212 protein-coding genes and 2 tRNA genes (2 of these 214 running past the window's edge) are annotated in these 225707 nt (G+C 62.9%); 105 read left to right on the top strand and 109 right to left on the bottom strand.

The annotated features are described in order from the left end of the window. The 11 genes from aroQ to CUV01_RS11045 form a co-directional block, all read right to left on the bottom strand. On the bottom strand, nt 1-178 hold the 5' end (the start) of the coding sequence (gene aroQ, locus CUV01_RS10995; RefSeq protein WP_101460510.1) for a type II 3-dehydroquinate dehydratase. The gene continues 257 nt to the left of window position 1, outside the view; only the first 178 of its 435 coding nucleotides appear in the window; it begins with the start codon at nt 176-178; its stop codon lies beyond the left edge, outside the window. Nucleotides 179-286: 108 nt separating this feature from the next. Next, complete coding sequence (locus CUV01_RS11000) at nt 287-1798, bottom strand: malonate--CoA ligase (protein WP_101460511.1); 1512 nt, start codon at nt 1796-1798, stop codon at nt 287-289. 31 nt (nt 1799-1829) lie between these two features. Next, nucleotides 1830-3146 (bottom strand): TRAP transporter large permease, encoded by a 1317-nt coding sequence (locus CUV01_RS11005; protein WP_101460512.1) that lies wholly within the window; start codon nt 3144-3146, stop codon nt 1830-1832. Nucleotide 3147: 1 nt separating this feature from the next. After that, nucleotides 3148-3657, bottom strand: a complete 510-nt coding sequence (locus tag CUV01_RS11010) for a TRAP transporter small permease subunit (RefSeq protein ID WP_157994833.1) — start codon at nt 3655-3657, stop codon at nt 3148-3150. Between the two features lie 64 nt (nt 3658-3721). After that, entirely contained in the window at nt 3722-4708 is a 987-nt protein-coding gene (gene dctP / locus CUV01_RS11015) for a TRAP transporter substrate-binding protein DctP (RefSeq protein ID WP_101460514.1), read from the bottom strand. A gap of 148 nt (nt 4709-4856) precedes the next feature. Further along, nucleotides 4857-5759, bottom strand: a complete 903-nt coding sequence (locus CUV01_RS11020) for a hypothetical protein (RefSeq protein ID WP_157994834.1) — start codon at nt 5757-5759, stop codon at nt 4857-4859. Between the two features lie 95 nt (nt 5760-5854). Next, nucleotides 5855-6724 (bottom strand): NAD(P)-dependent oxidoreductase, encoded by an 870-nt coding sequence (locus tag CUV01_RS11025; protein ID WP_101460516.1) that lies wholly within the window; start codon nt 6722-6724, stop codon nt 5855-5857. Further along, nucleotides 6721-8841 carry a xanthine dehydrogenase family protein molybdopterin-binding subunit gene (locus CUV01_RS11030; RefSeq protein WP_101460517.1) on the bottom strand — a complete coding sequence of 707 codons (2121 nt, stop codon included), beginning with the start codon at nt 8839-8841 and terminating at the stop codon, nt 6721-6723. The genes CUV01_RS11025 and CUV01_RS11030 overlap by 4 nt, the downstream gene beginning before the upstream one ends. Next, nucleotides 8838-9833: an FAD binding domain-containing protein gene (locus CUV01_RS11035; RefSeq protein ID WP_101460518.1), complete on the bottom strand. Its 996-nt coding sequence runs from the start codon at nt 9831-9833 to the stop codon at nt 8838-8840. The genes CUV01_RS11030 and CUV01_RS11035 overlap by 4 nt, the downstream gene beginning before the upstream one ends. Continuing rightward, nucleotides 9830-10345 carry a 2Fe-2S iron-sulfur cluster-binding protein gene (locus tag CUV01_RS11040; RefSeq protein ID WP_101460519.1) on the bottom strand — a complete coding sequence of 172 codons (516 nt, stop codon included), beginning with the start codon at nt 10343-10345 and terminating at the stop codon, nt 9830-9832. Before CUV01_RS11040 ends, CUV01_RS11035 begins: the two co-directional genes overlap by 4 nt. 25 nt (nt 10346-10370) lie before the next feature. Then, the gene (locus CUV01_RS11045; RefSeq protein ID WP_101460520.1) at nt 10371-10823 is read right to left on the bottom strand and encodes a nucleoside deaminase; all 453 of its coding nucleotides are present in this window, start codon (nt 10821-10823) and stop codon (nt 10371-10373) included. A 136-nt stretch (nt 10824-10959) separates the two neighbouring features. Between CUV01_RS11045 and CUV01_RS11050 the strand changes: the two genes are divergently transcribed. After that, nucleotides 10960-12489 (top strand): pseudouridine synthase, encoded by a 1530-nt coding sequence (locus tag CUV01_RS11050; protein ID WP_101460521.1) that lies wholly within the window; start codon nt 10960-10962, stop codon nt 12487-12489. Between the two features lie 6 nt (nt 12490-12495). Here CUV01_RS11050 and hemP read toward each other — a convergent pair whose 3' ends face one another. Both hemP and CUV01_RS11060 read right to left on the bottom strand, forming a co-directional pair. Beyond that, entirely contained in the window at nt 12496-12672 is a 177-nt protein-coding gene (gene hemP, locus CUV01_RS11055) for a hemin uptake protein HemP (protein ID WP_101460522.1), read from the bottom strand. Nucleotides 12673-12780: 108 nt separating this feature from the next. Continuing rightward, nucleotides 12781-13692, bottom strand: a complete 912-nt coding sequence (locus tag CUV01_RS11060) for a zinc ABC transporter substrate-binding protein (protein WP_101460523.1) — start codon at nt 13690-13692, stop codon at nt 12781-12783. 89 nt (nt 13693-13781) lie between these two features. Here CUV01_RS11060 and CUV01_RS11065 point away from each other — a divergent pair, with 89 nt between their 5' ends. From CUV01_RS11065 to CUV01_RS11080, 4 genes are all read left to right on the top strand, one after another. Further along, nucleotides 13782-14291, top strand: coding sequence for a Fur family transcriptional regulator (locus CUV01_RS11065; protein WP_101460524.1), 510 nt, complete (start codon nt 13782-13784; stop codon nt 14289-14291). Continuing rightward, nucleotides 14288-15043, top strand: coding sequence for a metal ABC transporter ATP-binding protein (locus tag CUV01_RS20360; RefSeq protein WP_101460525.1), 756 nt, complete (start codon nt 14288-14290; stop codon nt 15041-15043). Before CUV01_RS11065 ends, CUV01_RS20360 begins: the two co-directional genes overlap by 4 nt. Continuing rightward, nucleotides 15036-15818 (top strand): metal ABC transporter permease, encoded by a 783-nt coding sequence (locus CUV01_RS11075; protein ID WP_101462033.1) that lies wholly within the window; start codon nt 15036-15038, stop codon nt 15816-15818. The genes CUV01_RS20360 and CUV01_RS11075 overlap by 8 nt, the downstream gene beginning before the upstream one ends. A 198-nt stretch (nt 15819-16016) precedes the next feature. Beyond that, entirely contained in the window at nt 16017-16292 is a 276-nt protein-coding gene (locus CUV01_RS11080; RefSeq protein ID WP_422385835.1) for a hypothetical protein, read from the top strand. A gap of 164 nt (nt 16293-16456) precedes the next feature. On the opposite strand, the gene CUV01_RS11085 is transcribed toward CUV01_RS11080, so the two are convergent. The 4 genes from CUV01_RS11085 to CUV01_RS11100 all read right to left on the bottom strand — a co-directional run bounded on the left by CUV01_RS11085 (nt 16457) and on the right by CUV01_RS11100 (nt 21716). Next, a complete protein-coding gene (locus tag CUV01_RS11085; protein ID WP_232962196.1) occupies nt 16457-17122 on the bottom strand; it encodes a YjbF family lipoprotein in 666 nt (221 codons plus the stop codon). Continuing rightward, nucleotides 17119-19305 carry a YjbH domain-containing protein gene (locus CUV01_RS11090; RefSeq protein WP_101460527.1) on the bottom strand — a complete coding sequence of 729 codons (2187 nt, stop codon included), beginning with the start codon at nt 19303-19305 and terminating at the stop codon, nt 17119-17121. Before CUV01_RS11090 ends, CUV01_RS11085 begins: the two co-directional genes overlap by 4 nt. Before the next feature lie 111 nt (nt 19306-19416). Next, nucleotides 19417-19983, bottom strand: coding sequence for a COG3650 family protein (locus CUV01_RS11095; RefSeq protein WP_101460528.1), 567 nt, complete (start codon nt 19981-19983; stop codon nt 19417-19419). Between the two features lie 350 nt (nt 19984-20333). After that, entirely contained in the window at nt 20334-21716 is a 1383-nt protein-coding gene (locus CUV01_RS11100; protein ID WP_101460529.1) for an L-serine ammonia-lyase, read from the bottom strand. A gap of 229 nt (nt 21717-21945) precedes the next feature. Between CUV01_RS11100 and dusB the strand changes: the two genes are divergently transcribed. The 11 genes from dusB to CUV01_RS11155 all read left to right on the top strand — a co-directional run bounded on the left by dusB (nt 21946) and on the right by CUV01_RS11155 (nt 35985). Then, the gene (dusB, locus tag CUV01_RS11105; RefSeq protein WP_101460530.1) at nt 21946-22959 is read left to right on the top strand and encodes a tRNA dihydrouridine synthase DusB; all 1014 of its coding nucleotides are present in this window, start codon (nt 21946-21948) and stop codon (nt 22957-22959) included. After that, a complete protein-coding gene (locus CUV01_RS11110; protein ID WP_101460531.1) occupies nt 22956-24071 on the top strand; it encodes a two-component system sensor histidine kinase NtrB in 1116 nt (371 codons plus the stop codon). Before dusB ends, CUV01_RS11110 begins: the two co-directional genes overlap by 4 nt. Nucleotides 24072-24087: 16 nt before the next feature. Next, complete coding sequence (locus CUV01_RS11115; protein WP_101460532.1) at nt 24088-25551, top strand: response regulator; 1464 nt, start codon at nt 24088-24090, stop codon at nt 25549-25551. 141 nt (nt 25552-25692) lie between these two features. Continuing rightward, on the top strand, nt 25693-27879 hold the full coding sequence (locus CUV01_RS11120) for a sensor histidine kinase NtrY-like (RefSeq protein WP_101460533.1): 2187 nt from the start codon (nt 25693-25695) through the stop codon (nt 27877-27879). Next, nucleotides 27876-29267, top strand: a complete 1392-nt coding sequence (gene ntrX, locus CUV01_RS11125) for a nitrogen assimilation response regulator NtrX (protein WP_101460534.1) — start codon at nt 27876-27878, stop codon at nt 29265-29267. The genes CUV01_RS11120 and ntrX overlap by 4 nt, the downstream gene beginning before the upstream one ends. A 561-nt stretch (nt 29268-29828) precedes the next feature. Next, on the top strand, nt 29829-31205 hold the full coding sequence (gene trkA / locus CUV01_RS11130) for a Trk system potassium transporter TrkA (RefSeq protein WP_101460535.1): 1377 nt from the start codon (nt 29829-29831) through the stop codon (nt 31203-31205). A gap of 9 nt (nt 31206-31214) precedes the next feature. Next, complete coding sequence (locus CUV01_RS11135; RefSeq protein ID WP_101460536.1) at nt 31215-32858, top strand: potassium transporter TrkG; 1644 nt, start codon at nt 31215-31217, stop codon at nt 32856-32858. Nucleotides 32859-33050: 192 nt separating this feature from the next. Next, complete coding sequence (hfq, locus tag CUV01_RS11140) at nt 33051-33284, top strand: RNA chaperone Hfq (protein WP_020949330.1); 234 nt, start codon at nt 33051-33053, stop codon at nt 33282-33284. After that, nucleotides 33285-34625, top strand: a complete 1341-nt coding sequence (hflX, locus tag CUV01_RS11145) for a GTPase HflX (RefSeq protein WP_101460537.1) — start codon at nt 33285-33287, stop codon at nt 34623-34625. It begins immediately after the preceding gene. A 31-nt stretch (nt 34626-34656) separates the two neighbouring features. After that, complete coding sequence (locus tag CUV01_RS11150; protein WP_101460538.1) at nt 34657-35391, top strand: hypothetical protein; 735 nt, start codon at nt 34657-34659, stop codon at nt 35389-35391. Nucleotides 35392-35562: 171 nt separating this feature from the next. Beyond that, nucleotides 35563-35985 carry a glyoxalase superfamily protein gene (locus CUV01_RS11155; protein WP_101460539.1) on the top strand — a complete coding sequence of 141 codons (423 nt, stop codon included), beginning with the start codon at nt 35563-35565 and terminating at the stop codon, nt 35983-35985. Nucleotides 35986-36047: 62 nt separating this feature from the next. Here the strand turns inward: CUV01_RS11155 and CUV01_RS11160 are convergent, their stop codons facing one another. Both CUV01_RS11160 and CUV01_RS11165 read right to left on the bottom strand, forming a co-directional pair. After that, the gene (locus CUV01_RS11160) at nt 36048-36650 is read right to left on the bottom strand and encodes an NAD(P)H-dependent oxidoreductase (protein ID WP_101460540.1); all 603 of its coding nucleotides are present in this window, start codon (nt 36648-36650) and stop codon (nt 36048-36050) included. Next, entirely contained in the window at nt 36650-37447 is a 798-nt protein-coding gene (locus CUV01_RS11165) for a heme-dependent oxidative N-demethylase family protein (RefSeq protein ID WP_101460541.1), read from the bottom strand. The genes CUV01_RS11160 and CUV01_RS11165 overlap by 1 nt, the downstream gene beginning before the upstream one ends. Before the next feature lie 241 nt (nt 37448-37688). Here CUV01_RS11165 and ileS point away from each other — a divergent pair, with 241 nt between their 5' ends. Beyond that, on the top strand, nt 37689-40700 hold the full coding sequence (gene ileS, locus CUV01_RS11170) for an isoleucine--tRNA ligase (protein ID WP_101462034.1): 3012 nt from the start codon (nt 37689-37691) through the stop codon (nt 40698-40700). 18 nt (nt 40701-40718) lie between these two features. Here the strand turns inward: ileS and CUV01_RS11175 are convergent, their stop codons facing one another. Then, nucleotides 40719-41729, bottom strand: coding sequence for a hypothetical protein (locus tag CUV01_RS11175; RefSeq protein ID WP_422385837.1), 1011 nt, complete (start codon nt 41727-41729; stop codon nt 40719-40721). A 147-nt stretch (nt 41730-41876) separates the two neighbouring features. Beyond that, nucleotides 41877-41960, bottom strand: a tRNA-Tyr gene (locus CUV01_RS11180). 121 nt (nt 41961-42081) lie between these two features. On the opposite strand from CUV01_RS11180, the gene rlmB reads away from it, so the two are divergent. The 3 genes from rlmB (at nt 42082) to CUV01_RS11195 (ending at nt 44049) form a co-directional block, all read left to right on the top strand. Then, nucleotides 42082-42885 (top strand): 23S rRNA (guanosine(2251)-2'-O)-methyltransferase RlmB, encoded by an 804-nt coding sequence (gene rlmB, locus CUV01_RS11185; protein ID WP_101460543.1) that lies wholly within the window; start codon nt 42082-42084, stop codon nt 42883-42885. Nucleotides 42886-42975: 90 nt separating this feature from the next. Continuing rightward, complete coding sequence (locus CUV01_RS11190; RefSeq protein WP_232962197.1) at nt 42976-43395, top strand: YHS domain-containing (seleno)protein; 420 nt, start codon at nt 42976-42978, stop codon at nt 43393-43395. Nucleotides 43396-43593: 198 nt separating this feature from the next. Beyond that, the gene (locus CUV01_RS11195; protein WP_101462036.1) at nt 43594-44049 is read left to right on the top strand and encodes a CoA-binding protein; all 456 of its coding nucleotides are present in this window, start codon (nt 43594-43596) and stop codon (nt 44047-44049) included. A 120-nt stretch (nt 44050-44169) separates the two neighbouring features. Here the strand turns inward: CUV01_RS11195 and CUV01_RS11200 are convergent, their stop codons facing one another. Beyond that, entirely contained in the window at nt 44170-46461 is a 2292-nt protein-coding gene (locus tag CUV01_RS11200) for an OmpA family protein (RefSeq protein ID WP_101460544.1), read from the bottom strand. 169 nt (nt 46462-46630) lie between these two features. Between CUV01_RS11200 and CUV01_RS11205 the strand changes: the two genes are divergently transcribed. Then, nucleotides 46631-47845, top strand: coding sequence for an acyl-CoA dehydrogenase (locus CUV01_RS11205; RefSeq protein ID WP_101460545.1), 1215 nt, complete (start codon nt 46631-46633; stop codon nt 47843-47845). 130 nt (nt 47846-47975) lie between these two features. Here the strand turns inward: CUV01_RS11205 and CUV01_RS11210 are convergent, their stop codons facing one another. From CUV01_RS11210 to CUV01_RS11230, 5 genes are read right to left on the bottom strand one after another with little or no spacing between them, the layout of a single operon-like run. Then, entirely contained in the window at nt 47976-48821 is an 846-nt protein-coding gene (locus CUV01_RS11210; RefSeq protein WP_101460546.1) for a ferredoxin--NADP reductase, read from the bottom strand. 54 nt (nt 48822-48875) lie between these two features. Beyond that, the gene (locus CUV01_RS11215; RefSeq protein WP_101460547.1) at nt 48876-49247 is read right to left on the bottom strand and encodes a DUF934 domain-containing protein; all 372 of its coding nucleotides are present in this window, start codon (nt 49245-49247) and stop codon (nt 48876-48878) included. Further along, nucleotides 49244-49975, bottom strand: a complete 732-nt coding sequence (locus tag CUV01_RS11220) for a phosphoadenylyl-sulfate reductase (RefSeq protein WP_101460548.1) — start codon at nt 49973-49975, stop codon at nt 49244-49246. The genes CUV01_RS11215 and CUV01_RS11220 overlap by 4 nt, the downstream gene beginning before the upstream one ends. Continuing rightward, a complete protein-coding gene (locus CUV01_RS11225) occupies nt 49968-51626 on the bottom strand; it encodes a nitrite/sulfite reductase (RefSeq protein WP_101460549.1) in 1659 nt (552 codons plus the stop codon). The genes CUV01_RS11220 and CUV01_RS11225 overlap by 8 nt, the downstream gene beginning before the upstream one ends. Then, nucleotides 51619-51948 carry a DUF2849 domain-containing protein gene (locus CUV01_RS11230; RefSeq protein WP_101460550.1) on the bottom strand — a complete coding sequence of 110 codons (330 nt, stop codon included), beginning with the start codon at nt 51946-51948 and terminating at the stop codon, nt 51619-51621. Before CUV01_RS11230 ends, CUV01_RS11225 begins: the two co-directional genes overlap by 8 nt. A gap of 102 nt (nt 51949-52050) precedes the next feature. On the opposite strand from CUV01_RS11230, the gene CUV01_RS11235 reads away from it, so the two are divergent. From CUV01_RS11235 to arsH, 3 genes are read left to right on the top strand one after another with little or no spacing between them, the layout of a single operon-like run. Next, complete coding sequence (locus tag CUV01_RS11235) at nt 52051-52563, top strand: Lrp/AsnC family transcriptional regulator (protein ID WP_101462037.1); 513 nt, start codon at nt 52051-52053, stop codon at nt 52561-52563. Between the two features lie 21 nt (nt 52564-52584). Next, the gene (locus tag CUV01_RS11240) at nt 52585-52941 is read left to right on the top strand and encodes an ArsC/Spx/MgsR family protein (RefSeq protein ID WP_101460551.1); all 357 of its coding nucleotides are present in this window, start codon (nt 52585-52587) and stop codon (nt 52939-52941) included. Then, nucleotides 52941-53657 (top strand): arsenical resistance protein ArsH, encoded by a 717-nt coding sequence (gene arsH, locus CUV01_RS11245; protein ID WP_101460552.1) that lies wholly within the window; start codon nt 52941-52943, stop codon nt 53655-53657. Before CUV01_RS11240 ends, arsH begins: the two co-directional genes overlap by 1 nt. 60 nt (nt 53658-53717) lie before the next feature. Here arsH and CUV01_RS11250 read toward each other — a convergent pair whose 3' ends face one another. Beyond that, a complete protein-coding gene (locus CUV01_RS11250) occupies nt 53718-55445 on the bottom strand; it encodes a Pycsar system effector family protein (RefSeq protein WP_101460553.1) in 1728 nt (575 codons plus the stop codon). Between the two features lie 217 nt (nt 55446-55662). Beyond that, complete coding sequence (gene iscR / locus CUV01_RS11255; RefSeq protein WP_101460554.1) at nt 55663-56121, bottom strand: Fe-S cluster assembly transcriptional regulator IscR; 459 nt, start codon at nt 56119-56121, stop codon at nt 55663-55665. A gap of 172 nt (nt 56122-56293) precedes the next feature. Between iscR and CUV01_RS11260 the strand changes: the two genes are divergently transcribed. Continuing rightward, on the top strand, nt 56294-56956 hold the full coding sequence (locus CUV01_RS11260) for an alpha/beta hydrolase (RefSeq protein ID WP_101460555.1): 663 nt from the start codon (nt 56294-56296) through the stop codon (nt 56954-56956). A 55-nt stretch (nt 56957-57011) separates the two neighbouring features. After that, nucleotides 57012-58175, top strand: coding sequence for an HD domain-containing protein (locus CUV01_RS11265; RefSeq protein ID WP_232962198.1), 1164 nt, complete (start codon nt 57012-57014; stop codon nt 58173-58175). Nucleotides 58176-58196: 21 nt separating this feature from the next. On the opposite strand, the gene CUV01_RS11270 is transcribed toward CUV01_RS11265, so the two are convergent. Further along, nucleotides 58197-59336 carry a Hint domain-containing protein gene (locus CUV01_RS11270; RefSeq protein ID WP_232962199.1) on the bottom strand — a complete coding sequence of 380 codons (1140 nt, stop codon included), beginning with the start codon at nt 59334-59336 and terminating at the stop codon, nt 58197-58199. A 226-nt stretch (nt 59337-59562) separates the two neighbouring features. Between CUV01_RS11270 and CUV01_RS11275 the strand changes: the two genes are divergently transcribed. Further along, entirely contained in the window at nt 59563-60774 is a 1212-nt protein-coding gene (locus CUV01_RS11275; RefSeq protein WP_101460556.1) for an NADP-dependent isocitrate dehydrogenase, read from the top strand. Nucleotides 60775-60844: 70 nt separating this feature from the next. Here the strand turns inward: CUV01_RS11275 and CUV01_RS11280 are convergent, their stop codons facing one another. Further along, nucleotides 60845-61921 carry a hypothetical protein gene (locus tag CUV01_RS11280; protein ID WP_101460557.1) on the bottom strand — a complete coding sequence of 359 codons (1077 nt, stop codon included), beginning with the start codon at nt 61919-61921 and terminating at the stop codon, nt 60845-60847. Between the two features lie 412 nt (nt 61922-62333). Between CUV01_RS11280 and purQ the strand changes: the two genes are divergently transcribed. From purQ to CUV01_RS11295, 3 genes are all read left to right on the top strand, one after another. Next, nucleotides 62334-63002 carry a phosphoribosylformylglycinamidine synthase subunit PurQ gene (gene purQ, locus CUV01_RS11285; RefSeq protein ID WP_101462040.1) on the top strand — a complete coding sequence of 223 codons (669 nt, stop codon included), beginning with the start codon at nt 62334-62336 and terminating at the stop codon, nt 63000-63002. A 91-nt stretch (nt 63003-63093) separates the two neighbouring features. Then, nucleotides 63094-64878 (top strand): sensor histidine kinase, encoded by a 1785-nt coding sequence (locus tag CUV01_RS11290; protein ID WP_422385878.1) that lies wholly within the window; start codon nt 63094-63096, stop codon nt 64876-64878. A 24-nt stretch (nt 64879-64902) separates the two neighbouring features. Then, complete coding sequence (locus tag CUV01_RS11295) at nt 64903-66228, top strand: sigma-54-dependent transcriptional regulator (protein WP_101460558.1); 1326 nt, start codon at nt 64903-64905, stop codon at nt 66226-66228. Nucleotides 66229-66305: 77 nt separating this feature from the next. Here the strand turns inward: CUV01_RS11295 and CUV01_RS11300 are convergent, their stop codons facing one another. Further along, nucleotides 66306-67394 (bottom strand): hypothetical protein, encoded by a 1089-nt coding sequence (locus tag CUV01_RS11300; protein WP_157994835.1) that lies wholly within the window; start codon nt 67392-67394, stop codon nt 66306-66308. A gap of 340 nt (nt 67395-67734) precedes the next feature. On the opposite strand from CUV01_RS11300, the gene metZ reads away from it, so the two are divergent. The 3 genes from metZ (at nt 67735) to CUV01_RS11315 (ending at nt 72618) form a co-directional block, all read left to right on the top strand. Next, entirely contained in the window at nt 67735-68922 is a 1188-nt protein-coding gene (gene metZ / locus CUV01_RS11305; RefSeq protein ID WP_101460560.1) for an O-succinylhomoserine sulfhydrylase, read from the top strand. A gap of 228 nt (nt 68923-69150) precedes the next feature. Further along, nucleotides 69151-70113 (top strand): GTP cyclohydrolase FolE2, encoded by a 963-nt coding sequence (gene folE2, locus CUV01_RS11310; protein WP_101462042.1) that lies wholly within the window; start codon nt 69151-69153, stop codon nt 70111-70113. A 114-nt stretch (nt 70114-70227) separates the two neighbouring features. Continuing rightward, the gene (locus tag CUV01_RS11315; protein WP_101460561.1) at nt 70228-72618 is read left to right on the top strand and encodes an ATP-dependent helicase; all 2391 of its coding nucleotides are present in this window, start codon (nt 70228-70230) and stop codon (nt 72616-72618) included. 45 nt (nt 72619-72663) lie between these two features. Here the strand turns inward: CUV01_RS11315 and CUV01_RS11320 are convergent, their stop codons facing one another. Beyond that, nucleotides 72664-73449 carry a 23S rRNA (adenine(2030)-N(6))-methyltransferase RlmJ gene (locus CUV01_RS11320; RefSeq protein WP_101460562.1) on the bottom strand — a complete coding sequence of 262 codons (786 nt, stop codon included), beginning with the start codon at nt 73447-73449 and terminating at the stop codon, nt 72664-72666. Between the two features lie 383 nt (nt 73450-73832). Then, nucleotides 73833-74063 carry a DUF1127 domain-containing protein gene (locus CUV01_RS11325; RefSeq protein WP_198731810.1) on the bottom strand — a complete coding sequence of 77 codons (231 nt, stop codon included), beginning with the start codon at nt 74061-74063 and terminating at the stop codon, nt 73833-73835. A gap of 352 nt (nt 74064-74415) precedes the next feature. On the opposite strand from CUV01_RS11325, the gene CUV01_RS11330 reads away from it, so the two are divergent. Then, entirely contained in the window at nt 74416-75495 is a 1080-nt protein-coding gene (locus CUV01_RS11330) for an Mrp/NBP35 family ATP-binding protein (protein ID WP_101460563.1), read from the top strand. Between the two features lie 9 nt (nt 75496-75504). Here CUV01_RS11330 and CUV01_RS11335 read toward each other — a convergent pair whose 3' ends face one another. From CUV01_RS11335 to secG, 8 genes are all read right to left on the bottom strand, one after another. After that, a complete protein-coding gene (locus CUV01_RS11335) occupies nt 75505-75969 on the bottom strand; it encodes a tellurite resistance TerB family protein (protein ID WP_101460564.1) in 465 nt (154 codons plus the stop codon). Nucleotides 75970-76007: 38 nt separating this feature from the next. Then, nucleotides 76008-76307: a DUF1330 domain-containing protein gene (locus CUV01_RS11340; protein WP_101460565.1), complete on the bottom strand. Its 300-nt coding sequence runs from the start codon at nt 76305-76307 to the stop codon at nt 76008-76010. After that, nucleotides 76304-77179 carry a PhzF family phenazine biosynthesis protein gene (locus tag CUV01_RS11345; RefSeq protein ID WP_101460566.1) on the bottom strand — a complete coding sequence of 292 codons (876 nt, stop codon included), beginning with the start codon at nt 77177-77179 and terminating at the stop codon, nt 76304-76306. The genes CUV01_RS11340 and CUV01_RS11345 overlap by 4 nt, the downstream gene beginning before the upstream one ends. Nucleotides 77180-77265: 86 nt before the next feature. Next, nucleotides 77266-78171 (bottom strand): polyphosphate kinase 2, encoded by a 906-nt coding sequence (gene ppk2 / locus CUV01_RS11350; RefSeq protein WP_101460567.1) that lies wholly within the window; start codon nt 78169-78171, stop codon nt 77266-77268. Between the two features lie 121 nt (nt 78172-78292). Next, nucleotides 78293-78775: a hypothetical protein gene (locus tag CUV01_RS11355; RefSeq protein ID WP_232962200.1), complete on the bottom strand. Its 483-nt coding sequence runs from the start codon at nt 78773-78775 to the stop codon at nt 78293-78295. A gap of 467 nt (nt 78776-79242) precedes the next feature. Further along, on the bottom strand, nt 79243-80001 hold the full coding sequence (locus CUV01_RS11360) for a hypothetical protein (RefSeq protein WP_157994836.1): 759 nt from the start codon (nt 79999-80001) through the stop codon (nt 79243-79245). Then, a complete protein-coding gene (locus tag CUV01_RS11365) occupies nt 79998-81641 on the bottom strand; it encodes a CTP synthase (protein WP_101460570.1) in 1644 nt (547 codons plus the stop codon). The genes CUV01_RS11360 and CUV01_RS11365 overlap by 4 nt, the downstream gene beginning before the upstream one ends. A gap of 151 nt (nt 81642-81792) precedes the next feature. Further along, nucleotides 81793-82317, bottom strand: coding sequence for a preprotein translocase subunit SecG (secG, locus tag CUV01_RS11370; protein ID WP_101462044.1), 525 nt, complete (start codon nt 82315-82317; stop codon nt 81793-81795). A 272-nt stretch (nt 82318-82589) separates the two neighbouring features. On the opposite strand from secG, the gene CUV01_RS11375 reads away from it, so the two are divergent. After that, a complete protein-coding gene (locus CUV01_RS11375; RefSeq protein WP_101460571.1) occupies nt 82590-84017 on the top strand; it encodes a cobyric acid synthase in 1428 nt (475 codons plus the stop codon). Nucleotides 84018-84041: 24 nt separating this feature from the next. On the opposite strand, the gene cobD is transcribed toward CUV01_RS11375, so the two are convergent. Next, nucleotides 84042-85004 carry a threonine-phosphate decarboxylase CobD gene (gene cobD / locus CUV01_RS11380; protein WP_101460572.1) on the bottom strand — a complete coding sequence of 321 codons (963 nt, stop codon included), beginning with the start codon at nt 85002-85004 and terminating at the stop codon, nt 84042-84044. Nucleotides 85005-85214: 210 nt separating this feature from the next. Here cobD and CUV01_RS11385 point away from each other — a divergent pair, with 210 nt between their 5' ends. The 7 genes from CUV01_RS11385 (at nt 85215) to CUV01_RS11415 (ending at nt 90423) form a co-directional block, all read left to right on the top strand. After that, complete coding sequence (locus CUV01_RS11385; RefSeq protein ID WP_101460573.1) at nt 85215-85718, top strand: type III secretion system chaperone family protein; 504 nt, start codon at nt 85215-85217, stop codon at nt 85716-85718. 35 nt (nt 85719-85753) lie between these two features. After that, nucleotides 85754-86566, top strand: coding sequence for a pyrroline-5-carboxylate reductase (gene proC, locus CUV01_RS11390; RefSeq protein ID WP_101460574.1), 813 nt, complete (start codon nt 85754-85756; stop codon nt 86564-86566). Continuing rightward, nucleotides 86563-86895 carry a tRNA-binding protein gene (locus CUV01_RS11395; RefSeq protein ID WP_101460575.1) on the top strand — a complete coding sequence of 111 codons (333 nt, stop codon included), beginning with the start codon at nt 86563-86565 and terminating at the stop codon, nt 86893-86895. Before proC ends, CUV01_RS11395 begins: the two co-directional genes overlap by 4 nt. Further along, the gene (locus CUV01_RS11400) at nt 86895-87854 is read left to right on the top strand and encodes a 2-hydroxyacid dehydrogenase (RefSeq protein ID WP_101460576.1); all 960 of its coding nucleotides are present in this window, start codon (nt 86895-86897) and stop codon (nt 87852-87854) included. Before CUV01_RS11395 ends, CUV01_RS11400 begins: the two co-directional genes overlap by 1 nt. An 81-nt stretch (nt 87855-87935) precedes the next feature. Further along, nucleotides 87936-88151, top strand: coding sequence for a CsbD family protein (locus CUV01_RS11405; RefSeq protein WP_101460577.1), 216 nt, complete (start codon nt 87936-87938; stop codon nt 88149-88151). A 77-nt stretch (nt 88152-88228) separates the two neighbouring features. Further along, nucleotides 88229-89467, top strand: a complete 1239-nt coding sequence (locus CUV01_RS11410) for a glycerate kinase type-2 family protein (protein WP_101460578.1) — start codon at nt 88229-88231, stop codon at nt 89465-89467. Further along, entirely contained in the window at nt 89464-90423 is a 960-nt protein-coding gene (locus CUV01_RS11415) for a magnesium transporter CorA family protein (RefSeq protein ID WP_101460579.1), read from the top strand. Before CUV01_RS11410 ends, CUV01_RS11415 begins: the two co-directional genes overlap by 4 nt. A gap of 8 nt (nt 90424-90431) precedes the next feature. Here CUV01_RS11415 and CUV01_RS11420 read toward each other — a convergent pair whose 3' ends face one another. Further along, nucleotides 90432-91121, bottom strand: coding sequence for a DUF1045 domain-containing protein (locus CUV01_RS11420; protein WP_101462045.1), 690 nt, complete (start codon nt 91119-91121; stop codon nt 90432-90434). 38 nt (nt 91122-91159) lie between these two features. Here CUV01_RS11420 and CUV01_RS11425 point away from each other — a divergent pair, with 38 nt between their 5' ends. The 12 genes from CUV01_RS11425 to ggt all read left to right on the top strand — a co-directional run bounded on the left by CUV01_RS11425 (nt 91160) and on the right by ggt (nt 100817). Then, the gene (locus CUV01_RS11425) at nt 91160-92287 is read left to right on the top strand and encodes an alpha-D-ribose 1-methylphosphonate 5-triphosphate diphosphatase (protein ID WP_101460580.1); all 1128 of its coding nucleotides are present in this window, start codon (nt 91160-91162) and stop codon (nt 92285-92287) included. Between the two features lie 199 nt (nt 92288-92486). After that, nucleotides 92487-92603 (top strand): DUF475 domain-containing protein, encoded by a 117-nt coding sequence (locus CUV01_RS19645; protein WP_157994837.1) that lies wholly within the window; start codon nt 92487-92489, stop codon nt 92601-92603. Between the two features lie 152 nt (nt 92604-92755). Then, nucleotides 92756-93082 (top strand): preprotein translocase subunit YajC, encoded by a 327-nt coding sequence (yajC, locus tag CUV01_RS11430; protein ID WP_101460581.1) that lies wholly within the window; start codon nt 92756-92758, stop codon nt 93080-93082. A gap of 30 nt (nt 93083-93112) precedes the next feature. Next, nucleotides 93113-94780 carry a protein translocase subunit SecD gene (secD, locus tag CUV01_RS11435; RefSeq protein WP_101460582.1) on the top strand — a complete coding sequence of 556 codons (1668 nt, stop codon included), beginning with the start codon at nt 93113-93115 and terminating at the stop codon, nt 94778-94780. Nucleotide 94781: 1 nt separating this feature from the next. Continuing rightward, nucleotides 94782-95762, top strand: coding sequence for a protein translocase subunit SecF (secF, locus tag CUV01_RS11440; RefSeq protein ID WP_101460583.1), 981 nt, complete (start codon nt 94782-94784; stop codon nt 95760-95762). Then, nucleotides 95762-96115 carry an Mth938-like domain-containing protein gene (locus CUV01_RS11445; RefSeq protein WP_101460584.1) on the top strand — a complete coding sequence of 118 codons (354 nt, stop codon included), beginning with the start codon at nt 95762-95764 and terminating at the stop codon, nt 96113-96115. The genes secF and CUV01_RS11445 overlap by 1 nt, the downstream gene beginning before the upstream one ends. Continuing rightward, nucleotides 96112-96741, top strand: coding sequence for a heme ABC exporter ATP-binding protein CcmA (gene ccmA, locus CUV01_RS11450; protein ID WP_101460585.1), 630 nt, complete (start codon nt 96112-96114; stop codon nt 96739-96741). The genes CUV01_RS11445 and ccmA overlap by 4 nt, the downstream gene beginning before the upstream one ends. 67 nt (nt 96742-96808) lie before the next feature. Then, the gene (gene ccmB, locus CUV01_RS11455; RefSeq protein WP_101460586.1) at nt 96809-97465 is read left to right on the top strand and encodes a heme exporter protein CcmB; all 657 of its coding nucleotides are present in this window, start codon (nt 96809-96811) and stop codon (nt 97463-97465) included. Nucleotides 97466-97506: 41 nt separating this feature from the next. Then, on the top strand, nt 97507-98232 hold the full coding sequence (gene ccmC, locus CUV01_RS11460) for a heme ABC transporter permease CcmC (protein ID WP_101460587.1): 726 nt from the start codon (nt 97507-97509) through the stop codon (nt 98230-98232). Continuing rightward, nucleotides 98229-98372, top strand: a complete 144-nt coding sequence (gene ccmD, locus CUV01_RS11465) for a heme exporter protein CcmD (protein WP_101460588.1) — start codon at nt 98229-98231, stop codon at nt 98370-98372. Before ccmC ends, ccmD begins: the two co-directional genes overlap by 4 nt. Then, nucleotides 98365-98910, top strand: a complete 546-nt coding sequence (locus CUV01_RS11470) for a DsbE family thiol:disulfide interchange protein (protein WP_232962201.1) — start codon at nt 98365-98367, stop codon at nt 98908-98910. The genes ccmD and CUV01_RS11470 overlap by 8 nt, the downstream gene beginning before the upstream one ends. 104 nt (nt 98911-99014) lie before the next feature. Beyond that, on the top strand, nt 99015-100817 hold the full coding sequence (ggt, locus tag CUV01_RS11475; RefSeq protein ID WP_101460590.1) for a gamma-glutamyltransferase: 1803 nt from the start codon (nt 99015-99017) through the stop codon (nt 100815-100817). A gap of 81 nt (nt 100818-100898) precedes the next feature. Here ggt and budC read toward each other — a convergent pair whose 3' ends face one another. Both budC and acnA read right to left on the bottom strand, forming a co-directional pair. Continuing rightward, nucleotides 100899-101666, bottom strand: a complete 768-nt coding sequence (gene budC / locus CUV01_RS11480) for a meso-2,3-butanediol dehydrogenase (protein ID WP_101460591.1) — start codon at nt 101664-101666, stop codon at nt 100899-100901. Nucleotides 101667-101970: 304 nt separating this feature from the next. Continuing rightward, nucleotides 101971-104739, bottom strand: a complete 2769-nt coding sequence (acnA, locus tag CUV01_RS11485; RefSeq protein WP_101460592.1) for an aconitate hydratase AcnA — start codon at nt 104737-104739, stop codon at nt 101971-101973. A gap of 216 nt (nt 104740-104955) precedes the next feature. Between acnA and CUV01_RS11490 the strand changes: the two genes are divergently transcribed. Further along, nucleotides 104956-105939 (top strand): DUF1223 domain-containing protein, encoded by a 984-nt coding sequence (locus CUV01_RS11490; protein ID WP_101460593.1) that lies wholly within the window; start codon nt 104956-104958, stop codon nt 105937-105939. Here CUV01_RS11490 and CUV01_RS11495 read toward each other — a convergent pair. Then, on the bottom strand, nt 105936-106607 hold the full coding sequence (locus tag CUV01_RS11495) for a hypothetical protein (RefSeq protein ID WP_101460594.1): 672 nt from the start codon (nt 106605-106607) through the stop codon (nt 105936-105938). The two genes, CUV01_RS11490 and CUV01_RS11495, sit on opposite strands and share 4 nt — an antisense overlap. A gap of 130 nt (nt 106608-106737) precedes the next feature. Here CUV01_RS11495 and CUV01_RS11500 point away from each other — a divergent pair, with 130 nt between their 5' ends. Both CUV01_RS11500 and CUV01_RS11505 read left to right on the top strand, forming a co-directional pair. After that, nucleotides 106738-107637, top strand: coding sequence for an EamA family transporter (locus CUV01_RS11500; RefSeq protein ID WP_101460595.1), 900 nt, complete (start codon nt 106738-106740; stop codon nt 107635-107637). A gap of 13 nt (nt 107638-107650) precedes the next feature. Then, nucleotides 107651-108247: an inner membrane-spanning protein YciB gene (locus tag CUV01_RS11505; protein ID WP_198731811.1), complete on the top strand. Its 597-nt coding sequence runs from the start codon at nt 107651-107653 to the stop codon at nt 108245-108247. An 11-nt stretch (nt 108248-108258) separates the two neighbouring features. Here CUV01_RS11505 and CUV01_RS11510 read toward each other — a convergent pair whose 3' ends face one another. Beyond that, nucleotides 108259-109146 (bottom strand): DUF726 domain-containing protein, encoded by an 888-nt coding sequence (locus CUV01_RS11510; RefSeq protein ID WP_101460597.1) that lies wholly within the window; start codon nt 109144-109146, stop codon nt 108259-108261. 269 nt (nt 109147-109415) lie between these two features. Here CUV01_RS11510 and CUV01_RS11515 point away from each other — a divergent pair, with 269 nt between their 5' ends. Then, a complete protein-coding gene (locus CUV01_RS11515; RefSeq protein ID WP_101460598.1) occupies nt 109416-111092 on the top strand; it encodes a formate--tetrahydrofolate ligase in 1677 nt (558 codons plus the stop codon). A gap of 71 nt (nt 111093-111163) precedes the next feature. On the opposite strand, the gene CUV01_RS11520 is transcribed toward CUV01_RS11515, so the two are convergent. Genes CUV01_RS11520 through pcaC form a run of 4 tightly spaced genes read right to left on the bottom strand, consistent with a single transcriptional unit; the run spans nt 111164 to nt 113741 of the window. Continuing rightward, on the bottom strand, nt 111164-112000 hold the full coding sequence (locus tag CUV01_RS11520) for a 3-oxoadipate:acetyl-CoA acetyltransferase (RefSeq protein WP_101460599.1): 837 nt from the start codon (nt 111998-112000) through the stop codon (nt 111164-111166). A 10-nt stretch (nt 112001-112010) separates the two neighbouring features. Further along, nucleotides 112011-112631 carry a protocatechuate 3,4-dioxygenase subunit alpha gene (pcaG, locus tag CUV01_RS11525; protein WP_101460600.1) on the bottom strand — a complete coding sequence of 207 codons (621 nt, stop codon included), beginning with the start codon at nt 112629-112631 and terminating at the stop codon, nt 112011-112013. 1 nt (nt 112632) lies between these two features. Then, on the bottom strand, nt 112633-113355 hold the full coding sequence (gene pcaH / locus CUV01_RS11530) for a protocatechuate 3,4-dioxygenase subunit beta (protein ID WP_101460601.1): 723 nt from the start codon (nt 113353-113355) through the stop codon (nt 112633-112635). After that, a complete protein-coding gene (pcaC, locus tag CUV01_RS11535) occupies nt 113352-113741 on the bottom strand; it encodes a 4-carboxymuconolactone decarboxylase (RefSeq protein ID WP_101460602.1) in 390 nt (129 codons plus the stop codon). The genes pcaH and pcaC overlap by 4 nt, the downstream gene beginning before the upstream one ends. A 117-nt stretch (nt 113742-113858) precedes the next feature. Here pcaC and CUV01_RS11540 point away from each other — a divergent pair, with 117 nt between their 5' ends. Then, entirely contained in the window at nt 113859-114767 is a 909-nt protein-coding gene (locus CUV01_RS11540) for a LysR substrate-binding domain-containing protein (RefSeq protein WP_101460603.1), read from the top strand. On the opposite strand, the gene CUV01_RS11545 is transcribed toward CUV01_RS11540, so the two are convergent. The 6 genes from CUV01_RS11545 to CUV01_RS11570 form a co-directional block, all read right to left on the bottom strand. After that, on the bottom strand, nt 114764-116641 hold the full coding sequence (locus CUV01_RS11545) for a bifunctional sugar phosphate isomerase/epimerase/4-hydroxyphenylpyruvate dioxygenase family protein (RefSeq protein WP_101460604.1): 1878 nt from the start codon (nt 116639-116641) through the stop codon (nt 114764-114766). The genes CUV01_RS11540 and CUV01_RS11545 overlap by 4 nt on opposite strands. Then, complete coding sequence (locus CUV01_RS11550) at nt 116638-117483, bottom strand: shikimate dehydrogenase family protein (RefSeq protein WP_101460605.1); 846 nt, start codon at nt 117481-117483, stop codon at nt 116638-116640. Before CUV01_RS11550 ends, CUV01_RS11545 begins: the two co-directional genes overlap by 4 nt. Continuing rightward, nucleotides 117483-119000: a tripartite tricarboxylate transporter permease gene (locus CUV01_RS11555; protein WP_101460606.1), complete on the bottom strand. Its 1518-nt coding sequence runs from the start codon at nt 118998-119000 to the stop codon at nt 117483-117485. Before CUV01_RS11555 ends, CUV01_RS11550 begins: the two co-directional genes overlap by 1 nt. Nucleotide 119001: 1 nt before the next feature. Beyond that, nucleotides 119002-119574, bottom strand: a complete 573-nt coding sequence (locus CUV01_RS11560; RefSeq protein ID WP_101462046.1) for a tripartite tricarboxylate transporter TctB family protein — start codon at nt 119572-119574, stop codon at nt 119002-119004. A 104-nt stretch (nt 119575-119678) separates the two neighbouring features. Further along, nucleotides 119679-120683 carry a Bug family tripartite tricarboxylate transporter substrate binding protein gene (locus CUV01_RS11565; RefSeq protein ID WP_101460607.1) on the bottom strand — a complete coding sequence of 335 codons (1005 nt, stop codon included), beginning with the start codon at nt 120681-120683 and terminating at the stop codon, nt 119679-119681. Between the two features lie 117 nt (nt 120684-120800). Beyond that, entirely contained in the window at nt 120801-121733 is a 933-nt protein-coding gene (locus CUV01_RS11570) for a LysR family transcriptional regulator (RefSeq protein ID WP_101460608.1), read from the bottom strand. Nucleotides 121734-121839: 106 nt separating this feature from the next. On the opposite strand from CUV01_RS11570, the gene CUV01_RS11575 reads away from it, so the two are divergent. Together CUV01_RS11575 and CUV01_RS11580 are read left to right on the top strand one after the other, a co-directional pair. Beyond that, complete coding sequence (locus CUV01_RS11575; RefSeq protein WP_101460609.1) at nt 121840-123510, top strand: FAD-dependent oxidoreductase; 1671 nt, start codon at nt 121840-121842, stop codon at nt 123508-123510. Beyond that, the gene (locus tag CUV01_RS11580) at nt 123507-124325 is read left to right on the top strand and encodes a sugar phosphate isomerase/epimerase family protein (protein ID WP_101460610.1); all 819 of its coding nucleotides are present in this window, start codon (nt 123507-123509) and stop codon (nt 124323-124325) included. The genes CUV01_RS11575 and CUV01_RS11580 overlap by 4 nt, the downstream gene beginning before the upstream one ends. Here the strand turns inward: CUV01_RS11580 and CUV01_RS11585 are convergent. From CUV01_RS11585 to CUV01_RS11620, 8 genes are all read right to left on the bottom strand, one after another. After that, nucleotides 124309-124800 (bottom strand): cytochrome b, encoded by a 492-nt coding sequence (locus tag CUV01_RS11585; RefSeq protein ID WP_157994838.1) that lies wholly within the window; start codon nt 124798-124800, stop codon nt 124309-124311. The genes CUV01_RS11580 and CUV01_RS11585 overlap by 17 nt on opposite strands. Before the next feature lie 215 nt (nt 124801-125015). Beyond that, nucleotides 125016-126170 carry an iron-containing alcohol dehydrogenase gene (locus CUV01_RS11590; RefSeq protein ID WP_101460612.1) on the bottom strand — a complete coding sequence of 385 codons (1155 nt, stop codon included), beginning with the start codon at nt 126168-126170 and terminating at the stop codon, nt 125016-125018. Continuing rightward, the gene (locus tag CUV01_RS11595) at nt 126167-127555 is read right to left on the bottom strand and encodes an aldehyde dehydrogenase family protein (protein WP_101460613.1); all 1389 of its coding nucleotides are present in this window, start codon (nt 127553-127555) and stop codon (nt 126167-126169) included. The genes CUV01_RS11590 and CUV01_RS11595 overlap by 4 nt, the downstream gene beginning before the upstream one ends. Nucleotides 127556-127580: 25 nt before the next feature. After that, on the bottom strand, nt 127581-128942 hold the full coding sequence (locus CUV01_RS11600) for a glutamine synthetase family protein (protein ID WP_101460614.1): 1362 nt from the start codon (nt 128940-128942) through the stop codon (nt 127581-127583). A 61-nt stretch (nt 128943-129003) separates the two neighbouring features. Next, entirely contained in the window at nt 129004-130089 is a 1086-nt protein-coding gene (locus CUV01_RS11605) for a twin-arginine translocation signal domain-containing protein (RefSeq protein ID WP_101460615.1), read from the bottom strand. 57 nt (nt 130090-130146) lie between these two features. Further along, nucleotides 130147-131484, bottom strand: a complete 1338-nt coding sequence (locus CUV01_RS11610) for a TRAP transporter large permease (protein WP_101460616.1) — start codon at nt 131482-131484, stop codon at nt 130147-130149. Next, on the bottom strand, nt 131481-131993 hold the full coding sequence (locus tag CUV01_RS11615) for a TRAP transporter small permease subunit (protein WP_101460617.1): 513 nt from the start codon (nt 131991-131993) through the stop codon (nt 131481-131483). The genes CUV01_RS11610 and CUV01_RS11615 overlap by 4 nt, the downstream gene beginning before the upstream one ends. A 20-nt stretch (nt 131994-132013) precedes the next feature. Then, nucleotides 132014-132772 (bottom strand): DeoR/GlpR family DNA-binding transcription regulator, encoded by a 759-nt coding sequence (locus CUV01_RS11620; RefSeq protein WP_101460618.1) that lies wholly within the window; start codon nt 132770-132772, stop codon nt 132014-132016. Nucleotides 132773-132933: 161 nt separating this feature from the next. Between CUV01_RS11620 and CUV01_RS11625 the strand changes: the two genes are divergently transcribed. The 4 genes from CUV01_RS11625 (at nt 132934) to rpsA (ending at nt 138940) form a co-directional block, all read left to right on the top strand. Beyond that, nucleotides 132934-134319 carry an NAD(P)/FAD-dependent oxidoreductase gene (locus CUV01_RS11625; RefSeq protein ID WP_101460619.1) on the top strand — a complete coding sequence of 462 codons (1386 nt, stop codon included), beginning with the start codon at nt 132934-132936 and terminating at the stop codon, nt 134317-134319. After that, nucleotides 134309-135523, top strand: a complete 1215-nt coding sequence (locus tag CUV01_RS11630) for an FAD-dependent oxidoreductase (protein WP_198731813.1) — start codon at nt 134309-134311, stop codon at nt 135521-135523. The genes CUV01_RS11625 and CUV01_RS11630 overlap by 11 nt, the downstream gene beginning before the upstream one ends. Then, nucleotides 135520-136956: an FGGY family carbohydrate kinase gene (locus tag CUV01_RS11635; protein ID WP_101460620.1), complete on the top strand. Its 1437-nt coding sequence runs from the start codon at nt 135520-135522 to the stop codon at nt 136954-136956. Before CUV01_RS11630 ends, CUV01_RS11635 begins: the two co-directional genes overlap by 4 nt. A 304-nt stretch (nt 136957-137260) precedes the next feature. Then, nucleotides 137261-138940: a 30S ribosomal protein S1 gene (gene rpsA, locus CUV01_RS11640; protein WP_101460621.1), complete on the top strand. Its 1680-nt coding sequence runs from the start codon at nt 137261-137263 to the stop codon at nt 138938-138940. A gap of 117 nt (nt 138941-139057) precedes the next feature. On the opposite strand, the gene CUV01_RS11645 is transcribed toward rpsA, so the two are convergent. Both CUV01_RS11645 and CUV01_RS11650 read right to left on the bottom strand, forming a co-directional pair. After that, nucleotides 139058-139693 carry a 3-oxoacid CoA-transferase subunit B gene (locus tag CUV01_RS11645; RefSeq protein ID WP_101460622.1) on the bottom strand — a complete coding sequence of 212 codons (636 nt, stop codon included), beginning with the start codon at nt 139691-139693 and terminating at the stop codon, nt 139058-139060. Beyond that, complete coding sequence (locus tag CUV01_RS11650; protein WP_101460623.1) at nt 139690-140358, bottom strand: 3-oxoacid CoA-transferase subunit A; 669 nt, start codon at nt 140356-140358, stop codon at nt 139690-139692. The genes CUV01_RS11645 and CUV01_RS11650 overlap by 4 nt, the downstream gene beginning before the upstream one ends. A 226-nt stretch (nt 140359-140584) precedes the next feature. Between CUV01_RS11650 and CUV01_RS11655 the strand changes: the two genes are divergently transcribed. The 3 genes from CUV01_RS11655 to CUV01_RS11665 all read left to right on the top strand — a co-directional run bounded on the left by CUV01_RS11655 (nt 140585) and on the right by CUV01_RS11665 (nt 143614). Continuing rightward, entirely contained in the window at nt 140585-141949 is a 1365-nt protein-coding gene (locus CUV01_RS11655) for an aminotransferase (RefSeq protein ID WP_101460624.1), read from the top strand. Then, entirely contained in the window at nt 141946-142557 is a 612-nt protein-coding gene (locus tag CUV01_RS11660; protein WP_101460625.1) for a class I SAM-dependent methyltransferase, read from the top strand. Before CUV01_RS11655 ends, CUV01_RS11660 begins: the two co-directional genes overlap by 4 nt. 64 nt (nt 142558-142621) lie before the next feature. Beyond that, a complete protein-coding gene (locus tag CUV01_RS11665) occupies nt 142622-143614 on the top strand; it encodes a Dyp-type peroxidase (protein ID WP_101460626.1) in 993 nt (330 codons plus the stop codon). Here the strand turns inward: CUV01_RS11665 and CUV01_RS11670 are convergent. Next, complete coding sequence (locus tag CUV01_RS11670; RefSeq protein WP_232962202.1) at nt 143611-145812, bottom strand: ComEC/Rec2 family competence protein; 2202 nt, start codon at nt 145810-145812, stop codon at nt 143611-143613. The two genes, CUV01_RS11665 and CUV01_RS11670, sit on opposite strands and share 4 nt — an antisense overlap. 118 nt (nt 145813-145930) lie before the next feature. Here CUV01_RS11670 and gltX point away from each other — a divergent pair, with 118 nt between their 5' ends. From gltX to CUV01_RS11685, 3 genes are all read left to right on the top strand, one after another. Next, nucleotides 145931-147334 carry a glutamate--tRNA ligase gene (gene gltX, locus CUV01_RS11675; RefSeq protein ID WP_101460627.1) on the top strand — a complete coding sequence of 468 codons (1404 nt, stop codon included), beginning with the start codon at nt 145931-145933 and terminating at the stop codon, nt 147332-147334. A 68-nt stretch (nt 147335-147402) separates the two neighbouring features. Further along, nucleotides 147403-148695, top strand: a complete 1293-nt coding sequence (gene gltA, locus CUV01_RS11680) for a citrate synthase (protein WP_101460628.1) — start codon at nt 147403-147405, stop codon at nt 148693-148695. Nucleotides 148696-148825: 130 nt separating this feature from the next. Then, nucleotides 148826-149347, top strand: coding sequence for a cell wall hydrolase (locus CUV01_RS11685; RefSeq protein WP_101460629.1), 522 nt, complete (start codon nt 148826-148828; stop codon nt 149345-149347). A 93-nt stretch (nt 149348-149440) separates the two neighbouring features. On the opposite strand, the gene gatB is transcribed toward CUV01_RS11685, so the two are convergent. Continuing rightward, nucleotides 149441-150955, bottom strand: a complete 1515-nt coding sequence (gene gatB / locus CUV01_RS11690) for an Asp-tRNA(Asn)/Glu-tRNA(Gln) amidotransferase subunit GatB (protein ID WP_101460630.1) — start codon at nt 150953-150955, stop codon at nt 149441-149443. 287 nt (nt 150956-151242) lie between these two features. Between gatB and CUV01_RS11695 the strand changes: the two genes are divergently transcribed. The 3 genes from CUV01_RS11695 (at nt 151243) to CUV01_RS11705 (ending at nt 153646) form a co-directional block, all read left to right on the top strand. Next, nucleotides 151243-151899 (top strand): transglycosylase SLT domain-containing protein, encoded by a 657-nt coding sequence (locus CUV01_RS11695; RefSeq protein WP_157994840.1) that lies wholly within the window; start codon nt 151243-151245, stop codon nt 151897-151899. Continuing rightward, a complete protein-coding gene (locus CUV01_RS11700) occupies nt 151899-152264 on the top strand; it encodes a YigZ family protein (protein ID WP_101460632.1) in 366 nt (121 codons plus the stop codon). Before CUV01_RS11695 ends, CUV01_RS11700 begins: the two co-directional genes overlap by 1 nt. A gap of 92 nt (nt 152265-152356) precedes the next feature. Continuing rightward, nucleotides 152357-153646: a PQQ-dependent sugar dehydrogenase gene (locus tag CUV01_RS11705; protein WP_101460633.1), complete on the top strand. Its 1290-nt coding sequence runs from the start codon at nt 152357-152359 to the stop codon at nt 153644-153646. 7 nt (nt 153647-153653) lie between these two features. Here CUV01_RS11705 and bhcR read toward each other — a convergent pair whose 3' ends face one another. Next, nucleotides 153654-154499, bottom strand: coding sequence for an HTH-type transcriptional regulator BhcR (gene bhcR / locus CUV01_RS11710; protein WP_101460634.1), 846 nt, complete (start codon nt 154497-154499; stop codon nt 153654-153656). A gap of 168 nt (nt 154500-154667) precedes the next feature. Between bhcR and bhcA the strand changes: the two genes are divergently transcribed. The 12 genes from bhcA to recN all read left to right on the top strand — a co-directional run bounded on the left by bhcA (nt 154668) and on the right by recN (nt 169142). Continuing rightward, complete coding sequence (bhcA, locus tag CUV01_RS11715; protein ID WP_101460635.1) at nt 154668-155858, top strand: L-aspartate--glyoxylate aminotransferase BhcA; 1191 nt, start codon at nt 154668-154670, stop codon at nt 155856-155858. After that, entirely contained in the window at nt 155858-156814 is a 957-nt protein-coding gene (bhcB, locus tag CUV01_RS11720) for a beta-hydroxyaspartate dehydratase BhcB (RefSeq protein WP_101460636.1), read from the top strand. The genes bhcA and bhcB overlap by 1 nt, the downstream gene beginning before the upstream one ends. A 3-nt stretch (nt 156815-156817) precedes the next feature. Next, nucleotides 156818-157981, top strand: a complete 1164-nt coding sequence (gene bhcC / locus CUV01_RS11725; RefSeq protein WP_101460637.1) for a 3-hydroxy-D-aspartate aldolase BhcC — start codon at nt 156818-156820, stop codon at nt 157979-157981. A gap of 104 nt (nt 157982-158085) precedes the next feature. Continuing rightward, a complete protein-coding gene (gene bhcD / locus CUV01_RS11730; RefSeq protein ID WP_101460638.1) occupies nt 158086-159051 on the top strand; it encodes an iminosuccinate reductase BhcD in 966 nt (321 codons plus the stop codon). A 137-nt stretch (nt 159052-159188) separates the two neighbouring features. Next, nucleotides 159189-160133, top strand: a complete 945-nt coding sequence (gene murB / locus CUV01_RS11735; protein ID WP_101460639.1) for a UDP-N-acetylmuramate dehydrogenase — start codon at nt 159189-159191, stop codon at nt 160131-160133. 141 nt (nt 160134-160274) lie between these two features. After that, the gene (locus CUV01_RS11740; protein ID WP_101460640.1) at nt 160275-161210 is read left to right on the top strand and encodes a D-alanine--D-alanine ligase; all 936 of its coding nucleotides are present in this window, start codon (nt 160275-160277) and stop codon (nt 161208-161210) included. After that, complete coding sequence (locus tag CUV01_RS11745; RefSeq protein WP_101460641.1) at nt 161198-162118, top strand: cell division protein FtsQ/DivIB; 921 nt, start codon at nt 161198-161200, stop codon at nt 162116-162118. The genes CUV01_RS11740 and CUV01_RS11745 overlap by 13 nt, the downstream gene beginning before the upstream one ends. 15 nt (nt 162119-162133) lie before the next feature. Continuing rightward, complete coding sequence (ftsA, locus tag CUV01_RS11750) at nt 162134-163468, top strand: cell division protein FtsA (protein ID WP_101460642.1); 1335 nt, start codon at nt 162134-162136, stop codon at nt 163466-163468. A gap of 223 nt (nt 163469-163691) precedes the next feature. Continuing rightward, nucleotides 163692-165329, top strand: coding sequence for a cell division protein FtsZ (gene ftsZ, locus CUV01_RS11755; RefSeq protein ID WP_101462049.1), 1638 nt, complete (start codon nt 163692-163694; stop codon nt 165327-165329). A gap of 227 nt (nt 165330-165556) precedes the next feature. Continuing rightward, complete coding sequence (lpxC, locus tag CUV01_RS11760; RefSeq protein WP_101460643.1) at nt 165557-166492, top strand: UDP-3-O-acyl-N-acetylglucosamine deacetylase; 936 nt, start codon at nt 165557-165559, stop codon at nt 166490-166492. A 139-nt stretch (nt 166493-166631) separates the two neighbouring features. Beyond that, nucleotides 166632-167486 carry an outer membrane protein assembly factor BamD gene (locus CUV01_RS11765; protein ID WP_101460644.1) on the top strand — a complete coding sequence of 285 codons (855 nt, stop codon included), beginning with the start codon at nt 166632-166634 and terminating at the stop codon, nt 167484-167486. A 12-nt stretch (nt 167487-167498) separates the two neighbouring features. After that, nucleotides 167499-169142: a DNA repair protein RecN gene (gene recN, locus CUV01_RS11770; protein ID WP_101460645.1), complete on the top strand. Its 1644-nt coding sequence runs from the start codon at nt 167499-167501 to the stop codon at nt 169140-169142. Nucleotides 169143-169169: 27 nt separating this feature from the next. Here recN and CUV01_RS11775 read toward each other — a convergent pair whose 3' ends face one another. The 7 genes from CUV01_RS11775 to CUV01_RS11805 all read right to left on the bottom strand — a co-directional run bounded on the left by CUV01_RS11775 (nt 169170) and on the right by CUV01_RS11805 (nt 176033). Then, nucleotides 169170-169562 carry a hypothetical protein gene (locus tag CUV01_RS11775; RefSeq protein WP_101460646.1) on the bottom strand — a complete coding sequence of 131 codons (393 nt, stop codon included), beginning with the start codon at nt 169560-169562 and terminating at the stop codon, nt 169170-169172. 195 nt (nt 169563-169757) lie between these two features. Next, entirely contained in the window at nt 169758-170072 is a 315-nt protein-coding gene (locus CUV01_RS11780; protein ID WP_101460647.1) for a hypothetical protein, read from the bottom strand. 99 nt (nt 170073-170171) lie between these two features. After that, complete coding sequence (gene mmsB, locus CUV01_RS11785) at nt 170172-171041, bottom strand: 3-hydroxyisobutyrate dehydrogenase (protein WP_101462050.1); 870 nt, start codon at nt 171039-171041, stop codon at nt 170172-170174. Continuing rightward, nucleotides 171038-172045: an enoyl-CoA hydratase/isomerase family protein gene (locus tag CUV01_RS11790; RefSeq protein WP_101460648.1), complete on the bottom strand. Its 1008-nt coding sequence runs from the start codon at nt 172043-172045 to the stop codon at nt 171038-171040. The genes mmsB and CUV01_RS11790 overlap by 4 nt, the downstream gene beginning before the upstream one ends. 3 nt (nt 172046-172048) lie before the next feature. Beyond that, a complete protein-coding gene (locus CUV01_RS11795) occupies nt 172049-173194 on the bottom strand; it encodes an acyl-CoA dehydrogenase family protein (RefSeq protein ID WP_101460649.1) in 1146 nt (381 codons plus the stop codon). Between the two features lie 82 nt (nt 173195-173276). Further along, complete coding sequence (locus CUV01_RS11800; RefSeq protein WP_101460650.1) at nt 173277-174404, bottom strand: carboxylate-amine ligase; 1128 nt, start codon at nt 174402-174404, stop codon at nt 173277-173279. Nucleotides 174405-174533: 129 nt separating this feature from the next. Beyond that, on the bottom strand, nt 174534-176033 hold the full coding sequence (locus tag CUV01_RS11805) for a CoA-acylating methylmalonate-semialdehyde dehydrogenase (protein WP_101460651.1): 1500 nt from the start codon (nt 176031-176033) through the stop codon (nt 174534-174536). A 104-nt stretch (nt 176034-176137) separates the two neighbouring features. On the opposite strand from CUV01_RS11805, the gene CUV01_RS11810 reads away from it, so the two are divergent. From CUV01_RS11810 to coaD, 3 genes are all read left to right on the top strand, one after another. Then, entirely contained in the window at nt 176138-177037 is a 900-nt protein-coding gene (locus CUV01_RS11810; RefSeq protein ID WP_101460652.1) for a LysR family transcriptional regulator, read from the top strand. A gap of 74 nt (nt 177038-177111) precedes the next feature. After that, nucleotides 177112-177573: a CBS domain-containing protein gene (locus tag CUV01_RS11815; protein WP_101460653.1), complete on the top strand. Its 462-nt coding sequence runs from the start codon at nt 177112-177114 to the stop codon at nt 177571-177573. Nucleotides 177574-177660: 87 nt separating this feature from the next. Continuing rightward, entirely contained in the window at nt 177661-178152 is a 492-nt protein-coding gene (gene coaD, locus CUV01_RS11820; RefSeq protein WP_101460654.1) for a pantetheine-phosphate adenylyltransferase, read from the top strand. 29 nt (nt 178153-178181) lie between these two features. Here coaD and CUV01_RS11825 read toward each other — a convergent pair whose 3' ends face one another. From CUV01_RS11825 to pyrC, 8 genes are all read right to left on the bottom strand, one after another. Then, on the bottom strand, nt 178182-179024 hold the full coding sequence (locus CUV01_RS11825; RefSeq protein WP_101460655.1) for an isocitrate lyase/PEP mutase family protein: 843 nt from the start codon (nt 179022-179024) through the stop codon (nt 178182-178184). A gap of 165 nt (nt 179025-179189) precedes the next feature. Further along, nucleotides 179190-179723: a bactofilin family protein gene (locus tag CUV01_RS11830; RefSeq protein WP_101460656.1), complete on the bottom strand. Its 534-nt coding sequence runs from the start codon at nt 179721-179723 to the stop codon at nt 179190-179192. Continuing rightward, nucleotides 179713-181035 carry a M23 family metallopeptidase gene (locus tag CUV01_RS11835; protein WP_232962203.1) on the bottom strand — a complete coding sequence of 441 codons (1323 nt, stop codon included), beginning with the start codon at nt 181033-181035 and terminating at the stop codon, nt 179713-179715. The genes CUV01_RS11830 and CUV01_RS11835 overlap by 11 nt, the downstream gene beginning before the upstream one ends. 172 nt (nt 181036-181207) lie before the next feature. Then, nucleotides 181208-182605, bottom strand: a complete 1398-nt coding sequence (locus CUV01_RS11840; RefSeq protein WP_101462051.1) for a helix-turn-helix domain-containing protein — start codon at nt 182603-182605, stop codon at nt 181208-181210. A gap of 189 nt (nt 182606-182794) precedes the next feature. Next, nucleotides 182795-183991 carry a multidrug effflux MFS transporter gene (locus CUV01_RS11845; protein ID WP_101460658.1) on the bottom strand — a complete coding sequence of 399 codons (1197 nt, stop codon included), beginning with the start codon at nt 183989-183991 and terminating at the stop codon, nt 182795-182797. Nucleotides 183992-184052: 61 nt separating this feature from the next. After that, nucleotides 184053-185540: a replicative DNA helicase gene (locus CUV01_RS11850; protein WP_101460659.1), complete on the bottom strand. Its 1488-nt coding sequence runs from the start codon at nt 185538-185540 to the stop codon at nt 184053-184055. Between the two features lie 97 nt (nt 185541-185637). After that, nucleotides 185638-186309 carry an orotate phosphoribosyltransferase gene (locus CUV01_RS11855; protein WP_101460660.1) on the bottom strand — a complete coding sequence of 224 codons (672 nt, stop codon included), beginning with the start codon at nt 186307-186309 and terminating at the stop codon, nt 185638-185640. Then, nucleotides 186306-187349 carry a dihydroorotase gene (pyrC, locus tag CUV01_RS11860; RefSeq protein WP_101460661.1) on the bottom strand — a complete coding sequence of 348 codons (1044 nt, stop codon included), beginning with the start codon at nt 187347-187349 and terminating at the stop codon, nt 186306-186308. Before pyrC ends, CUV01_RS11855 begins: the two co-directional genes overlap by 4 nt. A gap of 123 nt (nt 187350-187472) precedes the next feature. Here pyrC and CUV01_RS11865 point away from each other — a divergent pair, with 123 nt between their 5' ends. Then, entirely contained in the window at nt 187473-187790 is a 318-nt protein-coding gene (locus tag CUV01_RS11865; protein ID WP_232962204.1) for an antibiotic ABC transporter, read from the top strand. Nucleotides 187791-187871: 81 nt separating this feature from the next. Here the strand turns inward: CUV01_RS11865 and gap are convergent, their stop codons facing one another. The 4 genes from gap to purB all read right to left on the bottom strand — a co-directional run bounded on the left by gap (nt 187872) and on the right by purB (nt 191612). Further along, nucleotides 187872-188873: a type I glyceraldehyde-3-phosphate dehydrogenase gene (gene gap, locus CUV01_RS11870; RefSeq protein WP_101460662.1), complete on the bottom strand. Its 1002-nt coding sequence runs from the start codon at nt 188871-188873 to the stop codon at nt 187872-187874. Nucleotides 188874-188997: 124 nt separating this feature from the next. Then, entirely contained in the window at nt 188998-189141 is a 144-nt protein-coding gene (locus CUV01_RS19925) for a hypothetical protein (protein WP_198731814.1), read from the bottom strand. A 57-nt stretch (nt 189142-189198) separates the two neighbouring features. After that, nucleotides 189199-190221 (bottom strand): FliG C-terminal domain-containing protein, encoded by a 1023-nt coding sequence (locus CUV01_RS11875; protein WP_232962205.1) that lies wholly within the window; start codon nt 190219-190221, stop codon nt 189199-189201. Nucleotides 190222-190295: 74 nt separating this feature from the next. Next, nucleotides 190296-191612: an adenylosuccinate lyase gene (gene purB, locus CUV01_RS11880; RefSeq protein ID WP_101460664.1), complete on the bottom strand. Its 1317-nt coding sequence runs from the start codon at nt 191610-191612 to the stop codon at nt 190296-190298. A gap of 126 nt (nt 191613-191738) precedes the next feature. Between purB and CUV01_RS11885 the strand changes: the two genes are divergently transcribed. After that, nucleotides 191739-192446, top strand: coding sequence for a hypothetical protein (locus tag CUV01_RS11885; RefSeq protein WP_101460665.1), 708 nt, complete (start codon nt 191739-191741; stop codon nt 192444-192446). A gap of 18 nt (nt 192447-192464) precedes the next feature. Further along, nucleotides 192465-193580, top strand: coding sequence for a YihY/virulence factor BrkB family protein (locus CUV01_RS11890; protein WP_101460666.1), 1116 nt, complete (start codon nt 192465-192467; stop codon nt 193578-193580). 207 nt (nt 193581-193787) lie between these two features. Here CUV01_RS11890 and tig read toward each other — a convergent pair whose 3' ends face one another. The 3 genes from tig to CUV01_RS11905 all read right to left on the bottom strand — a co-directional run bounded on the left by tig (nt 193788) and on the right by CUV01_RS11905 (nt 197163). Further along, nucleotides 193788-195122 carry a trigger factor gene (gene tig, locus CUV01_RS11895; RefSeq protein WP_101460667.1) on the bottom strand — a complete coding sequence of 445 codons (1335 nt, stop codon included), beginning with the start codon at nt 195120-195122 and terminating at the stop codon, nt 193788-193790. A 21-nt stretch (nt 195123-195143) separates the two neighbouring features. Next, nucleotides 195144-195228 (bottom strand) — tRNA-Leu (locus tag CUV01_RS11900). Nucleotides 195229-195525: 297 nt separating this feature from the next. Beyond that, entirely contained in the window at nt 195526-197163 is a 1638-nt protein-coding gene (locus CUV01_RS11905) for an NAD(P)H-hydrate dehydratase (protein WP_101460668.1), read from the bottom strand. A 163-nt stretch (nt 197164-197326) separates the two neighbouring features. Here CUV01_RS11905 and CUV01_RS11910 point away from each other — a divergent pair, with 163 nt between their 5' ends. After that, nucleotides 197327-197665, top strand: a complete 339-nt coding sequence (locus CUV01_RS11910; protein ID WP_101462053.1) for a P-II family nitrogen regulator — start codon at nt 197327-197329, stop codon at nt 197663-197665. Between the two features lie 68 nt (nt 197666-197733). Next, complete coding sequence (gene glnA / locus CUV01_RS11915; protein WP_198731815.1) at nt 197734-199140, top strand: type I glutamate--ammonia ligase; 1407 nt, start codon at nt 197734-197736, stop codon at nt 199138-199140. Between the two features lie 133 nt (nt 199141-199273). Here glnA and CUV01_RS11920 read toward each other — a convergent pair whose 3' ends face one another. The 10 genes from CUV01_RS11920 to CUV01_RS11965 all read right to left on the bottom strand — a co-directional run bounded on the left by CUV01_RS11920 (nt 199274) and on the right by CUV01_RS11965 (nt 210163). Beyond that, on the bottom strand, nt 199274-200191 hold the full coding sequence (locus tag CUV01_RS11920; protein ID WP_157994841.1) for a Hint domain-containing protein: 918 nt from the start codon (nt 200189-200191) through the stop codon (nt 199274-199276). A 310-nt stretch (nt 200192-200501) separates the two neighbouring features. Then, nucleotides 200502-201521 (bottom strand): LLM class flavin-dependent oxidoreductase, encoded by a 1020-nt coding sequence (locus tag CUV01_RS11925; RefSeq protein ID WP_101460671.1) that lies wholly within the window; start codon nt 201519-201521, stop codon nt 200502-200504. 121 nt (nt 201522-201642) lie between these two features. Continuing rightward, on the bottom strand, nt 201643-202488 hold the full coding sequence (locus CUV01_RS11930; protein WP_422385879.1) for a lysophospholipid acyltransferase family protein: 846 nt from the start codon (nt 202486-202488) through the stop codon (nt 201643-201645). Nucleotides 202489-202526: 38 nt separating this feature from the next. After that, nucleotides 202527-203450, bottom strand: coding sequence for a DMT family transporter (locus tag CUV01_RS11935; RefSeq protein ID WP_232962206.1), 924 nt, complete (start codon nt 203448-203450; stop codon nt 202527-202529). Between the two features lie 88 nt (nt 203451-203538). After that, complete coding sequence (gene tkt / locus CUV01_RS11940; protein WP_101460673.1) at nt 203539-205560, bottom strand: transketolase; 2022 nt, start codon at nt 205558-205560, stop codon at nt 203539-203541. 125 nt (nt 205561-205685) lie between these two features. Further along, entirely contained in the window at nt 205686-206057 is a 372-nt protein-coding gene (locus CUV01_RS11945) for a GFA family protein (RefSeq protein ID WP_101462055.1), read from the bottom strand. Nucleotides 206058-206079: 22 nt separating this feature from the next. After that, nucleotides 206080-207411, bottom strand: a complete 1332-nt coding sequence (locus CUV01_RS11950) for an HlyC/CorC family transporter (RefSeq protein WP_101460674.1) — start codon at nt 207409-207411, stop codon at nt 206080-206082. A gap of 4 nt (nt 207412-207415) precedes the next feature. Beyond that, nucleotides 207416-208372: a site-specific tyrosine recombinase XerD gene (locus CUV01_RS11955; RefSeq protein WP_101460675.1), complete on the bottom strand. Its 957-nt coding sequence runs from the start codon at nt 208370-208372 to the stop codon at nt 207416-207418. Beyond that, nucleotides 208372-209865 (bottom strand): hypothetical protein, encoded by a 1494-nt coding sequence (locus CUV01_RS11960; RefSeq protein WP_101460676.1) that lies wholly within the window; start codon nt 209863-209865, stop codon nt 208372-208374. The genes CUV01_RS11955 and CUV01_RS11960 overlap by 1 nt, the downstream gene beginning before the upstream one ends. Then, nucleotides 209858-210163: a hypothetical protein gene (locus CUV01_RS11965; RefSeq protein ID WP_101460677.1), complete on the bottom strand. Its 306-nt coding sequence runs from the start codon at nt 210161-210163 to the stop codon at nt 209858-209860. Before CUV01_RS11965 ends, CUV01_RS11960 begins: the two co-directional genes overlap by 8 nt. A 118-nt stretch (nt 210164-210281) precedes the next feature. Here CUV01_RS11965 and CUV01_RS11970 point away from each other — a divergent pair, with 118 nt between their 5' ends. Together CUV01_RS11970 and aroB are read left to right on the top strand one after the other, a co-directional pair. Then, nucleotides 210282-210818: a shikimate kinase gene (locus CUV01_RS11970; RefSeq protein WP_101460678.1), complete on the top strand. Its 537-nt coding sequence runs from the start codon at nt 210282-210284 to the stop codon at nt 210816-210818. After that, the gene (aroB, locus tag CUV01_RS11975; RefSeq protein ID WP_101460679.1) at nt 210815-211930 is read left to right on the top strand and encodes a 3-dehydroquinate synthase; all 1116 of its coding nucleotides are present in this window, start codon (nt 210815-210817) and stop codon (nt 211928-211930) included. The genes CUV01_RS11970 and aroB overlap by 4 nt, the downstream gene beginning before the upstream one ends. A gap of 96 nt (nt 211931-212026) precedes the next feature. On the opposite strand, the gene CUV01_RS11980 is transcribed toward aroB, so the two are convergent. The 3 genes from CUV01_RS11980 to CUV01_RS11990 form a co-directional block, all read right to left on the bottom strand. Beyond that, entirely contained in the window at nt 212027-212869 is an 843-nt protein-coding gene (locus CUV01_RS11980) for a transglutaminase-like domain-containing protein (protein WP_101460680.1), read from the bottom strand. Beyond that, the gene (locus CUV01_RS11985; protein WP_101460681.1) at nt 212869-213285 is read right to left on the bottom strand and encodes an OsmC family protein; all 417 of its coding nucleotides are present in this window, start codon (nt 213283-213285) and stop codon (nt 212869-212871) included. Before CUV01_RS11985 ends, CUV01_RS11980 begins: the two co-directional genes overlap by 1 nt. A gap of 120 nt (nt 213286-213405) precedes the next feature. Next, nucleotides 213406-214815, bottom strand: coding sequence for a S8 family serine peptidase (locus CUV01_RS11990; protein ID WP_101460682.1), 1410 nt, complete (start codon nt 214813-214815; stop codon nt 213406-213408). A 128-nt stretch (nt 214816-214943) separates the two neighbouring features. Between CUV01_RS11990 and CUV01_RS11995 the strand changes: the two genes are divergently transcribed. Then, nucleotides 214944-215444: an RNA polymerase sigma factor gene (locus tag CUV01_RS11995; protein ID WP_101460683.1), complete on the top strand. Its 501-nt coding sequence runs from the start codon at nt 214944-214946 to the stop codon at nt 215442-215444. Between the two features lie 50 nt (nt 215445-215494). Further along, entirely contained in the window at nt 215495-216304 is an 810-nt protein-coding gene (locus CUV01_RS12000; RefSeq protein ID WP_157994842.1) for an anti-sigma factor, read from the top strand. Nucleotides 216305-216328: 24 nt separating this feature from the next. Here the strand turns inward: CUV01_RS12000 and CUV01_RS12005 are convergent, their stop codons facing one another. Then, the gene (locus tag CUV01_RS12005; protein WP_101460685.1) at nt 216329-217522 is read right to left on the bottom strand and encodes a deoxyguanosinetriphosphate triphosphohydrolase; all 1194 of its coding nucleotides are present in this window, start codon (nt 217520-217522) and stop codon (nt 216329-216331) included. A gap of 79 nt (nt 217523-217601) precedes the next feature. On the opposite strand from CUV01_RS12005, the gene CUV01_RS12010 reads away from it, so the two are divergent. The 7 genes from CUV01_RS12010 (at nt 217602) to uxuA (ending at nt 223941) form a co-directional block, all read left to right on the top strand. After that, the gene (locus CUV01_RS12010; protein ID WP_101460686.1) at nt 217602-217925 is read left to right on the top strand and encodes a HesB/IscA family protein; all 324 of its coding nucleotides are present in this window, start codon (nt 217602-217604) and stop codon (nt 217923-217925) included. A gap of 180 nt (nt 217926-218105) precedes the next feature. Continuing rightward, nucleotides 218106-218786, top strand: coding sequence for a GntR family transcriptional regulator (locus CUV01_RS12015; RefSeq protein ID WP_101460687.1), 681 nt, complete (start codon nt 218106-218108; stop codon nt 218784-218786). A gap of 22 nt (nt 218787-218808) precedes the next feature. Further along, the gene (locus tag CUV01_RS12020; RefSeq protein WP_101460688.1) at nt 218809-219792 is read left to right on the top strand and encodes a TRAP transporter substrate-binding protein; all 984 of its coding nucleotides are present in this window, start codon (nt 218809-218811) and stop codon (nt 219790-219792) included. Nucleotides 219793-219885: 93 nt separating this feature from the next. Then, entirely contained in the window at nt 219886-220389 is a 504-nt protein-coding gene (locus tag CUV01_RS12025) for a TRAP transporter small permease (protein WP_101460689.1), read from the top strand. Beyond that, nucleotides 220386-221663, top strand: a complete 1278-nt coding sequence (locus tag CUV01_RS12030) for a TRAP transporter large permease (RefSeq protein WP_101460690.1) — start codon at nt 220386-220388, stop codon at nt 221661-221663. The genes CUV01_RS12025 and CUV01_RS12030 overlap by 4 nt, the downstream gene beginning before the upstream one ends. 1 nt (nt 221664) lies before the next feature. Then, the gene (locus CUV01_RS12035) at nt 221665-222705 is read left to right on the top strand and encodes an L-idonate 5-dehydrogenase (RefSeq protein ID WP_101460691.1); all 1041 of its coding nucleotides are present in this window, start codon (nt 221665-221667) and stop codon (nt 222703-222705) included. Between the two features lie 24 nt (nt 222706-222729). Then, on the top strand, nt 222730-223941 hold the full coding sequence (gene uxuA / locus CUV01_RS12040; RefSeq protein WP_101460692.1) for a mannonate dehydratase: 1212 nt from the start codon (nt 222730-222732) through the stop codon (nt 223939-223941). A 97-nt stretch (nt 223942-224038) separates the two neighbouring features. Here uxuA and CUV01_RS12045 read toward each other — a convergent pair whose 3' ends face one another. Next, entirely contained in the window at nt 224039-225103 is a 1065-nt protein-coding gene (locus CUV01_RS12045; RefSeq protein ID WP_101460693.1) for an ABC transporter ATP-binding protein, read from the bottom strand. A 21-nt stretch (nt 225104-225124) separates the two neighbouring features. Next, nucleotides 225125-225707 carry the end of an ABC transporter permease gene (locus CUV01_RS12050; protein ID WP_101460694.1) on the bottom strand. Its footprint extends 1169 nt past the window's final position, so the window shows 583 of its 1752 coding nt (coding positions 1170-1752); its start codon lies beyond the right edge, outside the window — the gene reads right to left on this strand; the stop codon is at nt 225125-225127.

The raw sequence follows: 225707 nt of genomic DNA on the forward strand, positions 1-225707 counted from the left end.
TCCAGTCGATGATCTGGCCTTCGTAGTTCGATTGCAGCAGGCGGATGCCGTGACCCTCGCCTGCCGCATCGCGGCACAGGCGTTCGACATCCTCCAGCGTGTCATGGCCGTAGATTTCGGGCTGGCGCTTGCCCAGCAGATTCAGGTTCGGCCCGTTGAGCACATAGATTGTTTTCATGGTCTTTCCTCGGATCGGCCCTTTGCACGTTACTAACGCGGGTTTCGCGGTCAGCGAAAGCGGGATTTTCTGTCAGCCGGGCCGCGTCGCCTGTTGCGGGCCGTTGCCCTATTTGTCGGTGAACATCCCCGCATGTTCACTGCGCAGGGCGGCTTTCTGCACTTTGCCCATGGTGTTGCGCGGCAACTCATCCACGACGATCACCCGCTTGGGCTGTTTGAACTTTGCCAGCTTGTCCGACAGCCCCGCGATGATCGCATCTGCGTCCAGATCGGCCCCTTTTTCACGCGCGATCACTGCGACCACGCCCTCGCCGAAATCAGGATGGGGCAGGCCGATGACGGAGCTTTCCAGCACGCCGGGCAGATCGTCGATGACCTCTTCGACCTCTTTGGGATAGACGTTGAACCCACCCGTGATGATCAGATCCTTGCCGCGCCCGACGATGGTGACATAGCCGCCCGCGTCGATCTGGCCCAGATCGCCGGTGATGAACCAGCCATCCGGGCCCAGTTCCTCGGCGGTCTTGTCGGGCATCTGCCAATAGCCCTGAAAGACGTTGCGTCCGCGCACCTCGATGGTGCCGATCTCGCCCTGAGACACCTCGCTCCCATCGGCCATGATCCGCAATTCGACACCGGGCAGGGCAAAGCCCACCGTGCCTGCGCGACGTTCGCCGTCATAGGGGTTCGAGGTGTTCATGTTGGTTTCTGTCATCCCATACCGTTCAAGGATGCGCTGGCCTGTGCGGTCCTCAAAGGCGCGGTGGGTCTCGGCCAGCAGCGGCGCACTGCCAGAGGTGAACAGCCGCATGTGACCGGCAAGTTCGCGGGTAAAGCCGGGCTGATCCAGCAACCGGGTGTAGAAGGTCGGAACGCCCATCATGCTGGTCGCGCGGGGCAGAAACTCCATCGCCTGCACGGCGTCGAATTTCGGCAACCAGATCATCGCGCCGCCTGCCAGCAAGATCACATTGCTGGCCACGAACAGCCCGTGTGTGTGAAAGATCGGCAGCGCGTGCAGCAGCACATCATCCTGGTCAAAGCGCCAGTAATCCGCCAGCACCTGCGCGTTGCTGAGCAGATTGTCATGGCTCAGCATCGCGCCCTTGGACCGCCCCGTCGTCCCCGAGGTGTAAAGGATCGCCGCCAGATCGTCGGGGCCGCGGTCTACCGGGGTCTGATCGTCGGGCAGGGCCTTTGCTGCCTCCATCAGGCTGCCATCACCATTGTCCGCCAGCGTCATCAGCGTGGCGAGGCTGTCGCCCATAAAGGCCTGTCGCTGTCCCTCGCGGCCTGGATCGCAGACGACAAGCGCGGGCTGTGCGTCACCGATGAAGTAGGCGACCTCAGCGGGGGTATAGGCGGTATTCAGCGGCAGAAAGACAGCACCGGCGCGCGCGCAGGCCAGATACAAGGCCAGCGCCTCGGGCGATTTCTCGACCTGCACTGCCACACGGTCGCCGGGTTTCACACCCTGCGCTGTCAGCAGGTTCGCCAACTGCGCCGACAGCCTGTCGATCTGATCATAGCTCAGCGTCGCGCCATCGGGCAGGATCAGAAAGGTCCGGTCCGATCCCTGATGCGGACCCATCAGCGCGTCAAACAGGGGGTTGGTCATGGCAGGCCCTTTTCACATGCGGTGCGGATACTCACCTGGCAGGCCCCATCACAAGATCGGGCAGGCCGGTGGCAATCTGCGGAAAGATCGACAGGATCAGAATGCCCAGCACCATCATGCCGACAAAGGGCAGCGACCCCATCAGGATATCACGCAGGGAAATGCGCGGCGCGATCGAATTGATGACATAAAGATTCAGCCCGACCGGCGGCGTGATCAGCCCGATCTCCATATTGATGGTCAGGATCACGGCGAACCAATAGGGGTCAAAACCATGCGCATCCAGAATGGGCATCAGGATCGGCGCTGTCATCAGGATGATGGCGACGGGCGGCAGGAAGAAGCCGGCAAACAGCAGAAAGATGTTGATGATCCCCATCAGCACCCACCGGTTGACCTCCAGCCCGGCGATCCAACCGGCAAGGGTCTGGGTGATGAACAGCGATGACAGGGCAAAGGCGAACAGTTCCGCCGCGCCGATGATCAGCATGATCATCACCGCCTCACGAATGGTGTCGCGAAAGATCGTGGCAAGGGGGCGGACGCTCCACATCTTGTAGATCACCGCGACCAGCAGGATGCAGATCAGCGCGCCCGCGCCGGCGGCCTCGGAGGGCGTGGCAACGCCGCCATACAGCACGAACAGGATTGCCGCGACGATCATCAGAAAGGGCAGAACGCGGGGCAGGTTTTCCAACCTCTCGGCCAGGGAATAGCGGCGCGTCAGATCCGACAGGCCGATGCCCCGGCGCCAGCAATCGAAGAGCGCCCAGATCATGAACAGCACGGTCAGCAGCAGCCCCGGCAGCAGTCCCGCCAGAAACAGCCGGCCGATGCTGGTCTCGGTCGAGATGCCATAAACGATCATCGTGACCGAGGGCGGGATCAGGATGCCAAGCGTTCCGCCCGCCGCAATCGAGCCCGCGGCCAGACTGTCGGGATAGCCGCGCTTGGTCATTTCGGGGATGCCCATCTTGCCGATGGCGGCGCAGGTGGCCGGGCTGCTGCCCGACAGTGCGGCAAACAGCGCGCAGGCCCCGATATTGGACATGACCATGCCGCCGGGAACCCGGTAGAGCCAGCGGTCCAGCGCCTCGTACAGATCCTTGCCTGCGGGGCTGGATGCGATGGCCGCGCCCATCAGGATGAACATGGGGATCGAGACGAGGCCGAAATTGGCAAGCCCGACCCAAAAGGTCTCGGCCACGCCGTCCAATGCGAACCAGCCCTCGGACAGGACCAGCGCGACGATGGCGACAGTGCCAAGCGAAAATGCGATGGGGGTGCCGACAGCCAGCAGGGCCATCAGCGCGACGAGAACCGTGAAACCGGCCATTGCGGGGGACATGTCAGGCACCCCCTTGTGTCGTGGGGGTCAGTTCCGGGCGCAGCGCCAGTACGATATCGGCCAACAACTGCGCCAGCATCAGCGCCATGGCAATGGGCAGTGGCCAGAAGGGTATCCACAAGGGCAGGGCCCAGACCGTATCGGTCGTCCAGCCGCCATGAACGGCCTCGGCCAGAAACCGAAAGCCGGACCACGCCATTGCGCCCACAAAGATCAGCGAGGCGATGGCGGCGATCAAGTTGAACACCCGCCGCCAGCCATCGCCGACCGCCTGCACCAGCACATCGACGCCCACATGCCCGCGCAGCGCCAGCACATAGGGCGAACCCAGCATCATTGCAGCCGTGGTCGAATAGATCACGTATTCCGTCTGCCAGATGGTCGATCCGTTCATCACATAGCGGATCATCACCATTTGCGTGACGACGATCACCGCCGATGCCAGCAGCGCCATGGCAAGCCAGCCACAGAGCCGCGCGGCCCAGCCCAGAATGTTCAGATAGGCCCTCATATCCCTCGTCCTTTCAGACGATGCCGGCGGGTTCATCCCGCCGGTCGGTTTTGCGTGATGCGCCTTATTCGACAGCCAGAGCCTGGTCGATCAGCTCTTGCCCGCCTTCTACATCCTCGGCGAATTTTTTGTAGGATGTCTCTTGCGCGATCGCCAGCCAGGCATCGTAGTTTTCGGGGGTCATGCTGACCACCTCGACGCCGGCTTCCTCGAATGCCTCGACCATCTTGCTGTCCAGACCGGCGGCCTGTTCGGCAAACCAGGCCTCGGCCTTTTGACCCGCATCCATCAGCGCCTGCTGCTGTTCCGGTTCGAGCCGGTCATAGACAGTTCGGGACATCAGGATCGGTTCATACATGAACCACAGCGCGTTTTCGCCGGGCGCTGTCAGGCAGGTGGCCTGTTCGAACAGCCGGTAGCTTACCATCGAGCCGGATGACGTATTGGCCGCATCCAGCACGCCGGTCTGCATCCCGGTATAGATCTCGGATGATGGCATCGACGAGATCGAGGCCCCCGCACCGACCAGCATCTGCTCGAATGCGGGGCCAGCCGCGCGGGTCACCTGACCAGAGATGCTGTCGGGCGCAGCAATGCAGTTCTCTTTGCTGACAAAGCCACCTGCCAGCCAGGCATCCGACAGAACGATGATGTCGTTCTCCTCGATCAGCGCATGGATCGCCTCCATGAACGGGCTGTCGTTCAGCCGGGCCGCGCGTTCATGGTTGCGCACCAGCCCCGGCATCAGCGTCGCGCTGAATTGCGGCACCCGACCGGATGCGTAATCCAACGGGAACGAGCTGATATCCAACTGACCCCGCGTCAGGGCACTCCATTGATCGCGTGCCTTGTAAAGCGATTCACCGGGATAAACCCGGATTTCCAGCCCCACATCCGCGGCGCCGACCTCGCTGGCGATCATCTGCACCATCTCGTCGCGCGCATCACCCTTGCCGCCCGGAAACTGGTGACTGGCCTTCAGCGTCTGCGATTGCGCGGCCATCGGAACAGCCAGCATCAAGGCCGAAGCGGCCCAAATCATTTTCTGCATTCTTCCCTCCCTTTGGCTGAGAGGGGGCTGATCGCCGTTTGCGCAACGCCGACAATGACCGCCTCCCTGCACGGTCACTGTGACGAAGATACAACTTTCGCGCAAGACTTCGGCGAAGAGGTCGCCCGAGGCCGGCGGTGCGGGACGATCAGTAGTCGATCTGCCCTGATCCATCCGTTCCGGCGCGCGGATATTCGGTCACGATCTTCCAGACCAGATCCTGCATCCACGCAGCCTGTTCGGGGTCGGGTCCGCCTTTTGCGGGCACACCTGCGGGCAGGCCATGAGGGTCGCGGTTGAAGATGACAGCGAAATGGGCCAGCGCAATCAGATAGTTGCCCAGATCGTTGGTGTGAATGTCATCTGCGTAGAGCTGGCTGTATTCCGTCAGACCCGGCGCGGTGCCCGCCTCGATCGCGTCATAGACTGCCGCCATGATCAGCGTTCCAGGGATCATCTTCATCACCGGTGATCCGTCGGGGCGGTTTTCGTTCACATGGTCAAGAATCTGTTCCCACATGACCATTTCCCGGTCCAGCCGCTCACGCACCGGTACCAGTCCGTCGGTGTCTTTATAGGGGTTTTCGTAGTCGGGGCCGCTGTCGATGACGACCCAGCTTGCGTAGAGAATGCTGGCCGCGCCCTTGCCGTCATTGCCGTATTTCCACGCCTGCTCGAACCATTGCAGCGCGAACTTGGGCGAGTCGTGAGCGGTTAGCGTGCCGGACAGCGCCACTCTTTCGGTATTCACCATCAGATCGAACTTGGCCATTTCTTCGGGCTGGCGCAGGTCCGGTTCGGCCGGGTGGTTCCAGCGCCATTCCATCGGGCTGCCGGGAATGGTCGATTTGACCAAAGTGCCGCCGCGCCCGCCGGCCGCGTTGATCATCGTGCTCAATGGTCCCATGATGCCATCCGTCAGGCTATGCCCGGATTCGACGATGCGCAGTTTCGGCAGTGGCTCTTGCGCCAATGCCGTGAACGGCGCTGCAACCTGCATCAGGCCGAACGCCAGCGCCGCGCCCATAACCTGTCGACGAGAAAAAAGCATGATGGTCACTCCGGATTAGCAATGAAATTCGACGCAAGTTTAGATGGCCAGGCCTGGTGGGGCAATGACTTGAAACTGAACGAAAAATTTCAGCTTCAGGTTGATCTGGAGCTATTTCCGAGCGTTTTTTCGCGGCGTTTCAGGAAATGGTCCAGGTCCGAAACCTGCGATTTGTCGCTCGCCTCGTCATCAGCCAGCATCTGGTAAAACCGGGCAAGCCCTTGCCAAATCTGCGATTCCGGGCGCTCCGGTGTCAGGAACGCGGCGATCTGGTCCATCTCATCGACCCACCGATAGGCCTTGCCATACATATCGGGCAGCGTCTGTTCGGATCGGGTCAAAAGCTGCGACTGGCTACGGGACAATTCCGCGTGAAGCACCTCGCCGATCCCGGCGCGCTCGGCGGCAAGCAGCATCGCCGAGGTCAAACCGGTGATGCCTTTGGTCATCGCGCCATAGCACATTTTCACGGCCGATGCCGCGCCAATGCCGCCGTCGATCACCTTGGTTTTCAAACCGTGCTTGACCATCAGGCTCGCGGCATCTGTCGCGTTGCCCGACAGATAGATCAATGGCCCGCCCGTGCTGTCGGCCCGTGGTGGCGCGCCGATAATGCCGCCATCGACGAAATCCGCATGCCCCGCCACGATATCCGCGATCTCGCGGCTGCGGTCGGGGCTGATGGCGTTCAGATCGGCATAGATCGGGCGATGGCCGCCGGGCAGGGCGGCGATGATCTGCCCGGCGGTTGTGACCGCGATCGCGGGTGGCACCACCGACAGGATCAGATCGGCGCGGGCCAGTTCGTTCAGGCTGGCAGGCCGCATTCCCGCCTGTTCCGCGCGGTGCCGCGTCGCCTCGCTGCGGCCTTCGGTCATGGTCAGCACAGTTGCACCGTGGGCCGCCAGCACACAGCCCAGCCCTGCGCCCATGGCGCCTGCGGCGGGCAGTGCGATCACGGTCATTGCGCTGTCTCGGCGGCCATCAGCAACTTGTCGGGCGTGAACGGCATCTCGCGCAACCGGATCCCGGTGGCGTTGAAGATCGCATTGCCGATTGCCGCAGGCACGCCGACGATACCGATCTCGCCGATGCCCTTGGCACCAGTCGGGCCGAACCATTCGTCGAACTCGTCGATCCAGATCGCGTCGAGTTTGCCAATATCGGCATGCGCGGCGATGTGATAACCGGCGAAATCGGCGTTCACCACGTTGCCATAGCGCGGGTCGATCACGCTTTCCTCGTGCAGCGCGGCGGAAATGCCCATCGTCATGCCGCCGATCATCTGCGAACGCGCGGTCACCGGGTTGACGATGCGCCCCGCTGCGTAGGCCCCCAGCATCCGGGGCACGCGGACCTCTCCGGTCACGGTATTCACCCGCGCCTCGGCGAAATGGGCGCCGTAGGCATGCATCGAATAATCCTTGTAGCCTTTTGGCGGTCGGCTGGTGGCGACCACATGTGCGCCCTCTTTGGGCGTATCGCCGTGCTTGTCGCGGAACTTGTTCGCGGCCTTGATGATCGCGCCGCCCCAACTGTAGGTCCCGGCGCTGCCACCGGCCAGCCAGGCCAGTGCCAGCCCGCTTTGACCGATCTCAAGCTTGATCTGATCCATCGGCACGGCCAGTGCGTCAGCGGCGATCTGCGTCAGCGCGGTCCAGGCGCCGGTGCCTATATCGCTGGCGCCCAGTTGCACGACATAGCGGCCATCAAGAAAGCGCACGCGGCAGCGCGAGGGCAGCATGTAGACATGGGGAAAGGTGGCGCCGGCCATGCCCAGACCGATCAGCCATTCGCCCTCGCGCCGTGTGCGGGGCGCCGCTGGACGGTCCGCCCAGCCAAAGGCGGCCGCGCCTTCGTTCAGGCAGGCGACCAGATTGCGGGTGCTGAAAGGCTTGTCGTTATCGGGATTCACCTTGGGCTCGTTGCGCAAGCGCAGCTCGATCGGGTCCAGCCCGCAGTCATGCGCCAACTCGTCCATCGCCGTTTCCAGCGCAAAGGCGCCGGTGAATTCACCCGGCCCGCGCATGAAGATGCCGGGCGAAATATCCAGCATCTGGCGGTGATAAACGGTGTCGCAGGCGGGTGCCGCATACATCATCCGGGCGCCGCCGCCGGATGCATCGATATAGGATTTCAGCCGCGAATCCGGGGCGGTGATGTGATGTTCGATCCCCAAAAGCTGGCCTTCGGCATCGGCGGCCAGACGCATCCGGTTATGGCTTGCGGGACGATAGCCGGTGGTCGCGAACATCTGATGGCGCGTCATCGCGTATTTCACCGCGCGTCCACGCAGCGCCTTTGCCGCCAGGCAGGTCAGCACGACATGGGCATGTGGCAGGCCCTTGCCGCCGAAACCGCCGCCGGTATAGGGCGAGATGACCTCGAACTGGGTCGGCAGCAGCCCCAGCAGGGGCGGCAGCAGCGCCTGTGCGGTCAGCACGCCCTGATTGGCGTCCCATATCGTCAGTCGTTTCTTGTTGCCGTCGGACCCGCCCCCGTCGCGCCACAGCGCGATCAGGGCATGCGGTTCCAACGGATTGTGGAAATGCGCGGGGTGGCTGTAGGTCTGATCGACCTGATGAGCGGCCTGCGACCAGGCCGCCTGCATATCGCCGCGACGATGTTCACCCGGCTCGCCACCGACCTTCTTGGGGATTTCCAGATCATTGGCATCGGGGCGGAATTCGACATCAAAGGGCCGCGCGTCGCAGGTCACGCGCACCAGAGCCGCCGCCTGCCGCGCCGTCTGGGCATCTTCGGCCACCACCGCGCCGATGAACTGGCCATGATGGGCGATCTTTGGCGATTGCAGCACCTTGAGCGCGGCGTCCGTGCCAATCCACAGCCGCGATGCGTTTTCATGCGTCAGAACCAGCAAGACGCCGGGCAGCGCATTGGCCGCGCTGGCATCGATGGCCGTGATTTCGCCCTTGGCGATGGGCGCGGTGATCGGCCACAAATAGGCCGGGTTTTCCTGAGGGTGTTCAAAGGCATAGGGCGCCGTGCCACTGACCTTGAGCGGGCCGTCGATGCGGCGGCGCGGGGCGCCGATATTCTGTGGATCATTGGGGCGCATCATGACCGGTCCTCCGCTGGCAGTCCGGCCAGATCGGCCAGAACCGCAGTGATCGCGTTGCGCAGCATCGGCACCTTATAGGCATTGTCGTGGCCGGTTTGCGCATTGGCCAGTTCGGCCTCGGCGGCGGCGCGGAAGCTCTGATAGGTGGCAGGCTTGCCGCGCAGTGCCACCTCGGCGTTGCTGGCGCGATGGGGGCGATGCGACACGCCGCCGAGCGCCAGCCGAACGTCGGTGACAGTGCCGCCCTGCACCTCCAGTGCCGCTGCGACCGAGACCAGTGCAAAGGCATAGGACGCGCGGTCCCTGATCTTGCGATAGCGCGAGGTCGCCGCGACAGGCGATGCCGGCAACTCGACGGCGATGATCAACTCATCCGCAGCAAGGTTGGTGTCGCGGCTTGGCGTGTCACCGGCGGGGCGGTGGAAATCGGCAAAGGGAATGCGCCGCTCGCCGTCCGGGCCTTGCACGATCACCACCGTATCCAGCGCGGCCAGTGGCACGCAAAGATCCGAAGGATGCGCGGCGACGCATTCGCCCTCCGTGTCGAAAATGGCATTGTAGCGGCCGAAACCGTCGCGCGCCGGACAACCGCTGCCCGGTTCGCGCTTGTTGCAGGGCGTCGTCAGGTCCTGGAAATAGACGCAGCGCACCCGCTGCATGAGGTTGCCCCCGGTCGAGGCCATGTTGCGCAACTGACCGGATGCACCCGACAACAGCGCCTGCGCCACAAACGGATAACGCTGCCGGATCGCCGGATGCGCGGCCAGATCGCTGTTGCGGACCATCGCACCGATGCGCAAACCGCCATCGGCTGTTTCGTCGATGTCGGTCAGCGGCAGGCGGTTTATGTCAACGATCTGTGCAGGCCGGGCGATGCCCAGCTTGAGGTGATCGACCAGATTGGTGCCGCCCGCCAGAAACGCCCCGTCCGCGCGCAACTGGGCAATGGCGTCGGCGGTATCTGCGGCTCGGCTGTAATCAAAGGGCGTCATACCGGGTCCCCTTCGGCGGTTTCGCGGATTGCCGTCAGGATATTGGCATAGGCGCCGCAGCGGCACAGGTTACCTGACATGCGCTCTCGGATCTCATCATCGCTGAGCGTTGGTGCCGTATTGATATCGGGTGTGACGTGACTGGGCATGCCTTGCGCAAACTCGCGCAGCATTCCGACGGCGGAACAGATCTGTCCCGGCGTGCAATAGCCGCATTGCAGCCCGTCATGGTCGATGAACGCCTGCTGCATCGGGTGCAGATCGCCCGGCTGGCCCAGACCACCCGCCGTCACCACATCGGCCCCGTCATGTGACACCGCAAGGCACAGGCAGGACAGCACACGCTGGCCATCCAGCAATACCGTGCAGGCCCCGCACTGGCCGTGATCGCAGCCCTTCTTGGCAGAGAAATTGTCCAGACGGTCGCGCAAGGTATCCAGCAATGTCTCGCGTGGGTCCAAAGCCAGCTCGACAGCCTCGCCATCGATCGTCAGCCGGGTGGGAATTGACATGGGATGGTCTCCTTCCTGCGCCGGGTTAACGCCGGGCGGCAAAGAAATGTTGCAGCAACTCGCGCGATTTCTGCGCAGAGATACCGTCATAGACCTGTGGCTTGTGGTGGCATTGCGGGTGATCAAAGACGCGCGCGCCATGCGCCACGCCGCCCATTCGGGGGTCATCGGCGCCGTAATACAGCAACTCGATCCGCGCGGCCGAGATGGCGGCGGCGCACATCGGGCAGGGCTCGAGTGTCACCCAAAGGGCATGGCCGGGCAGCCGCTGCGACCGCGCGGCGGCGCAGGCAGCGCGGATCACCTGGATCTCGGCATGCGCGGTCGGGTCGCTTAGCTGAAGCGTGCGATTGCCGTCGGCGGCGACAACCTGGCCCTGCGGATCAATCAGTACCGCGCCCACCGGCACCTCGCCGCGCAGGGCGGCGGCTTGGGCCTGTTCCAGAGCCAGATCCATATGCGAGTGAAAAGGGCGCATGATTGGGTTGTGGCTGCTGCGGTTCGATCAGGCAAGCCCCGTGACAGGTCACGTCGATTTGCCTTTCCTTTGCAGTGCCCGGTGCGTAGAAGCCTCGCTTTACCAACCGCCGCAGTGATGCGCAGGAGATATCGCCATGACCGACGCCCCCAATCCCGACAAGCCAACCGAAGCCGACCGCATCGCCAAGGTGATCGCCCGTGCGGGCCTTGCCAGCCGACGCGAGGCCGAGCGCATGATCGTCGAAGGACGTGTCTCGGTGAATGGCGAAAAGATCGCCTCGCCCGCGCTGGACGTCCTGCCCACCGACAAGGTCGAGGTTGACGGCAAGGCGCTTGAGGCACCTCAAGAGACGCGGTTGTGGATCTATTACAAGCCCGTCGGTCTGGTGACGTCGGATTCGGATGAAAAGGGCCGCCAGACGGTCTTTGATGCGCTGCCTCGCGATTTGCCGCGCGTCATGTCCATCGGCCGGCTGGACCTGAATTCCGAAGGTCTGCTGCTGCTGACCAATGATGGCGAGTTGAAGCGCCGGCTGGAACTGCCCGCGACCGGCTGGCTGCGCCGCTACCGGGTCCGGGTGAATGGCAAGCCCACCGACCTGACCTTTGATCCGCTGCGTCGCGGGATCACCATCGACGACGAGGACTTCCAGCCGATGGAGGTCCGTCTGGACAGCCAGCAGGGCGCGAATGCCTGGCTGACCGTCGGCATCCGCGAGGGCCGCAACCGCGAGATCCGGCGTGCCATGACCCATATCGGCTTGCAGGTGAACCGGCTGATCCGCATCGGCTACGGTCCCTTCAAACTGACCGGCCTCGAGGAAAACGAGGTTCGCGAGATCAAGCGTCGCACCCTGCGCGATCAGTTGGGCGGGCTGTTGACCGGCGAGACCGAGGACAAGCCCCGCGATTTTCGCGAGCGCGGTGCCGATCAGGACCGGCCACGCCGCCGCGACGACGATGATCGCCGGCCCCGGCGCGACGACGGCCCGCGCAAACCGCGCTTTGACAAGGGCGATGGCGCTGATCGCAAACCCTATGCCCGCCGCGATGACGATGGCGCCGGACGACCGCAGCGTGACCGTGGTGACGGGCCGCGCAAGCCGCGTTTCGATAAGGGTGATGGCGGTGCCAAGCCCTTCCGCAGCCGCGATGACGGCCCGCGTAAACCGCGCTTTGACAAGGGCGACAGCGCCGACCGCAAACCCTATGCCCGCCGCGATGAGGATGGCGCCGGGCGTCCGCAGCGTGATCGTGGTGACGGGCCGCGCAAACCGCGCTTTGACAAGGGCGACAGCGCAGATCGTAGGCCCTATGCCCGCCGCGATGGCGAAGGTGAGGCCCGCCGTGACGGTGCCAAGCCTTACGGCAATCGCGATGGCGGCAAACCTTATGGCAGCCGTGACGGCGGCAAGCCGTCTGGCAGCCGCGATGGTGGCAAGACCTACGGGAACCGCGAAGTTGGAAAATCCAACGGGTCGCGCGATGGGGCCAAGCCCGGCCCGCGCCGTGATGGCGGCAAGCCCGGCGGCTTTGCGGGTCGCGATGATGCCAAGAAATCCTACGGCCCGCGCAAGGATAGCCGCCCGGGACATCAGGGTAAGCCGGGGCAGAGCCGCGGCCCCCGGCCCGGTGGCGGCAAGCCGCGTTCACCGCGCGGCTGACCGGCCTTATTTGGTCAGGATCAGCTTGCCTGCGCGGGTGATGCGCAGCTGATAGACCTGTTCACCCAGAACGATCAGAGCCTGATTGCCACCGGCAGTCAGGCTCTCTGCGTCATGGGCCGGCAGGTTGCTGAGCAAGGTCGCGCCGGCGCGCGAAAAATCGGCAGGGTTTATGGCTGTCATCGGATCTGTCCTTTGTCTCGTTCTTCCTTGATTTCAAATCTGACAAGAATAGTCGGATAAGTCAAAGTAAAAGACTCGGGAATCTATGAGGCTTCGGTTTTTTGCCGATTAGCCCTCCGAAAGGCAGTCCGCGATGGTATCACCCATTTGCTGTAACAGCGCCGGGTATAGCTGCGCACCCATTTCCTGCCCGGCGCCCGACGGGTCCAGCGTGTCGCCGACGCGAATATCGGTGCCGTCAATCAGCGAATCGATCAGGCCGGGATCGTGGCCGATCTCTGGAAAGGCGCAGCGGACCGATTCTGCCTTGATCTCATCGCGAATGGCCGACAGGCGGGCGGCCGACGGCGACGAGGCATCGCCAAGTGCCACCGCAACGGCCGGTTCAAGACCAAAGCGATCGGTAAAATAGCCATAGGCATCGTGAAAAACCAGGAAATGCGCGTCCGCTACCGGTGCCAATTGCGCGCTCACCTGTTGGATGACCTGATCCAGTTGCCCGGCCCCATCAGCGGCGTTCTGGGCATAGGTCGCGGCGTTGCCAGGATCGGCAGTCGACAGCGCCTCGGCGATGACGGTCAGCCAGAGCTTGCCGTTTTCCGGATCAAGCCACGCATGCGGATCGACGCCGCTGTGATCATGATCGTGGTCGTGGTCGCCTTCATGCCCGTGCGCGTCAGCATTGAAATCGCGTCTGTGGGTGTCGGACTGGGCGAGCAGCAAGAGTGAGGTGCCGCTGGCCAATGCTGCCGCAGACCGTTCCAGCCAGGGCGTCAGTTCAGGGCCGATCCAGACCAGCAGGCCCGCATCCTGCAGCGCCGCCGCGTCTGAAGGGCGCAGTTGATGGTGGTGGGCATTGCCGCCGGTAGGCAGCAGCACCTGAACCGTTCCCAGATCGCCCAGGACCTGTTGGACCAACGCGCCTGTTGCAGGAATGTCGGCGATGACGCTGGGGGTCTCGGCCAGGGCGGGCAGAGCGGTCAAGGCAGCGAGGGCGGGCAGAGCGGTCAGAATGCGCATGGGGTCCCTTCAGAATCGCAATCGGGTTGAACAGCGACAGCAATTGGATGTAATAGAGTAACAAGTCAACAGATATGTTATAAAATCACATGAACTCGGATCACCTTCCTGACGATACCGCGACGGCCTTCGCCCCGCACGATCACGGCGCCTGCCGCGATCAGGCGTTGCAGGCCGCTGCCGAACTGGCCGATCAACAGGGCGTGCGCCTGACGCCCGTGCGGCGGCGCACGCTGGAGATCCTGCTGGAATCGCACAGAGCGCTTGGCGCCTATGACGTGCTGGAGCGTCTGTCGGCAGAGGGCTTCGGCAGTCAGCCACCCGTCGCCTATCGGGCGTTGGATTTTCTGGTGCAGAACGGGCTGGCGCATCGGGTGCAGCGATTGAATGCCTTTGCCGCCTGCCTGACCCCGGGCCACCTGCATGCGCCCGCCTTTCTGATCTGCCGTACGTGCAACAAGGTGGCCGAGGCCGATGCGCCCGCAATTCGCGCTGCCCTGGGCGATGCAGCCCGGGCATCCGGCTTTGCCGTCGAGCGGATGACCGTCGAGGCGCTGGGCCTGTGCGACAGTTGCGCCGGTGTCGAGGTGTCCGCTTGACCGCGTTGCTGCAAGCCGAAAAGCTGACCATTCATCGACCCGGCACCGCCGATCCGGTGCTGCATGATGTGGATTTCCGCATTGATCCGGGCGAGATCGTCACCGTTGTCGGGCCGAATGGTTCGGGCAAGTCCTCGCTGGTGCGGGCGCTGCTGGGGCATATGCCGCTGGCATCGGGTTCGGTGCGGCGGCAACCGGGGCTGCGCATCGGCTATGTGCCGCAGCGCGTTCACATCGACAGCGCCATGCCGATGACCGTCCGGCGCTTTTTGTCACTGCCGCGCAAGGTCAGCGATGCAAAGGCCGCAGATATGCTGCGTGAGGTCGGTGTCGAAGGCGTCGAACGACGTCAGATCACCCAGCTGTCCGGCGGGCAGTTCCAGCGCGTTCTGCTGGCGCGCGCGCTGCTGCACGATCCGGAATTGCTGGTGCTGGACGAGCCGACGCAGGGGCTGGACCAGCCGGGTATCGTCGGCTTTTACAAGCTGATCGAACAGATCCGCCGCCAGACAGGCGCGGCCATCCTGCTTGTCAGCCACGATCTGCTGGTGGTCATGCGCGCATCGGATCGGGTTCTCTGTCTGAACGGCCATATCTGCTGCGAGGGCACGCCCGAACATGTCAGCGTTGCGCCCGAATACCGTGCCCTCTTCGGTGCGGACGCCGAGGGCACGCTGGCGCTGTATCGTCATCATCATGACCATGACCATGACCACGATCATGGTCCCGCGCAGGATCACCATCATGCTTGACGATTTCATGGTCCGCGCGGCGCTGGCCGGACTTGGGCTGGCGCTGGCCGCAGGCCCTCTTGGTTGTTTCGTGGTCTGGCGGCGAATGGCCTATTTCGGCGATTCGATTGCCCATGCCGCGATCCTCGGCGTCGCGATGAGCTTTGCGTTTGGGGTGTCGATCTATGCGGGCACGCTGGCGGTTGCGCTGGCCATGGCACTGACGGTCTCGTCGCTGGTCGGGCGCGGACACGCGATGGATACGCTGCTGGGGGTGGCGGCGCATTCCGCGCTGGCGCTGGGGCTGGTGGCCGCCAGTTTCGTGCCCGGGCTGCGGGTTGATCTGACGGCCTTTCTGTTTGGCGATATTCTGGCCGTGGGGCGGATGGATCTTTTGTGGATCTGGGGGGGTGCGCTGGCGGTTCTGGGCCTGCTGATCTGGCGCTGGCAGCCGCTGGTCAGCGCGACGGTGAACGAAGAACTGGCAATGGCCGCGGGAATCGATACGCGGCTAGAGCGACTGATTCTGGCAGCGGCTCTGGCCGTGGTTGTGGCGGTCTCGATAAGGATTGTCGGTGCTTTGCTGATCTCTGCCATGCTCATCATACCGGCGGCAGCGGCGCGCGGCTGGTCGCGCACACCAGAGCAAATGGCCGCAATCGCAACGGGGCTGGCGGCTATTTCAGTCGCGATAGGGTTGTGGTCCAGCCTGAGGCTGGATTCGCCCGCCGGACCGTCGATCGTCGTTGCTGCTGCGGCGTGCTTTGCCGTGGGGGCATTTCGTGCACGCGGTTAGGGTTATTGCGCAACAGGCCGGAATATCGGTAAAATCACAGCGGCCCACCCGCCGCCGGGCGTGTTGGCCAATATGCAACAGTGGGCGCAATCCCGCCGTGTGAATGAATTGACGCGGCTTTTCAAAGGTTCGGGTTTATGCAACTGTCACAGCGATGTTGCCGGAGACGGCATCTGTCATTTGAAACGGAGCATGATCATGACTAAATTTGCTACTTTCGCTGCCGCTCTCGGCCTGACCGCAACCTCGGCTCTGGCTGGTGGCTACGTTGCCCCCGTCGTCGAAGTCGAGCCGGTTGTCGTCGAAGAGTCGGCTGCTTCCTCGAACGCAGGCCTGGTTGTTCCGGCCCTGTTGGCTCTGGCTGTTATCGCAGCTGTTGCCTCGGACAACAACGACGACGACACTCCTGACGACGGCGACGGCGACGGCGACGGCGACGGCGACGGCGACGGCGACACCACCGCTACTGAGTAATCGTCGCTTCCCTTTGGGGAAACGTTTAAAGGGCTGGCCTTGTGCCAGCCCTTTTTCTTTTGGCCTTTTGATAGGGGCCGCAGGCATACGCAGTGGTCCGGTTGACAAAAAGGCCGCCCTGAAGGGGCGGCCTTAAAGATTGCTCAGCTGGCGTCCCTGTCGGTTCAGGGGCGCACTGTCTGGATGGTGATATAACCCAGCCCTGGACCTGCCCATTGGCGTGAGACAGGGATCTGGCCGCCCTGCACCATATAGTTGTTCTGAAAGCTCGCGCCGTGCCCCTCGCAGCTTTCGATCATCACGCCGGGATTGGGGCCGGGGGTGACGCTGCACTCAAAGCTGAGCGGGCGTTCCAGCCCGTCGCCCGCGTAATAGCGCAGAACGCGTGGGGCACTGCCTGATTGACGCGCCCGAATCAGCGATTCGGTCCCGGCCTCTACGACCGACAGATCATTGCCCAGCCCGCGTGTCCCACTCAGCATTCCGCCGCGCAGGATCAAGGCCTGTTCGCTGGGCGTCATGTAGGTGCGCATTCCGCCGTTCTCGCCGGTCATCGCCATCACCTGATTGATGCCTGACGATTCCATTCCGACCAGGATCAGGGGTCCGGGATTGACCCGCAATGCCTCTGCCGCCATCTGCTCGGGCGATTTGGCCGGCGCTTGGGGCTGACTGGCTGCGCGCCGCTCGGCGACGACCTGCCCAAGGGCTTGCCGCGCCAATCCAAGGGGCGAGGTGCTTACCCGGTCTTCCGATTGGTTGCCGCCACAGGCAGTCAGCAAAGCCAGCGAGGCGCCGCATAACAGGCGCATGTTCATGGTTCTGCTCATCGCCAGAATTTCCCCCAACCTTGGTAAAGTTTCTCGGAATGGCTTTCGCGGACAGTGTTGTAGAGACGACCGCTGACCCGCAGCTTAGAGCCACCATCGCGCGACAATGACCGGATGATGCCGCCCACGCGCTGTTTCGATGCCTGACCCGTAGCCCATCCAATCGGCAGTGAGATCGTCACGCCCTTGTCGAACGAACCCTCGCCGAAATCTTCTTCGCTCATGTCGGTCTTGGTCGCATAGGCGCCGACGCGCCAGCCATTCGCAAATTCGCGGGTGACCGATACCGACGCGCCGCGGTCGCCGGCCAGATATTGCCCGACTTCCAACTCGCCGACAAAGCCATCGCCGAATTCGTAATAGGCCGAGACATGGCCAGTGGTGACCTCATAGTCGCGGAACCCGAACATGTCTTCAAAGTCGCGCTTGCGAACCCGGTTGACTTCGGCCCCGAAGGCCAGCGGCGAATTCACCGGCTTCCACAGCGCCTCGGCCGAGACGCCGCCATAGGCACGTTCCAGCAGGCCGACGGTCACGCGGGTATAGATCTGATCGGTCGGCTTGGCGTACCAGGTCAGTGTCAGATTCGGGATGACCGGTTTGTTATTGCCGGAATACATGCGCCCATCCGAACGCACTCGCGGGACACCGCGCGCATTCACATCCTCGTCCTGCGCCAGATATTCCTCGGGCGTCTGGCTGCCCGGCCCTTCCTGTTCGGTCGAACCCAAAACGCGCTGCTGGATCGCGCCAGACAGCACGAGGCCTGGACTGATCGCGTATTCGCCGCTCAGCCGGGCACCGATCTCGTAACGGAAAGGTTCGTCAGGGTCGAAGAGCGAGGTCGACATATAGGGCCGCAGACCCCCTTGGAGCCGGGGATAAAGACCCGGCGTCGGCACCAGACCGGCAGGGCGAGGATCGGCGTCGCTAAGCACTGCAACGGAGGCGATCTTGCTGGCCTCGGTGTTTTCCAGCCGTTCGACATCGGAACGGCGCAGGGTCACCGAAGAGGTCGGCAGGCCACCCGCCGATGTGGTGATCACAAAGGTTTCGACCGAGGGCGGCAGTGCCCGTGTCATCAGCCGCGCGGTCCGGCCAATGGCCTCGGCGTGCTGGATATAGCGCTGGTTGCGGATCCGAACCTCGGCGCGGTTGGCCGACAGCGCCATCGATTCCAATTGCTGCCCTTCGCCGGCCAGAGCCTCGCCCAGTGCGGTCTGAATGGCAGGCTGCGCGGTCGGGTCGCTTGCCCAGACACCTGACCAGCCCTCGGGGTCGGCATTCTGCGCGGGGCGCGGCCGGACAGGGGCGGGTGCGGGCTCGATGCCCGACGGGTAAGGTGCATGGCGCGGGTTCAGCGCGACCGAGAACTGTGCGCCGAATTTCTTGCCGCCGATGGTGTAAAGACCAAGCTGGTAATTGTCGCGGAAGGAATATGTCGCGCCCAGATTGATCTGGCTCGAGGGTTCCTCTTCGCCCACGGCGGATTCCAGGCCGTAGGTCTCGGGCGAATATTCGGCCACGATGCGCAGTCGATCGGTTGCCTGATAGCTGATCGACCCGAATGCCTTGGCCGAGCCCCGGAACCAGTCGTCGGGCTGTGGCTTGCCGCCATTGCCGATATCGTCGCGCAACTCGCAATCGCCCGTCGTGCCTTGCCCGCCGGGAATATAACAGGTGCCACCCAGCCGCCCCCAGCCCACACCGGCGCTGACGCGCAACTGCGGGGTGATGGTTTTCGACGCAACCATGTATTGGGCCGAATAAAGGCCCGTCCCCATGAAGTCGCGCAGCCCGACAGCCAGCGCAGGCTGCCAGCTGTTCTCGTTTTCGTCCAGCAACTGATAGCGCAGATCGAAGGACCGGTCCCAGACATAGTCGCGGTCGCCATCCTCGATGTTGTCAAGGCGCGAATAGCGCAACGCGGTGCTGAGCCGAGGCAGTACCTGGAACATGACCGTGTTGCGCTGCCCATACTCCGAATAGCTGACCGTGGCGCCAATCGTCCCGTCAGGCAGCATTTCCGCCGTGGGCGTGTCGATCGCGCCGGGCAGGCCATAGGCGTTCATGCCCTGGCCGATCATGGGCTCTGCCAGCGCGGTTTGCCCGCCAGAGGTCAGCAGCAGGGCCACTGGCAGGGTGGTTGCCAGCAGGTGGCGGGACAGTCGCGATTTGCGCATGGCGGTAGGGTCTCCTGTCGGCATTTCGCCCATGTTAACGGGCGCGCGCGCCGGCGCACACCCCCAGTCTCAAATAGGCTATTGCCCGCGTCGAATGGGCAACAGGGCAGGTCAGCCCTGCTGGTTGGTCGCTGTCCCGGCGGTCGCCGCGGCAGCAGCAGCCGGTGCCGCGCAGCCGTTGTTCATCCGTCCGCCGATCTTGAGCACCGCCGTCATCGGGAAGGCCTCGCCCGACATGTCATCGACGCAATCGTCGCCGCGGATGGTCAGGGCAAAGACGCTGCCATCCAGCGTGCCGACATATTCGACGCCGTTTGCAAAGACCAGACGGCGCACATTGATGCTGCGCCCGGCAGGGTTCGCCGGCGTCTTGTAAAGGACGCTATCGCCCGCGGCCTCGATGTTCCAGAACGGTTCATTGCCGCGCGCGACAAAGGCCTGGGTGTTATAGGTCTCGGCCTGTGCCGTGGAAACAGCGGCCTGCGCGCCCCCTTGCACCTCGATGGCCTGATCCAGCGGCGAGACGGCCGGCGGCTGCGGCGGGCCTGCCGGTTCCTCGGGCTGTGCCTCTTCGGTGGGGGTCATGCCAAGGCCGCTGCGCAGATCGCTCATCGCGGCCTCATCGCAGGCGGCAAGGGCAAAGGGCAGCAGCGCGACGGCGCCAAGACGAAGTTTCATGTTTTCCGGCCTTCTTGCAGGGATCACTGTCGTGACAGCGTTATCAAAGCGGGACCCAATCGCGCAAGGTGGCTGGGAAATGACAGGCTGATTAGGCAGACCATCGCCCGATCCGCGCTGTCCGTGCAATAGCGGTCTTTGGGCCATCGTGATCTCGGCCGTGCCAAGTGGTCGTGTTACGCAGGACCGGTTGGCCCCGCTGCTGTCCCAAGGCAACGCCGATTGCCGTGCCCGGGCCGTTTACCCCGTGGGGAATTGCTGGGTTCTGTCACTGCATCGTCAGGAAACTCGACCGCATCGGGCAGCGTCAACACCGTGGCGCCAACGGGGCAGTGCATTACCAGGCGAGGTCAGCAATTGGGTACGTTGACGGCCAGCCCGCCAAGCGAGGTCTCTTTGTATTTCTCGCTCATGTCACGGCCTGTCTGGCGCATGGTTTCGATGGCGGCGTCCAGCGGCACAAAATGCTGGCCATCGCCGCGCAGTGCCAGGCTGGCGGCGCTGATCGCCTTGACCGCGCCCAGACCGTTCCGTTCGATGCAGGGGATCTGAACCAGTCCCTTCACCGGGTCGCAGGTCATGCCGAGGTGGTGTTCCAGCGCAATCTCGGCTGCGTTCTCGATCTGCTGGGGCGTGCCGCCAAGGACGGCGGCCAGCCCGGCTGCGGCCATCGCTGAGGCGCTGCCAACCTCGGCCTGACAGCCGCATTCCGCGCCGGAAATCGAGGCATTGTGCTTGATCAGCCCGCCAATTGCCGCCGATGTCAGCAAAAAGTCGTCAAGCGCGCTTTCAGAGGCGCCGGGCACGTGATCCAGCCAATAGCGCAGTACCGAAGGCAGCACCCCGGCCGCGCCGTTTGTGGGGGCCGTCACGACCTGACCGCCGGCGGCGTTTTCCTCGTTCACGGCCATGGCATAGGCCGACATCCAGTCATTGATCACATGCGGGGCGGTCAGGTTCATGCCGCGCTCTGCCATCAGCTTGTCATGGATCCCCTTGGCCCGGCGGCGCACGTTCAGCCCGCCCGGCAGGTGACCGTCCGTTTCCAGGCCGCGATCCATGCAGTCGCGCATCACCTGCCAGACCCGGCGCAGGCCATCGTCGATTTCGGCATCGCGGCGATAAACGCTTTCGTTCTCGCGTTTCATCCGGGCGATGGATTTTCCCGATTCCTCGGCCATGCGCAGCATTTCGGCGGCGCTGGCGAATGGGTAGGGCACCTTGCTGCTGGCATCACTGCGGTCCTCGTCGCCCTTGCGTGCCAGTTCCTCTTCGGTCAGCACAAAGCCGCCGCCGACAGAATAATAGACCTGATGAAAGATCACATCCCCCTGCGCATCGGTCGCCGAAAGGGTCATGCCGTTGGCGTGGCCGGGCAAGGCATTGTCATAATCGAACAGCAGGTCGCTGTCGGGATCAAATTGCAGGTCGGGCAGGCCCTCGGGGCTGAGGCGGCGGCTGTCGCGGTTGGCGGCCAGCGCGGCTTCGGCGGCCTCCGGGTCCATGGTCTCGGGGGTGAAGCCGGCAAGACCCAGGATGGTGGCGCGGTCGGTGGCGTGCCCCTTGCCGGTAAAGGCCAGACTGCCATGCAGGCTGGCGCGCAGCCCGTGCGGTCGGAATGGCTGTTCGCGCAACGCGCCGAGAAAACGCGCACCGGCGATCATCGGACCCATCGTATGCGACGAAGACGGGCCGACGCCGATCTTGAACAGGTCGAATACCGACAGGAACATGGGGCTTCTCCTTTGAACTGCGCGCAGTGTAAGCAGCGAATGGCAGGCCGTGCCAGCCGGAAAGCGACCGTTTGCGTGGGGCGCTGCGACCTTGTGTGCTTCTGGCGTTTGCTTAAATATTAGGCATAATGCCCGAAAAATGAACAATCGAGACGGATGTCGTTCGGGGCTGCCCGGCACCTGTCATACCCGGCTTGCGATCCGCCGGTGAACCACGCGAAGGAAAAGAATGACCCAGCCAGACCCCATTCATGTCGGCGATCAGCGCCTTGGGCTGCCGGTCTTTCTGGCACCGATGGCAGGGATCACCGATTTGCCCTTTCGTCGCGCCGTTGCCCGTCATGGTGCCGGGCTGATGGTCAGCGAAATGGTGGCCTCGACCGAGATGGTGACGCCGCGCCCCTCGACCCGCGCGGCCGTGCGTGCCAAGGCTTTGACCGACGGCGCGTTGCCGGTCAGCGTGCAGATTGCCGGTCGCGAGGCCGGGGCGATGGCTGAAACGGCGCGGATCGTGGCGGGGATGGGTGCGCGAATCATCGATATCAACATGGGCTGCCCGGCAAAGAAGGTGACGGGCGGTCTGTCCGGGGCGGCGCTGATGCGGGATCTGGATCACGCCCTGGGCCTGGTCGATGCGGTGATCGGCGCGGTCAACCTGCCCGTGACATTGAAGATGCGTCTTGGCTGGGATGACGATTGCCTGAACGCCCCCGAGCTTGCGCGCCGCGCCAGCGATGCCGGCGTGCGGATGCTGACCGTGCATGGCCGGACGCGGGCGCAGTTCTACAAGGGCCGTGCGGACTGGCGCGCGATCAGGGCGGTGGCCAACCTGCCCGACCGCCCGCCACTGGTTGCCAATGGCGATGTGGTGGACGCGGCTTCGGCGCGGGTGGCGCTGGAGCAGTCGGGCGCAGACGCGGTGATGGTCGGGCGCGGGGCGCAGGGTGCGCCCTGGCGTCTGGCTCAGATCGCGCATGAGCTATGGGCAGCCCCTGCGCCCGCGATCCCGCAGGCCGCGGCCTTGGCCGACGCGGTGGCCGATCACTATGAGGATATCCTGTCGCTTTACGGGGCCGAACTTGGCCTGCGCGTCGCGCGCAAGCATCTGGGCTGGTACGCCGATGCCAATGGTGCGCCGGGGCGTGACCTGTTGATGCGGGCCGCGACACCGGCCGAGACGCTGGCGTTGATCCGGATGCTGTTCGCGGATGCGGCAGGCGACGGGCAGGGGCGCATCGCATGAGCTGTGCGCCGCCGCCTGATTTTACTGCCTCAAAGCAGGGGATCGGCTGGATGGGCCTGCCTTTGCCGGCGCTGGTCCTGGATTGCAAGGGCCGGGTGGCGGCGCTGAATGATGCCGCCGAGATCTGGCTGAACCTGTCTCGCCGCTCGACTCTGGGCAAGGCACTGGAGGGCGAGGAGATGGCCAACCGGCTGCGCATCGACCCCTCGCTTGCACCGATGGCCGAACGCGTCGCGCGCGGCGATGAGGCGCTGTTTCAGCCGCATGTCTGCTTTCACATCGGTGATCGCGCGGGTCGTCACGATGCCCATTATGCCACGGTCCATGCGGGCCCTGCACCCGACATGCCCGACGGTGTGATGCTGTTGATCGCCCCCAGTGCCGCTGATGACAGGAACAGCCAGAACCGGGCCGTTCGCGGCGCGGCCCGCAGCGCCATCGGCATGGCCGAAATGCTGGCGCATGAGATCAAGAACCCGCTGGCCGGCATTCGCGGGGCGGCACAGTTGATGGCGATGAACGCCTCGCCCGAGGATCGCGAGATGGCCGATATGATCGTCAGCGAATCGCGCCGGATCGTGGCGCTGCTGGATCAGGTCGAGCGGTTCGGGGATACGACCGGACCAAAGCTGGGGCCGGTCAACGTGCATGACGTGCTGGAACAGGTGCGGCGCTCGGCCAAGGTGGGCTTTGCCAAGGGGCTGCGGATCCTGACGGATTACGACCCCTCTCTGCCCGCGGCGATGGCCGATCCCGATCAACTGATGCAGGTCTGCCTCAATCTGGTCAAGAACGCCGCCGAAGCTTTGGCGCGGCGCGGTGGCACGATCCGGTTGCGTACCTATTACGACCATGCGATGCGCTTGCCGCCGACGCCTGCCGAACCGGCGGGTCGAGCGCTGCCGCTGCAAATCGAGATCGAGGATGACGGTCCCGGCCTGCCCGAGGCAATCGCCGATCAGATTTTCGAACCCTTCGTGTCGGGCCGCGAGAACGGCACCGGGCTGGGTCTGGCGCTGGTCAGCAAGATCATCACCGATCACGGCGCGTGGCTGCGCGTGGACAGCCGCCCCGGCCGCACGATTTTCTGCATGTCACTGCCCAAGGCCTAGATTCAAGGATCGACACATGGACGGAACCGTTCTGATCGCCGACGATGACCGCACAATCCGCACCGTGCTGACGCAGGCGCTGACCCGCGCGGGGTGCCGGGTCCATGCCACCGGCTCGCTGGCGCAATTGGCGAAATGGGTCGATGAGGGCCGAGGCGATCTGGTGATCACCGATGTGATGATGCCTGACGGCAACGGGATCGACCGCATTCCGGAAATCCGCAAGCTGCGACCGGATCTGCCTGTCATCGTCATCTCGGCCCAGAACAACATCGTGACCGCGATCCGCGCGACCGAGGCCGAAGCATTCGAGTATTTGCCCAAGCCTTTTGATCTGCCCGATCTAATGGGCAAGGCGGGGCAGGCCCTCTCGCGCCGGCCACGCAGGACAAGCGACGCGGTGGATGCGCAGCCCGAGCTGCAGGGCGGCCCGAGCGATCAATCTGCCGATCCGGCCATGCCGCTGATCGGCCATGCGCCCGCGATGCAGGCCTTGTTCCGGATGGTCGCGCGGGTGCTCAACGCGGATCTGCCGGTTGTGATTTCGGGTGAGGCCGGGGTCGGGAAATCCATGATTGCGCGCAGCTTTCATGATCTGTCGGACCGCAAGGCCAAGGGGCTGGTGGTTCTCAGTGCTGCCGATCCGATGGATGCAGCCCTTGCCCGGATCGAGGCGCAGGTGGCGGGCGGATCGATCATCATCGAGAACCCGGCCAGCTTTGACGCGGCGGCGCAAGCCCGGCTGGTTGGCATGATCGAGACCTTCGAGGCAGATCCGGAACCGAGCCGGTCACCGCGCCTGATCTCGACCATGGGCGAAGACCCGCAGGCCGATCTGGCCGCCGGGCGGCTGCGCACGGATCTGTACTATCGGCTTGCCGGTGTGACGATGGCGGTGCCGCCCTTGCGGGCGCGGATCGAGGATATCGTGCCGCTGGCGCGTCACTTGCTGGCGCGTACTGCGACCCAGGGGCTGCCCGACCGCACCCTGTCGGACGACGCGGCGGCGTTGATCCGTGCGCATCCCTTTCCCGGCAATGTCCGCGAACTGGAAAACGCCGTGCGCCGACTGGCCCTGACTGCCGCAGGCCCCGAGATCACGGCGGCAGAGGTCGGTGACACGCTGGCGCAGGGTCTCGGAGCCGATCGTTTGGCCCATCTGGGCGAACGCGCGACCCCCGTTGCTGAACGCAATACGCGACAGATGCCGCTGGCTGCAGGGGCCGATACACCGCTGTCAGACGCGGTCGACGCGCATCTGCAACGCTATTTCGATCTGCATGGCGATCAGTTGCCGCCGCCGGGACTGTATGACCGCATCATCCGGGAAATCGAAAAGCCGTTGCTGGAGATTGCGCTGGATGCGACCGGCGGAAATCAGCTTCGTTGCGCGGATCTGCTCGGCATAAATCGGAACACGCTGCGTAAGAAACTGACTGATCTGAATATCGAGGTGACACGGCGGCGCAAACTGATGTAAAACAGCCACAGATGGCGATGCCAGAGTCACGGCATTGCAACAACGGTCGCGGAAGACGACCCTGGGATGGCGATGGCAGGAGTGGCGAGCAGCGCAATTCGAAACGGGCTGGGCGATAGTCGCAGACTAGAAGGCCGGGCGATGGCTCTGCTGTTGGGTTTGGGTGTCGTGCTTGCTGTCGCGACGCTGCTTGTTCTGGGGCCATTCGGCCCGCAAACCCCCGATTGGGCGCTGCGCCTTGTTCTGCTGCTGGATGTCGTCTGCCTGATTTCGCTGGCCGGTATGGTGACGATGCGACTGGCGCGGATGCTGGCGGCGCGGCGGGCCTCGGCTGCCGGGTCGCGACTGCACACGCGGCTGGTCGGTGTGTTTGCAATTGTCGCTTTGGTGCCAACCGTGCTGGTGGCGCTGTTTGCCGGTTTGCTGGTCAATATCGGGCTTGAAGGCTGGTTCTCAGACCGTGTGCAGCAGGTGGTGACCACCTCGCAATCCGCCGCTATTGCCTATCAGGAAGAGCATCGTCGCGACCTGACGCAGGACGCGCAGGCGCTGGCCAGCGTGCTGACCAATGCCGCGCGCAATGATCCGCTGATCGAGGATGGAATGCTGCGCAGCCTGTTGGTACAGGGGCAGGGGCTGATCCAGCGTGGCCTGCGCGAGGCCTATGTGATCGACCGCGCCGGCGATATCCGGGCGCGCGGAGAGCGATCCTATCTGTTCTGGTTTGAGGCCCCGACCGAAGAGCATTTCGATCAGGTCGATCTTGATGGCGTGACGCTGATCGAAGACTGGCAGAACAACGAATTTCGGGCTTTGGTCAAACTGTCGCCGCTGGCCGACCGTTATCTTTACGTCACGCGCGATGTCGATGGCGCGCTGTTCGGGCTGCTGGACGACACGCGGCAGACGGTGGGCGATTATCAGCAGTTGGAACAGACCCGCGGGCGTGTCCTGCTGGAATTCTCGCTGGTCTATCTGGGGTTTGCGCTGCTGATGGTCGCCGGCGCGATCTGGCTGGGGCTGTGGTTCGCAAGCCGGCTGTCGCGCCCGATCGGGCAGTTGGCGCAGGCCAGCGAACAGGTCGGTCGCGGTGATCTGGACGTGCAGGTGCCCGAACCCGATACGGGCGATGAGATCCAGACACTTGGTGCCAGCTTTAACCGCATGACCCGCCAGCTCAAGACGCAGCGCGAGGAACTGATCGAAAGCTATCGTTCCAGCGACGAGCAGCGGCGGCTGTTCGACAACGTGTTGTCCTCGGTTACCTCCGGCGTCGTGGGGTTGGATGCTGCGGGCGAGATCGACTTTCTCAACCGATCCGCGACGCGGTTGCTGCGGCTGGATCAGGCCCGCGACATTGATGCGCTGCTGTCCGAGGCCGTTCCCGAATTCGCGCCTCTGTTCGACCGTCTGACAGCATCGGTTTCCGAAACCGTGCAGGACGAGATTCGGCTGACGCGCGATGGCAAGGTCGAAAGCCTGCTGGTGCGCATGGCAATGCGCCGCGCCAATGATGGCGGGCTCGAGGGCTACGTGGTCGCATTTGACGATGTGACCGAACTGGTCAGCGCGCAGCGCATGGCCGCATGGGGTGACGTGGCCCGCCGCGTGGCGCACGAGATCAAGAACCCGCTGACGCCGATCCAACTGTCAGCCGAGCGCGTCCGCCGCAAATTCGGCGCCAATATCAGCGCCGAGGACAAGGCCAGTCTGGATCAATATGTGGATGTGATCATCCGCCAGACGGGCGATTTGCGCCGCATCGTGGACGAGTTCAGCCGCTTTGCCCGGATGCCCGAACCCGACCGCGCAGAGATCGATCTGGCGCGACTGCTGCGCGAGGCGGTGCTGATCCAGCAGGATGCGCTGAAGGATGCGCTGCAGGTCGATATCCCCGAACAACCCGTCATTGTGGATTGCGATGCCGGGATGCTCAGTCAGGCTTTCACCAATTTGCTCAAGAACGCGGGCGAAGCGGTTGATGAGAAAGCAGGCGATGCACCCGATGACTGGCAGCCTCGTATTGACGTGCAGATGATCGCCCAGCCCGACGCCATCGAGGTGCGCATCATCGACAACGGCACTGGCCTGCCGGCGGATCGGACGCGGCTCTTTGAACCCTATGTGACGTTGAAGGCGCAAGGCACCGGGCTGGGCTTGCCGATCGTCAAGAAGATCATCGAGGAACATGGCGGCAGCCTGTCCCTGACCGACGCGCCGGATGGTGAAGGCGCCATGTCGATCATCAGATTGCCGCGTGAACGACAGCCCGTGCGGCTGATGAGCAGAAGAAACAAACAGGAAAAAGAACAGGCAGGGACGGTATGAGCGATATCTTGATCGTCGATGACGAACGCGACATCCGCGAGCTGATCGCGGACATTCTCAAGGACGAAGGCTTTCAGACACGGGTCGCCGCGAATTCGGATGAGGCGGTGTCGGCGCTGAACGAGGCAGAGCCGGCACTGATGATCCTGGATATCTGGCTCAAGGACAGCCGGATGGACGGGATCGACATCCTGAAACAGGTCAAGCGCAACAATCCCGATGTGCCGGTGATCATCATTTCGGGCCACGGCAATATCGAAATCGCCGTCGCGGCGATCCGGCAGGGCGCCTATGACTTTATCGAAAAGCCATTCAACATCGATCAGTTGATGGTTGTCATCAACCGCGCAATGGAAACCAGCCGCTTGCGGCGCGAGAATACCAGTCTCCGACGCGGTGACAGCCGCCCGGCCGAGATGCTGGGGCTGTCGGCGGCGTTCAAGCGGCTGCGCGAGAACCTCGAAAAGGTTGCCAAGTCCAATGGCCGGGTGATGCTGACCGGCGAACCGGGGGCCGGCAAGGAACTGGCCGCGCGCTATGTGCACGCCAACAGCCAGCGCGCGAACGAGCCCTTCATCTCGGTCTCTTGCGCCACCATCGAACCCGAACGCATGGAAGAGGTGCTGTTTGGTCGCGAAAGCAGTGAACGCGGGATTGAACCCGGTCTGCTGGAACAGGCCCATGGCGGCGTCATCTATTTCGATGAAGTGGCCGACATGCCCTATGGCACCCAGCCCAAGATCCTGCGGGTGCTGACCGAACAGCAATTCGCGCGGGCCGGCGGCACCGACAAGGTTCGGGTCGATTTGCGGGTCATCAGTTCGACCAATCGCGATCTGGCAACCGAAATCGCCGCTGGCCGCTTTCGTCAGGAACTGTTCGACCGGCTGAATGTGGTGCCGGTCGTGGTGCCTTCGCTGGCAGAGCGGCGTGACGACATTCAGATGCTGGCGCAACATTTCATCGACGAGTTCAACCGCGACCAGGGACTGACCCCGCGCGAACTGCCTGATGAGACGGTGGCGGCGCTGCAGGCAATGCGCTGGCCGGGCAATATCCGCCAATTGCGCAATGTGATCGAGCGCGTGCTGATCCTGGCCGAGGATACCGGCGCGATTCAGCCCGCCGAACTGGAACCGCAAGGCGCGACGCCCGACAATGGCGAGGCGCTGAGCCTGGGCCCGCAGATCACCGCATTGGCCCTGCGCGAGGCCCGCGAACTGTTCGAGCGCGAATACCTGCTGGCGCAGATCAACCGCTTTGGCGGCAATATCAGCCGCACGGCGCAATTCGTCGGGATGGAGCGCAGCGCCCTGCATCGCAAGCTGAAATCGCTTGGCGTTGTCGGCGGGGTGCGCGTCGATGACGAGGTGGCCGTCGGGAAATGATCACGTTCGGGGCATTGCGCCCGGCCATCGGCTAGTGGAACCGATGGCCGGACGCCAGAGATAAGACCCCGAATGAACGTCCCGAGGCAGAACTGAGCAGTGCGGCGCTTCAATCGCGAAAAGGCGCAGACGACGACAAACCTTTCGCAACACTTCACGACACATGCTTCATCCGGTTTAGGGAAGGTCATGGGAAGAATGCTTGCGTCCAGGACACACCGCATCCGCCCCAAAACCAACCTTGTGGTCAGTCTCTGAGCGGCCAGTGTCTGCGCTGAATCCGGGTTTCCCCGGACGGATCGTCCCAAAGTCAGCATCTTAGCAACGCGGCCAGCCACACCGGGATGTGGGACGCTGCAGGTTCTCAGACCTTTCAAGGGTAGCTCATTTGCCGTGACCCATCAAGCGGCCGGCGGGGTTTCTCTTTGAAAAAGCTGGGAATTTGCAGCTTCTGCATACAAATGGGGCGGACTGCTCGCATCGCGCCCGATCGAAGCGATTGCTCATTGCCGTCAGTTTGCCTATTCCTTTTGCTCTGACACCAGGGATCGACGGGCTGGCATGAAGATCATCATCTGCGGGGCGGGACAGGTCGGTTGGCAGATCGCAAGGCATCTGTCGGGCGAGCGCAACGACGTCACCGTCATCGACAACAATGCTGAACTGATCCGCCGCGCCACCGACGCGCTGGACGTGCAAGGCGTGACAGGCTTTGCCAGTCATCCCGATGTTCTGGACCGTGCCGGCGCCCATGACGCTGATCTGATCATTGCAGCCACGCATTCGGACGAGGTGAACATGGTCACCTGCCAGGTGGCCCATTCGGTCTTTCAGGTGCCGCGCAAGATCGCCCGTTTGCGCAGCAGCGCCTATCTGGATGCGATTTATTCGGACCTTTATCGCACCGATCACCTGCCGATCGACGTGGTGATCAGCCCCGAACGCGAGGTGGCCGAGGCCGCGATGCAGCGCCTGTCCGCACCCTCGACCTTCGACGCCGAGACCTTCATGGGGGATCGGGTGCATCTGCTGGGCATCGCGCTGGAAGAGGATTGCGCCGCGCTGAACACGCCGCTGCGGCAGTTGAATGACATCTTTTCCAGCCTCAGCGCCATTGTGGCCGGTGTGCGCCGCGATGGCCGTCTGTTTGCACCCGAGGCCAATGACCAGCTGTTTGCGGGCGACCAGATCTATGTCTTTGCCGACCACGACGATGTCGACCGCACGCTGGAGATCTTTGGCAAGCCCACCGAAAAGCAGGAACGCGTGGTCATCATCGGCGCGGGCAATGTCGGGCTTGCCGTCGCGCGCGCCCTCGAGGCCCGCCCCGAACGAGTGCGCGCCAAGCTGATCGAACGTGACCGCCACCGCGCCGAAATGGCCGCCGATTCGCTGGAGCGGACCATCGTGCTGAACGGTGACGGCCTCTCGGCGGAACTGCTGGAAGAGGCCGCCGTTCCGCGCGCCGACGCCGTTCTGGCGGTGACCGATGATGACAAGACCAACATTCTGGCATCGGTTCGGGCCAAACAGGCCGGGGCCAAGCTGGCCATTGCGTTGATCAACGACCCGACGCTGGTGCCGCTGATGGGGGCGCTGGACATTGACGCCTATATCAACCCGCGCGCCACCACCGTTTCAACCATTCTGCGCCATATCCGTCATGGCCGGGTGCGCGACATCTATTCGGTCGGCGACGCCGAGGCCGAGGTGATCGAGGCGCAGGTGCTGTCGACCTCGCCCATTTCCGGGCGGGCGATCCGCGACATCGAATTTCCCGAGGGCGTGTTGATCGGTGCGGTGCGCAAGGGCGAAAAGGTTCTCAAACCCACCTCCGACATGCGCATCGAAGAGGGCGATCTGGTGTTGATCTTTGCCCTGTCGGCAGACGTTCCCGAGGTCGAGCGCCTGTTGCAGGTCTCGATCGACTTTTTCTGAGGCGCAGGTATGTCCGTCCTCATCCGCTTGCCTCTGGCTGTGATCCTGGCTGGTATCGGCGCCCTGGCGATGATGATTCCGGCCCTTTATGCGTCGGTGATCAATCTCGACGCCATTGCGCGAAACTTTTTCTATTCAGGGCTCCTGTTTCTGATCCTGGCGGGCATGGTCGGCGTCGCCACCCTGTCCAATCCCACGGGACAACGCGCGCGGTCGCTTTTGCTGACCATGGTTGCGACGATGGCCGCCCTGCCGCTGATGCTGGCCGTGCCTTTCGCGGAAAGCCTGCCGGATACCGGTCTGTTCAATGCCTGGTGGGAGATGGTGTCATCGCTGACCACAACCGGCGCATCGCTTTATTCGGCGGATCTGCTTGCCCCACCCTTGCATCTGTGGCGGGCGCTGGTGGGCTGGATGGGCGGGTTGTTCATGCTGGTCGCGGCCATCGCCATCCTTGCGCCTCTGCGGGTTGGCGGCTTTGAGCTGATGTCCTCGCCCTATGGGCGCAGCGAGTATTTCGAACGTCTGCCCAAATCCTCCGACCCGCGCGAGCTGCAGCCGCACCTGTCCAACCCCACATTTCAGACCGAACTGGTCGATCCCGCCTATCGCCTTTTGCGCGCTACCCATGCCGTCGCACCGGTTTATGCGGCTTTGACGCTGGTTTTATGGGTCATCCTGTTGCTCTTGGGTGACAGTTCGCTGGTGGCGTTGTGCCGGGCGATGGGCACCTTGGCGACCTCGGGGATTTCGCCGGTGATGGGGCCGTCTGGGGAAAGCTCGGGCGTGGCTGGCGAGGTGGTTATCTTTGCCTTTCTCATCCCCGCGTTGTCACGTCGCTTCTGGCCGGGTGGGGGCGAGTTGCGGGCCACGGAAAAGCTGATCGACGATCCCGAATTACGGATGGCTGCCGGGGTCGTGACGCTGGTGGCCTCGCTGTTATTCGCGCGCCACTTCATTGGCGCCATCGAGGTCGCCACAGACGCCACGGCTGCACAATCCACGCAAGAGGGCGGCGGGCTGGCGGGTCTGGCAAACGCCGCCGCGGCAGCCTGGGGTGGCTTGTTCAACGTACTGAGCTATCTGACCACAACCGGCTGGAACAGCGTTGACTGGCAGGGTGCGCGCACCTGGTCGGGGCTCAATTCGCCCGGTGTCATGCTGGCCGGTCTGGCCATGTTCGGCGGTGGGGTGGCGACGACGGCGGGGGGCGTTAAATTGCTGCGTGTTTATGCGCTTGCCCGACACGGAGAACGAGAGCTGGAGCGGATCATCCACCCGCGATCCATCGGCGGCGGCGGGCGCATGGCCCGGCGTTTGCGCCGCGAGGGTGCCTATCTGGCCTTTATCTTCTTCATGCTTTTCGCGATGTCGATCGCGGTCGTGGTCATCCTGGTTTCCATCCAGCAGATCGAGTTTGAAACCGCGACCATCCTGTCCATCGCCGCACTGACAAATACCGGGCCGCTGGCCGGCGCCATCCCCCTGACCCCCGCCTTCGAAGGCACGGCCGGCGTCGCATCCGCCCCGTGGGAGGGCTGGTCGGGCCTGTCAGGGTACAACAAGGCGATTCTTGCGGGCGCGATGATCGTCGGGCGGCTTGAAACGCTGGCCATATTGGCGCTGTTCTCGCCGGAATTCTGGCGCCGCTGACGCGGCCGCCCCGCTCCTCGGTGCTGCGCGGTTTTTTATGCAAACGCAGCAAAATTTGTCGGCTTCGTGGTCGCGTCGGCGTCGTTTATGGCCGGCCTGCTGTGAAAAGCTTTCTGTCAAGTAACTTGCAAGCGCCGTTCGCAGCCCCTAAACCTTGATGAAAGACCAACTTTAGCAGGCAGGCTGAACCGAATGGCTGGCGATAAACAGAACCTTCAGGACGCATTTCTGAATCACGTCCGCAAGGCAAAGGTGCCCGTCACGATCTTCTTGATCAACGGCGTCAAACTGCAAGGCGTGATCACGTGGTTTGACAACTTCTGCGTGCTGTTGCGTCGCGACGGACAATCGCAGCTGGTTTACAAGCATGCGATCAGCACGATCATGCCGGGTCAGCCGATCAGCCTGTATGAAGGCGAAGATTGATTGACTGAGCCCACCTCGACCGAGGCTCTGCCCACACGGGCCTACGTGATCCATCCCGATATCGGCGACGCGCGCAAACAGCGGCGTCAACCTGAACATGCGCTGGCCGAGGCCGTGGCGCTGGCTCTGGCTTTGCCGGGGATCGAAATCGTGGGCTCTGAAACGGTGCGCCTGCGCAAGCCCGATCCGGGTAGGTTGTTCGGCAAGGGCAAGCAGGCCGAGATCGACGCGCGGCTGGAAGAGGCCGAAGTTGATCTGGTGCTGATCGACGGTCCTGTCAGCCCCGTGCAACAGCGCAATCTGGAAAAGGACTGGGGCGTCAAGCTGCTGGACCGGACCAGCCTGATCCTCGAGATATTCGCCGACCGCGCCCGCACGCGCGAGGGTGTGCTGCAGGTTGAACTGGCTGCGCTGTCCTATCAGCGCACACGACTGGTCCGCGCCTGGACCCACCTTGAACGTCAGCGGGGCGGGTTGGGATTCGTGGGCGGTCCGGGCGAAACCCAGATCGAGGCCGACCGTCGCGCCATCGATGAACAAATGACCCGGCTGCGGCGCCAGTTGGAGCGTGTGGTCAAAACCCGCAGCTTGCACCGCGCCGCACGGGCCAAGGTGCCTTATCCGATTGTCGCCCTTGTGGGCTATACCAATGCCGGAAAATCCACGTTGTTCAACCGGCTGACGGGTGCCGAGGTAATGGCAAAGGACATGCTGTTTGCCACGCTGGACCCGACCATGCGCGCTATCCGCCTGCCCGATGCACAGGGCGGCGGGCAGGGGCGCAAGATCATCCTGTCCGACACGGTGGGCTTTATCAGCGACCTGCCGCATGAACTGGTCGCCGCCTTCCGCGCCACGCTGGAAGAAGTGCTGGAGGCCGACCTGATCCTGCATGTGCGCGATATCAGCCATCCCGAAACCGAGGAACAGGCCGCAGATGTGGCCGAGATCCTTGACGGTCTGGGCGTGGACGAAGACGTCGCGCTGATCGAGGTCTGGAACAAGATCGACGCGCTCTCTGCCGATACCCGCGCCGCCTTGCGCCGTACTGATTCGCGGACCGAAGGCGTGCAGGCCGTCAGCGCGCTGAGCGGCGAGGGGCTGGACGATCTGGTCGCCGCCGTCGACGCGCATCTGGCCGAGGCGCTGGACGAGCCGCGCCACGAGGCTGTGGTGATGCTGCCCTTTTCCGATGGCCGCCGCCGCGCCTGGCTGCACGAGGCCGGCGTGGTCCAGAACGAACAGGCGACCGAGGACGGGCTGCGTTTCGACCTGCGCTGGACCGAACGGCAAAAGGCCGGGTTCGAGGCACTAGAGCCAGAAACAGGCGATCAGCAGTAGCGGCCCGGCAAGGGGCTGTGCAGAGGTGCCGATGCGGACGGATCAGATCGTCATTCTTCTGGGCAGCGCACCCAATGCCGTGCAGATCCGCGACTGGCAGCGGCCAGCGGGCTGCGTGATTGTCGCGATCAACAACGCCTGGCGGCTGCGTGACGATTGGGACGTCCATATCGCACCCGATGATTTCCCCGCCGACCGATTGCCACCGCATCCGGGTGCCGATCAGCGCCGCATAGGCTCTGGCGATTATGTGCCGGCGAATAACGACTATGGCGGGGTCGTCTATGCCGGCGGCACCATGGCCTTTTCGGCAGGCTATTGGGTGCTGTCTGCGCTGCGCCCGTCTGCGATGATCATCGTCGGTTGCGATATGATCTATCCGGCGACAGGCCAGACGCATTTCTATGGCACCGGCACCCCTGATCCGTTGCGAGTGGACCCCACGCTTCGCAGCCTTGAGGCAAAATCAGCCCGTCTGATGCTGCATGCCGCGCAGCAAGGCTGTGCCTGCCTGCGCGCGCCAGATGGTAACAGCCGCCTTGTCTGCCCGGCCATCGCTCTGTCCGCCCTTTCGGCGGCGCTTCCTGCGCCCATCAACGTCGACGCACCGGCATTCGAGGATGCCAAGCGCCGCGAGGCCGAGGCGGGCTATGTCGTCAGGTCGGGCCGCTACTGGACCGAAGCAGCCTCGTTCAAGGCAGAGGTCGTGGATGCCATCGATCAGGCCTGGTTGCACGCGCTGCGCGCCAGTGGGGCGGCCCCTTGACGGGACAGGTCCGGCCTCCCATATCGTGCTTCTCGGGTTCAGACCCCGGCCGCTCACAAGGCGCAAGCCTATGGTGAAGTTCTGAAATCAGACCGCTTTTGGGCAATATGTCCGACGGCGGCAATGTGAGCCCCGCCCCATTTTGGCATATTTGCTTGAAGGAATGAAAACATGGCTATGACCCATGACGTGAATATATTGAAATCGCAGGCAAAAAATCTGCGTTCTGCGCTGGAACGCGCAGGCACCCCGGTCTCGCATTCGCAGGCGCTGGAACTGGTTGCGCAAAGCCACGGCGCGCGCGACTGGAACACCGCCCATGCCACGGCTGATGCGGTGTCGCTGTGGCAGTTCGGTGGCCCGGTCAAAGGGCGCTATCTCGGCCAGCCCTTTACCGGCCGCGTTGTTGCCGCCAGTGAACGCGGACGCAATCACCACGCGCTGACGATCAACTTCGACAAGGCCGTTGATGTCTCGCGTTCGGAGTTGTTCGAGGCACAGCGCAAACGGATCCATGCGACCGTCAACACCGCAGGGCGCAGCATCAGCCGCACCTCGGACGGGCAGCCCCATCTGGTGCTGGAAGCCGCCTGACTGCGCAACCGTAAGGTTCATACATGATCGACAAGGGGGCCAATCGGTCCCCTTGTTTCGTTTCAGCGGGTCAGGCGGGCGATGGTGTGCGCGACCTTGCCTGCAAAACGCTCGGCGCGTTCGGGCGTGACATCCTCGGCGCGGTAGAGGGCCAGCCAGTGCAGTCTGGCCTTGGGCGCGCAGGGTGCCATGATTGCCCACCGCAGCACCCGCCTCAGCGGGCGGCGAAGCACCAGCCAGTCAACCCACCGGGGCGAGCCAAGGGTCGTCACCGCAACGACATGGCGCAGCCGCGCCAGACGCGGAACCAGCTTGCCCCTGTCGGCGCTGTGATCAAAGGCGATGCCGGGCCGCCAGACCCGGTCGAACCAACCCTTCAACAGCGCGGGAAAGCCGAACCACCAGGTCGGAAACACGAGGATCAGCAATTCGGCCTGCCGCAATTGCGTGGCCATCTCGCGTATGATCGGGTCCGAAATATCAGCGTCCGCGGCATAATAACCGCTGCGTTCACCGGCATTCAGGCGCGGGTCGAAACCCAGGGCGACAAGATCAACGATATCGACCTGATGCCCGGCGTCGCGGGCCGCCGTCAGCGCCCGGTCGGCAAGATGACGGCTGAGGCTGCGCTGCACCGGGTGGCAGATCACCAACAACGCCTGCATCACATCGACCTGCGGATCGGGAATTCGGCCAGAGCTGCTGCCTGCTCGGCGCTCAAGGCACCGGGCTGCACGATGCTGGTATGGATCGAAAACACGACCGCCTGGGTCCGGGGCAGGCGGAACAGGCATTGGCGTTCGACCCGGATCAGCGGCGTGTCGCCGGGCAGGGCGGCTTTTTCGGCCTCGGATAAGGGATTGTGCAGGGGGGCATCGGTCCAATGCGCCGTACCTCGCATCATGCCGGAACCGGGCCGAACACCGTCCAGCAGGCGCTGAACCCGGCGGGCGATATTCTCGTCATACTGGGCGACGGGGGCATGGATGCGAACCATGGGCTGCATGAATTTCTGATCCAGCCGCCACCCCGCCGGAAAGCACAGCGCCGCTGCGGTCAGGATATGTTGATCTGATCCGTCGGGACGCTGCATCAGACACATATCCTCGGCCAACAGCCGGCCGATGGTTGCCATCGGCGCATCGTGGTCCACCGTCACCGACACGCCATCGGGGCGCTGCACCCTCGTGCGCTTCGCCGCAACGCGATGCCCAAGCGCGGGCAGCAGCGGCAGAATTGTGTCCAACAGCTCTTGCGCGGCGGGGCGGGCGGCAGGCGACAGGGCCAGCACCGCATCGGGCTGCCCCGCGACCAACCCATCACGCAGGGCCATCTGACCCGCATAGGCACCATCGACCAGCAGCCAGTCATCCAGCGCCACCGGAACCGTGCCGGGCAACCGCCGGGTTGCGGGATCGGCCCAGGGGGCAAAGGCAAGGCTGGGTTGCAACACGTCGCTCATCCCCGATCTGTCGCCCTTCGGCTGTCAGCTTGCAAGGGGCCGCGCCACCGTTGCCTGCGACACCGCGTGGGATATTTGCTTGCCGATCTTGGGGCGGGCGCTTGCAGGCGAGGCTGTGCGTTCATATAGAAGGCGGCATGAGTTTTGAGGCGTTCGGCATACGAATTACAAGCCCGGCGGTGTGAGGTTTCGCGCCGCCGGGATGACGTCTGCCGAAACGACTGACCCAAAGGACCGCCCGATGAGCGCCGAGACCCCCGACTATCGCGATACCGTTTTTCTGCCCAGGACCGATTTCCCCATGCGCGCCGGATTGCCCGCGCGTGAACCCGAATGGCTGGATCGGTGGGCGCGCATCGGCCTCTATGACCGGCTGCGCGAACAGGCCGACGGGCGCACGCCCTTCATCCTGCATGACGGCCCGCCCTATGCGAACGGCCATCTGCATATCGGCCACGCGCTGAACAAGACGCTGAAGGATATGGTCGTGCGCTCCCAGCAGATGATGGGCCGCGATGCGCGCTATGTGCCGGGCTGGGATTGCCACGGTCTGCCGATCGAATGGAAGATCGAGGAAAAATACCGCAAGGACGGCCGCGACAAGGACGCCGTCGATGTGGTCGAGTTCCGTCAGGAATGCCGCCGTTTCGCCGATGAATGGATCGACATCCAGCGTTCCGAATTCAAGCGCCTTGGCATCACCGGCAAATGGGATGACCCCTATCTGACGATGAACTACCACGCCGAGGCGGTGATCGCGGCCGAGTTCATGAAGCTGCTGATGAACGGCAGCCTGTATCAGGGATCCAAACCCGTGATGTGGTCGCCCGTGGAAAAAACCGCGCTGGCCGAGGCCGAGGTCGAATATCACGACCATACCAGCCATACGGTGTGGGTGCGGTTTAAGACTATAGGTGTCAAGCCGAAAGCCCAGTGGATTGGCACGTCCGATGAAGAAGTTCAGCGGTTCAAAGATGATTATAATGACCAACTGCAGGCGATGGCTGATCTTATCGGGACAGAAGCAAAAGCCTCTGTAGTGATTTGGACAACGACTCCATGGACTATTCCTCAGAACCGTGCGGTCGCATTTAATCCTGATATTTCTTATGGCTTGTTTGAGGTTGGTGAGGTCGCAGAAAACTCCAATGCCGTGCGCGGCGAAACGCTGCTGCTGGCTGACTCGCTCGCCGAGAACGTGATGCAAGCTGCCAAGGTCGAAAATTACACGCGCCTGCGCGACATTCCGGCAGATCAATTGAAGATGCTGACGCTTGATCATCCTTTGAAGGGCGTTGAAGGGGGGCAAAATGCCGAGGGCAAGGATGAGTGGGGAGACAGAATTCCCATGCTGCCCGGCGATCACGTCACCGACGACGCCGGCACGGGCTTTGTCCATACCGCGCCGAGCCATGGCGATGACGATTATCAGCTTGGCCTGAAACACGGCCTGCCCATGACCTATAACGTCGAGCCGGATGGTAGCTATCGCAAGGATCTGCCGATCTTTGGCGGTGAGGCCATCGTGCAGCCCGACGGCAAGGACGGTCCGGCCAATGTCAGCGTGATCAAGAACCTTGCCTGGGCGCGCGCGCTGCTGGCCAAGGGCAAGATCAAGCACAGCTATCCGCATAGCTGGCGGTCCAAGGCTCCGCTGATCTATCGCAATACCGCGCAATGGTTTGCGGCCATCGACAAGCCGTTGGAAGACGGCATGGGCGACTATGGCGACACGATCCGCGACCGGGCGCTGACCAGCATCGACAAGCTGGTGCATTGGACGCCGCAATCGGGGCGTAACCGGATCCACTCGATGGTCGAGAACCGGCCCGATTGGGTGCTGTCGCGCCAGCGCGCATGGGGCGTGCCGCTGACCTGTTTTATCCGCAAGGGTGCCAAGCCAGATGCCGATGATTTCCTGCTGCGCGACGCGCGGGTGAATGACCGGATCGTCGCCGCTTTCGAGGCAGACGGTGCGGATGCGTGGTACAAGCCCGGCTTCAAGGAAACCGTTCTGGACGGCGTGGCAAACCCTGACGATTACGATCAGATCATGGATGTGCTGGACGTGTGGTTTGACAGCGGAAGCACCCATGCTTTCGTGATCCGCGACCGCGCTGATGGCGCGCCGGACGGGATTGCTGATCTGTATCTGGAAGGCACCGACCAGCATCGCGGCTGGTTCCATTCCTCGCTGTTGCAGGCATCGGCCACCAAAGGCCGCGCGCCCTATCGCGGCGTGCTGACGCATGGGTTCACGCTGGATGAAAAGGGCATGAAAATGTCCAAGTCGCTTGGCAATACCATCGTGCCCGCCGAGGTGATCGAACAATACGGTGCCGATATCCTGCGGCTTTGGGTGGCGCAGACGGATTACACCGCCGATCAGCGGATCGGGCCGGAAATCCTGAAAGGCACCGCCGACAGCTATCGCCGTTTGCGCAATACCTTGCGCTTCATGCTCGGCAATCTGGACGGGTTCAGCGATGCGGAAAAGGTCGCACCCGAGGACATGCCTGAATTGGAGCAATGGGTGCTGCACCGTCTGGCGCAACTGGATCACCGGGTGCGTCAGGGCTATGACGCCTATGACTTCCAGGGCGTGTTCCAGACGCTGTTCCAGTTCTGCACCGTTGATCTGTCAGCGTTCTATTTCGATATCCGCAAGGATGCGCTGTATTGCGATGCGGCCGACAGCATCCGCCGGCGTTCTGCCCGGACCGTCTCGGATATCCTGTTCCATCGCCTTGTGACCTGGCTGGCCCCGATCCTGCCCTTCACGATGGAGGATGTCTGGCTGTCGCGGTTCCCGTCGGATGATGACAGCGTACATCTGCACGATTTCCCGCTGACGCCTGCCGATTGGCTGAATGAACCGCTGGCGGCGAAATGGGATGCGGTGCGCCGCGCACGTCGTGTGGTGACGGCGGCGCTGGAGGTCAAGCGGGCCGACAAGACCATTGGTGCCAGCCTCGAGGCCGCGCCAATCGTGCATGTCGAGGATGGTGATACGCTGGCGGCGCTGAAATCGGTGAACTTCGCCGATATGTGCATCGTCTCGGATATCTCGCTGACCGCCGATCCCGCCCCGAACGAGGCGTTTCGGATGACCGAGGCACCGGGCATCGGTGTGGTCTTTGAACTGGCCGAGGGCGAGAAATGTCAGCGCTGCTGGAAGATCCTGCCCGATGTGGGCACGCACAGCCATCCCGGCGTCTGTGCGCGCTGTGACGAGGTGCTGAGCGGGGCGTAACAGCCCCGCAAGGTCCCGTCAGGTCAGCCACCAGCCCTTGTCTTTCAGCAATTGCCGGATCGGGCGTTCCTGGCGCGATGGGGCTTGGCCGTCGAAAAGCGGTCGGATCTTTTCGCGCCCCTTGCCCTGATAGATCAGCTTGCGCGCGGGCTGCCAGTCGCGCAGGACGCGCTTGATCCGGTTGGGGGCGGTCACGGCCTCTGTGACCTCGATCGCGCGGTCGGATTCGCGCGCATAGAGCAGAGGCAGATTGCGGTAATGGCAAGTGGTTTCACCGTCCAATCCATCCAGCTCCGGACCCGGTCGGGTGCCGCCAAAGGAATGGATGACCAAGGGCAAGACAGCCTGATCCAGCCACGGGTCCAGCACCTGATTGGCCAGTTCATCCTGAGGCGCGTCCCGAACGGCCAGCGCCCATTCCAGAAAGCGGCGCCGAAATTCCACCGGATCGGCGCCGAAAAACCAGCCGGCATTGAAATAGAGATAGCGTTCCCAATGCTCGTCAGGCTGCGTCAGATCCAGTGTGTTTTCATAGTCCAGCCCAAAGCGATCATACATCGACCGCCAGATGCCCGCATAACCGGGCCCGTAGATCGGGGGCTGCGGCCAAGTTCCCTCGCGGCGCATCGAGGCGGATGGACGGCTGAAATCCAGCGGCAAATCCGCCAGTTCATCAAGAATCACGGTGTCTGTGTCGAAAAAGATGAACGGCTCGTTTTCGGGCAGGGCCGAAAGCGCCTCGATCTTGTTGCCATAAGGGTAAGACGCGCCGAAATGCTGCGCGGTAAAGGGTGTGGTCTCGGCGCCCATCTCTGTCAGCAGGGTGCGGTGGTCCGCGTCAAGCCGGGTCGAACGGCCAGCCCAGGCTGCCTGGGGCTGTGGCTCTGCCACGATCAGGCGGCCCTGAAAGCCGGGCGATTGCGCGCGCAGGCTGGCAGCAAAGATCAGCGCCTGATGAGCAAGCCGCCCATCCTGCGCAACAATCAGAATGTTGAAAGCCTGAGCTGTTTTTCGGGGCGCTTGCATCATAGTTGGCCCTTCGCGTCTTTGTGGCCCGGTAACAGGCGGCGATGCCGATCAGGGCGCAACGGCACCGGTTCGGCGACAGCGATAGGCCAGCAAGCCTTTGCCGTCAACGCGGATGGCCCAAGCGGGGCAAGGCAATCTGGGGTGAAATGGTGGGCGACCCTGGAATCGAACCAGGCGTGGGTCTCCCCGGCGGAGTTACAGTCCGCTGCCGCACCTTGCAGCACGTCGCCCGCCGAACGCCTCGGCGTGTGGGGTGATTAGCGGGCGTTCCAAGGGGCGTCAAGCGGATATCCGGGGCTTGCGCATAGTAAGGCTTGTGCGCCATGAGGGGGAGGCAAGCAGGGGAAAACCGATGGCCGAAAAGCCCGGAAAATCGAAAAAGCCCACCTGGGTGATAGACAAGGAGCGCGCGAAACGCGCCTCGGCGGCAGAGACTGTCTGGTTGTTCGGGCTGCATGCCGTTCGTGACGCTCTGGCCAATCCAGTGCGGGAAAAGCTGCGGTTGGTGGTGACGCGGAATGCGCTGGATCGTCTGGGCGATACCGGCGGGCTGGAGCCGGAAATCACCGACCCGCGCGTTTTCGACAAGACCGTTCCGCTGGCCGGCGAAAGCGTGCATCAGGGCACCGCACTTGAGGTCAAGCAACTGAAATGGGGCAGCCTGAGCGAGGCGGCACTGCGCGAGGCACCGGGCGAAACCCGTCCGCTGGTTCTGGCGCTGGACCGGGTGACCGATCCGCATAATATCGGTGCGATCCTGCGTTCGGCCGAGGTGTTTGGCGCACGCGCGGTCATCGCCCCCGCGCGCCATTCCGCGCCCGAGACAGGCGCGCTGGCCAAGGCTGCATCGGGCGCGCTTGAGCGGCAGCCCTATCTCAGGGTGCCCAATCTGGCCGAGGCGCTGATCTCGTTGAAAGAGATGGGGTTCATCACCGTCGGTCTGGATGGCACCGGCGACGAGCCGCTGCCCAGGCTGCTGGACGATCTGCCGGGCCGGGCGATCTGTCTGGTGCTGGGCGCCGAGGGGCCGGGGATGCGCAGCCGCACGATGGATTTGTGCGATCACGTTGTCCGCATTCCCTTTGCCGCTGATTTCGGGTCACTGAATGTGTCCAACGCAGCCGCCGTCGCCTTGTACGCTGCAACGCGTCGCTAAGGTCACATCAGCGCGACAAACTGCGCGAGCGCATTGAGAATCATCGTCGACACTGCCAGATTTGCAAGGTTCCGCAATTCAGTACGTGCCATGAAATCCCTTATCGCCGCCCTCGTCATTCTCTTGTCGCCGCTGTCGCCGATCGCATCAGCGGCCGTTGCGCAGGATTGGGCGCTGGGTGGCTTTGATCCGGTCGGCTATCAGGCCGAGGGACGCGCGGTGCCGGGGCGCAATGACATCTCGACCACCTGGAAAGGGATGGTCTGGCATTTCGCGACCGTCGAGAACCGCGCCCGGTTCGAGGCTGATCCGCGCAGCTTTTCACCGGGTCTAGGTGGGTTTTGCCCGGTCGCGATGGCCCATGGTCGGCGCGAGGCCGGCGACCCGCGGCATTTCGTGATCGTGGGCAACCGGGTCTATTTGCTGCGCAATGGCAGCGACCAGCGCCGCTTTATGCAAGATCCCCGGGCGATCCTGATGGAGGCCCGCAAAGTCTGGGCGTCGCGCTAATATTTGTTGGATCACGATTCTGCGAAAAGTCTGGAACTTTCGGGGTCGGCTAACCATTTATCCTTATAGAACATGACCCCGGAACGGTCATGTTCGGATCACTGTCCCTCGTTCCGCGACTTGCGCCCGGCCAGACTTCTGGACCGGGCGCCTTTTCTATGCGAGGGTACGGTCTGCAACCTTTGGATGAGGTATGTCATGCCATCAAACCTGGCCGAAAGAATCGACGACGACGAATTGGTCGATCGTCAGATTGCCGGAATTGCTCGTGAGATCAACGTGGTCGCCATGGTTGGCCTGTCGCCAAATCAGGACCGTCCCAGCTGGGGAGTGGCTCGGTATTTGCAATCGCAGGGTATTCGGGTGATTCCCGTCAATCCTGGCCATGCGGGCAAGTCAATTCTGGACGAACTGGTATATGCTGACCTGTCCTCGATCCCGGCGGATGCCGGTGTGGAAATGGTCGACATCTTTCGCCGCTCTGAGGCGGTGCGGTCGATCGTTGACGAGGCGGTCGCAAAATTGTCTGACCTGCGGGTGATCTGGACGCAGTTGGATGTGCGCGATGACGAGGCTGCGGCCTTGGCCCGGGGTCGCGGGATCACTGTTATTCAGGACCGCTGCCCCAAGATCGAGTTTCCGCGCTTTCTGTAGTATTGATCAGGGCCATCGAGTCCTGAAAACCCGCTTAACTGAAATGAAAAAGGCCGCAGCATCCGCTGCGGCCTTTTGCTGTTCTGTGACGCCCTCGCGGTGGCGAGGGCGTCTGCTGGCTCAATTGGCCTGCGCGGTCTGCAGCAGATCTGTGATGCGGCGGACGGACGCGCGACGGTTGTCGCGGATATCGCCCTCTGAGCGCACCTTGAGGAACTGCTCGCCATAGCCTTGTACGACCATGTTTTCCGGCGGGACGTCGAAATACTCGGTCAGCGCCAGTGCTACGGATTCCGCGCGGCGGTCTGACAGTGCCAGGTTCATCGCATCCGCGCCCACCGTGTCGGTGTGACCCTCGATCATGAAGATCTCACGTGGGTTATTGGCGATGGCATCCTGGATAACGCTGCCAAGGCCCGACAGTTGACGCGCCTGATCGGGGTTGATTGCCGCCGAGCCGGTGTCAAAGGTGATCGCGTCGATATTGACCGGCGCCACCAATGCGCGCACCTCGGGGATATTGCGCACCTGACCCAGGGTAAAGCGACGGTCGATCACGGACTCGCGCTGCAGGGCGGCCCGCAATTCGTCCTCGGACATTGCGCCATCGCTGGTCTGTGCCTCTGCCGGTGCGGGCAGGCTGGCCACATCGACGGGGCGCACATCGGCGGTGTCGTCGATCAGCATGGTCGAGGTGCCATCGGTCGAGATCAGCGTGCGGCGAAGGACACGCAAGTCGGCATCGCGGATGGTGACAACCTTGCTGCCATCTTCGCGTGTGACAATGGTCCGCGAGCTGCCGTCATCGAAGTTCTCGGTCGTGACGGTGCTGCCCGGTTGGCGCAGCAGGGCGACCTCATCCTTGATGACCTCCTGGCTGCCATCGGCGCGGGTGACAACCACCCGGTCATCCGTGCTGAGCGCGACCTGACGGTTGTTGTTCAGCATCTGGCCCACGGCCACCGCACCCAGACCAAGGATCAACGCCTTGGCAAGGTCGTTATCGCCGCCGTCATCGGCCGCGGCATTCGCCTGTTGCTGATCGTTGGTCGCGCCGGTCAGCTGACCTGCCTGTTCCAGCGCGCCGCGAAGGCTGGCCTCGAAATCATCGGCCGAGCTGCGGCTGTTGGCCTCGGTGATCTCTTGTTCGTCGACCGTCTCGCCTGCGCCATCTGCGGCGTCGAGGGCGGTTGCAACCGGGGCCTCAGCCTCTTCGGCGGCTTCCTTGGAGGCGGCGGTTTCGACCGTATCCTCTTCGGGTGCGCGAGGCAGGATCTCGCCATTGGCGTTGACCCGGTTGATCTGACGACCACTCGGCAACAGTGCGACGCTGTCATTGTCGTTGACGATCACCCCGACACCGCGCGGTGTCATCAATGCGACGCCTTGGGCGCAAGGGGCGGCTTCGCCGGTCTGACAGATCAACTGGTCATGGGTCAGCCCTGCATCCAGTTCCTGACGCAGCACAGATGCCAGACCCGGCATTTCCGAGATCCGCTCACGCGCCGTTTCGCCGTTCGCCATGGTCAAGCCACCGGCGGTTTCGGCCTCCGCCTGCTCGGGTTCTGCGGCGGGTTCCTGAGCGTTGGCCAGAGCCTCTGCCAGTGCGTCCTCGTCAGCGGTGTCAGCTTCCGTGGCCGTTTCGACCTGTGCCTCGGCTTCTGCTTCGGGTTCTTGCACGTCTGCCTCGGCGTTGGTCTCTGCCTCTGCCTCTGCCTCTGCCTCGGGTTCTTGAACGTCTGCTTCGGCGGTGGTCTCGGCTTCTGCTTCGGGTTCTTGAATGTCTGCTTCGGCGGTGGCCTCTGCCTCTGCAGGCTCGGCCGCTGCGCCAAGGTCTTGCTGCGCCTCTGCTGCGGCCTGATCAAGTGCGGTCGCCGGCTCTTCGGCTTCTGCCGTCACTTCGGCCTCGGCCATTTCAGGCTCTGCCTCGGCGGTTTCGGGCGCCGCCTCGGCGACACTCTCTGCTTCCGCATTCGCGTCGTCCCCGGCAAGTGCGGTCTCAAGCTCGGCTACGGCCTCTTCCTCTGTGGGCGCGGCCTCGGCTGCTTGCGCCGCGTCGCGTGGGATGACGTTTCCGTCTGCGTCCGCGCGGTTCACCTGCTGGTTCACTGGCGCCAGAACGATCGCATCGCTTTCGGCGACCTCGACGACCACACCTTCGGGCGTCGCCAGAGGCACGTCGTCCGCGCAGGGACGCGCATCGCCATTCAGGCAAACCAGACCGTCGACCGTCAGGCCGGCATCCATTTCGGCCTGCAGGACACCGGCAAGAAATGGCATGGCCTCGGCGCGGGGCTGGGCCTCTGCATTGGCGATGTCGTCGCTGATCCGCATTTCGGCGGCGGCAACCTGCGGCAAGAGCAGTGCAAGGCCTGCTGCGATGGCGGTTGTGTTGTGAATGATCCGGCGCATGGGCGCTCCCTTTTTTTCCCTGTGGTCGGCATAGTCCGGTGCTGCCTAGATAACAGGTCAAGGACCAGACGGTTCCAAACAAGCGCGTGACCCGGACGTGAGCGTCGGGATTGCCAGCGCGCCGGCGGCGTCTTATCCCAGAGATCAAGGGTAGGATCAGGAGACGACGATGGCCACAACGCTGAAGCCGAAAGATGCACCGGATTTGGGTTCGTTTGATTGGGAGGACCCGTTCAGGCTGGAGGATCAACTGAGCGAGGACGAGCGGATGCTGCGCGACGCCGCGCGTGCCTATGCCCAGGACAAGCTGCAGCCGCGCGTCATTGCTGCCTATCGCGACGAGACCAGCGATCCGGCGATTTTCCGCGAGATGGGCGATATGGGGCTGCTGGGGGTGACGGTGCCCGAGGAATATGGCGGATTGGGTGCGGGCTATGTCAGCTATGGCCTGATTGCACGCGAGGTCGAGCGCGTGGATAGCGGCTATCGCAGCATGATGTCGGTGCAAAGCTCGCTGGTGATGTATCCGATCTATGCCTATGGCTCGGAAGAGCAGCGGCAGAAATATCTGCCAAAGCTGGCATCGGGTGAGTGGATCGGCTGCTTTGGCCTGACCGAGCCGGATGCGGGATCTGATCCGGGCGGGATGAAGACGGTCGCGAAGAAGACGGCGAACGGCTATGTGCTGAATGGCGCCAAGATGTGGATATCCAACGCGCCGATCGCGGATGTGTTTGTCGTCTGGGCAAAATCCGAGGCGCATGGCGGCAAGATCCGCGGCTTCGTTCTGGACAAGGGTACAAAGGGTCTTTCTGCGCCCAAGATCGGTGGCAAGCTGTCCTTGCGCGCCAGCATCACCGGCGAGATCGTGATGGACGGCGTCGAGGTCGGCGAAGACGCACTGCTGCCCAATGTCGAGGGTCTGAAGGGGCCGTTTGGCTGTCTGAACCGGGCGCGCTATGGCATTTCCTGGGGTGTTATGGGTGCGGCCGAATTCTGTCTGCATGCCGCGCGGCAATACGGGCTGGATCGTCAGCAATTTGGTAAGCCTTTGGCGCAGACCCAGCTGCATCAGTTGAAGCTTGCAAATATGCTGACCGAAATTGCGCTAGGACTGCAGGGGTCGCTGCGGGTCGGGCGGCTGCTGGACGAGGCCAGGGCGGCGCCCGAGATGATCTCGGTGGTCAAGCGCAACAACTGCGGCAAGGCGCTGGAGATCGCGCGATGGGCGCGTGACATGCATGGCGGCAACGGTATTTCCGAGGAATATCAGGTGATGCGCCATATGGCGAACCTGGAAACCGTGAACACCTATGAGGGCACGCATGATGTTCATGCGCTGATCCTTGGACGTGCGATCACTGGATTGCAGGCGTTCTTTTGATATGCGTCCCGCGACAGCCGGGGGGCTTTGCGCCCCCCGGACCCCCCGCGGGATATTTTCATGAAGAAGAAAGGCCACGCCCTGGCGCAGCCTTTGATCGTCTGGTGTGATGTTCGAGTGCGAGCGGCCCTTAGACGCCGTCGCCGACGAAAGCCTTTTCGACGACGAATTGCTTGGGGTCGGAATTGGCGCCTTCTTCTAGGCCGAAGCCTTCCAGCACGGCTTTTACATCGACGTTGAAGGCGAGGCTGCCGCAGATCATGGCGCGGTCGTTTTCGACCGACATCGGTGGCAGATTCAGGTCCTCGAAGACCTTGCCTGAGGTCATGTTATCGGTGATGCGGCCCATCAGCGGCGAATTTTCACGCGTCGTCGTGGGATAATAGAGCAGGCGCGAGGCGAATTCCTCGCCGTAGATTTCGCCCAGCAGCGGATCGTTTTTCAGGTTTTCGACCAGTTCACGACCGTAGTTCAGCTCATCCGCGTTACGGCAGGTATGCATCATCACGACCTGTTCGTAGCGCTCGTAGGTTTCGGGATCGCGCATCAGGCTGGCGAAAGGTGCAATGCCGGTGCCCGTGGCCAGGAACCACAGGCGCTTGCCAGGCAGCAGCGCGTCAAGGACGAGCGTGCCCACGGGTTTGGGGCGCAGGATGATCTCGTCGCCCGGCTGGATATGTTGCAGTTTCGAGGTCAGCGGGCCGTCCTGGACCTTGATGGAATAGAATTCCAATTCGTCATCCCAATTGGGCGAGGCGATGGAATAGGCCCGCAACAGCGGCTTGCCGTTATCGCCCAACAGACCGATCATCACGAACTCGCCCGAACGAAAGCGCAGGCTGGCCGGGCGCGTGACCCGGAACGAGAACAGCTTGTCGTTCCAGTGCTTCACGGCCGTCACGGTCTGTGCATCGGGCAGCAGTTTTGCGGGTTTATCGGCGGCGGTGGCGTCGTTCACGGTAAGGTCCAGCGTCATATTCTGTCTTTCTCATGTCTCTATGGCATGCGGGCGGTGGGTAAAAGCCCCGCCTCAGCCCGCCAGACTGTCGCGATGGTTCCAGTCCTGCCAGTCGGCGCGGGCAAGCCATTGCTCTTGTGGTTGGCGGGCGGCCAGTTCGGCGGGGATCTCGACCTCGTCAAAGCCCACGCGGCGGGCCATGGCATATTGATCGGCGATCAGCTTGCCGGTCGCGCGCAACTGGCCTGTGTAGCCAAGCGCGCGCAGGCGGCGTGCCAGCGAAAAGCCGCGACCATCGGTCATGGCGGGGAAGTCGATGGCGACCAGCCCGCGATGCAGGTGATCGACCAGTTGTTCGGGGTCGGTATCGGGGGCCAGCAGCACCTCGGGTGCGTTGCCGGCGGGGTGAAAGCCGTCGTCGCGGACGATGATCACGTCGCTCATGCCGGAACCTTTCCGCGGACCATGCGCCCGCCAATGAAGTGGATGCCGCATTCGGTCTTGGCGCTGCCGCGCCAGCGCCCGGCGCGCGGGTCCTCGCCCGGTTTCACCGGCGAGGTGCAGGGCGCGCAGCCGATCGAGGGATAGCCCTTGGCGACCAGCGGGTGCCGGGGCAGATTGTTTTCGGCCATGTATTCCTGCACATCCTCGCTGCGCCAATGGGCCAGCGGGTTGATGCGCAGGCGCGAGGGCTCTTCGGGTTCAAAGAACTCCAACTCGGTCCGCTGACCGCCCTGAAAGCGTTTGCGCCCGGTGATCCATGCGTCATAGCCCGACAGTGCGCGCTCTAGCGGCACGGTCTTGCGAAAGTCGCAGCAGGCATCGGTGTTGAACTGATGCAATGTGCCATCGGGGTCCTTGCTGGCGATTTCGGCGTCGGTCGCGCCGATCATCTGCACATTGGTCAGGCCCAGTTTGGCCGCCACCTCGCGCTGGTAGTCCAGCGTTTCGGGAAACAGCATCTGCGTGTCGATGAACAGCACCGGCAGGCCGGGCGCCACGACGCTGACCATATGCAGCAAAACCACCGATTCCGCACCGAACGATGACACGAGCGATACGCGCCCCAGGTCGGGGTCGCCCACGGCGCGGCGCAGAACCTCGGTCGCGGCGTGATGCCGATACCGATCGTTCAGCCGCGCTGCGCGGCTGTCCAATGTGCCATCAAGCATTGACCGTCTCCGGGTACAGCGCGGCTTTGAACGGCGCCACGCCAAGGCGGCGGTACGCATCGATGAACGGCTCATGCTCGTCTTCGCGCAGGTCCAGATAGGCGCGCATCACGCGGTCGATGGCGGGCACGACCTCTTCTGCGGGGAAGCCGGCGCCGGCGCGCTGGCCAATGGCCGGGACGTCGAAGCCGTCGCCGCCAAGCGTGATCTGGTAGTTCTCGGCGCCGGCGCGGTCCAGGCCCAGGATGCCGATATGGCCCAGGTGGTGATGGCCGCAGGCGTTGATGCAGCCCGAGATGCGGATCTTCATCTGGCCGATCTCGTCCTCCAGCCCCTCGGCACGGAAGTGATCGGCAATGTCCTGCGCGATCGGGATCGAGCGTGCGGTCGCCAGCGTGCAGTAATCCATGCCGGGGCAGGCAATGATATCACTGGTCTTGCCGGCATTGGCGGTGGCCAGCCCGACAGGCAGCAGCGCGTCATAGAGCGCCGGCAGGTCCGACTTATGCACATGCGGCAGCACGATGTTCTGGTCATGGCTGATGCGCAGATCGCCGTGGCCGTATTGTTCAGCCAGATCGGCCAGCAGGCGCATCTGTTCGGCCGAGGCATCGCCGGGCGTCTGGCCGGGTGCCTTCAGCGTCACGGTCACGCTGGTATAGCCGGGCGCGCGGTGCGGGTGCAGGTTGGTGTCGGTCCAGCTGCGGAAGGCCGGGCGGGCGGCAAGTGCGGCGTCGTAGACGTCGGTCGGCGCATTGCGGAACGTCGGCGCGACAAAGCGTGCGCGGAACCGGTCCAGCTCTTCCTGATCGACACCGCTGAACTGTGCGCGACGGCGCTGGAATTCATCCTCGGTCTCGGCGCGGAACACGTCGATGCCGCGTTCGGCCACGGTGATCTTGATGCGGGCCTTGTATTTGTTGTCGCGGCGACCCGACAGATTGTAGGTGGCGATGATCGCCTCCAGATAGGGCAGCAGATCGTCTTCCGGCAGAAAGTCACGGATGACCACGCCCAGCATCGGAGTGCGCCCAAGGCCGCCACCGACATAGACCTGAAAGCCCAGCTGGCCGTCCTGTTCGACCATGCGCAGGCCGATGTCATGCGCCGTGACCAGCGCGCGGTCGCGCTTGCCTGCGGAAATCGCGATTTTGAACTTGCGCGGCAGGAACTGGTATTCCGCGTGATCGGTCGACCATTTGCGGATCAGCTCGGCGTAGGGACGGGGGTCCAGCAACTCATCCGCGGCGGCGCCTGCGAACACGTCGGTCGTGGTGTTGCGGATGGTGTTGCCCGAGGTCTGGATGGCATGCATCCCGACAGCGGCCAGTGCGTCCAGCATATCGGGGATATCGACCAGCTTGGGCCAATTGTACTGGATGTTCTGGCGGGTGGTGAAATGGCCGTAGCCCTTGTCCCATTTCTGGGCCAGCAGGGCCAGCGTGCGCATCTGATCGGGGCTGATCGTGCCGTAGGGAATCGCCACGCGCAGCATATAGGCGTGCAATTGCAGATACACGCCGTTCATCAGGCGCAGCGGACGGAATTCTTCCTCGGTCAGCGATCCGTCCAGACGACGCGCCACCTGTGCCCGAAACTGGGCCGAGCGGTGGCGGACATAGTCGGTATCAATGGGGCGGGCGTCAAACATGGCTAGCCTCTTTCTTGCCGGCCTGGATGCCGTGGAAATAATTCGAGGGGCCGCGCTGGCGGAACGCCTCGCGGAAATGGGTGGGCTCGGGGCCGTTGGGTCCGCGCCGTGCCTCGACCAGATAGGGGCCGACGACGATATTGGCCTGACCGATGGCTTTCAGCATGGCCAGTTCGGCGATTGCCTCATCCTCGAACACGGTTGCCAGGGCAGGATCACCGGTCCAGCCATCTTCGCACATCCACACGTTATGACCTTCGCGCAGGTCATTTGCGGTGATGACGCCGGGCTTGGCGGCGGTCGGAGTGAAGGCTTTGCTCATCTGTCTGCCCTTTCGGTGGATGTGCTCAATATAGAATTTTGTTCTGGATTTTGGCAGGTGGGTCTGGGAAATAAGGACAAAACGGTCTTTGAGGTAAAAGTGGTGGAACACAATCCCGGCAATGCCGCAGCTGCACAAACGCCTGTCCGGTTGGACGAGGTGGATCGCAAAATCCTGTCCCTGCTGCAAGAGGATGCCAGCCTGTCGCTGGACCAGATTGCGGACCGGGTCGGGGCCTCCAAGACCCCGGTCTGGAACCGAATCCGCAAGCTGCGCGAGGGCGGCGTGATCCGTCGTCAGGTGGCGATTCTGGACCCCGAAGCCCTGGGGCTGGAGGCGTGCTTTTTCGTGCTGGTCCGCACCGCCGAGCATGACAAGGACTGGGCCGCGCGGTTCCTCAAGGCGCTGCGCGAGCGCCCCGAAGTGATCGAGGCGCACCGGCTGGCTGGGGATATCGATTATATCCTGAAGGTGCAGGTAAGGAACGCCCGCGCCTATGACCGGTTCTACCAGTCGCTGATCGCGGAGGTAAAAATCCACAACGTCACCGCGCTGTTGTCGATGGAGGAGGTCAAGCATTCGACCGCGCTTCCCATCCCGGATGCAGCGGGCTAGGTTTCGGGAAACGGAGGGACCATGTCCGACGGATATATCATCTGGCACAACCCAAGATGCTCGACCTCGCGCTTTGTCTTGAATGCGCTGCGCGAGGCGGGGCTGGACCCGGTCGTGCGGGATTACCAGAAGGACCCACCATCTCAGGCCGAACTGCGCGATCTGTTGGCGGTGTCGGGGCTTGAGGCGCGCGATCTGTTGCGCAGCAAGGATGCGCCCGACGAGGTGAGGGCGCAGGATGGCGATGCCTTGCTGGCGACGCTGGCAGATGTACCCAAGCTTGTCGAACGGCCGGTGGTCTTTACGCCCAAGGGCGCATGGCTGTGCCGACCCAAGGAAAAGGTGTTCGATCTGCTGCCAGAGGGAACGGGTAACTGATGCGGCTGCGCAAACTTCCCGATCCTGATAACCTGCCTGCGCTGGAGGCGCAGCGGTTCAACATCGATCCGGGTGCGGGGATGGGATTGGTTGATGACCCGATCAGGGTGCTCTTGCTTTTTGGCAGCCTGCGCGACCACAGTTACTCTCGTTTCGCCGCCGAAGAGGGCGCGCGTCTGTTGCGCAAGATGGGGGCCGAGATCCGCATCTTCGATCCCTCTGACCTGCCCTTTCCCGACCAGCATGACGACGGTCACCCCGCCATCGCCGAGTTGCGAGAACACGCCATCTGGTCGGATGCCATGGTCTGGTCCACGCCCGAAACCCACGGGCAGATGTCAGGTCTGATGAAATCACAGATCGACCATATCCCGCTATCCATCGGTTCGGTCCGACCGACGCAGGGGCGTGTGCTGGCGCTGATGCAGGTCAATGGCGGTAGCCAAAGCTTTAATGCCTTGAACAATATGCGTATTCTTGGCCGCTGGATGCGGATGCTGACGATTCCAAACCAATCGTCGATCGCCCGCGCCTATCAGGAATTCGACGAACACGGCCGGATGCGCGCATCAGATTATTACGAGCGGATCGTCGATGTGATGGAAGAATTGATGCGCTTTGCCATCCTGACCCGCCCGCATCGCGCGCAGCTGGTGGATCGCTATTCGGAACGGCGGATGGCAGATAGCGCCGAGACCATCCGGCAAAAGATGTGACAGAAATGCGCGCCGCCCCATACGGGGCGACGCGCGGATTTTGGTCGAACGTTCTGCCGGTCAGGGCTGGATCTGCCCGTAATCCAGCATCATGTAACGCGCGGGCTCGTTCTTCTTTTCGTTGCCCTCATCGCTCATGATCAGCAGCCGCGGTTCGCCGTCGACGGTGATCGAGTCGATCGATTCCACGTTGTTGAGGTTGATGATGTCGGGCAGTGCAATCGGGTCCGGCTGATCCTCGGGGTTGCCGGTCCAGGCCCAAAGCTGCGAATGACGGTTGTCGTCATAGCCCTCGATCTCGTTCACGATCAGAAAGCTGCGCAGAACAGGGTCATAGCTGAGTGCGCGGATACCGCCATCTTGCAGGTCCAGCAGGATCGGCTCTGCGAAATCAGGGGCAGCGCCGTTATCAAAAACCTCGTTCGGATTGCGGATCACGACGATGATCGAACTTTCCTCTGCCAGAGGCGAACGCAGCCCGACATAAAGATGTTCGCTGCCACTCAGATAGGCCAGGCCCTCGATGTTCAGATCGTCGAATTCAATATCCTTGCCGGTTACTTCCTTCAACGAATCCTTGATAACCGCTGATTCTGACAGCGCGGCCCTTAGATCGCCATAGTTCCGCACCTCGCCGACACTGCCGCCCGACACGCGAAAGCGCAGCAATTGCTCGCGTTCGGGGCGGCGTTCACCCTTGTTGGTCAAGGAATGCGAGGTCGTGGCATAAATCCGGTCCTGATCGTCGATCGACAGCCCTTCCAGATCGTTCAACTGTCGGCCAAAACCCCGCATCATCTTGACGCCCGTGGCACGGTCTTCGGTCAGGCTGCCATCCTCGGCGACGCTCAGCAGCGCGATGGCGCGGTCGGGCTCGTCCTCGACCACCAGGATGCGCCCGTCGGGCAATTGCTGCACCGCCGAGGGTTCATACACCCCCTGGAACTCGCCGATGCCCAAGCTGCGCAGCCGCACCTGATTGCCGTTGTTATCAGCACTGCCGATCAGCCCGACCGAGAATTTCAGCCCGACGAAGGTGATCAATGTCGCCAGCAGCCCCCAACGGAACGCGGTATAGGACAGGTTCAACAGGCGAAACTTGCGGTCGGTCACCGTGCCCAGCCAATAAAGATGGTCACTCATGTTGAAATAGACGCGTTCCCGGTCGCGCATCAGTTCCTGCATCCGCACCCAATGTTCTTCGCGGGTCAGGCGCACGCGATCCTCGTAGATCAGCAGATTGACGCTGTCGCCCTGGTCGGGCTTGCTCGCCTGCAAGACGCGGTCGCGGAGGTCGCGAAAGCCGGCCCTGCGGTGCCAGAAATCACACATCCAGCCCCTGATCGCGCCAAACAAATCGGCGCGTTCCGGCGAGGCGGCCATCAGCGCAAAGACGATCGAGGTCGCTGCTGTGAACAGGAAAACCCCTGCCGGCAGCAGGAATGCGGGTGACGAGGCAAAGATGAACGCACCCGAGATCATCAGCGCAGAGATGATAAAGCCGTTCAGCGAAATCATGATATTGGCCTTGGTCGCGGCCAGCGCGATGGTGTCCAACTCGGCCCGATAGGCGTTGCGGTACATGGTTTCGACCGCCTTGTTGCTGCCAAGGGCTTCGGGCTCGTCCTTTGCCTTTTTCTTCTTTTTCTTCTTTTCTTTCTTCGTCAGCCCAGCCTGATCCGCCGTTGCATCTTCGGTGTCGGTGCTCACGGTCGGATCAAGCACTGCCTCTGCGCTGGAATCATCGCCGGGCTGCTGATCCTTGGCTTTGTTCTTTTTCTTGTCCATCTGTTATGTCCAATCCTCTTGCGGCGCGGATCGCGGGGATTTCGCGCCGTCTTCGGCATGTGTCATCAAACCGACAACGAACCGTCACAGTTATTATTCCCGGCATACCGCGAATTTATGGGAACGGTCCAGAAAACGAACGCAAAGCAACCGCGATGGGCCGTCTCCGGCACAAGCGGCGCGTCGGGATGGTCTGCGGATAAAAAGAGTGGGCTGGCTATTCGTCGACGACGTTCAGGATCTGCGGCAGCGCGGGGCAAGGCAAAAGCTGGTTCTTGGCGACGTCGGCAAGTGTATGGTTGTGCAGGAACACATAGACATGCGCCGACAGGCTTTCCCACAGCCGGTTCGACAGTGTCTGCGCGCGAGAACCCGAAATCCCGCCCGAGGCGCCCGCGCCGATATGCATGGCGCTGACGGTCTCATCCACCGCCTCGAGAATTTCTGCAACGCGGATCGTCTCCGGGGTGCGACCCAGTTTGTATCCGCCGCCCGGTCCGCGAACGCTGTCGACCAGACCGGCACGGCGCAGGCGGACGAAAAGCTGTTCCAGATAGGCCAGCGAGATATCCTGCCGTTCGGCAATCTCGGCCAACGAGGTCAGCTGATCCGGCTTGGCGATGGCCAGGTCGGTGAGCGCAATGATCGCATAGCGGCCCTTGGTCGATAGCTTCATGCCGGTCCTCTCCCCTTTTTTCGCCGAAGGCCGCGTTTTCTTGACGGGTGATACGACGCTGCGCTATGCCGCAAGCGCCAGTTCTTGCGCTTTGTGTAGTTGCGCACCAGATATTGTGATCTAGAGCCCGACCGCGTTTGCGTCAAGAAATCCCTGTTCCCGAAGGAAGCCCATGCCCGAGTTGATTTTTCCCGGCCCCGAAGGCCGACTGGAAGGCCGTTATCACCCTCAGCCCGGAAAGCCCGACGCGCCCATCGCCATCGTGCTGCATCCGCATCCGCAATATGGCGGGACGATGAATAACCGCGTTGTCTATAATTTGCATTATGCGTTTTATAACATGGGCTTCACCGTCATGCGGTTCAATTTCCGCGGGGTTGGCCGGTCACAGGGCGAGTTTGATCAGGGCATTGGCGAATTGTCGGACGCCGCCTCGGCGCTGGATTACCTGCAGGCGATGAACCCGAATTCCAAGCATTGCTGGGTGGCCGGGTTCAGTTTTGGCGCCTGGATCGGGATGCAGCTTTTGATGCGCCGGCCAGAGATCACGGGCTTCATCAGCGTGGCCCCTCAGGCCAATGTCTATGATTTCAGCTTTCTGGCGCCGTGCCCGTCCTCTGGGCTGATCGTCAATGGCACCGCCGACCGGGTGGCGCCGCCGAAGGATACGCATACGCTGGTCTCCAAGCTGGGCGAGCAGAAGGGCATCACCGTGACCCACGAGGAAATCGAGGGCGCCGATCACTTCTTCCGCGATGACGAGGCGCATATGAAGCCGATGATCGATCTGGTGCAGACCTATGTGCGCAGGCGACTGACCGAGACCACACGATGAACGGCCAGGCCGGGGCGCTGTTTTCAGCGACCCGGCTTGCGCGACTGATGCCAGCATGACCACCCAGAACGATCAGGACGAGGCGGAAACCGGCAGGCTCGCCCGCGCCATGGCATTTCTGAACGAGGCTGACCGGCTCAAGGCGGTCGATCGGGCGAATGTCCTGTTGGATCTGTCGCGACCCGAGAACAGCGCCGAACACAGCTGGCATGTGGCGCTGTGGGCGCTGGTCTTTGGCGGCTCTGATCGAGCCATCGCAATGCTGTTGCTGCATGATCTGGTCGAAATCGACGCCGGCGATCACCCCATTCACCTTGGCCATGACCCCGACCTCCTTGCCATGACAGAGGCGCGCGCGGCGGAACGGATCATGGGACTGTCTGCGGATGGCCAGGCCCTGCTGGCGCTGTGGTGTGAATTTGACGCGGGCGAGACGCAGGATGCAGCCATCGCCAAGCGTATTGATCACGGGCAGCCCTTGTTTCAGGTGCTGATGGCCGCGGCGCCCTTGCCGGATCATGTGGACATCGCCCGTGCCAACCTGTCGGGCGGCCGTGCGGCCCGGCTGCGCCACGAGTGGCCAGAGCTGATCGATGCGGCCGAGGCGATGCTGGCTCATGAGCCCTTGCCGGGCTCCGATCTTGTGCGGCGCTTGCTTTTCCTCGCCGAGGCGGATCAGCTGAAATCGGTCTATCGCGCCAACCGGCTGATTGACGATTCCCGCGCCGAGAACAGCGCCGAGCATAGCTGGCACCTCGCGCTATACGCGCTGATCCTGGCCGATCAAGCCGGTGCCGGCGTTAATATCGGTCGGGTCATCCGCATGTTGCTGATACATGATCTCGTCGAGATCGACGTCGGTGACGTGCCGCTGCATTCAGCACAGGGTCAGGCCCATGGTTCGGCTGAGATCCAGGCTGCCGAGGCACAGGCGGCGCGGCGGATCTTTGGCATGCTACCGGCAGGGCAGGGCGCTGAATTGCTGGCACTGTGGCAAGAGTTCGAGGCCGCGGAAAGCCCCGATGCGGTGTTTGCCAAGGCGCTCGACCGGGCTCAGCCGGTGATGCAGAATCTGCGTTCTGGCGGCGCGGGATGGGTCGACTATGGGGTCAGCCTTGCTGATATCGAAGCCCGCGTCGGCACCAAGGTCAGCCGCGGCGCGCCCGCGCTGTGGGCGCATCTGCATCACGAGTTGCGCGACCATTTCAACCAGCGCTGATCCGGACCTGGCCCGAATAGGTCAGGACACCAGCGGATGGTCGTTGCGGATGTGCCGGTCAACCAGTCTGTCCACCCGACGGCCTGCCGGGATCAGCCGGGCCGAAGGCGGTGCGTCATCGTTCTCCAAGGCGGGAAAGAGCGCGAGGATCTCATCGACTGCTTGCTGGCCAAGCGCCGCAACCGCCATCTTGCCCAGATAGAGCGATTCGGTCTCGGCCCCGTTCGACAAGACGATTTCGTGGTCAGCGAACATGAGATGGACATAGCTGACTGCTTCGCAGCTATCGTCGATTTCGATGCCCGGCAGCTCTGTCAGCCGTTTTGCCGCAACCAGAATCTCGGCGCAGCCGAACATACGGATCGCGATAGCTGACCTTACCAATACGCGATGCTGGGGTGAGACGATCAGATCGCGGTCAGGCATGCCCTTGCCCAATGCGCCGGCGCTGATGCGGATCGGGCGCCATGCCTCATGGGCCACCAGATCCGACGCCGTTATCCGGCGGATCCCGCACCACTTGATCGGCTGAAAGCCATGATCCCGGGTCCAGATCCGGTCGCCCGGCTGCAAGGTTTCTGCCGCGCGGTCGCCCGCATCCGTGCGAATCAGCGTCCCCGCTGTAAAGCATGGTACGAACCCGGCCACATCATACCGATCAGTATAAACATGTGTATATTGGGTGACGTAGTTACTTTGCCCGGTCGGGAACACGACGCTGACGATGGGATAAGTGGTGACGCCCGCCACTTCGCCGGCTTCGCCGCCCGACAGGGGCGGGGGCATCAGGAACGTATTGCCGCTGGTATCCTGAAACACACGCAGCGTCGTCGTGACGGTATCGGTCGTGCCGTCCGGTTGCAGGCGTGTAATTTCAACGTTGCGGACCCGGATGGTGCTGTCCACCTCCAGGTTGTAGGTTGTGCCATCCAGGGTGTAGCTGACCGTCTCTTGCGCGCCGGGCGCGTTGTTCAGCGCAATGACGCCGTCGCTGTTCGTGTCATTCATGGACACGTCGACGATGGCATCGTGCAGCGGATCTGCTTCGCCGCCATAGCTTCGCCCATTGATCAGCGAATAGGCGCGTTCAGCGTTCTGCGTATTTTCGTTCAGGTCCATATCGGCGAGATCGCCGATGAAAATCATCCGATAAACAGGCATTATGAAAACCAATCAACATTTACTGTGCCAGAACTATGTTTTTAATCTGCGCCTTAAACCGCAATTGCACAACTGTCTAAATCGCTAGAATTTGAGCTGTCGCAGGCGGCCAGGACAGCGCCCGGCCCGAAGGTGCAATTTCTGCATACAATTGCATACAAGCTTTCCATCCTGTCCGTTTCCGGCTATATCGCGCGCAAGCAAATCCCAATCGAAGGAAAGACTCATGTCGAAGATCAAGGTAGAGAACCCGGTCGTCGAGTTGGACGGCGATGAGATGACCCGGATCATCTGGGACTTCATCAAGCAAAAGCTGATCCTGCCCTATCTGGACATCGACCTGAAATATTACGATCTGGGCATCGAAGAGCGCGACAGCACTGATGACCAGATCACCGTCGATGCGGCCGAGGCGATCAAGCAATACGGCGTTGGCGTGAAATGCGCGACCATCACCCCAGACGAGGCCCGCGTCGAGGAATTCGGCCTGAAAAAGATGTGGCGCAGCCCCAATGGCACAATCCGCAACATCCTGGGCGGCGTGATTTTCCGCGAGCCGATCATCTGCAAGAACGTTCCGCGCCTGGTGCCGGGCTGGACCCAGCCCATCGTGGTCGGCCGTCACGCCTTTGGCGACCAGTATCGCGCAACCGATTTCCACTTTCCCGGCAAGGGCACGCTGACCATCAAGTTTGTTGGTGAAGACGGCGAAACGATCGAACACGAGGTCTATCAGTCACCCGGCGCTGGCGTCGCGATGGCCATGTATAACCTGGACGATTCGATCCGCGATTTTGCGCGCGCCAGCCTGAACTATGGTCTGCTGCGCAACTACCCGGTCTATCTGTCGACCAAGAACACGATCATGAAAGTCTATGACGGGCGCTTCAAGGATATCTTCCAGGAAATCTACGACGCCGAGTTCGCGGACGACTTCAAGAAAGCCGGCATCCATTACGAACACCGCCTGATCGACGACATGGTCGCATCGGCGCTGAAATGGTCGGGCGGCTATGTCTGGGCCTGCAAGAACTATGATGGCGACGTGCAGTCGGACATCGTGGCGCAAGGCTTTGGCTCGCTGGGTCTGATGACCTCGCAACTGATGACGCCAGATGGCAAGATCGTGGAGTCCGAGGCCGCGCATGGCACCGTGACCCGCCACTACCGCGAGCATCAGAAGGGCAACGCGACATCGACCAACTCTATCGCGTCGATCTTTGCCTGGACCGGCGGCCTCAAGCATCGTGCCAAACTGGACGGCAATGACAAGCTGATGGAATTTGCCGAGACGCTGGAAAAGGTCACCGTGCAGGCCGTGGAAGATGGCTTCATGACCAAGGACCTGGCGCTGCTGGTCGGGCCGGAACAGAAATGGCTGACCACGATGGGCTATCTGGAAAAGGTCGACGAATATCTGAACAAGGCGCTGAACTAACGCGTCGCGGAAGACAGGAAAGGCCGGGCGGTGACGCCCGGCCTTTTTCTTTGCTGAAATGCCGGCGCGATCAGTTCAGTTCAGCGACCGCATCGGCCAGCGTGCCTGTACTTTCCTGTGCCCAGTTGATCACGTCGTCCGGGACGTCTGTGACACCTTCATCGATGCGCGCCACGGCCTGAATTTCCAGAAGCCCCAGGCCAACCTCTGCCATGCAGGTGTTCGCTGCGAGGGTTTCCACCTTCACTGCGTGAAGGCAGCGCATGTCGAGCCCGTCCGGGGTGGTCGTGTCGGTTTTCTGAATGCTGCCAAGAATATTCGCTAGCTCGCCTTCATGAAACTCCGCCAGGTCCTGCAGCGGGCCTCCTTCGCCGGTGTAGATCACGATCTGCGTCGGGGTGTCCTCTGCGTCGCGATACATCGCTTTATAGGTGGTGTCCGGGCCGCTGACGCTGATGGTCTTCAGGCTGCGGTCGCCAAGTTCCTTCGGCAGGGCCTTTGCGAAGGGGGTGTCCTGCGGACGCACGTCTGCGCCCGACATATCCAGGGCCGGTATGTCGGCAGGGAACAGGGGTGCGTCGCCTTCTGCAGCCCCGGCCGATTCGGGCGCCTCGTGGATGCTGTCAACGAAAACGCCGGCCAGTTTCTGATCGCGTTCGACGATGTCGGCAGGCAATGCGTCGGCGTCGGGGTCAACCACCGCGCCCATCTGCAAACGGGCGGCGCGACCCCTGATTTCCGCCAGACAGACAGTATAGCCAAGTTCACCTTTGCGGCGGGTAAAGCAATCCATGGGCTCGCCCTGGGGGCTTTGGGTTTCGCTGGTGTTAACCGGTATTTCGCTGCCATCGCTGTAACGCTGCACATCGCGCAGAAGTACCGCGTCTATGCCGTCTTCTGGCAAGGGAAAAAGGCGGATCTGAACGTTGCGGGTGTTATCGTCGTTTCCGTATTCCGCAAAAACCGATCCCTTAGCCGGGTTCGTTTCCAGCTTTGATTGCGAAAGATCCTCAATCTGGCGCGGAAATCCGGAGGCGAAGGCATTCGTGAAAATGCCTTCAACTTTATTCGGGGGACCGGATTGCGCGGCCAGTGCTGTGGCCGAAAGCATCAATAGGGCTGCGCTGGTGATGGGAAAGCGATACATAAAAAGAACCTTTTTGTGACGTGCATATCGAACCAACGACGTCAGAAGGTCTCGGGTTTCAAGGTCGGTCCGGTCACAAGGGGGACCGCCAAAATCGGCGGATTTCTGCCGGTTGCCCCTGTCAGGAAAGCCAGATCGTCGGAAACGAGGGCGCTGAGTTTGCTATCTCGATTGCAATTTTCGCGCTGCATATGGTGAACTCATGAACCTGACGCCGCTCTGTCATTCAGGGCGCTTCGATGGTTCTGGCCCCCAGGGAACCTGTCGGGGCGTCCGTTGCAATTGCTGACTGCCGGCGCGCCGCGACGATTGGCACGAATGCAGGTGTCGCGATGCAGGACGCGCGTCTGATGGCTTTCCAGCACCGCCGCTTCGCGCTATCAGGCCGGTGTCACACTTAATGGAGCCGCCGATGAAAGCCGCCGTCATCACCTTTCCCGGATCGAATTGCGATCGTGATCTGGCCGTTGCGCTTGAACAGGCCGGGGCGCAGGTGGCCCGTGTGTGGCACAAGGATCAAAGCCTGCCTGACGGGACCGATCTGGTCGCGGTGCCGGGCGGCTTTTCCTATGGCGATTATCTGCGCTGCGGGGCCATCGCCTCGCATTCCCCGATTGCCGCCGCATTGCGCGAACATGCGGCGCGCGGCGGCTATGTTCTGGGCATCTGCAACGGCTTTCAGGTGCTGACCGAATTGCGCCTGCTGCCCGGCGCATTGATGCGCAATGCGGGGCTGGCCTATGTCTGCAAGCCCGTCGCCCTGCAGGTCGTCCGTGCCGATAGCAGCTTTACCCAGGGCTACACTCAGGGACAGCAGATCACCCTGCCGGTGGCCCATCATGACGGCAATTACCAGATCGACGCCGAAGGCCTGGCGCAGTTGCAGGGCGAGGACCGGATCGCCTTTCGCTATGCTGCCGGCGTGAACGGCTCGGTAGACGATATCGCGGGCGTCCTTTCGGCAAATCGTCGTGTGCTGGGAATGATGCCGCATCCCGAACGCGCGACCGATCCGGCCCTTGGTGGACGTGATGGCGCGGCGATGTTCAGCGCGCTGGCCGACAGGCTGGTTACGGCCTGACTTGAGCGCAGGGCAAACTGGCCTTAGATTGCCTCGATGCAAGGCAATTTGAGGGATACGCCGATTGGCAAGGGAATCTGACCCGGACGACCTGCCCCAAGGGGAGGCAGGCTCGCGCTTGCGCAACCCATGGTGGCTGCGTGCGGCGATTGCCCTGATCCTGATCACGGCAGCGGCGGTGATCTGGGTGACCAATGCCTGGCTGACCGAACGCTTTTCCGAAACCACGCGGGTGCGCCAGGAACTGCGCTCGGCCCTGTATATCGGCAATCTGCGCTCGGAATTGCAGCGCACGGCTGTGGTGCCGCTGCTGCTGGCGCGCGATCCCGCGCTGATCGGGTCGCTCAACGGGAATGATTACTCGACCACCTCGGCCCGCCTGATTGCCGCGCAAAAGGACATCAATGTCGCCTCGATCCGGCTGCTGGATGCGTCGGGACGTGTCGTGGGCGCGACCGACAGGCTGATGATCGGCAGCAACGAGGTCATGCGCCCCTATTTTGTCGAGGCAATGCGATCGCGCGATACGGTTTTCTCGGTCAGCCAGAATGCGGCTGGGGCCAATGAGTTCGTCTATTCGCGGGCTGTCGTGGCCGATGGCAAGGCCTTGGGTGTGATCGCTGTCGCGGCGGACCTGCTGCGCCTGGAACGATCATGGGCCAGTATCTCTGATGCGGTGGCCGTGCTGGACAGTAGCGGCACGATCATCCTGACGACAGAATCGCGCTGGCGCGGACTGACATTGCCCGAGGCGCTGCAGGTTCGTTCGGCCCCTTCGGCCATCGAGCGGGCCTATCAGGTCACGGCTGACTGGACCAATATGCCGCCCGATGCCTATGTCGGCGGCCGCGCGGTGATGCAGACCGAGTCGCGGGTCCCGTTCCGGGGGTGGCGGATGGTATCCTTCGCGACCTACGATTCCATCCGAGAGCGGGTGAATGCGGTGCTGGCGACCGAAATCATGGGATTCGCCATCCTGCTGGCCGCGACATTCTACATCCTTTCGCGCCGCGAGCGGTTCAAATCGGCGGCGGTCATGCGGGAATCGGCTGATTTGCGGGCGTTGAACAGCCGCCTGAAGGCTGAAATATCCGAAAGGGTCCGCGTGCAGCGCGAATTGCGGGTCGCCGAACAGACGATGCAGCAAAGCTCGAAATTGGCGGCACTGGGCGAGATGTCGGCAGGCGTCAGTCACGAATTGAACCAGCCGCTGGCAGCGATGAAAACCTATCTGGCCGGTGCGCGCCTGTTGCTGCAGCGCGGGCGCAGCGAAGAGGCAATGTCCAGTTTTCAGCGGATCGACGACCTGGTTGACCGGATGGGCGCCATCACGCGGCAGCTCAAAAGCTATGCCCGCAAGGGCGGCGAGGCGGTCGAGCCGGTGGATCTGCGCGCAAGTGTGTCAGCCGCACTGACCATGATGGAGCCGCAACTGCGCGGCAGCACGATCCGTGTCAGCAACAATATTCCGCGCGAAAAGATCATGGTTCTGGCCGACCGTGTCCGGTTGGAGCAGGTCATTATCAACCTGCTGCGCAACGCCGTCGATGCGGTGAAATCGCAGCGAGATCCGATGATCGATCTGACCGTCAGCGCGGGCTCTCGCGCGCATGTGTCCGTTCGCGATAACGGACCGGGTGTTGCTGATCTTGAAAAACTGTTTGAACCTTTCTGGACGACCAAGAAACCGGGCGAGGGCACCGGGCTTGGTCTTGCGATTTCTTCTGGTATCGTTTCCGATTTCGGGGGGCGTCTGACAGCACATAACGAAGCCGGTGGCGGCGCGGTCTTTGAGGTCGAATTGCCGCTTTTTGAACCCGGAACACGGCAGAGCAAGTCCGATCCAACGGACGGAACCAATCTGGCTGCCGAATGACACAAGCGATGCGAGGATAGCCATATGGCAACGAAACTGAAAATCGCGATCGTCGATGACGAGCCCGATATGCGCGAATCGATCAGCCAGTGGCTGGTGCTGTCTGGCTTCCAGACGGAAACCTTTGCCAGTGCCGAGGATGCGCTCAAGGTGATCGGGCCTGACTGGCCGGGCGTCGTGGTGACGGATATTCGGATGCCGGGCATGGATGGCATGGCGTTCCTGAAACGGCTGATGGGCATCGATTCGGGGCTGCCGGTCATCATGATCACGGGGCACGGGGATGTGCCAATGGCGGTCGAGGCGATGCGGATCGGCGCCATGGATTTCATGGAAAAGCCCTTCAACCCCGACCGCATGAGCGAACTGGCCAAAAAGGCGACGCAGTCGCGGCGCATGACGCTGGACAACCGTGCCCTGCGTCGGGATCTGTCCGAAGGGCAGCAGGTCATGTCCAAGCTGATCGGGACAAGCCCGGTGATGGAACGCCTGCGCGAGGATATTCTGGATCTGGGTCAGGCCGATGGCCACGTGCTGATCGACGGCGAGACCGGCACCGGCAAGACGCTGGTCGCCCACGCGCTGCATGCCGTCGGTCCGCGCGCGTCGAAGAAGTTCGTGCCGGTCTCTTGCGCGGCTTATAACGACGAGGCGCTGGCCGTTCGGCTGTTCGGCCCGATGGAAACCGGTGTCCCGGCCGTCGAAGAGGCTCGCGGCGGCACGCTGTGCCTTGAGGATATCGAGGCCCTGTCCGATCCGCTGCAGGCCCGTCTGCTGGCCTTTATCAGCGATCAGGGCAGCCCGGCCGAGACCCGCATCATCGCCATCTCGAACGCACGCGGCGAGGGTCGCAAGGCCGAGGATTCGCTGCGCCCCGATCTGTTCTACAGGTTGTCGGCGCTCAAGATCACCCTGCCGCCGCTGCGCGCGCGTGGCGAGGATATCCTGTCGCTGTTCACGCGCATGACCGAGCAGTTCTCAGAGGAATATGGCTGTGAGCCGCCACAGGTCAACGCGCAAGAGGCCGCCCAGCTGCTGCAGGCGCCATGGCCCGGCAATATCCGCCAGCTGATCAATGTGGCCGAGCGTGCCGTCTTGCAGAACCGGCGCGGTTCTGGGTCCATTGCGTCGCTGCTGATGGCCGATGGCGATGATAACCAGCAGGCCACGACGACCGAGGGCAAGCCGCTCAAGGAATATGTCGAGAGCTTCGAGAAAATGTTGATCGACAACACCATGCGTCGTCACAAGGGTTCCATTGCCGCGGTGATGGAGGAACTGTGCCTTCCACGCCGGACGCTGAACGAAAAGATGGCGAAATACGGGCTGCAACGGGGCGACTACCTCTAGGCGTCATCACCGATGCAGAACAAAGAAAAACGGCGGCCCTGGGGCCGCCGTTTCTTGTTGTGGGGGGGAAGGTCGGATCAGGCAAAGAGGAATTCGTCGCCCGACAAGGTAAGATCGTAGGTCGCTTCTGACCAGGCAGCCAGGTCGATATCAGCCGGCAATTCGCCACCGTCGCGTTCGAGGACGCCGAACAGGCCATCGCTCAGCGTGTCGGGCAGTTCACCGTTTTCGTCGAACCAGATAGCGAAGTTTTCGCTGTTGCCATCGCAATCGGTGACGATGACGCTTTTCAGGAAGTTGGCGCCGGGGACGTTCGGGTCAAGCGCGGCCACTGCTTCATTCAGTTCTGCAATATATGCATCAGGGTCTTCGCCCATCTCGGCGGGAACCGAGACGGTCACGACGTAGAAGGGGTCGCCATTGGTATCGCCGGGCCAACTGATGTCGTCGCCGTCAATGACCGGTGGAATATAATAGGCAAGCGTCACCTCGGTGATCTGGCTGTCCTGCATTGCGATCTTGCCGTCAACATTTTCGCCGTCGATCGGGCGATCGCACAGGTCCTCGGGCTCTGCCGGCGCGGTATAGGTGCCGGTATTGGCCATTTGCACGTTGGTCTTGCACCAGCCGTTGCCGGCCCAGCTGTTAAAGCCCAACTCGGCACCATCCAGATCGGACAAGCTGTCAATGCCCAGCTTGCTCATCGAGACAACCAGTTGGTCCCCGGTATTGTTGCCGTCATAGCCCCAGATAGAGCCGATGGTGGCGGTGAAATCAAAGCCATCCATACGGTCGCCATCGCTGTCGCGTCCGACCATCCAGTCAAGGACGTTGGCTGCATGATGCCGGCCGCCGTCATTGTTGATGTCCAGATAAAAGCCCGTCAGGTCGATTTTGCCGCCCGATGCGTCATAATCGAAGACAACATTGCCCTTGCCATCCAACGTTGCAACGACGTCGACGGTGGTCGCGCCCTTGCTCATGGTCCAGGTCACCTGCCCGGTTGCTGGCGTGGTAATATCCGTCACACTATTATCGCCGGTGTGATCTTTACCATTAGCGCCGTGATCGCGCCCGTCGCGGTCATTGCTGTGATTGTTACGATGGTCGTCGCGGTCATGGTCGCGGCGGTTTGAGTGCTTGTTGCCGTGCCTGAATCTACTCATTAAAATTCTCACTACTAGATGTGACGCTTTACAAAAGCAGGATTAATAGGCAGAAAACCGCCAATCAACCTATTCAAAAGGATAGGCATAAAATGCGATCAACACATTGATTTTATTTAATTTTATATCAGGGCCTCGCATGGGCTCTCGTTTTTAACACGTTAGGGTTGAGTGGAGTCGCCAATTGCGTGCGGTGCAAGAAAACGCTTCGGCGGAAGTTCGCCCCCGGCTGAAATTTCTCTGGTGAGCGAATGATCCGACCCAGTCACGCAGCGTGCGCAGGCACTTGCGATTAGGCGCTGCGGGGCGTAATTCGCTGCCAAACCGAAAGGTCGTGAGCATGAGTGATACACCCCGGAAAGACGTCCATCCCCGGACCGCTGCAGTCCATGCGGGCACGCGCCGCAGCCAATATGGCGAGATGGCCGAAGCAATTTTCCTGACGCAGGGCTTCGTCTACGACAGTGCCGAACAGGCCGAGGCGCGCTTTGTCGAGGCCGGCCCCGACGAATTCATCTATGCCCGCTACGGCAACCCGACCAGCCGCATGTTCGAGGAACGGATGGCCGCGCTGGAGGGTGCCGAGGACGCCTTTGCCACGGCCAGCGGCATGGCGGCTGTGAATGCGGCGCTGTTCTCGATCTGCGCGCCGGGTGATCATGTCGTGGCGGCCCGTGCGCTGTTCGGGTCCTGCCTATACGTGTTGGAGCTATTGGCGAAGTTCGGGGTCGAGGTCAGCTATGTCGATGGCACCGATCTGGACCAGTGGCGCACGGCGATCAGGCCCGATACCAAGGCTGTGTTCTACGAATCCATGTCGAACCCGACGCTCGAGGTGATCGACATGCAGGCGGTCTCTGATCTGGCGCATGCCGCCGGCGCGATCGTGGTGGTCGACAACGTCTTTACTACGCCGGTCTTTTCGCGCGCCGTCGCGTTGGGCGCCGATGTGGTTGTCTATTCCGCGACCAAGCATATCGACGGCGGCGGGCGCGCCCTTGCCGGTGTGATCTGCGGCACCCGCGACTATATTCGCAAGGTCGCCGAGCCCTATCTGAAACATACCGGCGGCGCGATCAGCCCGTTTCACAGCTGGGTCATGCTGAACGGCCTGACGACGATGGATCTGCGGGTCCGGGCACAGGCCGACAGCGCGCTGGCAATTGCAGCGGCGATGCAGGGCCATCCGGACCTGAGCCAGGTCATCTATCCGGGCCTTGCCGACCATCCTCAGCACGATCTGGCCATGGCGCAGATGGGCTCGGGCGGCACGATGATCGCATTGGAGTTGCGCGGCGGAAAACAGGCCGCCTTCAACGCGCTGAACCGCCTGCAATTGATCCGCATTTCCAACAATCTGGGCGATGCCAAGTCGATCATCACGCACCCGGCGACGACGACCCATCAGCGCCTGTCCGAGGAAGAGCGCGAGAGGCTGGGCATCACTCCCGGCCTGTTGCGCCTGTCAATCGGGCTGGAAGGCGCAGATGATCTGATCGCTGATTTGCGTCAGGCGCTTGGAAACTAGGGTTTTTCGCAGCCAAACCGGGCGATCACGGCGCTGACCAACGGTCGCGGGGACGTCCAGCCCGTCTTGCGCCTGTGCCCTCGGCTGTTCATCGCTTGCCACCGGCGCCACCCTGTCCCAAGCTTTTCCCGAATGGCGAAAGCAGTTTGGGGGCAAAATTCTGGCCCGGGGCTTTGGATTTTACATAAAAGTCCCTATATGCTGCCGGCACCCGCTGGAGGATTGCTGATGACCGAGAACCGCCCGATGATTCCGGCCTACCCGGCGCTTGCGCGCGATTATGACGCCGATTTCAAGGTCGATGTCGATTACAAGGCCGGTCTGCCCGATCTGCAGAACGGCCCTGCCAGCCTGATCGTGGGCGCGCACAAGCCGATCCAGCATGTGGGGATCTCGAACTTTCGCCTGCCGATCCGCTATGAGCGTCGTGATGGCGGTGATATGACGCTGGAAACCAGCGTCACCGGCACAGTCAGCCTCGAGGCCGACCGCAAGGGCATCAACATGTCGCGGATCATGCGGTCCTTTTATGAGCATGCTGAAAAGCAGTTCAGTCTCAAGGTGCTGGAAGCTGCGCTGAATGACTATCAGACCGATCTGGATGCGCTGGATGCGCGTATCCTCATGCGCCTGTCCTATCCTGTGCGCGTGGACAGCCTGCGGTCTGGCCTGTCCGGCTGGCAGTACTATGACATTGCGCTTGAGGTCGCGGAGCAGGCCGGTCAGCGGCTGCGGATTGTTCATTTCGACTATGTCTATTCCTCCACCTGCCCGTGTTCACTGGAACTGTCCGAACATGCGCGCGAGGATCGTGGCCGGCTGGCGACGCCGCATTCGCAGCGCTCCATCGCGCGGATTTCGGTGGTGATGAAGGGGCCGGAAAAGATCTGGTTCGAGGATATCGTCGATCTTTGCCGCCGCGCTGTGCCGACCGAGACGCAGGTCATGGTCAAGCGTGAGGACGAACAGGCCTTTGCCGAGTTGAACGCCTCGAACCCGATTTTCGTCGAGGACGCGGTACGCGCCTTTGCCCAGCAGCTGATGACCGACGATCGCTTTGGCGATTTTCGGATCGTGGCCAGCCATCAGGAATCGTTGCATTCCCATGACGCCGTCAGCGTGCTGACCGATGGCCCGACCTTTGCGCAGCATTCGCTTGATCCGTCGCTCTTTGCCGAACTGCGCGTGTAAAGTTTTGCTGCTCGGTTGCTGCGCCGTCGGCGCGGCGACCTATTTCTGTGGGCGTGCGGAACATTTGGCGAACACGTCCTTCCCAAGAACGCCGTTCGACGCTATGTTGCCGCAATGAGCCAGTTTGACGACACCGATGCCTTCGAGGCGGCTGTTCCGCTGTCGCAGCGTGCGATGGCCGCGCGGCCCACGCCTTATCTGGACGGCCTGAACATCGCGCAACGCGAGGCGGTCGAGGCGCTGGACGGCCCGGTACTGATGCTGGCGGGCGCGGGCACCGGCAAGACCCGCGCGCTGACCACCCGGATCGTGCATCTGCTGATGCTGGGCAAGGCCCGGCCCGGTCAGATTCTGGCGGTGACCTTTACCAACAAGGCCGCGCGCGAGATGAAGAATCGCATCGGTCGGTTGCTGGGCGAGGCGGTCGAGGGCATGCCTTGGCTGGGCACGTTCCATTCGATCAGCGTCAAGATCCTGCGCCGTCATGCCGAGTTGATCGGCGATGGCGATCTGCATCTGAAGCCCAGCTTTACGATTTTGGACACCGACGATCAGCTACGGCTGATGAAGCAACTGATCGCGGCTGAAAATCTGGATGAAAAACGCTGGCCCGCGCGGCAGTTGGCGGGGCTGATTGACAGCTGGAAGAACCGCTGCATCACCCCTGCCAAGCTGCCCAAGGGCGAAAGTCGGGCCTTCGATGGCATGGGCGGGCAGCTTTATGCGGCCTATCAGCGCCGGCTGCTTGAACTGAACGCGGTCGATTTCGGTGATCTTCTGATGCATTGCGTGACACTGTTTCAGGCGCATCCCGATGTGCTGAAAGGGTGGCAGGATCGGTTCCGCTATATTCTGGTGGACGAGTATCAGGATACCAACGTCGCGCAGTATATGTGGCTGCGATTGCTGGCGCAGGCGCATCAGAATATCTGCTGTGTGGGCGACGATGATCAGTCGATCTATGGCTGGCGGGGGGCAGAGGTCGGCAACATCCTGCGCTTTGAAAAGGATTTCCCTGGCGCGCGGGTGATTCGGCTGGAACAGAATTACCGCTCGACCCCGAATATTCTGGCGGCTGCCTCGGGCCTGATCGCCGAGAATGCGGGTCGGCTGGGCAAGACATTATGGACCGATGCCGAGGACCCGGGCGAAAAGGTTCGGCTGATCGGCCATTGGGACAGCGAGGCCGAGGCGCGCTGGATCGGCGAAGAGATCGAGGCATTTCAGGGCGGACATCGACACGCGGTGGGCAAGGTCAGCCTGAATGACATCGCTATCCTCGTGCGGGCCTCGCATCAGATGCGCGCCTTCGAGGATCGGTTCATGACCATCGGGCTGCCTTACCGCGTCATCGGCGGCCCGCGCTTTTATGAGCGTCAGGAAATCCGCGATGCGATGGCCTATTTCCGGCTGGTGGTCAGCCCCGCTGATGATCTGGCGTTCGAGCGGATCGTAAACACACCCAAGCGCGGCCTCGGCGACAAGGCGGTGCAGACGATCCAGACCGTCGCGCGGCAAAACGGCGTCGGGCTGCTGGAAGGCGCGCGGATCGTCGTCGAAGAGGGGCATCTGGGCGGCAGAGGTTTGGCGAACCTGCGCGAGTTCGTGCAGGGCGTCGGGCGCTGGCACGGCGAGGCGCTGGACAGCCAGTCCAGCCATATCGAACTGGCCGAACGTATCCTGGACGAATCCGGCTATACGACCATGTGGCAGAACGAAAAGACGCCGGATGCGCCGGGCCGGCTCGACAACCTCAAGGAACTGGTCAAGGCGCTGGAAGAATTCGAAAATCTGCAGGGCTTTCTGGAACATGTCGCGTTGGTCATGGACCGCGATGACGGCGATGCCGGCGAAGAGGTCAGCATCATGACCCTGCACGCGGCCAAGGGGCTGGAATTCCCGATTGTCTTTCTGCCTGGCTGGGAGGACGGTCTGTTCCCCAGCCAACGATCCATGGATGAAAGCGGCCAGCGCGGGCTGGAGGAGGAACGCCGGCTGGCCTATGTCGGCATCACCCGGGCCGAGAGGCTGGCAACGATCAGCTTTGCCGGCAACCGGCGGCTCTACGGCCAATGGCAAAGCTCGATGCCGTCGCGCTTTGTCGATGAATTGCCCGGCGATCATGTCGAGGTGCTGACCCCGCCGGGCCTCTATGGTGGCGGCTATGGCGCGGCGATGGCCTTTGCAGGCGCGAATGCGGGCACGGATATGCATGATCGCGCCGCCAAGGCCGATGTCTACAACTCGCCCGGATGGAAACGCATGCAGGCCAGCGCGGCCGGGCGGAAACCGCCGGTGCACAAGGTGCCCGTGGTGATTGACGCGGACCCTGCGGCTGCTTTTTCTGTTGGTGATCGGGTCTTTCACCAGAAGTTCGGCAATGGCACGGTCATGGGCATCGCCGAGGACACGGTGACGGTGCAGTTCCCGACCGGCTTCAAGACGATCAAGGCCGCCTATTTGCAGCCGGCGGGCAGTGCCGCCGGCGACGACGTGCCATTCTAGATCATGATGCGCAAAACCGCGTTGCCGGAACCCGTCTCGGTCGTGTCAGCGGCCAAGCGCCCGCGATATCGCCCCTTCCAGTCGCCGGGTCTCGCGCTCTAGCCCCCAGGGCGGATTGATCACGAACATCCCCGAGCCGATCATATTGTGATCTGCCCGCAGCGGCGGAAATCTGATTTCAGAACGCAGCACATCGCGGTGGTCGGCCGATAGCTGTTCCAGCATCGGCAGGTGCCGCTCGTCGCTGAGGATCGGATACCACAGCGCGATGCTGCCGACGTTCCATTTCCGAGCGATCTGCGCGATCTTGCGCGGTATCTCGTCATATTCCGTTTTCACCTCATAGCTGGGATCAATCAGCATGAGGCCGCGCCTCGGGGTGGGCGGGCACAGTGAATGCGCCACGGTAAACCCGTCACGGCGGTGGATCGTGGCAGAGCCCGCAACCCAGGACAGTGCCGCATGCTCGGCCGGGTGCAATTCGGCCAGATGAACGCTGTCTTTTGGCCGCAGGAAATAGGAGGCAATCAGCGGCGAGCCGGGATAGCTGTTTTTGCCATGGGACGACCGGACCGAGGCCAGCGCCGCCAGCAGGGGGTGGCCGCCCTGCAACCAGCCCTCGCTCTCGGCGCGGCGAATGCCTGCGGCGGCCTCGCCGGTTTTCAGCGATTCGGGGCTGTCCAGGCGGTACAGCCCACGCCCGGCATGGGTCTCGATATAGGTCATCGCCTTGTCCTTGCGGACCATATAGTCCAGCGCGACCGCCAGCATCGAATGCTTATGCAGATCGGCAAGGTTTCCGGCGTGATAGGCGTGCTGATAGCTAAGCATGACTTGGCACTATCGCGACTGCCCTGAAAAAGTAAAGCGGCGACGCCCAGGGAGGAGGAGGGCGTCGCCGCGTCACCGCAGACCCAGGGAGGAGGACGGGCCGCGTATGGGGTGCGGTGATGCCCAGGGAGGAGGAAGGGGCGGTCACCGCGTAACGAGGGGCTGTCCAGGGAGGAGGAGGGACAGCCGGTCCCCGTATTCTTTCAGCGGCAGCCCTCAGGGAGGAGGAGGAGGGCTGCCGCCGCAACAAGATCACCCTCAGGGAGGAGGAGGAAGGCGATCCTGCTATCTGTCGGCGACACCCTCAGGGAGGAGGAGGAGGAGAGGGTGCCGCCTAAACCCTTGCCCCAGGGAGGAGGAGGGGGCCAGGGATTGAAATTCCTTTACTTCGCGGTGCCGTAAGCCGCTTCCAGAGCAATGCGACGAATCATCGAGCGATGAATGCCCAGATCTGACAGGTCGCGCTCGGTCAGCGAGTTCAGTTCGCGGATGGTCTGGCGGTAGACGGCGTTGCGTGCGCGATTTTCCTGCATGCCGGCAATCATCGCGCTCAGTTTGGCGCGGATGCCGTGCGCTGCGTGGGCGCCGCCGTGGATATGTTCAATTGCAGCCATTTGCGTATTCCTTGCGTCTGCTCATCTCATCTGCGCCTTGTCCCGTTCGATCGTCTGTCCGGGTGACGCTTTCTTCGAGTACAAAGATGGCGCTAATGCTGCAGGTGCACAATGACCGAGTGTGAAATTCTGCCATGCAGAAAGCGCATAACTGTTGCTGACCCAATTTTCATGACATGCTGAAAACAAGAGCAAAAAACTTAACAAAAAGTTTACATCATTCACGTTTTGGTTGTAGTTCAGCCAAGTGGCGCAGCGTTTCTTGGGTCAGATCTGCGACATTAGGACGCGCTTGTTGCTCAATGGATACGGTTCCATCATTTTGACGCAGATTCGGCGTGAGGGTTAAGAAATGAGCATCGACGATCAAGTTGCCTTAGGGTCAATTTCCCAGATCGCGATTCCGGGCGGTGGCACGCTTGGGCAGGCAGATCTGATCCGCGCATTTTCGGTCGAAGATACGACGGTCCGATTCGTCCTTGAACTGAAGGATGCGGAACAGGCGCGCGCGTTCGAGCCGGTCGAAGCCGAAGCACGGCGCATCCTGCTGGCGCTGCCCGGGGTGGAACAGGTCTCGATCGTGCGCACGGCGCAGTCAGGCGGTGGCGCACGGGGCGGCGATCAGCCGCCGCAGATGAAGCTGGGCCGTCATCCCAAGCCGCAAGCCGGACCGCAGCAGATCCCCGGCGTTTCGCGGATCATCGCCATTGGCTCTGGCAAGGGCGGGGTGGGGAAATCCACCGTCACCTCTAATCTTGCCGTCGCGATGGCGCGTGCCGGGCGGCGCGTGGGCATTCTGGACGCGGATATTCACGGCCCCAGCCAGCCGCGCATGATGGGCGCAAGCGGTCGTCCGGCCAGCCCTGACGGACAGCGCATCGAACCCTTGCAGGCTCATGGCGTGACGCTGATGTCCATCGGCTTCATGCTGAATGAGGGCGAGGCGGTGGTCTGGCGTGGCCCGATGCTGATGGGCGCCATGCAGCAGATGCTACAGCAGGTGAATTGGGGTGAACTGGATATTCTGCTGATCGACCTGCCGCCGGGCACGGGCGATGTGCAACTGTCACTGTGCCAGAAGGCGGCAGTGACCGGTGCGCTTATCGTCTCGACCCCGCAGGATGTCGCGCTGCTGGATGCGCGACGTGCCATCGACATGTTCGGCAAGCTGAAAACCCCGGTGCTGGGCCTGATTGAGAACATGTCGACCTATATCTGTCCGAATTGCGGACACGAGGCGCATCCGTTCGGCCATGGCGGCGTCGCAACCGAAGCCAAGGCGCTGGATCTGCCGTTTCTGGGCGAAATCCCTCTGGAACTGGAGGTTCGCCTGGGTGGTGATGCCGGCCAGCCCGTCGCCCTGGGCGATGGCGCGGTTTCTCAGGCCTATGCGAGGTTGGCGGACAGGCTGATCAAGGGCGGCATGGCTTAGCCGTCACCATCAACTGTTGTCGGTCTGGCCGTTTTGTTCCAGCACCCGCTGCCGTGCGAATGCGGAATCGCGATCGTTGACGCCCAGCAGGCCCGCGACCAGACGGATGACGCTTTCTTCATCCATGGCGCGATCATCGTCGGAATAGGCCACCTCCCACATCGCGGCGATGACGCTGAACCGATCCTCCAGCGCGATGCGATCCTTGATGATGCGGGTAAAGCGGACGGTGTCGGGCGCCTCTGCCTCGATCATCTCGGCGGCTGCGCGCAGTTCTGCTGCCTCTTGCTGGCTCAGGCCGCGGCGACGCGCCAGAACCTGATCGATACGGCGCATCTCGATCTTGGCATACCGATCATCAGCGCGTGCCACACGAACCAGCAGCGCCGCCAAGGCCATTTCGGCGTCATTGGCATCGATATCGCCCGGTGCGGGCTCGTCGGCGAAAAGCCGTGTCAGCAGACTGCGGAACATAGCGGGATCATACCATTTCCTATATCTGAGACAAGCAGTTATCGCGGCTCATCATAGCCTTCAACGATCGCCAGATCGCCGGTGCATACAGGAAGTCGCAGGGCCAGTGCGGCCTGATATTCGGCGCTGTGATAACAGTCTTGCGCGGCTTGATAGCTGGGAAACTCGACGACCACGCTGCGCGAACGGGCCTCGCCCTCGGTCACCTGTTGCGGGCCGCCGCGAACGAGGAAACGTCCTTCATGTTTCTCGAAGGCCACGGCATTGGCCTGACGATAGGCCTCGTAGGCATCGGCATTGTCGATCGTCATATGTGCGATCCAGTAGCCTTTGGTCATTTGCTTACCTCCTCTGGAATGGCGATCCGCCCCTCTGCAATCGGCACCGCCGTGCCACTGATGCGAATCTCGGTCAGGGCACCGCCGCTGGTCACCGCGGTCAGGCCGATCTGTGATGGACGGCCCATCTCGATGCCTTGCCGCAGCGCGATTGTGTTTTCGCCCTCGACCAACTCGCCCGCGGCCAGCAACTGCGCCGCCAGCAATGCGCTGGCAGAGCCTGTGGCCGGGTCTTCGGGAATGCCCGCCGATGGCGATAACATCCGCGCACGATAGCCATCCGTGTCGCGCGTATACAGATAGGCGCTGTCGACCTGCGCTGCCTCCATCAACCGCGACCAATGCGGCTCGATCGGGCGGGCCCGCGCCAGATCATCCAGCGAGGCCAGCGGCAGATACAGAAAGGCCGGCCCGCCCTGCCAAATGCCGACGCTGTGGTTGTCGAACCCAAGCGCGGCAACGGGCAGATCCAGCGCGCCGGCGATCAGGTCGGGCTCGGCATGTCCCGGATGCGCGACCGGCAGCTTGGGCGCGACGAACTGGGCAACGCCGCCCTTAATGGTGACGGGAACAAGTCCGGCCTCTTCCTCCAGCATGATCTGCATGTCCCTGCCCGATGCCAGATGCAGGGCGCAGCCGATTGTGGGATGACCGGCAAAGGGGATCTCGGCGGTTGGGAAAAAGATGCGGACCCGCGCGGTATGGGCCGGATCGCGTGGCGGCATGACAAAGATCGTCTCGGACAGGTTGAACTGGCGCGCGATGGTTTGCATCTGCGCGGTGCTCAGCGCGCCGGCATCCATCACGATCGCCAGCGGATTGCCGGTAAAGGGCCGGTCCGTGAAGACGTCGCAGATGTAAAAGTCCAGCATCGTTTCAGGTCCTGGCAACAGCGGCGACCATAATGCTGATCGCCGCCATTTGCACAAGGTGCAGCCATGCCTGGCGGTTGTCGCGCCTAGTATTTCTGCGGGACATAAAGGTCGCGTGGCAGCACATCGCGTTCGTAGTCGGGATTGAACACCCGGTTCGGCAACTCGATTTCCTCATGCGGAACCTCGGTATAGGGCATCAGCCCGAGCAGGTGGTTCATACAGTTCAGCCGGGCGCGTTTCTTGTCATTGCCAGGCACGATATACCACGGCGCCTCGGGGATGTTGGTGCGTTCGAACATCTCTTCCTTGGCCTTGGTATAGCTTTCCCATCTGACGCGACTTTGCAGGTCCATCGGTGACAGCTTCCACTGCTTCAGCGGATCGTGGATGCGGATAAGAAATCGCATCTGCTGTTCCTCATCCGTGACCGAGAACCAGTATTTCACCAGCCGGATACCCGACCGCACCAGCATCCGTTCGAATTCGGGAACGTCCTGAAAGAACTGCTCGACCTGATCCTCGGTGGCAAATCCCATCACCCGTTCGACGCCGGCGCGGTTATACCAGCTGCGGTCGAACAGCACGATTTCACCGCCTGCGGGCAGATGCGGCACATAGCGCTGGAAATACCACTGCGTTTTTTCCCGGTCCGAGGGCGCGGGCAGGGCGACGACGCGCGCGACACGCGGGTTCAGGCGCTGCGTGATCCGCTTGATCGCGCCACCCTTGCCGGCGGAATCGCGGCCCTCGAACAGAACGACGATCTTCTCGCCGTAATGGCTGGCCCAGTCCTGCAGCTTGATCAGTTCTGATTGCAGGCGCAGAAGTTCCTGAAAATACACCCGGCGATCCATCTGTTCGGGATGGTTTTCGCGGTAGATGCGCTTGATCTCGGTCGAGAGGACGGCGTCCTCCAGTTCGAGCTCGAAATCCTCGTCCAGGGTGTCCTGCAGCTCGGCGTCAAGCCAGTCCTTGGGTTCATCCTTCATTCCTTCGGTCCTTTACTGTTTGGCACCATGTAAACGCGGATGATGACGATTTTATGCCGCGAGGGGTTACATCATTTGTAGAATATGCACATATAAGTTGTGCGCGGCAGAGTTGTCTCTGTCAGCGGTTGAAGCGTGCCGCGCAAGACCGCGTAACCCCCAGGACAAATCCTCCGCCGCGCACACCGTCAACCGTACCGCACCATTGCCCGTCTGTGGTGAACAGGCTTCTGGTGCCCTTGGCTGGGCGATAGGCGATGCGCCGGCCGTTCACGTCGAACAGGTTCAAAACCCCGCCCGCATTGCGTGAATAAAACCCCATCACCCCGCCATCGCCGGTGATGATCAGCCGTTCCGAATTCGCCGGGTTCGAGGGACGGTTCTCATAGGCGCTGCTGGAATTGGCGCTGTTGGCCGCGCTGTTCCACGCCGAATTGGGCGAGTTCGACATGCGCGAGGGCTTGTTCGCCGGATGCGCGGGGCCAAGATCGAAGGGGATCTGGGATTGCTCGATGACGATCAAGGGCGCATCGGCGTGGGCCGGTATGGCCAGCAGGGCCGAGGCAATGGCTGCGAGGGCAAGGCGCATGAAATCTGTGTCCACTCGTTATCGTTTGGACTGATTGTGCCTTGTGTGGGCTGGTTTGTGTAGGGGGAGCCGTCGGGATCGGCGAAAAGGTGATCGGGGCCGCGCAAGGTGTTGCGCGCAACACCTGCGCGCGTTGCGTGAGGCGGGGCGGAGCGTGTGTGCCGCGAGGACCAGCAAATGCTGGGTTTTGGCCTGCACAGAGTGTGCACCGCGTGGGCACAGGGCGTACACAACCTGTACACAGCTTGCGGGCTGTGGGTTGGGGAACGGTTAACGGACGGGGGATGGGCGTCGTCGTTTGGTGAGCGGTCTGAGGCTGCGGGATCACGACCATATGTTGGCTTATGGTGCTGTGATGGTCTGGTCCGATTAGCGCGGTTGGTCAGCAGAACAGAGGGCAGCGCCCGACCGAGGTGGGGGCAAAGCCCCGCCTGTGGGGCGGGCGGGGGCTGCCCGGTGGTGCCCACGGGGCGAAGCTGCCGCTAGTGCCGCTCTGCCAACTGGCGGTCTTTGATATCGGACTGCCGTTGCCAAAGATGGAAGAAAATACCTTGTATTCCGAAGTTCGCCCCTCGTTGAACAAATAGCCTGAGATCTGTGGTTGGATGAAAGATTTGCGCAGCGTATTCTTCGTAGAATTGTTGTAGTTTGCTTAGTGTTTTCTTGTCTAGGTCGTCCATGGAGCGCGGAGAGTGCCAATTGTGTGCCAGAGCATTTCTGATATCGTTATATCGCCTGATATGCTCGCTCTCAGTTCGCGTTATCAGGCCTAGCGAGAACGCTAGGTTTGCCAACTGAGTTAATGAGCGTTCTTTAACAAGTTGATCGGTTGCTTTGTGATCTACCAAGAATGAAGTGATTAGCCGCCTGAGAACCTCTTCCAAACCAGAAGCAAGGACAATGGCACTTCCTCTAAGGCTTAGGCTGGCATTTTCAAGATTGGCCGAGTCTAAAAAGCTCTGAAATTCTTCGGTATACCAAGCCGGTATCTCAATATTGTGCGTATTTTGCTGCTGCAAATTTGAAGAGTAAGGTTTGATTAGCCCGAATTCACCTGCCACGCCACGTTGAAAAAGGTCGCGGCCGTGTTGCGCAGTGTCATCAGGTGAGGCGGTAAAAGGTAATTCTTGCTTCGTTGATGAGAGCTTTACCCAACAATCAAAAGACGTTTGCTCGGAGTTATTCCAACACAAATCGCGAACCGTCTCGATTCGAAAATCAGGGTGGATCGGCGTTTTCAAACCAACCGCGCCCCCTCCTTAGCCGCCTCCACAAACCCCGCAAACAGCGGCGCTGGCGCGAACGGTTTCGACTTCAATTCCGGATGCGACTGGACGCCGATGAACCAGGGGTGGTCGGGATATTCGATCACTTCGGGCAGTTTGCCATCGGGCGACATGCCGGAAAAGCGCAGGCCGGCATCCTCTAGCTGGTCGCGGTATTTCGCGTCGACCTCGTAGCGGTGGCGGTGGCGGTCTTCCATTTCCAGCGCGCCGTCATAGATTTCGGAAATCTTCGAGCCGGGTTCCAGGACCGCCGTATAGGCGCCAAGCCGCATGGTGCCGCCCTTGTCGTCGCCGAGCTTGCGGTTGACGGTGTAATTGCCCTGCACCCATTCCTTCAGGTGATAGACAACGGGGGTAAAGCGGGTCTTGCCGGCCTCGTGGTCGAATTCTTCGCTGCCGGCATCAGGCATATCGGCCAGGTTGCGGGCGGCCTCGATCACGGCCATCTGCATGCCCAGGCAGATGCCCAGATAGGGGACCTGCTTTTCGCGCGCGTATCGGGCGGCGGCGACCATGCCTTCGGTGCCGCGTTCGCCGAAACCGCCGGGCACGATGATGCCGTGATAGCCGTCCAGCAGATGCGCGCCTTCGCCCTCCAGCTTTTCGCTGTCGACCCAATCGGCCTTGACCCGGACCCGGTTGGCCATGCCGCCATGGGTCAGCGCCTCGGCGATGGATTTATAGGCGTCCTCAAGCTGGGTGTATTTGCCGACGATGGCGATTTTCACCTCGCCCTCGGCATTTTGCAGCCGGTCCATCACATCGTCCCAACGCGACATATCGGGGCGCGGGGCCGGGCTGATGCCGAACGCATCCAGCACCGCCTGATCCAGCCCGGCGCTGTGATAGGCCAGCGGGGCGGCGTAGATGGATTTCAGATCATAGGCCGGGATCACATGATCGGGGCGCACATTGCAGAACAGCGCGATCTTGGCGCGTTCCTTTTCCGGGATCGGATGTTCGGAACGGCAGACCAGCACGTCAGGGGCAAGGCCGATGGACTGCAATTCCTTGACGCTGTGCTGGGTGGGTTTGGTTTTCAGCTCTCCGCTGGCGGCCAGATAGGGCAGCAGCGTCAGGTGCATCAGGATGCACTGGCCGCGCGGGCGCTCATGGATGAACTGGCGGATCGCTTCGAAAAAGGGCAGGCCCTCGATATCGCCGACCGTGCCGCCGATCTCGCACAGCATGAAATCGACCTCGTCATCGCCGATGGTCAGGAAATCCTTGATCTCATTGGTGACGTGCGGGATCACCTGGATCGTCTTGCCCAGATATTCGCCGCGCCGTTCCTTTTCCAGCACGTTGGAATAGATCCGGCCCGAGGAAATCGAATCGGTCTTGCGGGCATGAACGCCGGTAAAGCGCTCGTAATGGCCCAGATCCAGATCGGTTTCCGCGCCGTCATCGGTCACGAAGACCTCGCCATGTTCAAAGGGCGACATCGTGCCGGGGTCGACGTTCAGATAGGGGTCCAGCTTGCGCAAACGCACCGTAAAGCCGCGCGCCTGCAGCAGCGCGCCAAGCGCCGCGGATGCCAGCCCCTTGCCAAGGGACGAAACAACCCCGCCGGTGATAAAGATGTAACGCGCCATTTGGCCCCCGTGATGTCGTCAATTCTTGTCGAACGCAGGCCGTCCAGCGACCTGCATCACGGGGTTCAAGACATAAGGCAATCGTCCCGTGGCCGCAACGGACCGCAAGCAGATGTGGGGCGTTTTTTACGCCCCGCAATCTATGGTGTGATCAGTTGGTCGCAGGTTGCGCAGGTTCGGCCGGTGTTTCTGCCGCAGGCGGTGTCACGGCGTCAGCAGCCGGTGCTGCGGCCTCTGGCGCGGTTGTCTCTGGCGCGGTTGTGGCCGGTGCCGTCTCGGCCGGTGCGCTGGCAGGCGCTTGCGGCGAGGGCGGGGTCACAGGCTGGCCGCTGGTCGTCGGCGGGGGCGTATACGTGCCCAGGTTGGGCAGGTTCGAGGCCGGTGCCTCTTCCTGGCTTTGCGCCTGGCCGCCCAGCTGATCGATGATCGAGCCGGTCGAGGCTTCGCGCGCTGCAATCACAGTCAATGCGATCGAGGTCACGAACAGCGCGATGCCGAAAACCCAGGTCAGCCGGGTAAAGACGTTTGCCGCCTGCCGGCCGCTCATGACGCCACCACCGCCGCCGCCACCACTGCCGCCCATGCCAAGGCCACCGCCTTCGGAACGTTGCAGCAACACCACCCCGGTCAGAAGCAGGGCGAGAATCAGATGGATCGTCAGCACGACGTTTTGCACGGGGCGGGCCTTTCCTTTGCGGACGCGCCTATCTAGGCGCAGCATGGCTGGATGGCAAGTGTCGCATGGTCCACAAATCCCGCGTTTTACACCGCGTCTGTTCAAATGGGGTTGTTTGGTTTGGCGGGCAAGCGAGCAGGCTGGCGGCTGGTTGCGTCGCGCAGGACAGCAGGCCACCGCGCCGCTCTGCGAGACAGCCGCTCATGCCGTGCATGGGCGATGCTGCGTTGCGGACCGTTGCGGCGACCTGCGGCGGCGGGTAAGTGCGGCTGATGCGTGGGGTGATGATACAGGGCACGGGCTCGAATGTCGGCAAGTCGCTGCTGGTCGCGGGGCTTTGCCGGGCCGCGCGTTTGCGCGGGCTGAAGGTCGCGCCGTTCAAGCCGCAGAACATGTCGAACAATGCCGCCGTTACTGTCGATGGGGGTGAGATCGGTCGCGCGCAGGCGTTGCAGGCGCGCGCCTGCGGGCTGGAGCCGATCAACGACATGAACCCGGTGCTGCTGAAGCCCGAAACCGATACCGGCGCGCAGGTCGTGGTTCAGGGGCGCGCCATCGCACGGGCCGAGGCTGCCGATTACGGCGCGTTGAAGCCACGCTTGATGGGGGCGGTGATGGACAGCTTCCAGCGGCTGAGCGCCGGCCATGATCTGGTGATCGTCGAGGGCGCCGGCAGCCCGGCAGAGATCAACCTGCGCCCGCGTGACATCGCCAATATGGGCTTTGCGCGGGCTGCGGGGGTGCCGGTGGTGCTGGCGGGCGATATCGACCGTGGCGGTGTGATCGCGCAGATCGTCGGCACGCAGGCGGTGATCGACCCACAGGATGCTGCGATGATCCGGGGCTTTCTGATCAACAAGTTCCGGGGCGATCCGCGGCTCTTTGATGATGGCTATCAGTTCATTCAGGATCGCACCGGCTGGCCGGGCTTTGGGGTGCTGCCGTGGTTCGGCGCTGCCACGCGGTTGCCGGCGGAAGACGCGGTCGATTTGCGTGCCTCGTGCGGCTCTGGTCTGCATGTCGTTTGTCTGACCCTGTCGCGGATCGCGAATTTCGATGACCTCGATCCGCTCGCGGCAGAACCCGGTGTGCGATTGACCATGCTGGGGCCCGGGCAGGCGCTGCCCGGCGATGCCGATCTGGTGGTGATCCCCGGCACCAAATCCACGCGCGGCGATCTGGATTTTCTGCGCGCGCAGGGTTGGGACATCGACCTTGCCGCCCATATTCGGCGCGGCGGGCATGTGCTGGGTCTCTGCGGCGGCTATCAGATGCTTGGCCGCGTGATCCGCGATCCTCTGGGGGCCGATGGCGCACCGGGCGAGACCGAGGGGCTGGGTCTGTTGGACGTGGAGACTGAAATGGCGACGGATAAACGCCTGACCCGCATCACCGGCACGGCCCTGGGCCAGACCATCAGCGGCTACGAGATCCACATGGGCCGCACCGAAGGGCCCGATTGCGCGCGGCCCTTTGCCCATATCCCGGACCCCGACGGCGCGATCAGCCGGGATGGTCGGGTGACGGGCACATATCTGCACGGGCTTTTCGCCGATGACAGCCTTCGCGCGGCCTTCCTTGGCCGGCTCGGCGCGGCCTCACAGCCGGGCTATGAGGCGGGGGTCGATGACACGCTGGACGCCCTTGCCGAGCATATGGAACGGCATCTGGACGTGCCGGCGATCCTTGGGCTTGGCTGAGGACAGGCCCCGGCGAAGCCAGGGTCAGCCGTTCATGGCGGTCATCACCCGGTCCCATTCGGCGTGACTGCCCGGTATGCCCATCCGCAGCCAGCCGGATGAATAGGGGAAACGCCGCGTCCAGATCTGGGCGCGTGCCAGATGATCCTGCGTGGCTTGGGCGTCGCCTGTCTCATAGAGGCGGAACAGATGTGTGCCGCCCACGGTCTGCCAGCCACGCCGCAGCGCCAGCCGGTCCAGCCGCAGACTGGCCTCGGACAGATAGACCACCGCGTCATCGGCCCATGCGAGGTCCGCCATGGCGCGGGTGCCGATCGCCAGCGCCGGTCCATTGACGGACCACGGCCCCGCGGACTGTGCCAGACTTGCCAGCAGCGGGGGTTGACCAATCGCAAACCCCAGTCGCAACCCGGCCAGCCCCCAGAACTTGCCGAAACTGCGCAGGATCGTCACGTTCTCGGGCGCAGCGCTGGCCAGCGACAGGTCGGGCCGGGGATCGGCAAAGCTTTCGTCGATGATCAGGTGACCGACGCGGCCCGCCAGATCAGCCAGAACATCAGGCGCCCATTCACGTCCGTCCGGATTGTTGGGGTTCACGACTACCGCCAGATCGGCGCCCTCCATGGCATCCAGTGTGGCGGCATCGCGGACCTGCCACCCGGCATCGCGCAGGCTGGCGGCGTGTTCGTTATAGCTGGGCGTCAGCACTGCGGCACTTCCGGCAGGCAGCGCCCGTGGCAACAGTTGTATCGCCGCCGAGGCCCCGGCCAGAGGCAGCACCCGTTCAGGCGCACAGCCGAACCACCCGGCGGCGGCATCGATCAGGCCGACCCGGGCCGATTCGGTGGGCAGGGCCTGCCAGACCGCCTCAGGCAATGCGCCGACCGGATAGGGGCGACGGTTGATCCCCGTCGACAGGTCAATCCACTGCCCGCCGCCAAAGCGTTCCTGCGCCCGGTCGATATCCCCGCCATGGTCGCGTTTCATGCGGTTTTCCCTCTTGCTGCCCGATGTCATTCTGCTAGGCAGCCGCCCGGATCAAGGCAAGCCGTTAAGGAAATTTTGCTTTACAGCAGCGTCTTTCCGACACAGGATGTTGTATATGCATCAGGGCAATCCCGCCGGGTGTTGTGATACCTACCATGGCTAGCGGCGACAAAACCGCTTCCGCAGATAGGGGACGGGCAGGGGACAGGCATGGCTCATACCGACGCTTACATCCACAGCGACGACATCCACCCGATCGACATTGTCGAAACGGTCGCCGCCCATCACGAATGGGATTTCGACCGCCTTGCAGACGACCAGATCGTCATGGTGGTCGAGGGGCAGTGGCGCAGCTATTCCATCACGCTGGCATGGTCGCCCTGCGAAGAGGTTCTGCGTCTGATCTGCACCTTCGATATGGACCCGCCCGCCGATCGGCTGGCCGAGCTGTACGAAGTGCTGAATCTCGCCAATGATCAGGTCTGGGATGGCAACTTCACCTTCTGGAACGAACAGAAGCTGATGGTCTGGCGCTACGGCCTTGTGCTGGCCGGCGATTGCATCGCGGCGCCTGAGCAAATCAACCAGATGATCCGCAATGCGCTGTCGGGTTGCGAACGCTTTTACCCCTCATTCCAGTTGGCCGCATGGGGCAACAGCTCGCCCGCCGAGGCGCTGGACATCGCCATGTCCGAGGCCTACGGACGGGCCTGAGGGGGCCTTTGCCCCCAGCAAGGCAAGGGGGCGAGATGACCGATTTTCAGGAAATGGACCGCCGCGGGCTGGTGCTTGTGGGGTGTGGCCGGATGGGCGGCGCGATGCTGCGCGGCTGGCTGGCGCGCGGGCTTGAACCGGGCGCGGTAACCGTGATCGACCCAAAGCTGGGGTCGGATTGGGCGGATAAGGGGCTGCGTGTGAATGCACCCTTGCCCGACGATCCAGCCGTTCTGGTTCTGGCCGTCAAGCCGCAGATGATGGCGGATGCTTTGGGCGAACTGCCTGACCTGCGCGACACGCTGGTGATTTCGGTCGCGGCGGGCACGACCATCGCCAGTTTCGAAAACGCCTTTCCCGACAGCCCTGTGATCCGGGTCATGCCCAACACCCCGGCGGCGATTGGACAGGGGATCTCTGCGATGATCGGCAATGCCGCCGCCACGCCTGCCCATCTGGATCTGGCCGAGGCGCTAATGCGCGCCGTCGGTCGCGTCGTGCGGTTGCAGAGCGAAGATCAGATGGACGCCGTCACCGGCCTGTCCGGCAGCGGCCCCGCTTATGTGTTTCACCTGATCGAGACCATGGCCGCGGCAGGCGAGGCGCAGGGCCTGCCCGCCGAACTGGCGTTGGAACTGGCGCGCATGACCGTGGCGGGCGCGGGCGCGCTGGCGGTCGATGCCGACGAAGATCCGGGCGTTCTGCGCGAAAACGTCACCTCGCCTGGCGGAACCACTGCCGCCGGGCTCAAGATGCTGATGGACGCGGAAACGGGCCTGCCGCCGCTGATGCTGCGCACCGTCGCCGCCGCCACGGCCAGGGGGCGTGAACTGGGGGCGGCAAAGTGACCCTGTCTTTCGATGAATTCCAGAAGGTCGACATTCGCGTCGGCACCATCATCCGGGCCGAACACTTTCCCGAGGCGCGCAAGCCCGCGATCAAGCTGTGGCTGGATCTGGGCGAGTTGGGCGAGCGGAAATCATCGGCCCAGATCACCCGCCACTATGCGCCAGAGGGGTTGATTGGCAAACAGGTGCTGTGCGTGGTTAACTTTGCGCCGCGTCAGATCGGCAAGTTCATGTCCGAGGTTCTGGTTCTGGGTGTGCCTGATCAGGATAACGAGGTGGTGCTGATCGGGCCTGACCTGGATGTTCCGAACGGCGGAAGGATGTATTGATGAAGCTTTTGGTGACCCGGCCGATGACCGAGGCCGCAACCCGCGCGATTAACGCGCGTTTCGACGCCACCTACCTGCCCGACCGACCCCTGACCCCCGCCGAGGCACAACAGGCCATGCGCGAGTTCGAGGTGATCCTGCCCACCTTGCGGGATGCGTTTTCAGCCGAGGCCTTTGCCGGTGCCAAGCCGGGCGATCTGCGCTGCAAGCTGCTGGCCAATTTCGGCGTGGGCTACAACCATATCGACATTGACGCCGCGCGGGCAGCCGGGATTGCGGTCAGCAATACGCCCGGTGCCGTGACCGATGCCACCGCTGACATTGCCATGACCCTGCTGCTGATGAGCGCGCGCCGCGCCTCTGAGGGCGAGCATCTGGTCCGCAGCGGCAACTGGGATGGCTGGTATCCGACGCAGCTGCTGGGCAGCCACGTCACCGGCAAGACCGTGGGCATCATCGGTATGGGTCGCATCGGCAAGGCCATCGCCGCGCGCTGTCATCTGGGCTTTGGGATGCGGGTGGTGTTTCACAACCGCTCGACGGTTTCGTCGCTGGATATCCGGGCGCGGCAGATGCCCAGCCTGATCGAAACGCTGCAAGCCGCCGATTTCGCGATTGTGGCCGTTCCGGGCGGCGCGGGCACGCATCACCTGATCGGTGCGGATGAACTGGCCGCGTTGGGGCCAAGGGGGCATCTGGTCAATATTTCTCGCGGGGATGTGGTGGATGAGGCCGCACTGATCGCGGCGCTGCAATCGGGCAGCATCGCGGGTGCCGGGCTGGACGTTTATGAACAGGAACCGCAAGTGCCGCAGGCCCTGCGCGCGCTGTGGAATGTCAGCCTGCTGCCGCATCTGGGCACGGCGGCCGAAGAGGTCCGGACCGCCATGGGCCTGCGCGCGCTGGACAACCTGATCGACCACCTGGACGGGCAGCCACCTCGCGATTTGGTGACTTAACAATTGCTGCCAAGCGGAACCGACTGCGGGTCCCGCTCGTTGAGCCGTCGAACGTATAGCTAAACCTGAAGGGAGAGCTTGATGAACTGGGATGTTGTCGAAGGTAAGTGGAAACAGCTCAAGGGCGCAGCGCGCGCCAAGTGGGGCGATCTGACCGATGACGAGCTGGATCAGCTGGAAGGCAATCGTGAAAAGATGGCCGGCAAGCTCCAGGAAAAATATGGTTGGACGAAAGAAGAGGCCGAAAAGCAGGTCGACGATTTCGCCCGCGATCTGGACGACACCAAGAACTCATAACGAGTTTGTCCTGAACGGATGGGAAGGGGGCCTTGGGCCCCCTTTTCTTTTGTCTGAAATCAGGGTCATTTAGCGCCATGACAGAATTAGGCGAAAGCGCGATGGCCTATATCCGCGCCGGTATCGAGGCAGCCGATCCGGCAGCATGTGTTTCCCAGACGCTGGATCAGGCATTGGCCGATCCACCTGCGGCGGGGGGGCAATGGCAAGTGATCGCACTTGGCAAGGCAGCACGTGCGATGGCCTCGGCGGCGCTGGCGGGGCTGCCCAAGGGCACGACCGCGCTGGTCATCACCAATTCGGGCAATGATGAGCCGCTGGAGGGTGCACGCATCCTGACCTCTGGCCATCCCGTGCCCGACGCACAGGGCGAGGCTGCTGCGGCCGAGGTGCTGGCGATCCTGGCGGCGACGACGCCTGATGATCGCGTGCTTGCGCTGATCTCGGGCGGTGGGTCGGCCATGTTGCCCGCCCCGATCGTCGGGCTGACGCTGAAGGACAAGCAGGCGGTGAACAAGCTGCTGCTGGCCTCGGGCGCGGATATTGTAGAGATGAATCTGATCCGTCAGGCGCTGTCCCGCCTGAAAGGCGGCGGCTGGCTGCGTGCCAGTGCCGCGCCGGTGACCGCGCTGATCCTGTCGGATGTGCCGGGCGACGACCTGCGTGTCATTGCCTCTGGCCCGACCGTGGCACCCATAGGCACGATCGAAGAGGCGGCCGCCAAGGCAAAGGCGCTGGGTATCTGGGACGACCTGCCCGAGGCCGTGCAAGAGGCGCTATTGCGCCCTGACGATCGCGCGACTGCCCCTGATGCCCGCAATATCCTGATCGGTTCGAACCCGAAAAGCGTGGCTGCCATGGTCGCGGCGGGCGCGGTCGAAGGGCCGATCCCGCTGTCTGGCGATGTCTCGGATTGCGCGGCGGCGCTGCTGGCTGCGGTGCGCGATCTGCCACCCGGTTCGGCGATGGCCTTTGGCGGCGAAACGACGGTCACCCTGACCGGCAGGGGGCAGGGCGGGCGCAATCAGGAGCTGGCGCTGCGTTTCGCGAAACTCGCAGGCGACACGTTGGGGCAGGACTGGGTCTTTGCCAGCGTCGGAACCGATGGCCGCGATGGCCCCGGGCAGGCGGCGGGCGGCATGGTCGGGCCGGATACCGTCGCGCGCATCGCCAGTGCCGGTCATGATCTTGATGCCCTGCTGGCCAATAACGATTCGACCCGCGCACTGCGTTTCGGCAAGGCGCTGGTCACGACCGGGCCCACGGGCACCAACGTCGCCGATCTGGCGGTCTTCCTGCGCGGTGCAGCCTTGTGATCCGCGCCTTCGCCTCGGTCAATGGCAGGCTTGCGCCGCTGGCCGAAGGCTTATCGCTGAACACTGCCGACTGGATCGACCTCTGGTCGCCAACGGCAGCCGAGGCCGAGGCCGTCGCGGCGATGGGGATCGAGATCCCGACACTGGCCGAAATGGAAGAAATCGAGATCTCGAACCGCCTCTATCGCGAGGGCGATACCGACTACATGACGGCGGTGCTGCCCGGAGAACGGCCCGACGGCGTTCACGCGGCCATGCCGGTGACCTTCGTGTTGTCGTCCCACCACCTGATCACTGTCCGCCACCACACGCCGCGCCCCTTCGTGACCTTTCCGGACCGGGCGGATCGTTCAACCGCGGGCTGTCATTCGGTCGACCGCATCTTTCTGGGCCTGATCGAAGAGATCATCGCCCGCCTCGCCGATATCCTTGAAGGGTCGGGCAGGGTGCTGGACCAGACCACGCTGAAGGTCTTTGACGCCGGCGCCGACAGTGCATCGGATGATTTGCAGCACGCGCTGTCCAAGGTCGGGCGCGAGGCCGAGATGATGGCGCGGGTCCGGCTGGGTCTGTTGACCATCGAGCGGCTTTTGGCGTTTTTCAACGCAAGGGCCGAGGGTCGGTTGGAAAAGGGCAAACTGCGCGCGGTTCTGCGTGCGCAACAGCGCGATGTGCAGGCGCTGGAGGTTCACGCCGATTTTCTGTCTTCGCGTGTCAGCCTGTCGGTCGATACCACTCTGGGCATGATCAACCTGCAACAGAACAAGACGGTGCGGGTGCTGTCGGTCATCTCGGCGCTTTTCCTGCCGCCGACGTTGATCGCCAGCATTTACGGTATGAACTTTCAGGTCATGCCTGAACTTGCCCAGCCCTGGGGCTATACGATGGCGCTGGTGATGATGGTGGCGTCTGCGGCCGGAACCTATTTGATCCTGCGCCGCAAGAACCTGCTGTAACGGATTGATCAGAAGGCGATCCGTTCGATCTCATGAAAGCGGCCGCGATCATCCTCGCCGCATAGCGACACGGCATCCAGCACCATCGGGTCGGGCAGAATCGGCGCCAGTTGGGGCTGCAGGATGGCGTGCAGGGCACGGGTTTCGGCCTGAGGCAGGCGGCCGGTCAGGGTCATGTGGAACCGAAACCCCTCGATCACCCAGGGATAACCCCATTGCAGCAGCCTGGCGCGTTGGGCGTCTGTCAGACGCTCGGGTCGGCGGCGGGCGATCTCTGCCTCGGTCAGGGGCGCGCGGTGGTGATCCAGATCGCGAACCAGCCCGGCTGCGAGCGATTGCAGCGCCTCAGACGGCTGCGCGGGGATCAGCGCAAGAAACCCGTCCAGCGTCGCCAGTTGCAAGCCGCCGGCAAGGGTCACGGGCGAAAGACCGCGGCAATGCGCGGCCAGATCGGCCAGCAGCGCGGCCTGATCGCTGCCCGGCGCCAGTCGGAAGGGCGGTTTCAGCGTTGCATGAAACCCATAGCGCCGGGGCGTTTCGGTCAGCGCCGCGATCTGGTCGGACGGCAGATCGCACAGCTGTGGATGCGCCACCTCGCGCCCCGCTCGCAGATCCCAGCCCAGCCAGTCTGCGCCGAACTGCGCCAGCGGCCCCGGCGGCGCCGTGTAATAGATCGCATAGCGTCCAAATGCTGTCACCGCTTGACCCCGCCCCGAATTGGCCCCAACCATGTGACATGGCTGACGTGGTTTTGACAAATGCCCGGATCATCCTGCCCCGGACGGTGTTGCATGGTCATCTGGTCCTTCGCGACGGGCTTATCGCCGAGATCGGCGATGGTCGCGTTGCCGGTCTGGACATGGGCGGCGATTACCTTGGCCCCGGACTGGTCGAGTTGCATACCGACAACCTCGAGCGCCATATCCACCCGCGTCCCGGTGTCGACTGGCCCCATGACGCGGCGATTCTGGCCCATGATGGTGAATTGGCAGCGAACGGCATCACCACGGTTTTCGACGCCATGCGGATCGGCTCGATCGACGGTCAGTCAGGGTATGGGCGCTATGCGCGTGGCCTCAGCCGCGAACTGGCAGCGGTTCGCAAGGCCGGCCTGCTGCGGATCAGCCACCACCTGCACCTGCGCGCCGAGATTTGCAGCGAAACGCTGATCGATGAACTGGCCGCATTCGACGCAGAGGACCGTGTCGGGCTGGTCAGCCTGATGGATCACACGCCGGGTCAACGCCAGTTTCGCGACCTTGGCGCGATGCGCCGTCACGTGCGCGGCAAGCGCGGCATCGACGACGCGACCTTTGATGCCTATGCCCGGCACAAGATCGCGCTCAGCGAAAGATTGGGCCAGGCGCATCAGGCGGCGGCACTGGATTTCGCGCGGCGGGTCGGCGCGGTGATGGCCAGCCATGACGACACCACGCCCGAACAGGTGGCGCAATCTGCCGCCCATGGTATCACGCTGGCCGAATTCCCAACCACGGCCGAGGCCGCGCGCGCCTGCCGCGTGCATGGCCAGTCGATCATCATGGGCGCGCCGAACCTGATCCGAGGCGCCTCGCATTCCGGCAATGTCGGGGCGGGCGATCTGGCGGCGCAGGATCTGCTGGATATCGTCAGTTCCGATTACGTGCCGGCGGCGCTGCTGGCCTCGGCCATCCGGCTGTCGGGCATCTGGAATGATTTGCCGCGCGCCATCGCCACCGTCACCGCCACGCCCGCCCGCGCCGCTGGTCTGGACGACCGGGGGCGCATCGCGCCGGGCCTGCGCGCTGATCTGATACGCTTTGCCCTGCCGTCCCGCGCGCCGGTCATGCGCGAAACCTGGGTCGAGGGTCGCCGCGTGGCCTGATGTCGCCTGAGATGGCGGGCTTGCGCGGTCACGCCTGCCGCCCTATCGCGAAGCAAGCAGAAAGGAACGCGGCCGTTGCGGTCGATGCTGTTCGATTTCAGGTGGCCTTTCATCGTGACGCTGCCGGGCCTTTTTCTGGCGGCGTTTCTGGGCTGGCAGTACACAGGCGCGGCTGCCGCTGCGCGATGAGAAACTGTTCATGTTCGGCCACACCATGTTGCATATCCCCCAAGCGGTCACCGGCCTGCTGGGCGCGGGGTTTATCGTCACCGCCTTTGTCAGCTCGCTGATCTGGAACAGGCGGCACGGGTTGTGATGCGCCACCGTGCCAGAAAAAACCTGCCGCGCGAAAAGGTGTGCGCCAAGCGTCCCGGCCTTTCTTGCCAAGGCGCGGCACCAAGGATAGGGTGCGCGCCAATTCCAGCCCGGTTGCCATGAAGGCGGCCCCGCAGATACGAAGGATAACCTATGTTCGCAACACCTGCTTACGCTCAGGCCGCCGGCGGCGGCGCCGGCGCGATCGCCCAGTTCATCCCGCTGATCCTGATCTTTGCGATCATGTATTTTCTGATGATCCGCCCGCAGCAAAAGCGTGTAAAGCAGCACCGCGAACTGGTTGCCGCGTTGAAAAAAGGCGATCAGGTCGTCACTCAGGGCGGCGTGATCGGCAAGGTCACCAGCGTGCGTGACGACGAACTCGAGGTCGAGATTGCTTCGGGCGTCAAGGTGCGGGTCGTGCGTTCGACCATCACCACGGTGCTGAACAAGACCACGCCCGTCGCTGCGAATAGCTAAGCCCTCAGATAACGAAGGGGTCGCCCCCAGATGCTGCAGATCGACCGCTGGAAGCGCATCCTGATCATCGGGCTTTGCGTGATCGGGCTGGCTTATGCCCTGCCCAACCTGTTCTACAAACGGGTCGAGGCCCATAACGACGCCATCGTCGCCGTCGAGCGCGCCGGAGGTGCCGCCACGCCCGAGCAAGAGGCGGCCATTGCGATGTGGCCGGGCTGGATGCCCGCATCGCTGGTCAATCTGGGGTTGGATCTGCGCGGCGGTGCGCATCTGCTGGCCGAGGTTCAGGTCGATCAGGTCTACAAGGCGCGCATCGACGCGCTGTGGCCCGAACTGCGCACGGCGCTGGCCGCGCAACGCGACGTCATCGGCGCGATCCGGCGCGTCGACTCGCCCACCGGCACGCTGGCGGTCGAAATCGAGAATGCCGACCAGATGGCCGTCGCGGTCGAGGCCGCGCGCGGTCTGGCCACGCCGGTTGCCACGCTGACCGGGGCCGGTCAGGACGATCTGGAGGTCACGGCACAGGGCAATACCCTGACCGTGCAACTGTCCGAGGCCGAAAAGGCCCTGACCGATGACCGCACCATTCTGCAATCGCTGGAAATCGTGCGTCGCCGCGTCGATGAGGTCGGCACCCGCGAACCCACCATCATGCGCCAGGGCGAGGATCGGATCCTGATCCAGGTGCCCGGCATCGGCTCGGCTGCCGAGTTGAAGGCGCTGATCGGCACCACGGCACAACTGACGTTCAACCCGGTGATCGCGTCCGGCGGTGATCCCGATGCTACCCCCGGCATCGGAGAGATCGTGCTGCCCTCGCAGGATCAGCCGGGCGTCTTTTACACGCTTGAGGAAACGCCCGTCGTCACCGGCGAGGAACTGACCAACGCCGTGCCCGGTACCGACCAGAACGGTGCGCCCTCGGTCGATTTTCGCTTTAACCCTGCAGGCGCTCGCAAGTTCGGTGAATACACCAGCGCCAATGTCGGCCAGCCCTTTGCGATCATTCTGGACGGCGAGGTTATTTCCGCACCTGTGATCCGGCAGGCGATCACCACCGGCTCTGGCCAGATTTCAGGCTCTATGGATTACGAGGGCGCCAATCGGCTGGCCGTGCTGCTGCGCGCAGGCGCCTTGCCGGCAGAACTGACCTTTCTGGAAGAACGCACCGTCGGCCCGGAACTGGGTCAGGACAGCATCGACGCGGGCAAGACCGCCTCGATCGTGGGCTTTGTTGCCGTGATCGCGCTGATGATCGCGTCCTACGGGCTGTTCGGGGTCTTCGCCTCGGTCGCGCTGATCATCAATATGGGGCTGGTCTTTGGCATCCTGTCGGTCATCGGCGCCACGCTGACCTTGCCCGGCATCGCCGGCATCGTGCTGACGATTGGTATGGCCGTTGATGCGAACGTGCTGGTCTTTGAGCGTATCCGCGAGGAATTGCGCAATTCCAGAGGCCCGGCACGCGCCATCGACAAGGGCTATCAGAATGCCATGTCGGCCATCGTCGATGCGAACATCACGACGCTGATTATCGCGGGCATCCTGTTCATGCTGGGCTCGGGTCCGGTCAAGGGCTTTGCCGTCACCCTGTCCATCGGGATCATCACCTCGGTCTTTACCGCGATCTGGGTGACCCGGCTGCTGATGGTGACATGGTTCGAACGGCGCCGTCCGCGCCAGATCGAGGTGTAAAATGGCTTTTCGTCTGAAACTTGTCCCCAACGACACCAAGATCGACTTTTTCAAATGGCAAAAGCTGACCTTTGGCTTTTCGGCGCTGCTGATGGTGTTGTCGGTCATTTGCCTGCTGGTCTTTGGGCTGAATTTCGGCATCGACTTCCGTGGCGGTACAACCATCCGCACCGAGGCGACCCAGCCCATCGATGTGGGGGCCTATCGCGAGGCGATGCAGCCGCTGAACCTTGGCGACGTGGCCATCACGCAGGTCTTTGACCCCAGCTTTGACGCGGATCAGCATGTGGCCCAGGTGCGTATTTCGGCGCAGGACGGTGCCGAGGCGGTGACGCCCGACACCATTCTGGCCGTCGAGGCCGCGCTGCAAGAGGTTGATCCGACCGTGACCTTTCCATCGGTCGAATCGGTCGGCCCCAAGGTCTCGGGCGAATTGATCCAGACCGCGATCTATTCGGTTCTGGCCTCGCTGATCGCGATTTCGGTCTATATCTGGCTGCGCTTTGAATGGCAGTTCTCGGTCGGTGCGATCGTGGCACTGATCCATGACGTGCTGATCACCATGGGTGTGTTTGCGCTGTTCCAGATCAAATTCGATCTGGCAACGGTGGCGGCGCTGCTGACCATCGTGGGCTACTCGATCAACGACACGGTCGTCGTGTTCGACCGTCTGCGAGAGAACCTGATGAAGTTCAAGAAGATGCCATTGCGCGACGTGATGAACCTGTCGGTGAACGAGACCCTGTCGCGGACGGTCATGACCTCTGGCACCACGCTGGTGGCGCTGATCGCGCTGTTGGTTCTGGGCGGCGACGTGATCCGCAGCTTTGTGTTTGCCATCACTTTCGGGATCGTGATCGGTACCTATTCCTCGGTCTATGTGGCCAAGAACGTGGTGCTGTGGCTGGGCGTCAAGCGTGACTGGTCCAAGCCCGATCCCAAGGCGGCGGGCACCCAGTTCAACGAAGGCGGCACTCCCTGATGGCGATGCGGCCCACCGATTTCGCGGGCGCTGTGCCGGTGGACGGTTACGGGCCGGGGTTCTTTCGGGTTGCCGACAAGGTGCATCAGGGGCCCGTTCTGGTGATGCAGAGCGGGGCAAAGGATTGGGGCGGGCTGGATGATCGCGCGCCCTTGCTGGCATTGGCCGGTCAGGTCGATGTGCTGTTTCTGGGCATGGGCGCCGAGATCGCGCGCGCGCCCGCCGATCTGGTTGCTGAACTGGAACAGGCCGGCGTGATGGTCGAGGCAATGGCATCGCCCACTGCCGCGCGCACCTATAATGTCACCCTGTCCGAAGGCCGCAGGGTCGCCTGCGCGCTTTTGCCCGTATGAGCCTGCTGGCCGTCCAGGATCTTGCCGTTGCACGCGGCGGGATGCGGGCGGTCGAAGGTATCTCGTTTACCTTGGACAAGGGCGAGGCGCTGATCCTGCGCGGCCCCAATGGCGTCGGCAAGACGACGCTGCTGCGTACCGTGGCGGGCCTGCAGCCGCCCGTCGCTGGCCGGATCGAGATGCCCGAGGATGCCGTCGCCTATGCCGCCCATGCCGACGGGTTGAAAGGCGCGCTGAGCGTCAGCGAAAATCTGCGCTTCTGGTCGCGGGTCTTTGGCGGCGGCGCGATTGGCGGTGCATTGGCCGCGATGAACCTGGGCGCCCTGACAGACCGGCCGGCTGCCAGCCTGTCGGCGGGGCAGAAACGTCGATTGGGGCTGGCGCGGCTGCTGGTCACCGGCAGGCCGCTATGGGTTCTGGACGAGCCGACGGTTTCGCTGGACGCGGCCTCGGTGGACCTGTTTACCGCAGCCGTTCGCGCGCATCTGTCGGCAGGCGGGGCCGCGCTGATGGCCACGCATATCGACTTGGGTCTGGATGAGGCGCGGGTGATGGACCTGACCGCCTGCCGCGCCAAGTCTGACCGGATCGACAAGCCCGCCGGTTTCAATGAGGCATTTGCATGACCGGGAAACGCATCTGCCGCTATGCGACAGGCGGATTACCGGACCCCGCGCGTCGCAGGGGCGTCACATGATCGCCCTGCTGTTGCGCGACCTGACCCTTGCGACACGCGCGGGTGGTGGCTTTGGCCTTGGCTTGGCGTTCTTTTTGATCCTCTGCACGCTGGTGCCTTTCGGCATCGGGCCGCAGGGCGCGACGCTGGCGCTGATCGCGCCGGGCATCTTGTGGGTGGGCGCGCTGTTGGCCTGCCTGTTGTCGCTGGACCGGATTTTCGCGCTGGATCTTGAGGATGGCAGTCTGGACCTGTTGGCCACCGCGCCGATCCCGCTGGAAGGCGTGGTCGCGATCAAGGCGCTTGCGCATTGGATCACCACCGGCTTGCCGCTGGTCGTTGCTGCGCCGCTGTTCGGGTTGCTGCTGAACCTGCCGCCGGCAACGATGCCCTGGCTTGTGGTGTCGCTGCTGGTCGGTACGCCGGCGCTGTCGATGCTGGGCGCCTTTGGTGCCGCGATCACCGTGGGGCTGCGGCGCGGCGGTCTACTTTTGTCGCTCTTGGTTCTGCCGCTTTATATCCCCACGCTGATCTTTGGGGCCGAAGTGATCCGGCGCGGGGCCGAAGGGGCCAGCATGGCCACGCCGCTGGCCTTTCTGGCCGGCATCACGGCGGCCACGCTGGCGCTGATACCATTTGCCGCCGCCGCCGCGTTGCGGGTCAATCTGCGGTGATCGGGGTTGAGCGGCCCCGAGCCGAAGGATAGGGAAACCGCATGTCGCTTTGGGAATATGCAAACCCGGTCAAATTCATGCGCCTGTCGGGCGCTGTCCTGCCATGGGCGGTCTTTGCTGCGGCCTTCTGCACCATCGGTGGGCTGGTCTGGGGCTTTCTGACGCCCGAGGATTATCGGCAGGGATCCACCGTCAAGATCGTGTTCATCCATGTGCCCGCTGCGATGATGGCGATCAATATCTGGGTGATGATGCTGGTCGCCTCGCTGATCTGGCTGATCCGGCGGCACCATGTCAGCGCGCTGGCCGCCAAGGCCGCGGCACCCATCGGCGCGGTAATGACGCTGATTGCGCTGGCGACCGGGGCGATCTGGGGCCAGCCGATGTGGGGAACATGGTGGGAATGGGACCCCAGGCTGACCAGTTTCCTGATCCTGTTCCTGTTTTATGTCGGCTATATTGCGCTATGGCCGGCGGTCGATGATGCTGACAGCGCCGCCGATCTGACCGGCTGGCTGTGCATCGTCGGCTCGGTCTTTGCGCTGCTGTCGCGCTATGCAGTGCTGTTCTGGAACCAGGGTCTGCATCAGGGCGCATCGCTGTCGGTGGCGCCGGGCGAACGGATGAGCGCGGTCTACCGCTATCCGCTTTACCTGACGATGCTGGGCTTTTTCCTGCTGTTTCTGGCGCTGTTGCTGATCCGCACGCGCACCGAGATCCGCCGCCGGCGTCTGGCGGCATTACAGGCGCGGGAGGCACGGGCATGATCGAACTGGGTAAATACGCCAGCACCGTGCTGATGGCCTATGGTGTGTCGCTGGCTTTGCTGGCGGGGCTGATCTGGCAGACGGTCAGCGCCAGCAAACGGGCACGCCGTGCATTGGAGGCGCAGGAACGCGATGGCTAGGCTTTCACCTCTGATGATGGCACCGCCGCTGATCTTTGCGGCGCTGGCGGGGATGTTTCTGTGGGGAATGGGACGCGAGGATCCGGACCAGCTGCCGTCTAGTTTCATCGGACGCGAGGCGCCGGCGCTGCCGGTGACCACGCTGCCGGGCAAGACCCGACTGACCGATGAGATGCTGCGTCAGCCGGGGGTCAAGCTGGTGAATTTCTGGGCCAGCTGGTGCCCGCCCTGCCGGGCCGAGCATCCGACGCTGACGGCGTTATCTGCGGAATTGCCGGTCTACGGGGTCGATCTGAAGGACCCGGAGGCGCAGGCGATTGCCTTTCTGGACGATCATGGCGACCCGTTTCACGCAATCGCCACAGATCCCAACGGTCGCGGCGCGATCGACTGGGGCGTGACCGCCCCGCCCGAGACCTTCATCATCGACGGCGAGGGCCGGGTTCTTTATCGCTTTGCCGGGCCCTTGGTGCGCGAGGATTATACCAACCGCTTTTTGCCCGAACTGGAAAAGGCGCGCGCCGCCGAGGGCAACTGATCCCCCGCGCGGACCGCTCCGCATAGCATGAACCAAGGCTAAGGCTTGCACCTTGTGATTGCGCGCGCCAGACTGATCCCGAACCATATCAGGGAGGGGATGTGATGCGGACGGGATTTTGTCTGGTAACGGCGTTGCTGATGGGCAGCACCGCTTATGCTCAACAGGCCGCTGATGCGGTGGCGCCCGAGGCTGCCACCGAAACGGTTGAAACGGATGCGTTTGCCGATCTGTCGCAGGCCGCGCAGGATGCGATGGCCGCGAAAGAGGCGGGTCAGCCAGTGGCGGCTGACAACTGGATGGTCACTGCGGCCAACCCGCTGGCGGTCGAGGCCGGCGCAAAGGTGCTGGAGGCCGGCGGCAGTGCTGCGGATGCGATGGTTGCGGTGCAACTGGTGCTGGGTTTGGCCGAACCGCAAAGCAGCGGCTTGGGCGGCGGGGCCTTTCTGGTCTGGTATGACGCCGCATCTGGCGAGATGACGACGCTGGACGCGCGCGAAATGGCGCCCGCAGCCGCCACGCCGACGCTGTTTCAGACCGAGGAAGGCGAGCCGCTGGAATTCTTTGACGCGGTGGTCGGTGGCCGTTCGGTCGGTGTGCCGGGCACGCCTGCCTTGCTGGAAGAGGCGCATCGGCGTTGGGGCAAGGCCAATTGGGGCGGTCTTTTCGATGATGCAATCGCGCTGGCCGAAGATGGCTTTGCCGTGTCGCCGCGTCTGGCCGAACTGGTCGCGGGCGAGGGCGAGGATTTGCAGCGCGATCCGGCTGTGACCGACTATTTCTTTCCCGAAGGTGCGGCCGTCGCGGCGGGCGATACGCTGACCAACCAGGCTTATGCGGATGTGCTGCGCCGGATGGCGGCAGAGGGCAGTGATGCGTTCTACACCGGCGATATCGCCGCTGGCATCGTCGCGGCAGTGCAGGGCGCTGACTGGAACCCCGGCGTGATGACGATGGACGATCTGGCGCGCTATCGCGTGGTCGAACGGCCGCCGGTCTGCGTGGAATATCGCGCCCATGACGTCTGCGGCATGGGGCCGCCCTCATCTGGGGCGCTGACGGTTGGTCAAATTCTGGGCATGGTTGGTGGCTATGATCTGGCCGCTCTGGGCCATGACAATCCGGAAAGCTGGCGGCTGATCGGCGATGCCTCGCGTTTGGCCTTTGCTGACCGGGGGCGTTACATGGCTGACAGTGACTTCGTGCCGATGCCGACGGAAGGGCTGGTCGCGCCGGATTATCTGGCCGAACGCGGGGCGCTGCTGTCTGGCGATGATGTCCTGCCCGAGGTCAGCGCCGGTTCGCCCGGCTGGTCCCACGCCATGCTGTGGGGGCAGGACAGCGCGATCGAGTTTCCCTCGACCTCGCATATCTCGATCGTTGACGGCGACGGCAATGCGCTGTCGATGACGACGACCATCGAAAGCGGCTTTGGCGCGCGGATCATGGCCAACGGGTTCCTGCTGAACAACGAGCTGACTGATTTCAGCTTTGAGACGCATGACGACGCGGGCTATCCCATCGCCAACCGGGTCGAGCCGGGCAAGCGACCTCGGTCCTCCATGGCGCCGACCATCGTGCTCAGCGATGGCGCGCCCGTGCTGGTCATCGGTTCGCCCGGTGGCAGCAGGATCATCGGCTATGTCGCCAAGGCGGTCATCGGGCATCTTGATTGGGGTCTGGATGTGCAGCAGGCCATCGGTTTGCCAAATATCGTGAATCGCTTCGGGCCGCTGGATGTCGAACAGGGCACCGGCGCGACCGAGATGTCGCAGGCGCTGACCGATCTGGGCTTTGAGGTAAACGAATCCGAACTGAATTCGGGCCTGCACGGCATCGCGATCACGCCCGAAGGGCTGGAAGGCGGTGCCGATCCGCGGCGCGAAGGCATCGCATTGGGCGGCTGACCCCACCCGCAACGTCGAAAGGAATGCGCCCCCGTTCAACAGAGCGGGGGCGCTTTTCATTCAGGCAATGGGCAGTTGCGCTCAGGTCAGTGCCAGGAAGTTGGGCTGACCGTTCGACGCCGACAAACCGCCATCGACCGGCAGGACCACGCCGCTGACAAAGCTGGCATCGGGCCCGGCAAGAAAGGCCACCACATTGGCGACTTCTTCGGGCTCGACCAGACGACCCATCGGGATCCGCGAGGCCAGAGCCTGCATTGCCGCAGGATTTTCCTGCAAGCCGCTGGCCAGACGCGTATTGGTGGTGGCCGGCGCGACGGCATTGACCCGCACGCCTGCCGTGCCGAGTTCCAGCGCCAGCCCCATGGTCATCAGGCTGACCGCGCCTTTCGAGGTGTTGTACCCATACATGCCCCAATCACCGCCCATGCCGGAGACCGAGGATACATTGACGACGTTGCCCTTGGTCTTGCGCAGTTCGGGTAAAGCGGCCAGCGTCACATTGCGAACGCCGCCGACATTGATCGCCAGCATGGCCTGAAAATCCTCGTCCGACAGCGTCTCTGCCGTGCCGGGCTTGACCACGCCGGCATTGTTGACGACCACATCGATGCGCCCGAATGTCTCGACGGCGATCTTGACGATATTCGCGGCATCCTCGGTGCTCGACACGTCGCCCTGGGCCACGGCGGTGATATCCTCGCCGATTTCCCCGGCCAGTTCGGTCAGTCCGTCCTTGCTGCGCCCGTTCAGCACAACATTATAGCCGTCCTTGGCAAATCGCAGCGCGGTCGCGCGACCAATCCCGGTCGCGGCACCCGTAACGATGGCTGTTTTCTTGTCGGTCATGACAACGTCCTCCGTTTCAGAAACTGTTGATTGCCAGTTCACCTATGGCCGGGTTTCATGCGTTCAATGCGTGAATGAACTGACGTCGTGTCATTGCGTGGCCAGCCTGAAAGCATCGTGTCCGGGTGGCGAGAAATGGCCGTGCGCAGGAAGCACGGAAAGATTGTCGGCGGCGCGCTGCCCGAACGTCTTGCCAGCATAGCAGAAAATCCCGTGCATTTCAGTGGGGGGATTACCAATATGAAAAAACCCCCGGCCTTTCAGCCGGGGGTTTCTGATTTGGTTCGATCAGCCGATCAGCCGATCAGGCTGCGGCCAGATTCCGCAGAACGTAATGCAGCACGCCGCCGTTCTTGAGATAGTCGATCTCGACCTCGGTATCGATCCGGGCTTTCAGCTTGATCGTCTTTTCGGTGCCGTCAGCATATTTGACCTGCGCCTCGACGACCTGCAGCGGCTTTACGTCGCCCAGCCCCTCGATGGTGAACTGCTCATCGCCGGTCAGGTTCAACGAGGCGCGGCTGTCGCCATCGGTGAACTCGAACGGGATGACACCCATGCCGATCAGGTTGGAACGGTGGATCCGCTCAAAGCTTTCGGCAATGACCGCCTTGACGCCCAAGAGGTTGGTGCCCTTGGCAGCCCAGTCTCGGCTTGAACCGGCGCCGTATTCCTTGCCGCCGATCACGACCAGCGGCGTGCCCTGATCCTCATAGGCCATGGCCGCGTCATATATCGCCGCCTGTTCGCCATCGGGGCCCTTGGTATAGCCGCCCTCGACGCCATCCAGCATCTCGTTCTTGATGCGGATATTGGCGAAGGTGCCGCGCATCATCACCTCGTGGTTGCCGCGACGCGAACCATAGCTGTTGAATTCGCGCGGCGAGACCTGACGCTCGGTCAGATATTGGCCGGCCGGGGTGCTGTCCTTGAACGAACCTGCGGGGCTGATGTGATCGGTGGTGATCATGTCGCCCAGCAGCGCCAGAACGCGCGCGCCCTTGACGTCGCCGATCTCGCCCGGCTTTTTCGACATGCCCTGGAAATAGGGCGGGTTCTGGATATAGGTCGAGGCGGAAGGCCAGTCATAGGTCTCGCTATCGGTGACCTCGACGGCCTGCCAGCGTTCGTCGCCCTTGAAGACGTCGGCGTATTTCTCGATGAACATCTCGCGGGTGACGACGCTGTTGACCAGATCCGCAACCTCTTTGGACGAGGGCCAGACGTCCTTCAGGTAGACATCGTTGCCATCCTTGTCCTGGCCCAACGGATCGCGGGTCAGGTCGATATTCATGTCACCCGCAATCGCATAGGCCACCACCAGCGGAGGGCTGGCCAGATAGTTGGCGCGAACGTCGGGCGAGATGCGGCCCTCGAAGTTGCGGTTGCCCGACAGGACCGACACAGCGACCAGATCGTTGTCGTTGATCGACTTGGAAATCGCCGGCTCCAGCGGGCCAGAGTTGCCGATGCAGGTGGTGCAGCCATAACCCACGAGGTTAAAGCCCAATGCGTCCAGATCGTCTTGCAGGCCGGCGGCCTCAAGATATTCCGAAACCACCTGAGAGCCGGGCGCCAGCGATGTCTTGACCCAAGGTTTGCGGTTCAGCCCAAGCGCACGCGCCTTGCGGGCGACCAGACCGGCGGCCATCAGCACATAAGGGTTCGAGGTGTTGGTGCACGAGGTGATCGAGGCGATCACGATGGACCCGTCGTGCAAGGTGTAATCCTCGCCCTCGACCGCGCCCTCGGAAAAGCCGTCATGGCAACCGCCCGGCACATAACCCGGTTCGCGTGCGCCGCCCTCGGCATTCCAGTCTTTTTCCTGCTTTGCGCTTTCCTCGGGGAAACGCTGACCCTTGATCAGGTCGTAGAAAGCCTTGGCCGACTGATCCAGCGGGGTGTGATCCTGCGGGCGCTTGGGGCCAGAGATCGCAGGGACGACATCGCCCAGATCCAGTTCCAGCGTCGAGGTGTAGACAGGGTCATAGCCCTTGTCGCGCCACATGCCATTGGCTTGGGCATAGTCCTTGACCAGCGCGATGCGATCCTTGTCGCGACCGGTCTGTTCCAGATAGCGCAGGGTTTCATCATCGATCGGGAAGAAGCCGCAGGTTGCGCCATATTCGGGTGCCATATTGGCGATGGTCGCGCGGTCTGCCAGCGGCATGTTGTCCAGTCCGTCGCCATAAAATTCGACGAACTTGCTGACCACGCCGTGCTCGCGCAGCATCGCCACGACCTTCAGCACAAGGTCGGTCGCCGTTACGCCTTCTTTCAGCGCGCCCGAGACCTTGAAGCCCACAACCTCGGGGATCAGCATCGAGATCGGCTGACCCAGCATCGCGGCCTCGGCCTCGATCCCGCCGACGCCCCAGCCCAGAACGGCCAGACCATTGACCATGGTCGTGTGGCTGTCGGTGCCGACCAGCGTGTCAGGATAGGCGACCTCGGTTCCGGTCTGGTCCTTGTCGGTCCAGACGGTCTGGGCCAGATATTCCAGGTTCACCTGGTGGCAGATGCCGGTGCCGGGCGGTACCACGCGGAAGTTGTTGAATGCCTTCTGACCCCATTTCAAAAAGGTATAACGCTCCATGTTGCGTTCGTATTCGCGTTCGACATTGAACTGGAACGCGCGCGGAGTGCCGAATTCGTCGATCATGACCGAATGGTCGATGACCAGATCGACCGGGTTCAGCGGGTTGATCTTTTGCGCGTCACCGCCCAGTGCCACGATGCCGTCGCGCATCGCCGCAAGGTCGACCACGGCCGGAACGCCGGTGAAATCCTGCATCAGGACGCGGGCCGGACGATAGGCAATCTCGCGCGGGTTCTTGCCGCCCTTTTCCGCCCATTCGGCGAAGGCCTTGATGTCGTCCACGCTGACGGTCTTGCCGTCATCCTCAAAGCGCAACATGTTTTCCAGCACGACTTTGAGGCTGGCCGGCAGTTTGGAAAAATCGCCCAGACCGGCCTCGGTGGCGGCGGGGATGGAGTAATAGGCAATCTCTTGCCCGCCGGCTTTCAAAGTGCGGCGGGTCTTGGCGGTATCGGTTCCGGTGACGATGGGCATCGGGGCCTCCCTGTCTGCGATTGGATGGGTGTGGCTGCGGATCTAACTAGCTGTGCACAAAGCGCCCCTGAGGCGCAAGGCTTGGCATTGTTTCGGTATGCGACGGTATACTGTTATTGGCATTGTTGCGCAAGGGGCACTATAGGCCCGGTGGCGCGCTGTTAACATAGGGGTGATTTGGCCTTTCCCACCAGCAGGGCCTATTCATGAGGCGAGATGAACACCCAGAATCGCCATTCACCAGCCGCATTGCCCATGAACCGCCCTGTTCCGCACCCTTATTCATTGCGATGCCTGCCCGCCGCAGCACTTGCTGCGTTGCTGCTGGTTGTTGCGCCGGGCCAGCTTGCGGCGCAAGATCGCAGCCCTGATACGGCCGACGCGCGCGTTGCCACCACCGAGCAGCCGCGAACCGATCCTTATGCCGACGCGCCCATCATCGAGGCGCCCGAGGCGTCGGGGATGAACAGCTTTGTCGATGGTCTGGGCGCAGCCGCGCCGACAATCGCCTTGTCGAACATGCCCGGTGCGCCCGTGGTGGTCGAGCTGTTCACATCGCAGGGCTGCAATTCCTGTCCGCCGGCGGATGCGATGCTGGCGGATCTGGCCCAGGATCCCGATGTGCTGCCGCTGTCCTTTCACGTCGATTACTGGGATTACCTTGGCTGGAAGGATGCCTTCGCCAGTCCCGAATTCACCCGCCGCCAGCAGGGTTATGCCCGCAGCGTTGGTGAGCGCGCGGTCTATACACCGCAGATCATCGTCGGCGGGCAGGATACCGCACCCTCGATCCAGCCCGTCGAACTGATGGGCATGATCGACGCGCATCGCACCTCTCCTGCGCTGGTCAGCGTGACCGACCATATCGAGGGCGATCGTCAGGTGGTCGAACTGACACCGCTGTCGGATCTGGGCGGCAGCGTGGCGGTGATACTGGTTCGCTTTGCACCAAGCCGCACCGTCGAGGTAAAGGCCGGCGAGAATAGCGGCCGCTCGATCACCTATCTCAATGTCGTGCTGGACATGGCCCGGCTGGCTGACTGGGATGGCCGCGCACCGTTGCGGCTGACCATCGGCGGCGATGCCGCCAGCGGACAGGATTTCCCGCCCGATACGCGGCATGCGATCCTGATCCAGCGCATGTCGGGCGCCAAGGGGCAGATGCCCGGCGCGATCCTGACCGCGCTGACGCTGGATTAAACCCGGGCCTTGCCACTGTCGTTGCGGATCGCTGCATCGCGCCATGCGATGATCCGTCCGGTGAATTCGCTGGACGATATCGGGATTGCCGCCTCTGGGATGGCCAGCAGCATGTTGGGATGCGCCACCAACACGTAACCTTCGATCAACGCCACCGGCAGCGCGCCGGTTTTCTCTACCGACCAGAAATAGGTGCCGCGCATATTCGGCCCTGACACGTCGAAGCCGTCGGGGCCGATGGCCACCTCATGGGTGAAACCCACGACAGTATCAAATGCTTCGCGTGCTGGATCGGGCGAAGCATCCGTGCGTCGCTGATCCAGTTGCGACATCGCCGCCATGCCGGCCAGGACCATCAGGAAAACGGCTGCGGGCTGTGGAAACAGACCCGTGAGAATGAAATCCGACATCGTATCAAAGCTGTGCAGCGTGGTCGCCGGCCACCATTGCCGATGAAACAGCCAGGACCACAGCGATATTGCGGCAACCGTGATGATCGCCGGCACCAGATAATACCGTGCATAGGCCCACCCGGTCGAGGGCTGCGCTGTCGGCGGGGTCTGCAACCCATCCTGCGCCCAGTACAGCCTCAGTGCTGCAAGATAGGCCGAGAAATCCTTTTCTTCCCAGGCATAGCTGAGGCGGATCGGGGCTTCGGTTTCAGACATGTAAAATTCCCGACGATACTGGCCAAGATCGGCATTTGATAACGGCACCGTCCCGCAAGGGCCAGCCAGGCGTCGTGGTAAAGGGCGTGTCTGACTTGCAGGTTGTGCAAATCTGTCGCATCAGTCGAGCATGACCGACTGGATCATCAGCATTTCCGGCACCGCCGAAGGGGCGCGCATCGCCTCTATCCTGGCGATCTCGGCGGCGTTTCTGCATGCGGTGTTCGGCGCCTTGCAAAAGGGACGCCATGACCCCTGGATCAGCCGCGCGGCGATTGATGCCAGCTATGGGCTGATGGCCTTGCCGGTGGTGCTGTTCGTCGTGCCCTGGCCCGAGCCGCATATGTGGCCGGTGCTGGGCGGCGCGATGATCATTCACATCGTCTACAAACTGGCGCAGGCATCGACCTATCAGCGCGGTGCCTATACGGTCGTTTATCCCGTGGTCCGCGGGACCGCGCCGCTGATCACCATCATCGCCGCCAGCCTGATCTTTCACGAGCGTTACAACCTGACGCAATGGTCGGGCGTCTTGCTGTTGGTCGCCGGTATTCTGGGGCTGGCGATCTATAACCTGCGCAAGCTGACTGTCGGGCGCGATACGCTGCTGCCGGCGCTTGGCTGGGCGCTGTTTACCGGCGTGATGGTCGCGGCCTATACCACCTATGATGCCTGGGGCATCCGGCTGGCCGCTGATCCGTTCACCTTTCTGTTCTGGTTCTTTCTGCTCGATTCGCTGTTCATGCCGATGATTTCATGGCGCCGGATCGCTGCGCTGCCGGTGGCCGAACGCGCCTCGCTGGCGGCGCGAGGCTTTACCGGCGCGGTGGTGGCGTTTGCCAGCTTTGGCTCGATCATGCTGGCCACGCGCATCGACGAGGTCGGACGCGCCGCCGCCTTGCGTGAAACCTCGACTGTCTTTGCGGCCCTTGTGGGTTGGGTCATCCTGGGCGAAAAGGTGGGGCCGCGCCGGCTGGCCCTTATGGCCATGATCGCAGCCGGGGCGGTGATCGTGGAATATGCCGGATAAGAGGCGGGACGAAATGAGCAAGACGTCATCAGGCAAGCTGAAAGCCCTGTTGGAATACGGGCCTTTGTTGGTCTTTTTCGTGGTATTCCTGCTGCTGCGCGACCGCACGGTTTCGATCATGGGGCAGGATTACTCGGGCTTTATCGTTGCCACGCTGGTATTTATCCCGGTGCTGGTGCTGTCGACGCTGGGGCTGTGGCGGCTGACGGGCAGGCTGTCGCCGATGCAGATCGCCACGCTGGTTCTGGTTATCGTGTTTGGCGGGTTGTCGGTCTGGCTGAACGATCCGCGCTTTTTCAAGATCAAGCCGACGATCATCTATGTGCTGTTTGCGGGCCTTCTGGGCTTTGCCTATCTGGCTGACAAACACTGGCTCGAGGCTGTGCTGTCCGAGGCGCTGCCCATGCGCGCCGAGGGCTGGCGCAAACTGACGCTGCGCATGGCGCTGATGTTTCTGGGGCTGGCGATTGCCAATGAGATCGTCTGGCGGACCATGTCCGAGACCAACTGGGTCTATTTCAAAACCTTCGGTCTGCCGCTGCTTTTGTTCGTGTTCCTGATGGGCAATGCAGGCCTGTTCAAGGCCTATGGAATAGAGCGCGACGAATAGGTCGCGGCGGGTCAGGCGCGCAGGCCGCCGATGCTGTCAGGCGGTGCCAGCAGTCGTGACCAGCGCGGCTCGACCTGAGCGGGCAGTTCCCGGCGCAGCAGGTTCAGGGGCAGCGCCCAGGGCTGGCGCAGCGCCGTGCGGTAGAAGTCAAAGACCCCGCCACGCAGATAAGGCGTCCAATGCGACAGGCGCCGCGCGCGGCCATCCATCGGAAAACCAAGCGCATCCAGCATGACCAGCGTCGCGCGGTCGTCGATCTGAATGTCGATCCAGTTTGGCCGTGGCCGTTCCAGCCCAAAGCCAACGGCCTGCTTGCGGGCGGCTGACACCAGCACCTCTAGCCCGAAATCGAACAGGTCATTTTCGCGCGACGTGATGTTCAGCACCTCGGCGCGTTCGCCGGCGGCTGTGTCAAGCGCCTGGGCGGCGGCGCAGCGGAACTCGGCCGCGGCCAGCAGGACCATGCGTCCGATGGTGCCCCTGGGTGCATGATGCAGCGCCGATAGCAACACCCGCGCGCCAAGCGAATGCCCGATCAATGCGATGGGGCGGCCCGCCGCTTGCGACAGCGCCTCGACCAGCCGGGCCAGTGACCGACCGGTCTGGCCAGCCCGATGATAAACGCTGCGCAGCGATCCCCGTGCCTCCCAGCCAAAGCCGATGGCCAGCCCTTCGCTGTGATCTTCGCCGTCAAAGCCAAGCGCGCGCGGCCATGACGGGATCGGTGCAGCGACGCAACGGGGGTCGAGCGCAAGGATATGACGATGAGGATCGTGGCGCGTCTGGCTGGGCGAAAAGCGATAACCATGCACCATGATGATGATTGGCGCGTGATCGGCCAGTGCCGCTGCCTGCTGCAGCGCGTCGGGCATACCCGACAGATCCGAATTGAGATGCATTACAGTCATTTGACCGCCACCTGTTCTTCGTTTGATGCGGCTATGCCCCGATCATGCAACAGCAGCGTGAAGGAGCCGTTAAGCCAGCGTGAAATCTGTTGCGTTAACGGGCCGAAAGCGCGCAAATTCCAATAAATTCAGGCCTCGGCGGGTTATTGCGCAGTGGTTTGGGCCTGCGGACATGGCGCGCCAGAGGGCTTGGATGTCGTATTAAGACTGGAACCGACCCCAGGGCTGGGCGATCCTTGGCAGCGGAGAAGGAGACAGGGATGGCGTTCAAATCGGATATCGAAATCGCGCGCGAGGCGCGAAAGCTGCCAATAGTCGAGATAGGCGCAAAGCTGGGCATCGGGTCAGAGGATCTGCTGCCCTATGGGCACGACAAGGCCAAGGTCAGCCAGCGTTTCATCGATTCAGTCCGCGATCGCCCGACGGGCAAGCTGATCCTGGTGACGGCGATCAATCCGACGCCAGCGGGCGAAGGCAAGACCACGACCACCGTCGGTCTGGGCGACGGGCTGAACGCCATCGGCAAGCGCGCGGCGATCTGTATCCGCGAGGCCAGTCTGGGCCCGAATTTCGGCATGAAGGGCGGCGCAGCCGGAGGCGGCTATGCGCAGATCGTGCCGATGGAGGACATGAACCTGCACTTCACCGGCGATTTCCACGCCATTACCAGCGCCCATTCGCTGTTGGCCGCGATGATCGACAATCACATCTATTGGGGCAACGGGCTGGATATCGACATCCGCCGCGTCGTCTGGCGTCGGGTGGTCGACATGAACGACCGCGCGCTGCGGCAGGTGACGGCCTCGCTTGGCGGTGTGGCCAACGGGTTCCCGCGCGAAACGGGCTTTGACATCACCGTCGCCTCGGAAGTGATGGCGATCCTGTGCCTTGCGACCGATCTGACCGATCTGGAGCGCCGGTTGGGCAATATGATCGTCGCCTACAGGCGTGATCAGAGCCCGGTCTTTTGCCGCGATCTTCAGGCCCAGGGCGCGATGACGGTGCTGCTGAAGGACGCGATGCAGCCCAATCTGGTGCAGACGCTGGAAAACAACCCGGCCTTTGTGCATGGCGGTCCCTTTGCCAATATCGCCCATGGCTGCAACAGCGTCATCGCCACGACCACGGCACTGAAAACCGCCGATTATGTCGTCACCGAGGCCGGCTTCGGGGCCGATCTCGGGGCCGAGAAATTCATGAACATCAAATGCCGCAAGGCCGGGCTGAAACCTGATTGCGTGGTTCTGGTCGCGACCATCAGGGCGATGAAGATGAATGGCGGCATCGCCAAGGACGCGCTGGCCGAGGAAAATGTCGCCGCCGTCAAGAAGGGCTGCTCCAATCTGGGTCGCCATATCGACAATCTGCACGGCTTTGGTGTGCCGGTGGTGGTCGCCATCAATCATTTCAGCGGCGATGGCGAGGCCGAGGTTGCGGCCGTGCAGGACTATGTCACGGGCCGTGGCGCCGACGCGATTGTCAGCCGGCACTGGGCCGATGGCAGCGAGGGCGCGATTGATCTGGCGCGACGCGTGGCCGAGATTGCAGATAGCGGCGCCTCGCAATTCGCGCAGCTTTATCCCGATGAAATGTCGCTGATGGACAAGATCCGGACGGTCGCCACCCGGATTTATCATGCCGATGACGTGTTGGCGGACAAGCGTATCCGTGACCAGTTGCGGCAATGGCAGGATCAGGGTTACGGCCATCTGCCGGTTTGCATGGCCAAGACGCAGTACAGCTTTTCCACCGATCCCAACCTGCGCGGCGCCCCCACCGGGCATTCCGTGCCGATCCGCGAGGTCCGGCTGTCGGCAGGGGCGGGTTTTGTGGTGGTGATCTGCGGTGAAATCATGACCATGCCCGGCCTGCCGCGCCATCCCTCAGCGGAAAAGATCCGGTTGAACGAGGCGGGCGAAGTCGAAGGTCTGTTCTAAGGGCGGCGGGACGACGCTTGCCTTCGGCATCGCCCCGCCCGCCGTCCCTTGATGGTCTGCGTCCGGGCCGATCAGGCGGGCTGTCTGAGGCCCAGGATATCGCGCGCCTGCTGCCATGTTGCGACGGGCCGGTCGTATTTCGCGCAGAGATCGACGGCACGTTGCACCAGCGCCGCGTTCGAGGGCGCAAGCCGGTCCTTGTCCAGTCGCACGTTATCCTCGAGCCCGGTTCGTGCGTGGCCGCCTGAAGAAATGGCCCATTCGTTCACGACAATCTGGTTTGGACCGATCCCTGCCGCGCACCACGGCGTGTCGTCGCCGAACAGACGCTTGACCGTGTGGATGTAGTAGTCGAACACATCGCGATCGACCGGCATCGCGTTCTTCACGCCCATCACGAACTGCACATAGGGCGTTGCGGTGATGCGCCCGTCCTTATGCATCGCGGCGGCCTGAAAGATATGGCTGAGATCAAAGGCCTCGATCTCTGGTTTGACACCGTGGGTCACCATTTCCGACGCCAGCCAGTCGACCAGATCGGGCGGGTTTTCATAGACCCGCGTGGGGAAGTTGTTCGAGCCAACCGACAGGCTGGCCATGTCCGGCGACAGCGGCAGCATCTTGCCCCGTGCGTCGCCCGCGCCCGACCGTCCGCCGGTCGAAAGCTGCACGATCATGCCGGGGCAGTGTTTTTCGATGCCCTCTTTCAGCACCCCAAAACGGTCGGGATCGCTGGTCGGCTTTCCGTCATCGTCGCGGACATGGCAATGCGCGATGGTCGCGCCCGCCTCGAACGCCTGTTGGGTCGATTCGACCTGTTCCGCGATGGTGATCGGGACCGCGGGGTTGTTGTCCTTGGTGGGCAGGCTGCCGGTGATGGCCACGCAGATGATACAGGGGTTTGTCATGTCAGGGCCCTCAAAGGTCGAAGAAGACGGTTTCGTCATCGCCCTGCAGGCGGATGTCGAAGCGATAGACGGGGGTGCCGTCGCGGGTCGTGCGTTTCGCGATCAGGGTGGCGCGGCGCTGTTCCCATTCGATCAGATTGATCACCGGGTCCTTGGCGTTGGCTGCCTCTTCATCGTCGAAATACATCCGGGTGTTCAGCCCGATATTGATCCCGCGCGAAACGATCCACAGGTTCAGATGCGGTGCCATCATCCGTCCACCGCGCCCCATGACCGCGCCCGGTTTGACCGTATCAAAACCCCAGTCGCCGGTTTCGAAATCGGTGATGACGCGGCCCCAACCGCGGAAACCGTCCTCGACCTCGCCGCCGCCCTCGGGATGGGCGTAGTGCCCGTCCGCATTTGCCTGCCAGACCTCGATCAACACGTCCTTGACCGGGCTGCCCATGCCGTCGATCACCAGCCCTTCGACCCGGATGCGTTCACCCTTGGCGTTCGGTCCGGCGATGTCCCAGCCCAGTTCCTGATCATAGATGTCAAAGCCCGCAGCCCCCGGCGCCAGGCCGATGTGAACGTAGGGGCCCGCGGTTTGCGAGGCGCTTTCGCGCAGGTAATCCAGTTTCTGTGCCATATCAGTTCCCCTCTGGCCGGTTCTCGAAATAGGTCGAGCGGCGGCCCCTCAGAACGATGTCGAATTTATAGGCGATCGTATCCAGCGGGATCGTTGCGTTCAGATCCAGCTTGGCGGTCAGTTGCTCGATCGCGTCGGCGTCGGGGATCGTCGCCACGATCGGACAGATCGGGATCAGCGGATCGCCCTCGAAATAAAGCTGCGTGATCAGGCGTTGGCAGAATGCGTGACCGAAGACCGAGACATGAATATGCGCCGGGCGCCAGTTATTGACCCAGTTGCGCCACGGATAGGCGCCGGGCTTGATGGTGCGAAAGCTGTAGCGCCCCTGATCGTCGCTGATCGTGCGTCCGCAGCCACCGAAATTCGGGTCCAGAGCGCCCAGATAGGTGTCTTTTCTGTGGCGATAGCGCCCGCTGGCATTGGCCTGCCAGATCTCGACCAGCGTATTCGGCACCGGTCGCGCGTTTTCGTCCAGCACGCGGCCATGGACAATGATCCGCTCGCCCACCGGATCGCCTTCCTTGGCGTAGTTGCGGATCAGGTCGTTGTCCAACTCGCCCAGATCAGTGTGACCAAAGGTCGGGCCGGTGATTTCGCTGGCCGATTGCTGCAGCGAGATCATCGAATAGCGCGGGCTGCGCGCCACGCTGGTCTTGTAATCCGGTGTCAGCGCTGCGGGGTGCAGGCGGCGATCGCGTTGATAATATTCGGCTCGGCTCATTGACTGGCCTCCTCGGCATCCATTTCGGCAAAAGTCTGTTTGGCCAGTTTCAGCGCATGATTGGCGCGCGGAACACCGGCATAGATGGCAACGTGCTGGAACGCCTCGGCGATATCGTTGCGGCTGGCCCCGGTGCGGGCGGTGGCACGGATATGCATCGGGATTTCCTCGAAATTCCCGGTCGCGGCCAGCAGCGCCAGCGTCAGCATCGAGCGTTCGCGCAGGGTGATGGCGTCGCCGGCCCAAACCGTGCCCCAGGCGCTTTCGGTGATCATCGTCTGGAACGGGTCGTCAAAGGCGGTCTTGGCAGCCTCGGCGCGGTCGACATGCGCGTCGCCCAGCACGCGGCGGCGGACGGCCATGCCGTCGGCATAACGGTCAGTCATGGGCTTGCTCGGGCAGGTGATGGCGCGAATTCAGATGCATGGCTGTTCCTCCTGTCCATAACATAAACGAAATACATATTGCGAGATAATGCAAAGTGGCGCATTTTCCATAATTAGATGATTATGCATGCCGGGATCAAACTGCGCCACCTGCGCGCCTTTGCCGCCATTGCGGACGAGGGTAACCTGTCGGCTGTCGCCCGCATGCAGGGCATCACCCAACCCGCGCTGAGCCGCACTCTGGCCGAGTTGGAGGACCTGCTGGGCACACCGTTGTTCCGGCGCGAGAACCGGCGCCTGATCCTGACCCAGCAGGGCACGCTGTTTCGCCGCCATGTGCATCAGGCGCTGCAACTGCTGGATGCTGGCGCTGCGGCGCTGCGGCCCGGGACCATGGCAGGGATTGTCCGGGTCGGTATCCTGCCGACGGCGGCCACGCGGCTGTTTCCGCGCGTGGCGCTGCGGCTGCGTGAGGTCGCGCCCGAGACACTGCTGCAGATAGAGACCGGGCCGCACACCTATCTGGTGCGGCTTTTGCGTGACGGGCAGATCGACCTGATGATCGGTCGGATGCCCGATGCGGGCGAGATGGCGGGACTGGCCTTCCAGCACCTTTATGAGGAACCCGTGGTGTTGGTTGCGCGCGCCGGGCATCCGTTGGCGGATCAGCCGCCGGCCACACTGCTGCGTCAGGTGCCGGTGGTGATGCCCCCCGAAACCGCAATCATCCGCCGTCCGGTGAACGAGTATCTGGCGGGGCTGAACATGATCGGGCTGCGTCCCGCATTCGAGACCGCCGCCCTTGCCATCGGGCGCGGCATCCTGGCCGATTCCGATGCGGTCTGGTTCATCTCGCGCGGGGTCGTGGGCGCCGAGTTGGAGCGCGGCGATCTGATCCAGATCCCCACCGGCGTGGGCTATCTGTCGGGCGCCGTGGGGCTGACCCATCGCCAGTCGGGCCCGCCGGTGCCGGGTTTGCAGCTGCTGATGCAGCTGGCTCAGGACGGTGCCCGCGACCAAGCCTAGCGCCTTGGCACTGCGGCGGGGCGCGCACCGCGTTTCTGGGCGCCGATGCGGAAGGGCGCGTTCGGTGCGCCGTAGCCCTGATACCCCGCCCCGCGCTGCACGATCTCAAAGAAGAAACCGCCCGTTTGGGTGTTGGAATAGAACTGGAAGAAGTGGCCGCTTTCATCCTCGTCATAAAGGATATTCGCCGCCTGCATCCGGCCCACCAACTCGGACGACAGGCCAAAGCGCGCTTGCACATCACCGTAGTAATTCGCGCCGATCTGCAGCACCGGGAAATCACGGGCCGCCATCGCATCGGCGGTTGCAAAGATGTCATCGGTGGACAGCGCGATGTGCTGGACCGAAGATCCGAAGCTGTCCTCGATAAAGCGACCGGCCAGCGTGCCGCGCGCCTCGGCGCCGTTCAGCGTCACCCGCAGCCCGCCCGATTGCATCGCCTGGCTGCGCACCAGCCCCGACGGATCGGCCACATCGACCATCGGTGCCTTCTGGGCGTCGAAAATGCTGGAATAGAACAGCGCCCAACTGAGCATTTCGTCATAGGCCATGGTCTGCGCCAGGTGATCAAAGCCGGTCAGGCCTGCGCCATCGGGTGCCGGCTGGGTGGTAAAGTCGATGTCCCAGATGCGGCCCAGATCGGTGCCCGCATCCAGAAACCGGATCATGCTGCCACCGACGCCGCGGATCGCGGGGATCGACAATTCGCCCTCTCGGCTGGCCTGCGGATGCGGGCGGGCCAACAGCGCGGTGGCGCGATCAAACCCGGCCTGCGCGTCGGTCATCATCAGCGCGATCTCGGACACCGTCGTGCCATGGGCCAGGTAGGAACTGTTCGCGAAGCCCTGGCTATCTTTATTGACCAGAATATTCGCGCCACCCTGACGCCACAGCGTCACCGGCTTTGAGACATGGCGCCCGGCAGCGGCAAAGCCCATGCTTTCCAGCAGCGTCTCCAGCGCGGGGGCGTCATCTGCGGAACTGGCGAATTCGATGAACTCGATCCGCTGCACCGGCTGCGGCGCGGGGAATGCGGGCAGGTCCAGCGGCAGCGCGGGTTCAGTGCGGCGCACGCGATCGACCGCGTCGATCAGGCTGCGATGACCATCCTGCGCCACCAGCCGGGGCAGGCCGGCCCGGAACTGGTCGTTAAAGATCTCGAGGCTCAGCGGCCCATCATAGCCCGTGGCCATGACCGCCCGCAAAAAGCTGGTGATGTCCAGATCGCCTTCGCCGGGCATATTGCGGAAATGGCGCGACCAATACAGCAGATCCATGTCGATGGCCGGCGCATCGGCAAGCTGGACGAAAAAGATGCGGTCGCCGGGGATGCTGCGAATGCTGGCCGGATCAATGCGGCGGCCAAGCGTGTGAAAGCTGTCCAGGATCAGCCCGACATTCGGATGATCGGCGCGGCGCACGACCTCCCATGCGTCGCGGTGGTCGTTGACATGGCGGCCCCAGCACAGCGCCTCGAAACCGACGCGCACGCCATGTTCGCGGGCCAGATCGCCCAGCTCAGCGAAATCCTCGGCCATGCGGTCGATGCCGCCCAGTGCCTGCGGATGCACGGATGAGCACATCAGGATCAGGTCGGTGCCCAACTCGTTCATCAGTTCGAACTTGCGTTCTGCGCGGGCAAAGGCACGGGCGCGATGGGGTTCGGGCAGACCCTCGAAATCGCGGAAGGGCTGGAACAGAGTGATCTCCAGCCCGGCATCGCGCACCATTCTGCCGACCTCTTGGGGCGCATGATCCGAGGCCAGGAAATCCTGTTCGAATATCTCGATGCCGTCAAAGCCGGCCGCCGCGATGGCGTCGAGTTTTTCGGTAAAGCTGCCGGATATCGAAACAGTCGCGATCGAGGTTTTCATACCGCTTCATCCGTTGTCATCAGTTCGTGGCGCAGCGCGTCCTGATCCAGCGGCAATCCGGCAAACAGATCCCAGGCATGGATGCCCTGAAAAAAGAATAACTCGTAACCCGAAACGATGGTCAGCCCGCGCGCCTCGGCATCTTGCAGAAACTGCGTGTCAGGCGGGGTATAGACCGCATCGAAGGCCCATTCCGCCCCGCGCAGCGCATCGGCGTCGACGGGTGTGCCGTCATAGCCGACCATCCCGACGGGCGTGCAGTTGATGACGCCCGCCGCGCCCTTGGCTGCCTCTTCGGCGCTGGTATGGGTGGTGATCGTCAGTTCAGGCGCGGCACGGCGCAGGTCATCCGCCAAAGCCGCGGCCTTGGCCGCATCGCGATCGACCAGCCGCAATTCGGGCGCGCCAAGCGCGATCAGCCCAAAGGCCACCGCGCGGCCCACGCCGCCCGTGCCGATCATCAGCGTCGGACCGGGCGATGCCTCGCCGCGTACCAATCGGTATCCCGCGACAAAGCCCGAATAATCGGTGTTGTAGCCTTCGGGGCCGTCAGCCCCGAAGATCACAGTGTTCACCGCCCCGATCGCCGCGACCAGCGGATCGTCGATCCGCACCTTTTTTGCCGCGCGTTCCTTATAGGGATAGGTGATGTTCAACCCGCGAAAGTCAACCGCCGCGCAATCGGCAAAAAGCTGATCGAACTCGCGGCCCATCTGTTCGGGGATCAGCCGGTCATAGGTCACGGTGACACCGTTCTGACGGCCCGCCAGCGTGTGCAGCAGGGGCGCGCGCGATTTGACGATATTGTCCCCGATCAGTCCCAGATGCAGGGTGTTGGCCATTATTCTGCTTCCTCTTTGCGGGCGGGCATCATCCGTGCCTTCAGTTTGCGCCAAAGCGGTGTCTGGCTGAAAAAGATGAACACGACGGCCAGAAACAGGATCAACGACAGCGGACTGGTGACGATGCCATGGAAAAACCGGCCCAGATCCTCGCGCTCCGAGATGATAGCCCGACGCCAGTTATCGTCCAATAGCCGCGACAGGATCACACCCAGAATCACCGGACCCAATGGATAACCATAGGCGCGCATGAAATATCCCAGCACCCCAAAGGCCAGCATCCAGTAGACATCGGTGATCGAGTTGTTGACCGCATAGGCGCCCACGATCGACAGCAACATGATCAGCGGGATCAGCACGGCGCGCGGCATCTCGACGATCTTGGTGAACAGCTTGATGCCGGTCAGACCGAAGAGCAGCATGAAGAAGTTCGCCACAACCAGCGCGCCGACGATGAACCAGAACATGTCCGGCTGGTCGATCATCAGCATCGGACCGGGGTTCAGCCCGTGGATGAACAGCGCGCCGATCATGATGGCGGTCACCGCGTCGCCCGGAATGCCAAGCGTCATCATCGGGATAAAGGCCCCGCCAACCGCCGCGTTATTGGCGGTTTCGGGCGCAACCAGCCCTTCGACGGCGCCATCGCCAAAGCGGCGGCTGGGGTTCTTGGTCACACGCTTGGCGTGGTCATAGGCCATCAGTGCCGCGATATCGCCGCCCGTGCCCGGCAGCGCGCCGATGACGACACCGATGGTCGAGGTCTGCAGAGACAGCGGCAGGTATTTCTTGACCGTGCCAAAGCTGGGCACGATGCGGCTGATCTTTTGCTTGATGGCCGGCGCATCCAGATGATGCAACTGCGCCAATGCCTCGGAGACGCCGAACATGCCGATCATGACGGCGATGAAGGAAATTCCCGATTGCAGCAGCGGCAGGTCATAGGTGAAGCGGCCGGTAAAGGTCAGCGGGTCCATCCCCACCATGCCGATTATGATGCCGAACGCGCCCGAAAAGATGCCCTTGACCAGGCTTTCCCCCGACAGCGACCCGACCAGCAGGATGCCAAGAACGGCCAGCAGCATATAGTCGCGCGGCTGGAATGTCAGGGCAAAGTCGGACACGGTCGGGGCTGCCAGCGCCAGCACCGCGATGCCGATAAAGCCGCCCAGGAATGACATGACCGTGCTGACCCCGATGGCCTCGCCTGCCTCACCGCGCTGCGCCATGGGATAGCCGTCCATGGCTGTGGCGATGGCGGATGGTGCGCCCGGAATGTTCAGCAGGATCGCCGTGCGAGAGCCGCCATAGACCCCGCCCATGAAGATGCCGATCATCAGCGCGATGGCCGGATAGACATCCCACGAGAAGGTAAAGGAGATCAGGATCGACACGGCCATGGTGACCGACAGGCCCGGAATGGCGCCGATATAGACCCCGGCGAATGTGCCCAACCCGACCAGCAACAACAGCTCGGGATTGGCGAAAACGGTCAGGAATGCAGACAGGGTTTCCATGTCAGGCACCTCCGCCAAAAAGATTACGGAAAAACTGCAGCATCTCTGCCTCGGGGAAGACGCCCGAGGGCATCAGCACCGTGAAGATGATGCGGAAGATGACGTAGATCAGCAGCAGCGAGCCTAAAGCGACGGCCAGCGTCCTGCCCCAGTTCTGACGCCACAGCATCTTGATCGCGACGGTCAGGAACAGCGCCGCGGTCGGCAAAAAGCCAAGCGGCCGCAGCAGAACACCAAAGGCCAACAGCAGCAGCGCCATCACGATCAGCACGGGTGGCAGGATCTGCTGCTTGAAGGTCTCACCCGAGATCGGGGGCAGTCGCCGGGTGCGCGTCGCGATTAACGCGGCGGCGATCACCATGACGAGCGTGGTCGCCATCGGAACCGTGCCGGGCGCAGACAGCGCCTCGAACCCGGAAATGTCATAGGCGCTCCAAAGCAGGAACAGGCTAAACGCGAGTAACAGGAAGGCAAAGACCGCCTCGCCCGGGCGACGGGTGTCGCGCCGTTCTTCGTGCAGATCGTCGGCTTCGAAATCCTGCATCGCGTCTGTGTCGTGATCGGTCGGGGACATTGCACCCTCCATGTCGCACAGGTTTCAGGACAAGAGCGGCGCGGCAGGTCTGGCGGCGCCGGGATGCACAGGGCCCGCAGGCCCTGCGCAGGTATCACGGATGATTACTCGGCCGGTTGGGCGATGCCGAACTCGTCGGGCGAGGTCTTGGTCAGGCCAGCATCCTGCATCAGCCAGGCGGTGGTCGACTGCCAGTCTGTCAGAAAATCCTGCGCCTCCTGGCCGCTGATATTCATCGACGTGAAGCCGCGATTGGCCATCAGTTCCAGAAATTCCGGCTGTTCGGCCGCTTCCTTATAGGCGGCGATCAGCTTTTCCACGGCTTCGGCCGGGGTGTCGTTCTTGACGAAGATGCCGAAGAACGGACCCCAGGGCAGGTATTTGTTATAGCCCTCATTGGCGGCTGCGGCGGTCTGAACGTCGGGCAGGGATTCCAGCGGTTCGGTTTCAATGACCAACAGCGGCTTGATCGCCCCAGCACGGATGCTTTCGATCGCGGCGCCCAGCACTGCGGGCATCACGTCGATTGCGCCGCCTTGCAGCGCGGTCAGCGCCGGACCATCGCCATCATAGGGCACAGAAATCACGTCCTGCTCGCCCTCGACCGCATTGATCATCGCGGTCACGACCGACGGCAACCCGCCGGGCCCGGTCGAGCCAAAGCGAACCTCGCCCGGATTTTCAGCGATATAGGCCAGCATCCCGGCATAGTCGTCAAAGGGTGCATCGGCCCCGGCAACCAGAACCGGCGTGCCGCGTGCCAGAATGTTGATCGGGACAAAGTCGCTGTAATCCTTTTGGCCCAGACCCATCACCTTATAAAGCAACGGGTTTTCGGCGCCCATGAGCAGCGTATAGCCATCGGCATCTGCCCCGGCGACCTGGTTCAGCGCGATGGCACCAACGCCGCCGGTGATGTTCTGCAGCACGACGGTGCCGCCCAGGACGTCTTCGGCATGCGGGGTTACGGCACGCATCACAGTATCGGTCGAGCCGCCCGCACCCCATTGGATGACGCCTGCGATTTCCTTGTTGGGGTAATCTTGCGCCGTTGCGCCGGTGACAGCGAAGACCAGTGCAGATGCTGCGCCGATGATTGCGTATTTCATGGGTTCCTCCCGGAAATTATAGAATCTACGGGCCATGCTCCTCGCCCGTTGCTGGTATGATCACGCAAACGGACCCATAACGTCAAATACCTAGATCAACGTAATATTAACATAATGTTAATCGCGTGGTGGCGTCGCGGGATCAAAATGCCCCCCGGCGGACAGGTCCAGCTCTTTGCGGAATTGCTGGATCGCGTATTCGGCAAAACCCGAAAGCGCGCGCCCTTTCTTGTGGGCAACATATGTGCTGATGCTGCTTGGTTCGACCAAAGGGCGGCGAACAAGGCCGGGCATATAGACCTCGGCCACCGAAAAAGCATCGATCAGCGCCACACCCAGCCCATGACGCACCAGACTGACGACGGTCTGGGCAAAGCGGCCGCGGATGGAATGGACAGGGCTCAACCCCTGCGCCAGAAACGGTTCAATCAGCTTGGCACCATAAGGATCAGCCGGATCAACACCGATCAGTGGCTCGCCCACAAGGTCATGAACAGAGAGGGTATCGCGTATCGCCAGCGGGTGATCTTCGGGCATGATCACGACCAGTTGCCCCTGGGCGAGCAATTCATTTTCAACGCCGGCATTTTCCACAAGCGAACTCATGATCACGAATTCACCGCGTTCCAGCAGCAGATAATCAACCGTTTCCTCGATCTTCAGGATGTTGAGATCGATGAACAGATCGGGATAACGCTGTCGGATGTTGCGCATTGCGCGGGCGGCGATGAACTGCGCGACCGAGGGGGCCGAGGCAAACGCCAACCGCACATCCTGACCCTTTTCCAGCGAGTCGATGGCGATCTGCAGGTTCTCGACGTCCTTGTAGACGGTGCTGATCTGGGCAAAGACCGGCCCTGCCTCGACCGAGGGAATGAACCGGCCCGCGCGGCGCTCGAACAGGCGGATGCCTAGCGATTCCTCGGTATGTTTCACCAGACGGCTGATGCCGGGTGCCGAGACGTTCAACTGTTCCGCCGCGCCGCTGATGGTGCCGCGCATCATGACGGCGCGGATGACCTCGACCTGTCGCAGGGTGATTTCGCGCATCTGCCTCCCTCTCTGGCAGCAGTTTAACATCAAGTTAATTCGACTGCGCAATGGGTATTTGACGTTAGCGGCTTTCCCGCGCTGTGATGGGCGCGAAGGGGGCAATATGGCTGAGGCTTATGATCTGATCGTGCTGGGCTCGGGCGCCGCAGGGCTGTCTGCGGCAGTCACGGCGGCGCATCACGGATTAAGCGTGGCGCTGTTGGAAAAGGCGCCGGTGCTGGGCGGCACCTCCGCCTGGTCCGGGGGCTGGATCTGGGCGCCCGGCAACGAGATCGCGCGGCGCGCAGGGATGACCGAAGACCGGGCACTGCCGCGTCTTTATCTGCAAGGCGTTCTTGGCGATCGGTTCGATGCGCCACGCGTCGACGCCTTTCTGGCCGCCGCGCCGCAGATGGTCGAGTTCTTTGACACACAGACTGCCCTGCAATTCGACGGCGGCTTGCCGATCCCCGACACCTATGGCGATCTGCGAGGCGCCGGGACGGGCGGGCGTTCGGTCATCGCCAAGCCCTATGACGGACGTCAACTGGGCCGCGAAATTGCCTTGCTGCGCGAGCCGTTGCCCGAAACCACCCTGCGCGGGATGACCATTCAGGCCGGGCCGGATCTCAAGGCATTCATGACGGCCACGCGCTCGGTCCGTTCTTTCGGCTATGTCGCCGGCCGTATCACGCGGCATATGGCGGATCTGGCGATCCATCGACGCGCGATGCAGCTGCGCAATGGCAGCGCGTTGATCGCCCGGCTGATCCGCTCTGCGCTGGATCTGAGGGTCGATCTGCGCACGTTTGTAACGGTGACGGGGCTGATCCGGACGGATGGACGCGTGACTGGGGTTCAGACCGCGACCCGCACCCTGACCGCGAGGGCAGGGGTGGTAATCGCAACCGGGGGCTTTCCTCACGACCCGGTTCTGCGCGAGGATCTGATGCCACGCAACGCCGAACACATCAGCCTTGCCGTGCCGACCGCGACAGGCGACGGCGCGCGCCTGATCAAGGCGGTTGGGGGTGCGTTCAGCGCCGATGTCGCTGCGCCCGCCGCCTATTGTCCGGTCAGCCGTGCGGTCTGGCCCGGCGGGCGTGAGGGCGGCTTTCCCCATATCATCGAGCGCGGCAAACCCGGTCTGATCGGGGTGTTGGCCGATGGCCGGCGGTTCTGTAACGAGGGGCTGGGCTATCATGACTATGTGCGCGCGATGCTGTCGGCAGTACCGGTCGGCCAACCCGCGCGGTCCTGGCTGATCTGTGATCACCGCTTTATTCGCCGCTATGGTCTGGGCATCGTGCGGCCCGCGCCGATGCCTTTGGGGGGCTGGGTGCGGTCGGGCTATCTGAAGCGGGGTGTGTCTTTGACGGATCTGGCTGCCGTCACGGGCATTGATGCGGCTGGGTTGGCGCGGACGGTAAAAACCTTCAACAGCCATGCCGCACAGGGCAAGGACCCCCGATTTGGCCGTGGCACCACGCCCTATATGCGCCTGCAGGGTGATCCCGAACAGCGCCCGAACCCCTGCCTTGCCCCGATCGTGAACGCACCCTTTTACGCGGTCGAGGTTCTGCCCGGCAGCTTTGGCACACTTGCCGGCATTACCACCGATCCGCAGGCCCGTGTGCTGGATGCCGCCGGCGCGCCGATCCCTGGCCTTTATGCCGCCGGGGCCGATGCGCTCAGCGTCTTTGGCGGGCATTATCCAGCGGGCGGCATCAACCTTGGCCCGGCCCTGACCTTTGGCTTTATCGCCGGTCGCCATGCGGCAAAGGGGGCGTCATGAGCCACCGTCTGTCCGCAGCCCATCTGTCCGCCATCACCCTGCCGCCACCCGATTTCATCCATGCGGCCGCCGATGCGGGCTTTTCCGGTGTCGGGCTGCGTCTCTTGCGCGTGACCGGGGATAGCCCCGGCTATCCGTTGATGGCGGACCCCGCCGCGCTGCGCGCAACCCGTGCTGCGATGCGGGCGACGGGTCTGGCTGTGCGCGACATCGAATTCGTCAAGATCACGCCCCAGATCGACATTGCGGGTCTGGCACCGATGCTGGATGCGGGGGCCGATCTTGGCGCCCGGCATCTGATTGCCGCGCCCTATGACGACGACCTGTCGCGTCTGGCCGACGGCTTGGGTGACCTGTCCGCGTTGGCTGCGTCGCGTCAGATCGGTGTCGTGCTGGAGTTCTTTCCCTGGACCGTGGTGCCCGATCTTGCGACATGCTGGCGCGTGGTGCAGCAGGCCGGGCCTGAAATTGGCATTCTGGTCGACAGCCTGCATTTCGACCGCTCGGACCCGGATCACGCGCTGCTGGCCAGCATACCGTCCGCGCGATTGCCCTTTGCCCATCTTTGCGATGCGCCGCGTTTGCCGGTTTATGGCAGCCAGAACCTGCTGCACACCGCCCGCGCCGAGCGGTTGCCGCCCGGTCAGGGTGAAATCGAACTGGATAGATTTATCGAGGCACTGCCCAAAGACATTGATCTGTCGCTTGAGGTGCCGATGACCCAGATGCTGACCGAACGTGGCGGCGCAGCGGTTCTGCGCCGGATCCACGATGTGACGACGGCCCATCTGGCCCGGATCAGATCATCCGGCTGAGCAGCCCCGTTTTCCAGATGAATTGATGGACCAGAACGGCGCCAACATGCAGCAGGATCAGCGCCAGCAGGACATTGGTGCCCAAAGCGTGCAGACCGGCGATGGCCTCGGAACTGGTGAACCAACCGATCATGCCCCCGATAGGCAGCCCGATCAGCATCACATACATCAGGATAAGGGAAATCCTGGCGAGTGTTCGCGCCCAGCCTGGCTCGCTGCCTGGCGCGGTGGGCGCGCCGTGGGTCATGCGCAATCTGATGCGCCAAACCGCCAGAACCAGAACCGTGACGCCGATGACGATATGGGCGACGACGGTAAAGGAAAACGTGGCGATGCCGGTCTCGATCTTTTCGCGCAAGGGGCGGCCCATGCCGTCGAAGAACAGGTATTGCAGCAATAGCAGCGCGACGACGGTCCAGTGCAGCGCCTTTTGCGTATGGGTGAACGATGCGGCCTGGTGGGAGTGATGGCTCATGGCGACGACTCCGATTCGCTTGATGCTCGTCATCAGTCTAGCGTGGCCAGCGGGGGACGCACGGGCAAACCCCAAAAACCCTTTAGAAAAACCGCTCGGCGGTTCAGTGGTCAGGATACCAAAGCCCGCCCGTCGCACTGTGGCGAACCGGGTAACGTGGCTGCTGGGCCGCCGGCCACTGTCGCTGCACGATGCGCGACGAAGGGGTGCCGGTTTCAGGCGTCGGACATCGCAGCCTGAAACAGCGCACGGGTGTTTGCCTGCGTCATCTCGACGGGGTTGCCACCACAAGAGGGATCAGCCAGCGCCATCTCGGTCAATTCGTCCAGCCGGCTTTCCTCGACCCCCATGGCGGCAAGATTGCCGGGGATTTTCAAATCGGCCCGCAGGCTCATCACACGGGCGCGAAAACCGTCGAAACCGTCATCAATACCCAGATAGCGGGCGGCGCGGGCGATGCGGTCCTCGATCGCGGGGCGGTTGAAATCCAGCACCATGGGCATGACCACCGCATTCGTGGTGCCGTGATGGGTGTTGTAGACCGCGCCTATCGGATGGCTGAGCGAATGGATTGCGCCAAGGCCCTTTTGAAACGCCACGGCGCCCATGGCTGCCGCGCTCATCATATGGGCGCGCGCTTGCAGATCGTCGGGTGTGGCATAGGCGCGGGGCAGGTTTTCCAACACCAGCCGCATGCCCTCCAATGCGATCCCCTGGCTCATCGGGTGGTAATGCGGACTGCAATAGGCCTCGAGGCAATGGGCCAGCGCATCCATGCCGGTGCCTGCGGTGATCGCGCGCGGCATCCCCATGGTCAGTTCCGGGTCGCAGATCGTGTAGGTGGGCAGCAATTTTGGGTGAAAGATGATCTTTTTCTGATGCGTGTCGCTGTTGGTCAGGACGCCGGCGCGCCCGACCTCTGAACCGGTTCCCGCCGTGGTCGGCACGGCAATGATCGGGGCGATGGTGTCGGGATTGGCGCGGGTCCACCAGTCGCCGATATCCTCGAGTTCCCAGACCGGGACCGGCTGATCGACCATCAGCGCAATCATCTTGCCCAGATCCAGCGCCGAGCCACCGCCAAAGCAGACAACCCCGTCATGGTCGCCAGCGCGATAGGCCGTCAGACCTGCCTGCATATTGCCTTCATTCGGATTGGGATCGACATCGGAAAAGAGGGCGCGGCCCAGACCTGCGGCTTCCAGCCGGGCAAGGGTGGTCAGCGTGATCGGCAGATCGGCCAGCATTCGGTCGGTGACCAAGAGCGGTCGGGTGATGCCTGCCGCGCGGCACAGATCGGGCAGTTCAGCGATCCGGCCAGCGCCGAACTTGATGGCGGTCGGATAGGACCAGTTGGCGGTCAGGTTCATGCAGTCACCTTTTTCAGATGGAAGGATTTGGGGCGGGTTACGGCCTGAAAGCCAAGCGCCGACAGGCTGGCGCCGCGCCCGGTATCCTTGACGCCGGTCCAGCACAGCGCCGGGTCCAGATAGTCGCAGCGGTTCATGAAAACGGTGCCGGTCTCCAGCCGGTTGCCGATCTTCGCTGCGCGGCCTGCATCAGACGTCCAGATCGACGCCGTAAGACCGTAATCGCTGTCATTCATCAACTCGATGGCCTGATCATCACCCGAGACGCGCATGATCCCGACCACCGGGCCAAAGCTTTCCTCGCGCATGACCCGCATGTCATGGGTCACATCGACCAGCACCTGCGGCGCCAGATAGGCGCCGCCGTCATCGGCGGGGAATCCGCCCGCATCGATCAGGGGACGCGCGCCCGCTGCGATGGCGTCACCGATCTGGTCGCGGACCAGCCGGGCAAAGCGGGCATGGGCCATCGGCCCCATGGTGGTTTCCGGATCCAACGGGTCACCAAGGCGCAGGTCGCGGACCCAATCGGCGGCCCTGGCGACAAAGGCGTCATAAAGGCTGTCATGGACATAAATCCGTTCGATCCCGCAGCAGCATTGGCCTGAATTGAACATCGCGCCGTCCATCAGCCCGTCCACGGCGGCGTCAAGGTCAGCATCCTCGGCGACATAGCCCGGATCCTTGCCGCCCAGTTCCAGCCCGGTGCCGGTGAACCCGCCCGCCGCCGCACGTTCGATGGCCTGACCTCCCCCGACCGAGCCGGTGAAATTCACGAACCCAAAGCTGCGCTCGGCGATCAGTGCCTCGGTGGTGGCGTGGTCCAGGATCAGGTTCTGGAATACGTCCTTGGGCACACCGCCCTGATGCATTGCCCGCGCCAGCCGGTCACCCGCCAGCAACGTCTGGCTGGCATGTTTCAGCACCACCGAATTGCCGGCCATCAGCGCGGGCAGGATAGCGTTGATGGCGGTCAGATAGGGATAGTTCCAGGGCGCGATGACAAAGACCACGCCCACCGGCTCGCGCCGCAATTCGCGGTGAAAGGCGTCGCTGTCTTCGGCGATCTGCGGGGCCAGCGCGCTGGTCGCGATGCCCGCCATATAATCGGCACGTTCGCGCACGCCGCCCATCTCGCCGCCATAGCGCACCGGGCGGCCCATCATCCGCGCCAGTTCCGGCACGATCTCATCATTCATCGCAATCAGCGCATCGATTCCGGCCATGACCAGCCCGATCCGTTCATCCAGCGGGCGCGCGGCCCATTCGGGCTGCGCTGCGCGGGCGCGGGCGACGGCGTCGCGCGCCTGATCGGGGGACAAGATGTCCCGTTCGACATGAACCGCGCCGTCAATCGGCGAAACCAGCTTTATCTTTCCCGACATTGTCAGACTTTCATTTCAAGGCGCCTCAGGCGCGTTCGAACCCGCGTGCGACCTCCCAATCGGTCACGACGCGGTTTTGTTCTTCGATCTCCCACATGGCGGCGCGGCAGTAATGGTCCACCACCTCCTCGCCAAAGGCGGCACGCAGCATTGCAGACTTCGATGCCGCCTCTGCGGCTGCGCCCAATGTGCGCGGCACCTCGGGGGCGTCGGCTGCCTGATAGACGTCGCCCGACAGCGCCGGTCCAAGCGTCATGCCCTTCGCGATCCCGTCCAGCCCGGCGGCCAGCAGGGCGGCGCAGGCCATATAGGGGTTCAGGTCGGCCCCGCCGATGCGGCATTCGATGCGCACGGCCTTGCTGCCCTCACCGCACAGGCGGAACCCGGCGGTGCGGTTATCCACGCTCCAGACTGCGCGGGTGGGGGCGAAGGTGCCGGAAACAAAGCGTTTGTAGCTGTTGATATTGGGCGCAAGAAACAGGGTCAGCGCGTCGGCATGGGCCAATTGCCCTGCGACATAGGATTTCATCAGCGCCGACATGCCATGCGGATCGCTGGCATCGACAAAGATATTCGCGCCGTCCTGGGCCAGCGACTGATGCACATGCGACGAACTGCCAACCCGGTCATGGTTGTATTTGGCCATGAACGTGACCGAGCGCCCGGCCTGCCGCGCGATGTCTTTGGTGGCCATCTTGATCAGCACATGCATATCCGCCGTGTCCAGCGCGTCGGAATAACGGGCGTTGATTTCGTGCTGGCCGCGCTCTGCCTCGCCCTTGGAACATTCGACCGGGATGCCGGCGGCGTAGAGCCCGTTGCGCAGCGGGCGCATCACCGCCTCATCGCCCGAGGTCTCTGCCAGTGCGTAATCGACATTGAAGCGCGCGGTGGGCGTGGGCGTCTGGTAGCCCGCGTCGAACAGTTCCTTGAAACTCTCTTCGAACATGAAGAATTCCAACTCGGTCGCCATCATCGGCTCGAACCCCATGTCATGGGCGCGGGCGACCTGCGCGGCCAGCACATTGCGCGGTGCATGGGGGACGGGCTCATGGCTGTGGTGATCCAAGAGATCGGCCATGCACAGCGCGGTACCGGGCGCCCAGGGCAGCCGGCGCAGCGTGCTCAGATCCGGGCGCATGGTATAGTCGCCATAGCCCTTTTCCCAACTGGTGGCCTGATAGCCGGGCACGGTGAACATCTCGTAATCGGTGGCCAGCAGATAGTTGCAGCAATGGGTTTCGTCATGCGCATCCAGAAAATGCTGCGCATGGAAACGCTTGCCCATCAGCCGGCCCTGCATATCGACCAGCGCCACGGCAACGGTGTCGATCTCGCCAGCCGCAATTGCGGTTTTCAGGCTGTCCATGGTCAGGTTTGCAGGCATGATCTTCTCCGGTCGTCAGGGGCCGGGCGCGATGGGTCGCGCCCGGCAAGCATATCAGACGTCAGCGATAGGGATAGCCGGCCGCTTCCATATTCGCGGCATAGGTCTTGAAGGCCTGCACCACGCGACCCGCACGGTCGCTGGATGCGGCCACCTCGTCCCAGAAGCTCTCGGCATCCTTGGTGACCTGGTTCCATTCCTCGGGCGGGATGCTGGTCAGTTCCATCTTCTCGCCCTCGACCCGCAGCTTGGCCTCGCCGCCCCAATACCAGACCGCGCGATAGTAATGCGACTGGTCGATGGACATCAGGAACAGCTGTTTCAGGTGTTCGGGCACCTTGTCCCAACTGGCGGCGTTCGCGAAATAGCTGCCGAACCACGCGCCGGTCACCGAATTGGTCAGCGCGTAATTGCAGACATCGGCCCAGCCCACTTCATAGGCCTCGGTAAAGCCGCACCAGGCAACGCCGTCCAATTCGCCGGTTTGCATGGCGACCTCGACGTTGTCCCATGGGATGGTGACCGGGATCAGCCCGTAACGCGACAGGAACTTGCCCGCAGTCGGCACCCCAAAGACGCGCAGGCCCTGCATGTCGGCAAGGCTGCGGATCGGTTTGTCGACGGTAAAGATGTGCAGCGGATCCCACGCGCCAGCCGATAGCCAGGTGACGTTGTCGACCTCGTCATAGGCTTCTTTCCAGATCTCGTTCAGGCCGTAATATTTGAACAGCGAAGGCACATCGAGACTGTAGCGCGTGGCAAAGGGGAAATAGCCCCCGAAAACCGAAATATCGACCGGCGAGGCCATGGTTGCCTCATCCGATTGCACCGCGTCCAGCGTGCCGTTCTGCATGGCGCGGAACAGGTCGGCGGTGGGAACCAACTGGTCGGCGTAGTATAGTTCGATCTCCATCTGGCCATCAGCGGCGGCGTTGAAGGCGTCGATCTGCGGCTTGATCACATGGGCGCCAAGCGGTGCACCGGAATAGGATTGCAGCCGCCATTTCAGCGGCGCACCCTGCGCCAGCACGGCGGGCGCGGCCAGCGTCGAGGCTGCCGCAGCCCCCGCGCCAAGCCCGGCCTTTTTCAGGAAATCGCGGCGCCCAGAGAGAATCCGTTCCGATGGGGTCAATAGCTTCTTGGTCATATCGTCCTCCTTGGTTGGGTTATGACCCTCTTGCCGGGGTCTCGTTGTGGTTCGGGGTCAGCCCCGTACATTCATCTGCTCGGGCAGCCACAGCGCAAGGCCGGGCCACAGCATCACCAGCGCGATGGTGATCGCCATCATCAGCGCAAACGGCCAGATCGACCGATAGATGTCGATCAGCGTGATTTCCCTGGGCGCGAGCGAGCGCATCAGGAACAGGTTATAGCCAAAGGGCGGGGTGATATACGCAATCTGGCAGGTGATCGTGTAGAGCACGCCGAACCAGATCAGTTGGTTGTCAAAGCCCAGATCCAGCATCCCCACCAGCGGCACGTAAAGCGGCGCAACGATGACCAGCATGGCAGTATCGTCCAGAAAGATGCCCATCACGATGAAGGATAGCTGCATCATGATGATCACCTGCCACGGGCCCAGATCCCAGGTGTTGATGAACAGGTTCTCGACCGCGCGCACAGCACCCAGCCCGTCAAACACCGCGCCAAAGGCCAGCGCCGCCAGGATCAGCCACAGGAACATGCAACTGACCGACAGGGTCTTCATCGACACGTTCTTGATCAATTGCCAGGTAAAGCGCCCCTTTGCCACGGTGGCCAGCGTCGCAGCCGTTGCCCCCACGGCCGAGCTTTCGACCAGCGAGGTATAGCCCATCACGAAGAGGCCGGTCATGGTAAAGAAGATCACGAAGGGAATGATGCCCGCGCGTGCCAGCGCCAGCTTTTCCCTGAAGGGCATGTTCAACTCTTCCTCGTCCACGACCGGGGCAAGCGCCGGGTTCATGCGGGCGCGTACGACGATATAGGCGACGAACATCGCCGCCATGATCAGGCCGGGGATAAGCCCGGCGAACCACAGTTTCGACACCGGCTGGCGCGCGATCATGCCGTAGAGCACCATCACCACCGAGGGCGGGATCAGGATGCCAAGCGACGCACCGCCTTGCACCACACCCGAGATCAGCACCTTGTCATAACCGCGCCGCAGCATCTCGGGCAGGGCGATGGTTGCGCCGATGGCCATGCCGGCGACAGACAACCCGTTCATCGCCGAGATGATGACCATCAGAAAGATCGTGCCGATGGCCAGACCGCCGCGCAGCCGCCCGAACCAGACATGCAGCATCTTGTAGAGATCCTCGGCAATGCCGGATTCCGACAGGACGTAGCCCATATAGATGAACATCGGCAGCGTCAGCATCGCGTACCAGTTGAACAGCTTGAACACCTGGTTGAACGGCAGCTCGATCGCGCCCTGACCATAAAGCAACAGCGCCGCGCCCGCGGCGACAAAGCCGATTGCCGCAAAGACACGCTGGCCACTGACCAACAGCAACACCATCGAGGCGAACATCAAAAGGGCGATGGCCTCGTAACTCATGTGAGGGTCTCTCCGCGCAGGGTCGCGATATGCTTGAACACCAGCGAGAACGCCTGCAGCAGCATCAGGATGAGGCAAAAGACCATCAGCGCCTTGATCGGAATGACCGACGGATTCCACATCGAAAAGCGCCGCTCATCGGTTGAGATCGCGTATCGCAGGCTGCTGATCGAGCCGGCCAGCATCACCCCCAGATAGAAGATCAGGCACCAGATGGTCACAAGGTCCAGCTTGGCCTTGCCGCGTTCGCTGAGCCGCGAATACAGCAGATCCATGCGCACATGGTCCTCGTTCTTCAGGGTGAAGGGGCCGCCCAGAAAATAATAGGCGGCCAGCGTGAACTGCGTCAGTTCGATCGCCCAATGAACCGGCATGTTGATCACGTTGCGCGTCACCGCATCGAACAACAGCGTCGCACCCATGAGAAAGATCAGCGATGCCGCCAGCCAACCGGCCCAATCGCTGACGCGGTCGACGGTGCGCACATAGCTGCGGATGATCTTGGGCATGGCGCGCGGTGTTCCTTTCCTCAGGTCCAGACCGCGACTCCGCTGGCGTCGAAGGCTGCGTGTGCGGTGGTGCTGATGCGGTCGTCGGTGATGATCAGCCCGATCCGGTCGGTGCGGCAGACGGTAAAGGCCGCGCGGCGTCCCAGCTTGGTGCTGTCGGCCAGCACGATCAGGTTGCGGGCATTGGCCAGCATGGTGCGCGCGATCTGGGCCTCGTCATGGCTGGCATCCATCGCGCCCACCTCGGGCGACAGGGCGGCGACGGTCAGCACACAGTGATCGGCCTGATATTCGGCGATCTGGCCCAGAACCGAGGGGCCAACGGTCTGTGCGTTCTCGGCCGCATAGCGCCCGCCCAGCAGGTGGATATCGGCATCCGACCCCTCAAGCGTCAGTGTCTCGGCCAGCCGCAGGGAATTGGTGATGATCGTCAGCCCCGCGATCTGCGCCAGAGCGGCGGCGGCTGCCAGCGTGGTCGATCCGGTGTCGATGAACAGCGTGTCGCCCGGGCCGATTGCCTCGGCCAGTCTGCGGCCGATCCGGGCCTTTTCGCCGCAGGCCAGCCCGGCACGGACCGGCATCGAGGGTTCGTTCAACAGGCGCGTGCTGCGCGCGCCGCCATGGACCTTGATGATCCGGCCCGCCTCGGCCAGTTGCGACAGATCCCTGCGGATGGTCTCGGTCGAGACGGTAAAGCGGTCTGCCAGCGCCTCGACGCTTGCAGCACCTTGTTCCCGAATGAGCCCTTCGATCTGCAATCGTCTCTCGCGAGGTTTCATTGTGATCCGTTCCCGTTAACAAAAGCGAACCCCGGCAGCATCGCCCATGTCAACATTTTTCGTTGGAAACCTGTCATCTTGCGCGTGAAATCCCACAAAACAGGCAAGGCACTTGCCCATTCAGTCAGTTCAGCGCTAGGCTGCACCAGAGATCGGGGGCGATGGTGGCTGCGACATCCGGGTTTGACGTGGCGGTGATCGGGGCAGGCATTGTCGGCTGCGCCATTGCACGGCGCTTTGCCATCGATGGCGCGCGGGTCGTAATTCTGGAACGCGGCCACGACGTGCTGGACGGCGCGTCCAAGGGCAATAGTGCCATCCTGCATACCGGTTTCGATGCGCCCGCAGGCAGTCTCGAGCTGGATTGCATCCGCGCCGGTCACGCCGAATATCTGCAGATCCATCAGCGCATGAACCTGCCGCTGGACCGCGCCGGTGCGCTGGTCCTGGCCTGGGACGAGGAACAGCAGACGGCGCTGCCCGCCCTGATGGCGCAGGCCCGTGCCAATGGTGTGACCGACATCCAGCCGATGGAGCGTGCCGATCTGCTGCAGGCCGAGCCGCATCTTGCGCCCGAAATCCGGGCCGGTTTCCGGGTTCCCGGCGAGGCGCTGATCGACCCCTGGTCGGCGGCCCATGCCTATCTGTATCAGGCCATTGCTCACGGGGCCGAATTGCGCTGCCGTGCCGAGGTAACCTCTGCCCGGCGGCTGGCCGACCGCTGGGATCTGCACAGCGGCGCGGGTCAGGTGCAGGCCGGGCTGGTCGTGAACGCCGCCGGCCTTTGGGGCGATCATGTGCAACGTCTGCTGACGGGGGAAAGCTGGTTTCAGATCCGCCCACGCAAAGGCCAGTTCGTGGTCTTTGACAAGCCAGCGGCCGCGCTGGCTCGCCATATCCTGCTGCCCGTTCCAACCGCGGTTACCAAGGGGGTCGTGGTCTGCCGGACCGTCTATGGCAACCTGCTGGTCGGCCCCACTGCCGAGGAACAGGACGATCCCGACTGCGCGACGCTGGTGCCCGAAACACTGGATGCCTTGCGTCAGACCGGAATTCGCATCCTGCCCGCACTGGCCGGACAAGAGATCACCGCCGCCTATGCCGGCCTGCGCCCCGCAACCGATGAAAAGGGCTATCGCATCCGCGCCGATCTGTCCCAGGGGCTGGTGACGGTCGGCGGAATACGGTCGACCGGGCTGTCTGCCGCGCTGGGCATCGCCAGTCATGTCGCGGCACTGGCGGGCGGGCAGTCCGCGCGGCAGCCGCAACACTGGCCGCAGATGCCGGTGCTGGCCGAAGGTGGTGCGCGTGACTGGCGCGCGCCGGGCAACCAGGGCCTTGTCTGCCACTGCGAGAAAGTATCCCGACGCGAGATCGAGGCCGCGTTGACCGCGCCGGCACCGGCAAATTCTCTGGGCGGCTTGAAACGGCGAACCCGCGTGACGATGGGGCGCTGTCAGGGCTTTTACTGCTCGGCCGAACTGGCGCGGATGACCGAAGGCCGGTTCACGCAGCCGCTGACCGGCGGAGGCGGGGATGCAGGCTGATGTGGCCATCATCGGCGCGGGGCCAGCGGGGCTGGCGGCCGCCACGGTGCTGGCCAGATTGGGATTTACGCAGGTCGTGGTGATCGAACGCGAGGCGCAACCGGGCGGCATTCCGCGCCATTGCGGCCATTCGCCCTTTGGGATGCGTGAATTCCGCCGGGTGCTGCGCGGTCCTGCCTATGCTGATCGGCTGGCAGCCGCGGCGCGGGCCGTGGGCGTCAGGATAATGTGTGATACCACAGCGACCGCGCTGCTGCCGGGCCCGGTGCTGGAGCTGTCCACACCGGCGGGCATCGCGCAGCTGGCGGCGCGTGCGGTGCTGCTGGCGACGGGGACGCGGGAATCCAGCCGCATTCAGCGGATGATCGGCGGGCAAAAGCCGGGCGGGATCCTGACCCTCGGTGCCTTGCAGGGCATGGTGCATCTGAACGGCCAGCGCCCGTTTTCGCGCCCGGTCGTGCTGGGGACGGAACTGGTGTCGTTCTCGGCCCTGCTGACCTGCCGTCAGGCCGGCATCCACCCCGTCGCGATGGTGGAGCCCGGCTGCAATGTCATCGCCCGCGGGCCATCCTGGGCCTTGCCGCGCCTGCTGGGGGTGCCGCTGATGATGCAAAGCCGGATCACCGAGATACTCGGACGCGACCGTGTCGAGGCCGTGCAGATCGTGGGACCAGACGGGACCCGCCGGATCGCAACCGATGGTGTGCTGCTGACCGGCGCCTTTCGATCCGAGGCGGGGCTTTTGGCGATGGCCGGGATCGCGATGGATCCGGACACGACCGGGCCGGTGATCGACAGTTTCGGCAGACTGGATCAGCCGGGATATTTCGCCGCCGGCAACCTGTTGCGCCCGGTCGAGACGGCGGGCGCATGCTGGGCCGAGGGACAGCGCGCCGCCGAGGCGATCGCGGCCTATCTGTCCGGTGCCTTGCCGGATCGAGAGCAGGGGGCAGAGTTGCAGATTGTGGGTGACGCGATCCGCTATGCCTTGCCGCAGATCATCCTGCCGGCCCGCCCCGGCTGGCACGACCGCGTTCAGCTACGCCTTGCGCGTGCCGCGCGCGGAGAGCTGCGGCTGACACAAATGGGACGCATCATCGCTAGGCGGCGCATCAATGCGCGGCCCGAACGCCGGATTACGCTTTCTCTGCCAGCCGGGGTGACCGCCGCGCCGTTGGTGCTGACGCTGGACGAGCGCGGATGAAGATATTGGCCATAGATCAGGGGACAAGCTCGACACGGGCACTGGCGATGGCCGGCGAAGGGTCATTGCGGGTGCTGCGGCAGATGCAGCACCGTCAGATCTTGCCGCAACCGGGCCATGTCGAACATGATCCGGTCGAGTTGCTGCGCCATGTCGCCGATTGCGCGGATGCAGGTGGCGCCGATCTGGTGGCATTGGCCAATCAGGGCGAAAGCTGCCTTGCCTGGGATGCGCTGGATGGTCGCGCCGTTAGCCGGGTGATCGTCTGGCAGGACGACCGGACCGCTGATGTGACCCGCGCCCTGCAGGCGGATGGCGTGGCAGGTGAGGTAATGGCGCGGGCCGGTTTGCCACTGGATCCCTATTTTTCGGCCAGCAAGCTGGGCTGGATCATGCGCCATATCCCCGAGGCAGCCGATCTGGCGCAGCGCGGGCGGCTGCGGCTGGGAACCACCGATGCCTGGTTTCGCGAGCGCCTGACAGGGCGGTTCGAGACCGACATCGCAACCGCATCGCGCACCTCGCTGATGCATCTCGATCATGGGGAATGGGACCCGACGCTATGTGCGATCTTTGGTGTGCCGATCGACGCCTTGCCCGTGATCACGCCCTCGGCGGGCGATCTGGGGCGTCTGCCCTCGGGTGCGCGGCTGGTGGCCAGCATCGTCGATCAGCAGGCGGCGCTGTTCGGGCATGGCTGCCGTGTGCCGGGCGATGCCAAGGTGACGCTGGGCACGGGCGCGTTCGTGCAGGCGCTCACCACGGGGCCGCTGCGACCCGCACATCCCGGCCCGCTGCCGACGGTCGCGTGGCAATTGCCGGGTCAGCCGGTCCGTTACGCGCTGGACGGTGCCGTCTACAGCGCGGCTGCGGCGGTGAATTGGGCGCGTGATCTGGGGTTGTTTCAGGATTTCGCCGCGATCGGTGATTTCGACGCTCCTGCGGCCATCGACCGGGGGCTGGCCTTTCTGCCGGCGCTGACCGGACTGGCCTGCCCGCATTGGGATCGGGCTGCGCGGGCAGGCTGGTTTGGCCTGTCGCTGCAAACCGACCGGCGCGACATGATGCAGGCGCTGATCGAAGGCGTGGCGATGCGCGTTGCGGAAACGGTGCGTGCCATGGACGCGGTGCAGCCGCTGACCGCACTGTCGGTCGATGGTGGCATGGCGCGCAACGGCTACCTGCTGGACTTTCTGGCCGGGCTGCTGCGCCAGCCGGTGCATCTGGCGGATGAGGTCGAAACCACCGCCCTCGGCCTGATCCAGATGGGACATGAGGTCGAGGGCCAAACCGCCTCTGCACCCTCCCGGCGGGCGGCCATTCAGCCAGACACGCAGGCGGCTGCACTGGCCGATGGCAGAATGCGGCGCTTTGCGGCGATCCGCGAGGGGCTGACAGCAATCAATCGGCAGATCGGGCCCGACACCCCCTGAGCCACCGCGCCTCCGGTGCCTTGATCCGAACGATGCGCTTTGGCCGCCGGGTGCCGATTTCGGCCTGCGCGCATGATTGCTGGCAACGCGCGAAAGGCCTGTATCTCCTGCTTGGCGGGCTTGCCAAGCTGCTCTGAACGGCCTATATCGCCCCCAAGTCAATTGGGCGACATGGTCACAACAGGCCAACACACTACCGGGTCGGGCGTTTCGCCGCGACCCTTTGTCATTCCCGAAAGACGATAAAGACCGGCGGAGCCAACCGCATGGCCAGAAACAGTATTGAAAAAGGAAACGGAGACACATGGCAGAACGTGCGACCATGGAAGATTTCGAGGCTATGCTGACGGAAAGCCTTGATATGGACACGCCCGATGAGGGCAGCGTCGTCAAAGGCAAGGTCATCGCCATCGAGGCGGGCCAGGCCATCATCGATGTCGGCTACAAGATGGAAGGCCGCGTCGATCTTAAAGAATTTGCAAATCCCGGCGAAGAAGCTGACCTGTCGGTCGGCGACGAAGTCGAGGTTTATCTGGACCGCGTCGAAAACGCCCGCGGTGAAGCCAGCATCTCGCGCGAGAAAGCCCGCCGCGAAGAAGCCTGGGATCGTCTGGAAAAAGCCTATGCTGACGAAGAGCGCGTCGAAGGCGCCATCTTCGGTCGCGTCAAAGGCGGCTTTACCGTTGATCTGGGCGGCGCTGTTGCGTTCCTGCCCGGTAGCCAGGTTGACGTGCGCCCCGTGCGCGACGCCGGCCCGCTGATGGGTCTGAAGCAGCCCTTCCAGATCCTGAAAATGGACCGCCGTCGTGGCAACATCGTTGTCTCGCGCCGCGCCATCCTGGAAGAAAGCCGTGCCGAACAGCGCGCCGAAGTCATCGCAAACCTGACCGAAGGCCAGACCGTCGACGGTGTGGTCAAGAACATCACCGAATACGGTGCGTTCGTCGATCTGGGCGGTGTTGACGGCCTGCTGCACGTCACCGACATGGCATGGCGCCGTGTGAATCATCCTTCGGAAATCCTGTCGATCGGTGAAACCGTCAAGGTTCAGGTCGTCAAGATCAACAAGGACAGCCACCGCATCAGCCTGGGCATGAAGCAGCTGCAAGCCGATCCATGGGATTCGGTGATCGAGCAGTTCCCGCTGAACTCGGTCCATGCTGGCCGCGTGACCAACATCACCGATTACGGTGCCTTCGTCGAACTGGCGCCGGGTGTCGAGGGTCTGGTCCACGTGTCAGAAATGAGCTGGACCAAGAAAAACGTCCATCCGGGCAAGATCGTTTCGACCTCGCAAGAAGTCGACGTCATGGTTCTGGAAATCGACGAAGCCAAGCGCCGTGTTTCGCTGGGTCTGAAACAGACCATGCGCAACCCGTGGGAGGTCTTTGCCGAAACCCATCCGACCGGCACGCAGATCGAAGGAGAGGTCAAGTCGATCACCGAATTCGGCCTGTTCATCGGTCTGGAAGGCGATATCGACGGCATGGTTCACCTGTCCGACATCAGCTGGGACGCACGCGGCGAAGACGCGATCCAGGATTACCGCAAGGGCGATATGGTCCATGCCGTGGTTCAGGACGTTGATATCGAGAAAGAGCGTATCAGCCTGTCGATCAAGGCGCTTGAGAACGACCAGATGGCCGAGGCTGTCGATGGCGTCAAACGCGGCTCGATCGTCACGGTCGAGGTCACCTCGATCGAGGATGGCGGCATCGAGGTGGAATATAACGGCGTCAAGTCGTTCATCCGCCGCAGCGATCTGGCACGCGACCGTCAGGACCAGCGCCCCGAGCGTTTCGGTGTTGGCGACAAGGTCGATGCCCGCGTCACCAATATCGACACCAAGACCCGCCGTCTGGGTCTGTCGATCAAGGCACGCGAGATCGCCGAAGAGAAAGAAGCCGTCGAACAGTATGGCAGCTCGGATTCGGGCGCCTCGTTGGGCGACATCCTGGGCGCCGCGCTGAACAAGAACGACTGATCCGCGCGATCCCTTGAGACTTGGCCCCGTCCCGGCAGATGCCGGGGCGGGGCTTTTCTTTGGAAGGGCCCAGGCTTGGACGGGCCTGGGCTTGAGCGGGCCTGGGCGGGGATTGGCTCAGACGTGGATAGGCGCGCCGGTCGCCGCCTGAACCTCGTCCAGAGCGTTGCCCGGCGTCAGTTCGACCAGCCGAAATCCCTCTGGAGCGATATCCAGCACCGCCAGATCCGTATAGACCCGCGCCACCACGGCAGGCCCGGTCAGCGGATAGGTGCAGCGGCGCAGCAGTTTCGGGCGGCCATCGCGGTCCAGATGATCCATGATGATCAGTATGGTCGGCACCCCCGCGACCAGATCCATCGCACCGCCAACGGCTGGCGGGTGGCGTTGGTCCAGCGTCGCCCAATTGGCCAGATCGCCATTTTCGGCCACCTGAAAAGCACCCAGCACCGCGATATCGATATGCCCGCCGCGCATCATCGCAAAACTGTCGGTCTGTCCGAAATAGGACGCGCCGGGCAGGGCGGTGACAGGCCGTTTGCTGGCGTCGATCAACTCCGGGTCTTCTTGTCCGGCCGCCGGCGCGGGGCCTAGCGCGAGGATACCGTTTTCTGAATGCAGGATCACGTCTCGGCCAGCCGGGATTTGCGCGGCGACGCGGCCGGGCTTGCCGATGCCCAGATTGACATAGGCGCCGTCGGGAATGTCGCGGGCCACGCGCGCGGCCAGTTCGATCTCGTTGCGCCGGTTCATGGCCGGACCTCATAGGGGCAAAGGCGGTCGATGAAGATGCCGGGTGTGACCACGCGTTCGGGGTCCAGCGGGGTCGTGGACAGGTGCCGCACCTCGGCGATGCTGCATCGCGCCGCCATCGCCATCACCGGGTTGAAGTTCCGCGCCGTCGCGTGAAAGGCAAGGTTGCCCCAACGGTCGCCCGTCTCGGCGCGAATCAGCGCGAAATCGGCGGGCAGCGGGGTCTCGAACACATGGCCGCGACCGTCGATCATGCGGGTCTCTTTGTTGTCGGCCAGCATGGTGCCAAAGCCGGTGGGCGTGAAGAACCCGCCCAGCCCGGCGCCGGCGGCGCGCATGCGTTCGGCCAGCGTGCCTTGCGGCATGACCTCCAATTCGATTTCGCCTGCGGCATAACGGCGTTGCAGCCAGACCGATCCCGGCGTGCGCGGATAAGAACAGACCATCTTGCGAACCTGCCCCTGCATCAACAGGCGGGCGATGCCTGCCTCTGCTTCGCCGGCATTGTTCGAGATAATGGTCAGATCGCGCGCGCCTCGGTCGGCCAGCGCGTTCAGCAGGCCAAAGGGAATGCCGGCATTGCCGAACCCTCCCACCATCACCGATGCCCCGTCGGGGATCGCGGCGACGGCTTGCACGGGGTCAGGGACGGTCTTGTCGATCAAGCGCGGTCATCCTTTCGTCGCCACTTGGCGGCACGTCCGGACAGGCTGCATCCGAACGTAAGCCCTTGTAAAGCGGCGGCGCCAGCCAAACTGCCAAGTTCAGCAGTCAGTTCGCCTGCCGGCCCGCCCGGCAATGGTCAGATCGCCCGCGCGAGCATGCTGCCCATTGCGCGGCCCTCGCCGCGGGGATAGCGTCGCGCCAAACCCGAACCCGGAGGTCCGTCTGATGAACAAACCGCAAAGCTGGGAAGCGCGCGCCGACGAATATTCGCTGTATGGCTTTACCGATTTGCCCAGTGTGCATCAGCGCGGTGCCGTGGTGGTGACACATGGCGAGGGCCCCTATGTCTTTGACGTGAATGGAAAACGTTATCTGGATGCGAATTCGGGCCTGTGGAACATGGTCGCGGGCTTTGACCACAAGGGTCTGGCTGATGCGGCCAAGGCGCAATATGACCGGTTTCCCGGCTATCACGCCTTTTTCGGGCGGATGTCGGACCAGACGGTCATGCTGTCGGAAAAGCTGGTCGAGGTCTCGCCGTTCGAGCGCGGCAAGGTCTTTTATACCAATTCGGGCTCCGAGGCGAATGACACCATGGTCAAGATGCTGTGGTTCCTGCACGCATCCGAGGGCAAGCCGCAAAAGCGCAAGGTTCTGACCCGGTTCAACGCCTATCACGGCGTGACGGCAGTGTCGGCATCCATGACCGGCAAACCCTATAACGAGGTGTTCGGCCTGCCGCTGGACGGCTTCATCCACCTGACCTGCCCGCATTACTGGCGCTTTGGCGAAAAGGGCGAGACCGAGGAACAGTTCACGCAGCGCATGGCGCGCGAGTTGGAGGAAACCATCGAGCGCGAAGGGGCCGACACCATCGCGGGTTTCTTTGCCGAGCCGGTGATGGGTGCGGGCGGCGTGATCCCGCCATCCGAGGGCTATTTCCAGGCGATCCTGCCGATCCTGCGCAAACACGACATCCCGATGATCTCGGACGAGGTGATCTGCGGTTTCGGGCGCACCGGGAACACCTGGGGCTGTCAGACCTATGATTTCATGCCCGACGCGATCATCTCGTCCAAGAACCTGACCGCCGGGCTGTTCCCGATGGGTGCGGTGATCCTTGGGCCGGAACTGTCGGATCGTCTGCAGGCGGCCATCGAGAAGATCGAGGAATTCCCGCATGGCTTTACCGCCTCCGGTCACCCGGTTGGTTGCGCCATCGCGCTGAAGGCCATCGACGTGGTGATGAATGAGGGTCTGGCCGAGAATGTCAGACGTCTGGCCCCGCGGCTGGAGACAGGTCTGCGCGCGATCATGGAGCGGTCGAACCATATCGGAGAGTTGCGCGGCGTCGGTTTCATGTGGGCGCTGGAGGCGGTGAAGAACAAGGACACCGGCGAACCCTTTGATGGCTCGCTGTCGGTCAGCGAACGCATTGCCAATACCTGCACCGATCTGGGCCTGATCTGCCGCCCGCTTGGCCAGTCCATCGTGCTCTGCCCGCCCTTTATCCTGAACGAAGGGCAGATGGATGAGATGTTCGACAAGCTGGAACAGGCGCTGAAAAAGGTCTTTGCCGAGGTCGCATGAGCCGCGATCCGGCGCGGGCCATCTACGCCGCCAACAGCGCAGAACTGGCGGCCAGATACGAGGAGATTTCGGTCTCGGGTCACTTCGCGCCGGTGATCGACCTGTTCCCGGCACCGCCGGCCCGGATAGCCGATATCGGCGCGGGCAGCGGCCGCGATGCCAGTTGGTTCGCGGAACTGGGGCATAAGGTCGTGGCGGCCGAACCCGTAGCGGAACTGCGCGCCGAGGCGATGCGCCGCCACCCCGATGCCGATGTCTGTTGGATCGCCGACGGGCTGCCGGATCTGGCCTTGCTGAGCGCGCGGCCCGGCTTTGACCTGCTGACCGTCAGCGCGGTCTGGCATCATGTCCCGCCCGACAACCGTGCCGACGCCATGCGTAATCTGGCAGCGTTGCTCGCGCCGGATGGGTTGCTGGTGATGTCCTTGCGCCACGGTCCCCTCGCGGTCGAACGCGGTGTGTTTCCGCCCGATGCAGGTGGCGCGATCGCGCTGGCCGAGGCGCAGGGCCTGCGATTGCAGAGGTGCGTCAGGGTTGATGCGCAGCAACAAGATAGCCGGCTTGCCGGGATAATCTGGGAATGGCTGGCTTTGTCACAGCAGCCTTGACCTGCAAAGCGGAGGGTGGCTGACTTCGCCATGCAGCCAGTCCTTTGCAAGCGGAGGAACGAATATGACGTCGCCGGTTTCAGACAGCACCCCCTTGGACCCGCAGGACATCGACACGCCACTGACCGGCGCGGCGATCTTTCTGGTCGTCACCGTCGATCCCGTACAGGCGGCGCTTTCCACGGTTATTGATGCGCTGGACGGGCTGGAGGATCTGGTCAAGACCGTGGCCTTTCGCGATCAAGCCGCCACTTTGTCCTGCATCCTGGGCATCAGCCGCCCGGCCTGGGACCGTATGTCCCCCAATCACCGCCCCCGCGACCTGCGCCTGTTCAAGGAACTGAGGGGCGATGTGCATCACGCGCCGTCGACCCCGGGTGATCTGCTGTTTCATATCCGCTGCGCGCGGCAGGATATGTGTTTTGAACTGGAAAAGATGATCCTTGAAACGCTTGGCGATGCGGTGAACGTGGTCGATGAGGTCGTGGGTTTCCGCTATTTCGATGCGCGTGATCTGCTGGGCTTTGTTGATGGGACGGCCAATCCGACAGGCGTCGATCTGCCTCAGGCCACGCTGGTGACGGCAGACGAGGACGCGGATTTCGCGGGCGGCAGCTATGTCGTGGTGCAGAAATACCTGCATGATCTGGCCCGTTGGGAAAGGGTATCCAACCACCAGCAAGAGGCGATCATTGGCCGCACCAAGCTGGCCAATATCGAGCTGCCCGACGACTACGCCCCGCGCAAATCGCACAAGACGCTGAACACGGTCACCGATGCCTCGGGGGAAGAACTGGACATTCTGCGCGACAACATGCCCTTCGGCCGGGCTGGGCAGGGTGAGTTCGGGACCTATTTCATCGGCTATTCGCGCCGGCTTTGGGTGACGGAGAAGATGCTTCAGAACATGTTCATCGGCGATCCGCCCGGCGAATATGATCTGATCCTCGATTTCTCGACGCCGGTGACGGGCGTGACCTTTTTTGCGCCATCACGCCCCGCGCTGGCGCGGCTGGTCGAGACGGCAAATGCGCGCTTGGGCAAAGCCGCCGATTAGCGCTGCATCGTCCAGGGCCGCTGCCCGCCCATATCGGCGGTTGTGCGAAAGCGCGGCGCGCCGTCGGTGAAATCGACGCTTAGCGCGCCGGTTTCACGCAAGGATGTCAGGTCGATCAGGATGCAGCGCGGCTCGGTCCCGGCTGTGTCGCCGACCTTGTCACTGACAACCACGATCATGTTGGCAGTACAGTGCTCTGCGGCTGCCTCTGCCGCGCCTTTGCCGGTCAGATGGGTGATCCCCCAATCGGTGCCTGCAATCGCGGCCTGTCGTTCGCGCCGCTCGCCCGACCAGGCTGCGCGGGCGGCCGATTGTTCCTGCGTCGCGGCATCGCCATCCTCCAGCAGCCAGTTCTTTACCACGAATGACCCGCCTGATGATTTGGATACTGAACGTCCAGCGGGCGTCATCAACCCCACCGCCTCGCCCTCTGGCGCGATCAGCAGGGCGGGACGGCTGGACGTGATCCAGACCGCAAAGCCTGCCAGCACCAACGCGCAGCCAAAGGTGCAGCCCATGATCGACAGGCGCGGGGGGCCGCTTATCGGGTCACGCCGCCATGTCAGGATTGCCAGCACCGAGCCAACCCCAAGGCAAGGCAGAACGATCCCCGGCGGCAGCGCGATGGCGGTCACCGCCCCGTCCAGACCGGCAACAAAGCGGGCCACGGCCAGCATCCAGTTGGTGCCCAAACCCATCACCCACAGTGCCGGTCCCTCCAGCCCCAGAGGTGCCAGCAATGCCGCAATCACGCCTGCGGGCATCACCAGCGTTCCCATGACCGGCACCGCCAGCAGATTGGCCAGCAGTCCGTATTGCGCCATCCGGCTGAAATGCGCGGCGGCGATGGGCGCGGTGGCCATGCCCGCCACGAAGGACGAGACGACCAGCATCAGCACCGGCCGCAGCCACCACGGAATGTGCGGCGCGACGCGCGCCCAGGGACCATAGATCAGGATCAGGGCGATGGTGGCGGCAAAGCTCATCTGAAAGCCCGGCGATGACAGAGCCTCGGGGTTCAGGATCAGGATCAGCGTGGCCGCGATGGCGACGCTGCGCAGCGAGATGGCCCGCCGATCGACCAGAATCGCGGCCAGCATGACCGCCACCATGATAAAGGCGCGCTCGGTCGCGACGCCGCCGCCCGACAGCAGCAGATAGATCGCAGCCCCGGTCATCGCCAGCACGGCGGCGATCTTGTGGGCGGGCCAGCGCGGTCGCAGCCCGCCGGCCTGTGCGCCCACCAGCAGAAGCCGGCCTGACCCGTAGATAAAGCCGGCCAACATGCCCATATGCAGGCCCGAAATCGAGATGATATGATAAAGGTTCGACGCCCGCATGAGTTCATTCGTGGCCTCGGTAATACCGGATCGGTCGCCGGTCATCAGGGCTGCGGCGACCGCACCTGCCTGCCCTCCTATCCGGTCCTGAATGGCCCGTGCGACGCTGCGCTGCGCGCGGTGCATGACCCAGATGCCACCCTGCGGCGGTGCGACGGTCAGGATCGGGTTGCGCGTATACCCGACCGCGCCCAGGCCCTGAAACCAGGAAAAGCCACGAAAATCAAAGCTGCCCGGTGCGGCGGGACCGGGGGGCGGCGACAGGTGGCCCGTCAGCATGACCCGTTGTCCCGGTTCGGGCAGGTCGGTTGCGGCACGGTTCATCAGCGACAGCCTGACCTTGCCGGGGGTGCGCGCAGGCGACAGGTTCTGCAAGACGACCTGATCCAGCGTGATCCGCATCCGGTCGCGTCCAGAGCGGTCGATCTCGACCACCCGACCCTCGACCGCGCCATAATACCGCCACCCCAGCACCGGCGCGTCGACACGCGCAGAGCGCAGACCGCTGACCGCAAACCCGCAGGCCACCAGCAGCACGGCCCAGGCCGACAGGCGCAGCACATCGGCGCTGTGCCAGCCGATGCGGCCGCTTTCGGCCATGAGTTGTGCCTGACGGCCGCAGGTCAGTGCAGCCAAACACAGCAGAACCAGCAGCCCGTAGGCCAGGCCCGCCGGTTGCACCGGCAGCGAAAACCATAGCCCGATCCCGACGGCCAGGCCCACCGGCACCCACGGCATCAGGCCCGCCCGCGCGGCGGCAGCGGGGCGGATCGGGCGGGTGCTGACCCGCTGCGGGCGCAGTTGGCCCTGGCTAAAGCCGGGCAGGGCGTGCCGGGCCGCGACCGTCGGGGCTGTCAATTCTTGTCCTTCCCGTGCGGCTTCTCTATTCCTTCGCCCAAATCCTGCCACGGGCCGCCTTTCCAGAAGGTTAACGGCACCCAGGGCGCTGACCCGATTGCCACCAGAAGGCTGTTCCATGTCCGACACCCAGATCGTCACCCGCTTTGCCCCTTCGCCGACCGGCTACCTGCATGTCGGGGGTGCGCGGACGGCGCTGTTCAACTGGCTTTATGCCCGTGGGAGGGGTGGCCGGTTCCTGCTGCGGATCGAGGATACCGACCGCGCGCGCTCTACCCCCGAGGCGACCGAGGCGTTGCTGAAGGGCTTGCAATGGCTTGGCCTGGACTGGGATGCAGAGCCGGTCAGCCAGTTCGAGGGCCGTGACCGCCACGCCGAGGTTGCGCGCGCGATGTTGGATAACGGTGCCGCCTATCGCTGCTATTCGACGCCTCAGGAGATCGCCGAATGGCGCGAATCGCATCCGCGCCAACCTTTCCCCAGCCCGTGGCGGGATGCTGATGCCGCGGATCGGCCGGCGGATGCGCCTTACGCGATCCGTTTGCGCGCGCCGCGCGAGGGCGAAACCGTGATTGACGATCAGGTGCAGGGCGAGGTGCGCTTTGCCAATGATCAGCTTGATGACATGGTTCTGTTACGTTCGGATGGCACGCCGGTCTATATGCTGGCGGTGGTGGTGGATGATCACGACATGGGCGTTACCCATGTCATCCGTGGTGACGATCACCTGACAAATGCGGCGCGGCAGGTTCAGGTCTTTGATGCAATGGGTTGGCAACGTCCGGTTTTCGCGCATATCCCGCTGATCCACGGCGAAGACGGCAAGAAGCTGTCGAAACGGCACGGCGCGGTTGGCCTGCACGAGTTTGCGGCGCTTGGCTATCCGGCGGTCGCGATGCGGAACTATCTGGCGCGGCTTGGCTGGAGCCATGGCGATGACGAGCTGTTCAGCGATGCGCAGGCGCGCGAATGGTTCGATCTGTCGGGAATCGGGCGTGCACCGGCGCGGCTGGACTTCAAGAAACTGGAACATGTAAGCGGCTGGCATATCGGTCAGATGGATGATGCCGCGCTGTTGGACGAAATTCGTGCGTTTTTGGCAGAGACAAATCAGCCCGATCTGAACGAGGTTCAGACGTCACGTTTGGAACCGGCGCTATCGGTATTGAAAGAAAAAGCAAAAACCCTGCCGGCCCTGCTGGATCAGGGGCGCTTTGCACTGATCGACCGGCCTGTCGATATCGAGGATAAGGCAGCAAAGGCGCTGGATACGGTATCCCGTGGTATGCTGAAATCATTGACTGCCGCACTGCAGCATGCTAGCTGGTCGCGAGACGATCTTGAGGAAGCCGCCAAGACCGTAGCCGAGGAAAACGGTGTCGGCCTGCGCAAGGTCGCAGCGCCGGTTCGGGCGGCTCTGGCCGGTCGGAGTTCGACCCCGAGTGTGTTCGATATGATGTTGGCGCTTGGCCGCGACGAAACGCTGGCCCGGCTTAACGATCAGTTGGTTCAGGCAGGCTGAGATCTGTGTCCTAACCCGGTGCGCCGTTCTGTTCAGGGCGCCCGCATAGTCGAAAGAGGGAGTACCGTATGGCCGATACCAAATCCGCAACCTTGACGCTGGACGGCAAGTCCGTTGACCTGCCGATCCTGAAGCCGACAATCGGCCCCGAAGTGGTCGATATCCGCAAGCTTTATGGTCAGGCGGATGTTTTCACCTATGACCCCGGTTTCACGTCGACCGCCAGCTGCGATTCGACCATCACCTTCATCGATGGCGACAAGGGCGAACTGTGGTATCGCGGCTACCCGATCGAGCAGCTTGCCAAGAATTCGCACTATCTGGAAGTGTGCTACCTGCTGCTTTACGGGGAATTGCCGGATGAGGGCCAACTCGAGGATTTCGAGAACCGCGTGACCCATCACACGATGGTCCACGAGCAGATGAACAATTTCTTCCGTGGTTTCCGCCGGGACGCGCATCCGATGGCAACGATGGTCGGCGTTGTGGGCGCGATGTCAGCCTTTTATCATGACAGCACCGACATCGCCGATCCCTGGCAGCGCGAAGTCGCAGCAATCCGGCTGATCGCCAAACTGCCGACGATTGCCGCGATGGCCTATAAATACTCGATCGGCCAGCCCTTCGTTTATCCGCAGAACGATCTGGATTACGCGTCGAATTTCCTGAACATGTGCTTCTCGGTTCCGGCGACGAAATATACCCCCGATCCGGCCCTGGCGCGCGCCATGGACCGCATCTTCACGCTGCATGCCGATCACGAACAGAACGCATCGACCTCGACCGTACGTTTGGCCGGGTCGTCGGGTGCCAACCCGTTTGCCTGTATCGCGGCGGGTATCGCTTGTCTCTGGGGTCCGGCACATGGTGGCGCCAACCAGGCGGCGCTGGAGATGCTGCAACAGATCGGCAGCGTCGACCGCATTCCGGAATACATCAAGCGGGCCAAGGACAAGGATGATCCCTTCCGCCTGATGGGCTTTGGCCACCGGGTCTACAAGAACTTTGACCCGCGCGCGAAGGTGATGAAGGAATCGGCTGACGAGGTTCTGGACCTGCTGGGCATCGAGAATAACGAGACCCTGAAAGTCGCCAAGGAACTGGAAAAGATCGCGCTCGAGGACGATTACTTCGTTTCGAAAAAGCTGTATCCGAACGTCGATTTCTATTCCGGCATCATCCTGTCGGCCATGGGCTTCCCGACCTCGATGTTCACGCCGATCTTTGCGCTGTCGCGCACGGTGGGCTGGATCGCCCAGTGGAAGGAAATGATCGCCGATCCGCAAAACAAGATTGGCCGTCCGCGCCAGCTTTATGTGGGCAGCGGCAAGCGGGACTATATCACGGTCAGTGATCGCTGAACTTGATGAAAAGGCCCCCTCGGGGGCCTTTTTGCTATGCGGCCGCAAAGACCGCTGACGCCTGCGATTCTCGTTGAAATGCTGATCAAAGCACAGCATATTGGGGCCAACGAGCAGATGAAGCATAAACATGGTAAAAACCGGGATGCGGATAAGATTGGTCACTTCGGTGGCATTGGTGGCGGTGCTTTTGACCGCTTGCGGGGGCGATTCCAGTAGCGGTCGGCGCAGTTCCAAAAGCGACCTGAACTGCATGGAGCGCGCGATCTTTTTCGAAGCGAACAGATCCAGCCGCACCGGCATGATCGCGGTCGGCAACGTGGTGATGAACCGCGTGGCCTCGGATGATTTCCCAAATACGGTCTGCGGCGTGGTGGGGCAAAAGAACCAGTTCGCCCCCGGAGTGATGACGCGTCAGATGAACTCCAAGGCGCTGCCCGATGTCCAAGAGGCTGCGGTCGCCGTGCTACGTGGCGAGCGGGCCCCGGGGGTCGGAAATGCCCGGTTCTTCCACACCTATGGCTACCGCTTTTCCTATGACAACATGCATTACGTGCTGACCGCGGGCGGAAATTCGTTCTACGAGAAACGGAAAAGCCGTCTGGTAACGCAACGCGTACCGCTGCGGCCGGTGGACGGCATCGGTCGGTAAGCCTGCGCCGTTTGCCGCGCGCGGGGGCTTCACAGCCGCGCGCGAGGGTGGGCTAAAGCTGGATCAAGGGTCGACGGACGAGCGACTCCGCCCTCACCCGCCCAGCTTTTGTGCCACCAACTGCTGCACCGCTGCGGGGTTGGCCTTGCCGCCGGTGGCTTTCAGAACCTGACCCACGAACCAGCCTGCAAGCTTCGGGTTCTGCTTGGCCTTTTCGACCTGCTCAGGGTTTTCCGCGATGATCTTGTCGACGGCGGCTTCGATGGCGCCGAGGTCGGTGACCTGTTTCATGCCGCGGGTCTCGACGATTTCCGCCGGATCGCCGCCTTCGGACCACAGGATCTCGAACACGTCCTTGGCAATCTTGCCCGAGATGTCGCCCTTGGCGATCAGGTCGATCATGCCGCCCAGCTGTGCGGCTGCGATGGGCGAGGTCTCGACCGTCAGGTCCTCTTTGTTCAGGCGACCGAAAAGTTCATTGATGACCCAGTTCGCGGCCATCTTGCCGTCGCGGCCTTGCGCCACGGCCTCGAAATAATTGGCGTTCTCGACATCGGCGGTCAGCACGCCTGCGTCATATTCCGACAGGCCCATATCCTTCACGAACCGCGCCTTTTTCTCATCGGGCAGCTCGGGCATGGCGCCAGCGATGTCATCGACCCAAGCTTGGTCGATTTCCAGCGGCAGCAGGTCGGGATCTGGGAAATAGCGGTAGTCATGCGCCTCTTCCTTGGACCGCATCGACCGCGTTTCGCCCTTGTCTGGATCGTACAGCCGGGTTTCCTGCGTGATGGTGCCGCCGTCTTCGATAATGGCGATCTGGCGGCGAGCCTCGACGTCGATGGCATGCTGGATAAAGCGCAACGAGTTCATGTTCTTGATTTCGCAGCGCGTGCCCAGATGGCCGAAATCGCCGGTTTCCATGAACTTCTCATAGTCGCCCGGCTTGCAGACGCTGACATTCACGTCGGCGCGCAGGTTGCCGTTCTGCATATTGCCGTCGCAGGTGCCCAGATAGCGCATGATCTGGCGGATTTTCGACACATAGGCGGCGGCCTCTTCGGGGCCGCGAATATCGGGGCGGCTGACGATCTCCATCAGCGCGACGCCGGTGCGGTTCAGATCGACGAAGGACATGTTGGGGTCCATGTCGTGGACGGATTTGCCGGCATCCTGTTCCAGGTGGATCCGCTCGATCCGCACGCGCCGCGCGACGCCCGGTCCCATGTCGACGATCACTTCGCCCTCACCGACGATGGGGTGGTAAAGCTGGCTGATCTGATAGCCCTGCGGCAGATCGGGGTAGAAGTAGTTCTTGCGATCAAACGCGCTGAAAAGATTGATCTGTGCTTTCAGGCCCAGGCCGGTTTTGACCGCCTGCGCCACGCAGAATTCGTTGATCACGGGCAACATGCCGGGCATCGCCGCATCGACAAAGGCCACATGGCTGTTCGGCTCTGCGCCAAAGCCGGTCGAGGCGCCGGAAAACAGCTTGGCGTTGCTGGCGACTTGCGCGTGCACCTCTAGCCCGATGACCAGTTCCCAATCCTGCTTGGCACCGGAAATCACCTTGGGTTCGGGGGCGGTAAAGGACAGGTGGTCGAGCATGGGTTCAGGCCTCGCTAAGCTTTGGCCGGGTTTTACGGCAGCGCCGGGGGCGCGGCAAGGGTCGGGTGGCGGTTCGTCCGGCTGGATGGGTCGTCGGTTAGCCTGGCGCAACCGGGGGTCTGAACGCGGCACTTGCCCGGCTGCGCGGTATCCGGACCCTTGCCGTCGCCCATAGGCCGATTATTGCCGAGCCAACTTAATGACAAAGCCTTTACCGATTAATCCGTATGCACATCGGGAAATATCGAATAGCGACGGGTGAAAGCCAACTACCAAAAAGCGCTCGAATGCGGATTTCACTCAAGATTGCCGTCGTTTCCATGCTGGCCCTTGCGGCCGCGGGTTGTGAAAATACCACTCAGACTCAACAAGGCGATACGGCCCGGCCGCCTGCCGCGCCCCAGATCGAGCAGCCGGCGGTTGCCGCCTTTGCCTCGGCGCCTCAGGTGAACATGCGGTGGGATGCCAATGGCGGATCGGATGCCTGGACGCAGGCGACGCTGGCGGCGCTGGATCGGCACGGGGTGCAGATCATGGATCGCGTACCTTCGGATATCAGCGCCTATTGTCCCGGCTATGCCGAGCGCGGACCTTCGGGGCGGCGGGCGTTCTGGGCCGGGCTGCTGTCGGCGCTGGCCAAGCACGAAAGCACCTATAACCCGCAGGCCAAGGGTGGCGGCGGCAAATGGCTGGGTCTGATGCAGATCTCGCCTGCGACATGGAAGGGCTATGGCTGCTCGGGCGGGATGCTGAACGGGGCGGACAACATGGCCTGCGCCGTCAAGATCATGTCCAGGCAGGTGTCGCGCGACAATGCCGTCGCGCGGGCCGGCGGCAACTGGCGCGGTGTGGCGCGAGACTGGGCGCCGATGCGCAGTTCCGCCAAGCGCGCCGATATTGCCGCCTGGACCAGCCAGCAAAGCTACTGCCAGTCGCCGGCCTGATGGCTGGCCTGACGGTTTACGACAAGATCATCAGTGACCGGGGCTCTCGCTATGCGGTCAGCGGCGGGCCTGTCCGCGACCGCGATGGGGTCGATGCACTGCTGGCGCAGTTGAAGCGATCCAAGCGGTTTCAGAAAGCCACGCATAACAGTTGGGCCGCGATCCTGTCGGGCGAGCCGGTCAAGGATGACGATGGCGAAAGCGGCGCTGGCCAGTTGATGCTGCAAATGCTGCAGCGCGCAGGCGTGGACGATCACGTCGTGATTGTCACGCGCTGGTATGGCGGCAAGCATCTGGGCGGCGATCGTTTCCGCCATGTCGCCGATGCCGTGCGGCATTATCTGGATCGGTTGGACGCGACTTAGCCCTGACCGATGCGCCGAATGCTGGGGAAAAACCTGCTGGCCTATGCCTCATGCGTCAGTAAGATGCGGACGGTATACCAATGAGGATCTCTATGGATTTCGTGACGCGGGTGGCCACCATGATCGGTGGCGTGATGGTGAAAATGCGTCGGGGTTCGGCGCCCAAGGTGCAAGCCATGGGCGATGCGCCCGATATCCCCGAAGCGAAGAAACAGGGCGTCATGACGCTGAAAATGCCCACAGCCAAGGGCTGGGATGATGGTCACATGCCGCAGGCCGCGCCGGGGTTGCAGGTCAATGCCTTTGCCAGCGGGCTGGATCACCCGCGCTGGATCGAGGTGCTGCCCAATGGCGATGTGCTGGTGGCCGAGGCGCTGCAGATCGAACGCCCGCCCAGAGGCTTGTTTGACCGCGCGATGGTCGGCACGATGAAGCGCGCCAATGCGATGGGCCAAAGCGCCAATCGCATCTCTTTGTGGCGCGATCCTGATGGCGATGGCACCGCCGAAGAACGCCATGATTTTCTGACCGATCTGAACCAGCCCTTCGGCATGGCTCTGGTCGATGGCACGTTCTATGTCGGCAATACCGACGGTATCGTTGCCTATCCCTATACCGATGGGGACGACCGGATCAGCGGCGAGGGCCGCAAACTGGTCGATTTCAAGCCGGGCGGTCACTGGACCCGCAGCCTGATCGTCAGCCCCGATCGCAGCAAGATCTATGCCGGTGTCGGTTCGCAGACGAATATCGGCGATCAGGGGCTTGCCGCCGAGGAAGGGCGCGCCTCGATCTGGGAACTGGATCTGGCAACCGGCGACGCGCGAGAATTCGCAACCGGCTTGCGCAACCCGGTCGGGCTGGCGTGGGAGCCAGTCGATGGCAAGCTATGGACGGTGGTGAACGAACGCGACGGGCTGGGCGATGAGACGCCGCCTGACTATCTGACATCGGTTCAGGATGGCGGGTTCTATGGTTGGCCCTACAGCTATTGGGGCAAAATCGTCGATGATCGGGTGCAGCAGGACGCTGATCTGGTCGCCCGCGCGATCCAGCCCGACTATGCGCTTGGCGGGCATACCGCCTCGCTTGGTCTGTGCTGGATGCCAGAAGGCACGCTGCCCGGATTTGGCGATGGGATGGTCATTGGTCAGCACGGGTCGTGGAACCGTTCGACCCTGTCGGGATACCGGCTGATCTTTGTGCCCTTTGCGGATGGCAAGCCCTCGGGTGCGCCGCACGATATTCTGTCGGGCTTTCTGTCCCCTGATGAACAGTTTTCCTATGGTCGCCCGGTTGGTGTCGTGATTGGTCCGGACGGCCACTCGCTGCTGATGGCGGATGACGTGGGCAATATCATCTGGCGGGTGACCGGCGCGTGAGCACGCGCTAACCCTCGGACGCCGCAATCCCGCCGATGGCCGTTGTCAGTTCTGCCGCTGCGGCGATGACCGGGCGGCACAGCTGGTCAATCTGATCGCGGCTGACCCGGCTGGTCGGCCCCGAGACCGAGATACCGGCAATCGCCTCGCCATTCATGTCAAAGACCGGAGCGGCGATGCAGCGCATGCCGGCGTTTCTTTCCTCGTTGTCCACCGCAAAGCCCGAGGCGCGGGCCGAGGCGAGATCGCGCAGCAATGCGGGACCGTCGGTGATGGTGTGGCTGGTATACGCGCTCAGCGCGGCATCCGTCAGCCAGCGATCCAGCCGGTCCTTGTCCATATGCGCCAATAGCGCCTTGCCGATGCCCGAACAGTGCATCGGTGAAATCGTTCCGGGCGGAAAGAAGGCCCGGATACTTGCGTGGGTCTCGACCTGGCTGAGAAACAGGACGCCGCCTTCCTTTTCGATGGCCAGATTGGCGGTCTCTCCGGTCGCCTCCATCAGCTTGCGCAGCACCGGGCGGGCGCGATCCACCAGACTTGTCCGACGCAGAAAGCGGGCACCGATGACAAAGGCGCGCGGACCGATATGCCAGACCTGTTCGGCCGCATCGAATTCGACCAGCCCGCGACCTTCCAGCGTGACAAGGATGCGGTAGACGGTGGCTGGCGACTGGCCCATCTCGCTGGCGATGGTGGTCAGTGCCTTGCCTTGCGCCTGACTGAGATAATCCAGCACCGCCATGGCGCGATCCAGCGATTTGATGGTGTTCTGGTCGGTCTTGTCGTCCCAGTCACGCGGCCTGCCACGGGCCCTGCGCGCACCGGTTTCACGATTATCCTGCGAGGCCATAAACAGTCCCGGTAATTAATTGAAAGACGATTTCATAATATGAAAAATGCAACATGCTGACAACGAATAATTTTTGCGACCTGAGACCAGACTGAAAAACATTTTCAAAAAAGTTGGGGTGTGTGCGCAGCTTGGTTATGGTCGTCTGGCTGACCTAAGGAGATCGTCATGAGCTTTCAGAATCCTGTTTTCATTCCGGGGCCGACCAATATCCCCGAGAACCTGCGCAAGGCTTGCGACATGCCGACGATCGACCATCGGTCGCCCTTGTTCGGGCAGATCCTGCATCCCGCCCGCTGCGGTGTTCGCAAGGTTCTGAAAAGCGACAAGGCCGAGGTTTTCATCTTTCCCTCGACCGGCACCGGTGGCTGGGAAACGGCGCTTAGCAATACACTGTCGGCAGGCGACCGGGTTCTGGCCGCGCGCAACGGCATGTTTTCGCATCGCTGGATCGACATGTGCCAGCGCCACGGGCTTGATGTCGAGATCGTCGAGACGCCCTGGGGCAGGGGACTGCCTGCGGATCGCTATGAAGAGATCCTGACGGCGGATAAGGAACACCGGATCAAGGCGGTTCTGGCGACGCATAACGAAACCGCAACCGGCGTGACATCCGACATTGCGGCCGTGCGCCGCGCGCTGGATGCGGCAGGCCATCCTGCGATGCTGTTCGTCGATGGTGTCAGTTCCATCGGGTCGATGGATTTTCGGTTTGACGACTGGGGTATCGATGTTGCCGTCACCGGCTCGCAAAAGGGCTTTATGCTCAGTGCGGGTCTCGCGATTGTGGGTTTCAGTCCCAAGGCGCTGGAGGCGACCGAGACGGCGACCCTGCCGCGCACCTTCTTTGATGTGCATGACATGGCCAGGGGATACGCCAATAACGCCTATCCCTATACCCCGGCGGTGGGCCTGCTGAACGGGTTGAACATATCCTGCCGGATGCTGCTGGATGAGGGGCTGGAGAACGTCTTTGCCCGCCACCACCGCATCGCCCAGGGCGTGCGTGCCGCGATCGGGGCATGGGGCCTGGACCTCTGCGCTGTGGATCCGTCGGTTTATTCCGACACGGTCAGCGCGATCCGTACGCCTGAGGGGTTCGACGCCACCGCCATCGTGAACCATGCGGCCAACACCTATGGCGTCGCATTCGGCACCGGGCTGGGCGAGGTTGCGGGCAAGGTGTTCCGTATCGGCCATCTGGGCAGCATGACCGATGTCATGATGTTGTCAGGGATCGCCACCGCCGAGATGTGCATGGCCGACCTGGGGCTGGATATCCGTCTGGGTTCGGGCGTCGCAGCCGCACAGGACTATTACCGCAGCAATCCTGCAATCGCGCACAGGGACGCCGCGTGATGGATATCCCCAGCTATCAGGACATGCTGGCCGCGCATGAGCGGATCAGGCCGCATATCCGCCTGACCCCGGTGCTGCAATCGGATCACCTGAACGCGCTAAGTGGCGCGCGGCTGTTCTTCAAGTGCGAAAACCTGCAAGAGCCGGGCGCATTCAAGGTGCGCGGCGCCACCAATGCGGTGTTCAGCCTTGACCGCGACCGCGCCGCTGCGGGTGTTGCGACGCATTCGTCTGGCAACCACGCGCTGTGTCTCAGCTATGCCGCCGGGTTGCGCGGCATTCCCTGCAATGTAGTCATGCCGCACACCGCGCCCGAGGCCAAAAAGGACGCGGTGCGCCGCTATGGCGGCACGATCACCGAATGCGAGCCATCGACCTCATCTCGCGAGGAAACCTTTGCCAGGGTGCAGGCCCGGACCGGCAGCGAGTTCGTGCACCCCTATAACGATCCGCGCGTGATCGCGGGACAGGGCACTTGCGCAAAGGAACTGATCGAGCAGACCGGCGGCCTGGATATCGTCACCGCGCCCATCGGTGGCGGCGGGATGATCTCGGGCACCTGCCTGACGCTGGCGAAACTGGCCCCGGATACGCAGGTCATCGCCGCAGAGCCGGAACAGGCCGACGATGCCTATCGCAGTTTCAAGGCCGGGCAGCTGATCGCAGATGATGCGCCGCAGACCGTGGCCGATGGTCTGAAAGTGCCGCTGAAGGATCTGACCTGGCATTTCGTGTCAAACCATGTGTCCGACATCCTGACCGTATCCGAGCAGGAAATCGTCGACGCCATGCGGCTTGGCTGGAAATATCTGCGCCTCGTGATCGAGCCCTCCAGCGCCGTTCCGCTGGCCGCAATTCTCAAGAATGCCGAGCGTTTCAAGGACAAGCGCGTCGGTGTCATCATCACTGGCGGCAATGTCGATCTTGACCGCCTGCCCTGGACCGAAGGAGCCTGAGCCATGAACGCAGCCGTCAAATTCGAGGATCTTCAGGTCGGTTTCGACATTCCCGCCCGTCCGGGCATGGACGAGGCCGACATTCAGACCCCCTGTCTGGTGCTGGATCTGGATGCGCTGGAACGCAACATCAAGAAGATGGGCGACTATGCCCGCGCGCATGGGATGCGGCACCGGGTCCATGGCAAGATGCACAAATCCGTCGATGTGGCCAAATTGCAGGAACGTCTGGGCGGCGCGGTTGGCGTTTGCTGTCAGAAAGTGTCCGAGGCCGAGGTGTTCGTGCGCGGCGGGATCAAGGATGTGCTGGTGTCCAACCAGGTCCGCGATCCGCAAAAGATCGACCGACTGGCGCAATTGCCGAAACTGGGCAGCAGTGTCATCGTCTGTGTCGATGATCCGGCCAATGTGGACGAACTGTCCCAGGCCGCGCAGAAGCATGGCACGGAATTGCAGGTGCTTGTCGAAATCGACTGTGGTGCCGGGCGTTGCGGTGTAACGACCTCAGAGGCCGTGGTCGAGATCGCCAAAGCCGTCGAACAGGCGCCGAACCTGCGCTTTTCGGGCATTCAGGCCTATCAGGGCGCGATGCAACATCTGGACAGCTACGAGGCGCGCAAGCAAAAGCTGGACATCGCCATCGCGCAGGTCAAGGACGCGGTCGCGGCGTTGAAAGCCGAGGGGCTGGAGGCGGAACTGGTCTCTGGCGGCGGCACCGGCAGCTATTACTTCGAGTCCGATTCCGGCGTCTATAACGAGCTGCAATGCGGGTCCTACGCCTTCATGGATGCCGATTATGGCCGCATTCTGGATCAGGACGGCAAGCGGATCGATCAGGGTGAATGGGAAAACGCCTTCTTTATCCTGACCCAGGTCATGAGCCATGCCAAACCGGACAAGGCCATCTGCGACGCAGGCCTCAAGGCGCAATCCGTCGATAGTGGCCTGCCGGTGATCTATGGCCGCGACGATGTCGAATATATCAAATGTTCCGATGAACACGGCGTGATTGCCGACCCGGATGGTGTGCTGAAGGTGGGCGACAAGCTGCGGCTGGTGCCGGGCCATTGCGACCCGACGGCCAATGTCCACGACTGGTATGTCGGTGTCAGGAACGGCAAGGCCGAAACGCTGTGGCCGGTCTCGGCGCGCGGCAAGGCGTATTGACCAATCCCGCGCGTAGACCGGGCGGGACCCCACCGTAGATGACAGCCCCTGCGTCTGGCCCTCGCGTCAGGCGCAAGGCGGGCTGCCCCAGACAGGAACATGACATGCTGATCGTAGCCGAACGCGAGATCGCGAACCTGATGACCCAAGAGGCCGCCTTTGACGCGGTGGAAAAGGTGTTTGCGGCGATGGCTGCGGGGGATGCCCGCAACTTCCCCGTCGTGCGAGAGGCGATCGGGCATGAGGACGCGCTTTACGGCTTCAAGGGCGGGTTCGACCGTGCGGGTCTGGCGCTTGGGCTCAAGGCGGGGGGCTATTGGCCCAACAATCTGGAAAAGCGCGGGCTGATCAATCACCAGTCGACGATCTTTCTGTTCGATCCCGATACCGGCAAGGTCAGGTCGATGGTCGGCGGCAATCTGCTGACCGCGCTGCGGACGGCGGCGGCCTCGGCCGTTTCGATCAGCCATCTGGCGCGCGCCGATGCCCGTGTTCTGGGCATGGTCGGCGCGGGCCATCAGGCGACGTTCCAACTGCGCGCCGCGCTGAAACAGCGCAGCTTTGACAAGGTCATCGGCTGGAACCTGCATCCCGAAATGCTGCCGAACCTCGAAGCCGTGGCGACGCAGGCCGGGCTGCCCTTTGAGGCGGTCGAGCTGGATGGCATGGTCGCGGCGGATGTGATCATCTCGATCACCTCATCCTTCGATGCGATCCTGAGCGCAGATCAGGTCAGCCCCGGCACGCATATCGCCTGCATGGGCACGGATACCAAGGGCAAGCAGGAACTCGATCCCCGCATATTGGCGGGCGCAGCGGTGTTCACTGATGAGGTTGCGCAATCGGTCGCGCTTGGCGAGGCCCAGCACGCCGTCGCCCGGGGCCTGATCAAGCCATCCGACATCACGCAGCTTGGTGCGGTGATCAACGGCACGCATGAAGGGCGCAGTTCGGATGATCAGATCACGCTGTTTGACGGCACAGGGGTCGGGTTGCAGGATCTGGCTGTGGCGGCTGCCGTGGTCGATCTGGCGGTTGAGGCAGGCGTGGCCATCGAGGTCGATTTCTGAGGCGATGATCGCTGCGGGCGGCCCGTCCCGCCTGGCCAAGATCACCCACGACCAAGGCGGACGGGCGGGATGGCCCACGCCGTGCCGCGCTACACCATCATGTTGACGACCTGCGCGGGCAGCACTACCAGCAGCGGATGACCCAGAATTTACCCGATACTCGCGGCGTGCTGACGCCGAACCGGCCGCTGGATGGCCTGACATGGCTGCGTGTTGGCGGCCCCGCCGACTGGCTGTTCCAGCCTGCCGATCCCGAAGATCTGGCCTCGTTCCTTGCGCAGCTGGAACCGGATGTCCCGGTCTTTCCGATCGGTGTTGGCAGCAATCTGATCGTTCGCGACGGCGGCATCCGCGGTGTGGTGATCCGGCTCGGTCGCGCGTTCAATGGCATCGCGGTTGAAGGCGACACGGTGACCGCCGGCGCTGCGGCGCTGGATGCGCATGTGGCCCGGCGCGCGGCTGATGCCGGCCTGGATTTGACCTTCTTGCGCACCATTCCGGGCAGTATCGGCGGCGCCGTGCGGATGAACGCCGGCTGTTATGGCAGCTATGTCGCCGACCATCTGATCGAGGCCGTGGCCGTCACGCGCGACGGCCAGCAGGTCACGCTTGGCCCCGATGATCTGCGCTTTGCCTATCGCCATTCCGAACTGCCGGCTGATTGGGTTCTGACCGAGGCGCGCTTTCGCGCCGGCAAGGGCGATCCGGATGCGCTGCACGCGAAGATGGCGGATCAACTGGCCAAACGCGACGAAACACAGCCGACCAAGGATCGCAGCGCCGGATCCACCTTTCGCAATCCCGCCGGTTTCAGCAGCACCGGACGCGCAGACGATACGCATGAGTTGAAGGCCTGGTCGCTCATTGATGCGGCAGGTCTGCGCGGGCATAGCTGGGGCGGGGCGCAGATGTCGGAAAAGCACCCGAATTTCCTGCTGAACACAGGCGGTGCGACGGCGGCCGAGCTAGAGGAACTGGGCGAACTGGTGCGCCGCCGCGTGATGGAAGAAAGCGGCCTTGATCTGCAATGGGAGGTGATCCGCGTTGGCGATCCCCTGCCCGAGGACGCCCCGGCGGACTGATGCGAAAAAAATGGGCTTTTGCGATTCAGGCTTTGCGGCTAAGGTAAGTGTGTAGTTAATTATTATCGCGCAGGATCGGGTCGAACCCGGCCGTGCGAAACCGAAAGAAGCCCGGACAAACCGGGCGCGAAAGGCGAAATCGTGGCGGGCAGGTCGAGCAGGACAGCCCACACCGTAGCCGTTCTGATGGGCGGACCCTCGGCTGAACGCGAGGTGTCTCTGTCCTCGGGGCGCGAATGCGCAAATGCGCTGCGGGTGGCGGGTTACACAGTCATCGAGGTCGAACTCGGGTCGCAGCGCGGCGCCGAAATCGTGACACGGCTTGCCGATGTCGCGCCTGATGTCGTGTTCAATGCGCTGCACGGCCCCCTGGGCGAGGATGGCTGTGTGCAGGGCGTGCTGGAATGGCTGGGTCTGCCCTATACACATTCGGGTGTGCTGGCTTCGGCGCTGGCGATGGACAAGACGCGGGCCAAGGATGCGTTTCGCGCGGCTTGCCTGCCGGTGGTCGAAAGCATCATCGCCGATCGAGACGAGGTGCGCAGCCGCCATGTGATGCCGGCGCCCTATGTGGTCAAGCCGAATGACGAGGGCTCCAGTGTCGGGGTGTATATCGTGCATGCCGAGAATAACGGCCCGCCTGCGCTGGACGACAAGATGCCGTCGCGGGTCATGGTCGAAACCTATGCGCCGGGGCGCGAGCTGACCACCACCGTGATGGGCGACCGGGCGCTGGAGGTGACCGAGATCATCGTCGAAGGCTGGTACGATTACGACGCCAAGTACAAACCCGGCGGCTCGCGCCATGTGATCCCCGCCGAAATCCCCGCCGAGATCCGCTCTGCCTGCCTGGACATGGCAGTGCGCGCCCATGACGCCTTGGGCTGCAACGGCCTCAGCCGCACCGATTTCCGTTGGGATGAAACGCGCGGTCTGGACGGGCTGATCATCCTCGAGGTGAACACCCAGCCCGGCATGACGCCCACCTCGCTGGCGCCCGAACAGGCTGCCCATGCGGGTCATGATTTCCCCGCGCTGATGCGCTGGATGATCGAGGATGCGCTATGTCGAGCATGACCGATCACAACGCACCGCCCAAGCGCAAGCGCGATCCCGCGCCCTCGCGTCTGGCCTATCGGCTGGAGCGGATGTGGCTGACGCCGCTTTATCGGCGGGTGTTTCGCGTCGGGCTGCCGGCCTTTGTGCTGGCCATGAGCGTGGGCATCTGGCTGTCGGACGAGGATCGCCGCGCGGCGCTGTCGGATGGCATCACCGGGATGGTCGACAAGGTCCAAAGCCGCGACGAATTTCAGGTCCGCATGATGACGGTCGAGGGTGCCTCGCCCGCGGTCGACAAGGCTTTGCGGGCGATGCTGCCGGTCGATCTGCCGGCCTCTAGTTTTGACATCGACCTGACCGCGCTGCGGCTGCAGGTGATCGCGCTGGATGCAGTTGAAAAGATCGAATTGCGGATCAAGCCGGGTGGCATCCTGTCGGCGGTGGTGACCGAACGAGTGCCGGTGATGCTGTGGCGTCATGCGCGCGGTATCGACATGCTGGACAAGGCAGGCCACCGCGTTGCCGGTGTGACCGCGCGCGAGATGCGCCCTGACCTGCCCATTATCGCCGGAGACGGGGCCGATCAGGCCGCCCATGAGGCGCTGGCGCTGATCGACGCCGCCGGCCCGGTCCTGCCGCGCCTGCGCGGTTTGCAGCGGCAGGGCGAGCGGCGATGGGATGTGGTGCTGGATCATGGCCAGCGCATCCTTTTGCCGGAAACCGATGCCGTTCGCGCCCTTGAGCGGGCCATAGAGATGCAGCGTCAGCAGGATCTGCTGGGCCGCGATATCAGCGTGATCGACCTGCGCGACCCGGCCCGGCCGGTGGTTCGTATGGGCGTCGACGCACGCAACACAATTCGCGGCGCGCGCGGCCTGCCCCTGCTGGGGCCGGACGGGCAGCTTTTGCCGGATGATGAGGGATAGGGAGGCCAGAACCCAATGACCGAGCTTTACCAGACGCAGCGCGCCATGCGGAACATGCGCCGTGCCGCCATGCAGCGGGGCGTGGTGGGCATTCTGGACATCGGCACCTCGAAGATTGCCTGTCTGGTGCTGAAATTCGACGGCTCGGAGGTCTCGCGAGAGGCTGATGGCGTCGGTCCGATGGCCGGGCAGGCCAATTTCCGGGTGATCGGAGCGGCGACGACGCAATCGCGCGGCATGCGTTACGGCGAGATCGACACGATGGCCGAAACGGAACGCGCCGTGCGCACCGTCGTGGCCGCGGCGCAAAAGATGGCCGGTGTGCGGGTCGATCACGTCATTGCCTGCCTGTCGGGCGGAAGGCCTTCGTCTTATGGGCTGGCGGGGGAAATCTCGCTCGAGCAGGGCAAGGTCACCGAACATGATGTGGCCTCGGTGCTGGCCGCCTGCGATGTGCCGGATTTCGGACGCGGGCGCGAGGTGTTGCACGCGCAGCCGGTGAATTTCGCGGTTGATCACCGCAGCGGGCTAAGCGATCCGCGCGAACATTCCGGCAATATGCTGGCCTGCGACATGCATGTGCTGACCGTGGACGGCGATGCCATCGGCAATCTGATCCACTGCATCCGGCGCTGCGATCTGGAACTGGCCGGTATCGCCAGCGCCTCTTATGCGTCGGGCCGGGCCAGTCTGGTCGAGGACGAACAGGAACTGGGCGCGGCCTGCATCGATCTGGGCGGCGGCGGGACCGGCGTGTCGATCTTTATCAAGAAGCACATGATCTATGCCGATTGGGTGCGCATCGGCGGGCATCTGATCACGCAGGATATCAGTCAGGGCCTGCGCGTGCCCTATGCTGTGGCAGAGCGTCTCAAGACCCTGAACGGCGGTGTCGAGGCGACGGGCCGTGATGATCGCGATCTGATTGCGGTCGGCGGCGAAACGGGCGATTGGGAATCCGACCGGCGCAGCGTCAGCCGTGGCGACGTGATCGGGGTCATGCGTCCCCGGGTCGAGGAAATTCTGGAAGAGGTGCGTCAGCGTCTGGATGCGGCAGGCTTTGATTCGCTGCCCAGTCAACAGATCGTGCTGACCGGCGGCGGCAGCCAGATCCCCGGCCTTGACGGTCTGGCCACGCGCATCCTTGGACCGAATGTCCGCTGTGGGCGCCCGCTGCGAATCGATGGGCTGGCACATCAGCTGACCGACCCCAGTTTCAGCAGCGCGGTGGGCCTGGCGCTGTTCGCAGCCCATCCGCAGGACGAATGGTGGGATTTCGAGACCCCCGCCGACCGCTATCCCGCCCGCAGCCTGCGTCGCGCCTATCGCTGGTTCAGGAACAACTGGTAAGCGCTGACGAACACTCAATATGTGGGGGCAGGGGGGTGCCCACCATATTCTGCTGTCTTGGCAAGATACCGCCGAAACACCCCATGAACACCGCCACATTTTGCGGTCGACCTGTGTTTTTCGGGTGACGCAGCGGGTCAATATCGCTACGATTGATCGGATAACGGGGGATTCGACCGGGTGGGCGGAAAAGCCCGGCAGACAGCGAAAACAGGCGGAAACCATGAACCTCAATCTGATGATGAACGAAGAAGAAGAGCTGAAGCCGCGGATCACCGTGTTCGGTGTCGGCGGAGCAGGCGGCAACGCGGTCAACAACATGATCGAAAAGCAGCTTGAAGGCGCTGAATTCGTGGTGGCGAATACCGATGCGCAGGCGCTGGCTGGCTCGAAGTCGGAACACCGTATCCAGATGGGGCCGAAGGTCACCGAAGGTCTGGGCGCGGGCGCGAAGCCCTCGATCGGGGCCAAGGCCGCCGAAGAGACCATCGAGGATATCGTCGATCATCTGATGGGCGCGCATATGTGCTTTATCACCGCCGGTATGGGCGGCGGCACCGGAACGGGCGCGGCCCCGATCATCGCGCAGGCCGCGCGTGAAATGGGTATCCTGACCGTTGGCGTCGTGACCAAGCCCTTCCAGTTCGAAGGCACCAAGCGGATGCGTCAGGCCGAAGAGGGCGTCGAGGCCCTGCAAAAGGTTGTCGACACACTGATCATCATTCCCAACCAGAACCTGTTCCGTCTGGCCAACGAAAAGACCACCTTCACCGAAGCCTTCGCCATGGCCGATGACGTGCTGTATCAAGGCGTCAAGGGCGTGACCGACCTGATGGTTCGTCCGGGCCTGATCAACCTCGACTTCGCCGACGTTCGCGCGGTGATGGACGAGATGGGCAAGGCCATGATGGGCACGGGCGAAGCCGCCGGCGAGAACCGCGCCGTCGAGGCCGCCGAGCGCGCCATTGCCAACCCGCTTCTGGACGAAATCAGCCTGAACGGTGCGCGTGGCGTGCTGATCAATGTCACCGGCGGTCACGACATGACCCTGTTCGAACTGGACGAGGCCGCGAATATCATCCGCGACAAGGTGGATGGCGACGCGAATATCATCGTCGGCTCGACGCTGGATCCGTCAATGGAAGGCACGCTGCGCGTTTCGGTCGTTGCGACCGGCATCGATGCCGAGCCGGCCAGCGCCGAGATCCCGGCACCGCGCCGTGGCATGTCCGAGCCGCTGACCCAGAACCCGCCGGTCGCGCAGAAACCCGCCGCCGCAGAGGCCGAAAGCGATCTGCCGGTTCCGCCGCGCCGTGCGCCTGCACCCGTCGCTGCCGATACCGCCAGCGAAACGGCTGCGCAGCGCAAGGTCATTGGCGACGACGACATGCCGCCCGCCGGCTGGAGCCGTCCGGCCAGCGCCGCTCAGCCCGCAGCAGCCGCACCTGCGGTTGAGGCAGATGACGAGTTGAGCAGCTATTTCACGCCCAAGGCGCCTGATCAGGATCGCGTGGCGGTCAAGCCCGAGGTGATGGCCCGGCTGCAGCGCGCGGTCGAACATCACGGCGAACGTCCTGGTCGTCAGGCAGCAGCGCCAGCGGCCGGACAGCCCAATGCAGGCGTCAATCCCAATGCGCAGCAAAGCCGCATGGGTGGTTTGGGCCGGCTGATCGAACGTGTGGCGGGTCACAACGAGGCCCCCGCGCAAAAGCCGACCGCCAGCTCCATCGCCGAGCGGGTCAGCGAACGTGTCGCCACCCGCGCGCGTCAGGCCGAATCCGATTTCGACGATCTGGCCAGCCCGGACAACGCCGACGACAATGTCGAAATCCCGGCGTTTCTGCGCCGCCAGGCAAACTGACCGCTCACGTTTTTGAGATAACAAAACCCGAAAGTGCCGCCTCGCGCGGCCCTTTTTTCTTTTGTGTTCAGTTGATTGTAAGGCAGCAGGTCAACACTCATGCGCTATCTGCATCGAATGTTTCAGGTCGTTACAAAACGTTAATTGAGTGCCGGGGGTGGTGCGCTTAGCTGACACTGTACCGGGGCGTTCTGTTCCCGGAAAAACAAAAACGGGCAGGCAGAATCATGCAGGCGACGATCAAAGACAAGGCTACTTTCGTGGGCGTGGGGTTGCACTCTGGTGCACCGGCGCGACTGACGATTCATCCCGCTGCTGCGGGACATGGCATCGTCTTTCGTCGCGTTGACCTGAAAGAAGGCGAGAATCAGATCGCCGCACGTTGGGATAATGTCACGCCATCGCAACTGTGCACGCTGCTGGATAACGGGCAGGGCGCAACGCTGTCGACGGTCGAACATATCATGGCTGCGTTGGCCGGCACCGGCATTCATAATGCGTTGATCGAGGTTGATGGGCCGGAAGTGCCGATCCTCGACGGCTCCAGCCAGTTGTTCGTGCGCGGCATTCTGCGTGCTGGCATCCGGATGCAGGGCCGGCCGCTGCGCGCGATCCGCGTCCTGCGCCCGGTCGAGGTTCGCGACGGCGCGGCTTTTGCACGCCTGTCCCCCGCCGATCACCTTGAGATCGATTTCCAGATCGACTTTACCGATGCCGCCATCGGCCATCAGGAAAAGCGGTTGGATATGGCCAATGGCGCCTTCCTGCGTGAATTGGCTGACAGCCGCACTTTTTGTCGGCAGTCGGATGTCGATGCGATGCGGCAAAACGGGCTGGCGCTTGGCGGCACCTATGACAATGCGGTTGTGGTCGATGGTGCGCAGGTGCTGTCGCCCGGCGGGCTGCGCCATGCCGACGAGGCTGTTCGTCACAAGATGCTGGACGCGATGGGCGACCTGGCCCTGGCCGGCGCGCCGCTGCTGGCGCAATATACCGGCCATCGCGCGGGCCATGCCATGACCAACCGGCTGCTGCGGGCTCTTTTTGCACAGCCAGACGCCTGGGAATGGGTGACTTGCTCGACCGATCTCGAGAATCGCCTGCCGGGCGCGGGTGTCGCGGCCTATGGTCCGATCTCTGGTCACGAGGCGGCGTTACGCTAAGGCGTTGCGCCCCCTTGCGAAAGCTGGCTCGAAATCAAGCGATTGCCATTTTGCGCCCCCTGATGTTCTGTGCTAGGACGACCGGGCCGTCGGGCGAAAGCACTGCGGTCACAAGACGGAATTGATGGACAGAGTGACCATGGCGCGTTTGAAATCGTCAGCTTTTCTGATGGCAGTCCTGCTTGCGGCATCGGTAACGACCGGCTGCTCGCGTTTGGGTTTCGGTGAACCCGAGGCGCCAAGAAACCTGGAAAATTTCACGGCCGAGGAAATCTATCGGCGCGGCGAGTACGAGCTGGAAAACAGCCGCCGCCCCGAGGATGCGGTCTTTTATTTCAGCGAGATCGAGCGGCTATACCCCTATTCGGAATGGGCCAAGCGCGCCTTGATCATGCAGGCCTTTGGCTATCACCGCGCCACGAATTACGAAGAGGCGCGGGCGGCGGCACAGCGATTCATCGACACTTATCCGGGCGATGAGGATGCGGCTTATGCGCGATATCTGCTGGCGCTGTCCTATTACGATCAGATTGACGAGGTCGGTCGTGATCAGGGCCTGACCTTCCAGGCGCTGCAGTCGCTGCGTGCGGTGATCGAGGAATATCCCAATACCGAATATGCGCGCAGTTCGATTCTCAAATTCGATCTGGCCTTTGACCATCTGGCCGCCAAGGAAATGGAAATCGGGCGCTATTACCTGAAACAGGGTCACAATACCGCCGCGATCAACCGATTCCGCGTTGTCGTCGAGGAGTTCCAGACCACCAGCCATACGCCCGAGGCGCTGATGCGTCTGGTCGAGGCCTATCTGGCCTTGGGCCTGAATGACGAGGCGCAAACGGCGGGCGCAATTCTGGGCCATAACTTCCAGTCGTCGCCCTTCTATGAGGAAGCCTATGCGCAGCTGCGCGGCCGTGGATTGCCGGCCGAGGCGGCGGGCGATAGCTGGCTTACGAACATCTATCGCCAGGTGGTCCAAGGCCGCTGGCTGTAAAAGGGTCTGGCGATGCTTCGCCATCTGGACATTCGCAACATGCTGCTGATCGACCGGCTCGAACTGAGCTTTGGTCCCGGTCTGAATGTGCTCACCGGCGAGACCGGGGCGGGCAAGTCGATCCTGCTCGACTGTCTGGGTTTTGTTCTGGGCTGGCGAGGCCGCGCCGATCTGGTGCGGACAGGCGCCGATCAGGGCGAGGTGACGGCGGTGTTTGATCTGCCGCGCGACCATCCTGCGCGCGCCTTACTGGCCGAGGCCGGGATCACGCCAGAGGACGAATTGATCCTGCGCCGCGTCAATGGTGGCGACGGGCGCAAGACGGGATGGGTCAATGATCGCCGCGTTTCTGGCGAGGTGCTGCGGCAACTGTCCGATCTGCTGGTCGAATTGCACGGTCAGCATGACGACCGGGGCCTGTTGAACCCGCGTGGCCACCGCGCGTTGCTGGACGCCTTTGCCGGCACGGATCTGTCGAAAACACGGCGCAGCTGGGCCGCGCGACGCGAGGCACGGGCGGCGCTGGACGCAGCACATGCAGGGCTGGAGGCGGCGCGCAAGGAAGAGGATTTCCTGCGCCACGCGGTCAAGGAACTGGACGATCTGGCACCCGAACCCGGCGAAGAGGCGGCACTGGACACGGCCCGGCGCAGCATGCAGGCGGCCGAACGTATCCGCGGGGATGTCGCGCGGGCGCTGCAAATTCTTGGGCCTGAGGGTGCCGAGGGTGCGATGTTGGACGCGAACCGCTGGCTGGAGGGCGCAGCCGAGCGGGCCGAGGGCCGGTTGGACCCGGCGATCGAGGCTTTGGCGCGCGCCCTGGTGGAATTGGGCGAGGCCGCGTCGGGCGTAGAAACCGCGCTGTCGGCGCTGGATTTTGATCCACTGGCGCTGGAACGCACAGAGGAACGCCTGTTCGCCCTGCGCGGGCTGGCCCGCAAGCATGATGTTCTGGCCGATGATCTGGCCGGGTTGGCAGCCGAATTGCGCGACAGGCTGGATCGGATCGACGCGGGCGAAGATCAGATCGCGGCGTTGCGCGACGGTGTTGCAGCGGCTGATGCGGCCTATGACAAGGCTGCGGATGCGTTGCACGATCAGCGAGTGAAATCGGCACGTTTGCTAAACAAGGCGGTCGCCGCGGAACTGGCCCCGCTCAAGATGGAGCGTGCCGTCTTCGAGACGCGTATTGACCCGGCAGATCCCGGCCCAGAGGGCCGCGATACCGTCGCCTTTACGGTGGCAACCAATCCCGGTGCGCCCTCTGGTCCGCTGGACAAGATTGCCTCTGGCGGCGAGTTGTCGCGATTTCTGCTGGCGCTCAAGGTTTGTCTGGCACGCGGAAACGATGCACTGGTGCTGATCTTTGATGAGATCGACCGCGGCGTCGGCGGCGCCACAGCCGATGCTGTCGGGCGGCGGCTCAAACGGTTGTCAGAGGACACGCAGGTGCTGGTTGTGACGCACAGTCCGCAGGTCGCGGCACTGGGTCAGACACATTTTCAGGTGGCAAAATCGGTTGCCGATGGCATGACCACCAGCCGGGTCTTTCCGCTGGAGCCCAAGGCGCGCGTTGACGAAATCGCGCGGATGCTGGCAGGTGACAAGGTGTCAGACGCGGCGATCGAGGCCGCGCGTGCGCTGCTGGCCGGTTAGCATTGCAGGCAGAAGGTGCAGGCGTGCCTAGTCGAGAACTGCGTTCACCATCCGGATGACCGACAACAGACGGCCTGTCCGGGCGTCAATGCGGACCAGACGGCTGTTCACAATCGCATAACGATTGCCTGGGGGCGGCGAGCCCAGGCCGTATAACCCCGGCTGGCTGATCACGTGAATGGCGCCGAATTCAAGCGTATCGCCCACGGCCAGAGCGCGTTTCGTCGCGGCCTTTGCCTGTCCCGGCGGGACGCAGGGCGGATCTTTCTTGGCCAGACCGGGGGGGCAATTGGCGGCAAGGACCGATTGCTCGGCACCGGCGGATTTGTTGTGCTGTTTTTCCTTCGCAAAGCTGCCGCCGGGGGCCACCGCCATGGTGACAGCCAGAACAGCCGCGGTCGTCGCGCCAAGCCTGATCATTTTTACTATCCTTGCTCGTTATCAACAGTGCAGCCTTTTTTGCGAGCTGCAGATTTCTTGCCTTATGGCAAAGCAACGAGATTTGCGGGTTGGCGGTTCCGTGACGTCAGCCTTATCGCAAAAAACAGGCGAGGGGTGTGGCGCGCAACGCAGACCAACACGTCGCGGCAGCCATCACCGCCTGGATCGCTGGTTTCAATCAAGAATTTCGGATTGTGCGCGCAAGATCGACAACACCTTCAAGGTCTTGGGATCAACGCGGATCAACTGCCCGCCGGACACCGCATATTCGCTTTTTCCTACCTTGCGCCCCAGCCCGTAAAGGCCTGGCTCGGTAATGATGTGCAACTGACCAGCGCTAAGCACGTCGCCCACGGCGATCGGCTTGTCCTTGCGTGGCTCTGCCGCCGCTGCGGCGTCATCGTGCGAGTGCGTCAAACCCGAGCCGCCAAGTATGGCAAGCCCGGTCGCGATCATAAAAGCCAGCGCGGTGGTGCGCAGGGAAGTCATGTTGTGCCTCTGGCAGATTTTGCCTAATCCATAAGGCCAACACTGGCTTTTCGGACAGGGTTCCCTTTCGTCAGTAAAAAATGCCCGACTGCGACAAATTCACCCGTTTCTTTGCGTAAAACGGGGCAACATGGCAGAAAAATCACGCCCCCGGCCATCCTCGCGCTCGACAAACTGCTCATACATGTCGCGGGCCTGCAGCCCCATCGGGGTCTCGGCACCCGCCGAACTGGCCGCGTCCTGCGCAAGATTGAGGTCTTTCAGCATCAATTCTGCCGCAAAACCGGGCTGATAGTCGTTATCGGCAGGTGATTTGGGACCGATGCCGGGGGCGGGGCAATAGGCGTTCATGCTCCAACTGTAGCCGGAACTTGTGGATACAACGTCGAACATCTTCTGCCGGTCCAGGCCCAGCTTGTCAGCCAGCGCAAAAGCCTCGCAGGTGGCGATCATCGTGACGCCAAGGATCATGTTGTTGCAGATCTTGGCGGCCTGTCCTGCGCCGGCAGCGCCGCAATGCACGGCTTTCTGGCCCATGATCTCGAACAGCGGCTGCACGGTCGCGAACGCATCATCCGATCCACCGACCATAAAGGTCAGGGTGCCTGCCTGCGCCCCGCCGATACCGCCGGAAACGGGCGCATCCAGCGCACCCAGTCCCGCGGCGTCGGCCTGTTCGGCCACGGCGCGCGCGCTGTCCACATCGACGGTCGAGCAGTCGCAGAGCACCGCGCCGCTGCGCATGCCGGGGATGATCTGATCCGCGACCGAACGCAGGATCTTGCCATTTGGCAGCATGGTGATGACCACATCCGCGCCGTCAGCCGCCGAGGCGGCGGTTTCGGCGGGCGTCACGCCATCTGGCATCGGCGCGGCGGTGTCAAAACCCGCGACCTGGTGCCCCGCTGCGGCCAGATTGGCGGCCATTGGCGCGCCCATATTTCCCAGTCCGATAAAGCCGATCTTCATGCCTTGTCCTTCCATGTCAGTTCGTCATCGCCCAAAGAGGCAAGCATATCAGCGACCTTCTTGGTGCTGCCCGGCATTTTCCAGTTCGGGTTGCGGTCCTTGTCGATGATCTGGGCGCGAACGCCCTCGATGAAATCGCCCGCCTCGGTGGCGCGGTAGGTAAAGCGGTATTCGCGCGCCAGAGATTCCTGTATTTTCCTGTCGCCGCGTGCCGCGCGAACCATCGCCAGTCCTGCTGCCATCGACAGGGGCGAGTTCCGGCGAACCGGTTTCAGCCCGCCCTCGTCGCGGGCCCGCTCCAGCGCGTCGGTGATCTCAAGCAACGTGCTGCCGCCATAGGCGCTGAGGTCGCGGTCGGCCAGCGGTGCGGGTGGCGGTGTCTGCCCCTCGATCAGGCCGGCATCGCCGGTTTTCTCAAGCTTGGCGATCAGCGCAGGCCATTCGGATTCGGGCAGATAGGTGTCGGCAAAGCCTGCGTGGATCGCATCACCCGGACCCATCCGGGCGCTGGTCAGCATCAGATATTCACCGATCCAGCCCGGCGCGCGTGACAACAGCCATGTCCCGCCGACATCCGGGATCATGCCAATGGTGCTTTCCGGCATCGCGATCTGGGTGGTGTCACCGACGATCCGGTGCTTTGCATGGCCGCCCACACCGACGCCCCCGCCCATCACAAAGCCCTGCATGAAGGCGATGATTGGCTTGGGATAATCGGCGATGGCGGCGTTCATCCGATACTCATCGGCAAAAAAATCGCGCCCGATCTGATGGTTGCCGTCCAGTGCGCCGTGATAGATCGCGGCGATATCGCCGCCTGCGCAAAAGGCCCGATCACCCTCTGCGTCGATGATGATCAGATCGACAGCGTCGTCGTCGCGCCATGCGTTCAAGGCCCGGTGGATCGCGCGTGCCATCTCGTGGGTCAGCGCGTTCAGTGCCTTGGGGCGGGTAAAGGTGATGCGGCCTGCGCGGCCGGATATGCGTATGTCCAGATCGTCCATGTCCTACCCCCGTTCCGCCAGCAGCGCCCGGCCCACGATCAGTCGCATGATTTCATTCGTGCCCTCAAGGATCTGGTGGACGCGCAAATCGCGCACGATCTTTTCGATCCCGTAATCCGCCAGATAGCCATAACCGCCGTGCAGTTGCAGGCACTGGTTGGCCACATCAAAGGCGCGGTCTGTGACGTAAAGCTTGGCCATGGCGCAGAACTTGGTTGCGTCGGGCGTACCCTGATCCATTTTCCACGCCGCTTGCCGCAGGAAGATGCGGGCAGATTGCAAGGCGGTCTCCATCTCGGCCAGCCGGAATTGCAGCGCCTGGAACTGGTCGATGCTTTTGCCGAATGCCTTGCGCTCGCCCATATAGGCAAGCGTCGCGTTCAGAGCCCCCTGTGCGCCGCCAAGTGCACCGGCGGCGATGTTCAGCCGGCCACCATCCAGGCCCGCCATGGCGTAGGTAAAGCCCTTGCCCTCGGTCCCTATCAGGTTCTCATGCGGCACCACGCAATCGTCGAACTGCACCTGCGATGTCGGCTGCGCCCGCCATCCCATCTTGTCCTCTAGCCCGCCAAAGCTCAGACCCGGCGTGCCGTCCTGAACGATCACGGTGCTGATGCCCTTGGGGCCGTCCTCGCCGGTGCGGACCATGGTGACATAGGCATCCGAGTAGCCGCCGCCCGAGATAAAGGCCTTGGTGCCGTTCAGCCGGTAACCTTCGTTGGTTTTCTCGGCCCGCGTGCGCAGGGCTGCGGCATCCGATCCGCTGCCGGGTTCCGTCAGGCAATAGCTGAAGATGGTTTCCATGCTGCACAGGGCCGGCAGCCATTTTTCCTTGGTCTCTGGTGCGCCGTATTTGTCGATCATGCCGCCGCACATGTTGTGGATCGACAGAAACGAGCCGACCGCCGGGTCGGCCATGGCCAGCGCCTCGAAGACCAGCGTCGCGTCCAGCCGCGAGAGGCCCGAGCCGCCATATTCCTCGCTGACATACAGCCCGCCAAAGCCCAGCTGCGCGGTCTCGGTCCACAGATCCTTGGGGATCGTGCCTTCGTCTTCCCATTTGCGCGAATTTGGCGCGATGCGGGTTTCGCCGAAATCCCGTGCCATGTCGAAGATCGCCTGTTGCTCTTCGCTTAGTGCAAAATCCATCCGAAGCCTCCCCCTCTGTCGTCAAGAATTGAACAAGTGTTTAATTATCAGATGTTGCGACAATGTTGCAAGCTTTGTGCTGTCAAAGGTCACGCGTATAATCCTCGATCAGGTCCATCACGACAGCGCGCAATGCCTCATCATGACTGGCGCCGGCGGCGATGGCACCGGCCATGACCTTGCGCTGGTGATCGGCGCTGGTGCCGGCGGCGACCAGATCGGGCAGGACCTCGATCTCGGCAGTGCTTTTCAACGCCTCGGCATCCTGAGCAACGATGGAAATCCATTCCTCGGCAAGCTGCGCGAAGGGCACGATGGCCTCGGCGCCGAAATCGATCAGCCCCTCAGACGTGCCATAGCGTTGCGCGCGCCAGCGGTTTTCACCCAGCAGGAACGTGTCATATTGCCGCCAACGGTTGTTCTTGCGCGACAGCCGCCACAGCATCCGCATGGTCGCCTGCGTCAGGGCGGCCAATGTCAGCGCCCGGTCCAGACGCGGTGTTGCATCGCATATCCGGGTTTCCAGCGTCGGGAATTTGCCCGAGGGGCGCAGATCCCACCAGATCTTGGTCGCGTCCTCGATCACCCCCAGATTGGTCAGCGCGGCGACCGACCGTTCATAATCCGACCAACTGCCCAGATGCGGCGGCAGGCCGGTGCGGGGCAGATTGTCAAACACCGTCAGCCGGTAAGAGGCAAGGCCGGTATCCTCGCCCTGCCAGAACGGGCTGGAGGCCGAGATCGCCAGCAGATGCGGCAGAAAATAGGTGAACTGGTTCATCAGATCGATGCGCATGGCCTGATCGGGTATGCCCACATGGACATGCATTCCACAAATCAGCATGCGCCGCGCGACGCCGCCCAGATCTTGCGACAGCGCGTTATAGCGATCCTTGTCGGTGTGCATTTGATCGCGCCAGTTGGCAAAGGGATGGCAAGAGGCCGCGATCGGGGCAAGGCCGTGTTTGGCTGCATGGCGCGCGATGTCACTTCGCAGCCCGCGCAGCTTGTCGCGTGCCTCGCCGATGGTTTTGCAGACCGGGGTGCCGATCTCGATCTGGCAGCGCAGGAATTCAGGGCTGACGCTATCGCCCAACTCGGCTCGCGCCATATTCATCATCGTATCGGGAACGGGTGCCAGCGCGCCGCTGTCGCGGTCGACCAGCAGATATTCCTCTTCGATGCCGATGGTAAAGTCAGGTTCGCTCATCGGTGACCCTCCCCGGTCAAGCAATCCCGAAATCCCGGCCCTGTGCAAGTCATCACCGGGGGTGGGGGCACTGCCCCCGTCGCGTTCGGTGCGACCCCCCGGGATGTGTCAGGACCAGGGCAGGGCCGTTCAGTCCATGGCCTTGAAGTTGAACTCTCCGCCTTCCTTGATGCCCGAGGGCCAGCGCGCGGTCACGGTCTTGGTGCGCGTGTAAAAGCGGAAAGCATCCGGGCCGTGCTGGTTCAGGTCGCCAAAGCCGGATTTCTTCCAGCCGCCAAAGGTGTGATAGGCCAGCGGAACCGGGATCGGGACGTTGACGCCGACCATGCCGATATTGATGCGGTTGGCAAAGTCGCGCGCGGTGTCGCCATCGCGGGTGAAGATCGCCGTGCCATTGCCGTATTCGTGGTCGATGGCCAGATTGATCGCCTCTTCATAGGTTTTGGCGCGGACGGTGGACAGCACCGGGCCGAAAATCTCGGTCTTGTAGATGTCCATCTCCGGGGTCACGCGGTCGAACAGGTGCGGCCCGACGAAGAACCCGTCTTCATAGCCTTGCAGATTGAAGTCGCGGCCATCGACGACCAGTTCGGCGCCCTGGTCGATGCCGGTTTGCACCAGCCGCAGCACGTTTTCCTTGGCGGCCTTGGTGACAACGGGGCCGTAATCCACGTCATCGCCAGCGGTCCAGGGGCCGACTTTCAGCTTTTCGATCCGCGGGACCAGCTTTTCGATCAGCGCATCGGCGGTTTCTTCGCCCACCGGCACCGCGACCGAGATCGCCATGCAGCGTTCGCCTGCCGCGCCGAATCCAGCGCCGATCAGTGCGTCAGCGGCCTGATCCAGATCGGCGTCGGGCATGATGATCATGTGGTTCTTGGCACCGCCGAAACATTGCGCGCGCTTGCCGGTCTTGGCGGCTTCTTCATATATATACTGCGCAATCGGGGTCGAACCGACAAAGCCCACGGCCTGAATGACCTCACTTTGCAGGATCGCGTCGACCGCGCCCTTGTCGCCGTTGACGACCTGCAAAACGCCATCGGGCAGGCCGGCCTCTTGCAGCAATTTGCCCAGCATCAGCGGAACCGAGGGATCGCGCTCGGACGGTTTCAGGATCATCGCGTTGCCAGAGGCCAGCGCAGGCCCCATTTTCCACAGCGGGATCATGGCCGGAAAGTTGAAGGGCGTGATGCCCGCCACAACGCCAAGTGGCTGGCGCATGGAATACATGTCGATGCCGGTGCCGGCCGAATCGGTAAAGTCGCCTTTCAGCAAATGCGGCGCACCAATGCAGAATTCGATGACTTCCAACCCGCGCTGCACGTCGCCCTTGGCATCGGGAAAGGTCTTGCCGTGTTCGGCTGACAATGCCTCGGCCAGTTTGTCCATGTCGCGGTTCAGCAGCGTGACGAATTTCATCATCACACGCGCGCGTTTCTGCGGATTGGTCGCGCCCCAGGCTTTCTGCGCCTCAGCCGCGCTGGCGATGGCAGCATCCATTTCCTCGGTCGAGGCCAGCGGAACCTTGGCCTGAACCTCACCCGTGGCGGGGTTGTAGACATCCGCGAAACGGTCGGACGTGCCTTTGGCTTCCTTGCCGTCGATCCAGTGATACAGCTCTTTCATGAGGTCCTCCTGAGAATTGGTTAGCGGGACAATAGCCTTGCGGAAATGCTGTAAAAAGGGGCAGTGTGGCAAAAGCGTTTTGCATAAATGCAAAGGTTGGATCATTGGACTGGGACGATCTGAGGATTTTTCTGGGGGTCGCCCGCGCCGAAAGCCTGTCTGGCGCCGGGCGCAGGCTGGGAATGGATGCCTCGACCATGGGTCGGCGGGTCGCGCGGCTGGAACATGCCATCGGCGCCACGCTGTTTCTGAAAACACCGCAGGGCTACACGCTGACCGAAGAGGGAGCGCGCCTGATCCCCCATGCCGAAGCCGCCGAACAAGCCGCCGCCGCCGCCGCAGAGGCAACGGGCCGCGAGGCGGGCGTGGCGGGGCAGTTGCGAATCGGTGCGCCGGATGGTTGCGCCAATTATCTGTTGCCGCAGGTCGCACGGTCGTTATGCGATGCGTATCCCGGCCTTGAGGTTCAGATCGTCGCGCTGCCGCGCGTCTTCAACCTGTCCAAGCGCGAAGCCGACATGGCCATCGGCGTATCGCCCCCGGAAACCGGACGTATCGTCGTGCAACGCCTGGTCGATTATCACCTGCATCTGGCCGCCCATCGCGACTATCTGGACCGCAGCCCGCCACTGACCAGCCGCGAGGATCTGCGCCATCACCGTCTGATCGGCTATATCCCCGACATGATATTCGACCGAGAACTGGATTATCTGGCCGAAACCGGGGTCGAGGCCGCGGCGATCAGTTCCAACTCGGTCTCGGTCCAGATGCAGGCGATACGTGCCGGCGCGGGGCTGGGCATCGTCCATGATTTCGCGATTCCCTTTACGCCGGGTGTCGTGCCGGTGCTGACAGATGAGATTTCCTTGACCCGCAGTTTCTGGCTGTTGCGTCATGCCGATGACCGCGCCAGTCGCCGTATGACCCTGCTGGCCGAGTCGCTGGCACAGGCAATCCGCCGCGAAGTACAACGGCTAGAGGCCAAGGTCGCGGTTCAAACGTGATCGGTGGGCTTGACGGATCGCCAGAAGGCGAAAAAGATGAACACAACGTAGGCGCGAAAAAAAGGGAATAACCCATGCTGGTCAATCAATTGCTGTCCATGAAAGGCGATGCGGGGAAAAAGGGGGTCGAAGGGGCGACGATCGCCACCGTCAAACCAACCGATACCATCGCCGAGGCTGTGCGCCTTTTGTCGGAAATGCGCATCGGTGCGGTCGTGGTCTCCAGCGATGGCAAGAAACCCGAGGGCATTCTGTCAGAGCGCGATATCGTGCGTCAGTTGGGCAAGAATGGCGCATCGGTGATGGATAGCCAGATCAGCGAGTTGATGACCCGAGAGGTCCAGACCTGCACCAGATCCGAGGATGCGCTGGCCATTCTGGACCGCATGACCAAGGGCCGTTTTCGGCACCTGCCGGTGGTCGACGAAGATGGCAATATGCTGGGTGTCGTCTCGATCGGCGATGCGGTCAGCGGCCGGTTGAAGGAACTGGCGGCCGAGAAAGAGGCGCTGACCGGCATGATCATGGGTAACTGAGCCCGCCTGACCGGGGATAACGGGTTGAAATCGCCAGCCCAATGAGCATTCTCTGGCAACGGCGAGAAACCGGAAGGAGCGCGGCTGATGCGCATCGGGCTTTACCCTGGCACATTCGACCCCATCACATTGGGCCATGTCGATATCATCGAGCGTGCGATGGCGCTGGTGGATCGGTTGGTCATCGGCGTCGCGGTGAACAAGGACAAGCGGCCCTTGTTTGATCTGGACGAGCGGGTGGCGATGGTCACGCGGGAATGCGCCAGTATCGCTGAAAAGACCGGCGGCGAGATTCTGGTTCACCCCTTTGACAACCTGCTGATCCACTGTGCCCGCGATGTCGGCGCCGGTGTGATCATTCGCGGCCTGCGGGCGGTGGCGGATTTCGAATACGAATTCCAGATGGTCGGCATGAACCGCGCCATGGATGCCAGCATCGAGACCGTGTTCATGATGGCGGATGCGCAACGGCAGGCCATTGCCTCGCGGTTGGTGAAAGAGATCGCCCGGCTTGGTGGCGATGTGTCCAGATTCGTGACCGATGACGTTCGGACCGAATTGCTGGAACGGCTCAGGTAAACCAGCTTTGTCAGCCAGATAGCGACGTGTCAGCGTGGTTTGCGCGCGGTCGCGGATGACATCAACTGACTGGCCTGCTCGCCAGGCATGGCGTCGGCGGCATAGGTAAAGGTGCCTTTGTCGCGCACCTCTTGTGCGGCACGCATCACTGCCCCCAATGCCGCGCGGGCGAAATATCCCCCGACGCTGATGCGACGAACGCCTGCCTGCGCCAGATCGGCCACTGAAAAGCTGCCGTCGGTCAAACCCATCACAACATTTACAGGCCTGTCGACCGCCTGACAGACCTGCCTGATCGTCTGTAGATCGGGCAGGCCCGGCGCGTACAGCACATCCGCGCCAGCATCGGCAAAGGCCTGCAATCGTCGAATTGTATCGTCCAGATCCGGCTTGCCCCACAGATAGTTTTCCGCCCGTGCGGTCAGCAGAAAGGGCAGGTCGCGCGCAGCCTCGGCGGCGGCTGCAATCCTTTCGACGGCGAGGCCGTGATCATGGATCGGATCGTCAGGATTGCCCGTCGCGTCCTCGATTGATCCGCCAACCAACCCGACTGCCGCCGACATGCGGATCGTTTCGGCGCAGTTTTCGGGTGAGGGGCCGAAACCGTCTTCAAGATCGGCCGAGACGGGCAGATCGGTCGCGGCAACGATCTCTGCTGCGTTGTCCAGAATCTCTGCTCGGGACAATGCCGCGCAGGAATCGCGACGCCCCTTTGAAAACGCATAGCCTGCACTGGTCGTCCCAAGAGCGTCGAAACCAAGACTGGCCAGCAGACGCGCCGATCCAGCATCCCAGGGATTGGGCATGACGAAGGCGCCGTCATTGAAATGCAGCGCCTTGAAACGCTCGAATTTGTCAGCCTGATCGATCATCTGCCGCTCCGATTTCTATTTCCTGCATCTTAGATTGAAAAGAACAATTATGGAACATTGTTAAAGGGGTGGATGATGACCTGAGCGGAGCGCCCTGCTTGGGTGAACGCGAGCAACAAAAAAGGGGACCCGAGGCCCCCTTTGTCGCGATCAGTGTAAGGTTGATCAGCTTGCGGCCGTTGGTGGGGCCAGTTTTTTGGCGCCGTCACCGGCCAGAGGGTCGTCCTGACGCTGGACCGAACCTTCAAAATGCGCACCCGATTCGATGGCGATGGTCTTGTGCACGATGTCACCCTCGACCCGCGCAGTGGCAGACAGCCGGACTTTCAGGCCACGCACGCGGCCGATCACGCGGCCATTTACGATCACCTCGTCTGCGACAACCTCGCCCTTGATGGTGGCGCTTTCGCCGACGGTCAGTTGATGCGCGCGAATATCACCCTCGATATTGCCCTCGATCTGAATGTCGCCCTGGGTCCGGATGTTGCCGGTTACGGTCAGATCCGAGGACAGGACCGACGGCGTCGTGCGTGCACGGGTAGCTGCAGGCGCCGGGGCAGCCGATTGGTCACCGCGATCGGCTGCGGCCGCCACAGGCGCGCCGCCTGCGGATTGCGCGTTGGCCTCGGCCTCTTTGCCGGGCGCGGGGGTGCCGGGATTACGGTTTCCAGTGTCGGTCACACGAGATTTAGTGAACATTGCTTGCCGCCTCGATAAAGCTCATAGGATTTACAGCCCGACCATTGACGCGAACCTCATAGTGCAGATGCGGCCCGGTCGAGCGTCCGGTATTGCCCATATCACCAATTCGCTCGCCTTGCGACACACGTTGTCCGGTCTTCACGCGAATTTTGGACAGGTGGCCATAGCGCGTTTCGGTGCCCAGCTCGTGCTTGATCTTGATCAGATTGCCATAACCGCTTTGCCAGCCGGCAAAGGTCACGACACCGTCGCCGGGCGCAAGGATCGGCGTGCCGACCGGGCCTGCCATATCGATGCCTCCGTGCATCCGGCCCCAACGGCGACCGAACCCAGAGGTATAGCGGAAGGCCGAAGTGACCGGCATGGCCAAGGGCAGTTTTTCGATGGCGATGCGGTAGGTGTTCATCTGATCCAGCGTCACGATGATCTGGTTTGCCTTGGTTTCGCCCTTGGAAATCGCGGCATTGCCATGGCTGGAATAGGCGATCGGGTTCAGCGGACCGCCCTGACCGGAATAGCCCCTGCGGATGGTGCGCAGCAAATCGTCGGGATTCATGCCGACCGAGCGGAACACCTTGTTCAGCGGTTCGACCGAGATGTTAACCGCATCCTCAAGCTGGGCGAAGATTTCATCATGGCGGGCCAGAATCTGATCGCGTTCTACCGCGATTTCATCGGCGGTGATCTTGGCTTGCTTGGCCTCGGCCACGGCTTCTGCGCGTTCGGACGAGGCGTGCTTCAGCTCATCCGACAGAATATCGAGCGCAACCGAAAATTCCTGTGACCGGCCTGCCGACGGGATCGCCGCTGCCCCGTCCTCGGTCGATGCGGTCAGTGTTGCGGCCTGGTCCTGGGCGCTGTCACGTTCAACGATGGCATCACGCAGGGTCGACTGAACGACACCCATGCCTGTTTCCAACTCGCGCCGCGCCTCTTCCGAGGCCAGCAGTTGCGATTGCATCTTGGACACCTGGTCCAGCGCGACGGAAAAGCGATTCTGCGCTGCCGCGGCCTCGGCCGCGCGTGTGTCGCGTTCGGTCGACAGTTGCTCTAACCGCTGTTCAAAGGCCATCTGGGCACGGTTTATCTGGTCACGTGAGGAACCCGAACTGATCGAGTCGATCACCAGGATCGAACTGGCCAGGATCGCCCAACCGAAAACCAGCGTGGTGCCACCGATTGCCACCGCCTGCGTCAGGGGTTTAAGCCGAACAAAGCGTGTGCTGTCTTCTGAGCGCAGGAACAGCCGTTGCTCGGGCAGCCAGCGCTCAAGACCCGCGTTCAAACGGTGCGTGATTCCAAAAGCCAATTTCTGCCCCCAGCCTGTGACGCCGCATTCTGCGAGGCGCCTTATCGTTCCAGTCTGGCTTTCGTAAACAGGGGCTGTGCTCTCATTGCAACATGTCAGGCGGCGTGCAGCATGCAGATGGGCAGAAACACGCCAGTTGCGGCGGATTCTTGCCGAGTCTGCGGGCCGGGCGTCAGGCGATTTCATAGGGCAGCGGTCCGTTGCGGTCGATGGGGATGCGCAAACCGCGATCAACCGGCGGCACCGAGCGCTGATGGCAGTCAGCACGTGGACAAATGCGACAGGAAATTCCGATGGGCTCGTAGGAATGCGGATTTCCCAGATCCAGCCCATCCGCGTAGACCATGCCATTGGCATGGGTGATCTCGCATCCAAGGCCGATGGCGAATCGGCGAACCGGCGCGCCGTATGCGCCAGCAGGTTTTGACACGTCACGCGACAGCAGCAGATAGCGCACGTCGTCGGGGGTCTGCGCCAACTGCCGCAAAAAGCGTCGCGGCTGTTCAAAGGCCTGATGCACATTCCACAACGGGCAGGCGCCGCCGAAGCGCGCAAATTGCAGACGCGTCGCGGAATGGCGCTTGGTGATCGTGCCTGCCTGATCCACCCGAACGAAAAAGAATGGCAGCCCCTTTTCGGCCGGGCGCTGCAAGGTCGACAGCCGATGCGCCACCTGCTCTAGCGAGGCATCGAACAGATGCGCCAGCCTTTCCAGATCATGCCGTTCCTGGCGCGCGGTCTGCAAAAAGACACGATAGGGCATCAGTGCGGCACCGGCGAAATAGTTCGCCAACCCGACTTTCGCGATACTGCGCGCCGTTTCGCTGCGGAACCGCGCCAGATCCAGCGTCGCATCCAGCAGGTCTGCGTGACGGGTCAGCGCCACCTGATGCAACAGTTGAAAGCAGCGCGTCGCGGGTTCGGCGGCGCTGTTCATCAGCAGGTCCTGCCCCTCGCGCCGAAAAACGGTGCCGGGCGGCAGTTCGGTCAATTGCACGGTGATGCCTGATCCTGCCAGTGCGTGCTGTGCTCGTTGCCAGGGGTTGCCGCGTTGTCCGTCGGGGCAGGCAAAGTGTTCGGCGGCGCGGTCCACCGCATCAATATAATTGTCGCAATAATGAAAGAAATCGCGAACCTCCTCCCAGGGGGCTGGGGTCGCGTTCTGGCCGGACGCGCCATAGGCCTCATCCAGCGCGGCCAGCCGTTCCTGCCCATCGCGATGGGCGCGGTAGAGGTCAAGAAAGGCGCGCGCAAGCACCGGGGCATTCGTCGCGGCCAGCCTGAGATCGGCCAGCGGTGGTGCGGCGTCAAAGACCGGATCGGCCAGCGCCTCTTGCATGTCGATCACCATCCGTTCGGCGTCGCCGGCCGACAAAGAGGTCAGGTCGATGCCGAATTCCTGCGCCAGACGCAGCAGCACACCCGCCGAAATGGGCCGGTGATTGTTCTCCATCTGCGAAAGATAGGGCAGGCTGATCCCTAGCCGTTCGGCAAAGGCGCGCTGGTTCAGCCCAGTCCGCGCCCGAATTTCGCGCAAGGATACACCGGCATAGATCTTTTGCACCGCCATTTTGCCCCCAGAGGTTTGCAAACCCTGCTTTAGACTTTGCAAACCGGTCGAGGCAAGGGCTGGCGTCGACAGTGCGACGGCAGCCAACGGTGGCAGCAAAAGGGACAAGAGCAAGGACAGGCAACGAAAGAACATGCCAGCAACATTAGCCGGAAAACCTTAAGAAACGATTGGCCGGTTCCGCCGGGATCAGTCCGGCCTGTCCAGCACCTTCTGACGCCGGATCACCCACAGGACGGACAGGATGGCGCCAAACGCCGACGCGGTCATGATGGCCAGCAAGGGGGCCGCCCCCGCGCCCTCTTTCAGCAGCGAGCCTGCGAGTGCCGACAAGGCCGCGCCACCCGCGATTGCCATGGCCCCGCCCAGCCCCGAGGCGGTTCCCGCAAGCTCGGGGCGGACGCTCATCATCCCGGCATTGGCACTGGGCAGCACCAGACCATTGCCCAGCCCCATGAACGCGATGGCACCGAAAAACAAAAGCGGCTGCCGCGCGCCGGCAAGATCAGCCGCCAGCGCACTGGCCAGCACGACGAAACAGATCAGCGCGCCGACAAGGATCAGCCGGATCAGCCCGACCCGCGAGGAAAAACGGGCGGTCAGGAAATTGCCCAGCAGATAGCCGATCGAGGGTGCTGCAAAGTAATAGCCGACCTCTGCCGAACTCAGCCCGAACACGCGCTGGCCGACAAAGGGCGCACCGCCCAGATAGGCAAAAAACGTACCCGAGGTGAGGGTGGCGGTCAGGCAGTAGCCCCAGAATCGGATCGATCGCAGCACCAGCGGATAGTTGGCGATCTGCTGGCGCATCGGCACACCGCCCTCGCTTACGGTTTCGCCCATATCGCGCCAGGCCCAGACAAAGACGCCCAGCCCCAGCAGGCCCATCAGCGCGAAATTGGCGCGCCAGCCCACGGTTTCATCCAGCACACCGCCGATCATCGGGGCGATCATCGGCACGACCGCCATGCCCATGGTGACATAGCCGATCATGCTGGCGGCGCGATCACCGCTGTACATGTCACGAATGGCCGCGCGGGGGATCAACATACCCACGGTGATGACAGCCTGTAGCATGCGAAAGGTCAGGAATACCGCCGCCGTCGTGGCCAGCAAGGTGCCAATGGTGGCCAGAATGAAGATCGCGATCCCGCCCAGCATCACCGGGCGCCGGCCAAAACGGTCACTGAGCGGTCCGGCCAGCAATTGCAGGATGGCACTGGCGGCGATGTAGCCCGAGACCGAGATCTGCATCAGCGCATAGTCGACGCCGAAATCCAGCGCCATGCTGGGCAGTGACGGCAGAAAGACATTCATCGACAGCGCCGCCAGCCCCGACAACGCCACCAGCGTCAGCATTTGCGGTGGTGTTCTGGCAGGGGTCATGGCGCGGCTGTTAGTCGTTGAGGCAATGCGTGCAACACCACCGCCAAGCCGCGCCCGCGGGTCATGACCAGTCGCTTTGCCGGTCGCGCGCGAGGTTGCCAAAGCGGGTGAACTGGCCCTCGAAGGACAGTTCGACCGTGCCGATGGGGCCGTGACGCTGCTTGCCAAGGATGACCTCGGCCTTGCCGTGACAGGCCTCCATTTTCTGCTGCCACTCGGCCATCTTGTCCAACTCGTGATCGCCCGGCTTTTCGCGTTCCTTATAATATTCCTCGCGATAGACGAACATGACGATATCTGCGTCCTGCTCGATACTGCCCGATTCCCGCAGATCCGATAGCTGCGGGCGTTTGTCCTCGCGGTTTTCGACCTGACGACTCAGCTGCGACAGCGCGATGACGGGAATATTCAGTTCCTTGGCGATGGCCTTGAGGCCCTGCGTGATTTCGCTGATCTCATTGACCCGGCTGTCCTTGGCCGTGGCCGCGCGCAACAGCTGCAAATAGTCGACGATCAGCACATCCAGTCCATGCGTCCGTTTCAATTTGCGCGCGCGGGCGGCCATCTGGTTGATCGGCAGGGCCGGCGTGTCGTCGATATAAAGCGGACAGTTCTGCAAGGCATGTGCTGCCTCGACAAAGCGGCGGAACTCACCCTCATCCATGTCACCGCGGCGAATGCGTTCGCTCGGCACCTCTGAGGCCTCGGACAGGATCCGCGCCGCCAACTGTTCGGCCGACATTTCGAGACTGAAGAAACCGACCACGCCGCCCTGCACGCTGCCTTGGGTGCCGTCGGGCTTTTCGCCCTGCTTGTGCACCTTGGCGACGTTAAAGGCGATGTTGGTTGCCAGCGAGGTTTTCCCCATCGAGGGACGACCCGCCAGAATGATCAGGTCCGAATTGTTCAGACCACCGGTCTTGCGATCCAGATCGGTGAGCCCGGTAGAGATCCCAGACAGTTCACCATCACGCTGATAGGCGGCGTTGGCAGCGTGAACCGCACCCGTTACCGCCTTGAGAAAGCTCTGAAACCCGCGTTCGGCCGTGCCCTGTTCACCCAGCTTGTAAAGGATCTGCTCGGCTGCGGTGATCTGCAATTCGGCATCATCATCCACTGCGACCGTAGCCGCGCGGGCGGAAATATCCTGACCCAGGTTGATCAATTCTCGCCTGAGGGCGAATTCACGGATCATCTGCGCGTAATCGCGTGCGGCAAAGGCCGAAATCGCCGCGCCCGCGATCCGCGCCAGATAAGACGGCCCGCCCAGATCCTTGAGCCCGGCATCGCTTTCCATGAAAGCCTTGATGGTGACCGGGCTGGCGAGCGCGTTCTTGCGGATCCGTTCAGAACAGATTTCGAAGATGCGGGTATGAACCGGCTCGTAGAAATGCTCGGGCTTGATGATCTGGCTGATGCGGTCGAACACGTCGTTATTGGTCAAGAGCGCGCCCAGCAACTGCTGTTCGGCCTCGATCGAGAAGGGGACAGTCTGTTCCTCGGCGTCCTGCGCGGCCTGTCTGATGGTAATTGCCGTCGCCTCTGCCATGAACACTGTCCCCGATTCTGATTGAGCGTCCTTATCTCATATCGGATATGGCCGGGTCTATCTGGATATCCTGTGGATAAGTTTCGCGGGCTGCGACTTAGCCGTTCGCGTCCTGCCATCTGCGTGGGTTGGTCAGAAAGATTTCCACCTCGCGCAGCGTCTTGTCGTCGAAGGATTTCTGTTGACGCGCCTCGGCCAGGACGTCCCACCAGGTGCACAGATGGTGCAGTGTGACGCCGTGATCGGACAGTTTCTGAACCGTCTCGGGAAAGATGCCGTAGTAAAAGATGACCGCCGTATGCGCGCATTCCGCGCCGGTTTCTCGGATGGCATCGACAAAGCTCAGCTTGCTGCCCCCATCGGTGGTGAGATCCTCGACCAGCAACACCCGCTGGCCCTCGGTCATCACACCTTCGATCCGCGCATTGCGGCCATAACCCTTTGGCTTTTTGCGCACATAGGTCATCGGCAGGCCAAGCCGTTCAGCCACCAGCGCGCCAAACGGGATGCCTGCAGTTTCGCCACCCGCGACATTGTCGAAGGCCTCGAACCCGGCGTCGCGCATGACGGTTGCGGCCAGGAAATCCATCAGCGTCTGGCGCACACGCGGAAAGCTGATGATGCGCCGGCAATCGACATAGGTTGGCCCCTTGAGGCCCGATGCATAGGTAAAGGGCTCAGCCGCGTTGAAATCGACGGCCTTGATTTCCAGCAGCATGCGCGCGGTGAGGCGGGCGATTTCGTCGCGCGAGGGGTAGGGCAGGCTCATGCGTTCTCCTGATGCCAATAGAGCGGGAAACCGGGGTCGAAGACGGTGACCGTCTCATCGCCTGCCGTGATCTGCGCCGGATATTCAGCCGGGTCGTCACGGCGCGTCAGGGTGATACGGTCCTCATTCGCGGGCAGGCCGTAAAAGGCGGCGCCGTACAGGCTGGTAAACGCTTCCAGCCGGTCCAGCGCCCCATCGTCCTCGAAAACCTGAGCCAGGATCGACATGGTGTTTGGCGCAGTATAGCAGCCGGCGCAGCCGCAAGGTTGCAGCTTGGCGCTGTCAGGATGGGGCGCGCTGTCGGTGCCCAGAAAGAACCGGCCCTCACCGCTGGTCGCCGCGTCGCGCAGCGCCAGACGGTGCGATTCGCGCTTGGCCACAGGCAGGCAGTAGTAGTGCGGCCGGATGCCGCCTGACAGGATCGCATTGCGGTTGATCACCAGATGATGCGTGGTGATCGTCGCGCCCAGATCATCGCCGCCCAAGCGCGCATAGGCCACGCCCTCGCTGGTGGTGATGTGTTCCATGACAACGCGCAAACCGGGCGTCTTGCGGCGGATCGGGTCCAGCACGCGATCGATAAAGACGGCCTCGCGGTCAAAGATGTCGACCTGCGGATCCGTCACCTCGCCGTGCACGCACATGGGAATTCCGGCCTCGGCCATGGCCTCGAGCACCGGGCGCACGAGGTCAAAATCCGTCACCCCGCTGGCGCTGTTGGTGGTGGCGCCGGCAGGATACAGTTTGACCGCGCGGATGATCCCGTCTCGATGCGCGGAGATGACATCGGCCGGATCCGTGGTGTCGGTCAGATACAGCGTCATCTGCGGCTGCATTGCGGCGCCCTCTGGCAAGGCGGCCAGAATACGGTCGCGATAGGCCGCTGCCTGTGCCCCTGTGACAACAGGCGGCACCAGATTGGGCATGATGATCGCACGGCCGAAACCGGCGGAATGCGGCGCAACGGCGCCCAGCATTGCGCCATCGCGCAGATGCAGGTGCCAATCATCGGGACGACGTAGGGTGATTTGTCGGGTCATGCCTTGCCTGTAGCGCGTTGCAGGACCAAATGCCAAGCAAGAACCGGGTTGCCCAAAAGTGCTGGTTGTATCTCGATCTTGGAATATGCAGAATTGTAAAAAAGGGAGGGGCAGGAGTAATGAATGATGTCAAATACCAACGGTTTCATGCCTGATTCAGGGATGCCGCTGTCTCTCTGGGCACAGATGGTTCGACTTGGCTTCGAATCGCAGGTCGTGATCGGAATGCGGATGGCTGGGATGATGGGGCTGGCGGCTCACGCACCCAATGAAAACATGCGGATGATTACCGAAAAGATGGATGCGGCGCAGGAATCGCTACAGGCGAGCGTTCGTTCCGTGACGCGCGGAGATTCGGTCGACAAGGTGATGTCGGCGGCGCTGAGTCCCTATTCAAAGCGGACCGGCGCAAACTCAAGGCGCCTGTCCAAAAGACGTTGATCTCAAAGTGAAAACGGGCCGCAGTTAAAGCTGCGGCCCGTTTCAATTCGGAAGCCCCCTGCCGGGGGCTGCGCCTTTTCCTCAGATCAGCTTGCCCATCGCAACGGCGGTATCCGACATGCGGTTCGAAAAGCCCCATTCATTGTCGTACCAGGTCAGGATACGGACCATATTGCCGTCCATCACCTTGGTTTGATCCATGTGGAAGATCGACGAATGCGGGTCATGGTTGAAGTCGATCGAGACATTGGGCTGGTCGGTATAGCCCAGAATGCCCTTCAGCGGACCATCGGCGGCAGCCCTGATCGCCTTGTTGACCTCTTCCACGCTGGTATCGCGATCGGCCTCGAAAACCAGATCGACGACCGAGACGTTGGGTGTAGGTACCCGGATGGCCACGCCGTCCAGCTTACCGTTCAGTTCCGGCAGGACCAGGCCCACGGCCTTGGCGGCGCCGGTCGAGGTCGGGATCATCGATACAGCGGCAGCGCGGCCCCGGTACAGGTCCTTGTGCATGGTATCAAGCGTGGGCTGGTCGCCGGTATAGCTGTGGATGGTGGTCATGAAGCCCTTCTTGATGCCGATGGCATCGTTCAGGACCTTTGCGACCGGCGACAGGCAGTTCGTGGTGCAGCTGGCATTCGAGACGATCAGGTCGTCCTTGGTCAGCGTGTCGCTGTTGACGCCGTAAACGATGGTCTTGTCAGCGCCCTTCGAGGGGGCCGAAACCAGGACGCGGCTGGAACCGTTTTCCAGATGCACCTTGGCTTTTTCCTTGTCGGTGAAGATGCCGGTGCATTCCATGACCACATCGACATCGCCCCAGGGCAGTTCAGCCGGGTTGCGGATCGCGGTGACCTTTATCGGGCCGCGGCCCACGTCGATCGAATCGCCGTCGACGGTGACCGTGCCGGGGAACCGCCCATGCACGCTGTCAAAGCGGATCAGGTGGGCGTTGGTCTCGACCGGGCCCAGATCGTTGATCGCGATGACCTCGATATCGGTCCGGCCAGATTCGATGATGGCGCGAAGCACATTGCGCCCGATCCGCCCGAAACCGTTGATCGCTACCTTGACTGCCATTTTGGATACTCCGCCCAGATAAGTTTGGCCTCACTTAGCGCCGATCGGGAGGCGATGCAAATGCGTCGACCGCTGCATTCGGTTCAGCCCAGTCCAGACGGCGCAAGAGGTGGCCGCGACAGACCTATCGCCAAAAACTGAGCCATTCGACCAGCGCCGTAAATTGCTGCGCCAGAAAAAGCGGTATCCCCCAATGCAACAGGTAGTGATCCGCCAAGAGCAGTGCGACGATCATCAGGGCGAGGACAAGGGCAATGCGGTTTGTCATTCTGTCTCTGCTAGGCCAGAAGCGCGGCGGATCGCAAGCCTTGGACTGGTGGGTTGATCAGGCGATCTGCTCTTCTTCATCCTCGATCACGACAAAACTCAGTTCGCCGGTGTCGACCAGCAACCGGATCGTGGTCACCACCTCTGACATGGCGTCCTCGGCATCGCGCGGGCGAACCTTGCCAATGCTCTCTATCTCGCCGCGAAGGTTGTCGGACATGCGTTGTGGCAGGTTGGTCAGGATAAACTCAACCGCCTCACCATAGAGGTCCGTTGCGCCGGCAAGTGCGCGCACCAGCAGGTCACTGTCGACATCGCGAACGATGCGCGGAATGTCGCGCGGTTCGATCCGCGCGGGGATATGGCGGAAGGTAAAGATCGCCTTGCGGACGCCCCCTGCGAACAGCGCATCCTGCTGATCCAGCCCTTCCAGAACTGCATCGCGCAGCTCTGCGGTGGCAAAATTCAGGATCGCGCCGACCCGTTCGACCGCTGGTGTTTCAATGGCGGGGCGGGGCAGGGCGTCGGCCGCCTGCAGCAGGACCAGACCGATCCGATGCAGGGTCTGACGGGTGATGTCGCCCGTCAACGACATGGCCAGCGCGATGGAGCGCGCGCGGTCGCGGGGCAGTTTGCCGAACACCTCTGATGCCTTGCTGACCGGCAGTTTCGACAGCATCAATGCCGCGACCTCCACGGCCTCGCTATTGGCAAGTGCGACCAGTTTTTCTGCTGCAAGCGCGCCGATTCGATCCCATGGATCGCCCCGACCGCTCAGCGCGGCAACGCGGCGCAGGCGGTCGGTGGTGTCGTCGGACAGCTGCTGGCCCAGGATATCCAGCGTCGCATCCAGATCGCCCGGAAAGGTCACCCCGATACGTTCCAGAGAATCGCAGAATTCGGTGATCACCGCATCCCGGGTCGTGCGGTCGATCAGCTGCATTGCCGCCATTTCCTGCGTCAGCAATTCCTGCGCATCACCATCCAGAGCCGATAGTGGCAGTTCCTCTTGTCCGTCCAGCAACAGCTTGACGATGACAGCTGCCTTTTGCCGCGAGGTTAGGGCCGTGAGGCTGATCATACGCATTTCCCCGATCAATCGTTCACGGGAACATTGCCAGAACTTTCCTAATGTTGGGTTAGCTCATGCGGGGTTTATTTCTCCGCAGTTGAATCGAATACCCGCGAAAAGATCGTGTCGACATGTTTGGTATGATAGCCCAGATCGAACTTTTCCTCGATCTCGGCCGGGCTCAGCGCCGACGTTACCTCTGCGTCGCTCAGCAATTCTTCCTTGAAATCCTTGCCTTCTTCCCAGACTTTCATGGCGTTTCGCTGCACCAACCGGTAAGCATCCTCGCGCGATACACCGGCCTGGGTCAGCGCAAGAAGGACGCGCTGGCTCATGACCAGACCCCTAAACTTGTTCATATTTGCCAGCATGGTTTCGGGATAGACGACCAGTTTGTCGATCACACCTGCCAGCCGGTTCAGCGCGAAATCCAGCGTGATGGTCGCGTCAGGCGCGATGCCGCGTTCGACCGACGAATGCGAGATATCGCGCTCATGCCACAGCGCCACGTTCTCCATGGCCGGCACCACCGTCATGCGGACCAGACGGGCAAGCCCGGTCAGGTTCTCGGTCAGGACCGGATTACGCTTGTGCGGCATGGCGCTGGACCCTTTTTGGCCGGGGCTGAAGAATTCCTCGGCCTCCAGCACCTCGGTGCGCTGCATGTGACGGATCTCGAGGGCGACGTTTTCGACCGACGAGGCGATGACGCCGAGCGTGGCAAAGAACATCGCATGGCGGTCGCGCGGGATCACCTGCGTCGAAATCGGCTCGGGACGCAGGCCCATCTCGGCACAGACATGCTCTTCGACCGCCGGGTCGATATTCGCGAAGGTGCCGACAGCGCCGGAAACCGCGCCGGTTGCGATTTCCCAACGGGCCTTTTCCAGTCGGTTCCGGTTGCGATCCATTTCCGCATAGAACCGCGCGAATGTCAGGCCAAGCGTCGTCGGCTCGGCATGGATGCCGTGGCTGCGCCCGATGCGAACGGTGTCCTTGTGCTCATGGGCGCGGCGTTTCAGCGCGGCCAGAACCTTGTCCAGATCGGCCAGCAGAATATCGGCGGCGCGCACCAGTTGCACATTCAGCGTCGTGTCCAGCACGTCAGAGCTGGTCATGCCCTGGTGCACAAAGCGGGCTTCGTCGCTGCCGATGATCTCGGCCAGATGGGTCAGAAAGGCGATCACGTCATGCTTGGTGACAGCCTCGATCTCGTCAATCCGGGCGACGTCGAATTCAACGTCCTTTGCCTTCCACACCGCAGCCGCGCTTTCGGCAGGGATCACCCCCAGCTTGGCCTGCGCGTCGCAGGCATGAGCCTCGATCTCGTACCAGATGCGGAACTTGGTCTCGGGCGACCAGATTGCGGTCATTTCGGGGCGGGCATAGCGGGGGATCATCAGTGAGCTCCTTCTGGCTTGGCGCGGGCATAACGGCAGAGCCGCCGAGGAGCAAGATTTTGCAGCAGACGGAACATTCCGCCGCGCTGATGGGTTGAGGGGACAACCCTATCTGCAAGGTGCGCCATGCCGACTGACAACGATCCGCAATATCATCGACTGAACGCCAATCGCTATGGCCAGGAACGCCAGAGCCACGCGTCCTACAAGCATCGTCCGATGCTTTCCTCGCGTATCCCGCCATCAGAGCCCGGGCCCTATGAGGGCACGCAGAGCCGCGATGGCTCGCTGACCAACAAGCTGCTGTTCTGGGGTGGCGCGGGCGTTCTGGCCGCTGCCACGACCGCGGCGGCCGTGCTGGCGGCGCGCAAACTGACCGACGCCATATCCGGCGACGATAGCGGTGGCGCATTGACACGGCATCAGCAGCAGCCGCTGGCCCCGCGTTTCGCCGATCTGGATGAAAAAGAACGCAAAAGCATTCGCCGCCGCGACCGAGATCGTGCGCAGCGCGAACGCAACCGGGTCTCCAGAATGCGTGCGATGGCTGCGCGTGAACGTGTTACCCCGCGCCAGAACTTTGCCCGCGACATGACCGATCAAGCCAGCAACCTTTCAGGCAGCCTGAACGGGCTGGTGGGGTCGCTGACCGGCGCTATGGCGGGCTTTCGCCAGGTGGCCGGGCAGGCCGGCGGCATCATGCGTGAATTTTCGGATGCGGCCGACGCGGTGCGCGGCTTTCTGGATCGCCCGCAAGAGCGCCAGCCAGACCGCGACCGAAATTCCGACGAGGGCCGGTCACCGGACCGCGACGACCGCACGCATCGGCTTTGATCCGGCGCTGAGACAGGGATGACTGAGCCGAAAGCAACCACCACCGATTCGGTCCTCGACGCGTTTTTTGGCGAGTTGGACGATCAGACTCGCCAAAAATTCAACATCGGCCCGCGCAAGACCTCGCGGGCCGATCGTCTGCAAAGCTGGCGACGCCGCAAGGCCGGGCTGGACTTCAGTCAGCCCCTGCCAGAGCCAGAGCAGGTCGGCCCGCCCGACGCGGCCAAAACGCCCGCGCAATTGGACGGGCGTGATTGGCTGTCCATCGCCAAGCGAGCCTCGACCCAGATCGGTGAAGACCGGGTGCCGGCTGTTGCAGCCGGCGTTACCTTTTATGCGCTGCTGGCGATGTTCCCGGCGCTGACGGCCTTTATCTCGATCTATGGCCTTTTTGCCGATCCGCAGAAGATCATCGACAATTTCGAGATGCTCAGCCGCTTTGTTCCAACCGGGGCGCTGAACATCATTCTGGATCAGACCACGGCGATCACATCTGCCCCGCAGGCGGCGCTGTCATTTGCCTCTGTGTTGGGTCTGCTGGTTGCCTTCTATTCGGCCAATGGGGGCACCAAGGCGATGATTTCGGCGATGAATATCGCCTGGTTTCAAAAGGAAAAGCGCGGCTTCCTGCGGCTGAACCTGCTGGCCATGTGCTTTACCGTGGGGGGCGCGTTGCTGGTCGTGTCGATGTTCAGCCTGATCGCCCTGCTGCCTGCGGTCTTCAGCTATCTGCCGCTGGATCAGTATTCGACCAGAGTGGTGTCCTGGTTGCGTTGGCCGATCATCTTTACGGCGGTGCTGTTCGCGCTGGCGGTATTCTACCGCTATGGTCCAAGTCGCCGCAGCGCGCGCTGGCACTGGATCTCGCCGGGTGCGATATTTGCCGCCGTAGGGCTGGGCCTCGCCTCGTTGCTGTTTTCCTGGTACGCATCGAATATTGCCAATTACAACCAGACCTATGGCTCGCTTGGTGCGGTGATCGGTCTGATGATGTGGCTTTGGATCGCATCGATGGTGGTCATTGTCGGCGCAGAGATCAATTCCGAGGTCGAACGCCAGATCAAGATCGAAAACGAGATCCCGGTGCCCGGCGATCCCGAAGCCGACGAGGATGGCTCGAAAGAACTGGCCTGACGCGGGTTGGCGGTCTCGCGGCCGTCCACCGGTCCAGCCGCCCTTGGCGCGCCGCTGGTGGCACCAGCCGAACCTTCGCAGGATCGGGGCCGCTAAGCTGTAGGTTACTGGCAGCCTGCCCGTATCATTGCCCGTCAACGCCTTGACGCAGAAAAGAAAAAGGCCCCGCCAAGATGGCGAGGCCTGTTGTCTTTCCGGGGCGTGAGCTTACAGCTCGTCCAGCGCCTCGACAGCCTTTTCCAGATCCTCTTTCGAGACTTCCTTGTCCTCGACCTTCGCGCCTTCGGCGATGTGATCGACAACCTTGTCTTCAAAGATGGGCGCACGCAGCTGCTGCTGAGCCTGCTGGTTCTGCTGGACGAATTCAAAGAACGCACGTTCCTGGCCCGGATACTGGCGCGCGGCGGTCATCACGGCCTGCGTCATTTCCTGATCGCTGACGCTGACTTCTGCCTTTTGCCCGATATCGGCCAAGAGCAGACCCAGACGCACGCGGCGTTCTGCCAGTTTCTTGTGCTCGTCCGTCGCTTCGATCGAATCGTGGTTGTGGTCCTGAACGTCAGGGTTTTCCTCGTGCCACAGCTGGTGCGCGATCTGGCCTGCCTCGGCATCGACCAGCGATTGGGGCAGATCAAAGCTGACCAGACCGTCCAATTGATCCAGCAGAGCACGCTTCATCACCGCGCGCGACGCGCCGGCATACTCGGCCTCGAGGCGCTCGCTGATCTGTGCCTTCAGGCCGTCCAGATCGTCAGCGCCGAATTTCTTGGCCAGTTCGTCGTCGATCTCGGCCTCTTTCGGGGCTTTCACGGCCTTGACGGTGGTCTCGAAAATGGCGTCCTTGCCGGCCAGATGCGGCGCGCCGTATTCTTCGGGGAATTTCACCTCGACCTTGACCTCGTCACCGGCTTTCACGCCGACCAGCTGTTCCTCGAAACCGGGAATGAAGCTGCCCGAGCCCAGAACCAGCGGATAGTCCTCGGCGGCGCCGCCTTCAAAGGCCTCGCCATCAACCATGCCCTTGAAGTCGATCACGATCTGATCGCCATCCTTGGCTTTCGAGCCCTTCTTGCGGTCGTCGAAATTCTGGGCGTTCTTTGCCAGGTTGGTCAGCGCCTCGGTGATCTGCTCGTCGCCGGCTTTCACTTTCAGACGCTCAAGCTTGATCTTCGACAGATCCAGTTCCGGGATCTCGGGCAGGGCTTCGTACTGGACGTTGACGACGACATCGTCGCCCTCTTTCCAGTTTTCGCCATTTTCCATCTCGATCTTGGGCTGGGTCGCAGGGCGGTCGCCCGATGTCTGCAGATGCTCGCTCAGCGCACCGTCGATGGATTCCTGCATGGCTTCGCCCATCAGGCGCTGGCCGAACTGTTTCTTCAGCAGTGCCATCGGCACCTTGCCCTTGCGAAAGCCCTTCATCTCGACTTCGGGCTGGGCCTCTTTCAGCTTGCCGTCGACCTTGCTGGCCAATTCATCGCCGGTCAGCGTGATCTGATAGCCGCGCGCAAGACCTTCGTTCTGGGTTTCCTTGACCTGCATCGTCTTCCCTTCATCAATCTTTGGTGCGGGTGGAGGGACTTGAACCCCCACGCCTTGCGGCGCCAGAACCTAAATCTGGTGCGTCTACCAATTTCGCCACACCCGCATATGTCAAACGGGCGGACCGTTGGCCCGCCACGAGAATTCGCGCCCTCTTAGCAAAGCCTGCCAGCGGGTGCGAGGGGATTCTTGCGTCGGCCCGTCTCAGCCAGGCGGCAGACGCAACGCCACCGGGCGTTGCGGGCGCGGGGCGCGCAACATGCACGTCGGCGTGAAGGGATCAGACCCAGCAAACACTGGGTTTGGCGCCGCACAGCCCGTACACAGCGCGTGCACAGGGCGTACACAACCTGTACACAGGCTGCGCGCGCTGGGTATGGGTCATCGGCAACGAAAACCCCGATCACGCCCGCAGATCGCGGAAGACAGCGGGAATCTGTTCGGGCAGATCATCGGCGATCAGACCGGGGCCAAAGCGGCGGGCGGCGGCGGCATGCAGCCATGCGCCGGTCGCGGCGGCGTCGAGCGGGGGCAGGCCGCGTGCCAGCAGGCCGGTGATCAGCCCGGCCAGCACATCGCCGGAACCTGCGGTGGCGAGCCACGGAACGTCAAAGGCGGAGTGGATGATGGCGCGGCCATCGGGTGCCGCGATGACGGTATCGGGGCCTTTCAGCAGAACGACCGCACCGCTGCGCGCGGCGGCCTCGCGGGCGGCGTCGAGCTTGGAATAGGCCGGGCCGGTTCTTGGCTTTTCCCCAAGCCTTTCGGTCAGATCGGGAAACAATCGCGCGAATTCGCCCAGATGCGGCGTCAGCACGCAGCCCTGATGCAAATCAGTCAGCCCGATCTCGGCCAGTGCGCTGAGCGCATCGGCGTCCAGAACCGCCGGGCGTTTCGACTTCAGAAGCGATGGCAGCAAAGCCGTAGCGCGGTCGATGCCGCAGCCGGGGCCGATGCAGAGCGCGGTGATCCGTCCATCCGTCAATAGATCATCCAGCGTGGCGGCGTCGTCGATCCCCCGCCGCATCAGCGCATCGGGCGGGCCGCCATGGTCGATCATTGCCGATCGCGGCGGGGCAAGAGTGACCAGACCGGCCCCGACCCTCAGCGCCGCGCGCGCAGCCAGCCGCGCCGCGCCGCCCCGTGCGATGCCCCCCGCCAGAACAAGCGCGTGCCCGTGGCCGAATTTGTGATCCGACGTGGCATGTCGTTTGGTAAGCCATTCGGCCTGTTTCTTGCCGGCCAAGGCGAAGCGTCGATTGTCGGGAATGTCGAAGATTGGCCAGTCCGCGGTGAGGGCAGCGGGTCGCTGGACCTCGAGGGCTTTGCCATCTGCAATCTCGCGCCTTTGGGTGACGCGCCAATGCGCAAGGCCGATATCCGCGATAACCAGACGGCCGCAGCAATCCGGCCCAAGCCCCAGCAGATGGCCGGGCTTTGGGCTGTCGAAGGCAACCGTCATCACCGCGCGAAGCTCTAAGTCGCCTGCGACGCGCGATTGGCCAAGGAAAAACCCGCTATCGAGGCACAGCCCGCTGGGACAATCCACAGATACGATCCTTGGCCGGTAATAGGCCCAATCGCCGCCCCAGCCGCCCATATGCAACAGGATTGAAGCAATGTCTTCCTGCGGTGCTCGCGTCAGGCCAGTGCCGAAGATCGCATCGACATAGACATCGCTGCTTTCGCCGCGGCGGCGCAACTCGGCCTCGGTCAGCGGCAGGATCGGGCCGATCTTGGCCCATTGCCGCTTCACCTCGGCCGCATCCGCGCCCGGGCTGTTATCCATGCCCAGCACGCGGACCTGCCAGCCCGCGTGGTGCAGCAGGCGCGCGATGACATAGCCGTCGCCGCCATTGTTTCCCGGCCCGCAAAGCACGGTGACACGCCCCGGTTTCGGCCAGCGCAGGCGAATCTGTCCGGCAACCGCCGTGCCTGCACGTTCCATCAGTTGCAGGCCGGTGACCTCGCCGCTGGCCATCGCCGCGGATTCGATGGCGCGCATTTGGGCTGTGGTCAGGATTTCAGTGCCGGTCAGCATCTTGTTTGCCTAAAGTTTGTGCACACTGCGCGTTTTTTGGTCAGCTATCGCGGCGGGGCGATTTCCTCTGCCTTCTCGCCATGGCTTCGCTTTACCCGGCGCATCAAACCCGCCAATCAGGCTGCAGGCAAGCCGCGTGAGAATGCAGGAAGGATCAATTGCGATGAAGAAGGTCGAGGCGATCATCAAGCCGTTCAAGCTGGACGATGTGAAAGAGGCTTTGCAAGAGGCCGGCGTGCAGGGGCTTTCAGTGACCGAGGTCAAAGGCTTTGGCCGTCAGAAGGGCCATACCGAGCTGTATCGCGGCGCGGAATATGTTGTCGATTTTCTGCCCAAGGTGAAAATCGAAATGGTGCTGCCCGACGATCAGGTCGAAGCCGCCGTTGACGCCATCGTCAGCGCCGCCCGGACTGAAAAGATCGGCGACGGGAAAATCTTTGTTTCGCCGGTCGAGCAGGCGATCCGTATTCGTACAGGTGAGACCGGCGACGAGGCCGTTTAAAACGCCGGAAACAATTGAATTGGCGGCCCGGGCTTTGTTCCGGGCCGGGCTATGAAGAAAGGGAAGTGATGAAAGTCAAAGACGTCATGGAGTTGCTGAAGTCGGAAGAGGTCGAATATGTCGACGTTCGCTTTACCGACCCCAAAGGCAAATTGCAGCATGTCACGCTGATCATCGATGAAATCAGCGAAGAGTTCTTCGAAGAAGGGTTCATGTTCGATGGCTCGTCCATCGCGGGCTGGAAATCGATCGACCAATCAGACATGAAGCTGATCCCCGATCCCGCCAGCGCCTATATCGACCCGTTCTACGCCGAAAAGACGCTGTGCGTGCATTGCAATGTGGTCGAGCCTGACACTGGCGAACCCTATGCCCGCGATCCTCGCGGCACGGCCGTCAAGGCCGAGGCCTATCTGAAATCCACCGGCATCGGTGACGTTTCCTATTGGGGCCCCGAGGCCGAGTTCTTTCTGTTCGACGATGTTCGCTATTCGGTCACCCCGCAAAAGGTCGCGTTTCAGATCGACGCGGCTGACGCGGCCTGGAACACCGACGCGGAATTCGAGATGGGCAACCAGGGACACCGCGCCGGCCACAAGGGCGGCTATTTCCCGGTAAACCCGATCGATGCGGCGCAGGATATCCGCGGCGAAATGCTGTCGACGATGAAGCGCATCGGCATGAAGGTCGACAAGCACCACCACGAGGTTGCCAGCGCGCAGCACGAGCTGGGCATGATCTTTGGCACGCTGGTCGAGCAGGCCGACAATCAGCAGAAATACAAGTATGTCATCCACAACGTGGCCCATGCATACGGCAAGTCGGCGACCTTCATGCCCAAGCCGATGAAGGGTGATAACGGCTCGGGGATGCATGTGAACATGTCGATCTGGAAAGACGGCAAGCCGGTCTTTGCGGGCGACAAATACGCTGATCTGTCGCAAGAGGCCCTGTGGTTCATCGGCGGCATTCTGAAGCATGCCAAGGCGCTGAATGCGCTGACCAACCCGTCGACCAACAGCTACAAGCGCCTGATCCCCGGCTTTGAGGCCCCAGTTCTGCGGGCCTATTCGGCGCGGAACCGTTCGGGCTGCGTGCGTATCCCGTGGACCGAATCGCCCAAGGCCAAGCGCGTCGAGGCCCGTTTCCCCGATCCGGCGGCGAACCCCTATCTGTGCTTTGCCGCATTGCTGATGGCCGGTCTGGACGGCATCAAGAACAAGATCGATCCGGGCCCGGCATCGGACAAGGATCTCTACGATCTGCCGCCCGAAGAGCTGGCAGAGATCCCGACCGTTTGCGGTTCCTTGCGCGAGGCGCTGGAAGAGCTGGAAAAAGACATGGACTTCCTGCTGCAGGGCGACGTCTTTACCCGCGATCAGCTGGAAGGCTACATGGCCCTGAAATGGGAAGAGGTCTACGCCTATGAGCACACGCCTCACCCGGTCGAATACATGATGTATTACTCGGTCTGATCAGCGGATCGGATCAAAAAAGAGGGGCGCTTTCGGGCGCCCCTTTTTCGTTCCTGGTGTTTTCGAAATCTCTGCGGTGCCGGCCGTTCAACCTGACCGAAAGCAGATGATTCCCCGTCCGCCTTGCGTGGCCTCAGGCGACGCCCTGCAGGGTGCGGTTGTTCTTTGCGTGGCGTTCGATCAGCTTTTTCTGCTGGCGCAGATGCGGGATATGGCGCGCGGGCTGGGGCTGATAGTCCAGCCGGGCCAGTTCGGGAAAGATCATCAGGATCTCGGCCCTGGCCTCGCGGCCGATCGCCCGCAACGCCTCGGGGCCGGTATAGAGGCTTTCGGTCGAAACGCCCTCTGCGACGATGATCTCGTGCTGGTCGAACAGCAGATGCAGATAGGTGACCTCGCTCACCTCATCATCGACGAAGATGCCCGGCAGCTCGGTCAGACGAATGGCGGCCACCAGCACTTCGGGCGCGCCAAACATCCGCTGCGCAATCTTGGATTTTACCAGCACCCGATGCTGGCGCGATACCAGCAGATCCTGCTGCGGCAGGCCGTCGCCCAAAGCGCCCGCCAGGATACGCACCGGGCGCAGTCTGGGTTCGCGCTGCAGCGCAGCCGCGCCATAGTTGCGGCGCCCAGCCCAACGGATGCTGCGCGCGACCATTGTGCCATCGGCCTCGACCAGAACGTCATCGCCCGCTGCCAGGTGCTCGATGGCGACCTTGCCCTCAGGCGTTGCGACCATGGTGCCCATGGTAAAGCAGGGGGGACCGAAGGCGGCGGTGGTTATCCCGGCTTCTGTGGGAGAGGCGGTCGAACTCAGAAATGTCGCGTTCTGCGGCAGAGTCGAACCGTCTGTCGGCGTAAATACGGTACGCCCATCTGCCAGATAAAAGGTCGTGCCGGTAAACGTCTGCTGCCCGCCGCCTTCCAGGGTGACGGTTATGGTGTCGCCGGGATAGGATGCGCCGATGTCCACCCCGTCGATCGCATCGCCGCTGAAACGATTGATCAAACCGTTGTCGTTCTGATCCGTTATATTGAAACGCGACACGGGCAATGCTGTGCCAGGGGCAGGTGGGTCAGACGCGTCGATCGACCAGAACTGATCTGAAAATGTCGTTGGCATTGCATCGCTCGCTCGAGAGTTTCGGTAAGGGCATCTGCTTTTGTGAGTGCCGCGTTAGCGCGTTAAGCACTATAAAACAATACTAATTTGTTCAGAAATGGGGCTTTTCCGTTTTGTGGGGAACAGGTCCCGATATCCAGATGCATGCAGATGCCGCGATAAGTTACTGCCATGAATGCAAAAAACAGCGCAGATGACTGCGCTGCTTTTCATAGTTGCACAGGCCCGCGGCCCCTTAGCGCCAGCCCAGTTCCGGCGCGACATGGGTCAGGATGCTTTCGATCACATGAGCGTTGTAATCGACCCCCAGCATGTTCGGAACGGTCAAGAGCAGCGTATCGGCCTCGGCGATGCCTTCGTCTTCGCGCAACTGTTCGATCAGCTTGTCCGGCTGGGCGGCATAGCCGCGCCCGAAGATCGCGCGCATGTCATCGATCACACCGATCTGGTCGCCATCCTTGCTGCCATTGCCGAAATAGTAACGGTCCTGATCGTTCATCAGCGCAAAGATCGAGCGGCTGACCGAAACGCGCGGGGTGCGGTCATGCCCGGCCTCGTCCCATGCGTTGCGAAAGGCACGGATCTGGCGGGCCTGCTGGATGTGAAACGGCTCGCCCGTCTCATCGGCCTTCAGGGTCGAACTTTGCAGGTTCATCCCCATCTGCGCGGCCCAGACCGCCGTGGCATCAGAGGCGGCACCCCACCAGATGCGATCGCGCAACCCCGGCGAATGCGGTTCCAGCCGCAACAGGCCGGGCGGGTTCGGGAACATCGGGCGCGGATTGGGCTTGGCAAAGCCCTCGCCCTGCAACGCGTCAAGAAAGACCTGCGTGTGGCGCCGGGCCATATCGGCATCGGTTTCACCCTCGCCGGGCTGATACCCGAAATGCCGCCAGCCATCGATCACCTGCTCGGGGCTGCCTCGGCTGATCCCCAGTTGCAGCCGCCCACCCGAAATCAGGTCGGCGGATCCAGCGTCCTCGATCATGTAAAGCGGGTTTTCATACCGCATGTCGATGACCCCGGTGCCGATCTCGATCTTGCTGGTGCGCGCGCCAATGGCCGAGAGCAGCGGAAAGGGCGAGGCAAGTTGACGGGCGAAATGGTGCACCCGGAAATAGGCGCCATCAAGGCCCAGTTCTTCGGCCGCGACGGCCAGATCGATGGATTGCAACAGCACGTCTTGCGCCGTCTTGACCTGCGAGCCGCGCTCGGGCGACCAATGACCAAATGACAGAAATCCGATCTTCTTCATGACGTCACCTCTGAAAGACAGGGCGCGTGACGCGGCCCTTTGATCCCCAATTTGGGGACCGGCATCCGGCACTCAAGGCGGCCCGCCGTGCAGCTGCGCGCAATGAGTGTGCGAGGTCGCGCTATTGAAGCTGTTTCCAGCGACGGTGAATCCAGAACCACTGATGCATGTGCTGACGCACCAGCCGTTCCAGATCGTCGTTCAGGGCCTGCATCATCTCGCGCGGCTCGCCGTGGTCCACAGCCGCGCCGACATGAACGCGAAAGGACAGCCCGTCGGGTTGGCGGATGCCGGCGATGGGCACGATCAGCGCATCATGGCGCAGCGCCAGATCCGCAGGGGTCAGCACGGTCTTGCTGGGCAGGTCGAAAAAGCACAGATCGGCCCCGTCGCCCGCATATTGATCAATGCCAAGCGCCAGCCAGCCACCACCGCGCAGAAACCGGATCATCGCGGTCAGACCGGCGCGGCCACGTGGAAAGACCGGCTCGGCGATGGCGCTGATGGCTGGGACGTAATGGGCGTTGAAGGCCTCGTTGTTCATCGGTCTGTAGAGCGCACCAACCGGCCAGCCCCGTCCCGCCAGGGCCGCGCGCATGGCATCGTAATTGCCGAAATGCGCACAGGCCAGAATGACCGGGCGGCCCGCGGCAAAGGCCTGTTCCAGCGCCGGCAGACCGGGGCCGTCCAGCGGGTCGGCGGCATGGATGCGCGCGGCAAAGTCATCGCCGGCATAGATCTCGGCCAGCGAGCGGCCGGCATTGTCGGGAACCGCGCGGACCAGCGCCTCGACCTCGGCCCGATCAAGATCGGGGCGGGCCAGCGCGAGATTGCCGCGGATGCGCCGTCGCCAGCCGGCAATCGGTGCGATGGCATGTGCAAACAGCCAGCCGACGGTGGGAATGCGGCGCTCGTATGGCAACAGCCGCGCCAGCCCCATCAGGGCCAGAAACACGCCATTGGCCATCCTGTCACGCAGAGATATGCGGGTGTCGATTTCGTCGGTCATGCGGTCCCTTGCGCCGCGCGGGCCTCGCGCGACCAGACATAAAGGCCTGCCGCCACGATAATCGCGGCCCCGGCAATGGTCCAGAGATCAGGGATCTGGCCAAAGAACAGCCAGCCCCAGACGCCGGCCCAGACCAGCCCGGTATAGCCAAAGGGCGCGATCGCGCCTGCCTCGGCCAGGGCGAAGGCGCGGATCAGCATGGCCTGACTGATGGCGCCAAAGACGCCGATCAGCAGAAATGCCCAAAGATGCGCGGCCGCGATGGGGGTCCAGAAAAAGGGCACAACGGCGCTGGCGATCAGCGTGCCGAACAGCGTGGACCACAGCAGCGAGGTGGCGGTGGAATCGCCACGCACCACGCGGGTCAGCAGCGCGCCGGCGGCATAGGTGAAGGCACCGATCAGCGGCAGCATCGCGGCGGGCTGAAAGACGCCAAGGCCGGGGCGAATGATGAGCAGCGCGCCCAGCAGCGCCGCGGCAATGCCAAGCGCGCGGCGGATGCCGATGCGTTCGCCCAGAAACAGCGCCGCGCCAAGGGTGATCAGCACCGGGTTGATGTCCATGATCGCGGTGGATTCGGCCAGGCCGATATATTGCAGCGAGGTAAAGAACAGCCCGACCGAGGCGATTTGCGTCAGGCAGCGCAAGAATTGCAGCCCCGGCTGGCGCGTCCGCACCAGGCCGGGCAGCCGGACATGAAAGATCGCGACCAGCAGCACCATGTTTCCGGCAAAACGCGCCCAGACCACCTGCGACGGGTGATAGAACTGCGTCAGGTATTTCGCTGTCGCATCCATCAAGGTGAAGGTGAAGATAGCGGCCAGCAGCAGCATGATGCCAGCCGATTGGTCGCTGCCCGGCTGACGCAGCCCATCACGTTCGCGCCCCATCAGCGCGAAGGCGCGCGGCAATGCCCGCATCAGACCGCCGCGACGTGGATATTTAAGTGAAGAAGAAACAGCCGCTTCTTCTTCATCCAAATATCCCCGCCGGAGGCGGAACCGTGTTTCAAAGCAGGGCCTTGGCCTTTGCGACCGCTTCCTCGGCGGTGATGCCGAATTCCTTGTAGAGCGCGGGCGCGGGGGCCGATGCGCCAAAGCCTGTCATGCCGACGAAATCCGACGCCTCTTCGCGACCGCGTTCGCCCATCAGCAGCCAGTCCCATGGCTGCCGCACGGCGGCCTCGATGGCGATGCGGGTGGTGCCACCGGGCAGGACCTCTGCGCGGTAATCGGCGGTCTGTTCGCGGAAGAGTTCCATGGACGGCACCGAGACGACGCGGGTGGGTGTGCCCTCGGCCTCCAGCGTTTCGCGCGCGGCAACGGCGATCTCGACCTCAGAGCCGGTGGCCATCAAGACGACCCTGGGCGCGGCAGAGGCTTCGCGCAGGATATAGGCGCCTTTGGCCGACAGGTTCTCGGTACTTTCCTGATCGCGCAGCGCCGGCAGGTTCTGCCGTGACAGGGCCAGAATCGAGGGCCGGCCGGATTGCGACAGGGCGATGTCCCATGCCTCGGCGGTCTCGACCTGATCGCAGGGGCGCAGCAGCAGCGTGTTCGGCGTGGCGCGGCTGATTGCCAGATGCTCGACCGGCTGGTGGGTCGGGCCGTCTTCGCCCAAACCGATGCTGTCATGGGTCATGACATAGATCACCGGCAATCCCATCAGCGCCGACAGGCGCATCGCGCCGCGGGCGTAATCGGTAAAGCACATGAAGGTGCCGCCATAGGGACGAAAGCCGCCATGCAGCCAGATGCCGTTCATCGCGGCGGCCATGCCATGTTCGCGGATGCCGTAATTCAGATAGCGGCCCTTGCGGTCTGCGGGGCTGAAGACGCCCAGATCCTTGGTATAGGTGTTGTTCGAGCCGGTCAGGTCGGCAGAGCCGCCGAAGTTCTCGGGCATCACCGGGTTCAGAACTTCCAGCGTGTTTTCGCTGGCTTTGCGGGTGGCGATCTTCGGCATGGTGCCGATGGCCTGCTCTTTCAGCGCCGCGATGGTCGGCGCCAGATGCGGGTTCACCTCGCCGCTGATCCGGCGGGCAAATTCATCGCGCTCCTCGGCGGGCAGCGCATCGACGCGGTCCTGCCACTGCTCGCGCAGCGCGTCGCCCTTTTCGCCGATCTTCTGCCATTCGCTGGAAATATCGTCAGGGATGACAAAGGCCGGGTGGGTCCAGCCGATCGCGGCGCGGCTGGCCTCGATCTCGTCATCGCCCAGGGGCGAGCCGTGGACCTTGTTGCTGTCGGCCTTGTTGGGTGCGCCAAAGCCGATGATGGTCTTGCACGAGATCAGCGTGGGCTTGCCCACATCCTTGCCGGCCTCGGTCAGCGCGCGGTCGATATCGGCGGCATCATGGCCGTCGCATTCCAGCACCCGCCAGCCCGACGCGGCAAAGCGCGCCAGTTGATCGGTCTTGTCCGAGATCGACACACGCCCGTCGATGGTGATGTTGTTGTTGTCCCACAGCACGATCAGACGGCCCAGTTCCTGCATGCCCGCCAGTGCGATGGCTTCCTGGCTGATGCCTTCCATCAGGCAACCGTCGCCGGCGACGACCCAGGTGCGGTGATCGCACAGATCGGCGCCGAATTCAGCGCGCATCGCCTCTTCTGCGATGGCAAAACCGACCGAGGTGGCGATGCCCTGTCCAAGCGGCCCGGTCGTCGTCTCGACGCCCTCGACATGGCCGTATTCGGGGTGGCCTGCGGTGATCGAACCCAGCTGGCGGAAGTTCTTGATCTGCTCCAGCGTCATCTGCTGATAGCCGGTCAGATGCAGCAGCGCATAGATCAGCATCGAGCCGTGGCCGGCCGACAGCACGAAACGGTCGCGGTCGAACCAGTTCGGCGCAGCGGCGTCGAATTTCAGGTGGTTCCTGAACAGGACCGTGGCCACATCGGCCATGCCCATCGGCATTCCCGGATGACCGGAATTGGCGGCCTGCACGGCATCCATAGCCAGAACACGGATCGCGCTGGCCAGTTTCCAATGCTCGGGGTCGGCCTTGCGGCGGGCTTCGATATCCATTGCGGTCCTCTGAGGGCTGGTGGGTTGATCTGCTTGCCTGTCCTGATAGGCAGAGCGGCCCGCAAGCGCAAGGTGCACCCGCGCGGTGGCAGGGTCGCACCGGTGCGGGCGGCGGTCCGGGTCGTTCAGGTCCGGTCGCGTTCGTATCGCTGCTGCACGGCGAAGGGTGGCAACCACGCCTCTCGCCGGGTGGTCCACAATTCATGGCTGGGGGTCAGTTGGTCGATCTGGTCGAGCGCGCCGATATTGACCTCGATCTCATCGCCGCTGCGCGAATAGACGGAAGAGCCGCAATGCGGGCAGAAATGGCGGCCCTGATACGCCCCCGTTTCGCCGGTGATCTGCACGCGGTCCGGTGCAAAGATGGCCGAGGCGTGAAACAGCGCGCCGTGATGTTTGCGACATTCAAGGCAGTGGCACAGCCCGACCCGGTCGGGGCGCCCTGTTGTCTGAAACCGGACCAGACCGCAGAGGCAGCCGCCGGTATATACGGACATATCGTCCGAGCCGGACATGGTATTAATCGCGGCCGCCTGCATCCGCCGAGGCCAGCGGGCGGATGCGCAGCTTGGTGATGCGGTTGTCGCGGCGGGTCACGACCTCGAAGCGGTAGCCGTGAAAGCTGAAGACCTGCCCCTGTTCGGGGATCGACTGCACCATGTGGATGACCAGCCCGGCGACGGTGTTGGCCTCGTCATCGGGAAGGGTCCAGTCCAGCTGGCGGTTCAGGTCGCGAATGGTCATGCCGCCATCGACGGTATAGTCACCGGCGGCGCTGGCGGTCAGGGTCTGGTCTGCCTCGGTATCGTGCTCATCGGCAATCTCGCCCACGATTTCCTCGATGATGTCTTCCAGCGTGATCAGCCCGCGCAGGCTGCCATATTCGTCGACCACCAGCGCGAAATGGGTGCGCCGTTTCAGGAATTCGCGCATCTGTTCGTCAAGCGGGCTGGTCTCGGGGACGAAATAGGGCTTCATCGCCACGGCCATGACATCAAAGCTCTGGACCGCCGAGGGGTCGCCGGTATCGCGAACGGCCTTGTTGACCGCGCGCAGCAGATCCTTGGCGTGAATGACGCCTACGACATTCTCGCGTTCGCTCTTGAAGACGGGCAGGCGGGTATGCGGGCTGGCCAGCACCGTGTTCAGGATATCAGAGGCCGGTGTCTCGGCGTCGATCATCTCGATTTCCGAGCGATGGCGCATGATTTCTTCGACCGTGCGGTTGCCCAGATCAAGCGCGCCCAGCAGCCGGTCGCGATCCTCTTTCTGGACGGCGCCCGTCTCGGCACCGATCGACAGCGCACCGGCGATTTCCTCATGGACCGAGAACATGTTCTGGCTGGGGTCGGTCTGCAGGCCGAACAGGCGCAGGATGCCGCGCACGATCAGCCGGACGATGGCGACCACGGGGGCCAGAAGGCGCGTCACCCAGCTGACCGGGCGGGCGACGATCCGGGCGACGCTTTCGGGGGCGGAAATGGCGTAGGTCTTGGGCAGAACCTCGGCAAATATCAGCACCAGAAACGTCATCACCAGGGTTGCCATGGCCACGCCGCCGCTGCCCAGAATGCGGGTGAAGAGTGCCGTTGCAAGGCTGGTGGCCAGGATGTTGACGACGTTATTGCCCAACAGGATCGCGCCGATCAGCCTTTCGCTGTCGGCGGTCAGTTTCAGTGCGGTCTTGGCGCCGGGGTCGCCCTTGTCGGCGCGAACGCGCAGCTTGGCGCGGCTGGCGGCGGTCAGCGCGGTTTCAGATCCCGAGAAGAATCCCGAAAAGGCAAGCAGGCACAGAATTGCCAGCGCGGTGCCCCAGAAACTGGGATCTAACAGGATTGAGGTGTCTTCCATCGGGTCAATCGGTCTCTGCGTTGCGGTCTGTCTGGGCCAGCGGGTGATGGTTCAATACCAGATCGCGCATCCGCTGATCCAGCACATGCGTGTAGATTTCGGTCGTACCCAGATCGGCATGGCCAAGCAAGGTCTGGATCGCGCGCAGATCGGCGCCGCCTTCCAGAAGATGCGTGGCGAAGGCGTGGCGGATCACATGCGGGCTGACGCGCGCGGGGTCAACGCCTGCCTGCGCCGCGATGTCACCCAGCAGCCGGCCAAAGCTCTGGCGTGGCATATGCCCTGCGGCGCCGGGGGCGGGGAACAGCCAGCGCGCGCCCTTGCCGGCGACCAGCCGGCCAAAGGCCGTGTCCTCGCCGGCACTCGCGCGTGCGGTCAGCCACAATGCCAGCGCCGCGCGGGCCTTGGCGGTCAGCGGGACCATACGCTCGCGGCCGCCCTTGCCCTTGATCAGCAGAACCTGCGGATCGCCGAGGCAGATGGCAACCGGCAGCGCCACCAACTCGCTGACGCGCATGCCGGTGGCGTAGAGCAGTTCGATCAGGCAGGCGTTGCGCGCGCGATCAAGGGGGGTGCGTCCGATCTGCGGCGCCGTATCCAGAATGGCCGAAACCTCGGCCTGGCTTAGCGTCCTGGGCAAGCGTTGCGCGCGACCCGGCCCGCTGATGCGGATGGCGGGGTCGTCCTCGCGCCAGCCCTCTTGCAGCGCAAACCGGGTGAATTGCCGGATCGAGGACAGCCGGCGCGCGCGGGTGGCGCGTGACAGGCCCTCGGCATCGCAAAAGGACAGGTAATCCTCGATCTCTTCGCGGCTGACCCGGTTCAGGTCGCGGCCCTGCCGGACCAGCCAATCGGTGAAATTCGCCAGATCGCGCCCATAGGCCAGCAGGGTGTTGCGCGCCGAACCCGCCTCGGCCGCCTGCGCGTCCAGAAAGGCCGAGATCGCGCGCTTGTCCTGCATCAGCTGCCGTCCATCAGCGGGGCCAGCGTCAGTTGCGCCTGGGCCAGATCGGCCTCGGCGGTCAGACCAAGCGCACGCAGGCTGGCCAGTGCTTTTGCCGCCTGCGCCTTGTCGCCATCGAGCCCGCTGTCGATCTGGGCGATCGCCTCGAGCACCGCTTCGCCGTGACGGTCATCGCCCTGGGCCAGCGTGCTGGCTTGCCCGCCCGCCAGTGCCGGATCGGGCGGCACCGGCCGAGTTGTCGGCAGGCCCTGCCACTGCTGCAGCCAGCCCGCGATCTCGCCCGCGCGGCCGTTCAGATCGGAGGGCAGATCCGCAGCCACCAGCGAGGCCAGCACCCCGGCCATGCCGGCGCGCGCAAATTCGTCAAAGCTGTCGATCAGGGCCTTGCCCGTCGCCTCGGCATCGGCTGTGTCCAGTGCCTGTTGCAGACGCTGATAGGCGCCGACACGTTCCCAGACCCCGCCAGAGGCCGCAGGTTTTTGTTCGGAATAGATCAGCGCCATCTGCTGTGCGGGCAAGGTGCCGGCGCGCGACAGCCGTTCAGCGGCCTCCAGCCGGGCTTTCCAACCGGTTGTCGAACGCAGATCGGAATAGCCGAAAGCCAGCGGCAGCTGGGCTGTCGGCAGCGGTTGGCCCACTGCCTCGTGCATCCGGAAATCCAGCGGCGTCACGGGCTGGGGTGGTTCCAGCGTCTCGCCCGCATCGACATAGCTGTCATCCAGAAACTGCGCCAGCAGGGCCAGCCGGTCCCTGGGGATCAGGCCGAACCGTTCGGCGCCGTGAAAGGTGATTGCGGCGGCCGACCAGTCGCCCGATTGCGCCAGACAAAAGATCCGCGCGCCAAAGCTGGGGGCAATGCCGGGCGTGTCGTTCATCACCGAGCAGGCGCGACCTTCTTCGCCGGCCAGCAGGGCCACGTCGAACAGACGGCGAAAGCTTTCGGGCGTGCGTTGCCCCGCACTGACCAGCAAGCGCGCGGCATCGGCATTCGCGCCCATGTCCAGCAATCGGTCGGCGCGTGCCAGAAACAGCCGCCCGCGTTCGGCCTCGCCGGTCATGGTGGGCGGGGTCAGCTGCGCGGTCAGGATCCGGCGCAGCAGCGCATTCGTCGCCGGCAACCGGGCCGAACTGCCGTCGATCATCGAGGCCAGCACTTCGGCATCGCTGCCGGCCCACAGATTCGCGGGTAGACCTGCGGCGCGCGCTGAAATGGTGCCCGCGCGATCGGGATCGGTCTCGTCCAGCCGGCTGACGGCGACCTTGCCGACGGCGCCTGTCTCGGCCACGGGGGGCGCGCCGGGTGTCGCGCGTTGCGCATCCGATGGCCGTTCATCGTCGGGCCGCCAGCCCGAGCTTTCGCGCGGCGGTGCCTGAATAGAGCCCGACAGCCAGTCGCTTGCCGACAAGGGTTGCTGCGCTGATGCGGGCAGCGCTGCCCCCAGGCTCAGGCCAAGCGCGGCCAGTGCGGATATCAGCGGGGCATTAGTCACCCGGTGCCTCGGTCGTGTCTTCATCGGAAATGGGGGCCGGCGCGGTCTCTGTTTCCGGCTCGGTCTCTGTTTCGGGCGCGCTCTCTGTTTCGGGCTCGGGCGCATCTTCGCCGGTGGCGGCTGCATCGGTTGCGCCATCCTCGGCCTCGACCGGGTTGGGGGCCAATTCGCCGCCCTCGACCGGGATCGGATCACGGATCTCGCGTTGGCTTGGGTCCATGTCACCCAGGTAGGCATAGCCCACCAGTGCAATGACCGCAGCCAGCACCAGGACGACGAGAAGCTTGATCAATCGCATGAATCTGCCCTTTCCTTGCCGGTCTCAAGCCGGTTCGCGAGGAATATATATGGCCTTTTGGGAAAGATCACGCCATTGAACGCATTGCGACCCGCAAAGGTTCGGCAAAGAGGCAAGGATGGATCGCCATATCGTTCTGATCGGCATGATGGGTGCGGGAAAGACAGCCGTGGGGGGCGAATTGGCCCGTCGCCTCGGCGCGCGCTTTATTGATTCCGACAACGAAATCGAATCCGCTGCTGCCATGACCATCGCCGAGATTTTCGCCCGTGATGGCGAAGAATTCTTTCGGATGCGCGAATCCGAGGTTCTGCGCCGCCTGCTGGCCGCGCCGCCCTCTGTGATTTCAACCGGGGGCGGGGCCTGGCTGCGCGGTGAAAATCGCGACCTGATCCGCCGCAACGGGCTGTCGGTCTGGCTGAATGTCGAGTTGGAGACGCTGTGGAACCGGGTTCGCATGCGCTCGACCCGGCCCTTGCTGAAAACGGCTGACCCCAAGGGTACGCTGACGCAGATGCTGGAAAGCCGCCGCCCGCATTATTCGACGGCTGAACTGGTATTTGACGTGCGCGGTGGCGATTCGATTGACCAGACAGCCAGCCGCCTGCTGACCCAGATCCGCGCGACCCATCCAGAATGCCTTGGGGTAAAATGACCGATTCCCAGATGACGACCGTGCATGTGCCGCTGGCTGAACGCGCCTATGACGTGCTGATCGGGCAGGGGCTGATCGAACGGGCCGGTGCATTGATCGCGCCCGTTCTGGCGCGGCCGCGCGTGGCGATCCTGACCGATGAAACCGTGGCGGGCCTGCACCTGTCGCGCCTGCAGGAGGCCCTGCGCACCGAGGGCATCGACAGCGCGGCGCTGGCCCTGCCTGCCGGCGAGTCGACCAAGGCCTGGCCCTTTCTGACGCAGGCGGTGGAGTGGTTGCTGGAACAAAAGGTCGAGCGGCGCGACGTCGTGGTGGCACTTGGCGGCGGCGTGATCGGCGATCTGGCGGGATTTGCGGCGGCGGTGCTGCGCCGCGGGGTTCGCTTTGTGCAGATACCCACGACGCTGCTGGCGCAGGTCGATAGCAGCGTTGGCGGCAAGACCGGCATCAACAGCGCGCGGGGCAAGAACCTGATCGGCGCTTTTCATCAGCCCTCGCTGGTGCTGGCCGATATCGACGTGCTGGACACGCTGACGCCGCGCGATTTCCGTGCCGGTTACGGCGAGGTGGCCAAATACGGGCTGCTGGGGGATGCCGGCTTTTTCGAATGGCTGGAACGGAACGGCCCGGCGCTGGCCAGCGATCCGGGGGTGAGGCAACGCGCGGTCGCGCATTCCGTCGCGATGAAGGCCGGCATTGTCGAACGTGACGAGACAGAGCAGGGCGAACGTGCGCTGCTGAATTTGGGTCATACATTTGGTCATGCGCTGGAGGCGGCGACCGGCTATTCCGACCGCCTGCTGCATGGCGAGGGCGTGGCGATCGGCTGTGCGCTGGCCTTTGACCTGTCCGCGCGGATGGGGCTGTGCAGCCAAGAGGCGCCAAGCCGCGTATTGGCGCATCTGCGCCAGATGGGGATGCCCGCGCGACTGTCGGACATTCCGGGCGATCTGCCGGGTGATGACGCGCTGATCGCGCTTATGGGGCAGGACAAGAAGGTGGTCGATGGTCAGCTGCGTTTTGTGCTGGCGCGCGGCATCGGCGAGGCCTTTGTCAGCGACGATGTCGAGACGGCTGCCCTGCGCAGGGTTCTGGCCGAAGCGCGGGATTGATCAGCTGAACAGCGGCTTGCCCGGCGTGGTCCGCGCAAGCCAAAGGGCGCAGCCGAACCGGCATGCGCCCCTTGGTCTGGCTGAGCCGAGCAGCGTTTAGGCGACGGCTTTGACGTCGACCTTGTTGCCGGCCTCGTCGACCGCATCGCACCAGACCTCGAACTTGTCCAGGCGATGTTCGCCAAAGCTGTTGAGCAGCGGCACGTCGGTCGCGTCATGACCGCGCGCCACGACCACGCGGCCAATGCGGCGCTGGTTGTTGCGGGGGTCGAAGGTCCACCATTTGCCCCCCAGAAACACCTCGATCCAGGCCGAGAAATCCATCGGCTGGCCCGAAGCCGGCACACCGATTTCACCCAGATAGCCGTTCACGTAACGGGCGGGAATGTTCATCGCACGCAGGAAAGCCAGCGCAAGATGGGCAAAGTCGCGGCAGACGCCATGACCCTCCTGCATCGCCTCGACGGCGGTGCGGGTGGCGCGCGCCTTCATGTAGTCAAAGCTGATATGGCCCTGAACATGATCAACGATATGCTGCACCCGGCCCCAGCCCGCCGGCACGTTGCCGAACAGGTCCCAGGCTTCCTGACTGATCAGGTCGGTCTCGACATAGCGCGAGCCGTTGAGGAATGTCAGCACCTCGTCCGGCAGCGCCTCGACCGGCCATTCCTGCGCGTTCTCGTCGGCCTCGTCGATCAGACCGTCGTCGCGCAGGGTGACGTCGCCGCGCAGGGAAAAGAACCCCGCCGGCGCAATCATGCGCCGACAGATATTGCCATAATCGTCAAAATAACTGTGCACAGGCACCTGCGGCGTCGTGGTGACCTGCTCGGGCCCGGTAAAATCGCCCTGCCGCGAGACATGCGGCGTGACAAGGCAGACCAGCGGCGTGGGCTGCGCAGACTCGATTGCTATATCGTAACCGACCCGGATCAGCATCACGAAACGCTTGCCTCCATCGTTACTTCGGCGTTCAGCAGCTTGGAGATCGGGCAGCCGTCCTTGGCATCCTGCGCCAGCTTCTCGACCTGCGCCTTGTCGCCATCTGCGGTGATCGACGTCACCAGATGCGCCTTGGTCACGGTCAGGCTGTCGGCGTCCAGCGTGATCTTGGAGGTGGTTTCAACAGAGACCCCGCCAATGCCCGCTTCGCCCAGCATATTGGCCAATGCCATGGAAAAGCAGGCCGCATGCGCAGCACCGATCAGTTCCTCGGGATTGGTGCCGGAACCGTCCTGAAAGCGCGTGTTGAAACCGTAGGGCTGATCATCCAGAACGCCGGATTGCGTCGAGACGACGCCCTTGCCGCTTTTCAGATCGCCTTCCCATTTCGCCGAACCAGTACGAGTGATCATGGCAGAACTCCTTTCATAAAGTCTTGCACGTCAACGCGGCCCGGGCGGTCCCGGTTCAATTCCGATGCAACTGCTTTTTCGCAATTGCCTCTTTCATGAACAATTTCTCGTCGTTTTGCCCTAGCCGGGGCAGACGGATGCCGCCGAGATCAGCCCGTTGCCGAAAACCGTATCGTGACCCGGCTCACCAAGATCGCGCGCCCCGTCCGACAGGATTGCCATGGCCTGCTGCACGGTCAGATCGGGGTTCTGGCCTCGCAGCATTGCCGCGGCCGCCGTCACAAAGGGCACCGCGAAGGACGTGCCGGTCTTGGTGCGGACCCCACTGACCGAGGCCGCGGTCCAGACATCAACGCCCGGTGCCGCCAGATCGACATGCGCACCGTTCACGGCGCGGCGATAGACCTGCAAGTCCTGATCCACTGCCGTCACCGCGATGACGGAATCGTAGGCTGCGGGAAACAGGGGGTCTGCCTGCGATCCGGCATTTCCCACGGCTGCCACGATGATGATGTTTTCCGTCCCGGCCAGCTGGTTGATCACCTCTTCCAGCGCGCTGTTCTGCGGGCCTGCCAGACTGAGATTGACGACATCGGCGCCGCGTTCGGCCAACTCGGTCAGGCCCTTGATCAGGGTAAAGACATCGGCGCGCTCGTCGCCCTGACGGCGGTGAAAGGCGTCAACGGCGATCACACGCGCGCCGGGCACCAGGCCGGGCGAGCGGCCGGCCGGATCGCCGACCAGCAGCGCCGCGACGGCGGTGCCATGGATGGCCTGGGATTGCGGCAATTCATCGGGGGCCAGCCGGATCACGTCCAGTTGCGCCGTGCCAAAGGCCTCATGCGCCTCGTTCAATCCGGTGTCGATCAAGCCGATCGTAACATCGCCCACGCAGGACCGGGTCCGGGCCTGATCCTGCGGCCAGCCGATCAACTGGCGCTTGAGGCAAAGCGCCTCGGTGCAGGACCATGTCGCCGGCGCCGCCGCCTCTAGCGGGGCCACCGCCTGTTCGCTGCGATAGAAATGGTTGAAATCGGCCTCGTCCCCGCTGTCCAGCGCCCGGACAACCTCGCGCGCCTGATCAAGGGTGCTGTCCTCGGGGATGCGCAGGCGGCGGGCGATGCTGTCATCCTGGCGCTCATAGGTTTCGATCAGGGAATAGCCCTGGGTCAGCAATGCCTGAAAATCGTCCTCGTCCAGGCTGGGCGCGACGATTTCATCTGCGACGCGTTCAGGGCGATGGATCGGCGGCGGGATCGGCGAGACACGACGAACCGGTGCGGCGCGGCGCGCTGGCGTCTGCCTCGTGCGCGGCTGAACGCGGCGCAGGATCGGACCGCCATCGTCATCATCATCGTCGCTGAAAGAGCCGCCGCCTCCGCCATCATCATCGTCGTTCCCACCGCCATCGTCGTCATCATCCGCAAACGCGATTCCGATCAGCAGAGTTTGGCCGGTTTGGTCCAGTGGCGTTGCTCCGCCGATGGCAAGACCAAGAATAACCCATAACTTGCAAAGTCTTTTCAGCACCTTAGAATACCTCTTGCTTAGCGTAGGGTCAGATGGTCAACACTGAGGCAACGATAGCGCGAGAAATCTATTCCGGCCAGTTCTACCAAAATCAATCAAGCTATACCAAAATCAATTAACAGGCACCGATGGACGACCCCTTCACAGAAGAGATCATCGCATTTCTGCCCAACTTGAAACGCTATGCCATTTCGCTGAGCAGACGCCCCGATCTGGCTGAGGATCTGGTGCAGTTGACGGCGGAACGCGCCTTTCGCAACCGCCACAGCTTTGATCCCGATACCAAGCTGCAGGCATGGCTGCTGCGCATCTTGCGCAATGCCTGGATCGACATGACCCGCCGCGACAGGACCCGTGGAACGCAGACCCCGATCGAGGATGCGCCGTGGCTGGCGGGCGAGGATGGCGAACGTGTTGCAGAAGGCCGGCTGATGCTGGATGAAACGCGTCGGGCCATGGAACAGATCAGCCCCGATCAGCGCGACGTTCTGGTGCTGGTCTGCATTCAGGAAGTGACCTATCAGGAAGCTGCGGATATCCTGGACATACCTATTGGAACCGTCATGAGCCGTCTTGCGCGCGCAAGAAAAGCGCTGTCGAAGGAAATGGGACTGGATGGATGGGAATAGTTGCCCCCCGGAAGCGTTGTCTCATTGCCTAGATAAGAGAGTGACCAGTGATGAACGACACGCCGCAGCCTAGTGACGAGACCCTCATGGCCTATGCCGACGGTATGTTGGACGGCGATGAGATGCGTATCGTCGAGACAGCGATCCGGCAGGATCCTGCGCTTGCTGCACGGGTCGACAGTTTCCGCGAGACGGCCCGGCGCGTGGGTCAGCTGGGCAAGGCACAGGATGACCATGTACCGGACGCGCTGATCGCGCGGGTTCGCGAACTGGCAGCGCAATCACAGGCCGAGGCCGCGCCAGCGGCCAGTCCGGCGGCGCCAGTGGTCGATTTTGCGTCCCGCCGCCAACAGGCCGATCCCCGACCTGCGGCCCGCTCGGCGCCGATCTGGCAATTGCCGCTGGCGGCCAGCATCTTCCTGGCGCTGGGGTTGTGGGGCGGCATGAAAATCGGACCCAATCTGGATGATCAGCCTGATGCCGCGCAACTGGCGCTGCTGGACAGCCCGGGCGTGCATCAGGTGCTGAATTCCGCCCGTTCGGGCGAGCAGGCACCGTTGGATGGCGGCGGTGAGGTGTCGCTGATTGCCAGCTTCAACAATGCTGAGGGCCAGCTTTGCCGCGAGTTCGAGATCGTCTGGCCGCAGCGCCCGACAATCGTTTCGGTGTCGTGCCGCGCGCCGCAAACCGACGCGGACGGCTGGGCGGCGCAACTGGCGGTGCTGGCCTCTGTCGGGGATGATCAGAACTATGCGCCGGCCTCATCTCTGGAGACGCTGGATACCTATGTGGGGGCGATCGGGGCCAGCCAGCCGCTGTCGCCGGAAGAAGAGGCAGCCGCGTTGCAGGCGCTGAACTGAACTGCCGCCAGCCAGTGTGGCCGGCTAGAGGCGCTGCCCTGTCACGACTGATCCCGCAAGATTGCCGCCCGAGCACAGCCTGAGCCATTCGGACATGGCAAAGCGGTCGGTCATGCCGGCCACGTAATCCAGCACCAGCCGGGCGCGCTCGGTTTCGCTGGCGGTTTCGCGGGCGGCCTGCCGCCATTGGTCGGGCATCTGGCCGGGATCGTTCAGAAACAGCGGAAACAGATCGTTCAGCATCGCTGTTGCGCTGGCCCGTTCCTCGACGACCGAGGGGGCGCGATACATGCGCGTGAACAGGAATGACTTGATCGCCTTGATGTTCTGATAAAGCGGCTTGGAAAAGCGGATGATCGGGCCATCCATGTCGCGGATCTCCTGCGCTGAATGCGGCTGCAACCCGGTCAGCCGGTTCTGTGCGACGGCGATGACATCCTCGACCATCACGCCAAAGACCCGGCGCAGCGCCTCGTGGCGGCGGCGCATCGGGTCGAGGCCGGGATGCAGCTCATCGACGCGGTCGAAGGCCGGGCCGACGACGGGCAGTTCGCGCAGCTCTTGTTCGGTGAACAACCCGGCGCGCAGCCCGTCATGCAGATCGTGGTGGTTATAGGCCACATCATCGGCGACGGCGGCGACCTGCGCCTCGGCGCTGGCATTGCTGTGCAGTTCCAGATCCCATTCCGCATTCACATCGGCCAGCGCGTAGGGCAGGGGCGCGTTAACCGGCCCATTATGCTTGGCAATGCCTTCCAGCGCCTCCCATGTCAGGTTCAGCCCGTCGAAATCGGCATAGTGCCGTTCAAGCTGCGTCACGATTCGCAGCGCCTGCGCATTGTGGTCAAAGCCGCCATAGGGCGCCATCAGCGCGGCAAGGGCATCCTCGCCGGTATGGCCAAAGGGCGGGTGTCCCAGATCATGGGCCAGCGCCACGGTTTCGGCCAGATCGGTGTTCAGATCCAGCGCGCCCGCAATGGTACGGGCCACCTGCGCCACCTCTATCGTGTGGGTCAGGCGGGTGCGGAAATAGTCGCCGCGATAGTCCTCGCCCTCTTGTTCGACGAAAACCTGGGTCTTGTGCTTGAGCCGCCGGAACGCGCTGGAATGGATGATGCGGTCGCGGTCGCGTTGCCAGGGGCTGCGAAAGGTCGACAGGGCTTCGGGCCACAGGCGACCGCGGCTGTCCTCGGGCTGGCAGGCATAGGGGGCGGTCATGATGTTATCGCGAGCTTCCTTGCGGGGCGTACGCCGCGACCCTATATTCCGTCCATAAAGACGAAAACGGGAACAGCCCATGAACCTGCCGCCGAAAGTGACCGAACGGGCCTTTGCCCGCCTTGCCGAAATCAATGATGGCGGCACGGCGCAGCCTTTGCGCGTGGCCGTTTCCGGCGGCGGCTGTTCCGGGTTTCAGTATGATATCCGGCTGGATCACGCCGAGGCGGATGATCTGGTGCTGGAAGGCAGCGGTCAGAGCGTGGTCGTCGATCCGGTATCGCTGCCGTTTCTGGCAGGCGCGGTGATCGACTTTTCCGATGAGCTGATCGGCGCGCGCTTTTTGATCGAAAACCCCAACGCATCCTCCAGCTGCGGCTGCGGCACCTCGTTTTCGATGTGATTGCGGCAGGCGGCCCGTCGGGCCGCCGCGTTTACCGGCTGTGGCCGCACAGACCGACGAACACTGAGATAGCCTGACGTGCGATGCGTGCGCCGGCACGGTCGGTTTTATGGCCGATTGTCAACTTTATCTTTACTTGTATGGAAGTATGCAATAGAAGATTCGCAAGTTGGAGGACTTATGACAGCGCAACCGATTCTGGATTTCACCGTTTCATCGGCCGTGCAGGTCTATGACTGGCTGCGCGCGGCGATCTTGCGGGGCGAGTTCATGCCCGGTGACCGTCTGAGCGAGTCAGAGATCGCAAGCCGCTTTGGCGTCAGCCGGCAGCCCGTGCGCGAGGCCTTTATCCGGCTGACTTCGGACGGTCTGGCCGAAGTACGTCCGCAGCGCGGCACGTTCATCAGCCAGATTTCCGTGTCCGCCGTTCTGTCGGCGCGGCTGATCCGCGAGGCGGTCGAAACCGATCTGCTGCGTCTGCTGGTGGCCGATATCGACCAGGTCGGCATGGCACGGCTGGACATTGAGATCGCCGAGCAACGGGTGGCCGCTGACAAGGGCGATGCCGAGGGCTTCGTGGTGCTGGACGACCGTTTTCACCGTCAGATTGCGATCTTGGCGGGGCAAGAGGGCGTCTGGACCATTCTCGAAGGGCTGAAATCGCAGATGAACCGGCTGCGTCATATCTCGGCGAGAACCTTTGATATGCAGAAACTGATCGCCCAGCATGCCGAGATTGTCGAGGCCCTGCGCCAACGCGACGCTGCGCAGGCCGAAGGGGCGATGCGGCAGCATTTGCGCGAGGTTCTGAACGACCTGCCCGAAATCACGGCCGCAATGCCCAAACTTTTCAAACCATGACCACATCCGAAGGAGGAACAGGATGAAACTCAACCGCCGTCTCTTTACAGCCCTTGCGGGCGCCGCCCTTTTGGTCGCGCCTGCCGTGCATGCGCAGACGCCCGAAGTGACGCTGAAACTGGGTCACCTCGCGAACGAGGAAAACAGCTGGCACAAGGCCGCCGTCAAGTTCGGTGAGGAACTGGCCGCACTGACCGATGGCCGCATCGAAGTGCAGGTTTTCCCCAATGAATCGCTGGGCAAGGAAATCGACCTGATCAACGGCATGCAACTGGGCACCGCCGATATGACCATCACCGGCGAAAGCCTGCAGAACTGGGCGCCGATGGCTGCGCTGCTGGCCGTGCCCTACGCCTATGGCTCGCTTGAGCAGATGGACGAGGTCGCCTCGGGCGATATCGGCGATCAGATCGAGGCCGAGATCATCGCCAACGCACAGATCCGCCCGATCGCCTATTTCGCACGTGGACCGCGCAACCTGACCTCGAACCGCGAGATCATGACGCCGGACGATCTGTCCGGGCTGAAACTGCGCGTGCCGAACGTGCCGCTGTTCGTGCAAACCTGGGAAACCCTTGGCGCCGCCCCGACGCCGATGGCCTTCAGCGAAGTGTTCACCTCGCTGCAAAACGGCACCATCGACGCGCAGGAAAACCCGCTGGCGCTGATCGATTCCGCGAATTTCAACGAGGTGCAGGACTTTGTGAACAAGACCGAACATGTGCGGTCCTGGATCTACCTGACCATCTCTGAAATGACCTGGAGCAAGCTGTCCGCCGAGGATCAGGCGGCGGTGTTGCAGGCGGCACAGGCCGCACAGACCCATGAGCGCGAGTTGTTCCTGGCCGACGAAGAGCGGCTGGCGCAAGGGCTGCAGGAAAAGGGCATGACCTTTGTCGACAGTGACACGGCTGCCTTTGCCGCCCGCGCGAAAGAGGCGGTTCTGAGCAATGTCGGCGACGAGATCAAGCCGATCGTCGAAGAGCTTTTCGCCGCTCAGGAATAAACCATCGGCGGCGGCCGGGACTATTCCGGCCGCCGCAAACCCTGTCCTTTTCCAACGAAATCGGGCGCGCCCCGCCGCGCCACCGGAGGTCTTATGGCCCATCTGATTGACTGGATGCGCAGCCTGCTGCGCCTTGGCACCGGAGTGTCCTTTTTGGTGCTGATCGCCGCCGTCACCGTGCAGGTGATCGGTCGCAGCTTTATCGGCAGTTCGCCCGTCTGGACCGAGGAACTGACCCGCTTTGCGCTGCTTTACCTGGCCGGTTTCGGCACAGCGCTGGCGCTGTGGTCGGGTGATCTGGTCAATGTCGATCTGGTCAGCGAGGGCCTGCCGGGCCGCTGGTCCTGGCTGATGCGGTTTGCGTCCGCCGTGCTGGTGCTGATCTTTTGTGCGCTGCTGATCATGCCGGCATGGCGCTATACCGCGATTGGCGCGATGCAGACCTCGCCCGCAATGGGCCTGAGGATGAACTGGGCCCATGGCAGCGTGCTGCTGCTGCTGGCCATGCTGGGGATTGCGGCGCTGCTGCGCGTCATCGGCATGATGACCGGCACCACCGATGGCCGCCCCGAAAACCTGTTGGGAGATGTAGAATGAGCCTCGCGATCCTTGGTCTGACTTTCGTCCTTGGTCTGGTGATGGGTCTGCCCGTGGCGATCACTCTGGGCCTGTCATCCATGGCCTATATCCTGTTCATGGATATGCCGCTCGTGGTGATCCCGCAAAAGATGTATGCGGGCATGGACAGCTTTGTGCTGCTGTGTATCCCGGGCTTTATCCTTGCGGGGAACCTGATGAATGGCGGTGGCATCACCGGCAGGATCATCCGTTTTGCGCAGGCGCTGGTTGGCTGGATCCGTGGCGGTCTGGCGCAGACCAATGTCGCCTCGTCGATGCTGTTCGGTGGCATTTCCGGCACTGCCGTCGCCGACGCCGCCTCGATCGGCGGGATGATGATACCGGGCATGAAAAAGGCCGGCTATCCCGCTGATTTCTCGGCAGCCGTCACCGCCGCCTCGTCGACTGTCGGTCCGATTATCCCGCCATCCGTGCCGATGATCATCGTCGGTTCGCTGGCCGGTATCTCGGTCGGCAAGATGTTCATCGCGGGCGCGTTGCCGGGTCTGTTGCTGGGGATGGCGATGATGGTGACGACCTATATCATTGCCGTGCGCCGCGATTTCCCTCGCCAGGCATGGCAGGGCTGGGGCGAGTTGGGCTCGGCCTTTCTGGGTGCCTTCTGGGCGCTGGCGATGACCGCGCTGATCGTCGGCGGGATGCTGTCGGGTTATGTGACCCCAACCGAGACCGCTGTCGTTGCCTCGATCTATGCGGTGGTCGTTGGTGCCTTTGTCTATCGCGAACTGCCGCTGGCCCGGGTGCCCGCGATCATGATCGACAGCGCCGTCAGTTCCGCCGGTATTCTGGCGCTGGTCGGCACGGCGAATGTGTTCGGCTGGATCCTGGTCAGCGAACATATCCCGCAACTGATCGCGGATTCGGTGCTGTCGGTCACGGATAACAAGTTTCTGGTGATCCTGCTGATCAATATCGTGCTGCTGATTGTCGGCATGTTCATGGAAACCATCGCCGCGCTGATCATCCTGTTCGTGCCGCTGATGACGCTGGCCGAAGGTGTGGGGATCGAGCCGCTGCATTTTGCGGTCTTTGCGGTCCTGAACCTGATGATCGGGCTGACCACGCCGCCGGTCGGGGTCTGCATGTTCGTCTGCGCCAATATCGCGCGGCTGCCGCTGGCCCCGGTGATCCGGGCGCTGGTGCCCTACCTGATCACCAATTTCACCGTTCTGCTGCTGGTTTCCTACATCCCCTGGATCAGCACCTGGCTTCCTTCATTGATGGATAACTGACATGTCCGACCTCGCCTGCCGCCTTTATGCCGCCCATGATCTGCGGATCGAGGATCTGCCCGATCCCGAGGGCGCACCCGAAACCGCGGTCGTTCGCGTGGCCCGCGGCGGCATCTGCGGCTCTGACCTGCATTACTATCACGACGGTGGCTTTGGCCCGATCCGGGTGCAAGAGCCGATCATTCTGGGCCACGAGGCCGCAGGCATCGTCGAAGCAGCACCCGAGGGCTCGGGTCTGCGCGTCGGGCAACTGGTGGCGCTGTCGCCCTCGCGCCCTTGCGGCGAGTGCGAATATTGCAGCGCCGGGCTACAGCGGCACTGCCTGAACATGCGCTTTAACGGTTCGGCCATGCGGATGCCGCATGAGCAGGGCATGTTCCGCAGCCGCATCGCGCATCCGGCTGCGCAATGCATTCCGCTGCCCGAGGGCACCAGCGCCGAGGCCGCTGCAGGGTCCGAGCCGCTATCGGTGTGCCTGCATGCGCTGAACCGCGCGCCGGATCTTGAGGGTCAGCGGGTGCTGATCACTGGCGCGGGGCCGATCGGGGTGATCTGCGCCGCGCTGGCCCGCCTGCGCGGCGCGGCAGAGATCGTGGTGACCGATGTGCAGGACTTTACCCTCGGCATCGCCCGACAGATGGGCGCTGACCGCACCGTCAATGTCGCCACCGATCCCGATGGGCTGGCCGATTACGCGACCGGCAAGGGACGGATCGACGTGGTGCTGGAATGTTCGGGCAACAGTCATGCCATCGCGCAGGCGATTTCGCTGGCCCGACCGCAGGCGACGCTGGTTCAGATCGGCGTTGGCGGCACCCTGCCCCTGCCGCTGAACCTGATCGTCAGCAAGGAACTGCAATTCGTCGGAACGCACCGGTTTGACGCCGAATTCCCGCAGGCCGTTCAGATGATCGGCGCGGGCCAGATCGACCTGTCGCCAATGGTGACGCAGGTCGTGCCCGCACGCGAGGCGGTGCGCGCCTTTGATCTGGCCGGCGACCGGGCGCAGGCGGTCAAGGTGCAACTGGATTTTGCGGCCTGACCCCGCAGCATAGGAGAACAGAAGATGCGACACACATGGCGCTGGTTTGGACCAAAAGACCGGGTTTCCGTAGACGATATGTTGCAGGCCGGCGTGCAGGGCGTCGTGACCGCGTTGCACCACCTGCCCAATGGCACGATCTGGACATCCGAAGAGATCAGCCGCCGGCAGGGCCAACTGGCCATGATGAAGGACGGTTCGGCCTCGGGTCTGGCATGGGAGGTCGTCGAAAGCCTGCCCGTCAGCGAGGCGATCAAGACCCAGACCGGCGACTGGCGCGAGCATATCGCCAACTGGATCACCTCGATGCGGCATCTGCGCGATGCGGGGATCGAGGTCATCTGCTACAACTTCATGCCGGTGCTGGACTGGACCCGCACCGATCTGGCCTGGCGCCGGTCGACGGGCGCCACCTGCATGCGCTTTGACTTTACCGATTTCGCCGCCTTTGACATCCATATCCTGCAGCGCAAGGGCGCCGCCGAGGATTTCCCCGACGAGATCCGCGAAGTGGCCGCCCGCCGCTTTGCGGCCATGGACGATGCCCGGCAAGAACAGCTGGCGGGCAATGTGGTCTTTGGTCTGCCGGGTTCCGCCGAAAGCTTCAGTCTCGAGGATGTGCGCGATCTGCTGGACAGCTATGCGCCCGTCACCGATGCGGTCCTGCGCCAGCATTTCCACGACTTTCTGGAACAGGTTGCGCCGGTCGCGCAAGAGATCGGGATGCGCCTTTGCTGCCACCCCGACGATCCGCCCTTCGGTCTGCTGGGTCTGCCCAGGATCATGTCGACCGAGGCGGATTATGCCGAACGGATGGCCGCCGTCGATGTGGCGGCCAACGGCATCACGCTTTGTTCCGGCTCGCTTGGTGCGCGCCCCGACAATGACCTGCCCGGCATGATGGACCGGTTGGGCGATCGGGTGCATTTCCTGCATCTGCGCAATGTCCGCCGCGACGGCGATGCGATCCGGGGGTCGTTCTTCGAGGACGAGCATCTGGGCGGGCAGACCGATATGGTTGCACTGGTCGCCGCCGTTCTGCGCCAGGAAGCGGCGCGGAAAAACGCCGGTCGCAGCGACGCGCAGATCCCCATGCGGCCCGATCACGGACAGGATATTCTGGACGATATCGGACGCGGCGGGCAGCCGGGCTATCCGGCGATTGGCAGGCTCAAGGGTCTGGCCGAGTTGCGTGGCGTAGAGGCGGGGCTGGCATTTCAGGCCGCCAGACCCTGATGCGCAGCGCCGCCTTGTGCTGGCGTTGAGATGATGGCGGCGACCGTCGGGGTCATCCCCCTCAGGTCGCCGCGCAGGTCGCGGGTCGTTGCCCGCTTCAGGCGTGCAACAGCACCCCGCTTTCCATATTCACCGCCAAGGATACATCCTGCGCCACGGGCACGATCCTGCCGCCGCTATGGTGGCTTTCGTCGACGACCAGTTCGGCCCCCGCGGCCGATACGATATAGCGGATCTGACTGCCCAGAAATTCGCGATGGACGACGGTGCCGGCGATGGTGTCCGGGCCGTGCCGGTCGGTGATGGTGATGTTCTGCGGTCGCAGCACGACCGAGCAGGGGCCCTCGGACAGCGCCCCGCCAAGTGGCAGCATTTCGCCCGAGCCGGTCACAAAGCGCAGCGCCTCGTGCTGTTTCTCGACCCGGCCCTCCAGCACGTTCGCCGTTCCCAGAAACCGCGCGACGAACAGGTTGACCGGATCGTCGTACAGTTCTTGTGGCTGGCCGATCTGCTGGATGACGCCCTTGTCCAGAACCGCCATCCGGTCGCAGGTGCTGTTGGCCTCTTCCTGGTCATGGGTGACGAAAATCGTCGTCAGTCCCAGTTTGCGCTGCAAGGCCAGCAATTCGCGCCGCATCTGCACGCGCAGGCTGGCATCAAGGTTCGACAGCGGCTCGTCCAGCAGCAGGATCTGCGGCTCGATCACGACGGTTCGGGCCAGCGCGATCCGCTGTTGCTGGCCGCCCGACAACTGGTTGGGCATCCGGTCGGCCAGATGTTTCAGCCCGACCAGATCCAGCGCCTCATCGACGCGGCGGCCGATCTCGGCAGAGGGCACCTTGCGTTCGCGCAGACCGAAGGCGACGTTTTCGCGCACAGACATATGCGGCCAGAGCGCATAGGACTGAAACACCATCCCGACATTGCGTTTCCAGGGCGGCAGATCGACGACATTCTTGCCGCCGATGCGGATTGCGCCCGCGGGGCGCGGGCCAAAGCCCGCGATTGATCGCAGCAGCGTCGATTTACCGGACCCCGAGGGCCCGAGGAAGGCGAAGAACTCGCCCGGTGCGATGGTCAGGTTGACGCCGGTCAGCACCTTGGTTTCGCCAAAGGCGAGGTGCAGATCGTCGATCTCGATGCCAAGCATTTCAGTTTTCATGGCTTTGCTCCCTTTCGACAATCAATAGTCATTGCCGGATGTTTTCAGTTTCTTGTCGCGCTCGATGATCAACTGGGACAGGTACATCCCAAGACCGACGATGATGACGGCGACGATCCCAAGGGCCGCACCCGCACCTCGCCCCGAAGGCGTCTGCATGAAGAGATAGATCCCGTAGGCAAGCGGGCTGTCATTCGAGGATGAAACCAGCATGATCGTGGCAGACAACTCGACCGCTGCGGTGGCAAAGCTGGTGACAAACCCGGCCAGAATACCGCCGGTCATCAGCGGCACCACGATGCGCCGGATGGTGCGCGATTTGGTCGCCCCCAGACTTTCGGCGGCCTCTTCCAGCGCAAAGCTGACCTGCTGCAAAGCGGCCATGCAGGCCCGCAATGCATAGGGCAGCCGGCGGATCATCAGCGCGATGGCGATAATCACCCACCACTGCGCCAGAGGCTTGTCGACAAACGGCACGTCCACGTTCTGGAAAGTCCGCAGATAGCCGATGCCCAGCACAACACCCGGCACCGCCAGCGCGGCAGTGGCCAGATAGTCCAGCCATTTGCGCCCTGCGATGCCGCTGCGCATGACGATATAGGCA

This window comes from Paracoccus tegillarcae (assembly GCF_002847305.1).
Lineage (GTDB): Bacteria > Pseudomonadota > Alphaproteobacteria > Rhodobacterales > Rhodobacteraceae > Paracoccus > Paracoccus tegillarcae.

What these genes read in the sequence shown, in the direction of transcription:
- CUV01_RS11000 (WP_101460511.1), bottom strand. Translation starts at nt 1,798, where the DNA reads ATGACCAACCCCCTGTTTGACGCGCTGATGGGTCCGCATCAGGGATCG.
- CUV01_RS11005 (WP_101460512.1), bottom strand. Translation starts at nt 3,146, where the DNA reads ATGTCCCCCGCAATGGCCGGTTTCACGGTTCTCGTCGCGCTGATGGCC.
- CUV01_RS11010 (WP_157994833.1), bottom strand. Translation starts at nt 3,657, where the DNA reads ATGAGGGCCTATCTGAACATTCTGGGCTGGGCCGCGCGGCTCTGTGGC.
- dctP (WP_101460514.1), bottom strand. Translation starts at nt 4,708, where the DNA reads ATGCAGAAAATGATTTGGGCCGCTTCGGCCTTGATGCTGGCTGTTCCG.
- CUV01_RS11020 (WP_157994834.1), bottom strand. Translation starts at nt 5,759, where the DNA reads ATGCTTTTTTCTCGTCGACAGGTTATGGGCGCGGCGCTGGCGTTCGGC.
- CUV01_RS11025 (WP_101460516.1), bottom strand. Translation starts at nt 6,724, where the DNA reads ATGACCGTGATCGCACTGCCCGCCGCAGGCGCCATGGGCGCAGGGCTG.
- CUV01_RS11030 (WP_101460517.1), bottom strand. Translation starts at nt 8,841, where the DNA reads ATGATGCGCCCCAATGATCCACAGAATATCGGCGCCCCGCGCCGCCGC.
- CUV01_RS11035 (WP_101460518.1), bottom strand. Translation starts at nt 9,833, where the DNA reads ATGACGCCCTTTGATTACAGCCGAGCCGCAGATACCGCCGACGCCATT.
- CUV01_RS11040 (WP_101460519.1), bottom strand. Translation starts at nt 10,345, where the DNA reads ATGTCAATTCCCACCCGGCTGACGATCGATGGCGAGGCTGTCGAGCTG.
- CUV01_RS11045 (WP_101460520.1), bottom strand. Translation starts at nt 10,823, where the DNA reads ATGCGCCCTTTTCACTCGCATATGGATCTGGCTCTGGAACAGGCCCAA.
- CUV01_RS11050 (WP_101460521.1), top strand. Translation starts at nt 10,960, where the DNA reads ATGACCGACGCCCCCAATCCCGACAAGCCAACCGAAGCCGACCGCATC.
- hemP (WP_101460522.1), bottom strand. Translation starts at nt 12,672, where the DNA reads ATGACAGCCATAAACCCTGCCGATTTTTCGCGCGCCGGCGCGACCTTG.
- CUV01_RS11060 (WP_101460523.1), bottom strand. Translation starts at nt 13,692, where the DNA reads ATGCGCATTCTGACCGCTCTGCCCGCCCTCGCTGCCTTGACCGCTCTG.
- CUV01_RS11065 (WP_101460524.1), top strand. Translation starts at nt 13,782, where the DNA reads ATGAACTCGGATCACCTTCCTGACGATACCGCGACGGCCTTCGCCCCG.
- CUV01_RS11075 (WP_101462033.1), top strand. Translation starts at nt 15,036, where the DNA reads ATGCTTGACGATTTCATGGTCCGCGCGGCGCTGGCCGGACTTGGGCTG.
- CUV01_RS11080 (WP_422385835.1), top strand. Translation starts at nt 16,017, where the DNA reads ATGACTAAATTTGCTACTTTCGCTGCCGCTCTCGGCCTGACCGCAACC.
- CUV01_RS11085 (WP_232962196.1), bottom strand. Translation starts at nt 17,122, where the DNA reads ATGAGCAGAACCATGAACATGCGCCTGTTATGCGGCGCCTCGCTGGCT.
- CUV01_RS11090 (WP_101460527.1), bottom strand. Translation starts at nt 19,305, where the DNA reads ATGCGCAAATCGCGACTGTCCCGCCACCTGCTGGCAACCACCCTGCCA.
- CUV01_RS11095 (WP_101460528.1), bottom strand. Translation starts at nt 19,983, where the DNA reads ATGAAACTTCGTCTTGGCGCCGTCGCGCTGCTGCCCTTTGCCCTTGCC.
- CUV01_RS11100 (WP_101460529.1), bottom strand. Translation starts at nt 21,716, where the DNA reads ATGTTCCTGTCGGTATTCGACCTGTTCAAGATCGGCGTCGGCCCGTCT.
- dusB (WP_101460530.1), top strand. Translation starts at nt 21,946, where the DNA reads ATGACCCAGCCAGACCCCATTCATGTCGGCGATCAGCGCCTTGGGCTG.
- CUV01_RS11110 (WP_101460531.1), top strand. Translation starts at nt 22,956, where the DNA reads ATGAGCTGTGCGCCGCCGCCTGATTTTACTGCCTCAAAGCAGGGGATC.
- CUV01_RS11115 (WP_101460532.1), top strand. Translation starts at nt 24,088, where the DNA reads ATGGACGGAACCGTTCTGATCGCCGACGATGACCGCACAATCCGCACC.
- CUV01_RS11120 (WP_101460533.1), top strand. Translation starts at nt 25,693, where the DNA reads ATGGCTCTGCTGTTGGGTTTGGGTGTCGTGCTTGCTGTCGCGACGCTG.
- ntrX (WP_101460534.1), top strand. Translation starts at nt 27,876, where the DNA reads ATGAGCGATATCTTGATCGTCGATGACGAACGCGACATCCGCGAGCTG.
- trkA (WP_101460535.1), top strand. Translation starts at nt 29,829, where the DNA reads ATGAAGATCATCATCTGCGGGGCGGGACAGGTCGGTTGGCAGATCGCA.
- CUV01_RS11135 (WP_101460536.1), top strand. Translation starts at nt 31,215, where the DNA reads ATGTCCGTCCTCATCCGCTTGCCTCTGGCTGTGATCCTGGCTGGTATC.
- hfq (WP_020949330.1), top strand. Translation starts at nt 33,051, where the DNA reads ATGGCTGGCGATAAACAGAACCTTCAGGACGCATTTCTGAATCACGTC.
- CUV01_RS11150 (WP_101460538.1), top strand. Translation starts at nt 34,657, where the DNA reads ATGCGGACGGATCAGATCGTCATTCTTCTGGGCAGCGCACCCAATGCC.
- CUV01_RS11155 (WP_101460539.1), top strand. Translation starts at nt 35,563, where the DNA reads ATGGCTATGACCCATGACGTGAATATATTGAAATCGCAGGCAAAAAAT.
- CUV01_RS11160 (WP_101460540.1), bottom strand. Translation starts at nt 36,650, where the DNA reads ATGCAGGCGTTGTTGGTGATCTGCCACCCGGTGCAGCGCAGCCTCAGC.
- CUV01_RS11165 (WP_101460541.1), bottom strand. Translation starts at nt 37,447, where the DNA reads ATGAGCGACGTGTTGCAACCCAGCCTTGCCTTTGCCCCCTGGGCCGAT.
- ileS (WP_101462034.1), top strand. Translation starts at nt 37,689, where the DNA reads ATGAGCGCCGAGACCCCCGACTATCGCGATACCGTTTTTCTGCCCAGG.
- CUV01_RS11175 (WP_422385837.1), bottom strand. Translation starts at nt 41,729, where the DNA reads ATGATGCAAGCGCCCCGAAAAACAGCTCAGGCTTTCAACATTCTGATT.
- rlmB (WP_101460543.1), top strand. Translation starts at nt 42,082, where the DNA reads ATGGCCGAAAAGCCCGGAAAATCGAAAAAGCCCACCTGGGTGATAGAC.
- CUV01_RS11190 (WP_232962197.1), top strand. Translation starts at nt 42,976, where the DNA reads ATGAAATCCCTTATCGCCGCCCTCGTCATTCTCTTGTCGCCGCTGTCG.
- CUV01_RS11195 (WP_101462036.1), top strand. Translation starts at nt 43,594, where the DNA reads ATGCCATCAAACCTGGCCGAAAGAATCGACGACGACGAATTGGTCGAT.
- CUV01_RS11200 (WP_101460544.1), bottom strand. Translation starts at nt 46,461, where the DNA reads ATGCGCCGGATCATTCACAACACAACCGCCATCGCAGCAGGCCTTGCA.
- CUV01_RS11205 (WP_101460545.1), top strand. Translation starts at nt 46,631, where the DNA reads ATGGCCACAACGCTGAAGCCGAAAGATGCACCGGATTTGGGTTCGTTT.
- CUV01_RS11210 (WP_101460546.1), bottom strand. Translation starts at nt 48,821, where the DNA reads ATGACGCTGGACCTTACCGTGAACGACGCCACCGCCGCCGATAAACCC.
- CUV01_RS11215 (WP_101460547.1), bottom strand. Translation starts at nt 49,247, where the DNA reads ATGAGCGACGTGATCATCGTCCGCGACGACGGCTTTCACCCCGCCGGC.
- CUV01_RS11220 (WP_101460548.1), bottom strand. Translation starts at nt 49,975, where the DNA reads ATGCTTGATGGCACATTGGACAGCCGCGCAGCGCGGCTGAACGATCGG.
- CUV01_RS11225 (WP_101460549.1), bottom strand. Translation starts at nt 51,626, where the DNA reads ATGTTTGACGCCCGCCCCATTGATACCGACTATGTCCGCCACCGCTCG.
- CUV01_RS11230 (WP_101460550.1), bottom strand. Translation starts at nt 51,948, where the DNA reads ATGAGCAAAGCCTTCACTCCGACCGCCGCCAAGCCCGGCGTCATCACC.
- CUV01_RS11240 (WP_101460551.1), top strand. Translation starts at nt 52,585, where the DNA reads ATGTCCGACGGATATATCATCTGGCACAACCCAAGATGCTCGACCTCG.
- arsH (WP_101460552.1), top strand. Translation starts at nt 52,941, where the DNA reads ATGCGGCTGCGCAAACTTCCCGATCCTGATAACCTGCCTGCGCTGGAG.
- CUV01_RS11250 (WP_101460553.1), bottom strand. Translation starts at nt 55,445, where the DNA reads ATGGACAAGAAAAAGAACAAAGCCAAGGATCAGCAGCCCGGCGATGAT.
- iscR (WP_101460554.1), bottom strand. Translation starts at nt 56,121, where the DNA reads ATGAAGCTATCGACCAAGGGCCGCTATGCGATCATTGCGCTCACCGAC.
- CUV01_RS11260 (WP_101460555.1), top strand. Translation starts at nt 56,294, where the DNA reads ATGCCCGAGTTGATTTTTCCCGGCCCCGAAGGCCGACTGGAAGGCCGT.
- CUV01_RS11265 (WP_232962198.1), top strand. Translation starts at nt 57,012, where the DNA reads ATGACCACCCAGAACGATCAGGACGAGGCGGAAACCGGCAGGCTCGCC.
- CUV01_RS11270 (WP_232962199.1), bottom strand. Translation starts at nt 59,336, where the DNA reads ATGCCTGTTTATCGGATGATTTTCATCGGCGATCTCGCCGATATGGAC.
- CUV01_RS11275 (WP_101460556.1), top strand. Translation starts at nt 59,563, where the DNA reads ATGTCGAAGATCAAGGTAGAGAACCCGGTCGTCGAGTTGGACGGCGAT.
- CUV01_RS11280 (WP_101460557.1), bottom strand. Translation starts at nt 61,921, where the DNA reads ATGTATCGCTTTCCCATCACCAGCGCAGCCCTATTGATGCTTTCGGCC.
- purQ (WP_101462040.1), top strand. Translation starts at nt 62,334, where the DNA reads ATGAAAGCCGCCGTCATCACCTTTCCCGGATCGAATTGCGATCGTGAT.
- CUV01_RS11295 (WP_101460558.1), top strand. Translation starts at nt 64,903, where the DNA reads ATGGCAACGAAACTGAAAATCGCGATCGTCGATGACGAGCCCGATATG.
- CUV01_RS11300 (WP_157994835.1), bottom strand. Translation starts at nt 67,394, where the DNA reads ATGAGTAGATTCAGGCACGGCAACAAGCACTCAAACCGCCGCGACCAT.
- metZ (WP_101460560.1), top strand. Translation starts at nt 67,735, where the DNA reads ATGAGTGATACACCCCGGAAAGACGTCCATCCCCGGACCGCTGCAGTC.
- folE2 (WP_101462042.1), top strand. Translation starts at nt 69,151, where the DNA reads ATGACCGAGAACCGCCCGATGATTCCGGCCTACCCGGCGCTTGCGCGC.
- CUV01_RS11315 (WP_101460561.1), top strand. Translation starts at nt 70,228, where the DNA reads ATGAGCCAGTTTGACGACACCGATGCCTTCGAGGCGGCTGTTCCGCTG.
- CUV01_RS11320 (WP_101460562.1), bottom strand. Translation starts at nt 73,449, where the DNA reads ATGCTTAGCTATCAGCACGCCTATCACGCCGGAAACCTTGCCGATCTG.
- CUV01_RS11325 (WP_198731810.1), bottom strand. Translation starts at nt 74,063, where the DNA reads ATGGCTGCAATTGAACATATCCACGGCGGCGCCCACGCAGCGCACGGC.
- CUV01_RS11330 (WP_101460563.1), top strand. Translation starts at nt 74,416, where the DNA reads ATGAGCATCGACGATCAAGTTGCCTTAGGGTCAATTTCCCAGATCGCG.
- CUV01_RS11335 (WP_101460564.1), bottom strand. Translation starts at nt 75,969, where the DNA reads ATGTTCCGCAGTCTGCTGACACGGCTTTTCGCCGACGAGCCCGCACCG.
- CUV01_RS11340 (WP_101460565.1), bottom strand. Translation starts at nt 76,307, where the DNA reads ATGACCAAAGGCTACTGGATCGCACATATGACGATCGACAATGCCGAT.
- CUV01_RS11345 (WP_101460566.1), bottom strand. Translation starts at nt 77,179, where the DNA reads ATGCTGGACTTTTACATCTGCGACGTCTTCACGGACCGGCCCTTTACC.
- ppk2 (WP_101460567.1), bottom strand. Translation starts at nt 78,171, where the DNA reads ATGAAGGATGAACCCAAGGACTGGCTTGACGCCGAGCTGCAGGACACC.
- CUV01_RS11365 (WP_101460570.1), bottom strand. Translation starts at nt 81,641, where the DNA reads ATGGCGCGTTACATCTTTATCACCGGCGGGGTTGTTTCGTCCCTTGGC.
- CUV01_RS11375 (WP_101460571.1), top strand. Translation starts at nt 82,590, where the DNA reads ATGCGTGGGGTGATGATACAGGGCACGGGCTCGAATGTCGGCAAGTCG.
- cobD (WP_101460572.1), bottom strand. Translation starts at nt 85,004, where the DNA reads ATGAAACGCGACCATGGCGGGGATATCGACCGGGCGCAGGAACGCTTT.
- CUV01_RS11385 (WP_101460573.1), top strand. Translation starts at nt 85,215, where the DNA reads ATGGCTCATACCGACGCTTACATCCACAGCGACGACATCCACCCGATC.
- proC (WP_101460574.1), top strand. Translation starts at nt 85,754, where the DNA reads ATGACCGATTTTCAGGAAATGGACCGCCGCGGGCTGGTGCTTGTGGGG.
- CUV01_RS11400 (WP_101460576.1), top strand. Translation starts at nt 86,895, where the DNA reads ATGAAGCTTTTGGTGACCCGGCCGATGACCGAGGCCGCAACCCGCGCG.
- CUV01_RS11405 (WP_101460577.1), top strand. Translation starts at nt 87,936, where the DNA reads ATGAACTGGGATGTTGTCGAAGGTAAGTGGAAACAGCTCAAGGGCGCA.
- CUV01_RS11410 (WP_101460578.1), top strand. Translation starts at nt 88,229, where the DNA reads ATGACAGAATTAGGCGAAAGCGCGATGGCCTATATCCGCGCCGGTATC.
- CUV01_RS11425 (WP_101460580.1), top strand. Translation starts at nt 91,160, where the DNA reads ATGGCTGACGTGGTTTTGACAAATGCCCGGATCATCCTGCCCCGGACG.
- CUV01_RS19645 (WP_157994837.1), top strand. Translation starts at nt 92,487, where the DNA reads ATGTTCGGCCACACCATGTTGCATATCCCCCAAGCGGTCACCGGCCTG.
- yajC (WP_101460581.1), top strand. Translation starts at nt 92,756, where the DNA reads ATGTTCGCAACACCTGCTTACGCTCAGGCCGCCGGCGGCGGCGCCGGC.
- secD (WP_101460582.1), top strand. Translation starts at nt 93,113, where the DNA reads ATGCTGCAGATCGACCGCTGGAAGCGCATCCTGATCATCGGGCTTTGC.
- secF (WP_101460583.1), top strand. Translation starts at nt 94,782, where the DNA reads ATGGCTTTTCGTCTGAAACTTGTCCCCAACGACACCAAGATCGACTTT.
- CUV01_RS11445 (WP_101460584.1), top strand. Translation starts at nt 95,762, where the DNA reads ATGGCGATGCGGCCCACCGATTTCGCGGGCGCTGTGCCGGTGGACGGT.
- ccmA (WP_101460585.1), top strand. Translation starts at nt 96,112, where the DNA reads ATGAGCCTGCTGGCCGTCCAGGATCTTGCCGTTGCACGCGGCGGGATG.
- ccmB (WP_101460586.1), top strand. Translation starts at nt 96,809, where the DNA reads ATGATCGCCCTGCTGTTGCGCGACCTGACCCTTGCGACACGCGCGGGT.
- ccmC (WP_101460587.1), top strand. Translation starts at nt 97,507, where the DNA reads ATGTCGCTTTGGGAATATGCAAACCCGGTCAAATTCATGCGCCTGTCG.
- ccmD (WP_101460588.1), top strand. Translation starts at nt 98,229, where the DNA reads ATGATCGAACTGGGTAAATACGCCAGCACCGTGCTGATGGCCTATGGT.
- CUV01_RS11470 (WP_232962201.1), top strand. Translation starts at nt 98,365, where the DNA reads ATGGCTAGGCTTTCACCTCTGATGATGGCACCGCCGCTGATCTTTGCG.
- ggt (WP_101460590.1), top strand. Translation starts at nt 99,015, where the DNA reads ATGCGGACGGGATTTTGTCTGGTAACGGCGTTGCTGATGGGCAGCACC.
- budC (WP_101460591.1), bottom strand. Translation starts at nt 101,666, where the DNA reads ATGACCGACAAGAAAACAGCCATCGTTACGGGTGCCGCGACCGGGATT.
- acnA (WP_101460592.1), bottom strand. Translation starts at nt 104,739, where the DNA reads ATGCCCATCGTCACCGGAACCGATACCGCCAAGACCCGCCGCACTTTG.
- CUV01_RS11490 (WP_101460593.1), top strand. Translation starts at nt 104,956, where the DNA reads ATGAACACCCAGAATCGCCATTCACCAGCCGCATTGCCCATGAACCGC.
- CUV01_RS11495 (WP_101460594.1), bottom strand. Translation starts at nt 106,607, where the DNA reads ATGTCTGAAACCGAAGCCCCGATCCGCCTCAGCTATGCCTGGGAAGAA.
- CUV01_RS11500 (WP_101460595.1), top strand. Translation starts at nt 106,738, where the DNA reads ATGACCGACTGGATCATCAGCATTTCCGGCACCGCCGAAGGGGCGCGC.
- CUV01_RS11505 (WP_198731811.1), top strand. Translation starts at nt 107,651, where the DNA reads ATGAGCAAGACGTCATCAGGCAAGCTGAAAGCCCTGTTGGAATACGGG.
- CUV01_RS11510 (WP_101460597.1), bottom strand. Translation starts at nt 109,146, where the DNA reads ATGCATCTCAATTCGGATCTGTCGGGTATGCCCGACGCGCTGCAGCAG.
- CUV01_RS11515 (WP_101460598.1), top strand. Translation starts at nt 109,416, where the DNA reads ATGGCGTTCAAATCGGATATCGAAATCGCGCGCGAGGCGCGAAAGCTG.
- CUV01_RS11520 (WP_101460599.1), bottom strand. Translation starts at nt 112,000, where the DNA reads ATGACAAACCCCTGTATCATCTGCGTGGCCATCACCGGCAGCCTGCCC.
- pcaG (WP_101460600.1), bottom strand. Translation starts at nt 112,631, where the DNA reads ATGGCACAGAAACTGGATTACCTGCGCGAAAGCGCCTCGCAAACCGCG.
- pcaH (WP_101460601.1), bottom strand. Translation starts at nt 113,355, where the DNA reads ATGAGCCGAGCCGAATATTATCAACGCGATCGCCGCCTGCACCCCGCA.
- pcaC (WP_101460602.1), bottom strand. Translation starts at nt 113,741, where the DNA reads ATGACTGACCGTTATGCCGACGGCATGGCCGTCCGCCGCCGCGTGCTG.
- CUV01_RS11540 (WP_101460603.1), top strand. Translation starts at nt 113,859, where the DNA reads ATGATTATGCATGCCGGGATCAAACTGCGCCACCTGCGCGCCTTTGCC.
- CUV01_RS11545 (WP_101460604.1), bottom strand. Translation starts at nt 116,641, where the DNA reads ATGAAAACCTCGATCGCGACTGTTTCGATATCCGGCAGCTTTACCGAA.
- CUV01_RS11550 (WP_101460605.1), bottom strand. Translation starts at nt 117,483, where the DNA reads ATGGCCAACACCCTGCATCTGGGACTGATCGGGGACAATATCGTCAAA.
- CUV01_RS11555 (WP_101460606.1), bottom strand. Translation starts at nt 119,000, where the DNA reads ATGGAAACCCTGTCTGCATTCCTGACCGTTTTCGCCAATCCCGAGCTG.
- CUV01_RS11560 (WP_101462046.1), bottom strand. Translation starts at nt 119,574, where the DNA reads ATGTCCCCGACCGATCACGACACAGACGCGATGCAGGATTTCGAAGCC.
- CUV01_RS11565 (WP_101460607.1), bottom strand. Translation starts at nt 120,683, where the DNA reads ATGAAATACGCAATCATCGGCGCAGCATCTGCACTGGTCTTCGCTGTC.
- CUV01_RS11570 (WP_101460608.1), bottom strand. Translation starts at nt 121,733, where the DNA reads ATGCGCGAAATCACCCTGCGACAGGTCGAGGTCATCCGCGCCGTCATG.
- CUV01_RS11575 (WP_101460609.1), top strand. Translation starts at nt 121,840, where the DNA reads ATGGCTGAGGCTTATGATCTGATCGTGCTGGGCTCGGGCGCCGCAGGG.
- CUV01_RS11580 (WP_101460610.1), top strand. Translation starts at nt 123,507, where the DNA reads ATGAGCCACCGTCTGTCCGCAGCCCATCTGTCCGCCATCACCCTGCCG.
- CUV01_RS11585 (WP_157994838.1), bottom strand. Translation starts at nt 124,800, where the DNA reads ATGAGCCATCACTCCCACCAGGCCGCATCGTTCACCCATACGCAAAAG.
- CUV01_RS11590 (WP_101460612.1), bottom strand. Translation starts at nt 126,170, where the DNA reads ATGAACCTGACCGCCAACTGGTCCTATCCGACCGCCATCAAGTTCGGC.
- CUV01_RS11595 (WP_101460613.1), bottom strand. Translation starts at nt 127,555, where the DNA reads ATGTCGGGAAAGATAAAGCTGGTTTCGCCGATTGACGGCGCGGTTCAT.
- CUV01_RS11600 (WP_101460614.1), bottom strand. Translation starts at nt 128,942, where the DNA reads ATGCCTGCAAACCTGACCATGGACAGCCTGAAAACCGCAATTGCGGCT.
- CUV01_RS11605 (WP_101460615.1), bottom strand. Translation starts at nt 130,089, where the DNA reads ATGACCAAGAAGCTATTGACCCCATCGGAACGGATTCTCTCTGGGCGC.
- CUV01_RS11610 (WP_101460616.1), bottom strand. Translation starts at nt 131,484, where the DNA reads ATGAGTTACGAGGCCATCGCCCTTTTGATGTTCGCCTCGATGGTGTTG.
- CUV01_RS11615 (WP_101460617.1), bottom strand. Translation starts at nt 131,993, where the DNA reads ATGCCCAAGATCATCCGCAGCTATGTGCGCACCGTCGACCGCGTCAGC.
- CUV01_RS11620 (WP_101460618.1), bottom strand. Translation starts at nt 132,772, where the DNA reads ATGAAACCTCGCGAGAGACGATTGCAGATCGAAGGGCTCATTCGGGAA.
- CUV01_RS11625 (WP_101460619.1), top strand. Translation starts at nt 132,934, where the DNA reads ATGGTGGCTGCGACATCCGGGTTTGACGTGGCGGTGATCGGGGCAGGC.
- CUV01_RS11630 (WP_198731813.1), top strand. Translation starts at nt 134,309, where the DNA reads ATGCAGGCTGATGTGGCCATCATCGGCGCGGGGCCAGCGGGGCTGGCG.
- CUV01_RS11635 (WP_101460620.1), top strand. Translation starts at nt 135,520, where the DNA reads ATGAAGATATTGGCCATAGATCAGGGGACAAGCTCGACACGGGCACTG.
- rpsA (WP_101460621.1), top strand. Translation starts at nt 137,261, where the DNA reads ATGGCAGAACGTGCGACCATGGAAGATTTCGAGGCTATGCTGACGGAA.
- CUV01_RS11645 (WP_101460622.1), bottom strand. Translation starts at nt 139,693, where the DNA reads ATGAACCGGCGCAACGAGATCGAACTGGCCGCGCGCGTGGCCCGCGAC.
- CUV01_RS11655 (WP_101460624.1), top strand. Translation starts at nt 140,585, where the DNA reads ATGAACAAACCGCAAAGCTGGGAAGCGCGCGCCGACGAATATTCGCTG.
- CUV01_RS11660 (WP_101460625.1), top strand. Translation starts at nt 141,946, where the DNA reads ATGAGCCGCGATCCGGCGCGGGCCATCTACGCCGCCAACAGCGCAGAA.
- CUV01_RS11665 (WP_101460626.1), top strand. Translation starts at nt 142,622, where the DNA reads ATGACGTCGCCGGTTTCAGACAGCACCCCCTTGGACCCGCAGGACATC.
- gltX (WP_101460627.1), top strand. Translation starts at nt 145,931, where the DNA reads ATGTCCGACACCCAGATCGTCACCCGCTTTGCCCCTTCGCCGACCGGC.
- gltA (WP_101460628.1), top strand. Translation starts at nt 147,403, where the DNA reads ATGGCCGATACCAAATCCGCAACCTTGACGCTGGACGGCAAGTCCGTT.
- CUV01_RS11685 (WP_101460629.1), top strand. Translation starts at nt 148,826, where the DNA reads ATGGTAAAAACCGGGATGCGGATAAGATTGGTCACTTCGGTGGCATTG.
- gatB (WP_101460630.1), bottom strand. Translation starts at nt 150,955, where the DNA reads ATGCTCGACCACCTGTCCTTTACCGCCCCCGAACCCAAGGTGATTTCC.
- CUV01_RS11695 (WP_157994840.1), top strand. Translation starts at nt 151,243, where the DNA reads ATGCGGATTTCACTCAAGATTGCCGTCGTTTCCATGCTGGCCCTTGCG.
- CUV01_RS11700 (WP_101460632.1), top strand. Translation starts at nt 151,899, where the DNA reads ATGGCTGGCCTGACGGTTTACGACAAGATCATCAGTGACCGGGGCTCT.
- CUV01_RS11705 (WP_101460633.1), top strand. Translation starts at nt 152,357, where the DNA reads ATGGATTTCGTGACGCGGGTGGCCACCATGATCGGTGGCGTGATGGTG.
- bhcR (WP_101460634.1), bottom strand. Translation starts at nt 154,499, where the DNA reads ATGGCCTCGCAGGATAATCGTGAAACCGGTGCGCGCAGGGCCCGTGGC.
- bhcA (WP_101460635.1), top strand. Translation starts at nt 154,668, where the DNA reads ATGAGCTTTCAGAATCCTGTTTTCATTCCGGGGCCGACCAATATCCCC.
- bhcB (WP_101460636.1), top strand. Translation starts at nt 155,858, where the DNA reads ATGGATATCCCCAGCTATCAGGACATGCTGGCCGCGCATGAGCGGATC.
- bhcC (WP_101460637.1), top strand. Translation starts at nt 156,818, where the DNA reads ATGAACGCAGCCGTCAAATTCGAGGATCTTCAGGTCGGTTTCGACATT.
- bhcD (WP_101460638.1), top strand. Translation starts at nt 158,086, where the DNA reads ATGCTGATCGTAGCCGAACGCGAGATCGCGAACCTGATGACCCAAGAG.
- murB (WP_101460639.1), top strand. Translation starts at nt 159,189, where the DNA reads ATGACCCAGAATTTACCCGATACTCGCGGCGTGCTGACGCCGAACCGG.
- CUV01_RS11745 (WP_101460641.1), top strand. Translation starts at nt 161,198, where the DNA reads ATGTCGAGCATGACCGATCACAACGCACCGCCCAAGCGCAAGCGCGAT.
- ftsA (WP_101460642.1), top strand. Translation starts at nt 162,134, where the DNA reads ATGACCGAGCTTTACCAGACGCAGCGCGCCATGCGGAACATGCGCCGT.
- ftsZ (WP_101462049.1), top strand. Translation starts at nt 163,692, where the DNA reads ATGAACCTCAATCTGATGATGAACGAAGAAGAAGAGCTGAAGCCGCGG.
- lpxC (WP_101460643.1), top strand. Translation starts at nt 165,557, where the DNA reads ATGCAGGCGACGATCAAAGACAAGGCTACTTTCGTGGGCGTGGGGTTG.
- CUV01_RS11765 (WP_101460644.1), top strand. Translation starts at nt 166,632, where the DNA reads ATGGCGCGTTTGAAATCGTCAGCTTTTCTGATGGCAGTCCTGCTTGCG.
- recN (WP_101460645.1), top strand. Translation starts at nt 167,499, where the DNA reads ATGCTTCGCCATCTGGACATTCGCAACATGCTGCTGATCGACCGGCTC.
- CUV01_RS11775 (WP_101460646.1), bottom strand. Translation starts at nt 169,562, where the DNA reads ATGATCAGGCTTGGCGCGACGACCGCGGCTGTTCTGGCTGTCACCATG.
- CUV01_RS11780 (WP_101460647.1), bottom strand. Translation starts at nt 170,072, where the DNA reads ATGACTTCCCTGCGCACCACCGCGCTGGCTTTTATGATCGCGACCGGG.
- mmsB (WP_101462050.1), bottom strand. Translation starts at nt 171,041, where the DNA reads ATGAAGATCGGCTTTATCGGACTGGGAAATATGGGCGCGCCAATGGCC.
- CUV01_RS11790 (WP_101460648.1), bottom strand. Translation starts at nt 172,045, where the DNA reads ATGGACGATCTGGACATACGCATATCCGGCCGCGCAGGCCGCATCACC.
- CUV01_RS11795 (WP_101460649.1), bottom strand. Translation starts at nt 173,194, where the DNA reads ATGGATTTTGCACTAAGCGAAGAGCAACAGGCGATCTTCGACATGGCA.
- CUV01_RS11800 (WP_101460650.1), bottom strand. Translation starts at nt 174,404, where the DNA reads ATGAGCGAACCTGACTTTACCATCGGCATCGAAGAGGAATATCTGCTG.
- CUV01_RS11805 (WP_101460651.1), bottom strand. Translation starts at nt 176,033, where the DNA reads ATGAAAGAGCTGTATCACTGGATCGACGGCAAGGAAGCCAAAGGCACG.
- CUV01_RS11815 (WP_101460653.1), top strand. Translation starts at nt 177,112, where the DNA reads ATGCTGGTCAATCAATTGCTGTCCATGAAAGGCGATGCGGGGAAAAAG.
- coaD (WP_101460654.1), top strand. Translation starts at nt 177,661, where the DNA reads ATGCGCATCGGGCTTTACCCTGGCACATTCGACCCCATCACATTGGGC.
- CUV01_RS11825 (WP_101460655.1), bottom strand. Translation starts at nt 179,024, where the DNA reads ATGATCGATCAGGCTGACAAATTCGAGCGTTTCAAGGCGCTGCATTTC.
- CUV01_RS11830 (WP_101460656.1), bottom strand. Translation starts at nt 179,723, where the DNA reads ATGTTCACTAAATCTCGTGTGACCGACACTGGAAACCGTAATCCCGGC.
- CUV01_RS11840 (WP_101462051.1), bottom strand. Translation starts at nt 182,605, where the DNA reads ATGGCGGTGCAAAAGATCTATGCCGGTGTATCCTTGCGCGAAATTCGG.
- CUV01_RS11845 (WP_101460658.1), bottom strand. Translation starts at nt 183,991, where the DNA reads ATGACCCCTGCCAGAACACCACCGCAAATGCTGACGCTGGTGGCGTTG.
- CUV01_RS11850 (WP_101460659.1), bottom strand. Translation starts at nt 185,540, where the DNA reads ATGGCAGAGGCGACGGCAATTACCATCAGACAGGCCGCGCAGGACGCC.
- CUV01_RS11855 (WP_101460660.1), bottom strand. Translation starts at nt 186,309, where the DNA reads ATGAGCCTGCCCTACCCCTCGCGCGACGAAATCGCCCGCCTCACCGCG.
- pyrC (WP_101460661.1), bottom strand. Translation starts at nt 187,349, where the DNA reads ATGACCCGACAAATCACCCTACGTCGTCCCGATGATTGGCACCTGCAT.
- CUV01_RS11865 (WP_232962204.1), top strand. Translation starts at nt 187,473, where the DNA reads ATGATGTCAAATACCAACGGTTTCATGCCTGATTCAGGGATGCCGCTG.
- gap (WP_101460662.1), bottom strand. Translation starts at nt 188,873, where the DNA reads ATGGCAGTCAAGGTAGCGATCAACGGTTTCGGGCGGATCGGGCGCAAT.
- CUV01_RS19925 (WP_198731814.1), bottom strand. Translation starts at nt 189,141, where the DNA reads ATGACAAACCGCATTGCCCTTGTCCTCGCCCTGATGATCGTCGCACTG.
- CUV01_RS11875 (WP_232962205.1), bottom strand. Translation starts at nt 190,221, where the DNA reads ATGATCAGCCTCACGGCCCTAACCTCGCGGCAAAAGGCAGCTGTCATC.
- purB (WP_101460664.1), bottom strand. Translation starts at nt 191,612, where the DNA reads ATGATCCCCCGCTATGCCCGCCCCGAAATGACCGCAATCTGGTCGCCC.
- CUV01_RS11885 (WP_101460665.1), top strand. Translation starts at nt 191,739, where the DNA reads ATGCCGACTGACAACGATCCGCAATATCATCGACTGAACGCCAATCGC.
- CUV01_RS11890 (WP_101460666.1), top strand. Translation starts at nt 192,465, where the DNA reads ATGACTGAGCCGAAAGCAACCACCACCGATTCGGTCCTCGACGCGTTT.
- tig (WP_101460667.1), bottom strand. Translation starts at nt 195,122, where the DNA reads ATGCAGGTCAAGGAAACCCAGAACGAAGGTCTTGCGCGCGGCTATCAG.
- CUV01_RS11905 (WP_101460668.1), bottom strand. Translation starts at nt 197,163, where the DNA reads ATGCTGACCGGCACTGAAATCCTGACCACAGCCCAAATGCGCGCCATC.
- CUV01_RS11910 (WP_101462053.1), top strand. Translation starts at nt 197,327, where the DNA reads ATGAAGAAGGTCGAGGCGATCATCAAGCCGTTCAAGCTGGACGATGTG.
- glnA (WP_198731815.1), top strand. Translation starts at nt 197,734, where the DNA reads ATGAAAGTCAAAGACGTCATGGAGTTGCTGAAGTCGGAAGAGGTCGAA.
- CUV01_RS11925 (WP_101460671.1), bottom strand. Translation starts at nt 201,521, where the DNA reads ATGAAGAAGATCGGATTTCTGTCATTTGGTCATTGGTCGCCCGAGCGC.
- CUV01_RS11930 (WP_422385879.1), bottom strand. Translation starts at nt 202,488, where the DNA reads ATGGCCAATGGCGTGTTTCTGGCCCTGATGGGGCTGGCGCGGCTGTTG.
- CUV01_RS11935 (WP_232962206.1), bottom strand. Translation starts at nt 203,450, where the DNA reads ATGCGGGCATTGCCGCGCGCCTTCGCGCTGATGGGGCGCGAACGTGAT.
- tkt (WP_101460673.1), bottom strand. Translation starts at nt 205,560, where the DNA reads ATGGATATCGAAGCCCGCCGCAAGGCCGACCCCGAGCATTGGAAACTG.
- CUV01_RS11945 (WP_101462055.1), bottom strand. Translation starts at nt 206,057, where the DNA reads ATGTCCGTATATACCGGCGGCTGCCTCTGCGGTCTGGTCCGGTTTCAG.
- CUV01_RS11950 (WP_101460674.1), bottom strand. Translation starts at nt 207,411, where the DNA reads ATGGAAGACACCTCAATCCTGTTAGATCCCAGTTTCTGGGGCACCGCG.
- CUV01_RS11955 (WP_101460675.1), bottom strand. Translation starts at nt 208,372, where the DNA reads ATGCAGGACAAGCGCGCGATCTCGGCCTTTCTGGACGCGCAGGCGGCC.
- CUV01_RS11965 (WP_101460677.1), bottom strand. Translation starts at nt 210,163, where the DNA reads ATGCGATTGATCAAGCTTCTCGTCGTCCTGGTGCTGGCTGCGGTCATT.
- CUV01_RS11970 (WP_101460678.1), top strand. Translation starts at nt 210,282, where the DNA reads ATGGATCGCCATATCGTTCTGATCGGCATGATGGGTGCGGGAAAGACA.
- aroB (WP_101460679.1), top strand. Translation starts at nt 210,815, where the DNA reads ATGACCGATTCCCAGATGACGACCGTGCATGTGCCGCTGGCTGAACGC.
- CUV01_RS11980 (WP_101460680.1), bottom strand. Translation starts at nt 212,869, where the DNA reads ATGCTGATCCGGGTCGGTTACGATATAGCAATCGAGTCTGCGCAGCCC.
- CUV01_RS11985 (WP_101460681.1), bottom strand. Translation starts at nt 213,285, where the DNA reads ATGATCACTCGTACTGGTTCGGCGAAATGGGAAGGCGATCTGAAAAGC.
- CUV01_RS11995 (WP_101460683.1), top strand. Translation starts at nt 214,944, where the DNA reads ATGGACGACCCCTTCACAGAAGAGATCATCGCATTTCTGCCCAACTTG.
- CUV01_RS12000 (WP_157994842.1), top strand. Translation starts at nt 215,495, where the DNA reads ATGAACGACACGCCGCAGCCTAGTGACGAGACCCTCATGGCCTATGCC.
- CUV01_RS12005 (WP_101460685.1), bottom strand. Translation starts at nt 217,522, where the DNA reads ATGACCGCCCCCTATGCCTGCCAGCCCGAGGACAGCCGCGGTCGCCTG.
- CUV01_RS12010 (WP_101460686.1), top strand. Translation starts at nt 217,602, where the DNA reads ATGAACCTGCCGCCGAAAGTGACCGAACGGGCCTTTGCCCGCCTTGCC.
- CUV01_RS12015 (WP_101460687.1), top strand. Translation starts at nt 218,106, where the DNA reads ATGACAGCGCAACCGATTCTGGATTTCACCGTTTCATCGGCCGTGCAG.
- CUV01_RS12020 (WP_101460688.1), top strand. Translation starts at nt 218,809, where the DNA reads ATGAAACTCAACCGCCGTCTCTTTACAGCCCTTGCGGGCGCCGCCCTT.
- CUV01_RS12025 (WP_101460689.1), top strand. Translation starts at nt 219,886, where the DNA reads ATGGCCCATCTGATTGACTGGATGCGCAGCCTGCTGCGCCTTGGCACC.
- CUV01_RS12030 (WP_101460690.1), top strand. Translation starts at nt 220,386, where the DNA reads ATGAGCCTCGCGATCCTTGGTCTGACTTTCGTCCTTGGTCTGGTGATG.
- CUV01_RS12035 (WP_101460691.1), top strand. Translation starts at nt 221,665, where the DNA reads ATGTCCGACCTCGCCTGCCGCCTTTATGCCGCCCATGATCTGCGGATC.
- uxuA (WP_101460692.1), top strand. Translation starts at nt 222,730, where the DNA reads ATGCGACACACATGGCGCTGGTTTGGACCAAAAGACCGGGTTTCCGTA.
- CUV01_RS12045 (WP_101460693.1), bottom strand. Translation starts at nt 225,103, where the DNA reads ATGAAAACTGAAATGCTTGGCATCGAGATCGACGATCTGCACCTCGCC.